The sequence below is a fragment of the Fluctibacter corallii genome (assembly GCF_025751585.1).
Lineage (GTDB): Bacteria > Pseudomonadota > Gammaproteobacteria > Enterobacterales > Alteromonadaceae > Fluctibacter_A > Fluctibacter_A corallii.
In genome coordinates, this window is the sequence record NZ_JAOWKX010000008.1 from 57,672 (window position 1) to 245,983 (window position 188,312).

Sequence of the window (188,312 nt, forward strand, 5' to 3'; positions counted from 1 at the left end):
CAAAAAACTCGCTAGAATCGCCTTCCTTTTTCTTCGATAAATAAACGAAGGTACTCTTCGGTATTCTTGCCTTACCCCATCAGAAAATGCTTTATAGACGGCTTTAGATTGCCCCAAGACCGACAAATCTATATCAACAATCAGCTTTTCGTCGACAGAATTAGGACAACTGTTATGGGCAGTCGCCATTACAAGTGAGAAAACGCGTTTTCGAACTGCTTCACAAGCGCCATTTTTCTCTAAAAATTCCGATGCCCAATTGGCGCTATCACTTTCATTAGTTCTTGAAAAAACCTTGTAAACAGCGTCATGAAACCACAACGCTAATTCTACCTCATCGCTATATTCAGCGAGAGAAACTGATTTATCCAGACACTCTAGTACCGATTGTAAATGTGTGACCGCATGATATCTTCTGCTCTTTTCAGAATAAGCCCCCATGATTTGGTGAAACGTTTCCATATTGTCGGAAAACGCCAGATTTGCCACTAAATTCAACCATCTACCTTTTAACATTACTTACTCCTAGGAGAGTCATCTTTTCTCAGACCAAACGCCTGCAATACGTTCTTCCCGGCCAAAACTAGATACAACCAAGCCTTTTTCCATCTGTTTCCCAATAAGATAATATGGATGTGCCAACCCTTCTCTCTTCTAGAGCTATAACCACTATAAAGAATGGAAAAAGCCTGAGCGTCTCCAATGTGCTTTGCAGCTAAGCTCTGGGCATGCTGGATACCCAATTCGAACATTTCAGTAACCTCGGATGAAGAAGGCTGGCCCTGTTTAATTGGAAAAGCCAGCACAAAATAATTGGGGATTAATTCCATCTTGATCGGCAGTAATCTGCACTCATTACCTGACCCTAAAGAAAAGCTTTCACTCATTACCAGAACCTCAAAATATGGACAAAAAACTCCCAGGAATAATTTGGTCAAACAACCAATAAATAATAATGGACGAGAGTAAATATGGGCAGGCCATCCAACACACAAAAGAGAAAACAAGAGATTGTTACCGCATTACTGCGAGTCATGGCTGACTTGGGATATGAGAAAGCATCAATTCAAGCCATTGCCAGAGAGGCTGGCCTTACGCCAGGCTTGATCCATTATCACTTTAAAACAAAGCAAGAAATTCTGCTATCTGCGGTCAACTGGATAGTAACTTCCGCTGAAAAGAGATTAGCCAAGTTTCAAGAAGTGAAGCAAACGCCCTGGGAAAAGCTGGAAGCCTTTATAAATGCAAGACTAGCAACTGGTGAAGCTCAAATGCCTGAAATAGTTTCGGCTTGGGTGGTCATTGCCGCAGAGTCGATACGACAACCCGAGGTTAGAGAAATATATCAAGGATTAATTCAAACTCAGCTGGATATGTTTGCGGCATTGCTCATTGATGTTTGGGAAGCCAAAACTAAGAGAGATGAAGACGTTATTCATTTGAGTGCAATAGTAATAGCAGCGATAGAGGGTGCATTTCAATTGTCTGTTACTGCACCTCAAGCAATGCCTAAGAACTATGCTGCGACCTCTGTAATCAATCTAATCAAAGGTCAAGTAAATAGCTAATTAACGCAAACCCGTGTTCTAAAAGTTCTTATTGCATCAAAGCCTTTGCCCTATCAGGTGCTTTCCGTAGGGGTTAAGTAAACAGTTTACTCATCCATTTAAATAAAAACCTATAAAATGGCTAGACAATCGCCAAAACATGTATATATTTACAGTTACTGTATATTTAAACATGATTAATTATGCTTACTCATCTAACCGTTAAGAATTTTGCGATTGTTAAACATTTAGAGATTGACCTTACATCCGGCCTCACCACAATTACGGGCGAAACCGGTGCGGGTAAATCCATTGCAATAGACGCGTTGGGTTTATGTTTGGGTGAACGAGCCGACGCATCAGCAGTTCGAAACGGAACAGACAAAGCTGAGATTTCGGCTTCGTTTGATGTGTCGCAATTAGCTACAGCGCGCAATTGGCTTGATAGCCATGATCTTAACGACGAAGATGAATGCATAATTCGCCGCATTATATCAGCGGAAGGACGCTCAAAAGCCTATATAAATGGAATAAAAGTTGGGCTGCAACAATTGAAAGAGCTCGGCCAGTTTTTAGTCAGCATTCACGGACAAAATGCCCATCAGCGCATACTTAAATCAGATATACAGCGGCACATGCTTGATAACTTTGCTCAGCATTCATCGCTGTTGGATGCAGTTTCATCAAAATACGCTGAGCTCAAACAGTTAGAAAGAGAACTGCAAACCCTAAAAGCATCTTGCCAGCAGCGGGAAGATCGAAAACACTTGCTGCAATACCAAGTACAGGAGCTAGACGAGTTTGCCTTAGCAGAAAACGAATTTAGCGAGCTAGAAACCGAACACAAACGTTTAAGTCACAGCCAAACGTTGCTAGAGCAAGCGCAAGTAAGCTTTCACCAGTTGTATGAAGCCGATGACTTCAACGCGCTTACAGTGGTGCAAAATAGCCTTGATCGCATTGAAGAATTGCAAGAACACGACCAAACACTCTGCCCGATTGTCGTGTTGCTTAACGAAGCACTTATCAACATTGATGAAGCGTCTAAAGCCTTGAGAGAATATGTTGAGCAACTTGAAATCGATCCACTTAAAATGCAACAAGTGGAAGCCAGGTATTCTCAAGCCATTGAACTTGCTCGCAAACATCATGTGCAGCCTGAACATCTATATGCGCACCATATGCAGTTAGTAGAAGAACTTAACAGCTTATCTTCAGACAATGAACGACTGGAAGCATTAGCAACTACCTTAGACATAACCCTTGGTGAATATACCGTTCAGGCACAAGCCCTGAGTCACGCAAGGCATCAGGCGGCTACGAAACTCGCAGCACAGGTTCAAACGCATATTCAAAACATGAATATGACCGAGGCCGTTTTCAATATCGAGATAAACTTTGATAGCGAACATCCACCTCAGCGACACGGGTTAGATACTGTCGTGTTTACCATTTCAACCAACGCTGGGCAAGCTGCTGACAGCTTGGATAAAGTCGTGTCTGGTGGCGAATTATCGCGCATTGGCTTAGCGCTTCAAGTCATCAGCTCTTCGCATTCAGGTGTTCCTACTATGATTTTCGATGAAGTTGATACAGGCATTAGCGGGCCAACGGCGTCTGTTGTCGGGAGTTTATTAAGAAAGCTGGGGTCACACACACAAGTATTTTGTGTGACTCACTTACCCCAAGTTGCGGCATGTGGTCATAACCAGATGTTTGTAACTAAATTTTCAGACGGCAATACGACCGAAACACATATGGTAGCGCTTGATGAAAACCAACGGGTTGAAGAGTTGGCTCGACTACTCGCTGGGGATAAATTAACAGATAGCGCACTGGCCAATGCGCGCGAACTACTCACGCCGAAATAAGCAAAGATAAAGCAGGCATGCCAGCGTTACTCCATCATGCAACTCCCTAATTCGTATTGAGTAAGCAAAAGAGTTGAGCAATTTGCAGGAAAAAGACAAGCGAAATATTTGCTTGTCTCCTTCTCACGCGATAGGATGCGTTCAACTATTGTGAGCTCACTATTAGCTTACGACTTTTTCAAAGAAAAAGTGACGAATTACTCTAGGTTATGGAACTTTTACCGCTCATTAACGACTTAAAGTAACGCACTCTAAACATCACGCTAATTAATAATTAAATATGAAGTATACAAAGTTTCTTATCATTGCCATCACCAGCCTGTTTTTAACTGCATGTGCTGATTGGATTTACCGTATCGACATTCCTCAAGGTAACTTTTTAGAACAAAAAGACGTCGACAAACTTCGTATTAATATGACCAAAGAACAAGTCATATTTGTTCTAGGACGCCCTGTTGTTGAAGACGCGTTCGACAAAGACACCTGGTATTACGTGTACAAAATGAAGCGTGGTATGAAAAAACGTGGCGAAGATTTCACTAAGGAGCTCATTGTAAACTTTAATGAAGACAACAGAGTCGCCAGTGTGACAGGTGATTTCGAGTTAGCAGACACATTCAATACGCCGCTTGATGAATAACAGCCAGTATTATCATACATATTCCAAAGGTCAGTTTATCTGACCTTTTTTAATTCTGACACCACACTCCATATCATCCCTCAATATTGACAACCTTACGCTAATTACAAAAAACCATTGACAAACAGACCAGTCGGTATGTAAGTTAACAATATGAAAACGATAAGTGCGACAAAAGGCCAGCAAACACGCGATCATATTATCAAGGTTGCTGCTGAGCTATTTCACAAACAGGGTTATCACAACACGGGTTTGCAACAAATTCTGCAAAGTGCGGGGGTGACGAAAGGTGCATTTTATTTTCACTTTAAAGACAAGAAGTCTCTAGGGATCAATGTATCAGAAAGGTACATTCATGCATTCAAAGTCTACTTTGGCGACGTTTTTAATAGCAGAAACAAAAGTGCAGCAGAGAGAATATACCAGTTTCACTTATCTGCCAGAGCCATGTTCGAGAAAGAGTATGGCCTGATTGGATGTCCAATGGGTAACTTGAGTCTCGAGTTGGCCACGGAAGATAAAGAGATACAAATGGCTTTAACACGCGGTTTTGAATTATTTACACGCGCATTCGAGTCACTTCTCGAAGACGGTGAAAAAGACGGAAGCATAACACTTACTCAGCCCAAAACTGCGTTTGCCTCCTTCATGGTGAATAGCTGGGAAGGGGCAGTGCTACGAATGAAGGCAACACAGTCTTTATCACCCCTAGACAATTGGTACGCGACCCTCACCTCTCTTTTGGGAATTGAGACAATAACGTAAATCATCTATAAAAATACGCATAAGCGTTTTTTATTTAAGTCAAAACATACCGACCAGTCTGTTTTGTAATTATAAACGTGATTCAAGGAGAATCTTATGAAAATGTTTGGAGCCCCTATTTCCCCTTACTGCCGTAAAGTCCAACTCGTTATGGCCCATAAAGCCATTCCATTTGAGTGGGAGTTCGTTACGCCAGGCCCCGATAATCATAGCTACACCGAAATTAGTCCTATGGGCAAAATTCCAGCTATTCAAACTGAAGATGGCTTCACTCTTGCCGACTCTAGCGTCATCATCGCATATTTAGAAAAACGCTTTCCAAATCATTCACTTTACCCCACAAACCCTGAGGATTATGCCAAGGCGTTATTTTTTGAAGAGTTTGCAGATACAGCGTTGAGCGAAGCTTGCACGGGGCTATATTTTCAAAAGCGCATTGGTCCTTTAGCTTTTGGCCTCCCTACTAATGAAGATAAAGTATCAGAGATAATGGCGCGTTCATTGCCAAACGCGTTAGCTATTCTCGAAAGATTGCTGCCAGAAAATGGCTGGATAGTAAACAACCAATATTCTGTTGCGGATGTCGCAGTGGGCGCGATGCTCATCAGTTTGCCCCATATGGATATCGAAATAGATAATGGCACGTACCCTAAAACCAGCCAATTTCTCAACACTTTTATGCAAAGAGAAGAGGTAAAAACGCAAATCGAGACCGAAAATTATGCATTTGCCACCTTTCAAAAACAAAGAATGCAAACCGCCTAACATACCCATGCCTGATCTGGGAGTATAAGCGGATTAGGCAAAGCTACATTCGATCCAGACCACGCACAGCCAATATGTAGCGCGTGGTCATTCAAATTTCATGCTATTTTTTCCTCAAAAGACAACAGCGAGCGGCCATTATTTAGCCCAAAGAGGGTTGATTTATCCTATCAATACGATTACTGTATACATATACAGCATCGATACTGACACACATCACATGACAGGAGCGAACACATGGCGATCATCATTAAATATGTCGTAGAGCACAAAGGGGTTGAAAAGTTGGTAACAACAGACAAAAAAGAGGCAGATAAATACGACAAAATGCTTGATGTAGCGGATAACCTTGCCGAATATATTTCTGCCAAAGGCATTAAGCTTGAAACTGACATATTAGAAGAATTGAGCATTGTATTGTCTAAGAATAAAGATGCGCTAGGCAAAATATTAAAAGGCAGTGCCGCAGAGAAAGTATTGGAAGAAGACAAAGCCGAAGTCGTTTCACTAGACAAAGTGGCTGAGTAAGTAAGGCATCTAGCTTTTGTAAGTTTATTGGTTGGCTTTTATGCATATTTGATGAAAGCCAGAACCTGTAAGCTTTTTGAGGGCTGAATGGGAGTACAAGCGCGTCTATGATCAAAATCAGACAATCTGATTGACGCAATTTCATGACTCCATCAGAAGCTTTATCTTGCTTGATAAACAACGTTACCTTTGTATCACGGACTGATGCATATTGCCTCTAATTTATCATCATTGGTCTTTACATGATTGATAAGACGATACGATTAAAGCACACTGGGTAAAAACAAACATGGACTTGTATTATGAAATCAATACTGGCTGGCGTTAGTCTGGCTGCAACGGTATTTACGTTGTCGGCAACTGAAACCCGTACGCTTAACAACGGTAATTTAGTACTAGAAGGTATCCCACCTATCCCTAAATCAACGGTTGAAGCGTTAAATCAATATCAGAACGTGCGTTCAGCACCGTTTCGTGCATTTACGCAAGATGGCGATAGTATCTATATTTCAACGCGTTTTGGCGATGTGAGTCAGCTTCACAAAGTCAATATGCCTGGCGGCGCAAGGCAACAGTTAACTTTCTTTAAAGAGCCAATCGGATCCATTCAAAGACAGCCTGATTCAGATCGAATTGCTTTCACAATGGATGCAGGAGGTAGTGAGAACGCACAGATATTTATCTTAGATCCCTCCTCTGGGACCACAAAAATGATCTCTGATGGTGAATCACGCAATGGCGTAATCGAGTGGAGTAAAACTGGAGGTTTGCTGGCGTTTCAAAGTACAAAACGAAATGGTAGATCTAATGATATTTGGATTAAAAATACAACATCTGACACCGACGCATCTCTCGCTCTCGCTTCAGAGGATGGAAGTTGGTGGGGCCCTATTGCATTTAGTCAAGACAACCAAACTTTACTTGTGCAGCAATATGTTAGCGCCAGCGATTCGCGTACCTACCTGGTGGATATCAAAAATCAGAACAAAACCCTACTGGATGGCAATGCCACCAATGTAAGCACGAATTTCGCATTGGCTTTAGATAAAAAAGATACTGGCTACTTTTTTTCGACAAACCAGAATGGAGAGTTCTCACAACTGGCATATCGCGAGTTCGCATCAAATAAACTCACGATAATCACAAAGGACATTCCTTGGGATGTCGACGGCTTTGCATTGAGCCATGACGGTACAAAGGCGGCTTTTGCTCTTAACGAAGACGGTATGAATACCGTTTATTTGCTAGACACTGCAACCTTTAAATATGAAAAAGTGAAAGGTTTGCCCGTGGGTTTAGTGGGCGGACTCACGTTTTCACCCGACGACACTAAACTAGGCATGACCTTGAATACCGCCAAAACACCGAGTGATAGCTTTTTACTGGCACTAGGTAAAAAACCACTAGAGTATGGAAAGTTAGTTAGGTGGACGTTTAGTGAAGTGGGCGGGCTTGATACAGACAAATTCTTTGAACCAACACTCGTTCGCTATCCTTCTTTTGATAATAGAGATATTCCAGCCTTTGTTTACAAACCCGACACAAAACAAGATAAACCTTTTCCAGTCATAATTAGTATTCACGGTGGGCCAGAAGCTCAATTCCAGCCAGCGTTTAGAAGTACTTTTCAGTTATGGATGGACAAACTAGGTGCTGCGGTCATAGCGCCCAATGTAAGAGGCTCTTCGGGCTACGGAAAGGAATATATTAATCTTGATAATGGATTCCAGCGTGAAGACTCTGTAAAAGATATCGGAGCATTACTAGACTGGATTGCGACACAACCCGATCTTGATGAAAACCGTGTCGCTGTATTTGGTGGCAGCTACGGTGGGTATATGGTACTTGCCAGCGCAGTACATTATAGCGATCGCTTGAACGCTGCTGTTGATATTGTGGGCATTTCAAACTTCGTTACCTTTCTAAAGAATACGAAGGACTATCGCCGAGACTTAAGACGCGTCGAATACGGAGATGAACGAGATCCCAAAATGCACGACTTTTTGCAACGCATCAGTCCAAATAATAACGTCGATAAGATCAATATACCGATGTTCGTTGTGCAAGGAGAAAACGATCCTCGTGTTCCTGTAACAGAAGCAGAACAGATCGTAAAAGCACTTAGAGATAACGGAAAGTCTGTTTGGTATATGAATGCCCTCAATGAAGGCCACGGATACCGCAAAAAAGAAAATAAAGACGTTTACCAGCAAGCCGTCGTTTTATTTTTCGAGGAGTTCTTATAACCCCATGATTAATGACTAAACGCCAACAAACTAAGCAAGCTTGTTAAGAAATCCAGAGGGTGGGCGCACCCTCTCCTTCTGGTTGTCGACCGACAACCCAACAATTGCAGCCTCGACTCCCCAACATACTGTCGAAGAAAGAATCCAAGAGCGAAATTGACCAAACCTATAGTTATCCAAGCGCATCACTTGAAGAAACCTAAACATCAACCAGTTCAAACGAAATAAGCCAAAAAAAGGCCAAACATTCGTCTGGCCTTTGTGCTTCTACACTCGATTGAGAGGGCGTGTCTAGAAGATTACCCTAGTAGTGATAGTGCCGCTTGCGGACGTTGGTTCGCCTGCGACAATACCGTCTGACTCGCCTGCTGAATAATCTGGTTACGTGTCAATTCAGCCGTCTCTGACGCAAAATCTGTGTCTTTAATTCGTGAACGTGCCCCTGAGACGTTCTCTGAGATATTACTCAGGTTTCTGATTGTTGACTGGAAGCGGTTTTGAAGCGCACCCAAATCTGCTCGTGCTGAGCCTATCATCGATATCGCTGCATCAACTGCCGCTAATGTCGCTGATGCTTGCGCAGCGGTTGCCACTGAGTTCGTACCCAGACCCAAACCAGACGTACCATATCCACCTGTACGAGATAAGTTCACACTGATAGTTTGACCACCATTGGCCCCCACTAAGAACGCGGCTGAATACCCACCTGTTAATAGGTCTACCCCTGCAAACTGTGTGGTTTGAGCTACACGTGAAATCTCAGTTTTTAGTGCATCTACTTCTTTTTGAAGCGCTGCACGGTCGGCTGATGTATTGATACCATTTTGTGATTGTACCGCGAGTTGACGAATGCGCTGTAAGCTTGATGTTACTTCTTGCATCGCGCCTTCTGCTGTTTGCGTCAGTGAAATGGCATCATTCGCATTACGTACCGCTTGATCTAAGCCTTGAACCTGAGACGTCATGCGGTCTGTAATTTGCAAACCCGCCGCATCATCTGCCGCACGGTTAATACGAAAACCTGAAGATAAACGCTCAAACGATGTATTTAATCGTTGTGATACATCAAACAGCTGACGCTGCGCATTCAATGACGATACGTTAGTATTTACGAACATAGACATAATATAACTACCTCACACTCTCAGTCCGGCGGTGTATGCCGGCAACCTGTATATCAGGTTGAAAAAACACTGCTAGCGCAATACTTCCGATTATATCCGGGTTATTGACACTGCCCTCTCGTGTATAGTTATCGTCTGTTCAAAAAATAACCTTAGGAATTTTTTCGCCGCAAACTCAATTTTTACGGCAATATGCCACCCCAACACTTATAAATAATTGTTTTAAAACATATTTAAGAGGGGCGAATAATTGCCGTCTTTAATTTAAATTTGCCGAAAATGTCAACAACTCAGAGAGAGGAGTTAGAAAATGTGGCTTATAACAAGTAGATAGCCATTCCTATTGGGACTCCCACTTTTACGTTTTTTTGCCAATTGGGCTTATAAGGACCGAGCGATTTGGAAACAACAAACAGCCAATGAACAATATAAAAGAAAAAACCACTCTAAAAGAGTGGTTTTCGCTATATAAACAATGCAATGTTAACGGATTATTCAGCCGATTTTCGAAGGTAATCTGATACAAGGAACGCCATTTCCAATACCTGATCGGCATTTAAACGAGGATCGCACTGGGTCTTGTACGCTTGTGCCAAATCATCATCACTTATTTGATAAGCCCCACCCGTACACTCCGTTACATGTTGGCCAGTCATTTCTAAGTGAATGCCTCCAGCATGCGTGCCTTCAGCCTTGTGTGCAGCAAAGAATTGCTGAATTTCACGCAAAATGTCATCAAAATTTCGGGTTTTATAACCGCTTGATGCCTTTTTCGTGTTTCCGTGCATGGGATCTGAACTCCATACCACTTTACGCCCTTCTTCTTTTACGCGTCGCAAAAGTCGAGGAAGGTTATCTTCAAGGGTATCGGCTCCCATCCGCGTGATTAAGGTCAATCGACCCGCTTCATTGTTGGGGTTTAACGCGTCAATCAGTCGAATAAGTTCATCGCCTTGCATAGATGGACCCACTTTTACGCCAATTGGGTTATGAATCCCGCGGAAGAACTCCACGTGAGCATGATCCAGCTGGCGTGTGCGTTCACCAATCCAGAGCATATGTGCTGAACAGTTGTACGGTTTACCCGAAAGAGTATCGATACGTGTTAGTGCTTGCTCGTAATTTAGTAGCAATGCTTCGTGAGAAGTAAATAAACTGGTTTCATGTAAAGTGGCGGTATTCTTGCTGTTTAAACCAATAACATCCATGAATGACAATGTATCTTGAATCCGATCAGCAATATCTTGATAACGATCTTTAAGTGGATTGCTCTCTAGGAAGCCCATATTCCAACGATTAACTTGATGCAAATCTGCCAATCCGCCCTGAGCAAATGCTCGCAGCAGATTAAGAGTAGATGCTGAACGGTGGTAGGCTTCTAGTAATCGGTCGGGATCAGGTTTACGCGCAGCTTCTGTAAACTCAAAGCTGTTGATAATGTCGCCACGATAACTGGGTAACGAAACGCCGTTAATAGTTTCTAAGTTTGAAGAACGCGGCTTGGCATATTGCCCAGCCATTCTCGCAACCTTGGTAACAGGGCAACGGCCAGCAAACGTTAACACAATGGCCATTTGCAAAATGACTTTAAACGTGTCTCGAATTTTAGGTGCGTTAAATTCTGCAAATGACTCTGCACAATCCCCGCCTTGTAACAAAAAGCCATTGCCTTCGGCAACATGACCAAGTTGCTGATATAGCTCTCGGGTTTCTTCAGCAAAAACGAGTGGTGGATAACTCTTTAATTTATCTTCCACCATTTTCAAATGGTGTTTATCTTCGTACTCTGGTTGCTGCAAAATTGGCTTAGTGCGCCAACTATCTATTTTCCACTCACTCACGGATTATCCTTGTTTAAATCTTTGTATAAGGAATGACTCAAGTGTAGTTCCTAGACTACTCCTACGCTTTGGTTTTCTAATGATACCGAGGGAAAATTACGGGATCTGAAAGAAAATTTCAATCTTCTTCCGCGTTATTCTAGACAAGTTTGAAATAATGCGTGATCTTGGGTTATATCGAATCGTTGAACGTGGCAAGAAAATACCTCGGAAAGGCGCAAAGGATCTAGCACATCTTTGGTATTGCCAGATGCGTGTAGGCCCCCGTCTTTCATTAACCACACGGTATCTGCGTAGTGAAGCGCATGGTTTAGATCGTGATGACTAATGATCAGAGTATTACCCTGCTTCGTTAATTGTGCAAAAAGTTCGAACAACAACAATTGATGCCGATAGTCTAGCCCCTGACAAGGTTCATCTAAAAGAACCAACGCCTCACCCCGCTCAAGCGCGCCGACAACTTGAAGTAAACAACGTAATATTTGTACACGCCGCATTTCACCACCTGAGAGCTGGTTAATCGGGCGATGCATAAACGTGTGGATCTCCAGTGCATGCTCTAGGTAATCTGGGATGCTTAAGCGTTGACCAAAAAAGGAAACACTCTCTTTAACGGTTAAATTGAATGCGGTGTTTTGTTGCTGTTGTTGAAAGCACCTGAACTGGGCTAATGCGTCCACACTATACGTGTTTATCGCTGCATCACGAATTAACACCTGTCCGGTATCGGGGATCAGTAACCCCGCGATAAGTGACAATAAGGTTGACTTCCCTGCACCATTTGGGCCCAAAATATGACAACTGTGTCCCGATGGAATGCTGCCCGTGACGGATACCACACGTTGCTTGATACTTACATCATGTAAAGAAATCACCTACGTCTGTCCTTTGCTCAAGCGAATGACCGACCACAGAAATAATGGCCCGCCGATACTTGCCGTTAACATGGATACTGGAACTAACATTGTCACAAATTGCGTATTGATGAGTGCGATTGCCAGCATCAGCATAGCGCCAACCATCGCCGATGCAGGCAAAACAAAACGATTATCAAAACCAGCAATATTACGTATTAAGTGAGGCACTAAAAGACCAACAAAGGCAATCGACCCCGCTATAGACACGGCAATGCCGACAAGTAGTGCACACACTAACAACATAATTCCATTGAACCATGATACATCAAGCCCTTTTAACCGCGCTTCTGTCGCACCGAAATAGAACCAGTTTAATCGCGTGCCTTGTCGCAACAGCCAAGTTAAAAGGCCAACTGCCACAGGCGCAGCAAAAAGCAGTACGGTCCAATCTGCTTGATGCAAACTTCCCATCAGCCAAAAGGTCAGATTTCGCATTGACTCAGCGTCTGAAATCAAATGTAGCCAAGCAACGATAGCTCCAGCAATGGTTGATATGCCTATGCCTGCCAAAATCACCGCACTGTGCACACCAGGCAATGCTCTGGAAATACGATAAATAACCAGCGTGCTGCCAACCGCCCCAATAAAGCACGCCAATGGCAATATATACGCACCATATTCAGCTAACCAAGCCTCACCTATCAATAGTACAACAGCCGCACACACGCTCGCGCCGCTGGTAATGCCAATAATACCGGGATCAGCAAGGGGATTTTTTAATACCACCTGCAATGCCGCCGAGCTCGTCGCCAAGGCTGCACCCACGATAATTGACGTTATGACCAATGGAAGCCGTAAATCTAATACAATACGTTGTTCAATAGCAGAAAAAGGAAATGACATTCCCCATAAAAGCGTGGTTCCGCCTAGCGCTAACATAGCAATCAGTAAGGCACTGAGGAGAGGCGCTTTTGCCATCGTTAGCGGATCCCCGCTTGTTCGCGAATGTGAACCACCAAACCATCAGAGGCTGCTTCAATTAAATCGAGTACATATTCAAACCCTTTACTTCCACCAAAGTAAGGATCGGGGACAATCGAGTCTGCTGTGTTGGCATAATCCATCATTAACACCAATTTATGTGAAAACGCATCTGGACTGCGGCCTTGTAAATTGCGCAAGTTGTCTTCATCCATACAAATAATCAGATCAAACTCCTCAAAATCTGTATCGACTACTTTACGACTGTACATGTTATCGAAGTTATAGCCACGTGCCTCGCCTGCTTGGCGGCTTCGCTCGTCGGGGGGACTACCCTCGTGGTGACCAATTGTCCCCGCAGAATCAATGCGTACTTGCAACCCTAGCATGTCGGCTTTGTGTCTAAATACCGCTTCTGCTGTGGGAGAACGGCAAATGTTTCCCATACATACGAATAAGACTGAATCGATTGTGTTTGCCATGTAATAAACCTTTATAAACAGCGAGCTTTAGGATGGTAAAGTACGTTGCTTTCACCACGCGCTAGGAAATCTATTTTAACGCTCTATAATGAGGCGTCTATCAAAAATAGAGGAAATTTTCTGTGAAATTACTGATGCTTAGTAGCTCACGCGCGGGCGATGAAGGCTATCTTGAAACGGCTTGCCCAATGATTATCAACCATCTGAACGCTATTACCAATGTACTTTTTGTTCCTTATGCAGGCGTTACTATAGGCTGGGATGACTATACTCAAATGGTTCAAGAAGCGCTGCCAACACTATCAGTCACGAGCATTCACACCGCAGCCAATCCCCAGCTCGCCGTTGAGCAAGCTGACGCTATTTTAGTGGGCGGCGGTAACACATTCCACTTACTTCACACACTTTACGCACTTAACTTAATCACAGCATTAAAAGCGCGTATCACCGCCGGAACGCCTTACATTGGCTGGAGTGCAGGCTCCAATATTTGCGGTCATTCTATTCGCACAACTAACGATATGCCTATTATAGAGCCTGCTTCGTTTAACGCCTTAAACGTCGTACCATTCCAATTAAATCCTCATTACACTGATTATGTCGCACCAGGTCATAATGGCGAGACCCGTGATCAACGTATAGCTGAATTTTGCGCGTTGCATGCCGACATGCCCGTGCTAGGTATTCAGGAAGGCACAGCTCTTGAAGTTATCGATGACCGCATGAGACTAGTGGGTGAGCTTGCAGGCGTGGTGTTTAAAGGCACAGACAAAATCTCTATTCAGCCAAACGCTGATCTCTCTCATTATTTGAAGGCATAGCATTACAAACGTTTTACACAATGCCTCTTGAATATATGGATAATCACATATATGATTTTTCGCATATTTAAGAGGCATGAAGAATACGTGATGAATAATAATCATCTTCAACATCAAGAATCGGCAGACGCTTTGCTGCCTACCCCATTTTTCAAGGCACTATCAGATAGCACTCGATTACAGATTCTTTTATTGATTACCCAGCACAAGGCGCTTTGCGTCTGTGACCTAACCGATTCACTTTTACTGTCTCAACCTAAAATATCTAGGCATCTGGCATTATTGCGCGAGCACAATATCCTTCAGGATGAGCGTCGCAAAAAGTGGATGTTTTATCAATTGCATCCATCACTAAACGAATGGCAGCGGTCGGTTTTATACACGTGTTTGCGTGAATACGAAAACCAGGTTGCTCCCATCAACGCACGCTTAGCACGCTGCTTGCAAAACGCAGATCGGTGTTAACTAAGTAGAACAGCAAACATCATTCACCTATTTGTAAAACTCAACATGCTTACAGGAGAAAACGACAATGACAATTAAGGTCGGAATCAACGGTTTTGGACGCATGGGACGCCTAGTTTTGCGCTCTGCGTTTGCATGGCAAGACATCGAATTTGTGCATATTAATGATCCTGCAGGAAACTCGGAAGTGTTAGCGCACCTGTTAAAATACGACTCTGTACACGGAACAAGCGATATGCACATTTGTCACGATGAGACACATATAATCGTAAACGATCACGCTATCCAAGTCAGTCATAATAAAGAGATCGAAGACACCGATTGGTCAGGCTGCGATATCGTAGTAGAAGCGTCTGGAAAAATGAAAACGACAGCCCTACTGAATAAATACTTGCAGCAGGGCGTAAAGAAGGTCGTGGTCACAGCCCCCGTAAAAGAAGACGGCGTGCTAAACATTGTTATGGGTGTAAATGATCATTTATACGACGACACCCAGCATACTATAGTTACTGCCGCATCTTGCACCACCAATTGCTTAGCGCCTATCGTTAAGGTATTGCAAGATAACATTGGCATAAAACACGGTTCTATGACCACCATTCACGACATAACCAACACACAAACCATACTCGATGCGCCACACAAAGACTTACGCCGAGCTAGAGCCTGTGGCATGAGTTTAATACCAACAACAACAGGCTCAGCCACTGCCATTGCACATATTTTTCCGGAACTAAAAGGCAAGTTGAATGGCCATGCCGTGCGTGTACCGTTGGCCAATGCATCTATCACAGACTGCGTGTTTGAAGTAGCTAAACCGACATCTGTAGATGAAATCAATCAATGGATGAGAGAGGCCGCCCAAAACGAATTAAACGGTATTCTCGGTTATGAAGAAAAGCCATTAGTGTCAATCGACTATAAAACGGATCCTCGCTCAGCCATTGTCGATGCCCTTTCAACAATGGTGGTCAATGACACCCAAGTTAAGCTATATGTTTGGTATGACAATGAATGGGGATATGCCAATAGAACTGCCGAGCTTGTGCGCAAAGTCGCAGCATCCCTTTCGTAATAAAATAAGGTCAATATTGCAACATGGTGAAACTGTCAGCGTTATCCAACGATATCAAGCAATACCTCATCATCACGGGTAATTATTGGGCATTTACCCTAACAGATGGTGCGTTGAGAATGCTCATTGTCTTGCATTTTCATACGCTGGGTTACTCTCCTCTAAATATCGCCATGTTGTTTTTGTTTTACGAAATGTTTGGCGTTGTCACCAACCTCGTAGGTGGGTATTTAGGCGCGCGATTAGGCTTAAATAAAACCATGAATATCGGCTTGGGCTTACAAGTTATTGCATTATTGATGCTTGTTGTGCCAGCCGATTGGTTAAGTGTATTTTATGTCATGGTGGCGCAGGCATTGTCAGGAATCGCCAAAGACCTAAATAAAATGAGTGCGAAAAGTGCCATTAAAATGATTGTGGCGGCGGGTCAGGAAGGCACGTTGTTTAAATGGGTTGCGATTCTTACAGGTTCCAAAAACGCGCTAAAGGGGGTTGGATTTTTTGTTGGTGGATTGCTGTTAACACTCGTTGCCTTCCAAGGTGCAATTTTGCTCATGGCCGGGACGCTAATATTAGTATGGAGTTTTAGCGTTTACGCCCTTCAAAATGATTTAGGAAAAGCAAAGTCTATCCCTAAATTTACCGATATATTGTCAAAAAGCCGCGCTATCAATATTCTCTCTGGAGCAAGAATGTTCTTGTTTGGCGCGCGGGACGTGTGGTTTGTTGTCGCATTGCCCGTTTTTTTATCCCAGACATTTAATTGGGATCACTGGACCGTTGGCGGATTTTTAGCATTATGGGTTATCGGCTATGGCGGGGTTCAATCTATTGCACCGAAAATTATTCGTTTGAGCAGTAATATTTCAGCAGCAGTTGAAACTTCCAAGTGGGCGGCCCTGTTATCGTTAGTTACACTCGCAATCATTGTGTCAATGCACTACCAATGGTCAGTTCAAGTCTCGATTGTAGCGGGACTTATGCTATTTGGCGCGGTGTTCGCCGTCAACTCTTCATTGCATAGTTATTTAATTGTGAGTTACGCCAAAGCTGACGGCGTATCCCTTGACGTTGGCTTTTACTACATGGCTAACGCAATGGGGCGCTTAATCGGCACGGTATTGTCAGGATGGATATTTCAGGCCTACGGCTTTACTGCGTGCCTGCTTATCTCATTTTTATTTGTCGTGCTTGCTGGCATCATTTCCTCGCAACTCCCTATGCAGGAGCATGCCACGGCTTAAATTTAATTGCGCTATGTGTTCACCAGTGGCCGAATATCAAGATACGTATCACACGCTTCAGGCGAAGATAACCTCGGAACAACGCCAAGGCAAGGGGCATGCAGCATCGCCTGTAAGCTATCGACATTTTGCTGAAAATACAGCATGTCAGGTTCTATCTGGTTAGCAACCCACCCTTTCACCGTTAGCCCATCATGTTTTATCGCTTCGAGTGTCAGCATAGCATGATTGAGACAACCTAATTTCACGCCTACTACTAGAATGACCTCCATCTGATTCGCTTGCGCAAATGCCGACAAGTACGTGCCATTGTTATCAATTGGCAAACGCCATCCGCCAGCACCCTCAGTCAGTACAACGTCTGGCGAATAAGATTCCAACTGTGTTAGCCCCTCTTGAAGTTGGGTTAGTGATATCAGTTGGCCTATCTCTTGTGCTGCTAAATGCGGCGCGACAGGTGGCGCAAACGCGATAGGATTTACCTCGTTATATTCCAAGGGAATTCCGCTGTGTTGCTGTAAAATTAGCGCATCCTCGTTGCGCAGCCCTTCCGGTGTTTGCTCACAGCCCGCAGAGATGGGTTTATAACCGACTGCAATGTGCCCTGCCCCGTTCAAACAACGAAGTAGCGACTGCGCAATAAACGTTTTACCAGCATCGGTATCTGTGCCGGTGATAAAAAAATGCTTAACAGACATCCATTTACCCTGGTTTATGTAATGACAAAAATGTCACATGATAGGTTAACGGTAATCCCTTCTTGTTTCGAAATACCGTTTGATAGGCTTCTTCAAGTTGTAATAACTTGGTTTTGCTCAACGTGGCAGCACCTGCCCCTGTTTTGACGTTGGCCCCAATCTTTTTAATCGACTGCAATAAGCTACGCACATTCTTGTGGTAAGTAATAAAGCTTCGAGAGTCAGCTGTAGCCAGCAGTCCAGCCTGCCCAGCCGCACAAAGCCAATGTTCAGCCGTCGCGAAATCGTTTACATGCTTGTGGGTGTCTACTTTTCGCCAAACCAACTCTAACTCATGAAAAGAACGGTGGGTCATTACTGCCACAACGCCCTTACCGCCGGGTGCGAGTACGCGATAAATTTCTTCCATGGCTGTCGAGGATGATTCACACCATTGCAACGCCATAGACGAAAATACACTATCAACACTGCTTGCAGACAAGGGCAAAGCCTCGGCGTCTCCCACCAGCCAACGAATTTTGTCAGTTGGATATTGACTCTGAGCAAAGTCAATCATGCCTTGAGCTATATCAATCGCAATAACGTGATGGCTATGATTGAGTAGCGCTTGCGTTTCACGCCCACTACCACAACCAATATCAAGTAGCGAACCAGATAGCGGCTGCATATAATGTCTGGCGACACGGGCAATATCCGCTTGCACATCGGCATGTTGATCATACTGAGATGCCGCTCGGCTAAACTGCTTAGCGACCTTGTCTTTATTCGAGTTATTTACGTTATCCATTTACTACGTTCGATAATACAGAATTCAGGCTAATTGAAAGTGCATCGACCAATGCAGAAATATCAGCATCCGTGTGCGCTGCGCTTAGTGTGATTCTCACTCTTTCTTGCCCTTTTGGAACGGTGGGTGCGCGCATAGCTGTAGCCCAAATACCAAGAGATTTAAGCTTTTCACCGACAGCCAAAACACGCTCAACGCCTGCCACCATAACGGGCTGAATGGCCGTATCAGAGGGCAAAAGTGGAATGTCATGTTTGACTGCGAGCTGCTTAAACAAAGTGATATTATGATTCAGTTGTTCTCTTACATCTGAACACGCTATGTGTTGAATGCTCGCTAACGTTGCACAGGCTTGCGCTGGTGGCATGGCGGTGCTGTATACATATTCCTTTGCAAAATTAACTAAATACTCAATAAAGCTTTCTGGACCTGCAACAAATGCGCCCCCTGTACCAATGGCTTTGCCAAAGGTGCCCATCACAACAGGAAGTTGAGATTGATTCAGGCCACTTGCTTGTGCGCTGCCCAGCCCTGTTTCTCCTAAAACACCAAACCCGTGCGCATCATCCACCATTAACCACGCGTCTTGCGCTTCACACAACGCCGACAACCCCACTAAGTCCGCTTTGTCGCCATCCATGCTAAACACGCCTTCTGTTGCCAAAAGCGTCTCGCCTTGTCGTTGCGCTAACAAGGTTTCGGCATGTGCATAATCGTTGTGCTTAAAGCGTTTATAATCCGTTACCGCCGATGCCATTCCCTCTATAAAAGACGCATGCATGAGTTTGTCACAAATGACAGACCCGCCCACTTGCCCAAAAGCGCGGCATATCGCCTGATTTGCGCTAAAACCAGAGTTGAATAGTACAACGTTATCTCGCTGCAAGTGCTCGGCTAAATAAGTTTCAAGCGCTAAATGTGCTTGGGTATGTCCCGTTACGAGGGGGGATGCGCCGCTTCCGCCACCGTATAGGCTAAGGCCATCTACCCATGCTTGAAGCACAGGCATGCTCTGTCGCAATCCCAAGTAATCATTGCTACTGAAATTAATATAGTGCTGGCCTGCTACATCGATTAATGTGCCAGTCGAAACGGCTAGGCTCTGTCGCTTTCGCAACAAGCCCTCTCGTTCTCTGGCAAGCAACGCTTGCTCAAAACATGAAAACGCCATTATACGATGGAGGTCTCGATTTTTTCAGGCTTAGCAGGTTGACCTGTAGCAGAAGCATCGTAAAAGAGCGCATCTTGCTCCGTGCTGTTAATCTCTTCAATCAACGCCGCTTCATGAGCCTCGTCAGAGAATTCTCGCGTGCGCGCCGAATTAATGCCTAACTTTCTGAATAGCACCACATCTTCATGGGTATCAGGGTTAGAAGTGGTTAGCAGCTTACATCCATAAAAAATCGAGTTTGCGCCCGCCATAAAACACAACGCTTGCATTTGTTCATTCATGGCTTCACGGCCCGCTGATAAGCGCACGTATGACTTTGGCATCATAATACGGGCAACCGCGATGGTACGAATAAACTCAAATGCATCGAGGTCCTCAATGTCGTCCAGTGGCGTCCCTTTCACTTTAACCAGCATATTGATTGGTACACTTTCAGGCTGACGCTCTAAATTCGCCAATTGCATAAGAAGACCAGCGCGATCAGAGGCCTTTTCTCCCATTCCCACAATGCCACCAGAACACACATTCATGCCTGCGTCCCTTACATTTTGCAAGGTGTCTAAGCGATCCTGATAGGTACGAGTGGTAATTATATCGCCATAATATTCAGGCGATGTATCAAGGTTATGGTTGTAATAATCTAGACCAGCCTGTTTGAGCGCAATAGCCTGCTCACGGGTTAACATACCTAAGGTCATACAGGTTTCCAGCCCAAGCTTTTTCACCTCTTCCACCATTTGGATCACGTAAGGCATATCGCGATCTTTGGGGTTACGCCATGCCGCGCCCATACAAAAGCGTGTGGAACCCGCCGCTTTTGCCTCGCGAGCACGCTGAATAACTTTTTCAACCTCTAATAAACGCTCTTTTTCTAGGCCAGTATCATAACGCGCACTTTGTGGGCAATACTTACAATCTTCTGGGCATGCGCCTGTTTTAATTGATAACAAAGTGCTGACCTGCACCTGGTTAGGATCAAAGTGTTGGCGATGAATAGTTTGCGCTTTAAAAAGCAAATCATTAAAGGGCAAAGCAAATAAAGCGTTTACTTCTTCCAGTGTCCAGTCGTGTCTCACATCTGAAGATGTGGATGACAATGTCGATGCATTTGACATGTCACTTCCTTATATTCGGTTACGTTGCGTATTCTAATAATTGTGGTTAGTCTATGCGCGAAAGATACATTGTCAACCCAGACCAGTTACCAAAGTTTACAATAGAGCAAATATAGAACATGGATAACCTTACTTTTGATCGTCAGCACATTTGGCATCCCTATACCTCTGCCACCCATCCTCTTCCCTGCTATGAAGTTAAAAAAGCAGAAGGGGTAACCATTACACTCGCAGACGGACGAGACGTGATTGACGGCATGGCGTCATGGTGGGCAGCCATTCATGGCTATAATCACCCCGATCTCAATCACGCAGCAAAAACACAGCTAGACGCGTTTTCACATGTGATGTTTGGCGGCTTTACCCATGCCCCCGCGGTCAATCTATGTAAACAGCTGCTGGCAATGGCACCACAGGGAATGAATCGGGTGTTTTTAGCGGATTCGGGATCGGTGTCTGTTGAGGTGGCGATGAAAATGGCGGTGCAATACTGGGCATGCCAGGGCAACACACAAAAAACCCGATTTATTGCGCCAAGAAATGGCTATCACGGAGACACCTTCGCAGCTATGTCGGTGTGTGATCCTGTAAATGGGATGCATAGTCTCTTTCAAACAGCCTTATCGCAACAGATATTTGCGCCTGCGCCGCAAACTCGGTTTGACCAAACTTGGAATGAGGACGACATCGCAACGATGACGGAGTTAGTCGAAGCGCATCATCACGAGGTCGCCGCGATTATTCTTGAGCCCGTTGTCCAAGGTGCTGGAGGCATGCGTATATATCACCCTGAGTACGTAAGACGATGCCGCCAGCTGTGTGACGAATACAATATTTTGCTAATTTGTGACGAAATTGCCACAGGATTTGGTCGTACAGGAAAGCTCTTTGCTTGCGATCACGCGCAAATCAGCCCCGATATACTATGTGTGGGGAAAGCCCTAACTGGTGGCTACATGACCCTTGCAGCCACACTCTGCACCGAAGATGTGGCGTTGGGTGTTTGTCAAGGTGAACCCGGCGTATTCATGCATGGTCCAACCTACATGGGAAATCCGCTCGCTTGTGCGGTCGCCAGTGCTAGTTTACGCATTATCGAAACCGGAGCATGGCAAACACAGGTCAGCAATATCGAAATGCAACTTAAAGATGAGTTAATCAAGTGTCAGTCACTATCGTCTGTTGCTGATGTGCGCGTGCTAGGTGCCATTGGAGTCGTAGAATGTAAGCATCCGGTTAACGTGGCAGCACTTCAAAAACAATTTGTAGACATGGGCGTGTGGATACGCCCGTTTGGGAAACTGGTATATATCATGCCACCTTACGTGATTAAGCCAGAGCAACTCACCCAGATTACCGATGCCATTTATACCGTGCTAAAGTAGGTTGATCAGTTTATTTAGGATGAGCCGCTCACTTGAGCGGTTATCCACAATAGCGCGATAATCACCAGCGCCAGCAAAAAATATAAATTAATCCCAAAAAAGTCTCGTTTACGCCGATTACGTTTGCGTCGTAAAACAAAAACTACCGATGTCAGCATTAAGCAAAACACAAGTAACATCAGCAACGGCAAGGTCAGAGACTGCGCCCAACTATCTCGCCCATTAATGCCCCAATACTCTTGTACACCACTGATTAATTCAGGGCGTGCATAATGAAACACAATTAATGCGGCCAAAAACACGAGCCAACAGCAAATGTTTAATATTTCAACAATTCGGTAGAGACGATCACCCTTTCTGGGGGTTTGACGACGCTCTTCTCCATGCCAATTGGAATTATCTGTCATATTCTGCCACTAGAATGCAATTTTAACTTGAGTCTGAAACACAGCTAAGTAAGATTACACTCCTTATTAAAAATTTCATTTGTGCATATAACTAGCTTACAACGAACTGTGCAAAATCGCAGCATAGTCGTGAATCAAATAAGCACGTTAAGATTATAGATTTTGGAGAATGTACATGGCGCATGCCCCTGTGGTTGATGTCCTGTCTGGCAAATATGCCGTTGGAGAACAGGTTGTTGTTAAAGGTTGGGTGAGAACCCGCCGTGATTCTAAAGCTGGCCTTTCGTTTGTCGCGCTGCACGACGGAAGCTGTTTCGATCCTGTTCAAGTCATCGCTCTGAATTCACTATCTAATTATGAAGACGTACAAAAACTCACAGCCGGTTGCTCTGTAGCGGTAACAGGCTCAGTGAAGTCGTCTGAAGGTCAGGGTCAGGCGCTGGAAATTGAAGCAACGAGCATTGAAGTCATTGGCTGGGTGGAAAACCCAGATACTTATCCAATGGCCGCAAAGCGCCACAGTATCGAATACTTGCGCGAGCATGCGCATTTGCGTCCACGCACTAATGTTATCGGCGCAGTCACGCGTGTACGTAACTGTTTGTCGCAAGCAATTCATCGCTTCTTTCATGAACGCGGATTTCAATGGATCAGCACGCCCATTCTGACCGCCAGTGATACAGAAGGTGCTGGCGAGATGTTCCGTGTGTCTACCCTCGACATGATGAACATCCCAACCACAGACAAAGGCGATGTAGATTATTCACAAGATTTCTTCGGCAAAGAAACCTTCTTGACGGTATCTGGTCAGCTAAACGTGGAAACATACTGTACGGCAATGTCGAATGTATACACTTTTGGTCCGACTTTCCGCGCTGAGAATTCTAATACCAGCCGCCACCTTGCAGAATTTTGGATGATCGAACCAGAAGTTGCATTTGCAGACCTTAGCGACATCGCATCTTTGGCAGAAGACATGCTGAAGTATGTGTTCAAAGTTGTTTTAGAAGAGCGCGCTGACGATATGGCGTTTTTCGCTCAACGCATCAATAAAGACGCTATCTCTCGCCTTGAGAAAGTGATTGATCAGGACTTTGTCCGCATGGACTACACTGACGCCATCGACATTTTGAAAAACAGCGGCAAAGAATTCGAATTCCCTGTTGAATGGGGTGTAGATTTGTCTTCAGAGCATGAGCGCTACTTAGCAGAAGAGCATGTAGGCGCGCCTATCATTATGCAAAACTATCCGAAAGACATTAAAGCGTTCTACATGCGTATCAACGATGACAACAAAACCGTTGCTGCGATGGACGTACTTGCACCAGGAATTGGTGAAATTATCGGTGGATCGCAGCGTGAGGAGCGCCTTGACGTATTCGATCGCCGCTTAGAAGAAATGGGACTCGATAAAGAAGATTACAGCTGGTATCGAGATCTTCGCCGCTACGGCACCGTTCCCCATTCTGGGTTTGGCCTGGGTTTTGAGCGCCTAGTGGCATACGTTACGGGCATGCAAAATGTGCGTGACGTGATTCCGTTCCCACGTACGCCAGGCAATGCGAAATACTAAACCGCAATCCATTACATCATTGAAAATGTCAGCATTACGCTGGCATTTTTTTTGCGACAACCGATAAATATTTATCAGTGTTAAGCATTCTCTTGATACCCCCTTTACACAAATTGGTGTATGCTTGAACAATCTTAATATCAATCACTTAGGGTCATGAGTCTAGACGTTCATCGCACCTCATCACAACCGCCTAAGATTGCTCAACATAGCAGCCTATGTGAACACTGCCATTTAGAGGTAACCATCCCTGCGCTTTCACATAAACAAAAAGCCCACTGCCCTCGATGTAATCATAAGCTCGCTCAATTCCACCAATATGGGCATGAATGGATGATTGCACTTGGACTGGGTGCGTTAATTTTATTACTGTTTTCACTCCCTTTCCCTTTTATCGGTTTCGAAGCACAAAGTGGTCAAAGCACCATCAGTATTTTAGGTGCAATAAAGACACTCACCACGTCGGGTTATGCCTTACTGGCTGCAATTACTGTGTTATTTGTACTCGCCATCCCTATCGCATTGTTGATCGTGGTTTTAAGTTTACTCGTGCCACTCATATCAAAGAGGCAACCGCAGTTATCAAACGTTTTCCTCAAAGCACTTTATCAACTCCTTCCATGGAGTATGGCTGAGGTGTTTTTATTAAGTGTATTGGTGGCAATGATCAAACTCAGTGACATGGCAGATATTACCTTTGGTCCCGGCTTTTATCTCTTTAGCGGCTATGTACTTTGCCAAACACTGCTATTGCTTTATCTTGATAAAGCCTATTTACATTGGATTCTTGGGGAAACGGTACAACCACCTCGACCGCTTAATGCATCAGCAAGTATTCAAAAAACATGGGCGCTGCTACTCACAGCCAGCATCTTGTATGTTCCAGCGAACCTTTTGCCGATTATGAAAACAACACAATTGGGCCAAACAGAAGAAAACAGTATTTTGTCGGGCGTGGTGTCGTTATGGCAAGCTGGCTCGCGCCACATAGCCATTATTATTTTTGTTGCCAGTGTGATGATCCCGGTCATTAAAATAGTGGTGATGGCTTGGCTAAATTTTAGTGTTCAGTATGCACATTTTCTCTCAGAGCAAGAGCGTATTCGATGGTATCGAGTTATGGAGTTTATTGGGCGATGGTCAATGGTGGACGTATTTGTGGTTGCAATATTAGCGGGATTAATTCAACAAGGTAATGCAATGGCCGTCATTCCTGGCCCGGCTATATTGTCTTTTGCTGGCGTGGTGATAATGACTATGATTGCCGCCATGACATTTGATACTAGGCTATTTTGGCAGAACCCATCCCCTCGCAAAGGAGTAAATCATGTCTGAGCGCGATAGGAATCAAGCGCAAATAAAAAAAATGACCTCGATATCACGTATTTGGATTGTTCCAATTCTTGCGCTCATCGTGGGTGGTGGCTTCGTTTATCAACAATGGGTCGATCGAGGGCAGTTTGTTACCATTGAGCTAGAGCAGGCGACAGGCCTGGAAGCAGATAAAACGAAGATTAAAACCCGAGATGTTGACGTTGGTGTGGTTAAATCTATTCAGCTAAAAGAAGATCTGTCAGGCGTTATCGTGACCGCTGCAATTCAAAAAAATGCCACGCACTTACTTCGTTCAGACAGCAAAGTATGGGTAGTTCGGCCACGAGTATCCTTAAGCGGCGTAACAGGGTTAAGTACCTTGGTCTCTGGGCCCTATATTGCGTTTTCTCCCGGAGAGAGTAATCAGCTCTCAGACAAATTTGTTGCATTGGAAAACCCACCTGTCACCCCTGCTGGCACACCAGGCATGCATATTACACTGACGAGCAATGATGATTTTTCTTTTAAAGCGGGTGATTCTGTTGTGTATAAAGGGTTAAAAGTTGGCGAGTTTGAAAGCATAGAATACGACTTAGACGCTCGAAGTGTCGCCTACAATGTCTTCATAGAGGCGCCTTTTCATGAAATTCTCTCTCCCAACACGCGATTTTGGAATACGAGCGGGCTGAGCTTTGATATATCGGCCAGTGGCTTTACCGCGCGAACAGGAAGCCTGGAAACTATGCTCACCAACGGCGTCACCTTTGGCGTACCAGATGGCCAGTTTCGAGGCGGTGAGATTAACGAAGATCATCAATTTGAGATTTTTTCGGATTATCAGACCGCATCTGATCAACGTTATAAACGCACGGTAGAATTTGTATTGTTAGTAGAGGAAACCATCCGAGGCCTTGAAGTGGGTGCGCCTGTCGAATACCGTGGCTTAAAAATTGGCGAAGTGAAAACAATCAACCTGCAAGGCACCCTCGATAATGGCTTACTCCGTCGCGGTTACCGAATCCCAGTGCTCATTTCTTTGCAGCCTGGACGACTCACACTAGGCGATACCATAGAAGCGGAAGAAAAACTCAAACGCGACTTTGCTGAATGGATCCCACAAGGATTACGTGCATCACTAAAGATGGGGAATTTACTCTCTGGAAGCCTCTATGTCGACATTAATCACTATGATGAACTCAACGCCAACACAACAGAAATGTTTAACGGGCTACCCGTTATTCCGACTGTATCGAACGAATTCACTCAAATTACCCAAAAAGTCAATGCGATTTTAGATAAGGTGAACGGTATCCCCTATTCTGAGCTGACCGAAAATATGAATAATGCCTTGCTGGAATTTGAAAAAACGGCCAGCGCATTTCGGCAGTCTGCCGCTGCGGCATCACAATTAATTGATGATGCTAATCAGACCCAAATTATTCGCGACATTGAACGCGCTTTGCATGCGTTTGAATCGCTAGCATCAGATTATGCAGCGGGATCTTCAACGCAATCCACCTTGAGTGACACCCTTAAAGATATTCAGCGCACACTGACAGAAATCACGCCTGTTATTCAACAAATCAACGATGTTCCGAACCGGCTTATTTTTGTAGACGGTACAGAGCCGACGCTTGAGCCAAAAGGAAGGAAGCCATAACATGCTTAAGATAATGATAGTTCTCGCGTGTCTATTCATGACAATCAGCTGTGGCACCAATAACGTTGCTAAGCTGAAGTATTATTTGTTGTCTTCACCCGATACCAGCACGTTTAAGACTCACAAAGTGCTTACCAATACAAACGGATTACGTATTGGTAACGTCACGACGGCAGAATATTTACAGCGCTCTCAGTTACCGATGCTAATCGGCACACATCAGGTGTATTACGCTAGCCAACACTTATGGGCACAACCTCTAACTGACGATATTCGCATGGCGTTAGAGCATGCTTTGGCAGGGTTATTCTCTGAATCAAATTCAGCTGATAACGCAACCTTACACTTTCATTTTGACCATTTCACTGCCACTGACAACGCGGCGGTCATTTGTGAAGGACATTACCGTGTCGAGGTTGAAAACACGGGGCCTGATAGTGCACAACCTCGTTATCCATTTACCTTCACGTTACCCTTAGACGAAGATGGTTTTGAACACGCTATCAGTAAGCTAAATCAATGTATTTCTGAGATAAGCCAGCAAGCACACCAAGACTTTCAGGGCACAATGAACCACCATGCTAAACAAAACTAAAGCCGCCTTTAATACCTTTCTAACTCTCGGAGTTCATCGAGGTCGTACCCCTGAAGTAAATCGACAAATATTTGTTATCAATTTATTTTCGATCGTAGGGTTATGTATCGTCAGTGCACTCGCATTGTCTGCCTACATTCGACAAGAATTTGTGCTTGCCGTTGTATTAACCGCGTCTTCCATCGCCATGTACATTTCTCACCGACTCGTTGAAGTCACAAAGCCTTTTACAGGCTATCGTGTCGCTGGCAATTTTTTACTGTATTGTTTAATGCTGTTAATGGCATTTTTAGTCGTTACTGGTGGACGAGAAAACACTGGGCCCTTGTGGATTTTTCTGGTTCCACCCGTCGCCCTTTTCTTTGGAGGGCTAAAAAAAGGGCTGCGGGATATCGGCCTATTCACGTCGGTAATATTTATTTTGCTTTTTCTATTACCCGACACCATTGCGCTAACTCAGTATTCTTATGGGTTTAAGAGTCGCTTATTGCTGTCCTTTTTGACCCTTACCTTTTTAGCAGGTTTTTACGAGTACTCGCGCTCTGAAAGTTACAAGCGGATGAAGCAATTAAGTGACGAGTTTGAGCGACAGGCTAGAAGCGACAGTTTGACCAAATTGCCCAATCGTAGAAGCATGCGAGAACATTTAGATTACGAATTTAGTCGTAGCCAACGGGCAAAACAAACCATGTCTGTAATGTTATGTGATATTGATCATTTTAAGTCGATCAATGATGAACATGGCCATGACGGCGGCGATTACACCTTAATTGAGCTGAGCCAACTGTTCAGAGATACCTTACGCAAGCAAGATATCGTCGCCCGTTGGGGAGGTGAGGAGTTTATTTTTTTATTACCCGAAACAAACCAACATGATGCTTACATTCTTGCCGAAAAACTACGTAAACGCGTTGAAAATTATGGGTTTAAATACAAAGGCACGCCCTTTACCTTAACTGTGAGTATTGGTATCGCTGAAGTCGAACATCATCTATCGGTAGACAAGGCCATTAGTTTGGCAGATCACTTCATGTACCAAGCAAAACGAGAAGGACGAAATAAGACACTGCCAATATTTTAATGCGTAGACAAAATATGACGCCCGCCTTTTATCGACGTTGGTAGACTTCTGCGTCTTAGCTTGCGACGTATTTTGACTCCGTGCCCTATGTGTATCATGCTAAGCGTCTCCTTCAAGTAATGAAGTTTAAAATGAGGGTGTTAATATGAAATCTCCACCAAACTTTAACGTTTCTATTCGTAACGGCGTTATTTTTGTAAGGTTACGTGGAGACTGGGATGTCACAACCGATTTTCAATATTTATCAGCGTTAAGCAGTGCAATGCAATCAATGCGTGGCAATCCGTGGGCAATCATTGTAGATATGCGCGGCTGGCATCTTAGCCGACAGTTTATTCAAAATACCCAAAAAGCAGATATCGATTTAGATCGACGCAATCAAAAAGCGGAATGTTGGTTGGTTGACCATCCAAATCAAGCAGAACACTTGATTCATCACATGGCAAACGCAAACCTTCCCTTTCTTCGAACAACAAGTGTAGAAAAAGCAGTCGGTTTTTTGTCTGGTCATGGATTCGTGGTTGACAATATTGTACACCTATCCCATGTGTGATTTTCACGCAGATAAATTTCTTCAATTACACGCTTTGAACGCTCTCGACAGGGGTTAATTATTTTACCTAAACATATATGGTTGATATGATGCTTTTTTAACCCACTAAAAAGGAAAAAAAGTGAAAGCATCTCAACTCTTACCCACCCTACTCATAATGGGAAGCACAAGTTTTGCTATGGCAGACGACTTTCCTGCCCTAGATGAAGCACTACCTACCCTTGTTGACGCTTACACCATTGCACCTGTATTTGATTTTGACGGCGACGGTTGCTTTCCTAGCGCAGGTATTAGCCGTGCTGGTGAAATGAATGGCGGTCTAAAAACAAGCGGGCCATTAGGCGGACATTGCCGAAGCCATGACTTTCTCAATACATCAAATACGTTACATCGACATGCATGTTTGGAAAATCAAGGCGATGAGTATTGTGGCCATATTTACATGCTTTATTTTGAGAAAGACCAAGTAATACCGTACCTTGGTTTCGGTCATCGACACGATTGGGAGTATGCCGCAGTTTTCACTAAAAACGGCGTAGTGACTCACGGTACATATAGCTCTCACGGTGACGCCATTACCAAACCGGCAAGTGAACTCCCTTTTGAAGGCACACACCTTAAAATTGTTTACCACAAAGACGGGGCACTTACCCATGCGATGCGTTTTGCCAAACAACCGACAGAAATCGCGGAGAACCCCTATGGACGTTTCGTAACTCCGACAATTACAAGTTGGTACAAGATTGTGGGTGATGGCCTGTCAAACGCTGACATGCGCTACAGATTGAACAACTATGATTATGGCAGCGCGCATATTTCAGTCAAAGATAGCAGCTTTCTCGGCAGTCTCAATAAAGCCAAACCTTCGAGCTACCCACAATTTACCCAAGCTAGCATAGATAACGCAGCAGAATAAACCTGCTATCGGGTAGCAAATTAATCGGTAACTATCGATATAAAAAGAAAAGGCTCCGAGTGGAGCCTTTATCGATCTTGTTGAATCTCTTACGATTCCGCTTTCTCTTGCGGCTTCATATGCGGGAATAAAATCACATCTTTAATGGTTGGGCTGTCTGTAAACAACATGACCAATCGATCAATACCAATTCCCTCACCCGCCGTTGGAGGAAGGCCATACTCTAACGCTCGGATATAGTCTTCATCATAGTGCATCGCCTCATCGTCACCCGCTTCTTTTTCTTCCACTTGTTTACGGAAACGTGCCGCTTGGTCTTCTGCATCGTTTAGCTCAGAGAAGCCATTTGCCAGCTCTCTTCCACCAACGAAGAATTCGAACCGGTCAGTAATAAACGGATTCTCGTCATTACGACGCGCTAATGGTGAGACTTCCCAAGGGTAAGCAGTAATGAAGGTAGGCTGCATAAGCTGTTCTTCGGCCGTCGCCTCAAAAATCTCACACAGATATTTACCCGCACCCCAAATACCATCCACTTCCGGCTCTTTGATGTGCAACTGTTTTGCCATCGCTTTTAGTTCATCCAAATGATTCTCTGGATCGTTAATCGCTGTTGCGTTGGCTTCTGGCCAGTATTTCAGAATCGCTTCATTCATCGTCAAGCGCTGGAAAGGCTGTCCAAAATCATATTCTATGGTGTCTACTACTTCGCCTTCGCTGTTTTTCATCGTATTTTTGATGATTGCAGAGCCCATTACGTCTTCTGCCAACGTGCGAAGCATGTCTTCTGTTAAGTCCATCAAGTCGTTAAAATCAGCATACGCCTGATAGAATTCAAGCATGGTGAACTCAGGATTATGACGTGTTGATAGACCTTCATTTCGGAAGTTACGATTAATTTCGTACACACGCTCAAAGCCACCGACAACAAGACGCTTTAAATAAAGCTCAGGTGCGATACGTAAGAACATTTCTATATCGAGTGCATTATGGTGCGTCACAAATGGACGCGCCGTCGCGCCGCCTGGAATCACTTGGAGCATGGGTGTTTCAACTTCCATGAAATCGCGATCACTGAGGTACTTGCGGATACCATTTACAATTTGACTACGGACACGGAATGTCTCTCGTGTATCAGGATTGGTAATCAAATCAACATAACGTTGACGGTATTTGGTTTCCTGATCAGCTAAACCATGAAACTTTTCTGGAAGCGGACGCAATGACTTAGTCAGCAACACATACTCTGACATATTAACGTATAAGTCACCTTTGCCAGATTTATTTAAGTCGCCTTTCACACCAATGATGTCACCAATATCCAATGAACCATAGCGTGCTTTAATGTCTTTTTGTGTGTCTTTATCGGCATACGCTTGAATACGTCCGGTCATGTCCTGAAGTAACAAGAACGGCCCACGTTTAGCCATAATGCGACCCGCAATACTGACTACTTTACTTAGTTCAGCTAAAGATTCTTTATCTTGCTCACCAAATTCAGTTTGCAATTCATTGCTGTAGAATTCACGACGGAAGTCATTCGGAAAGCCATTGGCTTTACACTGCTCACGAATGCTATCTAATTTGCCCCGGCGCTCTGCGATCAATTTGTTTTCGTCTTGTTGTATATCAGTCATCGACTTTCCTGATTTGCTATTTTTAAAGACCAGATTTAAGGCTAGCCTGAATGAATTTATCTAAATCGCCATCCAATACCGCTTGGGTATTGCGCGTTTCTACACCCGTACGTAAGTCTTTGATGCGTGAGTCGTCAAGCACGTAAGAACGAATCTGACTTCCCCACCCAATATCTGACTTGCCGTCTTCCATGGCTTGCTTTTCTTCGTTTTGTTTCTGCATTTCAAACTCATAGAGCTTTGCTTTTAGCTGCTTCATGGCTTGATCTTTATTTTTATGCTGTGAACGATCATTTTGACATTGAACAACAATGCCTGAAGGTTCATGAGTAATACGCACTGCGGAATCCGTTCGGTTTACATGCTGACCACCCGCACCTGACGCACGATAAGTATCGATGCGCAAGTCAGCTGGGTTGATTTCAATCTCTATATCGTCATCAATTTCAGGATAAGCAAACGCAGAGGCAAATGATGTGTGACGACGATTACCTGAATCAAAAGGTGACTTTCGCACTAATCGGTGCACGCCGGTTTCCGTTCTTAACCAACCAAACGCGTATTCGCCCGCAAAACGTATAGTCGCACTTTTAATACCAGCAACATCACCGTCAGACACTTCAATTAGTTCGGTTTTAAAGCCATGCTCTTCTCCCCAACGCAAGTACATGCGAAGGAGCATATTCGCCCAATCCTGTGCTTCGGTGCCACCCGAGCCAGCTTGAATATCGAGGTAACAATCGTTCGCGTCTTGTTCACCAGAGAACATACGGCGAAACTCTAACTCTTCTAATTTATTTATTAGCCCATCAAGCTCGGCTTGTGCTTCGTTGAATGTGTCTTCGTCTTCTGCTTCAACCGCAAGTTCCAACAGCCCTTCGACGTCATCAGCACCTTGAGTCAATTGCTCAATGGTATTCACCACAGTTTCTAACGCAACCTTTTCTTTGCCAAGAGCTTGCGCTCTTTCTGGTTCGTTCCAAACGTCAGGACTCTCTAGTTCGCGGTTTACCTCTTCTAATCGTTCGCACTTTTCAGCGAAGTCAAAGGTACCCCCTAAGCAGTTCAGTGCGTCCGCGCACGTCTGCAATACCATTTTGTACAGGATTGATTTCAAACATAAAACGATTCAACGAGAAAAGTAAAAAAGAGGCGAATTTTACCTAAAAACGACTGGGTTTTACAGTGTAAAAATGACTAGTCATGTGAAGAATTAGAATAAGAGGCATAGCTGTGAAGGTATTATATTTTTATTGTGCAAAGCAAAACCACATTAATCTCGCCATGATATGACAAAAATGGGACTATTCACCAATGAGAAGAAAGATGGGAAAATGCCTTCTACCATGAACGCATCTTCCCATTTTAATGAATTAGCTTTTTAACTTGTTAAGTGTATCCACGAGTTCACGGCCTAAGTTTTTCAACGCTGCATCTAGTTTCTCGTCGGTGATGTTGCCGTTTTCATCAAATTTCTCAAAGGCTTTAGGCACAGATTTTTGCGTAGGCAACACCATTGTACCTAAATTTTCCATTAACATTCTCAGAGGTACAAGTACACGCATTCCACCGAGCGCACCCGGTGAAGCTGCCATGATTGCAGCCACTTTGCCTTTATAAGCAGCAAGAGGCTTTTCATCACCAACTTTTCTAGATGCCCAATCAATCGCATTTTTAAATAATGCGCTGTAAGCGCTGTTATATTCGGGAGACGCAATCAAGAAGCCATCGCTTTCCATCAATAGTTCTTTGAAACGCTGGCCCCCTTCGTGCATGCCTTTTTCAGCCTCCAGATCTTCAGTAAATATGGGCATGTCATAATCTTCCAGATTAACAATCGTAACTTCGGCACCTGCTTCGCGCGCGCCCTCAGCCGCCACTTTCACTACCTTCTTATTTACAGAGTCTCTTCTTCCACTTCCAGCAAACGCTACAATTTTTATCATAGTAATATCTTCCTAAAGTACAGCCCAACACGTGCTTCAAACGTTATACAAGCCTAAAAAACAGAAAACGACGCATATCGCGTCGTTTCACTTCATTAAGTATGATTAGCAGTTATAGTATGTCTTATACCAATTTACAAAATTGCCAATCCCTTCTTTTATGGTCGTCTGAGGACGATAATTCACATCTTCCACCAATGCTTCTACATCTGCATAGGTATCTGGAACGTCGCCAGGTTGCAGCGGAAGAAGCTCTTTCTCGGCTTTTTTGCCCAGCGCGTCTTCTAACGTTTCAATGTAGTTAAGCAACTGAACTGGAGACTGATTCCCAATGTTGTAAACGCGCCAAGGTGCTTTACTTGTACCAGGATCAGGCTTCTCACCGCTCCATTGCTCATTCGGCTGCGCTGTATGATCTAGCGTACGAATAATTCCTTCTACGATGTCATCGATGTACGTAAAGTCTCTGCGGTGATTACCGTAGTTAAATACCTTAATCGGATCGCCTTCCATAATCGCCTTAGTGAACAAGAATAAGGCCATATCGGGACGTCCCCACGGGCCATATACCGTAAAGAATCTTAGTCCAGTTGTCGGCAAATTATATAAATGGCTATAAGTATGGGCCATCAACTCGTTGGCTTTTTTACTTGCTGCATAAAGAGACAAAGGATGATCAACATTATCGTGAACAGAAAATGGCATAGACTCATTCGCGCCATAAACCGAGCTCGATGATGCGTAAACCAAGTGCGCAACTTTGTTATGTCGGCAGCCTTCTAGAATATTAGTAAAACCAACAATATTAGCGTCAATATACGCATGAGGATTCTCAATGGAGTATCTCACACCAGCTTGCGCCGCTAGGTGTACCACTTTATCAAACTTGTGTTCTTCGAAAAGCGAGGCCATCCCCTCACGATCTTCAACCCCCATCTTTACAAATGTAAAGTTGTACGCTTTTTCATGCTGTTCAATACGCTTAAGACGATCATATTTCAAATTGACATCGTAATAGTCGTTGATGTTATCCAGCCCGACAACCTCGTCACCACGCTCAAGTAAATACAGGCTTACATGAGAACCAATAAAACCTGCTGCACCAGTAACCAACACTTTCATAACTTAATTCCTACAGCCTAATATCGACATCTTTTTTATCAAAGATGTATTTTAAATCATAAATCACGCTGTCTGCTTTCCCAAGCGCGCGTAATTCTTCACCCGATAGCGCCTTAAACTCATTGTGAGCAACGGCGGCAATGATGGCGTCATACTTACCTAATTCAGGTTTATCAATCAAAGACAAACCGTATTCTTCCGCTACTTCGTCTGATTCAGCCCAAGGGTCGTAAATGTCTAAGTTAACATGATAATTCGTCAGTTCATGAGCAATATCAACGACTTTGGTGTTACGAATATCAGGGCAATTTTCCTTGAAGGTTATTCCCATCAACAACACGTTAGCACCCGTCACCATTATCTTCCGTTGCAACATGGTTTTTACTAATCGACTGACAACGTATTCACCCATATTGTCATTAATGCGACGCCCAGCCAAAATCACTTGTGGGTGGTGTCCCATTTCTTCCGCTTTATGGGTCAAGTAATATGGGTCTACACCAATACAGTGACCACCAACTAAACCGGGGCGGAAAGGCAAGAAGTTCCATTTACTGCCCGCAGCAAGTAATACTTCTTCAGTATCAATGCCCATGCGTGAAAATATCATGGCAAGTTCATTAATAAGGGCAATATTCAAGTCTCGTTGCGTGTTCTCGATCACTTTTGCAGCCTCTGCAACCTTGATCGATGATGCTTTATGCGTGCCAGCCTCAATAATGGTGCGATAAAGCGCATCTACCTTTTCTGCAATCTGCTCATTCGAACCAGACGTCACCTTGACAATATTTTCAAGCCGGTGTTTTTTGTCACCTGGATTGATACGTTCTGGGCTATACCCTGCATAGAAATCCTGATTGAAAACCAACCCCGATACTTTCTCAATTATTGGAATACAATCTTCTTCTGTTGCACCAGGATAAACGGTTGATTCATAGATAACTGTGGTGCCTTTAGTGATGACTCCACCAATCATCTCACTGGCTTTCACAAGCGGAGTCAGATCTGGCTGCTTATTTTTATCAATCGGCGTAGGAACGGTAACAATAATGTAATCGACATCAGCGATGTCTTGAGGATTGCAGCTGTAACTGAGAGATTTCACCGACGCAAGCTCTTCATCAGACACTTCAAGTGTATGATCATGCCCCGACTTAAGTTCTTCAATTCGAGCTTGGTTAATATCAAAACCAATTGTTGTGAATTTTTTACCAAATGCCACTGCCAATGGCAACCCTACGTAGCCCAGACCAATGACAGCAATTTTGGTATTTTGATCAATCGTTACCAACTGCTAACTCCTTCTTAGCATCTGTTTATTCTTTTTCTGCGCCAAGCCGAATAGAGGCTCCGTCAACGCAGTTCACTTATTTTTTATGGTATCACAGCAATAACACAATGTTACGAAATTACTGCTAAGTTCTCGCACTATCTTTGCCAAATACTAACCCCATTATCCCCAGACAGGATTTCACTACCACATGTTTTAAAAATGTGATTATCGGCATCTTTAGAATATGTCCACGCCAATATACGACATATTTAGCGAATTTAGTTACGCCGTGCGTAAGCGCAGAATGGTCGGGTACAACTGCGTTAGGATAAATGTGTTTACACAAGTATGTTTGCCAGCTTCCACGCAATAAATTCAAAGCAAACGGATCAGGAACTGCTGTATTGAAAAATAGGCGTAGCATGTAAAAGCAACAGCCTAATTCAAATAGTTTGTTGTCTTGTTCTGCCAGAGCAACGGTACGTTCGATGAGTTCAGAAGAGTCTGGCGCAGACAGTAATAAGTGTAAGTCAAATAAGTCACGAAAACCTCGGCTAACATCTTCATTCAACATCAAATGGATAACCGAATGTAACACCATCGCTTCACGTCGAAAAACACGCCCCTTAGCGCACAAAACTGAAGCGTGGGTATAAAGATTGATATCAGGTGCTTTCCCACTGATGGGCAAATATAAGTTATGGTGCAAATCGAGTACCGTGCCACGTATAGGGTGAAAAAATGGTGGTAGCTCATGAGCCAGATCACGATAATAATGATCGTCGTATTCAGTCATCTCTTCGTGTTTCCAGCCAGCGCTTAATAATGCGGCTTCAGCCTTAAGCAAGTACTCACGCTTTACCCACACGTCAATGTCATTTAAGAATCGCCCCTGACTGTTTGCTGTACCCGCTAAGGCATAAGCGGCCCCCTTCAAGAAAACGGGTGTGACCCCTTCAGCTTCCAATATTGCAGACATTTGGGTACATTCAAACAGAACTTGCTTTTTTTGCCTTTCCGCTAACTTTGCTGCTGACTGCATGTGTCGCCATACCCAATGTGGAATGCAGCTAGTTTTGTCTGACTCATAATATGCAAAGTACGCAGCAGCAAGCAGTTTAGATTCTCGCAACACTGATAAGAGCAGACTCCACGTCTCATCAGTAAATTCTGAGAGATGGCTTCTTCCCGTTATAAAATCGGCCAAAAAAGCGATTTTCATCTTGCCCCTCATTGAGAGCACACCTCGTTGTCTAAAAACGAAGCGATATCAGCCAAGTCAGAATATACCGCGCTGTAGGTACTGGCTTTTTCAAGAACGCCAGATAAAGCACAAAATCCCGTTTCGCCTAAAACATGGTAATTAAACGCGTTATCAACTAAATATTGAAACGTATCTGTTTGATTGACTAATGTGATTGAGGTTTGCGCATTTTTTTCGTATTGAGGAAATACCACCGCTGCAATTGGCACGCTTTCTAGCCTAGCATAATCAGACCATTTCAAGGTTTTAACGTGAGCAACAGTGCCTTTAATGGTATCAAAGCAGCGGGGTGTAACCGTTGCCGTGGGAAACCTCTTTTCAATAATGTCTATCGAGTTATTTTTCAAGCAAACAGGCCGATACAGAGGGCGTACTGTATATGTCTGAAAGTCAATCACAGCCATTTCATCAGAGTAAACCGTCCACCCTGACAACCCAAGAAAAGCACTCAATGTACTTTTTCCCGAACCTGGTAATGCCGGAAAAATAATCGCTTTATTATTTTTTACCAATACAGCTGCATGTAATAACAAATGGTCAAACACATGCGCACTGATACACCAATTCATGCCCCACTCTAACAACGGATACGCCTGTGACCTCGGCATAGGTTTAAAGGGCGAAGAAGCATCAGCAAAAAATTTAATCTGCGGGCGAATCCATCGGCGAATGTATGACTCTGTTTTCAACGATATAGAGAAGTCTGCACGATCTACATTGGGCGCATCACCATAGATCGTATTCGCATTAATCAATGCTTGTTGAGTAGCTGTGTGCAATTTGAAGGAATACAAGCCAGCATTGATGATCACGAGCAGGTGTCCTTATCTAGGAACCAATTATCAGACAACCAGTTGAGCACCTCATTGGCTTCTGACTCACTCACGTTAAGCCAATCACAAAATTGTACCAATGAAAATGTGGACTTAGACTCGATCGCTCGACGCAAAAAAGACGTGTTTTCAGGTGATGCTATATTCAAGGTCACCGTATTTCCACTATACTGCGAGAACAAAGCAACACCGCTTTCATCTGAAAACGGTGTACTTAAAATATCATCACTAAATCGGTATGTCGGCAGAGACACCGGCTGTTCTATGCGCAGGGCAATTGCGTAACAACAAAGCCAGAGACAGGTTCGCCGCTCATGTTCCACGAAATAGCAGAGACACTCTCTGGACGGCCTTGATTGATCTCAGAATAGGCGAACAATAAAATGTCCGTTACTAATTGCTGCGCGGCTTGCATGTTACCTTGATAGCCCGAGCCATAAAAACCGTAATAGGCGTTCAAATAGACCGCAGCCAAATGATACAGCATATTACCATCGCCTGAACCATTGCTCGCCAAAGCAGCAGCCAAATTGTCACTCGAAGTAATAAGATCCTGCGGCAGCCCCATGCTTACATTGGTAATGAAGTTTTCAATCGAAGTTTTGTAGCACTCGCGATAGGACTTCTTCATTGCTTTTTTATCACTGTTACGCATGTTGGAGTGGTTTACTTCTTGAATTTTCTGATTCAAATTCAAGAATGCACCTTGCACACCGTTACGGGTTTTCCAAAAACCTGGTGAACGACCATTAGGTAATACTGGCATACTACATTGATGCTTATCTGCGTGCGCAGCTGACATGTTTCCTGACATTGCGCCTGATACAGAACACGCTCCCCATACTGATTGTGCAGGGAGAGAGGTGATCACGATACCGCTACCCGCTTTTTTTAGGAATCTTCTACGATCCTTAACAACAGACAACGTTGACTTTTCCATGCCTTCCTGATTACTCATTGCTCAACCTCAATTGGGGGTACATCTAATGCGCTAACTAGACATTCTCTGCAAAATCCAAGCCAAATCACAAACCTTTGAAAAATATAGGTTTTACAGGCTAACAGAGCGCTTTTTGTAAAAAATACTGACACTTACTTAAGCTCATCTTGAATTGATGAAAGCAAAGTGCGTAAATATTTTACAGGTATCGCGTAAGTAATGCCACTCGGATTTGATAATACCGTTTCTTTGGATTCTTTAACGAATACCTTATTAATAATACCCACAACATTTCCCGTTTCAACATCGTATAAAGCACTACCACTGTTACCTGGGTAGGCTGTTGCATCTAACTGATAAATTAAATAAGGGTGCTTTAAGCGTCTTATAATTTGGGGGGTTAAGGCGGAAGAAGAATGCATGGGTCGAACAATAGGCGTAACTGCTGAAATAATACCGCGATGTGTAGCGGGGAAAAGCCCTAACACCGCGCCAATTGGAAACCCGGTAAAACCGACTTCTGTTCCCTCTACCACCGAGTCTTTATTATCTAATGTTAAGGCTGGCAACGCCCTATTGATTTTTAAAATAGCCAAATCATGAATGACATCAAAGGTCAGCACCTCTGCGTCTAGAATGTCTGGATTATTTCCTGTACCAACAAATACGACGCGCTTTTCAAGAACCTCCGTATCTAACGGCTTCTCTACTACATGATAGTTTGTCACTATCAAGGTGCCGTCTCCAATCGCAAATCCACTCCCTTCCAGTCGCGCACGCGGAGATGCGAGAGGGTTAAAGACGCCAATTCCTACAACCGATGGTTTTATCTTCGGAATGATATTCTGCAACGCTGTCGCCGACACCTGTGGTAATAAACACAAGCCAACTACTAACAAAAATATTTTGCACATGCGAAGCGTCATGATGTCTCCTTAATCTATTCGCTTATTGGGTAATCTGCGTTGTAATATTAACAACGTTAGCGTAAGTGAAGTTTGCCGAATCATGTATTAATTGACTATGGTAAAGCTAATACATCTTAACTGTAACATACCCTATGAGGATAGTTCCGCCTACATCATTTGAACAAAATTCGACGATAAAACATGAAGATATCACGCGAATTGTTCCCATTTTCTCTGGGGGAGGTACACGCTTAACGGCGCACATTGGCATATTGCATGCGCTCGAATCTTTACCCCTCGCTATTTCACATATGGTGGGAGTGTCAGGTGGCTCTATCGTATCGGCGCTTTACTGCAGCGGCATGAAGCTTGACGATATCATGGCGTTAGCTATCGAGACTGATTTTAAGCAATTTAGAGGATATTCACTTTTTCGCCTATTGAAAGATGGGGGCTTAAGTGACGGCGAACACTTTGAACAGTGGATGGACAAAAAACTCAGAGGTCTCACGTTTGCAGATATTGAGTACGACCTCAGTATTGTCGCTACAGATGTTAATGGCGGCGGACCTGTTATATTTAATCGAGAATATACGCCTGAACTAAAAGTGTCAGCGGCAGTGAGGTTTTCAATGTCTATTCCGTTGATATTCAGTTTTAAACCTTTTCGCGATTATGTGTTAACCGATGGCGCTATTTTATCTGAAGATGCCTTATTCAACGATTGGACTGGCGACGCGACACCAAATCTCTGCTTCAGGCTCCGTGGGGCACAAACCAAAACGGATAAAAAGCGTGCAAAATTTTTTCAGTTACCTGAATTTATATTTATGCTTATTCGCACATTTATGACCGCCCTCTCTAGAGAATACGTACATGCAAACCACTGGCACAATACTATCGTTGTCGATACGGGAGAGATCTCCTCCGTCGAATTCAACCTGACGAAAGAGCAAAAGTTTACGCTATACAAACAGGGTTTTGACACTGCAATGATGTATGTGCCCAAAAAACTCAATTTACAACTTGAGACGAACGTACCTGACATAACAAATAGAATGAAAACATGAATTTATTGATAGATTTATGTTTTGATATGGTTATGATAGAAAGGGTTAAATAACGTGATAATTTAGATTAGTAGTACGGTCGTCACATTAAAAATTTGGGAACGAACATGCTGACGAATACGCTGGCACAAAATTTTTTCAGCTACTTTGAAGTAGTCATCGCGGACACCAAGGATCTTCGCGAAGAGTCTTATCGCATTCGACACAATGTGTACTCTCAAGAGCTAGGGTGGGAACCGACTACAGAGTCGGGTTTTGAAACAGATGAGTGCGATGGATACGCCATACCACTTTTACTGAAGCACAAAACTTCAGGGCAGTTTGCTGGCACTGTCAGACTGGTCGTACCACCAAAAGACCAATTAGAAAAACAACTCCCATTTGAACTTCATTGCATAGAATCTGTTAGAAAAGATCTGGTTGACCCTAAACAATTAGAACGTGGCATGTTTGGAGAAATTTCACGCCTTGCTGTACCTGCTACCTTCAGAAAACGGAAAGGCGAGCAAGAGCAAGCGTTTATCATTAACGATATGCAGCACCCTCCCCCATTCACTGAAGATGAACGTCGCAACTTCCCCAATATTGCGATAGGCCTTTACTTATCGGTAATAGCAATGTGCGATTTGCTGGGACACTCCCATATGTTTGTGGTTGTGGAACCTCGGCTTGCTCGAAGATTGAGTCGATTAGGGATCAATTTTACCCAGGTAGGAAATGAACTTGATTACCATGGCATACGTGCGCTATTTGTTCTTGAGAGAGAAAACTTTTCATCAAAACTCAGCGTAGAAATGTTGGAAATGTACGTATTGGTTAAATCATCAATGCAGTCTCAAATGACCGCATTGAACATGCTGTAGCCTACTGATGTAACAACAAATCACTGTCAACGTAACAATAGGTGCCTATTATTGAAATAGTAAGTGAGTGAATGTTCACACTTAATGCTTTTCAGTAGCGCATCTGTCGTCTAATATGAGCTATTGGATTTTAAACACAACGAAAAGATGTCTATTTTCGAAATAATTAACAAGGGACTTTCCCAAGACTCTGAAGCAATCATTTTCGATGCGCCCGAGGCCACATTGAAATTTGGTCGTACCACATTTTCCGAGAATGTACATCTTGCTGCTGCGGTCACTGTTAAAAAACGCACGACAATCTCAACATTACTGAAATTAGCTAATGAACACCATTTTGCATTGTACCCGATTAGTACAGGGAACAATTGGGGATACGGTTCAATCGCAGAGTCCAAAGATAAGCCACGTGTTATAATAGACTTGTCTCAGTTGAAGGGCATTTACCCTGCCAGCAAAGAGCTTGGTTTAATCACTGTTGAACCAGGTGTAACCCAACAAGATTTGTTCGATTACTTAGCTCAAAATGATTGGCCATACATGACGCCCGTTACTGGGGCTGGCCCTAACTGCAGTATACTAAGCAACGCCCTAGAAAGGGGATACGGCATTACTCCCCACGCCATGCACTTTGATGCAGTAACGGCGATGAAAGTCTACCTACCTCATCCTGATTTATGCCATGAGGAAATGTCTTCTGCAATTTCAGAGCTTGATAAAAGCGGCAGTGATTTTATCGACAAAACCTTTAAACATGGTCTTGGGCCTGCGGTAGATGGCCTATTTACACAAAGTAATTTAGGCATTGTCACTGAATGTACTATACGTTTAGCCAAAAGAAGAAGTTTTAGCTCTTTCTACTTGCGTTGCTTTGATAAACAAGGCCTGCCCAAGTTGGTTAACTTTATTCATCAGGTACTGCAAGAATTTGAAGGCGTGGTCGGTTCCATTAACTTAATGGATAAAAATCGAGTTATCTCTATGACAGCTGACAATCCCAATCCAGCTGACATTCACAGAGTGATGACCTCTGAACAGGTTTCGAAGATTGAAAAAGAACACGGCACCCCAGAATGGATGATAATCGGTACTATATACGGGAATAAACGTGTCGTTGATGCCTCTGAAAAAGAAATTAAAAAAATGGCTCGAGGTACGGGCAGTATTATTTTCTCATCATCCCCTTTACTCAGTTTAGCTAATCAACTCACAAAAGCGCCTTTTTTAAAATCATTATCCGTAGTTAAAAAGGTGAAAGGCCAGCTCGATGCGCTTGAAGAAGGCCAAGAGCTGATGTTGGGCAAACCAAACCAGTTAGCGCTTAAACTCGCTTACTGGCGTAATGCGTATTGCACACCAGACAAGACAAAATCACTGTTACCCGACAAAGATAAATGCGGGCTATTGTGGTATGCGCCCTTGATTCCAATGTGCGCCGATAAAATTGACGAATATGTCGCAATGATCCGCGACATTACGCCTAAGTACGGCGTTGAGCCACTGATTACCTTTACCAATTTACGCCATGATTGCATTGACTCAACTGTTCCCATTTTATTCAATCTTGAGGATCCAGAAGCGGTAGACCAATCCAAAGCCTGTTTAGAGGAATTAGTGAGCGTAGGCAGACAGAAAGGCTTTGTTCCCTATCGCCTCAATATTGAACAACAAGCTTCGCTGCTCGATAAAAACGCTATTTACTGGCAGGCAGTGGATAACATCAAATCCTCGCTTGATCCAAACAGAATAATTAGTCCGGGAAGATACAATCCTCGATAGCGGCTGTCTGCGGTATACCTCTCAGAAGAGATAGATATTCACCAATAAATAAAAAGCCGGCAAAAGAAGCCGGCTTTTTTAAGATTGGTGTAACATCACAAATAATGATTTACATTTCAAACTTATCTTTAAAGAAGTAGACCACCTTGTTGCGTGATTTCCATGCCGCCCAACGGTTTGGCGCGAGTGTCACTTCTCCGCCCGCCCCTTGATTAGCGAAAGGATCAACAACAACCCATTTAGGTTCTAGGCGATCCCAAGCATGCTGTGCGCCCCAGTAATATTTCACATCAACATATTGCTTGTCTGAAGGCTGTAGCCCATCTACCAAATTTTGGCAGCTATCTGGAGCGTCATATCCATCTAGTTGACCAGCTTGAATAAGCACAGGCGCACCAGTTAGATTCTCAAATGCAAACTCTGGGATCACACTATATGCCCAACAAACCGGGTAATGCGCAATATGCGCAGCAAAACGGTACTCACCACCGAACATCGAAGCATACTGTTCAGTAGCAGACAACATGGTTAATGCTCCTCCCCAAGAAAAGCCCATTACACCAATTTTGTCAGGGTCAATCTCAGAACGGTTAGATAAAAATTTCAACGCAGCAAACGTATCTGCAAGGGTTTCATGCACAGTTTCAGGTCTGTCTCCGCTTCCGCCTGACAAGCCTCTTGCCCCCCACATATCGATTTCCAAGGTTGCGATTCCCACCTTATTTAATGCTTCAATGTAGAGGCGGCCCGTGCTATCGATGCCCGCGGAATTGTGAAGTACCAAAACAGCAGGGATTTTTTGCTCTTCGTATCCGCGCGGAACGCGAAGCTCTCCAGCAAGCGTCAACGTTTGTTCACCAGACTGAACTGGCATCGTAACGAGATTAGTATAGGGAAGCTGTTTTCTCTCAATCTTTAGACCAAAAGCAGCAGCGTTAAATGACATTAATAAGAATAAAACTAACGTAAGTCTCATTTACAAATCCTTCTAAAACGGTTCCAAATAGAGTGTATTTATTTGATTTATTGACTATGAATGTATCGTGTAACCCTCTTCTAACGCGGGGCTTTTTCGCTAACCAATGTATCAGTTTGCGTAAAAAAATCTAGAAAAAATAAACCCTCCAAAAGGAGGGTTTATTCAAATTGCTTGCTATTAAAGGTGTAGTCCCTTAACTATCAAACCTTATTTTTGTTTGCGACGGCGTAAACCTGCTAGTCCCATCAGACCAAGGCCCATCACAGCTAGTGTGCCTGGTTCAGGAATACTGTCACCCGCTAGGTCACCAGAACCTGCAGCGAAGAAAGAACCGTTTTTAAAGATAGCATCTGCGTTATAGAAGATATCTGAGAAACCACCAGCTGAATTCTGAATAGTATTAGTATCCATGTTGCTCGCAGCAGGGCCGCCAACCGCAGACAATGCAAGTTGAAGGTTACCACCTACATAGCTAGATGTGCCACTTGATGCTGCAAACGTTACTTCGTCTACTGCTAGCTTAAGCCAAGACGTACCAGTACCAGAAAACTGTTGGTTAATGTCTGCGCCCGTTTCAACAAAGAACTCTACGAATGCGCCGCCAACTGCGATATCGAAACCGCCGAAGCCGTCAGCCAAAAGGCCAGAGAACTTGAACGTTAGCTCACAGCCAACACAAAAACCGGTAGAACCTGCTTCTGGGTCAGTTAGACCGTTGAAGTAGTTCATAAAGCCAACTGCTTGAAGCTCATCACCAGCATCAACAGCAGCAGGATCAATTGCGTTGCCAGCATTGATTGTGCCAGCGTCAGCTGAGTCTACAAACCATTGGTTGAAGCTAATTTTCTGTACTAGATCAGCTTCGCCTGGAGTGAACATATTTGGTGTACGAACGTACTCAGGATCCCAAGTAACACCGCCAACATTGATAGTTGAAGCTTCAGCAACAGAAGCACCCAAAGACAATAACGTGGCAGCAAAAAGCGTTTTATTCATTTTCATAACAACTACCTCTAAACTTCTACATCTATATTTGTACATCCGAATACATCAACTTATATAGCAAGCATCTTCGGGTGTAATTTGTAAATTCCACAGAACAAAAGCAATCAATGTGCCAACACAAAAATATATTCACTTTAACCTTATAAAACATACACTTAACTATAATCAACACTCAATAACACATGGTAATATTTTTACCTAAGTAAAAAATTCTGACAGGTAATTGGCTACACTATCGACACAATGCGACACATCAGACATAACTCACTGCATCTAAATGCATCCCTACCCTTGCTAAGACAAAATACGACTAACTGAACATGACTCATCACTTCATACTTTATCTATTGCAGCTAAAGCTTGAATCAATTGATTTCGTCAGCTTTCTTTACATTCTTAAAAGGCGATTTATTGCGGTCAATATTTTAACCAATACTTTCAAGCACTTATGAAAGGTTAGTTTTTGGCCCATAACATGCTTAATACGATAGTGAAGTAGCTGTTGCTGTAGAAGTGAAAATTCTCAATATTTTTTAAGGAAAATGGAATGAAACTTATTCGCAATATCTTTGCAATGGCAGTATTAGGTACCGCTGGTGTTGCCAACGCATCTTTAATAGATGTTGGTGGCGTAACCTGGGATCCTTCTTATGTTCGTCCGGCCTCTCCTCCTTTTGTCAGCGAAGAGACCGATCTCATTCAAAAAATTAGCTTTAACCAATGGTTTGTCGATTCGGCAGACGCAGGAACTATCGATACATCTAAAGCAATTTCTCCAGCTGCTGTGACTGCGGGAGATGAACTGCAAGCGATAGGGACGATGACCTACTTCAATGGGCTTGTTGACCCAGAAGCATTTCCAGGCCCTGTAGGGTTTTGTATTGGATGTGAAGTTACGTTCCGCTTCACAGGCCTTCTGGCCGATGGTCTTGGTGGGTTTACAACTGCCGTAGGTGGTGCTTTCGTAGAATTCTTTGTAGAAACCGCTGGTGACGTTGATCAGTTGTATTCCGGCACAGGCGTACCTTGGTTAACACTGGAAGTCGATGAAATTACCTTCAACGCTGATAACCCAACATCTGGAAGCGAATACAATGGCGGTAACATTCAATTGGCACTGTCTGCTGTAGGCGGACCAGCTGCAAGTAACTTTGATACCAATACCATCACTAATGCGTCGGGTGGTTTGTCAGATGTATTTTATAACGCAGATGCGATTTTTGATGTTGCCAATGGTAACTTCTTTGCTGCGGGAACGGGTGATCTGGTAGGCGATACCATTCCCGAACCTGGAAGCATTGCAGTATTGGGTCTTGGACTGTTAGCACTCGCCGGAATAAGACGCAAAAAGCGTGGCTAACAAATAGACCTATATGCTTTATATTTTCAACATGTGAAGTCTCCCTAAATAGTCCGAAAGGCTCAACCGCTAACTTGAGCCTTTTTTATTTAAGTAAAACCCCTTCCCTCAACAACCATAATTTAACCTTACGCTCACCTTTGATTACATTAAATACTCGCGCATACAGCTTTTTAAATTTTTGTAATAGGCAACTTAGATAAAACCCAAAGGTTTAATATATTACCTATGTCAAAATACTTTACATCGCAAAAATAAGATGTAGCAATTAGGATACAGAGTCACTAAATATCAATGGGTTACAAATGTCTTATACATGGCACGTCTAATGCAGTCAGTAACTATGTAGTATCTCTAGCTGTAGCAGTTTATTTTTTATTAATAAGGATATAGAAAATGAAACTTACAAGAAGTGTATGTGCTTTAGCTTTATTAGGTACCGCAAGTTTTGCCAACGCGTCTATGATCAATGTTGGCGGTGTCACGTGGGATCCCTCTTATCAACGCCCGGCTTCACCTCCTTTTATTAGCGATGAAACCGATTTAATTCAAAAAGTCCAATTTAGTCAGTGGTTCGTCGATGCGGCCGATGCGGGCACAACAGATACCTCAAAGGTTATTTCACCCGATGCAGTCACTGCTGGAGACGAGTTGCAGGCAGTAGGGTCAATGACCTATTTTAATGGCTTAACCGATCCTGAAGTATTTCCCGGTCCAATCGGTTTTTGTTTAGGTTGTGAAGTCACCTTTCGCTCTACAGGCTTACTTGCTGACGGACTGGGTGGGTTCACAACCGCCGTGGGAGGTGCATTTTTAGAGTTTTTCGTAGAAACAGGCGCAGACGTCGACCAAATGTACAGTGGTACTGGAACACCTTGGTTGACACTTGCCGTTGATGAAGTAACGTTTTCTGCAAGAGACTCAACAGCAGGAAACGAGTATAGAGGAGGTAATATCCAACTCGCTCTTTCAGCCGTTGGCGGACCAGCAGCCCAGTACATGGATACCAACACCATATCAAACAGCAATGGTGGGTTTTCAGATATTTTTTACAATGCAGATGCCATATTCAATATGCAAAACGGTAATTATTTTGCTTCAGGAACAGCTGATTTAGTCGGCGACACGATACCTGAACCCAGCGCGTTAGCATTGTTCATGTTGGGGATGCTCGCATTACTTGCTCAATACTCACCCTCTCGATTGAAGAGGCGGTAATAAGACACTAAATATTCAAGGCTTAATGATGGTAGTTAAGCCTTTTATCTTCTTGATTTACTGAATCCACTGAGCCCAGCTCAAGTGTAAAGAAGATCGCTCCAATGTCGATATTTTTTACACATCTTATCCGGTTAATTTTATCACCATTCATCATTACTTTATATTTCATGCACTTAGCATATTTTCTTGCACTGGCATGTATAATGCTTAATCAATTATGGAAAGTATCTTGTGCTGTAATACTTAATTTCTCATTTATGTTTTTAAAGGAAGATTTAAATGAAACTAGTAAATAAAGCTCTTGCACTAGCAGTATTAGGTACCTCTGGTTTCGCTAATGCATCAATGATTGATGTGGGTGGTGTAACTTGGGATCCTTCTTATGTACGTCCTGCATCTCCTCCGTTCGTGAGTGAAGAAACAGATCTTGTTCAGAAAATTAGCTTCAACCAATGGTTCGTAGATTCTGCCAACGCTGGCACAATTGATACCGCTAATGCTATTTCTCCGGCAGCAGTAGCCGCTGGCGATGAGTTGCAGGCCGTTGGTACAATGACCTATTTCAACGGATTAACAGATCCTGAAGCCTTCCCTGGCCCCGTGGGCTTTTGTATCGGCTGTGAGGTCACATTCCGATTCACAGGGTTGCTGGCAGATGGCTTAGGTGGATTCACCACAGCAGTAGGTGGCGCATTCGTTGAGTTCTTCGTAGAAACAGCAGGCGATGTCGATCAACTTTATACGGGTACAGGCACTCCGTGGCTAACTCTTGAGGTAGACGAAATTACCTTTAATGCAGATGACTCTACGGCAGGCAACGAATATAACGGTGGTAACCTTCAGTTGGCGCTATCTGCTGTAGGTGGACCTGCTGCAAGCAACTTCGACACAAACACCATAGCCAACGGTGCTGGTGGTTTTTCTGACATTTTCTACAATGCTGATGCGATCTTCGATGTATTAAACGGTAACAATTTTGCCGCAGGTACAGGTGACTTGGTCGGCGACACCATCCCTGAACCAGGCAGTGTCGCTGTCTTAGGGTTAGGACTTTTAACGCTTGCAGGAATTAGACGCCGTAAGCAGAAGTAAATTGAGAAATTACAGCCAAGACTTCCATTCTGGTCTCATTTAAGCTGTTGGATTAGAGAAATAAAGAAAGGCTCAACACACGTTGAGCCTTTTTTGATTCAGTTTGAATCCATTACGAAACCAATCCTTCCGTAATTAGCTTTCCTCAATATTACATACGCTTTTTCAACTCTTCCCACTTAGCACGTAAATCCGTTCGCGTAGGAGAAATGCTATTTAGAACTTGCTCAGCTTTTCTGGCATTTCCAGCTTCTAACAATACCTCAGCATAATGCATTGCAATATCTTCCGACTCAGGAAACGCACTATACGCATCACCAATATTTTTAAGTGCATTTGGAAGATCACCGCTTTTGTATTGAATCCAGCCTAATGTATCTTTTAGCGGAGGGATATTTGGTCTGATATTTACGGCTTTTTGAGCCAACGCTTTTGCATCGCTCAAATTGCCACTTTCTAATTCAATCATTGCAAGGTTGTTCATAGCAATGAAGTTATCAGCCGTTTCCTCCATCGCTTTTTGATAGTACTTTCTAGCGTTGGCGTAATCTTTTGCATTAGCATAAAACTCTGCCATCGTATGGTCTACGCCAGAGGTATCTGACAGCTTTTTATACTCTGTCTCAAGAACAATGGCTGCGTCTTCAAATTTATTCTGTGCTGCCAGTGTTTTTGTATAAGATAAAGCTGTTGCAAATGTAGGGAATTCTTCGTAGTAACGCTTAAGGAGTGGCGCAGCCTCATCAAACTGCCCTAACTTGTAAAGCAACTCCCCTTCATAACGCTGCTGAGCTAGCGTCGGCTCAGTCGTTTCTTTCAGTGTTTTTAATACGTTTTCAGCTTCATCTAAACGATTCAGTTCAGTGAGTAACGCAAGTCGAATAATGTCAAATTGACTCCCGCCTACAAACTTCTCAGATGCTTGCGTAGCCAACTCGTACGCCGTATCGTAATTTTCTGTTACCTGATTAATACCAATAAGGCGAAGCCACGTCATTGGATTGTCGGGATTCTTATTTTTCCACTTAGTAAAAACATCAGCGGCTTGTTTGTGCTGCTCTTGCTCGAGATAGGCATCTCCTAGCGTCATATAGCCAAAGTCAGTTAATGTTGGCAATGCAGACAGTGTTTCAATAGTCATACCTATCTGGCCGGCCGCTTTGTAAGCGATAGCCAAAGCCACAGGCGCATTCGTTGCTTCTGGTACTTCTTTTGCGTACGAATCTAAAAACTGAATAGTTGAATTCAACGCCTGATCACCGACTCGGTTGGCCATTCTTACCATACCAAGGAAAATACGCATGTCATTACTATGGTGAGACAGCGCGCTATCTATCTGCTTTTTACCTGCTTCGAAATCTTGTTTCTGCGTGTAGTAACTAATGGATAATAAGTTCGCGCCCAAATGAGCCGGATCAAGTTCAAGCACCTTCAACCACGTGCTATGCGCTTTTTCAATATCTTCTGTTCGCCAATAGATAACGCCCTCTAGCACAAGCCCTTCAATCGGCGCAGACTCTTGCCATTCTTTAGCGATGGTTAGCGCTTCTTCAATTTTACCCTGCTCAACGTAAGAATATGCGATAGGCACACGTGCATTAGCAAAATCTTCACTTTGCTCCATTGCTTTGGTCAAATCGGCGATACCCGTCTCATCGTCATTCGCAATCTTTAATAGCCCTAAACGTAGATATGCCTCAGCATCGTTCTCACCTGCACTTTTCGCTTGATTTAGTAGCTTTTCGGCGGTGGCTGTTTCGCCCTTCATGGCGAAATACATGCCCGCGTCGCTCAATAATTCAGGCGCAATTTCAGCCATATTATCAAACTGTGCGAAAGTGGCTTTTGCTTCAGTTAAATAGCCAAGGGCCATTTGTACTCGAGCCAGTAAGCTTTTAGCCACAAGATTAAGTGGAGGGAGACGATCTGCCCTCATCAAATATTTATGTGCAACCTCGAGCTGCTCCAGCTTAAATGCACTTGCCCCAGCAATCACATTGGCTTTTTTCGTTGAGAGGCCGTTGAATATGGCTTTTTCGGCTTTTTGGAGAGCTTCACTGTATTCTTCTTTACGGAAGTGAATCTCTGACATCAATAAATTGCCATATGGGCTATCTTTATTCACTTTTAATATCGATGCAGCCGTTTTTGTTGCGCCAGCTAAATCTTCCGTATCAAGTTGCTCTTCAAGTAGCTTGTACTTCACAAAATGAATAAATGGACGCTCTTCAACTAAGGTTTTAAAGTGCGAGATAGCATTTTCATGTTCATCTAATTTCGCATAGGTCAGACCTTTCAAAAGGTGAGTGAGAACAAAGTAGTCATTTTGCTCTGGAATTTGAGCAAGAACACTGAGCACTTGGTCATAGTCGTCTTTGGCATAAGCCGAAAATGCGTCTGCGATGCTTTTGTCCTGCGCATTTAATTCGTCTGGTACAGCTATTTCTTGCCCCGCGTTCAAAAAGCTGTCGGCCAAAAATGCAAATAACATCAATCGGCTTTCACTGTCTGAACCTTTTGGCAAGGCATGCTCTTTTTTCAGTTGTAATACAGACTCGAAATCTTGAACGTAGAAGTGCATTGTCGCTAGTGTCGGCACAATAGCGCTAGGTTCACCTCCCAACGTCAATGCTCGGCTAAGTTCTTTTTGCGCGCCGTTATAATTACCTAACTCAAAATACACGTTGCCTAACATTTCTCTCGCGGCAAGATCATCTGGCGAGCTTTTTATTGCATTCTTAAGTTCAATGACAGCGGCTTGCCGATTACCTTCAGCGTAAAACTTTTCCGCCTCTGCGATGTGCTCTTCCGTAGAAACCGGCGAACATGCAGCCAAAAATACACTGACACTGGCAGCCACGAGCGATTTTTTGCTAAACATTTTTTTCATATTCTTTCCCTAGTGTAGCGAGGCGGAAACCTCTTTATATTTTAGTTCTGCGTAAAGATACCGCAGCTATCCACTACGATTTTACTATTTACATCTCGCTGAGAAATATCTTTAAACTGTTTATGCCCCACCAAAATAGCTAAAACATTTGCACTTTCCAGTGCCTCCTCCAACGAAACCAACTTAAAACCACTATTGGCCAGATTGTCTGGTAGAAATGAAATATTTGGCTCAACCACCAATACTTCACCAATATTTCTATCTACAAGCTGTTTGGCTATGCTCAATGCTGGGCTTTCGCGGAGATCATCAATATCAGGTTTGAATGCCAACCCTAGACAAGCAATGACTGGCCGTTTAAATTCATCGGCGGCTTTTTCCACCTGACCAATAACGTAATTGGGCTTGCCATCGTTAATTTCTCTGGCTGTTTTGATAATTTTGGCATTTTCTGGCGCACTATCAACAATAAACCAAGGATCCACAGCGATACAATGACCGCCAACCCCCGGGCCAGGGTTTAAAATATTCACCCGAGGATGTCGGTTTGCAAGCTGAATGAGCTCCCATACATTGATGTTGAGTTGATCACAGATAATCGACAGCTCATTTGCAAATGCAATATTCACATCTCTAAATGAATTTTCTGTTAACTTTGCCATTTCTGCCGTTCGCGCATTCGTGACAATGCATTCACCTCTAACGAAAGTCTTATACAACGCGATAGCGGCATCGCTACACGACTTAGACATGCCGCCGATAATACGGTCGTTAGAGACAAGCTCTTCAAGCACACGGCCAGGTAAAACGCGTTCAGGACAGTGCGCAACGTACATATTTGGCTCACCACTTCCCACACCGGGAAAGCGTAAGTCAGGGCGAAGCGCTTGGAGCCATGAAGCAAGTTGCTCGGTTGCCCCTACTGGAGAGGTCGACTCTAATATGATCAGGTTGCCTTTTTCCAACACAGGGGCGATAGACTTCGCGGCTTCATGAATGTAAGTCAAATCTGGCTGTTTCCCTTCTTTAAATGGCGTAGGAACAGCGATCATAAATGCATCTGCTGGTTCTGGCGTCATAGAGGCTTTCAATTTCCCCATTGTTACCGCCGCCTGAACCACCATATCTAAATCAGGCTCAACAATGTGAACTTTTCCCTGATTAATGGTATCCACCGCTTTTTCAGACACATCAATACCAATAACATCAATACCACGAGAGGCAATGACAGCCGCTGTGGGTAAACCGATATAGCCTAACCCTATAACAGAAATCTTATCGAACATCTTACTCATCACCCGCCCCCGTAATTATGCGCGCAATACGCTGACAGGCTTTTCCATCACCATAGGGGTTATGTGCCACCGACATACGTTGATATTCAGCCTCGTCTTCAAGCAGTCGTGTAGCTTCCTGAACTATTTTATGCTCGTCGGTGCCAACCAATTTCACCGTACCAGCTTCAACAGCTTCGGGACGTTCTGTCGTATCGCGCATAACAAGAACAGGCTTGCCCAATGAAGGCGCTTCTTCTTGCACACCACCAGAGTCCGTAAGAATAATATGAGCTTTGCTCATTAAGTAGACAAAAGGCAAATAGTCTTGAGGATCAATCAGAAACACGTTATCGACATCGTTTAATATACGGTTAACGGGCTCTTGTACGTTTGGATTTAAATGTACTGGGTATAAAACCTGAACATTCTCACGCTCGGATAACGTCTTGATTGCGCGGCAAATATTTTCGAAGCCGCCACCAAAGCTTTCTCGACGATGGCCTGTAACCAAGATGAGTTTTTTATTGTCATCCAGAAAATCAAACTTGCTCGACAATGCGTTGTTCAGCGCTTTATCTTGTTTGATTTTATCAACAACGTTAACGAGCGCATCAATCACTGTATTTCCTGTTACTGAGATAGATTCAGGTGCGGTGTTTTCCGCTAGCAAGTTATTCTTTGCCTTGTCAGTGGGAGCAAAATGAAACTTGGTCAGGGCTCCTGTTAAACGGCGATTAATTTCTTCAGGCCATGGGCTGTAAATATCACCTGTACGCAATCCAGCTTCAACATGCCCTACTGGTACTTGCTGATAAAACGCAGCTAATGAGGCTGCAAACGTCGTGGTGGTATCGCCATGCACAAGAATGAGATCTGGCTTCGCTTCTTTAATAACATCACGCAAGCCAAGCAGTGCTTTGGTAGTAATATCATACAAATCTTGTCCTGGCTTCATGAGATCTAAGTCATACTCGGGTGTCAGATCAAACAAAGACAATACTTGGTCTAACATTTCACGATGTTGAGCGGTCACGCACACTTTGACATTTAATGCAGTGTGCTTTTTTAACTCTATCGCCAAGGGCGCCATTTTTATTGCTTCTGGCCGCGTTCCGAACACCAATAATATATTTTGCATTCCCGTTATCCTTTACTTAAACCAGCCGCTATACTTTTTCTTCAACAAATTCGCTTAGAGCACCAAAGTTTTCAAAGATATCTGCACTGATTTCGTCATCGTCTATTTCAATGCCAAAGGTTTCTTCAATCGCTGTAAGTACGGTTACTACGGCCATAGAGTCAAATTCAGGTATCGCTCCCAAAAGCGCAGTTTCCTCGTCAAACTCCATGTCACTTGGAAGCTGTAGTACATCAATTAAAATTTCTTTTACCTGAGCAGCTGTATTCATTCTCTCACTACCTGTATGATATTTGTTTTATTTTGAATGGACTCACCTGTCTTCGGCCACACGCACCGAGTGGCTGCGCCAGACAGAATGTCGCTTAATCGTCAATGTGAGTATTGTTCCATTATTTATTGAATTAAGAAACAGTTACTGAGCACTTTAAAGAGATAAGTAGAAAAAATGTTAACATTCTTAGATCATCTGGCTAGCGAAGCTGCAATAAAATGGCCTGAACGCACTGCATTCGTACATAAAAAGACAGAATTGTCTTTTGAAGAATTCAACCAAAATGTCGATACGATGGCGCGCAAGTTTGCTGATTTGGGATTACAAAAAGGCGATCGTGTTGCCATTTTTCTACCAAAGCAACATGAAACAGTCACTGCCGTTTTTGCTGCTAGCCGTGCAAATGGCGTTTTTGTACCTGTCAATTCGGTGTTAAAAGCGCCGCAAGTAAAACATATTTTAAATGACTGTGATGTAAACGTTCTGGTAACCAGTAGCGACCGTTTAAAAGCCATTGGTGAAGAGCTCAAAGCCTGCCCCGCTTTGAAGCATATCGTGCTTGTGGATAAACTGCCCAAAACGCCTTATGAAGAAAAAGATACGCACTTGGCAAGCGATATTCAGAAAAGCCCCATCGAACCAGTTTATCGTGTTGATAACGACGTTGCGGCAATCCTTTACACCTCTGGCAGCACCGGCAAACCGAAGGGCGTAGTGTTGTCTCACCGTAACCTACTTGCTGGGGCAGAAAGCGTAGCAGACTATCTGAACAACACATCAGATGATGTCATTCTTGCCCTCTTACCACTAAGTTTTGACTATGGTTTATCTCAAATCACGACGTCTTTACTTGTTGGCGCTAAGTGTATTTTGATGGATTACTTCCTCGCAGGTGATGTCGTCAAAACAATGGCAACACATAAAGTAACAGGGTTAGCTGCTGTACCGCCGCTATATCAGCAACTGATGAAAGCCAATTGGAATGAGGAAGCGACACAAGCAGTGCGTTACTTCACCAATTCAGGTGGCGCGATGCCACTTGTATTGCTGAAAAATCTGCGTGACACTTTCTCTCATGCTTCGCCCTTCCTTATGTATGGTTTAACCGAAGCGTTTAGAAGCACTTACCTCGATCCGAAAGACATTGATCGTAAACCCGGTTCAATGGGTAAAGCGATTCCTAACGCGCAAATCATGGTCATTAACGAGCAGGGGCAAGAGTGTGAAGCCGGTGAAATTGGCGAACTTGTGCACCGCGGCCCTCATGTTAGCTTGGGCTATTGGAACGATGAGGCCAAAACTGCAGAAAGATTTAAGCCTGTCCCAGTTAAACAGGAAGGATTAGTGCTCACTGAGATGGCCGTTTGGTCTGGAGATCAAGTTAAACGAGACGAAGAAGGCTTTCTGTTCTTTGTAGGCCGCAATGATGAAATGATTAAAACATCAGGCTATCGCGTGAGCCCGATGGAAGTTGAAGAAGCCTGCTACCAAGGAGCTGAAGAAGTCGCAGAAGCGGTAGCCTGCGGTGTAAACGACAATGAATTAGGTCAGGCTATTGTTGTCCTTTTAGTACTGAAAGAGGGCATAGACTTCGACGAAAAAGTCATGTTAGCAAAAATCAAAAAAGCACTGCCTAACTTTATGCACCCTAAGTACCTTGAAATACGTAGTGATCTGCCAAGAAACCCCAATGGCAAAGTAGACAGAAGTAATCTAGCTAAAGAAGTAAGGAATAAGTACGCTCATGGTTAAGCAAGCTCCCATTCATGCGCCGATGACGCAATTTGATGTAGTGAATGATCAGCTTTTGGTTGGTGGAAAGACCCTTGATCAAATTGCCTCCATCATGGGTAAAGAGGTATTTTATGCCTACGACCAACAGGTGATTCGTTCACAAGTCGCACAATTTAAATCGGCAATACCTGAGCAAATAAAACTGCACTACGCCATTAAAGCCAACCCTTATCCACCGTTGGTTCAAGCGATGAAAGACTGGGTTGACGGATTCGATGTGGCATCGCAAAAAGAGATGCTTATCGCATTACAAACTGGAATGCCTATTAAAGACATCAGCTTTGCAGGCCCTAGCAAACAGCTGTCTGAAATTGAAGCTGCCGTAGTTGCAGGCGTGACGTTGCATGTAGAATCAGAGTTAGAGCTATCTCGTGCTATTGATATTGGTACAAGGCTGGGTGAAAAACCCAAAATTGCATTTCGGGTTAACCCTGCCTTTGAATTAAAAGCCTCAGGCATGAAAATGGGGGGCGGCCCAAAACAGTTTGGTATTGATGAAGAAATTCTATTAGAACGATTGCCAGAGCTTAACTACAATGCGTTTGACTTACGAGGGTTTCATATTTTCTGGGGCTCACAAAACCTTAAAGCAGACGCTATTATTGATGCCCATAATAATACTTTCGCGTTAGCGCAAAAGCTGGTCGATGCAACTCCTGTTTCAGTAGAAACCATCAATTTAGGTGGCGGGTTTGGCATTCCATATTTTGCAGGTGAACAACGCCTTTCTCTAAATGATATTGGTGAAAACTTGCAAGGGCTATTATCACAATATCGCGACATAGCGAAGTCAGAATTGGTGATCGAACTAGGTCGCTACCTCGTGGGAGAATGCGGAATTTACGCAAGTAAAATCACTGACATAAAAACCTCCAGAGGCCACACATATTTAATGACCAACGGCGGGTTGCATCACCATTTATCGAACTCAGGCAATTTTGGGCAAGTTATTCGTAAAAACTACCCAGTCGCGATTGGCAACAAAATGTCAGATTCTCATGAAAAGCAAAAAGTGACGGCGGTGGGGCCATTATGTACGCCACTCGATACGCTAGCAGATAAGATGGAATTGAATAACCCTGTAATTGGCGATTGGTTAGTTGTGTTTCAGTCAGGCGCATATGGACCAACAGCAAGCCCGCAAGATTTTCTTGGGCACCCGCATGTTACAGAGATTTTACTTTAACTTTTAATTCAACCCGGTTACTAGCAATGGACACAAGAAGTACGTTTAAAGCAAGACTGGAAAATACGTTCGAGATTGCGCACGCAAATCATCAACCTATCTATTCAATGGAAGGAATTCGAGGGTTCGCCGTATTTCTTGTGTTTATTGTTCATTACTCTACGTTAATGGAACCGTGGCTTCATATTGATTCTTCTATGAATCAAATAAGCCATTATTTACGCCGAATAAGTAACTTAGGGGTAGACATATTTTTTGTACTTTGCGGCTACTTGATTTATGGCACATTATTGGGTCGAGACATTATTTTCAGGCCCTATCTAAAACGGCGAATAAAAAGAATATATCCCACGTTTATTGTCGTTCTTGCGCTTTATTTAGTGATTTCTTGGCTTATACCCTCTGCCTCAAAGTTACCTGACGCAGGCATTGACGCATTCTGGCTCATTCTACAAAATGTTTTGCTCTTGCCAGGCATGTTTGATATCCCAGCTATTATCACGGTTGCATGGTCACTAAGTTATGAAATGTTTTTCTATCTTGCTGTACCTTTGGTCATTCTATTACTGCGTATGAACCGAGTGAGCTCACCTCAAAGGATTGTGTGTCTGGCAGGTATCGCATGCGTTTCTCTAGTGTATTTCTCTGTGAACACGGAGTATGTACGCATGTTAATGTTTCTTTCCGGCATGATGTTATTCGAGGTACAAAAAACGAAACTCGCCAGATACAGCCAAGGACTCGGTTTACCCATGTTATTGCTGAGCTTTGGTGCGGTAATCGTATTACAGGAGTCAGCGCTAATGGGCTGGTGGTTGTATGCGTTTCTTTATTTTACTTTTATTGTTTTTTGCTTGGATTGTTTTAGCCAAAAAGGTATCGCTAATCGCCTGTTCAGCCGTAAATATCTCAGATGGTTTGGCAATATGAGCTATTCATACTATTTGTTGCATGGCCTCTGCTTGAATGCGTTCTTTATGGTGTTAGCGTATGCTTTACCGCCAAGTGCGACTCACAATAGCCTCTACTGGTTAGCTCTGCTTCCCGCCTTTATACTAACGCTTGTTCCTTCTGCGGCACTGTTTGTTTTTATCGAAAGACCCTTTTCTCTTGAAAGAAAACGATCTTTTACCGAGACATTACGCAACACGATTGGCAATACATCAACGCGTCGAGTCACGACCTAGTCGTGCTCATTGGCATACAACACCAACAAACAGAGCTAAAATATGACTAAAAGTGAGTATTAATCCACGAGAGCGTAGTGTGTTCTACTTCACTTCGCCATTGCAATGTTGAAAACGTGTGATTGGCTGTTGGCATTGTATGTTTGGTTAATTGTTTATCTGCCAACGCCTGCTGCCAACGTTTATCATCTTGCACTTTTTGCTCAAACTCAGCAGCGGTTAAATCATCACCACTTATCACCAGCAAAATAGGCGTATCTATTTTTTGCAAGCCAGCAAGCATATGCTCTATGTAGTTTTCTTGTGTTGAGACTTCAATTTCAGACACATCAGAAGACGTGCTACCAGAAGAGGAAAATGCAGCCAAGATATTTTTAGTAAAGCCCAGAAATGCACCTTTGATGTCCACATCCAGCTTAATGAGTTTCAACCAAAATTGCTTATCTTGAATTCGCTGCCAATAGTACTGTTTCACTAGAGTTTTGGCCTGACCTTGCTCAGAGCGAACCCAAGGGTTTAGCAACACCACACCAGCCACACAGTCTAATGGCTTGTTTTTAGCATAAATCAACGTCGAAGACGCAGCGTCACATAATCCCCACAATATCACTTTGCTGACACCTAATCGCTGCTGGCATTGCTTTATTGCTTCATCAATATCTTCAGTGACCGACAAGAAATCTGCATATTCACCATCGCTATCCCCCATTCCTGAATAATCAAAACGCATCGCAGGAATACCATTTGCAGCCAAATATCGAGCAAGGAGGACAAATTGCCGATGACTGCCCACTTTCGTTTGCGGTCCTCCGACAACAATCAATACGCCGACATTTTTGTTATTCTTACATGGATGAGTTATACCTGATAAGCACACATTATGTCGGTTGAATACAAAAGCAGACTCTTGCATTAGTGCGCCCCCTCTATTGTGTCATCTTCGGTCAGACGTCCGTCGGGAAAGTGGATATTCTGTTTTGTAAAATCAATCAAATCTGGCACTATCGCAATTTCCTGAGTAGACCAAAATGCAGCCCCCGCAACGGGCATAAGTTGCTTCATACTGTGATGCTCAAATGCTTTTGCACAACCGTTTGCGGTCGCGGGCGAAACCTGCTCACCTTTTCCGTTTACCTCATAAATAAATAACGGGCAATCATACAGCTCTTCAGGGAGTACCATTGACGAGGACTCTAAGCCAGAAATTAACTCATCACGCACAGTGTAACCCGCAACTTCAAGTGAGTCTTGTTGCGTCAATTGTGCACGCAACTGCTTGGCGGTAACTTTTTCGCCCTCACCTCGCATCATTTCACCCGCTAACTTTAAGCGCAAAAACTGTGTCACAAATAAGCTACCTTTAAATGTTGGATTCCAGTAATGGAGGCTTTTAATATTCTGCACCGTGCCTGCTTTAGGTTGTTCATTTAAGTAGGCGTTAAGCACTAAAGCGCCGGTACGAAGGCCGATAAAGTGTAACGCAGTAGATGGATAATCAGCACAAATATGCTCCACTACATCAGACAAGTTTTTCTGCCATATCTGCCAACTCGCATCACTAAAATCACCTTCGCTGTCTCCTGTGCCTAGGTAATCAAATAGAACACATAGGTCGCCTGAGGAAGCGAGAGCATTGCCCATCAACGCCATCATCTTTCTTGATTTATTCATTTCTTCGGCAAAAGGCGGTACAAAAATGACAATATTGTTTGGCGTTTTCCCCTCAGGGACAAAGCTTACCGTGTATAAATTTCCAGACGGCAGCGTAATAAAGGCAGGTTGGATTGGCATGTTTATTACATCACTCAGGCTAACAAAAAAGGTTTACAGGATAGATTAATTTAACAGAGGGAGATTAGGCGCAGCCTCAAGACCTGCACTTTCGCGAGATTTAAAGACCATATTGCCTGCTTCAAACGCGTCCTGCATATTACCAACAAATATATTTCCCTCTACCACAGGCTTAACACGTTGATGCTTTATATTTAACACTTGATTGGCATGACGATCCAGCACAAATATATTATCTTTTATCGTCACACTATTCATATCGTACTTGTAATCCTCAAGCCCATAACCCACAAGGTTCCAGTTAGATGTTTCAGTTCCTTGTTGCAATACAGACGCGATAATTTCTAGTTTGCCGCCATTTGGCACATCTACAAGACGGCTATCCTTGCCACTCAAGCTGGCTATAACGCTACGAATAATACGGGTTTCTTTGGCCCGTGATTTCACTTCATGCCCTTCCCCTTTTGACGACAAAAACTGACTGTCTTCAATGATCAATGTTCCGCCGCCCACGTAAATGCCATGCGCTCTTCCACCAGCACCGAGGCGCTCAAACCGACTATTTATAATATGCACAATACCAGGCTGCGCTCCTGTCAAAACGCCTTGCTGGCTATCATGAAAGTAGACATTGTCGAGGATAAGATGCTTTCCCTCCAATCTTACGCAGGCGCCATTTCGGTCACGCACCTGAATATTGAAGCACTCAATTTGCTTAATTAGCGTGTTTGTACCTTGTATAAGCAACGCGCCTTTGCCTTTGGTAGCTTTACCAAAAATTCTGGTGCCGGGTTCTCCAATAATCATCACATTGTCTGCTTTTAGAATCGCAGCGTCTTGATAGTCACCCGCACTTATTTTAATGATACTGCCGTCTTTGGCATGAGAAAACGCCTCTGAAAGTGATGGGTATAGTGTGCCATCTACATTTATTTCTTTCGCCAACACTGGCAATGCAAAGGTGAAAGAAACAAGTAGCACGACAAGCTTTACTGCAAGCCTGCCCAGTAGTTTGTAAATTCTCACACCATCCCCTTTATTGGCATTCAAAATACAGGTTCATTCTACGACCTTTACGCTGCAATTCAAATATTTGATGCGCTTAAGTCAATGTATTGATACCATTTACCTAACTACAAGATACTGAGTCTTGTGTCTTAGGAGCTCCATTCATAGGGGCTTAATTATATGGTCTTTTCAGGAGTTTCTCATCGATGCCTCCCGCTATCGTCATCGGTCTTTGCACACACGGATTAGCAATCTGTCGCTCTTTGTCAACGTTAAATATCGATGTTCATGCTGTCGATGCAAACCTATCGCTTCCAGGCGCTAAAACGAAAAAGGCTAAGGTGCATCAGATCGCATCTATCAATGATGAAAACTTAATTTCCAACTTAATAACATTTCATCAATCCCAAGGTTTTACAGACAAACCAGTTCTCTTCACAACGAATGATCGCATGGTTGAGGTACTTGCCTCAGGATGGCAAAAGCTCGCTCCACTCTATACGTTGAGTTGGTCTAAGCATGTTAATTTGGTTGCTAAATTGCAAAGAAAAGATGAGCTTGAGCGAGTGTGTGAACAAACAGGTTTAAACCATCCTAAGTCTGTGATTATTCCCACAGGCGTATCTCCTCAAAATGCGACGTCTTCTCTAAAAGAGCTGGGCTTTCCACTGATTATCAAGCCAGTTAAACCAATGTCGTCTTTTAAAGTAAAATTTATAAATAATGAAGACGAAACCATACAGCTAATTAAAGAACACAGCGATGCGCTGCCTTTCATAGCGCAGCAATGGATTGAAGGCAATGATCAAAGTTTAGTCTTTTGCTCTGGCTATTTCGAACATGGAAAAGCGATTAATCATTTTACTGGCCATAAACTTCTCTCACACCCCCCTACATTGGGACAAGGACTTGTCATGGCTCCTTATAATAACCCAGAGGTCAAACGCCAGACAGAAAAGTTCTTTGAAGGGACAGAATATACAGGGCCAGCCTCTGTTGAGTTTAAGGTCGCACCAGATGGAAAATTTTGGCTAATTGAGCCCAATATTGGTCGAACAGAATACAGCGTTGCATGTGCTATCTCCAATGGCGTCGAACTTATACATAGCGAGTATTTCTCTGCTATTGGGCAGCCTGTTGTCTCTCAGCACCAAAAAAACAGCCATGTATGGTTTGACAGTGAAAAGTCACCTGGGTGTTATTTCAGGATGGCTAAAAAAAGTAAATCGTTAAAAATTGGGAATAAAAAGCCAGTTTTTACTTTCTTTGACTTATCAGACTTACCCCCATTTTGGGAAAGTACAAAACAAAAAATAGTAAATAAATTAAAGAGGTAATGGTTAACATGTATAGGACAGAAAGGATTTCTGACATTGCAACATTTCAAACGAAACTAACTAAATTGCATATTACTTGCCCAAAAAGAAACGTTTTTCTAGGAGTGGCATGGCAATCGAATTTTATTGAAAATATCGTGTCAAAAGATAACTATAAATTCGTTGCAATTGCGCTATACAATGGTGACAGGCTTGTCGCTTTAGCTCCTTTTAAGCATGAAGCTGTGAAAGTTAAACCAACTACTCTTTATTCCCTATCCAACTACTATTCCCCCATTTACGACATCTTGTTTGATCAAGCCGCCATAACTCGCACCGATGCGTTTAAACAAATATTGAAATCTGAGTCCTCATTCTTTAGCCAATTCGATACTATAAACCTGCAACCACTATGCGAAAAAATTGCCGACGACCTATTGGTAGCCTGTCATCACTCTCATTTTCGTGCGAAACAGTATGATAAAACTGAAAACTGGACAATCACACTTGATTCGCAAGCTCCTGTCCAAAGCCATTTTTCATCCAAGATTAACAATACGGTTCGCCGCAAATCTAAAAAGCTAAGTAACACTGCATCATGTGAATACAAAATTTTCACTAAAACTGATCATACTCTTGATAAGGCTATTTCTGATTACGACACCGTGTATAAAGCAAGTTGGAAGAAAAACGAACCCTACCCTGAATTCATTGATAACTTCTTGAAAATAGCCGCAGGCGAAGGCTGGCTTAGAATGGGGATATTATATGTAAACGGACTCCCAGCAGCTGCTCAGGTGTGGTTTGTTGAAGGGAATGAAGCGTACATATTCAAGCTCGCATACGACCCCAAATATAAAACATTTTCAGTTGGCACCCTGCTAACAGCACATTTGTTTGAGCATGTATTTAATGAGGGAGTGACCGTAGTAGACTTTTTGACAGGTGATGATTCATATAAAAAAGATTGGATGAAAGATGTGTCCCACATGTCAGGATTACATTTAGCTAACAGACGTACTGTTTACGGACAAATTGAAATACTAAAATCTCGATTAGCTTCATTAATTAAGCAATGGCGAGCCGGTTAACCTGTTTTAGTTAACCATGTTTCTACAAGGCTAAGTTAAATAGGTTTAAACTCTGACGCCTTAAACAATTATGTTAATAGGCGTCATTATGAATAATGATTGGCGACGATAAATTTAAATTACCACGCCCCAGCCTCTATAAGACGTTGCTTTAGCCCAGGAAGGTTGTAACCCATCTCATATGCCTGAATTGCATACTCTTTTGCTTTATCTAATTTATTAAGTTCTAGATAGGCAAGCCCTAAATGGTAACTCATTTCAGAAGATTTTGGGCTAACGTTTTTCATTCCTTCTTCGAGAATATCGATCACCTTTTGATATTCTCCCTGGCGACTAAATAAAATACCTTTAATCACGTAACCACCAGAGTACCTAGGATGTGTGCTAATGGTAGAAGACGCCATCTTATGGGCTTCTTCTACATTGCCCATCTTATAGAACACGTTTGCTAATCTCACACCTATCAAGCCGTATAAATAGTGCTCTCTTGGCATTCTCGCATAGGTAAAGAAATACTCATATTTGGCTTGTTGCAATTTTCCACGGCTTTCCTCATGAATACCAGCACAGTAGTGGTGCAAAGCATACCACGCTTCATTTCCCACTTTATCACGCCACATTTTTACGGACTCCATAGACACTCGGTCCCGAAAAGGGCTTGATGATCCAGCTCCAGATACTACGTACCTCGCTTTACATAAAGGATTCCATACCAGCCACTCTGCCTCGGTGGGCGTGAAATCCAAAGCATGTGTGGGTGCGGCAATCAATGCGATAACAGCAGCACCAATCCAATGAGATAAACTATGTATTTTCGGTAGGTGAAACTTTCTCACATTATACTCCTGCAATATTCCTTAACAGCCTAAGGTGGAACTTTAATGGGCTAAGATCCCAAGGCGTAAATCGATTTAACTGTAACTTATCGGTATCAGATGTCGAGACGCCCCAATCTGTCGACACCGCAATATCGAACCCTAAACGATTTACAACTTTAACTGCAACATCATCATAGTCAACACCACGCTTCCCGTTTGGATAAGCGAAGCTGACCACGGGTTGCCCAAGTAATTGCTCAAGCTTGTTTTTACTGTCAGATATTTGCTGTTCTTGCTCATCTTCAGAATGAGATTTTAAAATGGGATGCATAACCGTATGCGCACCAATTTCAACCCCTTTATCAGACAAGGCCTTTATTTGCTCGAACGTCATCATCTTACATGGGTACTCTTGCGCATGATTGTCATCATATATGGCTTGAACCAGCGCGTAGCGTTCTTCGATATGCTTGTATTTCAGCAGGTTAATTACGCGCTGGATAACCGTTTTACGCTCTTCTACCCCCCCAAGTGCAACACTGGGTAACCCCAATGCCCGTAAATCTATTCTATCTCGCTGTTTATCTGCGATGAGATCGATAATACGATCATTCCACATGTTTTCCTGATGTTCGCAAAAATGCGTTGCGACAAATACGGTCGCAGGAATATCGTACTCATCAAGAATTGGCTGAGCGACAACCAAATTATCCAGATACCCATCATCAAACGTCACGCAGACTGCATTGGCTGGTAACGTACCCGCTTGCAAGTGTTTAACGGCAGCTTGAAGTGATAGCGGCGTGAAATACCGACGAAGTAACGCCATTTGCCAGCGAAAAGTTTCTGCATCGGGTTCACCATCTCGAATCGGATCAGGAGACTCAAGCACTTGATGATAAATCAATATACTGAGTTTTTGCGATGAAATAGCACTTCCTACCAAAGAAGCGGATGAATGCAAAAAGCGATTAAGCATGTTCAGACAACCAAAGTTCCAAAATAACCATAATCCAAATCAATTCACCATAATATCCTGCATGCACGTTATTATGCGCTTCAAGCGCTTGCTCAATCAATGAATCCTTAACAATACCACGGGCTTTAAACTTTTCGAGTGCTGTGGTGGCAATGTCTTTCAACGCTGCGTTTTCTTTCAACCAAACACCAAACGGCAACCCAAATCCATGCTTACTCTTATTTAATGTTTCGTCAGCCAAAAAGCCTTCGCAAGCTTTTTTATAAAAATCTCTCAGCTCAGTACCGGGAAGTTTGGTATCGGCTGGCACAGAACAACTAAATTCAACCAACTCTTTTTCAAGCATTGGATAAGCGACATCAATGCCAGCCAACTCACACATTTTTGATACTTTGACCAGATCGTTATCCGCCAGTGTAAACTTCCAATCGAGGAACAGCATTTTATCAACAATGTGCTCCCCATTACATTGCTCGTACCTTTCAACTTGCATCGCTTCGGGAAGACTATCATCAACGTTGTTGAGAAACTCATGCGTAAACATGTTTTCTGCACCGAATTGATTGATGAAGTTATAGGTTTCTAATCGCTGCGGTAGCGGAATCTCAGCTTGTCTGACGTAACTTTGTCCTTTCTTAACAACGGATAACGATGACACACCTGGAAGTGAAAGTGCTGATTTCAGCGGTGTCCGCAATGCACTCGGAATTTTATAATAATGTTCGAAAACCTTTTGCTTGGCGTAGCGTTCATTTCCTGCGAATAGTTCATCTCCACCATCACCAGCCAATAACTTGGTCACCCCATTTTCTTTGGCAAAAATTGCGCAAAAATAGGCTGCCATTGCAGACGAATTTCCGAAAGGTTCATCAAAGTATTGTGCAACTTCTACGAATTTTTTAGCTGCATCTTCTGGCTCCAAATAAAACGTGCGATGCTCTGTTGAGAAGTGTTTCGCCGTGATTTGGGCATACTCTGTTTCATCATAGGCCTCGGCTTTAAACCCTATCGAGAACGTTTTCGCGGGTTTTGCATGCTTAGCCAACATTCCTGCTACGGTTGAGCTGTCTAGACCTCCACTCAAAAACGCTCCTACATTCTCAGTTAACTCACGTTTAACGCCATCATCAATATGCGTTAAGCAGTCTTTATGGGCAGCAGAATCTGTCACTTGACTGGCAAAGTGAGGATTGAAAAGTAAGACATCTTCTATCCCCCCCTGTTTTGACACCGTAATACAGTGCCCCGGTGAAATTTTGAAGCACTCGGCGTATATGGTGCCAGGTGCTGGGATGCAATGAAAATAGAAGTAGTTATAAATGGCTTGCTTCGATACAGTCAACGTAAGAGACGGGGTTACTTTAAATGGCTTTAGAGAATCTGAAAGCCAAGTCTGCCCATTTTGTTGAGTATAAAATAATGGCATTGACCCCATGTGGTCAGAAAATACATACGTAGAACCTGACTCTACATCAGCGACAATCAAGGCAAAAAAGCCACTTAATTTAGCGTAAAACGAAGATAGACTATCACGAGTTAAAAACGAATGACTCAGGGATTCAAATGATGCTTCAGTTTTGTCTACGAACACATTGCCTTTCCAAGCAATTGCCAATTTGTCGTCCTTATCTATCTGAAACGATGACGAAAGGATAATCGCATTATCCAGTAACTTATTCTCCATTTTTCATCCCAATATCTTATTAATCTCTAAGTATTATTTGTTCGTGTTCATTTAACGAATAGCAAAAATCGCTATGGCTTTTTCCTAGCGGCTTCTACTACCTGAACAAATTCTTCAGCATGATACTGTCTTGAGTAAGCACGTATTTTCTCAGTGCTTAATGCTTGGGGCAAACCTTTTTGGCAATTTTCGATATGCGCTTGCAAGGCGGCTTCAATTTTTTTAGTGTCATCTAACGGTGCAATCGTCGCATGCCCCGTATCTCTTAACAAGCGCCCCGTATCTCCGGTTTCTGTTGTTAAGGCTAACACTGGTTTTTTGCAACGAATGTATTCGTAAGCCTTTGCAGGAATCTGATAATCGCAATTTGCCGCTTGCATGATTAGCAACCCATCTACCTCGGTCATCTCATTCAATGCATCGGTATAGGGAATGGTTGCAGCAAATTCGACTAAATCCTGAATATCTCGCTTTTCAACCCACTGCTGGAACAGTGCCTCATTCCCACTCGCTCGCAAACGCAACAAAAAGTTATCGGCATGAAGCTGGCCTTTCTCTTTAAGTTGCTGAATAGCATCAAATAGCGCCGAAGGATCGCGTTCGTTGGGATATATCAATCCGCTATGCAGTAGCACAATTTTTTGTGAAGATGCTTTATGACGCTGCTGTTCTATTTTATCTGACAATTCATTAAAGATGACTTCATCGTATCCATTCGGAACAACGTGCCAAAAGTCTTTTGGCGTATGAGGATATTTGCCCTCATAAAAGGTCTTCGCGCCTGGCGTTGTCACGATTGCAGCATGGCTATGCTTTATGAACTTTTGCTCAATCCATAAAAACCACTTTTTCCGCGAAGGCTCGGTAGGATAATTCGCTTGAGCCATCGGATCGCGTAAATCCACAATCCAAGGAATGTTAAACATTCGGCTCAAGCAATAGGCGATGATGTGGGCAGAGGCAATGGGATAAGTAGACACGATAAGTTGCGGCTTACCATGGGTGATTATGTGTTTGATTCCACTCAGTACACCACCCAAAATCCAACTCTGCCAATTATCGGGAAGCGCCATCGCACCTAGGTATTTTCCCCTAAACGAAAAATGTTTAGCAACATTACGGGCAAAAGCGCGAATAACACGAATGTTTTCAGGAATAAATCTAAGCTGAGATTCTGACCAATTCTCGTACGCTTTTAGGGTGGTGGTTAGCACAGTGACGTCCCACCCATTATTCGCCAATTCTCGCGTAAATGCTAAGGTACGATGCACACCACTACTCCCAAGAATGGGAGGATAATGATAAGCCACGTATAAAACTCGCTTAGACTGCTTTTCCATATCTGATCTATTCTTCATGCAATGTCTTATTAATGAGATATCGATCTTAGAGATATATCTATGTTTGTCTAGATATACGTTTAAAAAGCCATTGAAAATAAAAGTAAAACTTTTAATTATCTGCAAATTGGGAGGATAAATGTGTTATTTTTAACCCACCACACATACCTTTAGGTTATTTTTCAACCAAGGGTATGCGAAAAAATACCCAAATCTCTTCTTTATTCCGTATAATTGACGACGTTTTAACCCGTTCAATTCAATTTTTTAACCGGAGTATCAAATGAAGTTCTTAGTTGCCGCAGCAGTAGCTCTTTCAGAAATCTCACAGGGAGGGTGGCACGCAGTAGAAGGAACTAACAACTTTAGTGACGTTGCAATCTCAAAAGAAATGCATGATCAAATTGTAGCTGAAACCAACAGTAAAAGTTTCTGGGGTGGTTCAGGCTCACCGGGCGTTCTAACATCTTGGAATAGCGCAGCTTTTGACCGTGAAAGCAATACAATGTATTTCTATGGTGGAGGTCACTTTGACTACGGTGGTAACGAGGTTTACGCATTAAACTTGGATACTTTGACCTGGGCGCGTATCAGCGAACCTTCACCACTATTGGTGCCTGAAGCCCATTCAGCTACGCCGAGCAAAAACGTATATGTTCCTCTTGAAGGTCCATTGCCTACTCATACCTATGATGGTTTCGTATGGAACCCAATAACAAAGAGCTTTTGGACCGCTTCTCGTCATGGTTTTACCTCAGATCCAGCTCTCACTTCTCATTCTCAGCGTTCGAAAGGCGTGTGGGAGTTCACGCCATCTACGCAAAAATGGACTCACCACGATAGTGAGCAATATTTTTGGTATCCAATGTCTGAGTATATCCCTAGTCGTGAGCAGATGTTGTTCGTTGACTTTTACGACAACAAATATCACCGTGCATTTTTTTACAATGCAGACGGCTCTTCAATTAATCTAGGCAAAATCGAAGGCTTAGAGGCAACAGGGGTTTCTACGATGTTCAGTAACCCGGTTACAGGTGAGCTTTATTCTTCTCACACAGAGGGGATTTATAAACTTCATGTTACAGATGATGCTGTTACAGCAGAGTTTTTAACCGCATACCCTTCAATTGAAGAAGCCCACTATGCGAGTGACTATCGTCAAGCATCAATCAACTACAGAAACATTGATGGCAAATTTTATATCTGGAACGGTGGTGCACAAATCATTACTTGGGATCCTGTTTCAAATGAATTTGAAGTAATCTGGGATGAGTCAGACAACACACCTCTGTCAGGAAAAACAGGTAACGGTCGAATTTTTGAAAAATTCACTTATTTACCAGAACTAGACCTCTTTTTCGGTTTGGCGCACTCTGGTTCGTCTTTGAACGAGGGAGGCCTGTGGGCTTGGAAACCTCGTACTAATACACCAAACATCAACTCAGTTCGCGTTTCTGATTTGAAAGTTGATATTACTACTCAAACATCAGCGAGCTTGTTCCTTCCAATTTTAGGAGGTGACAAAAACTTCAATGCAGCAGCACAGATGCATTATAGAAAATCAGGTTCGACTGAATGGAAAAAAGGTGTTGATTTAATGCGTGTTCGTCCAGACATTACACGCAACACTAAAAACTCGACGGGCGTATCAGAATCAGGTTTCGCTGGCATGCTTACAGGCCTAGATATCTCATCAGACTATGAAGTGAAGGTCACGTTAACAGATCCTGATGGAGTATCAGGTGAAGCGACGCATATTGTTCAGGCAAGAACGCAAGCTTTACCAACACATCTAACATCGAATGTTGTACGTGTAAGTGATGCGACTCAACTGAAGCTAGCGCTTTCAGCAGCGACGCCGGGAACCACTATCGAATTGGCTCCAGGGTTGTACTCTGGTCAATTTGAATTAAACAATAGCGGTGCTGAAGGCCTGCCGATTTCTATTACAGGTTTGGTACCTCACGCCGCCATTATTGACGGTCAGAACAAAGCACACACCTTGAAAATTTCGGGCTCTCACATTCGCGTGACTAATTTGACGTTCACGAATGTAGCATCTGCAATCAAAGTCACTAACAACTCAGAAGATGTGGCAATCTATAAAAACGTAGCAAAGGACGTTGTTAGCGCTGTACACGCGAAAGGTGGTCACAAACATCTATACATCGCAGATAATGATTTCGAAGGCCGCGTTGAATTTGGCAACTTAAGCTCAGAAACATGGAACTACGAGGGTATTGTGGTCACAGGCCAAGGTATCGAAATTGCCAACAATGCAGTATCAGGATTTGGTGATGCAATTGGTCTTCACTGGGATACTAACCTATCAAACAAGGGCATTAACATTCATCATAACCTAATTAAGTGGACGGGCGATGATGGTATCGAGTTTGACTTTTCTCTGCGAAATGTCGCGGCACACCACAACATCGTTGCAAACTCAGCAAACGCGCTAAGTTTTCAACCAGTTTGGGGTGGTCCCGTATATGCTTTCCGTAACATAATGATCAACCAGGCTCGTGGTCCCATCAAAATTAAGCCTGAAAAAGATCATCCGAATGGTATGTACATTGTTCACAATACAATCATTAAAGATGACGCTGGTCGTTATGAAGATGATGGTCAGGCGTGGGGAAATACGAGTGGTCACATCAAACAGCTCTACGTATTAAACAATCTATTTGTGAGTGCACCTAGTAGTACAGCGTATACCCTTAAAAACGGCTCTAATCATATGATGACTGAAATGGATTATAACGGTTGGACCGCTAACGGTAGGTTTGCATTTAACTTAACTGCCGAGAAGTACGGTGTATCTGCTGATAACTTTGATGAATGGAAACGCTCATCACTTGGAAATAACGACATTTTAATGTCTAGCGACAATTTGTTTGCCAACTACGAAGTTAATCTAGCCTCGACCACATTCGCTGATTACAGAGAAACAGAGGGATTAGATTTATCACTATCGATGACTTCAGATGCAGTAGATGCAGGCAAAACCATTAATGGTTTAAACGACAACTTCAATGGTAACAAGCCTGATTTAGGCGCGCTAGAAGTGGGTGAAAGCATGTTCAAAGTGGGTCCTCGTGTAGAAACTCTTAACGCGACAACACCTATAGCGATTGATGATTTTGTATCAACAGAAGTGAATAGTACTGTTGAAATCAACCCTTTGGAAAATGACTTCCGTCCAAATAACAACGTAATTTCACTGGCGCAGGTTATTCCTTCAGAAAACGTAGCAGTATCAATCAACGCTGATAATGTAGTGACAATAATGCCATCTCAAAATTTCATTGGCATCACTAATGTTGAGTACGAAATTGTTGATATTGAAGGACACAATTCAATTGGTAAAATCACTTTAGAGGTAACACCTCCGAATGTTGCACCAATTGCGAACAAAGACACAATTTCTGCAACAGAAGGTCAATCACAGGTTATTCCTTTCGTAGATTTATTGGAAAACGATACGGATGCAGAGAACCATTTCATTACAGTTATTGCTGTAACTCAAGCAGCTCAGGGGCAAGTAGAGCTTTTAGACGGTGCAATTGTCTATACTCCTAGAGATGGTTTTGTCGGTCGAGACTCATTTGATTACACCATTAGTGACGTAAAAGGGGCTACTGCTAGTGCAAAGGTGGAAATTAGCGTAATTGCCGACGGCGCGCTAGTAGGAACATCAAATCGAGACACTTTTGACATCACAGATAGCCAAACGGGGCTGAGTATTTATGGTCGCTCAGGGCACGATATTATTTATGGTTCACAATTTGATGACATCATTTCTGGTGGTAGTCACGAAGACAACATGAAAGGTTACGGTGGAAACGACATTTTCTTGTACGAAGGTGACAACAATGACAATGATTGGATCGATGGTGGCGAAGGATATGACAAAATACTTGGTAATGATCAAGACAACTATATTGGCTTATACAGCGTAACAAATGTCGAAGAGATCGATGGTGGTCTAGGTTATGACATCATCATCGGTGCACGATATGCTCAACTATTCGATTTTACAAATGTACTTGTAAAGAACATTGAAATGATTGATGGCGGCGCACACGATGATACTATTTTTGGTAGCCAAGGAAACGATAATTTAAAAGGCTCTTCGGGTAATGATTACTTAGATGGCAATGGCGGCGTTGATACGGCTTGGTACGAGGGAAATGCAGCGGACTACAACATTTCTACTAATAATGGTATGACTACTGTAACGGCAAAAGTAACCAATGAAGGGGAAGATGTTTTATTTAACATTGAATTCCTTCAGTTTGCAGACACCAAAGTCACTGTGGGTGAACCTGAGCCAGAAGTTGTAGAAGGCACTAAATATCGCGACACGTTTGATGTAAGCACCTCTGAAAACGCTTATGTTATCTATGGTTTAGCAGGGCCAGATATCATTACTGGCTCAGCAAAAGATGACGTGATTGTCGGTGGAGCACATGAAGATCACATGAATGGTGGTGCGGGTAACGATACATTCAAATATGTAGGCGATAACGATAAGAACGACTGGATTGATGGTGGAGAAGGATTCGACACTATCGAAGGAAACGAGCAAAACAACCTCATTGCACTTTACAGTGTAAAGAATGTTGAGAAAATTGATGGCGGTTTAGGTTACGACGTTATCATGGGCGCTCGCTACCAACAGGTCTTTGACTTCCGTAACGTAGACGTCATCAATGTTGAACTTATCGACGGCGGCTCTCACGATGACATCATCTTCGGCAGTAAAGGCAATGATGTACTTAAAGGCTCTAACGGTAACGACCAGCTAGATGGCCATGATGGCACTGACATCGCGGTATTCGATATGAATGCAGCAGATTATGAAATCACAGTATCTGGTTCACAAGTGACAGTGAAAGCACTTAATTCATACGAAGGTACTGACACATTAACGAATGTTGAGGTATTACGCTTCGCTGATGGTGACGTGCAATTGTAATCCTCTACTCACCAAAAGTGCCATTTAAATAGATATGAGAAGCCCCTCACGAGAGGGGCTTCTTTGCTTGATAACGTATACTCGCTAGACGCTTTCGTACCTCAATGATGACAGCGGCCGATTGTGGCTAAAATCGTCTCGACTCTTTGCTCCCAAGTATTCTCTTTTGCAACCTGCTGCCTCAATTCATAAAGTGTATCTGTTTGCTTGAGATTGCGTTCTATTGCCTGTTTCCACGCATCTGGAGTAAGCGGAATATCGACAACGTGCTCGAAAGGCAACACAGCATCAATGCCCGCACTGATTGTGGGCTTACCCACTGCCAAATACTCGTGCAATTTTAACGGATAGCCAGACGCGCTCCAGTTTGAATCATCCGCCTTATAAACCATGGTGTTAATGTCCATATGCTGCATATACGCAGCGATATCGGTAACAGATTTAGCGCCTAAAAAATGTACGTTCGTAACCGACTGCAAGCGCTGATATGCATCAGACTGCCCACCTAATTGGCCTACTCCACCAATCATGACAAAGTGAATATGGGGTAATGCGTCAGCCAAATACGCTATCAACGCTAAATCAACTTTTCGATTTATTGATCCTGTATAGCCCACACGTGGGTGTGGAATGTCAGCAAGATCTTCAGGTTCCGCACAAGGGGTTGAAAATTGCGTGTAATCCACGCCATTGGGAACGAATATCACATCTCTATTTTTCATCTCTTGTAAACGCGTCTGAATAGCAGTAGATGACGCAAACACAACGTCTGCGCGAGCTAACAACGCACTCTCTTTTTGACGCATGCGCTCGTCGTACGCCCCTTGTTTAGAGAAATCGTCGTACGCATGGTAAACCAAAATGTCATGTTCAACTGTATCGACATAGTCAAGAAACATAGGATGAAAAAGGTACAATATGTGACGCTTCTTAACATTGGCTTGAGCACGCAATTTTCGAGAAAAAGAGGCGGTTGCCATTTTGTCCAACCAACCGACTTTAGGGATTCTGGTGTCACATTTTCCAGCAGTCACCACATCAACACCGTGTTGATGGGTCCAGCTGGCCGTAAATGGCCTCTTTGCAAACCCATCAGTTCTGATATCCCAACTAAACAACGGCCCCGTTGAATAGGTAACAGTATGATTTTTTGCTATGCGGCTAAAAAGCTGTTGCCTGTTCATCCAAGGCCCGTCCCATTGATTCGGAGCCAAAACGGTAAAATGCCACGACGGTGAATTCAAACGCGCATCCCCTACTTTATCTTTTGCCATACGCCTTTCAACGCTTTATGCAATGACGGGTAATCTCTTTCCAATTGTTCTGCTATCAGTGTTTTTTTCGATTTTGGATGTTTAGCAAAAAGTGACTTATCATACTTAACCGCTAACGCCTTGGCATCACAAATATCCGTTTCAGTTCGCTTGCTCACCCCTTCTATCTTCGCAGACAACGCTGAGGTATTCTTACTCCAATCAAAGTGCTGTTCGGCATACTGCCTGGCTTGCTGCTTTATCACCGAAATATCAGCCTGTTTGTCTGCATAAATTTGCATTGCTTCGGCCAAGCTATCAATGCTGACTTCACATTGAGGCCAGTAGTAACCGTCCCAACGTGACCAGAGCTTCTCAATTTTTGCGGTGTATCCGTTTACGCCTTCTGTTACAAACTCATTCATTGGGCCATTGTCGGGCACGATGATGGGAAGACCTGCCGCTCCCGCCTCTAAAATGGTAAGCCCTATGCCATCTAATCGAGACGGATACACATAAATATCACCAAGGTGATAAAGGCCTGGGGCAGATACGGTATATTCATGCACGTCAAGTTTATCTTGCGCCTTCAAGGAAGCGATCGTCTCTTTCAGCTCAGGAAAATGCTGCTCTAGCTTTACTTGTGAATGGATTATCAGCTTCACGTTGCCCGACACTTGCTTAAATGCCTTAAGCAATAAATCGGTCCCTTTGCGATAAGGGCTCATTCCAGCGGAATGAAAGTACCGAACAGGCGCTTGTTCATCTCGGTCTTCCGGTTGATATTGATAGAGATTAGTGTCTGTTCCCCATGGAATAAAAAGGCTATTTGGGTGCCATGAAAACGCACTATGATGTCGGTGAGTATTGCACACCAGAAAATCATAAACACCGAACATCGGTACGGTTTGTTCAGTGTAGTAGTCTATATAGGAACCTACCTTGATGCCCAGTTCTCTGCACAATAATACGGGCGCCCATATTTTTTGTTCGTTGAACAAAACAGTATCTATGTTGTTGGTTTCCAGCCATGCTCTGAAGTCTTCCAGATGCATGTCGGTAAAAGCGTGACTTAGAGGTTGCGCTCCCCATGTCACATAATCGTGATCCCATTTTTCATCACCAATGGCATACTCTTCGCCACCACGGGCATATATGAATACCTCATGATCTGCGGCAAGAATGTCTCTAAACTGCTTAGATACATAGGCAGCGCCTCTTTCAAACCATGTTGTCACAATTCCTATTTTCAATCTTTAAGCCCTTTTACCAATCAAACCCTAGTATCTGACGTACTTTCTTCTTAATTCCGTTAGGTATTAGCTTTCCAGCCACGGGGCCTACCGCCATGGCCGCTTTTCTCAAGCGCGGTTTAAGCGACAGTTCGAGCGCCCAAAACCATCGTGCGCCATAACGCTTGGATATGCTCACCTTGCTCGCTTGCTCATTGAGGCAGCCCAAGAGTTCCGCAAAATGCTGGCGTTGTGTATTTTGCATTAGTGCCAACTTATCATTGTTTTGAGCAAAATCTGTCGCCAGAGCCACGTTAACACCAGCAACATCGGCATTCAGATCCAGAACACGTTCCTCGAAACCTAAAGACCCAATGACCGATTTAAGCTTATTATCGTATGCAAGAGCAACAAAACGCGTTCCTGCAAGAATAGCGAATAAATTCGCATGTAAACGCATAGAAATTAGCACGTCCAAGTTCGCAACTGTTGAAAGGGAGCTATCAAAATGCTGCTCATCCGACAGTGCTATGTCATCTGCAAACTCCGCCTTCAAACCCGCGTAAAGCGCTAAATCTTTCTTCTCGTAAGCCATAAAGAGAACCTGATAACCGCTGTTAACTAACGCCTTTGTCAGTTCTTTAGCCTGCGTTAAGCCAAAGCCTTTCCATTCTCTCAAACACAGACCGGCCCACTTTTTATTAGTCTCGGCAGCTGCCACTTGCCCAGACTTGGAAATACGATCAACAAGAAGAATAGAATCGAAGCCAACATGCAAATGAGGGACATTTACTTTGAGTGTATCTTCAATGTATTGCTTGGAGAAGGTATCTCTTACAAACACGCGATCGTTATGGTCCATAAACATCTGCAATAGTGCTTTGCCTTGCGCAGACTTGATTGGGCCAGCTCCCAATCCAAATGCAAGAACATGTTTGCCCATACGCTTTGCTTGAGTAGCAAAATACGTACAATGGCGCATCAGATTGGTACTGTGCACATCTTGTAACAACCCGCCACCCGCGAACACAACACAATCAGTATCTTTTATTGCGTTTAGCAATGCCTGATGGCCACGACTATCAAGGCCTTTTCCAGGATAGAATGCCTGAATGTAGGAAAACGCCGAACCAATATACTCTTGGCTTAACGGCACTTGCCCACTGGCAATGGTAACGTCAAACTCGTATTGCTCTTTTAGGACGTTGGCCACAACAGCGACAATGGCCTCATCGCCGACATTAATGCCACCCACATACCCAACAACGATGGCTTTTTTTCCCTTGGGAATTGACAAGTTGGTGGTTAATTTTGAAGCCATGGCCTCTCTTCCTATTCCAATACAGTAACAGCGGTCAGAGTGTTAAGGTAATCTGACAATGTAAAATTTCATGATATTCGGCGCTATGTTGGGCGCACTCTAAGCATACCTTTATGGATGAGTCTATTAACGGGATGCTCATTCGCTGCTCCCAAATAAAACAGTATTGTCGCCAAACCATAAACACAGACCCCGATTGCCACTTTGGCTAGCAAGATCAACAAGATAGTTTGATTAAACCACGTATACAAATGTGCCGACAGACCCTCAATCGCAAAATACATTCCCAATGCTGCAAACACAGGAAAAGCAAATATTCTCAAGATTGTACTTACACCAAACCCCACCACATAAGCACAAATAACATAACTCACTGGTGTTGTAACTAACGCAACAAGACAAACCGCTTTTGCTGCACCCACGGCGCCTTCTTTATCGACATAATAAAGTAGCACCGGCACGATTAGGCACAATCTAAAAATTGAAATAAACACAGGTAATTGAGGTCGACCCATGGCGACAAAAACACTGCCTATATTCTGCACGGCACAACGGCTAAACCCGTAAAGAGCTAGCAACGCGATAATAGGAATTGCTGGCAGCCATTTATCACCTAACAAAACAGGAACTGCTTCAGGTGCAATAGCATAAATACCCAAACTGATGGGAGCGGTTAAAAACACTACGACACTCGTAAAATCGGTGAACATAGTAGTAAGCGCTTGTCTGTCGTTTTTCACTTTTGAATAACCAGGAAAAATGGCTCTACTGAGTGGAAACACCAACTCCGTTGTAGGAAGATTCGATATTTCATAACCGACGCTATAAAACCCGAGCTCTCTGGGGTTAGTCCGATTACCGATAATCAAATCTGTAATCTTATGATTGAAGAATATCAGTAAGTTATTCAGTAACAGCCACTTAGAAAAACTAAATAAACTACGCCATTCATCCAAACAGAAAGCAGGACGATAATGGTGCATCAAGTAACTGAATCCAACCCGGCACAAGGTATTGGTGATCATGCCGGCCACCAACGCCCAATAAGAACGCGTGAAGTAAGCAACAGCAATAGTAACAGTAAAAGAAAATAGTTTTGAGAAGACTTCCAACCTAAATTCTTTTTGCAGATCTAATTCTTTGCGAAACAGAACAAAGCCAATATTCTCAGCACTTCTAATTAAGGGAATAATCGCCACCACACACACCAGTAGCACTAATCGATCATCATTGAAAAAAGAGGCAATAAATCCAGAGCTCAACAACAAGCAAACAGCGACACCTAACCCTGCGATAAGCTTGCATGTCCACGCTGAGTTGAGTGTTTTGTTGGTAACGTCATCTCGTTGAATAATATTTACATCGAAACTGAAATTAACAAATATTTCAAAAAAAGCGACCATCATCATAGTGACAGCCATTAAGCCGAAATCTTCTGGAAATAGCAGTCGTGCTAGAATGAGGGTGCTAATAAACCCTAATCCTTTAATCGCTACACGAGTCAACACTGACCACATAGCGCCAATAGCAATCTTTTTATTTAGGCTCACACGCTAGCCTTTTTACTAGGTGATGGCGTTGTGGTGGTATCATGTTCCGCTTCCTGCTCGGCTTTTTGTTTTAGAACATTTAGTACATGCATGTTCACCAGAATCATAATCACCATTAAATGGTAAGGCATGTTCCAATACGCCAAGCCAAGAAACGCACCACCACTCATGTAGGCCATCTGGCTAACCTGAATCATTCTGGATAAAGTTGCACACCACTCTAAATCAGCATGCTCTTTCGACAATTTAATATTGCGCTTTGCCAATGACCAATTGCCATACAACATCATCAAAAACATGATGAGTCCGGGATACCCCATTTCACCCAGCACCTCAAAGTAAATACTGTGCGCGTCATGAATAGCTAGTGGATTGGGCGCATACAACGCAAAGGATGTTGGCCCCCAATGGCCAAATCCTCCCCCAGTGATACGATCATTCGCGACATTGAACGCCAACCACCATGAATTGATTCGGCCCATGGCTGATGCATCTTCCTCGTAAGTTTTAATCGTATCCATGCGCTCATACCAATGGCTTGGAATAAACGGAATCGCACTTAAACACAGCACCATCCCCAGCGCAGCTAACGGAAGTTTATACTTACTCTTCGTCCATAAGAAAAAGCTTGTCACTATCAGTGCTAAAAAAGCGCCGCGAGAATAACTGGCAACAACACTAATAAAACACAGTAAAATGGAAAGGATAAGGGCGCGCTTAATCCATTTGTTACTCGCCTGCATAAACATAAAAAACAACAAAGGAATGGTCATTAATAACGCCACAGCTAGCTCGTTGTTACCTTCAATAAATGAATCAGGTGGCCCCCAAACGCGGAAGTTTCCCCCGGTTAATGCTGTGAAAATTCCACCTTTAATGCCATAAAAAGCCGTGGAAAGTGTTATCACTAGCACCATCAGCTTAATTTTTCGCTCTCCTTGCATCAAAAATAACAGCAGTGTGATGCCCAACTGAATTTTGGTAAATCTTACCAGCTCATTAGTCGCCCATTGGGGCTCAAGTGCTGCCAAGGTACATACAGCGCCCCATGCAAGGAAGATCAGCATCATGATATTTAAGAAATAGGTCGGATACTTGTTTTTGTCCCGCATAAACAAAAACGATAAAAACGTAATGCCAAACGCAGCTGCATAAAGTGGAAGAGAATACGAAATACTCCATGGTGCCAAGCGGTGAGGATTCATATAAGTCAACCACAGCATCAACAGCGCACCAATATACGGCTTTTTTAAGGCCTTGGTGAGAAAGAAGCCCATCACCGAGACAATAAACAGGTCTCTAAACATTACGCTTGTAATCCCCTATTCTGTTCAGTATTGTCGATTCAATCACCAACATGGCTTAGCGTTGAATGCAACCGTTCGCTAGTTCAACAATTTTTGCTGCGTTTTCATCCCACGTGAGCTTTTTGTCAAAAATTGACTGCTTCGCCTGTTTAGCTAATCGAGTCCGAAGTGCATCATCAGTAGCAAGGGTTTGGCAGGCTTGAACAAAACTCGACATATCTTTGGGATCAAACAACAATGCGTTCTCCTGATGGGTCAGAAGCTCTCTAATATTAGGGCTGTCGGGCGCAACGATGGCTTTTGCTGTTGCCATGTACTCCAGCATTTTTAGCGGCGACGCATACGCTACAACGGCGGGTTGCAAGGCAATATCAATCGGCGTTAACCACGCTGGCATGTCATCTCTATTTACCAACCCCGTTATGTAGATGCGGTCTTCTATGCCTGCTTGCTTTGCCGTATCTTTAATTGACGCCACCGCAGGTCCATCACCAATCAACAAGAAAAACAACGACTCATTGCCCGGTAACGCCAACAATTCAACAATTTTATCCAGACCATGCCATTCGCGGCAGAACCCCACAAAGCCTACAACGATTTTGTCTGACGTATCAACGGGTAGCGGATTGTCATATTGTTTGTCGATGAATGCTTCCGTATTAATACCATTGGGGATAACACAAATTCGAGACTCTGGCACGCCTTCAGCTCGAATATGATCAGCTAGCACGTCGGTCACGGGCAGCACTTTATCAGCATTTCGCCACACGTAACGCTCGCTCCACTTCGCCAATTTTTTTAGCGAAATACCATCGTATTTTCCCCGCTCCTCGAATAATGGCGCATTCACTTCAGATAACAGCGGGATCTTAAACCACTTTTTGGCCCAAATTCCGGCCGGGCAAAACAGATTGTAGCGTTCATAGATGAAGTCTGGTTTATGGCTTTTAATTGCTTTTGCCAGCTTTAAAAATGCCCAAATGCTGTATGCTAATTCAATCACTTCATAAAGTGCTTTCGGTAACAACTGTTTGAGCTTAGACACAACACCGCCATCTCCACCAAACTCTTGTTGCTCTCCCATACTAGGAGCCACGAGCACTATGTCATGCCCTGCTTTTTTTAGCGATTTGTTTATCTCTTCAATATGTACGTATTGACCATCTTTAGAGGCGATACGGTGATGATACAAAATTTTCATCAATAAGCTCTCAGTGTCTTTCCCTGCCACGGTCGCGATGATTTATCGACCGAGGTAAATAAACTATGTATTTTTGCCAACCAAGCGAGTAAAAATATCGTACTGCCCTTTTGACGTATCATACCAATCAAATCCTTCAGCATAAGCACGCGTGTCTGCGCGAGAAGGAGGGCTGGCAGTTAGCTGGTTAATGCCTTGAACAAGGGCGCCGACGTTACGTTCTACTAAAACGCCAGCTTCAGGCTTTGCAACAACTTCAGGGGTTCCCCATAAATTAGTCGCCACTACGGCGGTTCCACACGCCATCGCTTCTAACAACACGTTCGCCCAACCTTCGCGGCTAGATGCCAAGACCAGCGTATCTGCGGCCTGATACAGCACTTTTAACTCGTCTTGCGATAATGCGCCTGCAAAGGTCACTCTAGATGCTAAACCTGCTTCTTCAACTTGCTTCTGCAACGCGCCCCTATCTGGCCCGTCACCAGCGATCACCAAGTGACAATCAGGTAAAGACTTCATCGCATCTATAACAAGATAATGCCCTTTTCGCTCTACCAAATGCCCAACACTTACAATGAGCTTTTTATTGTTTGGTACCCGCCATTGCTGCTGTTTCAATATTTGCTGTTCGCGTTCGTTTGTCGGTGTAAAAAAGCCTAAATCTACGCCATTTCTTAGAGCAAATGCTTTATCACCGACACGAGCAAAACTGAGCAATGACGTCTTTAACGCTTCACATACCGTAATACACGCTCCTGCCAGCTCAGCCACTCGCGTAATCTTTTCACGCGCCTTTGGCTGCTGAGGAATCAAATTGATATCAGTGCCTCGCGCTGTGCAGGTGAATGGCTTGCTTAATGACTGGGCAACACCGGCAATCGCTACGCCGTCAGGAAAAAAATAGTGCCCATCAATTAGCTCGAAATCATAGCCTTGCTTGATTAGCTTTCGCGCTTGCTTTTCAATGCTGCGGCGCATGAAATAAGGCGTAAGGTGCATCCCAATTTTTGGAATCACCAGATAACGAGGATGATACACATCCAAACCATCACGCTTTTCATGGGCGGGTACACCTGCAAACTTGGCATATTGGGCAAAAGGCCCCCAATTCAGCTTAATGGGAAACCACGGCACTGGCGCTATTACTTTCGCTTCTACATCGGGAAAATGTTTGAGCAAGTGCGTCAATCGATTACGAACAAAAATACCGTGCTTGGGCTCGTTAGCATTTGGATACAGCGAGCTAACCGTTAAAATCTTCACATCAACCCTTACTGTGTGCGTTGCAAGAAAGATTCAAACATCATCAATGCCCAAAGCATCTGATCGTTATTCTGCGTGCCGTTAATGTGGCCTTCGACCATACTTTTCAGTTCATTCCCGTCAAAGATGCCAGAGTCAATCATCTTACCGTGCAGTACACGCTGACGTAGCTTATCTTTCAACGGCCCTCGGAACCAATTGCCCAGGGGCACACCAAAGCCCATTTTGTCGCGATACAACACGTCATGCGGTAAACGCGATTCCAACGAACGCTTAAATATCGCTTTCCCGTTCGCCCCTTCCAGTTTGTATTTACTTGGTATTTTGTTAGACCACTGTAAAAATTCATGGTCAATCAGAGGAACACGCACTTCTAAGCTATGAGCCATACTGGCGCGGTCAACCTTCGTTAAAATATCACCAGGCAAATAGGTTTTCATGTCTAAGAACTGAATCAACGATAAGGCATCATCTCCATCGAAATCATTCGCATGGCGTTTGAACACTTCTAACGCGTGATATCCACCCAGTTCTTGCTTAAACGCATCAGAAAACAATTTCTGTCTTCTTGCATCAGGCACAAAAGACATCGTGTGTAAATACGCCGCCAACGCGTCACGCTGAAGGGCTTGGAAGGTAGATTTTGCACGTAAGAATTTAGGTGCCCAATCTAACTTCGGATAGTAATCACCTAAGAAGTTAAACACGGGTTGTCTGATACCTTTTGGCACCATAGAGCGCACGCGATCTTCCAACATGTGCCACTTATGGCGACGATATCCCGCAAAGACTTCATCTCCACCATCGCCCGATAAACATACGGTTACACGCTTTCTCGCAAGCTCACAAACGCGATATGTTGGAATCGCTGAACTATCCGCATAAGGTTCATCATAAAGTGCTGAGAGCTTGTCAATTAAGTCAAAGTCATTCGCGCTAACCACCTCTACTTGGTGATCAGTTTTATAGCGATCGACCACGAGCTCTGCAAACTCAGTTTCGTTAAAGTTTTTAACGTCAAATCCGATTGAGCAGGTATTCACTGCACGATCTTTCTGAATTTCAGCCATCATAGCTACGATCGCGCTAGAGTCGACACCGCCAGACAAGAACGCACCCAGTGGCACTTCTGCGATAAGACGCAGATCGACAGCTTCTTTTAGCCGGTGAATCAACTCTTCTTGAATCGACTCTTCAGATTGATTAAGTGTGTCGGCAAAACTGGCTTGCCAATATTGGCGAAGTTGTGGCGCTTTGTCGCCAACACGAATTGTCAGGGTATAGCCAGGCTCTAGCTTTTTCACCTGCGAATAGATGGTGCGTGGCTCTGGAATATATCCGAATGCAAAATAATCCTCTACCGCGAGCTTATCCATGTCACGACGTAGCTCAGGATGCTTTTCGAGTACTTTTAACTCAGAACCCCATATTAACTGGCCATTTTCAAGCATGGCGTAATAAAGCGGCTTAATGCCTAGACGATCACGTGCGATGAATAGGGTTTGCTTTTCAAAATCCCAAATAGCAAAGGCAAACATTCCACGCAGTCGCTCGACACTTTTTTCACCCCACGCACAATAGGCTTGTAAGATAACTTCGGTATCAGAGTGAGTATGAAAAGTGAAGCCAAGTTCAATCAGTTCTTCGCGCAAGCTGCGGTAATTATACACCTCGCCATTAAAAATAATCGCGGCGGTGCGTTGATCATTAATTAGAGGTTGCTGCCCAGTTGAAATATCTATGATAGAAAGGCGACGATGAGCGAGGCCTATTTTTTCGTCAATGAAGATGCTGCCCTCATCCGGACCACGATGAAATTGAATTTGATTCATTTCATGTAACACCGCCTCAATCGGCGGTGCACTTCCATTTACATCCAGAATGCCTGCGATACCACACATATATTACTATTCCTACTATGCTTATGCTTGCTTTGAGCGGTAAAGGTCGTCATATGCGCCAACCATTGCCGTTAAGCTAAATTTTTCTTCAACACGTGCTCGCGCCGCTTGTCCCATCTTATTTACTAGAGAGGGAGAAACGACTAATTCCCGCATTCTATCACTTAAATCTTCAGGTGTATCAACGCCAACTAAATACCCTGTTACGTTTTCATCCACCAACTCTGGATTGCCACCAACGTTCGTGGCAATCACCGGTAAACCGCTTGCCATTGCTTCAAGAATCGTATTAGAAATTCCTTCAGCAAGTGACGGCAATACAAACACGTCAAACGCTTTCATAAGGTCGGGAACGTCTGCCCGGTCGCCCGCCAGCCATACATACTGCTCTAATTTATTTTCTTGAATATAGGCTTCGAGTTTATTTCGTTGGCTGCCATCACCGACAATATGAAGTTTCACCCTATCGCTCTCAGCGGCGCTGTCTTGAGGTTGCGCTGATAATGACTGGATCAAGTGCGCAAACCCTTGAAGTAGGTAAATATGATTTTTCACCTCTTCTAATCTGCCCACACAGCCAAATACAATCTGTTCAGATGCAGTTTGTTTTGGCATGAATTTTCGGTCATCTACGCCGTTACAGATATGGTTAATTCTTGATGACGCGATTCCAATGACATCACGTAAATAGTCTTTTGCCTCTTTAGACAGCGCAACGTACTGGTGCGTAAAACGAGACATCAAGCGACGTAATCGTTGATAGCGCACATTAGAACCATGCATATCATTGACGTCCCAACCATGTTCACCATGAATACGAAGCGGAATCCTACGCCACCACCCAACAAGCTGCATCTCAAGTGATGCGGTGTTACGGGTATGCAGCACGTCAGGTTTTTCCTGCTTTAGAATGCGATTGAGCTTCCCGAACACTGAAAAATCATGACCGTCTTGCTTGTCTAAATCATAAAACGTCACATTTTGAGTGTGAATACGCTGAATAAATTCACTACAGTGGCCTTTCATGGTCACAATCACGTGCTGATAATGATCTTCAGGCAGACCATTGATCAGGTTTACCATCCCATTTTCTAAGCCACCAATTGAGAACCGGTGAACAACGTGCAGCACTTTGATCATCACTACTCTTCCAAATATTGTGCTAAATCGCTGTTAAAGAACGTGTTCAATGCCTGTGTCATGTTTTCATCTCGCTCACCTTCACGAGAGACAATTAATGCATATCCCGCCTGTGGAATACCAAACAGGGCCTGCACCGCCTGGTATAATTTCACCTTCATCGAAGAGGGTGAGGTTATCCCCTCAGTCACAAAGGTATAGGCCAAGATTCGCGAGTCTCCGGCAAAATTAGTGAGCTCAAGCACACGATAGTTAGCTTCATTGTGACTATTAACAATTGACCACTTGGTAAAGTTGTACAACTTATTCTCTGCGTTGATCAGTTCTTGTCCCTGCACGTTGCGATCGTAATATGCAATGTACACATCGAAATTCTGTGCTCTCCCTAAAAACGTTTTTGACGGGTTTTGAAATAGAGGAAGCCAGCTTTCATTCGAGACTTCAATTGAGGTATCAACAAGTTGTCCAGGTGAATACGTAATATCACTGACCACATCTGACATTACGCGAGCGTAAGAAAACGTCGCCATCGCCATCAATGAAAGACTGCCTAACGTAACTAAAGATAATTTAGGGGCACGTAATTCGCGCGAAGCAGTAACCTCAGCTTTATAAACGCGAGCGGGTTCAGCCCAAATATTACCCACAGAAAACATGATGAAAATTACAACACCAAAGAACAGCCAACCATAAATTAAATGATCGACCCCAGTGGCGTATTTCATATCAGATAAATGGGCAATCATTACGATGCCGTATGCACGAATCCCATTCGCCAATAAAGGCAGTAAAATAGAAAAAATAACAAAAACAACACGTTTCGTTTTTGACTGGTAAGTAATATATGCGTATAGCGTGCCCAGTGTAAACGAGGCAATTAAATAGCGAATGCCCGAACACGCTACAGCAACTTCAAATAAGCCGCCAGGGATCGCAATGTAAAGCCCTTCTCGATAGACAGGAATCCCTGTTAATTGCAGTGACCACACGGTAATGTCTGCAGTCAATTCCTGAAGATGAGGAATTAAAAACTCACCAACTGGCACGCTGAACATCCAAAATGCCAGTGCAAATGCCATTAAGCGTGCCACTTGATTTCCTAATACGCACCAAATCATAAAGGGCAACATGACAAACGTAGCCAGTTGTTCAAGTACCAAAATGCCCGCTAAATGACCAAACGTCCAGACGATAAGCGTCCCTAAGACAGGCAGCAAAAGCCAGTAATTTGGCTTGATATACGCGCTTTTTAACAAGGGCCATTTCTGTCTTATGAGATACAAACAGATTGGCAGAATAATAAAGCAGTGTGCAAAGGTTTCTGATCGATTCCAGATTGCAACGGTTGAGGCAATTGACGAATAAAACAGTGCCCCCCAAACGAGGAAAGTTCCTAATAACATTCTGAAAACGTGATTATTCAACATCCTTTATGCCCTATTAAAATAGTGGTCTAGTTGTTCTAGTGTGTTATGCCATTGAAAGGTATCTAAAATCCAATCACGACTACTTTGTGCTGTCTGCTGAGTATCAATGTATGCAGTAACTTGCTGCGCAAACCGTGTTGGTTCGTCCTCAACAATCGCATGCGGAGTATCTGCGCCTATACCTTCCATAGCCATCGAGGTAGCAACTACGGGCTTGGCCATGGCCATTGCCTCAAGGACTTTGTTTTGAATACCTCTCGCAATTTGCAGCGGCGCAACAATAACATTTGCCTCAGCGATGTAAGGTCTGACATCTTTCACTCTGCCAGTAACAACAATGCCATTTTTTCCATCTAACGCTAATATCTGCGCAGTAGGATTGCCTCCCACAACGTAAAATGTTGCTTGAGGCTGTTTTTCTCTCACCTTTGGCCAAACATGTTCCACAAACCATAATACTGCATCGACATTAGCCCAATAGTCCATTGCGCCAGTGAATGCGACATTAATGGCTTCATTGACCTCTTCATCAAAGCTGGCTGTAGGATCAAAAAATGCAGAATCGACGCCATTCAGCATGCCAGATACTCGATTACGCAGCGTTTCTGGAAGCTGTTGCTTAAATAAATCCGCTTCTTGTGGTGACACAAACAACGCATGCTCTACAAATGCAGTGACTGTATTTTCAAATTTTTGCAACGTTTTATGCTCACGCGCATAAACCCATTTAGCCAGTCCTTGCTTTCCCTCAGCATACTGACGCCATTTGTCAGAATCAACATCAACAAAGTCCACCACCACATGCGCGTTTTTTGCATGCGAAGTGACAAATTGTGCCATCACGGAGGAATAAATAAATATGTTATCGATATTCTGTGCAGCTATGGTTTTATTTACCCATTGCTGCATTTTTCTGCTGCCATAGTAAGGCACAGAAATCGCCTCACCCGTTAAAAAAGCAGCGGTGCCCTTTACTTTGCACAGCAGTTTATTTTGATTTAACAAAAACACATCTTTGCAATAGGCATTCAGTTTAGAGGCATACTGCCAATCATAGGGATCGTCAACGAACGCGCCCAAATATATGTCAAACTGCTCACTTAACTTTTTTAGAATATTAAACGAACGGATTTTATCGCCTTTATTCGGCGGAAAAGGAATACGATGACACAAATATAACAACGGCGTTTTTTTCATCTCATCACCCTAAATATTTCGACACGAATGGGCCAATTGCTCGACTCATCCAAACAGGAAGCTTTTTCCATGTATTAATAAGCAACTGATATTTAGGATTGTTAGGGCTCAAATTAGGCAGAGCATCACCTTTAATTAAGCAAAACTGATAATGCAATGGCACGGGCTCCATTCCCCAAGAACGTTTATAAGCATACGCACCAGAGTCATCCTTACTTCGGCCAAAATCAAAATGATCAGCATCACGATTCGCTTTTGCGTGGCACATCAACTGATAGTACATGTAGTCATTGCTTTTCAGGGCTCTTGCGCCGAATGTGCCGCCGCCATAGTAAGGAAGCACTTCACCTTTGTAGTAAAAACTTAGCACCGACGAATAAGGGGCTCCCTCTTTCTCTACGGTCAGTACTTCACAACGGTCTTTGAAGGTTTCTTTTAGTGCGCGAAAATACGCCTTAGGAAATACCGGTGTCCCTAGATTGCGCACACTCTCTGAATATATGTCGTAAGCAGTATCTACATCTTGGTCAACGCGATAGGTCAAATCGTTTTTCAACGAATGTCGAATCACAGCACGTTGTTTTTTCTTCACCGTGGCAAGGATTTTTTCATCATCTTCACCTAGAGGAATACCAAAACTTGAATGCGCACATTTCTCGGTCAACTTTGGATTATTTCTGGCTTGACGATAGCGCAGCTCAAGATAATCCACACCTAATGTATGCCCTAGTGCAATCGCAGCATCTTCTAAGCAGGTCATGACGGCTTCATCGGCGCTGGCCACACCACCATAAACACAAAACGGTGTTGAAATAAGTGAATGACCAAACAATTTACTTTGCTGCTCTACCAGTGGCAAAACGCCCGTAATTTCGCCGTTTTGCTCTACGTACAAATAGTGTGCTTTGTGACGATATACTGACTCAACGATAAGCTTCCAGCCAGATAGATGAAAAAAAGAACCCTGCTCACACCCATCAACAAACGCGTCCCATCGCTGTAGTTCGCTTTCGCTATCACCTAAGGTGCGTACTTCCATTTGTCCCTGCATGCTACTCACTCTACCCCGTATACATCTTTCATCGTTGACCAATTAAAGTCTTGTAATAATCTTTCTAGTTTGCCTTCCGTATATTTCAGATTCACGTAATGTCTGAAACGTGATTTTAGTGGCGCATCAGTTAGGCGGGGTTGAGCATCATCAATTTCCCAAGGATGGAAATAAAATGAATAAGGTTGCTTTTCTTGTTTTAAATATTTAGACACCAAGGCTTTTGTCATTGCATAAGGATACAAGCGAAAATAACCGCCTCCGCCAATTGGCATTTGCTTACCCATTAGCTTCAAGGTCGGAATAGGAATTTCGATAATATTCTCTTTACGCTTATAAGCAAACCGAGGCCAATCTGGCGTGCCGTACAAATCATGCTTTACAGGGTAAGTACTTGAGCTATATGCAAAACCTAACTCAGCAAGAATCTCAAACGCCCACTCGCTGCGATATCCAATTGAAAAACTAGGCGCACGATAGCCAGAAATATTCACGCCCAAAAGATCCTCAAGATGATTTTTTGAGCGCTCAACATCCGCTTTAAATTCGTCTGGTGTTTGCTCAGCTGCACGCCTGTGCGCGTAGCCATGACTTGCGACTTCATGCCCTTGCCGATGAATTTCCTTGATGAGTTCAGGGTATTTTTCAGCCACCCAGCCTAAAACAAAAAAGGTACTTTTAATGTCATATTTTGCAAACAGATCCATCAATCGGCGTGTGTTAGCGTCTACTCGCGGCTGATAGTCAGACCATTGCTCGGGTTTAATGATGGATTCAAAAGCAGAAACGTGAAAAAAGTCTTCCACATCTACCGTCATCGCATTAAGTGATGGGTTTTTTGTCACGTTACCTTCCTTTACCAAATAGAACCACTTCTACTGTTCGAATTAAAATCAACATATCCAGCATAAAACTTTGATGCTTTACGTAATACAAATCGAACTTTAACTTCTCCATTGAATCTTCAACGCTCGCGCCATATGGGTAGTTAAGCTGCGCCCATCCTGCTAAGCCAGGCTTAACATTGTGACGCTGATTATAATAAGGAATTTCACGTATCAGTTTTTCTACAAATTCTGGGCGCTCTGGTCTCGGTCCAATAAACGCCATTTCGCCTCTGAATACATTCCACAATTGCGGGAGTTCATCTATGCGATATTTACGAATGAAATGACCAATGCGTGTCACTCGGTCATCGTTTTTACTGGCCCATTTTGCACCGTCTTTTTCTGCATCTGGGCGCATGCTGCGGAATTTGACGATTTTAAACATCTTACCATTTAGGCCTACACGCTCTTGCTTGTAGAATACCGACGTGCCAGTGCGTCGACCGTCATCGAAATAAATAATCATTGCCGTAAGCAACATAAATGGCCACGTAAACATGAGAATGAACAACCCGAGAACGGCGTTCAAACCATATTCCAGCGCATCTCTAAGGTAGTTTTGAGAATTGAAGCCATTAGAGTACACGACCCAGCTTGGATACATTAGATTGACAACAATCTGCCCGGTTTCACGTTCCATAAAATCTAATAGATCGGTAATTTCTACGCCCCGTAAGCGGCAATCGAACAAGACCTCGATTGGAAGCGTGCCTCGTCGTTGATCGCAGGCAATCACAATTTCTTCGATATCGTTATCAATTACAAAATTACGAAAATTATCATCTATTTTTACGTGGATAAGTTTTTCGTTACGAATACCATCTTCGCGGTTGTCTCCTGGAATTGGAATAAATCCAAGTAGCTCAAAACCCAAACGGTCAACATCTCTACGCATACGCTTCTCAATAATTGAAGCCCGTTCACCTGCGCCAATAACCACTAGACGTGTGCGGCCCAACCCAAGTAATCCCAATCGATTAGTAAAGTAACGAAAGATAACCAAAGAGATAATAATCAGACCAGCGGCAACAGGTAGGAAATACACGTGCATACGCATACTAATAAAGAGCGAATTAGTCAGAATCTCTACAACAAAATAGGTTAGCGCTAAGCTAACGAATATACGTCGTATAATGCCTCGAAACGTTTCTCTCAGTTTTGCCTCGTATAACCCCACAGACAAAGAACACACCAAAACGAAAAATGTGACAAGACCGATGTTAAAGATAAGATGCGTTGTCGCAGGTCTGGATGCGTCTTCGAAAACATTGACAACGAGAAAATTTGCAAGATAAGTAACGTAAGAAACAATCAGTGCTTCCGCCACTACTAATGCATTGGACCTTTTATTTTGCTTGTTATTGGTCGCAGCCATTAACCCTCACCCCTGGATTTAAGTTCTAATTTTATCATATGCTAATTCAACTATTTGGGATAGACTATCCTTTCCGAGGTAGCATTATAGAGAATATGAGACTTTGGTAAATGACAAGATTACGAATTTCTTTATGTCAGATTTGGGAATTAGGCATATGAACAAAATAAAGACAGCTAAACTATTGGCGTTAACGGTGTTCATCGGATGGATATCGGCTTGCAGCAACGTGGCGACACTGCCTCAAGCAACAACGCATGCGTCACTGACGTCCAACATCGACAACTACAACTATCTGATCGGACCAGGTGACACCCTCACTATATTTGTATGGCGACACGAAGATGTGTCTGGTAGCTTCACCGTCAGACCAGATGGAAAAATCACCACATCGTTGGTTGAAGACATTCAAGTATCAGGCAAAACACCTACACAACTTGCCAGAGACATAGAAAATGAGCTGGCAAAATATATCCGCGAACCTATTGTGACTGTCAGTGTGTCTGGATTTCGTGGGCCATTTAGCGAGCAAGTACGCGTAATTGGTGAAGCAACAAGCCCACAGGCTATCAGCTATAGTGAGAACATGACACTGCTGGATTTGATGATCGCGGTGGGTGGTTTAACAGAATTTGCAGATGGCGATGACGCAAAAATCATTCGAGTCGTTAACGGCCAACAGCAAGAATATGGCGTGCGTTTAACGTCTTTGATTAAAGAAGGTGATATATCAGCTAACGTCGACATTTTGCCTGGCGACATTCTTATCATCCCAGAAGCTTGGTTCTAGAACCAAGCAAAAGCTTAGTCGAAAGTAGAAGTAGTTATGTTAGGAATACAAGAAGCGATTGATCAGGTATCCACGTATTTGAAAGGGGTATGGGTCAAAAAGCGATATATCATTATATCAACGTGGTTAATTTGTCCTATCGGTTGGGGCATCGTAGCCTCTATGGAAGATGAATACGAATCCACAGCCAGACTGTTCGTAGATACCAACAGTTTATTGCGCCCTCTATTGCAGGGTCTCGCGGTTTATAACAATCCAAATCAACAAGTAGATCTTGTTGCAAGAACCCTTTTCAGCCGCGCTAATCTTGAAAAAATCGCTCGTGAATCAGATTTAGATATCACCGTAAACACGCAAGCAGAAATGGACGAATTGCTTGATGATCTGAAAAGCGATATCAAACTTAGCTCGACCAGAGAAAATAACATCTACACAATTAAATACGCATCTAATTCACCTGAATTAGCCCAGCGCATTGTGCAGATTACCCTCAATGAATTTGTTGAAAGTTCATTAGGTAATAACCGAAAAAATAGTGATTCTGCTGAAGAGTTCCTGACACGCCAAATTGAAGAATACGAGCAACGCTTAGAAGAAGCGGAGCAACGATTAGCTAACTTTAAAATTAGTCGTATCGACCGCGCTCCTGGCGAAACCAGAGATTATTACTCTCAACTCCAACGAGAGCAGTCATCACTTCAAGAAACGGAATTACGTCTACTTGAATTAAAATCCCAATTAAAAACAGCGCAAGCTCGCTTACTTGGCGAAGAGCCTGTGTTTGGGCTTATTGAGACAAACGAAGACATAGCACCCACGATTTCAACGAAGTACGACACTCGTATCGGTAACTTAGAAGGCAAGCTCGACGAACTCCTTATTCGCTTCACAGAAAATCACCCAGATGTGGTGAAAACAAAAGCGTTACTAGAGAATTTAAAGTCTCAACGTAACAAGCATATTGAAAGCTTAAGCAATGTGGCGAAAGACACGGGTTCATACAGTCAATTTGGCAATATTAACCAAAACCCGGTTTACCAAGAAATGAAGCTAGCGGTTGCTAACTTTGAAAGCCAAATAGCGTCTTTAGAAGTTCGTGCCGAAGAGTTCAGAAAGAAGATTGCTGAGCTATCAGAAATTATCGATCTTGTGCCGCAAATCGAAGCGGAAGAGCAAGGTTTAAATCGCGACTACGAAATCACAAGAAGCAAATATCTTGAGCTATTGTCTCGTCGCGAACAAGCAGAATTATCTCGAAAAGCAGAGGCAACCTCTGACGATGTGCAATTCCGTGTTATCGATCCACCTAAGCTTCCCACGAAACCGTCTGGCCCTCCGAGACTTGTCTTCTATAGCGTCATTCTTTTCTTAGGGTTTGGTGCGGGTTTAGGGTTGGCTTTCCTTGTCAGCCAGTTAAAGCCTGTTGTGCTGTCAGCTAGCCAGTTAAAGAGCAATTTTGGCATTCCTGTACTCGGTATGGTTTCCCACATTGATGTAGATACGATTAGACGTTCTAATCGACGCCGAGTGTATGTTTTTGCAGCGTCTAGTGCATGTATATTCGCCATCTATATCACCCTGATGTGGGCTGATATCACCTATGGGAAAATACCACTGAATGTGTTTGAGAGGTTATTGTGAGCACAATAGAAAAAGCATTACAAAAGCAGCGCGAGCAAGCGGAAAAGCAGGCCCGAGACAAAGCTCAGGCAGCTGAAGAGCAACCACAATCATCGGTTGAAGCCCAAGCTGAAACATGCCTACAAAGCAATGACGTGGAAACAACGCAAGCTGACGCAGTTACATCGGTAAGTAACTCGACGTCTACACCTAAAACAAACTTCATTGATTTAGAGCACACCAAATCAGAAGGTTTTGTTTCTGGTCAAGACAGAAACGCCATCAATGAAGAATTTAGAGCGGTAAAGCGTAAAGTACTGAACAATGCTTTTGGTCCGTTGGCGAAAACCTTAGATAACAGCAATATCATCATGGTGACCAGTCCTAACCCTGGAGAAGGCAAAACCTTTACAGCGATTAATCTGGCTCTAAGTATTGCGTTAGAGCAAGACAAAACGGTTCTCCTTGTTGATGCTGACGTTCTCAGACCAAACGTTATGCGCACGATTAAGCAGCCCTTTGGTAACGGCTTGATGGAGTACCTTCTTGGCGAAGTGGATGATCTTAGTGAGGTGATTTACCACACTTCTCTCGATAAACTTAAGATTATCCCTGCTGGTAAAGGACATCACCTTTCTACCGAGCTACTCGCAAGTACGAAAATGCTCGATACCGTGAATGAATTTTCAACGCGATATTCCGATCGTGTTGTCATTTTTGATACGCCGCCTTTGCTAGGCATAAATGAGACAGCCGTACTTGCCAATTTAGCAGGTCAAGCGCTTATCGTAGTGCAAGAGGGAAAAACGAGTTTAACCAAATTGTCTAAAGCAGTGGAGCAACTTAACCCTGAAATGGCCAAGGGCTTCATTATGAATAAAGTGACAAAAAACTCCAGCGACGATATCAGTTACGGATATTACTATTCCCAACAATAATAAAGAACAAGGACAGGGCTTGAATATGAGATTGAAACTGGCTGCATTGTCGCTCTCTATCATATCCAGTTATACCTTTGGGGGAGATTTGACTATCTCTCCCTCAGTCTCCGCAGGGTACATCGTCAGTGACATCACGTTGAATGACAGTGAAAGCCAGGATGTACAGAGCTTTGAAGTATCGCCTTCAGCCGTATTTAGTTACGATGCTAATCGATTTGATGCCAGCTTAGCCGCAGAACACAAATATATTCGCAGAAATGATGACTTTACAACACTGTTTGAAGGGATAGACAAAGAGCAAAGTTTCACCAACTTCGGTGGAAACATGAGCTTTGAAGCTATTGATAGAGTGTTGTCATTTGATGTTGGAGCAAAGCAGCAATATCGCGATATCGATCCTTCGACTGCACTGATTAATGGATTTTATTCAAACAGTCAATCTCTCACTAAAAGTAATGCCTACAATGCAGGGGTGGATTTCTCGCTTCAAAACGGTAAGTACGTTCGGGCATCAATTTCAGCCGACGTCGATAAGGTGGAAACAGATGCAACCATCAATCGCAACATCGGTTTAGATAGAACGAATTCAAGGGCTACGGCCGTTCTCACATCAGGCAGGTGGTTTAATCGAATTAGATGGGATATTAGTTCGTCTTATTCTAAAAGCGATGGATCACAAGGCCGAGGCCAGGCTAACGATTCAATATTCAGAAGCGTAATGGGTAACCTAAGATTCGGTATTATTGATAATCTTGACTTTGTCGTAACAGCGTCAGAGTTTAGTAATACGCTAGTGGGTAATGATGCATTGTCTACAGAGCTAGACTTTAAATCTTATGGTGCAGGCTTATCTTGGCGAGAGTTAGACGGAACTTTATTCACCGTAACCTATAACCAAGGTGAGAAAAGCACAGACAGTGAAAAAGAAAACTATATCGCTGCCGACTTAAACCTCCCCCTAAGTCGCCGAACCGCGTTAAAAGCAAATTATTCCCGACGATTTTTCGGAGAATCAGGTTCATTAGACTTCACATACAAAGCAAGAAGATTTAACGGAGTTATTTCGTATAACGAAAACCTCACAACCTACTCTCGACTTCAATCTATCTCGCAGACCATTGGTTTATTCGCGTGTCCGATTGGCTCACTAGACTTTACAACCTGTGTCCAAACTTCGCCAGACTACGAGCCACAAGCGGGAGAAGAGATAATTCCTATCGCATTTATCAATCCAGAAATTTCTGAAGAGGTTATTCTTAGAAAAACATTGACGGGTGGTATCGGATACAACTATAGAAAACTAAGCTTTGGTGTAAATCTGAGCTATTCAGATGTAGATTACCTCGAAACAAATCGTACCCAAAGAAATAAAACGGTAACTGTGTCTGCGGGATTGGACGCGAGCGCAAAATCATCCTTCTCGTTAAACGTTAATTTCGCCGAGCTCACGCGTGCAGAAACAACGACGACTGAAGATCTATCGAACGCAACCTTCACATACAGCTATCGATTTTCAAAACAGTTAAAATCAAATTTGGAATTAGGGTATTCAGATCGTGAAGGTGCAACAGCGCAGCGAGATTACAACGAGACTCGCGTAAGGTGGAATGTCAGCTATCAATTTAACTGATAGCTGCCTCTAAACTTACTGTGAGAAGGTTGGCGACTACAAAGTCAGCACAAATACCATTGCCATAAATACGGCGACATAAAAGATAACAGCTTCTCTCAAATACTTGCCTTGGTAATATCCCTTTCGCCTGTCATGCTTGATCATAACGGGCGGTACTTCTCCTGAAACGATCGCTCTTTCCCGTTTCATGAGTTCACCTGTGACTAGTTAAGTTAGCGTTGTATTTTTATTCGGACGTAAACTTAGAAAAGATCAAATCCAAATGGTTCATTTTTTTCTCAAACTTTTTACTTAATGAACCATTTTAGATATGTTTTTATTTTGCATAGCGTTTCCGTTTGCAAAAATCGCGATGAACCTAATGTGGTTCAAGAGGTTTAGCCACTGTTAATCGTCTGACTTAAGCCGGACGTAAGTCTTGTACTTTTTTCTCAATAGGCTATCAATGTACTTTGTTAACTTGATTTTGTGGCTAATGGCGTTGTCTAGCGCGTCTGTGAGTTCATTTAACATTGCTTTGTAGTATGCGACGTCCTTTTCTGGCTCTCCCTGAATAGATCCCTTACCGCTCGTGGCAGCAGCCTCGTTGCCTTGAGCTTGCGGCCCCTCTGTCTTAGGCACTTTGTCTGGGACGAACATTTCGTCAGCCACTTCTTTTACAACATTCTCTACAGCGGCCTCATCTAACTTTTCCAATTCTTCCAAAAAACCATATAAAAGGATTCTATCCATTAGCGTATTAATTTTACGAGGTACGCCATGGGTAAATTGGTAGATACGATCAAAAGCACTGGCTGAAAACAAATTATCCCCTTGCCAGCCTGCGTGCTTTAAGCGGTACTCAATATAAGCAACGGTCTCATCATCTGTCAGCGGTGCTAAATGGCATGAGGCTACAATACGCTGGCGAAATTGCTCCATGTTTGGGGCACGCAAAATAGGCTGTAACTCCTCTTGACCCAGCAAAAAGCTTTGTAGCAAAGGCTTTCCTTGAGCTTGGAAGTTCGACAGCATCCGTAGCTCCTCAATCGTTTCAAGAGGCAGGTTTTGTGCTTCGTCAACAAGCAACAACGCACGCTTACCTTGGTTGTGAAGCTGGTGCAAATATACTTCAAGGTCTTTCAAGATATCTGCTTTGGTACGATTCGTCGTGTCTAATTCGAACTTGCTCGCCACCATTTTTACCAGTTCGTCAGGACTCAACTTAGGCGTAACGATTTGCGCAGCTACAATGTCTTCCTGAATATCAGTAAGCAAACTGTTAGCAATAGTGGTTTTACCCGTGCCGATATCACCCGTAATCACAATAAACCCTTCTGCCTGAGATAAGCCATATTGTAAATAAGACATGGCTCTTTTGTGCCATTTGCTGGCAAAAAAGAAGCTCGGATCAGGCGTCAGCTGAAATGGTTTTGAGTTTAGTCCGTAGTAACTTTCGTACATAAAAAAAGCCGTAATTATTTGCGTCTAATTGAGAGACATGTTGTCAGAAAAGCAGCTTAACACCCGAGGTTATACAACACTACTGTTATTCTCGGGTGTTATTAAACATGGCTTACCCAGCACTTAGCGAGTTTTAATTTGATTAATGATATGCGTGGTAGACACACCATCTTCAAAGTTCAGCACTCGCACTTCGCCACCGTTGGCCATAACCTCTTTGCCGCCTGCAATCTCTTCTACGCGATAGTCACCACCTTTAACAAGAATATCGGGAAGCACTTCGCTGATGAGACGTCTAGGCGTTTCTTCGCTAAAAGGCACCACCCAATCCACCGATGCTAATCCAGCTAATACCGCCATGCGACGCGACAAGTTGTTAACGGGTCTTCCCTCGCCTTTCAACTCGCGTACAGATGCATCATCATTAACTGCCACTATTAGTTTGGTCCCAAGCGCGGCAGCATTTTCCAAATAAGAAACATGCCCAGCATGCAGAATATCAAAGCAGCCATTTGTCATAACAATGCGCTGTCCGGCTTGCTTAGCAGCTGCGACAGCAATGATAAGCTGTTCTTCACTCATCACGCCTCGGCCTGGTGCAGGCTCTAAACTCAATACGTCTTCTAGCTCATTTACACTGACTGTTGATGTACCTAATTTGCCCACAACAATACCTGCAGCGGCATTCGCGATCGCGCAAGCGTCTGGCCATGAACTGCCTGACGCGACTGCAACCGCCAGTGACGCAATAACGGTATCGCCTGCACCTGTGACATCAAATACTTCTTTCGCCTTCGCGGGTAAATGCAATTCATCCTGCCCTTTTTGCAGCAAAGTCATGCCTTTTTCAGAACGTGTAACGAGTAACGCTTCTAAAGACAATGTCTCAGCCAACGCATTGGCTTTCTCAACGATGTCTTTTTCGTCATGGCAATCACCACAAACGGTTTCAAATTCATGCATATTGGGGGTAATTAGCGTGGCCCCCATGTATTTACCAAAGTCAGTCCCTTTGGGGTCGACCACCACCGGAATTCCCGCTCGTCTTGCAGCCGCAATTAATGCAGGCGCATCACTTAATCCCCCTTTGGCGTAGTCAGACAACACCACCAAATCACAAGACGAGAGTTGTTGTTCAAAACGCGACGTTAATTCAGATTTATCAACGCTTTCGAAACTCTTTTCAAAATCTAGCCGAATAAGCTGTTGATGACGACTCATAACCCGTAACTTGGTTATTGTGTCGAACCCTGCCACTTTTGAGAAATCACATGTTACGCCCAACCCTTCTAGCTTTTTCTGAAGCAGTACTGCGGCTTCGTCGTGGCCAGTCAAGCCCATCAACGTGACGTTTGCGCCTAATGCTGCAGCATTCAATGCCACGTTGGCTGCGCCACCGGGGCGGTCTTCAATGTCGCTAATTTTCACTACAGGAACTGGCGCTTCTGGGGAAATTCGGCTAGTGGGGCCAGTCCAGTATCTGTCTAGCATCAGATCGCCCACAACAAGAATTCGGGCAGTAGAAAAATCGGGTAACTGCATGTGTTATAACCTGAAAAAAATTTGCGAAGAGTATACCATAGTAAGCCTCAGTGGTTCATTGTCCTTTACGCACTTATCTTACAATGTGGTATCTATACATTATCGAAAACAAACTCGGGCATTTTTATACGGGCATTACAAAAAACGTGGCTAAGCGCATTTGTGAACATCAAGCTCAAGGTCCCAAAACTGCAAAAGCATTAAAAGGCAAAGCGCCATTAACCCTGAAGTACAGTCAACTGGTAGGTGACCACAGTACAGCGCTTAAAATGGAAATTGCAGTAAAAAAGCTAAGTAAAATTCAAAAACTCGCCATCATCAGCGGAGAACGAAAACTCAACGAGCTACTTTCAAGCGATAAGGCCTGAAACCATAAATGCGATGCCCACTGACAATGCCATTTCAATACACGCAACCCCAACATTGTGTTGCTGATCGACTTCCTGTACCAAATTCAAACCAGAGAGTACCAGTTTTTTTAACACCATCACCAAGATAGCCAATAACACAGCAAGCCAAGCTCCCGTCACTAGCCAACCCGTAAAATTGCTGACGTATGCTTCAGGGTTGTAAATAAGCAGTTTGGCAGAAGTTGACACCACAATGGATGTCCCAACGATCATGCCAGCTTGCTGCAACGCCAGGGCCAATTGCCCCTCGGTAAGGGCTTTTTGCATCGTCCCCTGATTATTCGCTCTGTACTGACGCTCATAAAATCGGGTTGTTACTAGCAAAATCGCCTGTGTAACAATAAATGAGGTACATACTGCGATAAGCGCGTTGGTGTCCGTCCCCTCTACCCATAACATCACGCTATGGATAATAATTGCGGTTGAAATAGCGCTAGCAGCGTCAATGATCGCCACACTGCTGTTGCGGTCCATAATTTGTGCTTCTTTGTCTAATCGATCTAGAATCAGTTTGTCGTGCAATACCCTGCCCACCTTAATTAAGACGAGCCCCACAAGGCCATAGGCCAGCATCGACACGGCCGCAATGTAGTAATCCGTTTTTGTCGAGCCAGCAACGGCCGCCGCAAGCACAACGCATAGTGCGAACATTCTTCCCGCAATACTAATACCAAAAGCAAAATTATCTTGGGTACACAGCTCTTCGTTTGTATCCACCGACGATAATCGACCAGAAATCCAACGCAACGCCGCCAGTAACAAAATGGCGATGCCAACATCTATAGCGAAATACACCCATATATCGGCGGGAACAGAAATTAAATTCACAAGGACATTCATGGCGGTTAATCCAAACTAACGACTGTGTTATAACGACAGTATAAATTTATCGATGCAACTTACCAATGGAAAAGGATCACAAAATGCACCAAACCGATGCATCTTTGCCAGAAAATTTAATCGAAAAATCAAACCACTACTGGCATCGACTCGTCGAAACAGGCGTGCATGAAAACTGGATAAACTCACATCAAAATGAAATACGACACGTGATGGCATTAAGTGATTTCATTGCAGAAAGTATCATCAGTGATCCAAGTATCCTTAATTTTCTGCTCATAGAAGGCCAGTTGCACGAATCACAGCTCGATTACACCCACATCATTTCTGAAGCATTGACGCGTTGTGAAGACGAACCCGCTTTGATAAAAACAATACGAATAGCACGCCGAAAATTGATGGTACACATTGCTTGGCGTGATTTAACAGGGTTGCAGCCTATCGCGTTATCTCTTGAGCACGTATCTTCGCTAGCAAATACATTGATCAATCAAACTTACCAGTGGTTATATCAACACTTGTGTAAGCGTTATGGTACGCCAATGGGCCCGCTTGGCCCTCAACCAATGCTTATCCTTGGTATGGGAAAATTGGGAGGACAAGAGCTCAACTTTTCCTCCGATATTGATTTGATTTTCGTGTATCCAGAGAATGGAGAAATCTCTGATGGGCGAAAACCGATTGAACATCAGCAGTTTTTCACTAAGCTTGCCCAAAAGCTCATCAATGCACTGCACCAAACCACGGCGGAAGGCCAAGTTTTCCGGGTAGACATGCGCCTGCGTCCCTTCGGTGAAAGCGGCCCACTGGTAACCCATTTCGCCGCTCTAGAAGATTATTTGCAGGATCAAGGACGCGAATGGGAACGCTTTGCCATGGTAAAAGCGCGGATCATTAACGATGGTAGCCCTTACTCTCAAGGGCTTAAAGACATACTGAAACCCTTTGTTTATCGACGGTATCTGGATTTTGGCGCGATTGATGCGCTTAGACAAATGAAATATCTAATCTCACAAGAAGTGAGGCGCAGACAGTTATCTCACAATATAAAACTCGGTGCCGGAGGCATCAGGGAAGTTGAATTTATTGTGCAAAGCTTTCAATTGATACGCGGCGGCCGCTTACAAGCGCTCCAAACGCCCTCATTGCTCAAAAATCTTACAATGCTAGTTGAGTTAGACATTCTCCCAAAAGACGACATGCAGTCACTCAAACAAAGCTATTTATTCTTGCGAAAACTTGAACATTTTTTGCAAGAATTTGCCGACAAGCAAACACAAACACTACCTGACGATCCATTAAACCAAAGTCGCCTTGCCTATTTATATGGACAATCAACCTTCGATGACGTGCTTGCCTTAATTACCCCCCATATGCATGCTATACATGCGCAGTTTCAGATGCTAATCGGCGATCACGAAGAGTCTGAAGACGCTAACAAGACGCCGGAACTTCAAGATGCAAGTTTACTGTGGCAGCTTGATTTAAATGAAGTTGAGCAATTATCGACTCTAATACGCTATTTGTCTGAGGCTGAATCTCTAACATTTGCGCAGCAGCTATGCGAATTTAAGCAAGCGATGGCGAAAAAGCCAATAGGTAAAAAAGGCCGAGATACCCTATCGCAGCTCATGCCGCAACTGATAGGTCTGGTCCTCACTCAATACACAGACAGAGTCTCAGAGGCAGTCCCCAGAACCTTACACGTACTTGAGGCTATTTACGGTAGAACCACTTACTTACAACTATTGAACGAAAACCAGGGGGCGCTCAATCAACTTGTGCGTTTGTGTAGCGCAAGTACGTGGATAGCTCAACAAATAACGCGTTTTCCCATTCTATTGGACGAATTGCTAAACCCGTATGCCCTCTATCATCCTACTCCTCTAGATGAATATCACAGTGACTTGCGCCAAGCCATGTTAAGAATTGAGCAAGATGATTTAGAGGTGGAAATGGAGAGTCTGCGGCAATACAAGCTCAGTCAACAACTGCGCATCGCTGCCGCAGATATCACGCAAGTTATGCCAATCATGAAAGTGAGCGATCATCTCACCTATCTCGCTGAAGCCATTATTCATGAAGTTGTGAATAAAGCGTGGTATCAAATTACTGAAAAACACGGATGTCCGCCGGGCACCCACATGGGTAATAAAGCGTTTGCTGTAATAGGCTACGGCAAATTGGGCGGATTAGAACTCGGCTATGGCTCAGATTTAGATTTGGTATTTGTGCACCAAGCTGAGCGAAGCGGCAAAACTGACGGTGAAAAACCCGTAGATGTTAACCACTTTTATACTAAACTTGCGCAGCGCATTATGCATTTGTTTTCTACTAAAACAGGCTCTGGCGAACTCTATGAAATTGACATGCGGCTTCGCCCATCGGGTAACGCAGGTTTGTTGGTCTGCCACATTGACGGGTTTGAAACCTACCAAAAAAATGAGGCCTGGACATGGGAACATCAGGCATTAACACGAACCCGCGTAATTTATGGAAATTCTGACCTAGAAGCGCAATTTACCGACGTGCGGCGACGCATATTATGCCAACAACGAGAGCAGTCCGAGCTTGCTGCTGACGTCGCTAAAATGCGTAAAAAAATGCGTCGCCATTTAAATAAGGGGGACGAAGTCTTATTTGATATTAAGCAAGATAGAGGCGGTATTACCGATATTGAATTTTTAGTTCAATATTGGGTGTTAAATCATGCTCATTACCACCCTGATATTGCACTGTGGTCAGATAATGTCAGGGTGCTGTCGTCGTTAGCAAACGCAGATATTATCAGTGAGTCCACCTGTGAAACGCTCACCCATGCGTATTTAACACTACGAGATTTAAGCCACAGGGCGTCATTGAAAGACAGTAAACTTCTACCTTTAGACGACGTACTTCAAACAATCGCAAAGCAAGTTGATACCATTTGGCGAGAAGAACTGGGGCGCTATGAAAGCTCAGATGAATAATGGCTACCCATTGTGCTGGCGCTCTCATTCTATTTATTCGTCTTTCATACTCATAGGCATTGAAATGTGATGATGTGCAACGCACCACGCCTCATTTACTTTCGTGAAACAGAAAGTCGCTCGAACCGTGCTTCGCACGGTTTTACCATCAGGTAGGTCGCCTCCACAATGAATTAAACAGTGAGCAAACCCAACACGGCTGTCTGCGTGAATAACCAGTTCATCTAGCTCAAATAACGACGGGATTGCAAAAGGAGGTTGCCACGCATCAAAACTTTGTCTGTATTCTTGCGTACTTGTGTACTGTAAAGGTGGTAGAACATCGAAAATAATAGCATCGGCTAGATGTTGACTAAGAATATTGTCTTTCTCATCATAACGCGTAGACTTGCACCACTGTTCAAGTAATTGTTTTATCTTCTCTACTTCGCTTCCTGTCATGCTGATTCCTTTTCAAACGTTGGCTCTGATGCTTTTATTAAACATGCACGTTATCAAGTATAGAGTAGACTCAGCGAAGCACTACACATTCCATGTCTAATCTTAAAGCGGACGTCGCTGCCACTGCCGCTAATAGGGCAAAAAAAACACTATCACTGTGCAAATTCACAATCACATCTCAAGTACAGCTCTCAAAAAAGTGGGTGTCAAAGAATATCGACATGTGTCCTCTAAGTGACATCGTCAATCCAACAGCAACACCCACATTTTCGCAGCTCGAACTAAATAAAAAACATTACTGTTTCTCAATAAACATCGCATCGCCATAGCTGAAGAAGCGGTACTCATTGTCGATAGCATCCTGATAGGATGCCATCACATTTTCCTTTCCAGCAAAAGCGCTAACCAACATTATCAGCGTCGACTCTGGTAAGTGAAAGTTGGTGATCATTGCATCAACAATCTCAAACTGATAACCCGGGTAGATAAAGATATCCGTGTCAGAGAAAAACGGTGCCAACGGCATAGCATTATCTTTCGCAGACTTAGCCGCAGACTCAAGAGAACGGACAGACGTTGTGCCAACGGCAACAACACGTTTACCATTTTGCTTAGTTTCATTGATGGCATCAACCACGTCTTGTGGCACTTCGGCATATTCAGAATGCATTTTATGCTCAAGAATATTATCTACCCTAACAGGCTGAAAAGTACCTGCGCCTACGTGCAATGTCACAAACGCAAAGTTGACGCCTTTTTGCTTGAGGGTTTCAAGAATTTGATCATCAAAATGTAGTCCCGCCGTAGGAGCTGCAACTGCACCGGGCTTTTCGTTGTATACGGTCTGGTAACGCTCTTTGTCACTGTCTTCATCAGGGCGATCAATATAAGGTGGTAAAGGCATGTGGCCATAAGCCTCAAGTACCTCCAGCACGGGTTTGTCAGTCAGAAAGCGTAATTCAAATAGCGCATCATCTCGGCCAACCATCTCAACCTCAACCGCATCTTCCAAGCGCATTACCGTACCAGGCTTAGGGGCTTTGTTAGCTCGTACATGAGCCATGACCGTGTGCTCATCTATAATACGCTCGACTAATACTTCCACTTTACCGCCAGACAGTTTCGTCCCCAACATTCTTGCGGGTATCACACGGGTGTTGTTGAACACCAACAAATCGCCTGCGTCCAATAACGAAGTAATATCTGTGAACTGGAGGTGCTCACGAGTACCTTGCTTTCCATCAAGGCGTAATAAACGACTGGCACTTCTTGACGCCATCGGGTATCTGGCAATTAACTGCTCAGGTAAATCAAAGTGAAAATCAGAAAGTTTCATTGTTGCTCCGCATAATTCGCACAAATGGAGGGCGCGGTATTCTATGTATAAACGGGGATACGTGCAATTCTCCAGCGATACCCTTCACTATTTGTAAAAACATTGTAAACATTTACATTATACTCAACGTTTTTTGCTAATTGACGTTTCTCCCAAATCCTAGCTTCGCCCAGCACCTCGCTGGGCGTTTTTTTATTGAAATAGAAATGTGGCACTTTCAGCTTACATATCTTGCAAAATATCCTCTATTTCGTCACGGTCGATTTTACGCATGTTCAGTACGTACATAATTTGTAACAACAAATCAGCACCTAAAATCCCCTTATTGATTTTGTTCCGAAGATTGTCTGCCGACTGACTGACGCCAATGTCAGCTAGCCGATGACTAAGCTCTTGATATTTCACGCCACGCTTTGACATTTCGGCTTTCAGAAGACGCTGAATAAGCTGCCGCCAATCTCCATTCGAACGCTCATTTTGCATATATACTCCAGCCACTCATTTGTGACGTATAATTTACACAACGACATTATAATTATCAAACAGAAAAATATAATTTGACTTAATTATTTAATTCTGGCTAGACTAAATGACGTTGTTAAACAACTTGTAAAACGTGAAAATAACGCAATATTGTTTTTACTGATGTTGTTAATGACACAACAAGTCTACAAACAGGAGAGTAGCCATGACTTGGGATCTTAGCCAACTTGAGACCCTTTTATCCAAACAAGACAATCTCGTCATCACGAGAGAGGAAAATTGCTTACTGATTGCGAATCAAGATGGCCTTGACGCCTGGTTAGCGGTAAGTGGAGAACAAATTTTAGTTGAGTCGCTGCTATTCGGTGTAGACGAAGTGACTGACACTCAATCTCTAAACGAAGAGATCCTCAAAACTCACATGATTTTCCCCTTAACAACAGTAGGAATATCCTCCGTGGGTGGTAAAGATTATTACACGGCTTTTGGTTCGTTGAGTTCACAATCAAAAGAAGAAAGCGTTTTAATAGAAGTGAATACTCTGTTTCAAAACGTAGCGGCATTTTTAGATGCTTATCAAACTCATCTTAAGTAAACGAGGTTAGCGATATGTCTGTATGGAAAAAACTAGTGACTGCCATTAAAGGCGGAGCAAATGAAGCAGCTCAATCTGTTGTTGATAGTCAGGCAATCCGCATCCTTGAACAGGAGATTCGGGAAGCCAAAGAGGAACTGCGCAAGTCAGACCATGCTCGCACGCAGATTCTAGCCAAATGCAAATTGTCTCAACAGAAGATCGACAGCTTGCAAACATCGATTGCTGAATATGAGAATCATGCGCGCAAAGCCGCAGAAACCGATAGAGACTTAGCATTAGATTGCGCCCAGAAAGTGTCTGAACTTCGTGCAGAAATGGACACCGAAACGCAATACTTAAGCCAGTTCCAACAGTCTGAAAAGCAACTAGCTCAAAATATCAATCAAGCAAAAGACAACTTACGCCGTTTGGAGCAACAGGTTGATATGGTGAAAGCGACAGAGTCAGTTCAAAAAGCACAAGTCGCCGTATCGTCTCGTCACATGGGCGCAAACAGCAAGATGAAAACAGCCACAGAGTCTTTGCAACGTATTCAAGAACGTCAGCAAATGCGTGGTGCGGAGCTTCAAGCTGCTGAAGAACTTGCCAATAGCGACTCCAACACAGATCTAGAGAAGAGATTAGCTGAGGCGGGGATTAAAGGCGGCAAAAAATCGGCAGACGATGAACTTAGTCGCATTTTAGGCAACTAGGCACCTTTAATAAGGATGTTAATGGTTCGAAAAATACGCAAAGTACTAACAAGGTACTTTGCAGAAATGCGCTGGTACAACATTATGCTTGTACTGGCGTTTTATGCGTTAAGTAGTTGGCTACTGCTTTATTCAGCGAATGAAACCGCCCTACTCCAGTTTGACGACTTTATGTATTGGTTAGTTGTCACAGGCTCAACCGTTGGTTACGGCGATATGTCGCCAGCTACAGCCGCTGGAAAATGGATAGTTTCCCTTTATATTATTCCCGTAGGATTAAGTATTTTTGCACTGGTGCTAGGACGCGTCGCGGCTTGGGTGTCAGAGCAATGGCAAAAAGGAGTAAAAGGTTTGAAACCCTTAGACCTTCACGATCACATTGTCGTTATTGGCTGGAACGAGCAACGCACTATTCAGCTTATCAATATGCTGCAACAAGAACGCGCTGCTATGCCACAAAAACCAGATATTCTGCTTTGTGTACGAGCCGAAATTCTTAACCCTTTACCGGGAGAAATTGAGTTCGTGAAAGTGGCTTCATTCAACAAGGATGAAGACATGAATAAAGCCTGTATCAAAGATGCTAGCGTCATCATCATGGATAACCCTGAAGATGACATGACCATGACTACCGCCTTGTATTGTAGTCAGGCGAATCCCGATGCACACTTAATCGCCTATTTCAAAGATGAAAGCCTCGTCCAGTTGCTTAAGCATCATTGCCCCAATGTAGAGTGCACACCCAGTGTAGCCGTGGAAATGATAGCAAAATCAGCATTTGATCCTGGTTCAAGTCTCGTTCAACACGATTTACTGAGTTTACAATACGGCGAACAATCGCAATTTTCAGCGACCATTCCTGATTCTGTTTCATCCCTCGTCGCGGGTGACGTCTTCGCCAATTTGAAATCTCAATACGATGCAACCTTTATTGGTTTTTTGCCTGCATCAGGGGCACACAACCCGACACTAAATCCTGCGCCTTCTGACCGAATTAAAGGCGGTGACAAGATTTTCTATATCGCTAAGCAACGCTTACCTGACATTAAGTGGTCAAGTTTAGGAGCGCAATGATGTTTGATAAATGGTTTAAAAAGAAAGACACCAAGCCCAAAGCGCCTGAAATTATGGGGTTATATCTAGGTGGCTCTTTTGAAATTGATAAACTGAAGTTAAAGCTACTCGAGCCACAACTTATGATTGACGGCGCAGCCACACAGCATTTAATTCAAGCCGTCGGCGAAGCACATTTAGATACAGGTGGGAAGATCTTACGCTTTTATACCGATGATGATGCGTTTTTGCAGGTTGTGTTAGATGGTGGCGACACAGAAAATCATATTACTGACGTAAAACTTTGGTACTTTTACGATACCACCACCGTTGGCTCCGAGTCGAATTGGAATACGCTAATTTCTTCAGACATTTCACAACCAACTTATCAACTAGACTCGACAAATTACACTCGAGTATGGAATGCTATTGATGATGTATCGCCCCCTGTCGCGGTAACAGAAAAAACCTATGAGCTAGATGGCGATATGAGTGAAACAGATCAGTTTATGATGCTCTACGAGCGCCCGCTCGACGATGGCAACTTCGAGTCACTGTTGGTCTGTGGTGAAGAGAAAATAGTCAACCACAATACAGACAGGTGCTTGGTAAGAAGTACAGGGTTTGATATCTCACCGGCAGATATCACGATAAACGGATAATGCAAAAAAGCAATAAACCACAATCAGCGGAAATTAAAACGAGGTGACCATGGAAACCCTTCAAGCATCATTAGCAGGCTTAAGTAGCTTTGCAATATATTTTGCTTTTTCAATTCTACTTTTATTTGTCTTCAAAGTAATTTATGCCTTTGTCACTCCCCATGACGAATGGGCGCTAGTCAAGCAAGATAAAAATGCGGCAGCCGCGATTGGTTTTGGCGGTGCCATTATTGGCTTTAGTATCGCGCTTGCTGGTGCGGCAAGTAATTCACAATCATTACCTGATTTTATTACTTGGGGCGTGATTGCGCTAATTGCGCAGATTTTTGCGTTTGCGATTTTACGTTTCACTTTTATGCCAAAAATTGCAGAGCGCATTATCAAAAACGAAACATCGGCAGGCATCATGTTGGCATCCATGTCGGTTGCAGTTGGCCTACTCAATGCAGCATGTATGAGCTATTAGTGGAGGCAACCTCATGACCCAAAAACGCTCTGCATCGATCAATTTGCACAGAATGCGTAAGCAATTTACACCTAGGCCGCTCGCACTAGGTGTTGCCTCATTATTTCTTGCTGCCTGTAGTGACAATCGCGAAGACGTAATTATTTACAAAACACTGGAAGATTGCACTGATGACAATCCAAACCGTGTGCAAGCTTGCACACTGGCGTACGAAGAAGCATTAGAAGAGGCGCGCAAAACAGGGCCTAAATACGCCAATATGCAAACCTGTGAATATGACTTTGGCCCACGACAATGCGAGTACGTCGATAATAACGGTGGTTCGTTTTTCATGCCACTCATGGCAGGCTATATGCTGGGGAACTTGCTTTCGCCCAACCGATATTATTCACAACCACTGTTCACATCCTACTCACCTTATTCGCCTTATCGTTATCGCTACATTATGGCTGACGGTTACGATATAGGTGATTTGTCTAAAAAGCGCACCAAGGTCAAACCGGGTGCATTCAAGCCTAAGCCAGAAATAAAGAAAACAATGTCGCGAGGCGGGTTTGGTAGTACAGTTCGCGCGAAGTCATCTTGGGGGTCATCAAGCCGCAAAAGTGGCTGGGGCGGCTAAACACATTTATGTTTCGCCTCCAACACTCACCTCGAACAGATTGGCAGAAGCGCGCCGATGACTATGGTTTTAAATTTCACACAATGTATGGCCAGCCATACTGGGATGAATCGGCATATTATCAATTTACGCTCAAGCAAATTGAAGAGGATATCGAAGCCCCAACAGAAGAATTGCATCAAATGTGTTTACATGCCGTCGACACAGTGTGTAAAAGCGAATACTGGCTAGAAAAATTTAAAATTCCACATACATTCTGGGATGCTGTCAATCAGGATTGGCAAGCCAATTCCCCTAGCCTGTATTCTCGACTCGATCTCGTATACGATGGTCAATCATCGGCAAAGTTACTTGAAAATAACGCAGATACACCCACGTCTCTCTATGAAACCGGTTTTTGGCAGTGGCTATGGTTAGAGGATAATGTCAAAAACGGCAGCCTCCCGAAACACGCCGACCAATTTAACTCTTTGCAAGAAAAATTAGTTAATCGCTTCGCAGAAATCAGTGGCTTCTATCAAGTTGCCTATATGCACTTTGCGTGCTGCAAAAACACAGATGAAGACAGAGGTACAGTTCAGTATTTACAAGACTGTGCTGCTGAGGCTGGGCTAGATACCTACTTTACCTTTATTGAAGATATTGGTCTCAGTGATGACAACTATTTCACTGATCATCTCAATCAAGAAATATCAACTGTATTCAAGCTTTATCCATGGGAATTTATGCAAAGAGAGGACTTTGCTGAACCTTTGCTACAGGCAAGCACGCACTGGATTGAGCCCCTATGGAAAAGCGTCGTTTCCAATAAAGCACTGTTACCATTGTTGTGGAAACTCTTCCCAAACCACCCCAATTTATTACCTGCTTTTTTTGAAGATGAAGTGAATAAAGCAGACGGACAAAAGCTGGTAAAAAAGCCTTTTTTTTCAAGGGAAGGCGCAAATATTTCAATCATCGAAGGTCATCAAACGATCACCGCAATAGACGGACCGTATGGCGAAGAAGGATATGTTTACCAAGCCTTTTCTGCCTTACCAAGATTTGCCGACAACCATACTATTGTTGGTTCTTGGTTAGTTAACGACAAAGCTGCGGGAATATCTATTCGCGAAGACACGCATATGATCACGCAAGACCTATCGCGCTACTTACCACACATAATTCTAGGCTGAAACAATGCAAGGTACAGACTCACATTCTTCATTCTCAAAAACCAAACTCACAGGCGTAATGTGCTTGGTATTACTTGCAATAGAAATAATCAACCTTATCACAGGGCGAGCGCTCAACCAGCTTGGTTTGATTCCTAGAGAAGCTACGAGTCTCTTTCATATTTTTACTGCGCCTTTTTTGCATGGTTCCATGTCTCATTTCGTATCAAATATTGTCCCTTTTGCAATATTTAGTTTTCTTATTTTACAAGATGGCATTAAGCGTTTTGTACTCGTTACGCTCTGCATTCTACTTCTCGAGGGCATGTTAGTATGGGCATTAGGCAGAACCGCCATCCACGTAGGGCTAAGTGGCGTGCTTTACGGTTATTTTGGCTATTTGGTACTAGCAGGTTTTTTAAGTAAACACATTAAGCAAATCATCATATCTTTCATCATTATTGTATTTTATGGCGGCATGATTTTTGGCGTTCTTCCGCAAGATGCCTTTGTTTCTTGGGAGTCTCACTTATTTGGATTGATTGCAGGACTGCTTGCAGCCAAATTATTGGTCAAACCGTCTTCTTAACAGGTAAAAACATTTAAAATTCGTTTGAAAGCTCATAGTAACCCGCGCGGCGATTGAGTATACTTTCCCATCAATCAAGCAGTAGATAAAAAGTGTCCAAACCATGAATCAGCAGCAACCACAGCAAAAGCAAGGCGGCTTTTTAGGCAATCTAGCATTCAATATCATCATTCCTGTTGTGGTGATGACCAACTTAAATTCAGAAGAATATCTTGGCCCTGCATGGTCTATCGTTGTCGCGCTTATTTTCCCCATTGTTTATGGTCTATGGGACTTAAAGCAATCTGGAAAGGTGAATGTTTTTTCAGTGTTAGGTATTGTTAGTGTCATTTTAACAGGCGGTATCAGCCTTTTAGAGCTGCCGGCTGAATACATAGCAATTAAAGAAGCTGCGATTCCTGGGTTTATTGGGCTTGCCGTGTTAATCACCCAGCGCACCTCTAAACCACTAGTCAAACTGTTGATTCTTAACGACCAAATTGTCAACTGGCCCGAGTTGAATCAAGCACTGGAAGACAACCATACCGCAGACCAGTTCAAGAAAAAACTCGCGGTAAGCTCGTATATTGTTGCGGCGTCATTTTTTCTGTCCTCATTCCTAAATTATGCATTAGCGAAAATCATGCTTGTAAGCCCACCGGGTACGCCAGAGTACACGGAAGAGCTTGGCAAAATGACCGCCATGAGTTATCCCGTTATTGTGATTCCTAGTATGATTATGCTGATGGCTGCACTTTGGTATTTATTTGTACAAATCAAAAAACTAACGGGTAAAGATCTTGAAGCATTCTTGCTCGAAGGGAATTCTCACGGGTAAGTGCATGGGTTAGACCCTAGATATATTGAGTTTAGTTTCGAAAATAATACAAAATCTCATTTAAATTCATTGAGTTTCACGTATTATTTGCATTTTTATAACGAGATCGAAAAGTACCGTGTAACAAGCTCTGAAATAAAGATTTTAGCTTGCTCTAAGCCAACACCTTAGTCGTAATAATGACAACACTAAATGGCTAGGTTAATACGCAACGCACGACATTAAATCAATCTCACAGCAAATCCTCTACGGAGAAAGAATGAAGTATTTAGCTACCGCCCTACTTGCTGCAACATTTGGCTTACAGGCCGCCGAACAACCTAAGAATATCATCATGGTGGTGGGTGACGGCATGGGCCCTGCAGTAACAACAGGTTATCGTTATTTTGCAGACAACCCAGATACACCTGAAATCGAAGACACCGTTTTTGATCGTCATTTAGTTGGCATGGCAAGCACCTATCCAGCACATGTCAGTGGACTCGTTACAGATTCTGCAGCTGGCGCAACAGCGCTTTCGGCAGGTGTGAAATCCTATAATGGCGCAATCGCCGTAGACGTAGATAAAAAGCCGTTACCAACTGTGCTCCAATGGGCGAAAGAAAAAGGCATGAAAACGGGTGTCGCAGTAACCTCACAGATTAATCATGCCACGCCTGCATCTTATGCTGTACACAATGACTCACGCAAGAATTATGATGCGATTGCAGACAGTATGTTCGATCACAAAATCAATGGGCAATTTGTCCTTGATGTGATGCTTGGCGGCGGCTGGGATTACTTCATTCGTGATGATCGCAATATCGTCGATGAATTCAAACAAGCGGGATATCATTATATTTCCGATGTTAATCAGCTAAGTAATACACCAGCAGACAAACCGTTACTTGGCCTATTCGCAGATACAGGCATGGACTGGGCGCTCGACATGCCAAACCAGCCAAGACTGAAAGCAATGACAGAAACTGCGGTAAAACACCTTGAAAATGACAAAGGCTTCTTTTTGTTGGTTGAAGGCAGTCAAGTAGACTGGGCTGAACACGGCAACGACATTGCATCAGCAATGGCTGAAATGCATGACCTTGCCCTAACGTTAGAATGGTTAGAGCAATACGTAGAGCAACACCCTGATACCTTGGTGGTTGTAACAGCTGACCACAGCACAGGTGGACTAACTATTGGCGCAAATGGTAAGTATGAATGGAAACCCGCACCTTTAAAGTCGCTGAAAGCATCGCCGATTAACATTGCAAGATTAGCAGTGAAGAGCAAAACGCCCTCTTCCGTCGTTGCTGAACAAACAGGGTTGCGCTTAACCTCAAAAGAGAAAAAGGCGATCAACAAAACTGAAAAAGATGAAAAAGCGATGTTTAAAGCCATCACCAAACTACTTGATAAGCGCAGTAACACAGGATGGACCTCAAGCGGCCACACAGCGGTAGATGTTCAAGTGTTTGCGATGGGCAAATGGAAGCAGCAATTCGCGGGACATATCGACAATACAGATATTCCTAAAACGTTGTTCCAGATGTTAGGTAAGCCTCAATAATCTGCTCAAACGAAAAAGCGCTCGTGATAATGACGAGCGCTTTATCTTGATACCCTACCGTGTTGCATTATCTTAAGCCAAACATGCTACACAGCAATCCGAACTTACTTAGTGCGCCCTAATACTTCTCGCATTCGCTCTTGAACAACTTCAACCAGTAAGTCTGGCTGGAATTTTGAAATAAAGCGATTACACCCTACTTTTTCCACCATCGCTTCATTGAAACTACCACTTAAAGAGGTATTTAAAGCAATAAACAAATCACTCATGCGTGGGTCGCCCCTTACTTCTGCTGTTAAGCGGTATCCGTCCATTTCGGGCATTTCAGCATCAGTAAACATCATAAGAATTTCATCAGTAACACGCTTGCCCTCGTTCGCCCAACTTTGTAATCGACGAAGCGCATTCAAACCGTCACGATCTTCGATAATTTCCATACCAAACTGCTCTAAGGTACTTCGCACCTGCCACCTTGCCGTCGCGGAGTCATCCACCACTAACACTTTTTTCCCAGCAAGATGAGGTGTCACATCTTCGTCAAGCACCTCTTCACTTACAGAGACATCATAATCAATAATTTCTGACAACACCTTTTCAACGTCAATGATCTCAACAATCTGCCTTTTTCCTTCTGCCTCAATATGCGTAATAGCTGTAAGGTAGTTGTTCTTGCCAATCGTCGTCGGCGGTGGCTGAATATCACTCCAAGACGTATTAATAATATTCATCACATCGCCGATCAGAAATCCCTGCACAGTACGATTATATTCAGTGATAATTACATTCTGACCAGTCTCAGGATCAATCGGTGAACGCATTTTGATTGCTTGCCGCAAATCAATAATCGGGATCGACTTTCCTCGATAATTAGTCACGCCCTTCATATTGGAATGAGAACCAGGCATCTGATTCATTTTCGGAACATTAATGACTTCTTTAACTTTGAACACATTGATCGCGAACACATGACGAGTACCAAGCTTAAACAGTAAAAGCTCAAGCCTATTTTCCCCCACCAACTGGGTACGTTGATCAATAGAAGCGAGTAAATCTGACATGTCTGAATCTAAAACCTGTGTTAACTACATGATAGACGCAAATTTAATTTCACGTCGACCGATCACTATACCTTATCCCTAGAAATTGTTCCAAACCCCACCACCACATTCACAGAATTTATATCGAAAATTTAATTCATAGATTTAAATTATTTAAAAATTAGGAGTAGGATGATTTCAACGGTCAGCAATTAAGCGACCTATTCGATACCCTACAGTCAAAGGAAATACATTATGTCTCAATATCAATCAGACCTTGACGCGATTAAACAGCTTAAGTCTAAATTTGGAACTAGCTGGAGCAACATTAACCCAGAATATGCGGCGCGCATGAAAGCGCAAAACCGTTTTAAAACGGGTCTGGATATTGCGAAGTACACAGCTGCCATTATGCGTAAAGATATGGAAGCGTATGACAAAGACAGCAGCCAATATACCCAGTCACTAGGTTGCTGGCATGGCTTTATTGGCCAGCAAAAAATGCTCGCAGTAAAAAAACACCATGGCACAACAGACAAGCGCTATCTGTACCTTTCAGGTTGGATGGTTGCAGCACTTCGCTCTGAATTTGGCCCGCTACCTGACCAGTCAATGCATGAGAAAACGTCAGTTCCCGCACTGATTGAAGAGCTTTACACATTCTTACGTCAAGCAGACGCTAAAGAGCTCGGCGAGCTATTTAAAGCATTAGACAACGCACGTGAAGCAGGTAAAGACACAAGCGAAATCCAAGCTCAAATCGACAATTACCAAACACACGTAGTGCCTATCATTGCTGATATTGACGCTGGTTTCGGTAATGAAGAAGCAACTTACCTGCTGGCTAAAAAAATGATCGAAGCGGGAGCGTGCTGTATTCAAATCGAAAACCAAGTATCTGATGCAAAACAGTGTGGTCACCAAGACGGCAAAGTCACCGTGCCTCACGAAGATTTTCTCGCAAAAATCAATGCGGTTCGCTACGCATTCTTAGAGCTAGGCGTAGATGACGGTGTTATCGTAGCACGTACAGATTCACTGGGTGCGGGTCTAACCCAAAAAATCCCAGTGTCAAACAGCGAAGGCGACTTGGCCGCGCAGTACAATGCGTTTTTGGAAACCACAGAGATCGCGTCAGCAGATGATCTTACCGAAGGCGACATGGTACTTAAGCAAGACGGCAAACTGGTTAAGCCGGTTCGTTTACCAAATGGCCTTTACAAATTTAAAGACAACACAGGCTTTGATCGCGTGGTACTTGATTGTGTTACCTCACTTCAATACGGTGCAGATCTACTCTGGATTGAGACAGAAAAGCCACATGTTCAACAGATTGGCGACATGGTATCAGCGATTCGTGAGCAAATGCCTAATGCTAAGCTCGTGTATAACAACTCGCCGTCATTTAACTGGACATTGAACTTCCGTCAGCAAGTTTTTGATGCATGGAAAGAAGAAGGAAAAGACCTATCTGACTACAACCGTGATGAACTGATGGCTGAAAAATATGATAGCTCAGAACTAGCACAGCTAGCAGACGAAAAAGTACGTACATTCCAAGCTGATGCTGCACGTGAAGCGGGTATTTTCCATCACCTAATTACGTTGCCAACCTATCACACAGCGGCATTGTCAACGGACAACCTCGCCAAAGGTTATTTCGGTGACGAGGCAATGCTTGCCTACGTGAAAGGCGTTCAGCGTAAAGAAATTCGCGAAGGCTTAGCTTGCGTGAAGCACCAAGCAATGGCGGGTTCTAATCTAGGTGATGATCACAAAGAATACTTCTCGGGTGAACAAGCCCTGAAAGCCGCAGGTAAAGACAATACCATGAATCAGTTTGACGTTGCAGTGTAAGCAATTCCATTAACGACAAACACGTAAAAGGGGCGCACGCCCCTTTTTGATTATTGAATAATCCGCCTCTCGTTTACGCCAATAGCCTGCTGTAATTCCACGTTTTATATTTTATCGGCGTAAAACTTACGGAACCCCATGCAAATTGCACAAAAAGCATACAGCAGTGACCATCACACCTTAATAACAGTAGCAATCTACTTTAACTTCAATACAATACCTAACGTAATAGCGGCATTAGGAGTACATTCGTATCATGAATATTGCAAAAGTTGACTTAAACCTTCTGGTCTATCTTGATGTACTTCTTAGAGAAGGCAGCGTCACAAAAGCCGCGAACCAACTCAGTATTACTCAGCCAGCTATGAGCAATGGCCTTAAGCGCCTGAGAGACTTATTTAAAGATCCGTTGCTGGTTAGAACCAGCGATGGCATGACGCCGACACAACGTGCCCTTGAAATACAACCCATTATTCGTGACGTACTGGCGAAGCTTGAGGCATCTATTCAGCCAGAAACTGAATTTGACCCTGCTACCAGTGCCAGAACCTTTAGGATCATGGCAAGTGATTACGCTGAGTCAACATTGCTTATGGAGGTGATTGGCAAACTGTCGTCACTTGCGCCTAATATTACCCTTGATGTCATAACGCCAAGTGATGTGACCTTTCATGATGTCGAACACGGTAAAGTCGACATGGCCATCAACCGTTTTGAAGAATTACCGCTGTCATTCCACCAAAAGGTCGTCTGGTACGACACCTTTTCATGCGTGCTGAAAAGCGATCACCCTATCATCGGCAAATTTAACCTCGAACAATATCTTCATAGCCAACATATTTGGGTTAGCAAAACTGGATTTGGCGTGGGTGTCGGCGTTGACCCAAATGAAGTGCAAAAACTTGGATGGGTAGATGCAGAGCTCACGAAGCTTGGTAAAAAGCGTGATATCCGTATTTTCACTCGCCACTACCATGCCGCGCTCCAGCTTGCTAAAGCGCAAAACTTAATTGCGACACTTCCTAGCAAAGCGGCCAACATATTTAAGAATGACAGTGACGTTGTCATCTTAGAGCCGCCTTTCGACATTCCGCCTATCGCATTAAAAATGGCGTGGAGTGCGTTGCTCCATCACGATGCTGGCCACATCTGGTTGCGCCGTTTGATTACCGATGTGGCAAAAGAACTCGAAGGCCAATAGCGCAACATTCACAAAATTTATAACTAAAATACAAACCATAAATTAAACAAACATAGCTGATTTTCCTACACTGAAACCCAGATTTATTTTAGGAAGTCAGTTATGTCTCACTACATACCGCACGGAAATCTTCGCGTTAATGAAACGCTTCACGCCTTTATCGAAAAACAGGTACTTCCAGGAACGCACATTGAGTCCGGTACGTTTTGGTCGGGGTTTGACGCCCTACTAGAAAAACTGATCCCAGAAAATCAACGGCTGTTAGAGCAACGTGACGCACTGCAAGCAAAGCTTGATGAGTACCACCAAACTCACCAACCTTTTAATTTTTCTGACTATAAACAGTTCTTGCTGGATATTGATTATTTGAAACCACAGCCATCGCCTTTTACGATTTCAACCGCAAATGTAGATAAAGAGATTGCTTCTATCGCTGGCCCTCAGTTAGTGGTGCCTATTAATAATGCTCGCTATGCGATCAACGCAGCTAATGCACGTTGGGGTAGCCTGTACGATGCCGCTTATGGCACAGATGTGATCAGCGATGAAAACGGTGCAGAAAAAACGGGCACATATAATCCGGTACGTGGACAAAAAGTTGTCGCCTTTGCCAAAACTTGGCTTGATACCATTGCCCCGCTTAAGCAAGGCTCTCACAATGACGTCATTGAGTATCGGCTAGAAGATGAGTCTCTTGTTATATTACTAGCGAGTGGCGCTTCCACCACGTTACAAGACAGCCAGCAATTTGTGGGCTATCAGGGTGACCTTACCAATCCATCGGCAATTTTACTTCGTCACCATGGTCTGCACGCAGAAATCCAACTAGACAAAACACATCCCATTGGCAACGCTGATGCAGCCGGGGTAAAAGATGTTTTGCTTGAGTCCGCCATTACTACCATCATGGACTGTGAAGACTCTGTCGCGGCCGTTGATGCAGAAGATAAAACCCTTGTTTACCAAAACTGGCTTGGGTTAATGAAAGGCACACTTAGCACAGAAGTGAAAAAAGGTGATAAGACATTTCGCCGAACACTGAACCCAGATCGTGATTATATTAGCCCTTCCAAGCAGACCTTTTCGCTTTCTGGCAGAAGTTTGATGTTTGTACGCAATGTAGGACATCTCATGACGTCCGACGCCATATTGTTTGATAATAAGCCCATACCCGAAGGCATCATGGACGGCGTAATTACCAGCCTGATTGCGCTTCATGATCTTAAAGGTAATAGCCAATATAACAACTCTCGTACTGGCAGCATTTATATCGTGAAGCCCAAAATGCATGGTCCAGAAGAAGTCGCCTTCAGCAATAGGTTATTTACAGATATTGAAGCGCTGCTGTCTCTGCCTAAAGATACTATAAAAATGGGGATCATGGATGAAGAACGCCGCACTAGCGTTAACCTTGCGGCTTGCATTGCAGAAGCGAAGTCTCGGGTAGTATTTATAAACACCGGCTTCTTAGACCGCACTGGCGATGAAATTCATACCTCGATGTACGCAGGCGCATTTGCACCAAAAGCAGAACTAAAACAAATGCCTTGGATCACCGCCTATGAAAAAGCCAATGTTGTCACGGGCTTAGCATCAGGTTTAGGCGGGCGCGCACAAATCGGAAAAGGCATGTGGCCTGTACCTGATAATATGGCAGATATGATGAAGACCAAGATCGGACACCCACAATCTGGCGCAAGCACGGCATGGGTACCATCTCCCACTGCCGCAACCTTACACGCACTTCACTATCATGATGTTAATGTTGCGTCGTTACAGTCTTCACTGAAAGACACCCACTTTGACGGTATCGATGACATTCTCACAATACCATTGCTGAACGAAAGCACACCACTGTCAAAGGCATTCATTGAGCGCGAAATTGACAACAACGTTCAAGGTATTCTCGGTTATGTCGTGCGCTGGGTGCACCAAGGCATCGGCTGCTCAAAGGTGCCTGATATTAACCATGTTGGCCTGATGGAAGATCGCGCCACACTGCGTATTTCTAGCCAGCACTTAGCCAATTGGTTAATGCATGGCATTATTACCAAAGAGCAAGTCGAAGCAGCATTACATAAAATGGCAGCTTTGGTTGACGAACAGAATACGGCAGACAGCGAATATAAGCCGATGATGCCCAACCCAGAGGAAACGACAGCTTTTCAAGCCGCCTACGCCCTCATTTTCGAAGGTCATACACAACCCAATGGTTATACCGAGCCATTGTTGCACGCAAAACGCCGAGAGGAAAAAGCAAGCAACTAACGTTCTGTTTTGATTTGATGCCGCCGCAAATAAGCAATCGCGACCTATTGTGGTCATCCCAACCTGCTGCGGTGGCATTAAATCTACTAACTTTTACTACGGGCTCCCCACGCATTTTCCTCTCAAAGGAACCCATCCTCCTATTTGGTATTACCGAAAGTTTGTCAGTATTAAATTCAGATGCGACGCCCTTACTCAATTGGAATGCCATAGCTAAAAACAAAAAACGCTCCCGAAGGAGCGTTTTTACGCATATACGTTTAAAATGGCAGCTTACATTTTTTCCATCGTATCAATGCCAAGCAAGTCTAACCCTTTTTTCAGCGTATTGGCTGTCATCAACGCTAACTTCAAACGGCTATTACGCACGTTCTCATCAATACTGTCTTTTAGAATCGGACAGGCTTCGTAGAAGCTCATAAACGCACTGGCTACGTCGTATAGATAGCTACACAACACATGCGGTGTGCCTTCCGCCGTAACCTGATTTATCGCTTCAACAAATTGTAATAACTTCACCGCTAACGCATGCTCTTGTGACTCAGAAACAACAATCGATGCGCTAAGTTCGGTAGGGTTCACGCCCGCTTTTCTAACGATACTTTGAATTCGCGTGTAGGCGTACTGTAAATAAGGCGCGGTATTGCCTTCAAAGCTGAGCATGGTGTCCCAATTAAACATGTAATCGGTGGTACGGTTTTTACTTAAATCTGCATACTTAACTGCACCAATACCCACTTTTCGTGCAACGTCTTTGCGCTCAGCGTCAGACAAATCGGACTCGCGCTTGGCCAGTAAGGTTTCTGCACGCTCAATGGCTTCATCGAGTAAATCTGCCAGCTTCACGGTGCCGCCGCTGCGGGTTTTGAAAGGCTTACCATCGCTACCAAGCATCATTCCAAATGGGCAATGCTCATAGGTTTGTTCGTCATTGATGAAGTCAGCTTTACGCGCCACAATCTCCGTTTGCTTAAAGTGCAGTGCTTGTCGAGCGTCTGTGAAGATCAACGTTCTGTTCGCATTAAGCTTCTGGCAACGGTAACGAATCGCCGCTAAATCGGTCGTCGCATATAAATATCCGCCACCCGACTTTTGAATAATGTAAACAGCAGGGTTACCCTCTTTGTCAGCCAGCTCAGGTAAAAACACCACTTGTGCTCCCTGATCTTCCACTGCGAGGCCTTTTTCTTTCAAAATAGCGACGACATTGGCTAAATCATCGTTGTAGGCACTTTCCCCCATCACGTGTTCACGCGTGAGGCTTACATTCAGTTTGTCGTAAACTTCTTCACTGTGGGCAATCGAAACATCAATGAACTTTTCCCACAGCTTCGCACAGTCCGGATCGCCACTTTGAAGTTTCACCACATATTCACGGGCGCGGTCAGCGAATCCGTCTTCATCGTCAAAGCGTACTTTGGCTTCGCGATAAAAATCTTCCAAGTCAGAAAGCGCGGTTTCCGCCACTTCGTTGGCATTCAGTTTATCGCTCAAATGCGCCAGCAACATACCAAACTGCGTGCCCCAATCGCCCATATGATTTTGGCGAATCACCTTGTTCCCCATGAACTCTAGTGTTTTTGCTACCGCATCACCGATAATGGTTGAACGAAGGTGGCCTACGTGCATTTCTTTGGCAAGATTTGGCGATGAATAGTCAATTACCACGATATCATTTGCAGTTTGCTCAATATTCAGTCTTGCGTCGTTAAGTGCACGGTCAAGCTGCGTTCCCATCCATTCGGATTTAAGGTGAATATTGATAAACCCAGGGCCAGCAATTTCAAGCTTAGATGCAACGTCGTCAAGCGATACTGCTTCCACAATTTTTTCAGCGATATCGCGAGGCTTTGCTTTTAATACTTTTGCCAATGCCATGGCGCCATTAAATTGATACTCACCAAATTCAGGGCGTGTGCTTTTGCTCAAAGGAGCCGGTGAATCTTCTGGTGCACCAATGGCAGCCAATGCCGTTTTAAATCTTTCTAACAGTAACGTATGTAAGTTCATATTATGTTTAACTTATTGTATTCGTTTCAATATATTGAGGTTACGTAATCCACTTTACGATGCAGACTGAGTAACACTAGCCGTACACTAATGCTCGCGCGTCTTCAAAAATTCAATTTCAGGGTAGCGCTCTTGTGCTAGCTGTAAATTCACCATGGTTGGGGCGATGTAAGTAAGATTGTCACCACCGTCTAATGCCAAGTTACTTTCAGCTTTACGGCGGAATTCATCAAGCTTTTTCTCGTCTTTCGAGTAAACCCAACGCGCGGTACTCACGCTAACATGCTCATAGATTGCATCTACGTTATATTCTGCTTTTAAGCGCGCAACCACCACGTCAAACTGAAGCACCCCAACCGCCCCAACAATAAGATCGTTGTTCATTAATGGACGAAATACCTGAACGGCACCTTCTTCCGATAGCTGAATAAGCCCTTTTTGCAATTGCTTTTGTTTAAGCGGATCTTTAAGGCGAATACGCTTAAATAATTCAGGGGCAAAATTAGGAATTCCCGTGAAGCGGAATTTCTCACCGCCAGTAAAGGTGTCGCCAATTTGAATTGAGCCATGGTTATGCAAGCCAATAATATCGCCAGCATACGCCTCTTCTAGCAACTCACGGTCGCCAGCCAAAAAGGTTAACGCATCTGAAATGCGTACGTCTTTGCCGATACGGGTTTGGTGCATTTTCATGCCCTTTTCGTATTTGCCCGACACAATTCGGCAAAAAGCAATACGGTCGCGATGCTTTGGATCCATGTTGGCCTGAATTTTAAATACAAAGCCACTGAAGGTGGATTCTTCTGGCTCTACAAATCGCTCTGACGAATCACGCCCTAGCGGTTTAGGTGCCCAATCAACCAACCCGTCAAGCATATGATCAACACCGAAGTTACCCAGTGCTGTGCCAAAGAATACAGGCGTAAGTTCACCTTTTAAAAACTCTTCTTGGTCGAATTCGTGAGATGCCCCTTGCACCAATTCGAGCATATCGCGCAATTCGTCAGCATAACTACCGATGGCTTCATCAAGCTCTGGATTGTCTAACCCTTTGATGATTTTGCTGTCTTGAATGGTGTGACCCTGACCCGTTTTGTACAAAATGGTCTCGTCACGCAGCAAATGGTACACCCCTTTAAATTCTTTACCCATGCCAATTGGCCAAGTAATCGGGGCGCATTTAATTTTTAGTACCTCTTCAACTTCATCAAGCAACTCAATCGGGTCACGAATATCGCGGTCAAGCTTGTTCATAAACGTGATAATCGGGGTGTCTCGTAAACGCGTCACGTCCATCAACTTGATGGTACGATCCTCTACCCCTTTGGCAGAATCAATCACCATCAAGCACGAATCTACCGCCGTCAAGGTGCGGTAGGTATCTTCTGAGAAGTCTTCGTGCCCAGGCGTATCCAGAAGATTAACCAACTCATCGCGATAAGGAAACTGCATCACAGACGTGGTAACAGAAATACCACGCTCTTTTTCCATTTCCATCCAGTCAGACTTTGCGTGCTGACCTGACTTTTTCCCCTTTACTGTACCCGCCACCTGAAGTGCCTTTCCGAAAAGCAATACTTTTTCAGTAATGGTGGTTTTACCTGCATCCGGGTGCGAGATAATCGCAAAGGTACGACGTTTGTTAATTTCTTTAGTTATATGAGACATGAACCTGACAGAGGCCTTTTCTATTACGCGGTGTGACGAGCAAACACCTAGATTAAAAATTTGCCGGATTATACCTGTTTTCACCTTTACGAAAAAGGGCGTAAAAACGGCTTTTTAATAAAACTGTACGGCAATAAAAATAGGTTAGCGGGCAGGTGATTTTATCTTTCCCCCACATTTTCTGTGCACTTGTGCAGTATCGCTCTTACTTTCTTCATTCGGCAGGCACCTCGCCTGACTCATTTGTACCACTCAATTAAAGCAACAACATACCGTATATAACGCGTATTTTTATTGTTACCAAGATACGAACAACCCAACAAATATATGAGGCGAAATTTACATTTTCTCCCTACGGCCCGTGCTGATGAGGATAAACCTCCTACGTAAATGACATTTTTCTTACAAGAATAACGATTTTTTATTTACTCAAAGGACAAAATCACCTATAGTCGAAGTGTAAATTTTTTTACCGAAGTACAGCAGTACAAATTTACTAATAAGTGGAACCAACACATGTCACGTAGAAAAAAGTTTAGCGGCGCACAATTACGTGCCCTACGGAAGGAATCCGGCTATACACAGGAAGAACTTGCATTGCGTGTAGGAATTAGCCGAGAAACCGTTTCCGCCATCGAAAACGAAAAACCAGAAACCATGAGCGCGATTGGCGTGGAAGTGATCAGCAAGTGGTGGTCGGTGTGCAGACAAAAAGCCTCAGAACAAACACGAGAATCATTTTTTAGCACTGTGATGGAGTATTTCGGATTTAATCACAGCTAAATGTTATTCTCGCTGTACGGCCAAAAAATCCTAACAGCCCTCTTTGGAGGGCTTTTTATCGCGCTCGGCGTTTATACGTTTGACGACGCCGTTCTCTTTGATCGTATCTCAATATTTATTCTGCTTTTCGTAGCCATATTATGCCGAAAGGACGTAAATGTTCTGGGGGTTGTATTAATCTTTATTGCCGGTAGGTTATTAGACGAAACGGCATGGAACATTATGCTAGCGTCTGGAGCATACGGCTCAAAATTTATATTTTACGCTTTAGCTGCATTCATTTTCTTTTTCACTAAATACGATAGATTTAGTTACTGCTTGATTACAGCTCTTCTGCTTAGCATCAGTATTGATATTTTCACTCTAGTCAAGCAAGGTACCGAATTAAACATCCAATGGTATATATTTCAAATAACACTAGTATTGACACAGCGTCACTGTCTGCTATATCGCCTTCCTTACACTGAAAGCTTGTATCCCAAAGAAACAAGATCTCTTCATGTTGATTGGCAGTTATATAAGGCCGAAGGTATCGCAATCTTACTATTGACCGCCATGGTAATAGAATACTTTATTAGGCATATTTTCCAACTTTCAGATTTTGTTTACATATATAACGCATTCGCCCATTTAAACTCAATAATATTAATTTATATAATTTGGTGCATCTTCAACCAGAGCTATAAGATACTTTTATCTAATGTAAAAGCCTTCTAGCTGTGCCTCTTTAATTTCACTTTCAATCTCAAAACAATTATGATGATTCCGTGGGATAACCACAAAGGAGAGAGAGAGAAAATGAAGAAATATAAACAAGCAATAGTACCTTTAATTGGATTAACCTTGCTATTGAGTACTGAAAGTTTAGCTAACGGTGGCAATAAACAAGTCCCACCAGATGACCAACAGGGCAGCCAAAGCAAAGCGCCGCCGACGGACTTCTTGAAAAAACTAGAAGAACTATTAAATCCTACGGGAAGTAATTAGTCCTTACGCTAGGCGCAGTTTCTGCGCCTTTTTTGTTATTTTTTCCCACCAAAATCAAACTTTAACCCCTTCAAATTCAACAACTTACGCACTTTAGAATGTTTTTTTTACCATGTGGAGCACAATCCACAAACCTTATCATACACTTTCATCATCGAATAAAGCGACCAAGGGTTTAACTTCGGGTTGACCACCCTTAGCACCTCAGGTTGCACTAAGTTTCATGTGACCATGACTAAGGAACTCAATATGTACATTACAGGCTCAGATTTAAGAAAAATGCGCTTAGAAGCTGGTTTAACAACAGTTCAGATGGCAAAGCTAGCTGATGTGAAAACTCGTAAAACTTATGAAAACTGGGAAAAAAATGTAGGTACACCTAACATGAACCAGTTCATCGCTATGTGCACAGGATGTAACGTAAATTCTTCTGCGATGGTTAAGATGGCCATCGACAGAGCGGCAGTGGCGTAATCTGCCTGACCTTTTCAATCGGAAGCTCACACTGCCGTTGAAACTGCTCGGTCAGACTCCCTTGCTGACCGGGTAGACTTAACACCCAATCCATCTTGTAGGTGGCTTGTAACCTATTTTTCATCTCATATCACAATGCTAACAAGCGCGGTCAGTCGGTTAACGATAATTTCATGATCACGGCGTCTTCTTTGCCAGTCACACCGTCTTCTCCGTTTCTAGTGCTTGATATCGTGTAGTAGCCTTTACGCACCTCTATTTCCTCAAAACCTTTTTTCATGTAAAGCGAAATAGCAGCCTGATTGGATGCCCTGACTTCTAACCAGATCGCTTGACATTGCAGTTGACGACAGCGCGCCAAAAAAGCGTCGAGCAATTGCTCACCATACCCTTTCCCACGGTAATCCTGCGCAATACCAATATCCATCAATGTAACTTCACCGACAACATTCAACCCTATGTAATAGCCTGCTATGAATGATTCGGCGGTGGTGTCACTTGCTTTTTGCTCACTTACACTCAATGCAGCAGCAAAATAGGGCGGCGTGGTGCAATCTGTGAAAGTAGACAACGACCACGGATTGCTGTGGCATTGCACATGCAAATTATACATTTGCACAATGTGCTTTTCAGATAACGTAGTGATCAACATTTGAATACTATTTTATATAGACTGGAGCTGCTGCCAAAGGCGCTTTTTATCTGTTGCGGTTAATCCCGTATCGCTTAAAACAAACTGCGCCGGAACGTGAGCAACCGTATTCGTCGTGGTGAGTTTATCTTTTAAGAGCACCCATCCCACATCAGTATATTTTTCATATACCGACGCTAAAGAAACAGACGCATCAAATACCAGATCAGAGTGAGTCAACGATGTACATAGCATTAAATCTTGTAATAACCATGGAGGTAACTCAGAGGCATCAAATAAACACAGTGGCTTGCCACCTAATGATAGTTTTGATGTATCTGTTGCCACTGACGAATCGCCATCCACTTGCGAGACACTACTCTGCGTTGCATGACTATCGCCAATGTCAGCGTTTAAGCTCGCTGGAGACGAGTTAGCAGGTGATTCACTCTCATTCAGCGTCACTTGCAACGGTATATCATCGCGATAAACCCATGACTGAATACCCAGCTGAGATAACACAGCGCGTTGATACGAATTTAAATGACTTGATGTTTTCATGCGAGTAAGCATAACAGATAAAGTGGCAGGGGTGGAGGGACTCGAACCCCCAACCATCGGTTTTGGAGACCGCTGTTCTACCAATTGGAACTACACCCCTGCGGAAGAAGGCTGCATTATACCCATGCTAATGCAAAGGTAAAGTGCTTTTATGCATAAAATGTTTTATATGAACACTTTATGTGCAAACTGTATGAATATCGGCTTATCCGAAGGTTAAATCAGCCCTCAACGCTAATATTGCCCGGTTTCATGGTTCAGTCTTCGTGCCCATATCATGCTGTCGTGCCTGCGTGGCCGCGTACCAAAGTTGATTGGTAAATTGCACAAGTTCGCTAAACACGTGGCTCTCTTGTTCTAATATCGCGGGTTCCATCCCCCTTTCTTTGGCATAACCTTTTAAAAACCAGTTTTTTTCATTATCACTGAAACCGTTTATGTCAAAGCAAGATGCGATGTCATACATGGGGGCTCCAATGCCAGCGTATTCCCAGTCAAAAATGAGCCCCGTTGTGCTGACATGGAAATCAGCCAAATCATTATGGCACACCACTAACGGGAGGCGCGCCCAGTGGCTGTCTACCAAGGCAGCATGATAGTCAAAAGACGTTTGCAACGCACGCTGCGATTCTGGTGTTAAAAACCTAAGGTAGTGTCGCCAGTTATCCACTAACAGCAAAGGGGGAATTGTCATCTCAAGGGCGTGTGTGCGTAACATAGACGACAATAAGCACTGCATCCATGCAGTACGGTTTATGCTCGCATGTTTAAGGGTTATGACATCGCACCACTCGTCTACTTGAAACGTCTGATTGTCACTCAAATAGACAGGGGTTGGGGTCATACCCAAGCTGGCTATACTAGTTTGCATATCATAGAGTTGTGACCGATTCTTATTCACCACTTCGTTTAGCGCAAACGTCTTCACAAAATACCGCATATTGCCATCAACAAGCTGATAGCTACGGTTAATCGCACCACTAGCAATAGACGTTATAGCGGCATTATCTGACACAAAGCGTGCCTGATGTAGCTCTTTTAAAATGGTGCCCGACGACACCATTAGTTTGCGCCTGTCTGATGGGTAGATTCCAGATTATCAGCAACCGTGGCAGACGATTCATGGCTGCCCTGCTTACGGGTTTTTGACCATTGAATGTAGCCGTAAACCGCCATTGCGGTGTAGATCACAAATAAACATCCCGTCAGCGCTAGTCCTTTGCTGAAATAAAGATACGCCGCGGCGATATCAATCACAATCCAATACAACCAGTTTTCTAACACTTTATGTGCCACCAATACGGTTGTAAACACGCTAAAAACGGTAATTAACGCATCGAGCTGCAAATGTGCATTATCCAGCTGATCGCCCACCAGCCAAATAAGGCTTTGTGCCACCGCTACCAAAGCCACAATACAGAAAATGTGCCGTATCACAGGCCACGTGGTGACCGCTTGATCTTCAACGGGCGCTCGCTTCCATTTTATCCAGCCATATATCGCCATCACCAAGTAATATGCGTTTAGTACCGTGTGAAATGGCAACGAGACAGACCAAAAGATAACGGTATAAATGCCATTACTGACAAGCGCACTTGGCCAACACAGTATGTTTTGCTGCGCGGCAAACCACACATAGGCCATTGCCAATACCACAGCTATCCACTCAGCCGGCGATGTTGCGGCCAGCTGCCCAACAAAATCAGTAAAAAATTCAGCCGTTACCACACCCATTACTGCTCACTTTTCATGGCATCGCCATTTAAAAATTTACAAACGAAAATGGCTTGCCCCACTTCTTCATGACTTCGGCGCATCTCTTTCGTTAAAATCGCCATCGTTGCGTCATACTCCCCACGAACTATCGTGCTGGTAGCAGACGTACTCACATCTAGCTCAGAATAACTATTCAATCGCTCAATAAAGGTTTTTATTGGCGCAATATATTGCTCATTCAGTGGATACATTGATAATTCTGCTACCAGTTTCATGCTTGTTTTCTCCTAGAAATGATAACGCACGCTTGCGCCTACGCGACGAGGTTCGCCTAATTGTTCATAGGTTTTCGATTGATACTCGTTTCGGGGATCGTTGCCGAAATAAAATCCGCGTGTTGCGTAGTCTTCATCAAATAGATTTCTTACGTAAACAGAGAACTCCCAGTTATCGTATGTGTATGCCACACTCGAGTGCACAAGCACCATGTTGTCAGACTGCTGATCATGAGAGTATGAGTAGTAGAAACGATCTTTAGCATCTGCCTCAAATACCCATTTCAAACCATCCATAAGCGTGATATTTAGACCAACATTCGCTGTGTAAGACGGCGCATGAGCCTGCTCAAGACCATTATAAATGGTGGTTTCATCTTCACGCGTGACGCCATCTAGCTCAGCGTCAAGCCACCCCAAATGCGCAAACAATGTCACGTTATTGTGTAATTGATATGAAAGGTCTAGTTCAATTCCATAGTTGGTGCCGTCACCAGCGTTATTGTAAAAACCAACAAACGTCTGATCTCGAACAATCCAACTTTTATACTGCACGTCGTCACGCCATTGATAAAACGCCGCAAAATGCATCGTGAAGGTTCCATCAGGATTTCCGCCTTTGATACCTAATTCTGTGCCTAATAACGATTCTGAATCAAATGCTGCATTTGCCAGTAGTGTATCTCTAAACTCAACCAAGCCCTCGTCATTCAGCTTGCCAAGCGCTTCACCATTTACGCCCCCCATTTTGTAACTGCGGGTTCCTTTAACATATGCCATGGTTTGATCTGATACTTGAACGTGGTAGCTCAATTCTGCTCCCCAATCGCTCTCATCAGTTTGTTGAACAACGCCATTAGTGTCTATGTAGTCAAGAGACTGTTCAGCAAAACGGCCACTCACGCTCACCCAAGCATTATCAGATACTGAGAATCGATATTGTCCGAATAGTGCTGTATCTTCACGCTCAACCTGACTTTGAAAAGACGCATCGGCCCACGCGTCAAAGTCAAAGAACTGTCTGAGAAGATCTTCTTCTTCGTCGGCATAATACGCCCCTAACACCCAGCCATTCATGGTATCATTGTTGTTAAACACTTTTAGCTCTAAGGTTTTATCTTGGCGGTCGCGAAAGTAGTGATCGGTAGACGAGTATTCCCAGCCTGGCGCAATTCCGACGTAGCTCCAGTCTTCATCGTAGCCATATGCTAAGTCTGCATCCAGAAAAGTTCCAGTCAGTTTCACTTTTGCGCCACCCAAGCCATCGTACAAAGCAGACAGTGCGACTGCGTCACTTTCTTGTTTATCGAAACCGGGTTCGTCAGACAGGGTTGTACGATTTAAATCTAAAGAAAAAGCATCATAGCCATTATCGACATCAATATGGTGTGCCACCGCACTCAGGCGCAGTGTATCGGTTATATCAGCCTGAAGCTTAATACGCCCCGTAAATTCATCATGGTTATTGGTGTCATCGCGGTTAAGCGCATCGTTATCAATAAAACCATCGCTTTTAACCTGATGAGCAGAAAAGCCGATTAATACGTCATCGGTAATACCTGTGCCAGCCGCAACTCCAGCATTCCAACTGTTATAATTAGCCACGCCTGCTTCAACATTTACATGTGTGTCGGCAGTGGGCGCTTTGCTCACAACATTAATCATGCCGGCCAAGCCATCTGATCCAAAACGCGCGCTGTTGGGACCTTTGTAAATCTCTACTTGCTCAATATCAAATGTACTTGCACCTGCGGCCATCCCCGAATAGTTAATTCCATCAACGATGAAACCCACAGAAGGGTTAATCGGATCAACAAACTGGCTTCGCTCACCAATACCACGGATTTGGAAAAAACGACCGCGGCTAGCGCCCGCTGAAAAGTTTACATTCGATGCGCGATTTAAAATATGCTCGATATGGTCAGCTTGACGTGCTGCAATCGCGTCATCATTGATAACAGAAACTGATGATGCAAATTTTGATAACGGCGTTTGCAACATAGCTCCCGTTACCGTAATCGTTTCTATAGAGGATGTTTTGATAGACTTCTGATCAGTATCAGCCGCAGACTGAGCATGCGCCATATTCGCGCACACAAAGGAAGACAGTACACAGAGTGCGATTCGATTTACACGTCTTTGCATTTACAAGGATCTCTTATCGTTTTTAATTTTGAGATCCGGTAGTTGCGTGAAGATAAGGTAATAAGCTATACGCGAGCACCTATCCCTACGCCGGTTCTAACCGGATCAGGTTCTTAGGGTTTCTGACTGCACAATCGTGCACAGATCTCAGCCTGTCGGCACCCCTTGGTGAATAGTGTATTCAAGCGCGATGGTATTGATTGAAGTTTACCCACTTGAAACTGGCATTGGCTATACGCAAATGCCAAGCGAAGTTTACCAGCGTTGAGCATGGGTTACCAGACTCGCACAACGTGTAAATGTAGCCACCTCTTGAGCGAATTACAGCTAAATAGTAGCGATTTGAAAATACGCGCTGGCAAACTCGGAATTTGTAAACCAAATATAACGTTTTATCGTTTAAATTCTTGTCAATGGGTTATCACTTCGCCTTCTTGCGCTTGCAGTCATGATTCGGGTGTATCAAGATAGTCATATCATTAGCGGTGGGCGCAGTTGCTGCGCGCCCAGTCAAAGAAAAGGCAGAGGTATCATGCAAAATTTTATCTATCATAACCCTACCAAAGTCGTGTTTGGTAAAGGCAGTATCGGCAAACTCGCATCGCAGCTCCCCAAAGGTAAAGTCATGTTGCTGTACGGTGGTGGTAGCATTAAAAATAACGGCATATACGATCAAGTTACAGAGCAATTGAAAGGGCTTGATTGGTGTGAGTTTTCAGGTATTGAACCAAACCCCGAGTTTTCTACGCTTATGCAAGCAGTAGAAAAAATCAAAACCGAAAACGTAGACTATTTACTGCCTGTAGGCGGTGGTTCAGTTATAGATGGCACCAAGTTTATTGCCGCGGCTGCTCACTTTAACGGTGATCCCTGGGATATTCTAGCGGGAGGCGCTGCCGTCGAGTCAGCGTTGCCAATCGGATGTATCTTAACGCTTCCAGCAACAGGCACGGAAACCAATGCCGCCGCCGTGGTGAACCGAAAAGAGCTCGGTAAAAAGTTATCGTTTATATCTGATCATGTTCGCCCACAGTTTGCGGTACTCGATCCTGAAGTAACATATTCACTGCCTGAACGACAACTTGCCAACGGTATTGTTGATGCGTATGTGCATGTAATGGAGCAGTACCTTACTTACCCTGTCAATGCCACGGTGCAAGACCGATTTGCCGAAGGGCTATTGCAAAACCTGATAGATTTAGGCCCAAAAGTACTTCAAAGCAGCGACTACGATGTGCGCGCAAATTTGATGTGGAACGCCACACAAGCATTGAGTGGCTTAATTGGTGTGGGCGTACCTCAAGACTGGTCAACCCATATGATTGGCCATGAGCTAACGGCTCTGCATAACCTTGATCATGCGGTAACGTTGGCGATCGTGTTGCCTCGCTTGATGCATCATCAAAAAGAGCAAAAGCGCCAAAAACTGCTCCAGTATGCAGAACGTGTGTGGAACTTAAGTACCTATGATGAAGATTCTGCGATTGAATTGGCCATTGAAAAAACTGAACTTTTCTTCCAACAAATGGGCGTTAAAACGCGATTGAAAGAACATGGTATTGACGACGATGTCGCAGACAATGTCGCCAAAAACTTAACGAATAATGGTTACCTTGCCTTGGGTGAACGTCAGGATATTACGCCTGAGCATGCCCGTGAAATCGTCATGGCCAGTATGTAGCACGGTTTTCTTCACAATTTAGATTTCGACGCGCCCGTAGTGGCGCTTCTTTCTGGCCAGCCCTTTAGGTATATCGTTGCATCGGTTGACTATAGGGCACGCCCCTCACTTTATCTTTAACAAAGCCTGTATCATTCGATGGCTTAAGACTCTCCTCTTCCACTCAATTAACGATTACTTACACTTTTCAACTGTACTAGGCACAATAAGACATTGTTTTTATTTATAAAAAAGAAGATAGTAACAACATAAAAAGAAGGTACTTATACCTCTTCTTCAAAACTAAAAAGGGAAGTTGTTCCCTTTCAGGGAAATAGAAAGGCAGTCATCATGAATCAATATAAAATATTACTCCTAATAAGCACGTTGCTTTTTACCTCTACAATGCAAGCAAAAGACATAAAAATACCGATTGAAGGCTATCAACTGCATGCTACTAAGCAAGGGCAAGGCTCAAATATTGTGGTGTTTGAGTCTGGTTTTGGAAGTGATGCATCGGTGTGGGATACTATAGTTGCTCAGCTTCCTAGCACGTATACAAGTATTACCTACTCTAGAGCAGGCATTGGTAAGTCAGAAAGTGACGGTAACCCTAAATCAATAAAAGAGCATGTAAAAGGGCTAAAAACGGTGCTTGATCACTTAAATATTTCTAACAAAGTGACATTAGTTGGCCACTCCTATGGTGGTATCATTGTCACCGAATTTTTAAAGTCAGCCCCTGAACGGGTATCGGGTTTGGTATTGGTAGACCCAGCGACATTAGGCCAGCGTGTAGCATACAAAAAAGAGAACGAAACGCGAGTGCTTCAAGACGACAGTAAGTTATTAGGGTACATGCCACCACACATGGCGAGCCAGTACCAGAAGCTGATAGAACAGCTAGACATAACAAAAGATCACGAAAGCTATCCCGATGTACCTGTTTCTATAATCACGTCAACACATGTCGCCAAGCAGCCATTTACATTGGAAGAAACCAAAGAGGGTAAAGAAATATGGAAGCAATTACATACAAACCTGTTTAATCATTTCAACAATGGCCTACATATAAAGACGAGCGAAGTTGGGCACAATATTCATAAGCAAAATCCTGAGCTTGTTATTGATGCTATTCGCTTTGTGTCGAAATAGCGACACAACCAGAGTCGTTAACACGCGTTCCCCTCACAATGATAGTTCGCTTTGAGACAGGCGGTTGTTACTCGAACTACCAAGTGGGTACAATCATTGAAAAAGCGCCTAGAAAGGCGCTTTTTGGGTGTCTATATCCAGCAATCTATTGAGCTAGAATTTGCTTAAGCTCCTCTGCCGATTTTCTACGGTGGGTTTCAACATACGTTTGCAAGAAATCGAAAGTGGCTTTGGGGTGTTCGCCTTTTGCAATTTTCACTGCCGCATCTTTTACCAAGGTTTGATATAACAGTATTTCATTGCTTCGACTATTCAATTTTTTTGCTAAAGGCGTAGTGATACAATTGGCAATAAAAGCGCCATAAAGGGTTGTGAGTAACGCCACCGCCATACTCGCACCAATCGAGCTTGGATCTTCCATTTGTTGAAGCATTGCCACCAACCCGATCAAAGTCCCAATCATCCCCATTGCCGGCGCAAATTCTGAAAATGTCATTAACACTTTCACCGTTTGTTGGTTGCGCTCTCGCGTTAAATAAATTTCTTTATTTAGGTGTCCATGTACGCTTTCCTCGTCATAGCCATCCACAAGCATTTCCATGGCTTTCCCCACAAACGCATCGTGATAATCTTCTTCTTCTAATGCAAGTAATCCGTTTTTTCTTGATTTATCAGCAAGCCTAACACAGGTATCAATAGTGTCTTCAATATTGGTATTCGCGCCTTTAAATGCCTCTATCGTGTTGGTAATCGCATCAAAAAATACCTTTGGTCGCACGCTCATCATCACCGCGCCCAACGTACCAATAAATACAATTGCGATAGAAGAGATATTAACGTAAGAAAAAAACGACTCACCACCACTAAAAATTCCGCCAATAATGGCTACAAGTACCAGTAGTAGCCCCGTAATCGTCCCCTTGTCCATATTATAATCCTTCTTCTAACAGTGAAATGTGTGTTTGCTCTGGCTTACCTTGCGTTATGGCAATTTCAACCCGACGATTCAATGCTCGCCCTGCCGATGATCGGTTGCTCGCTAACGGCTCTGACGAAGCCAAACCGTTTGCTTGAATAAAGGGCAAATCCGCATTGGCAGAGAGCGTGCGGGCAACTGCCACTGCCCGAGCAGAAGATAACGCCAAATTATCTTCAAATAATTCGTTATTCACAGGTATCGAGTCAGTGTGCCCAGACACGATGATTTTTCCGGGAATGGTCATTAGCACTTCAGCAATATCGCGTAATATTGGCTTAAACGCCGGTTGCAAAAAGCCACTTCCAGATGCAAAGGTGCCTTGCTCTGAGATTCGAATAATCAATTGTTGTCCACGCTGATCAATAGAAAAGCGGCCTGCCTGTAAATGATCTGCTAATGCATACTTCAAACGCGATGTGTGCTTGTCTATTTCAGTTTCTGTATTCTTGTTCGCAGCACTGCTGTCTGTTGTTGGTGTTTTTGTAGGAGTCGGAAAGTTGGGCGCGCTTTGCGCCAAATCGGGCCGCTGCTCTTGCGTTACTTGCATCACCTGTTCAAGCAACGTTGGCTCATTCACTGATGGGCTAAATTGATCGAAAACGACACTTGTCCCTTTTGGAATATCTTCTTGTATAACATCGCGCTGTACACCAAACGCCATTTTCATTGAACCGGCAATTTGTTTAAATTTGATTACATCCAACTCTGAAAAAGACAAAAGTAGAACGAAAAAACACATCAGCAATGACATGAGATCGGCAAAGGTTGCCAACCAGCTTTGTTCACCTTCAGATTTTTCCGTTTCTGACAGTAGTTCTTCGCTTGAATATCCATCACGGGCACCCGCAGCCATACGCCAACTCCCTGCTCTCTCGTATAATTCAGTAAACGTAATTTTTCACGCAAGTAGGGCTAATGTATTGGAAATCAGAGGGTTAATACACGGGTAGTAGGTATTGAAGAATGAGTAAGCGCATACATATTCATACGAATTGCCCGCCGCTCTAACTCAGTAATTCCATAAAGATGTCGAGTAGTGCGCTTAATATTTAAGGTGCTGAAGTGTATCTGTAAGCGAGAAATAATGCTGAAGCTTTGAGGTCGCTCATTACTGCCGCTACACGCAACAAAACGAGAAAGTTAACTCAATAACCAGATGTCGCTTCGCATTAGTCGCAATGGCTTATATCTAATATCACACAGTTATTCGAAAGTTTCGACTTGACCCGATAGACTGCAAAAGACAAGGAGCGGACTGTCAGTGTTATTTTAGATTAATATTCAATAGAGTAAGAGAACTAACTGTATAGCGATGTTTTTCCCAAAAGTAACAACTTTCATGTCATTATGATTCAGAACATTTTTTAAGGATGAAGATAAATATGAAACATCTAAAACCAATTTGGATCTTGGTTACGTTTTTACTGAGCACATCGGTTATAGCAAAGGGTACACAAGAGCAACTATCGCTTAATCATCCTAAATTTGATGAACCGCTTTCTTTCGATATCAATCTACCTGCGGGTTATCATGGCGAAACTGATAAGTCTTACATTGTATTGTTTGATTTACATCACTATGCGCACACCTATCTAAGTGGTATGCATGATTGGATGAGTCACAATGGTGAGTGGCCTTGGCTTAAAACCATAATAGTCACACCCAGCGGTGGAAATCCTGTAGGTAAATTGTTTGATGTAACTGGTAAAAGTACACCTATGCTGGATTTTTTTGAGTCCAGCCTTTTTCCAGCCATTGACGCTAAATATAGAACTAAATCTTTCCGTATCATCAGTGGTTTTCGTCGTAATGGCAGTATCGCATTATCATCGCTTCTTAATAAACCAAAGCTTTTTAATGCCTACTTTGTGGTAAGTCCAGAGCTTGATAATGATTACGCAGGGATAATGTCAAACGCGAAGAAAAAGTTAGAAAACCTAGATGAAAAACCTCGCTTTTTACTGATTACAACAGGGGAATCGGTCAAAGAAGATCACCAACTTGACTCATATACGGAATTCTTAGAAATAATCAAAAAACATACTCCCAAATCTTTAGATCTTAATGAGCGAACACTAGAGCAGCATTACCACATGTCAATGCCGCTTATTGCCACTGCGATGGGAATTGAGCTGTTATTTGATGATATCCACAATGGTTTGGCCCCAGATTCAGAAATAGCCAAAAGTGGTTTCGATGCCATAGTCAAACACTATCAGTGGTTGAGCAGCGAAAAGTATGGTTTTGAGGTGTCACCTTTTTTCTCACTCAGAAATCGAGGAAATCTTTTATTGGAAAGTTCACCACAACAGGCAATTACTCTATTTGAAAAAATGAGGGATTTATATGCAGATGATGCTTATGCTATCTACTATCTTGCAAATGCCCATGCCACAGTAGGTGACTTTGAAAAAGCGATTATTTTGCAAAAGCAAGCAGTTCAAATGTCGGAAAGCATGCTTACATGGCATCAAAAACGCCACAAGAAATATTTACAATCATTTCAAGAGCAAGCAAAGCTCCGATAGGCATGCAAAACTCAACAACAAGACTGCGAAGGTCCGAAACACGTACACAGAAAACTGTCAGATTAAGTCGAGACTAATTCAGATTACTTCAAAATTGCTTGGTAATCACACTATTCCACTTTAGTTGTATCTGTAAGCGAGAAATAATGCTGAAGCTTTGAGGTCGCTCAATACTGCCGCTACACGCAACAAAACGAGAAAGTTAACTCAATAACCAGATGTCACTTCGCATTAGCTGTACTAGCTCATACTCGATCTGACAGTTTCAAAAACAGAACACGACCAAAACTGACAGTCTCTTGTGTACGTTGAGCCGACACTGACGAACTAGTTGCGAGCGACACAAAAGAGATGATTTCTGTTCAAAAGCGGACGCTCAACGCCCTGAGAAGGGGCATTTACCGCAGGCTAAAATACGGAAGTAAGTGACGGGAGGCTGCGCGTAGTTGTTCCGCTTACTTGGCTTGTTAGCTGCCATCTACTAGTAATGATAGCGACACGAGATAATCGTAACCGCTGTATCATCCACTACATATACCAAACGATTGGTATTATCTATTCTGCGAGACCAAAAACCTGAAAGGTTTTCTTTAAGAGGTTCTGGTTTTCCAATCCCCGCGAATGGAGAGCGCTTAACATCAGAAATTAGCTTGTTGATATGTTTCAAAGTTTTTTTGTCCTGAGTCTGCCAATATACGTAACTAGTTCAAGCTTCATCAGTCCATGATGATAACCTGTCACTCATCAATAAGTTCTCGCTGGGTCGTTTTACTCGCTTTAAACTGTGCAATTGAACGATTTACGTGTTCAGCGTTCGCTGGAGAACGAAGCAAATGAACAGTTTCCATAAGGCTGTTGTAGTAATCCAATGACATTACAACAGCATCTTCAGAGTCACGACGAGTGATTATAGTAGTGTCGGCATCGTTAATCACATTATCCAAAACGGCTTTTAGCCCATTTCGAGCTTCGGTAAAAGAGACTATTTTCACTTTGCATCGCACTTGTACAGTATATGTGACAAGTTTGGCTTGAAATTAAGTACATGTACAGGATGTTGTGCATTACTTTGCCGTGGCAGCTAATACTAAGCTAAGAGGCAAAAACGCAATGCGAAAATAGCGAAGCCGCATTGTGTTTTTGTCCCAGTGACCCGCGCAGTGGGTTGCGAATTAAGCGTTTTGTTATGTGAACTACCTTCCATGAAAAACGGACCAAAAAATCGACCTAGCTTGACGATATTTATGCCAGCTCTTAGGTTTGATTTTACAAAGAGTAAAGCCAACGCCAATCAAAATGATGGGCATAAACAAAAACGTGCCTTTAGCTTCCCTGTCATTTCGTTCAATACCATTTACGATGACTGTGGCCTCTGGGTCAAAAAGTAACTCCGCCGCTGCATAGCCAAATATCAGTCCAGCACCGATAAAGCATAAACCTACTAGACGAGTTAAAATTAAAAAGGTTGAAAATGGGAGTTGCACTCAATTTTTCCTGTTCATATAACGTCCCAATAACCGGCGCGCGTCCGGCACCGTAGGCGCATAGTTGATTGGTTTGTTAAGGATATTTTGCACGTATCTTATTGTGAAAATCTACAACACTTGTTACCTCAAGATTATTAATTTCTTCAACAGTCCAGGGCTTCAGTTTGTCATCGTTAACCGCTGTTGCTGTTGAACCCCCAAGAAATATAGACCAATGAGTCTCTTCTGGACCAAAACCATCAGAAGACAAGTGAATATATTTAAGCTGAGGCCATATGGATGCAGCTTTTTTTATCGCTGGAACTGCAATAGATGGTGGAATATTTGCGCCTAACCAAATAGCAGCCGAAACTTCATAATCATTTGTTAATTCTTCATCATAGATACTCGCAGATAATCCCAATGCTTCCATTGCGGAAACCACTTTGTTTGAATCTGGGAGGTTTGCAATATCTGCCTCGTAGAGCACAGAGTTCTCTATTTCATCTATTATTTGGTTTCTTTCAGGCTCATTTGATTGGGCCTTGATGCGCTCCAGCTTGGCTTTAAGGGATGACTCAATACTAGGCCCCTCGCTTTTTAACAACACACTTTCACTATATCTATTTTGATCTTTTAGCCATTGAGCATATTCTTTTCCATCTTGAAGGTTTGGCCTGAATTTAGTAAGCATTAGCAACATGTAAAGAACAACGCCAATGATAAGTATCGACGTAAATATAATAAGGTAGCCTGAAGCCCAATCAGGTTTTTGTATTTGCGAAGCAGCTGTCAATAACACACCTGACAACAGGATCAGCATAACGAACCAGGCAGCCATGAGCTGTATTGGTGAGTTAATCTTTTCTGCCTTAATTTCAGGCTGCGACATTCTTATATCCTTAACAATTTAATAGTGACCGATTGGGTCGTTTTCCTACCAGCAATCGTATCATTTTTATCATATCCATATTTTTACCAAATTACCTAACTCATTGCTAACTATCTTCTTTTTTCGCGTTGTTCAACTGGTACAAAGTGATAAATGACCGATTGGGTCATTTGCTTGAATATAGGAGAACTTTTAATGTGCTGTATATATGAACAGTGGCCATTCAAGGATGAATTATGAAAACTCGCTCACCATTTTTAAACGGCAAGGTGCAAACGGGGTTGTAAGCCCTCTTAGCAAAACTTTTTGATATTTTATATTGTAGAACGAGCGCTACTTATTACGATTCTAGTTGGAACTTATTGCATTCAGATTGGGAAAACCTCAGAGTCCGCTTTCTGCCCTTTGTGTCTCTTGTATCCTAAACCTTGAATGTCCGCTCATTGTCTGATGCGGCCTGTCAGCTAAGGTCAAAACCTTAGAGTAAATATGTCAGATCAAGTATAAGTTAGTACACATTAGCAGTATCTGTAAGCGAGAAATAATGCTGAAGCTTTGAGGTCGCTCATTACAGCCGTTGCACGCAACAAAACGAGAAAGTTAACTCAATAACCAGATGTCGCTTCGCATTAGCAGTATCTGTAAGCGAGAAATAATGCTGAAGCTTTGAGGTCGCTCATTACTGCCGTTGCATGCAACAAAACGAGAAAGTTAACTCAATAACCAGATGTCGCTTCGCTCAGCATTTCGTTTCATTAATTTCTCGTACAAAAAAGCCGCTTTCGCGGCTAAGGTTGGGAAAGGTTAGTGACCTTCACTGACTTGGTTGACGGTATATTTGGGGATTTCAACCACCAAGTTTTCGTCTTTGACAATTGCCTGACAACCTAAACGCGATTCTGGCTCTAGGCCCCACGCTTTGTCTAACATATCGTCTTCAAGTTCATCACTCTCGTCCAGTGAATCAAAGCCCTCTTTAATTACAACATGGCACGTTGTACACGCGCACGATTTTTCGCACGCATGCTCGATACCAATACCATTCTGTAGTGCAACATCTAGTACTGTTGCTCCCTCTTCGGCTTCCAATACTGCACCATCTGGGCATAGCTCGGGATGAGGTAAAAATATGATTTGTGGCATGCCAATTGTCCTCTTTTTGACTAAATATCGTCGACGGTTTGCCCCGTCAACGCAGCCTGAATTGATTTGTCCATTCGACGTTGAGCAAATACCTGACTTGCTGCATCGACACGTTCTATCGCGCCCTTGATGGCATCAACATCGTTACCTTGCGCCAGCTCTAGCATTTCAGCCAACGCTCGCTCTATCGTTGTCGTCTCTTCTTGAGACAATAAATTTTTGCCGTCTTTAGCAAGTGCAGCTTGTAATGTTTCAGCTACGCGAGAAGCCTCTACTTGCTGCTCTTTTAGCATTCTGGCCTGCATATCTTCTTTTGCATGCTCCATTGATGACTTCAACATGTCAGCAATCTGTGATTCTTCAAGACCAAAAGACGGTTTAACTTCAATGTTTGCTTGTACGCCTGAAGACTTTTCCATCGCGGTCACACTAAGTAGGCCATCGGCATCAACCTGGAACGTGACACGAATGTGCGCAGCGCCAGCAGTCATTGGCGGAATACCCTGCAACGTAAACTTTGCAAGCGAACGGCAATCAGAAATCAGTTCTCTCTCCCCCTGGACCACATGAATCATCATGGCTGTTTGACCATCTTTAAATGTGGTGAACTCTTGGGCTTTAGCAACAGGAATCGTAGTATTGCGTGGAATGATTTTTTCAGTCAAGCCGCCCATGGTTTCGATACCCAAGGAAAGAGGCAATACATCAAGCAAAAGCATGTCTGAGTCAGGCTTATTACCTGCCAAAATATCTGCCTGAATGGCTGCCCCCATTGCCACCACTTTATCAGGATCGATTGACGTTAAAGGCGTTTTGCCAAACATGCTGCCGACTTTGTCTCGAACATAGGGGATGCGTGTTGAACCTCCCACCATAACAACTTCAAGCACGTCGTCGATTTCAATTTCTGCATCTTTGACCGCACGTTTACACGCTCGCAATGTCTGTTTAACGAGTGGTTCGATTAGCTTTTCAAAGTCTACGCAGCTTACTAAAACATCATGCTGTGCTTGGCTGTCATCTTCGAAAGATGCCGTTGCAACTGAGTCAAAACTCAGTCCTTCTTTAACCATCTTAGCCTGATCGATAAGTCGGCGATGCAAGCGCGATGAAAGTTGCTCGGGTAATCCTGCTTTCTCACGAATAAAGTCAACAAGAAGATGATCAAAATCATCACCACCGAGCGCCGAATCTCCGCCAGTCGCTAAGACTTCGAACACGCCTTTAGAAAGACGCAAAATCGAAATATCAAACGTACCGCCGCCAAGGTCATAAACCGCAATTACACCCTCTTGCCCCGAGTCTAAACCATAGGCAATGGCTGCTGCGGTAGGCTCATTGAGTAGACGAAGTACGTTCAATCCCGCTAACGTTGCCGCATCTTTTGTCCCCTGACGCTGCGCGTCGTCGAAGTATGCAGGTACGGTGATCACCGCCCCGACTAACTCGTCACCCAACGATTCATTCGCACGCGCTTTCAACGTTTTAAGAATTTCAGCCGAGACTTCGATTGGATTAACGGTTTTATCACGCACAGCAATAGATGGATGAGCGCTATCACTGCCAACAAAATGATACGGAAGGTTTGGGTACGCTTTTTTAATGTCTTCAATTCCTCGACCTAAAAAGCGTTTCACCGAGACGATTGTATTCTCAGGATCTTGGCTTGCGCTGGTCAATGCCCTGCGCCCAACGATAATTGCATTTTCTGCATATTGCACCACCGAAGGCAGGCCACTTTCACCTTCTGCATCTGGAAGCGTTTCAGTAACACCGCTTCTCACGGTCGCAACCAGTGAGTTAGTTGTCCCTAAATCAATACCGACGGCTAATTTACGCTCATGCGGCGCAGCCATTTGTCCGGGTTCTGCAATTTGTAATAGTGCCATTTAACTAAGCCTGTAATTTTTAGTTAAACAAGGCGCTCATCAAAACGATAATGCGTCTTCTTTATTTTCTATTTCACTTAAAAGCTTGAATAAAAACTTTAACTTGCGAATTTCATCAGCAGCATCTGTATTATGAGATTCGTCATCTTTTTCTAGTAATGATGCTAGCCTTTTGAGGTGCGATGACTTTTGCTGAAGAATTTCTTCTTGCAGCTCTTCTAACGCATCTAGAGGATCTTCTGCCGTGTTAACTTCATCAAGCTGCTCTCGCCATTCCATCTGCTGCATCAAAAACGCTGGGTCTTGCATAGTTTGTTGTTCATGTTGCAACTCAACGCCACGCAAGCTCAACATATGCTCTGCTCGAGGCAAAGGCTTCTTTAACACTGAATATGCGTCATTGATCATGGCGTTTTTTTGCACTGCAAGCGCTTTTTCTGATTCGCTGGCTGCCGCAAATTTGTCTGGGTGCGTTAGCTGAGACAGTGTTTGGTACGCTTTACTTAACGCCGCCATATCAAGATGAAAAGAGACGGGAAGATTAAAAAGTGAAAAGTAATTCATGGTGTTAATACTACCGGGCTACTAAAAAATAAGCAGGTGGTTAACCTGCTTAAACATTAAAACTTTCGCCGCAGCCACACTCACCTTTGGCATTTGGGTTAGTGAATTCAAAGCCTTCATTGAGACCTTCTTTTTTAAAGTCTAACTCCACACCATCTAGATAAACCAAACTCTTGCCGTCAATGATAATTTTCACGCCATTAGCATCAAACACTTCATCATCGGCATTGAGTTCGTCAACAAACTCGAGCACGTAAGCCAGCCCTGAACAGCCAGTGGTCTTTACTCCCAGACGCAAGCCAATACCCTTTCCTCTATTTTCAAGAAAGGTTCTCGCTCTTGCTGCTGCTGCATCAGTTACTGTAATGGCCACGTACTGCTCCTTTGTTGACGACTAATCGCTAAATTAATTCTGGTGTTTGGTTTTGTAATCTTCAACTGCTGCTTTAATTGCATCTTCGGCTAGAATTGAACAGTGAATTTTTACTGGCGGTAGCGCGAGTTCTTCCGCTATGTCGGTGTTTTTGATTTGGGTCGCTTCGTCTAGCGTTTTACCTTTCACCCACTCTGTCACCAAAGAGCTCGACGCAATTGCAGAACCGCAACCATACGTTTTAAACTTCGCGTCTTCGATTACACCGTTGTCACCTACTTTAATTTGTAGCTTCATTACGTCACCACATGCTGGTGCGCCTACCATTCCAGTTGCGACTGCTGGGTCATTCTTGTCAAATCCACCTACATTGCGTGGATTTTCGTAGTGGTCAATTACCTTGTCACTGTAAGCCATGATCGGTTACCTCAATTGTGACGAGAGGCTGGCCTCTCGCATACAGAATAAATGAATTAGTGGTGAACCCACTCAACTTTGTCTAAATCAACACCGTCTTTGTACATTTCCCAAAGCGGAGACATTTCACGTAGTTTCTCGATCGCGTTTTGAATAACACTCACGACATAATCAATTTCTTCTTCCGTCGTAAAACGCCCTACGCTGAATCGAATAGAGCTATGTGCCAATTCGTCACTTAAGCCAAGTGCACGTAATACGTAAGACGGTTCAAGGCTTGCCGATGTACACGCTGAGCCTGACGAAACAGCCATGTCTTTCAATGCCATAATCAAAGACTCACCTTCCACGTATGCAAAGCTAACGTTAAGGTTTTGCGCAACGCGCTGCTCCATATCACCGTTGACGTACACCGCTTCAATTTCTTTAATGCCGTTCCACAAACGATCACGAAGCTTAACCGCATGTTCGCGGTCTTTCTCTAATTCTAATTTTGCCAGACGGAAAGCTTCCCCCATACCCACAATTTGATGAGTAGGAAGCGTACCTGAACGCATACCACGCTCATGACCACCACCGTGCATCTGCGCTTCAAGGCGAATACGAGGCTTTCTGCGCACATAAAGTGCACCAATACCTTTTGGACCGTAAATCTTATGGGCTGAAAACGCCATCAAGTCAACTTTCAATTCTTGCAGATCGATGTCAACTTTGCCGACACTTTGCGCAGCGTCTACATGAAAAATAATTTTGTTTTCACGGCAGATTTCGCCAAGGGTTTTGATATCTTGAACGACACCAATCTCGTTATTAACGTGCATCACACTTGCCACAACGGTATCTGGACGAATAGCCGCTTTGAACTTCTCGATATCGATCAAGCCATTCGCTTCTGGCTCCATGTAAGTCACTTCGAAACCTTCACGCTCTAATTGGCGACATGTATCAAGTACGGCTTTGTGCTCCGTTTTTACCGTGATAATGTGCTTACCCTTTTTACCATAGAAATGCGCAGCACCTTTGATAGCTAGGTTGTCGGCTTCTGTTGCGCCAGACGTAAAAACAATCTCACGAGGATCGGCGTTTACACACTCTGCAATCTGGTTACGAGCGATATCTACCGCTTCTTCTGCCTGCCAACCAAAACGGTGAGAGCGGGATGCAGGGTTACCAAAGTTGCCATCCTGAGTCAGGCACTGCATCATTTTTTCAGCAACACGAGGGTCAACAGGTGTTGTTGAAGAATAGTCAAGATAGATAGGTAGCTTTAACTCGCTCATTTCTTGCTCCGGTTACAACTGCAAACTAACTTCAATTTCATTTGCAACTATATGATTTAATTGTTTATTTCGGTCTTGCCTGTCGGCGACTTCTTGCACTTCATTTTTTGCCATAAGTTCGCCAAGGGTGATGCTGTCTAAAAATAGACTGATACGTTCGCTTAGATCTTGCCAAAGCGTGTGCGTTAAGCAACGCATGCCCCCCTGACAGTCTGCTTGCCCCTGACAACGAGTTGCATCAACAGACTCATCAACAGCGCGAATGACTTCGCCTATTGAGATGTGGTCAGCACCGCGACCTAAGCGGTAACCACCACCGGGACCGCGAACGCTTTCAACCAATTTTTCTCTACGTAAACGAGAAAATAACTGTTCTAAATAAGAAAGCGATATTTCTTGTCGCTCAGATATGTCTGCCAACGGCACTGGCCCTCTTTGCGCATGCAGTGCGACATCTAAGAGCGCCGTAACGGCGTAACGACCTTTTGACGTTAGCTTCATAACATTTACCCGACATTGAATTGAGGTAAATAGTCACATACCCGACTAATTTAGTCAAGTATTTAACCTAGTATTTTAGTCAAGTATTCGTGCTTTGATGTTCTAAGATAGAGCAATTTGTAATGAACTAGATCTTGGGATCAAATTCATCAGGCACCTCTTCAGGTGGGAAGGCTAGCCCCGACTCTCTCAGCGCGTCTACGTCGATAGACGGCAATGCATCACCACAAACACTCCCACCCATCTTGTTGATTTCTTTACACATTTCCTCAACTTTTGTGTCGATGAGATGAACATGTTCAAGCATCGCACCAATGGCATTGGCGACGGGATCTGGATTGTCGGGCGATACGGCATAGGCATCGAACCCATATTTGCGCGCGATTCTATCACGCTGATTATTTTTTTCCTGATCTTTTTCAGATTTTTGCATCACTACGCGCCCCGGAATCCCTACAACGGTGGCATATTCAGGCACATCTTTAACAACGACAGAATTAGAGCCTACTTTGGCAAACTTACTGATTGTTATCGGGCCGAGAATCTTCGCTCCCGCGCCCACTACAACATTGTTCTGCAATGTTGGGTGTCGCTTGCCTGCCCGCCACGAGGTTCCGCCCAACGTCACCCCATGATACAAGGTCACATCGTCACCTATTTCTGCGGTCTCGCCGATGACGACCCCCATACCATGATCGATAAAAAATCGTCGACCAATGGTTGCTCCAGGGTGAATTTCGATGCCAGTTAACCATCGTGAAAAAGTGGAGATGGTGCGCGCCAACCAAAACCACTCTTTTCGCCATAGTCGATGGCACAATCGATGCAACCAAATAGCATGCAAGCCAGGGTAGTTGGTCAATACTTCCCAAGTAGAGCGCGCAGCCGGATCACGATGAAATACGCTCTGAATATCGTCGCGTATGCTGTTAAACATGGCTAGCCTTTGCGCCCCGTCGCTTTATCTATTGACGCCAATATGCCGCGAAGAATATTGAGCTCCTGACTCTCTGGCCTCGCACGATTGAATAATCGACGCAACTTTGTCATTACCATGCCAGGATGTTTTGGCACAATAAACTGCGTCGCTTTTAATGTCTTTTCTAAGTGCACATAAAAACGCTCAAGATCATCTGATAAAGGGTATTCCTCTTCTACGGGTGCAATACGGGTTTTGTTCAAAAACGCCATACGAATTTCATAGCACAAGGTTTGCACTGCGGCAGCTAGGTTCAGTGAACTGTATTCAGGGTTAGCGGGAATACACACATGAAAATGACAAAGTTGAAGCTCTTCATTCGTTAGCCCGCTATTTTCGCGACCAAATACCAGCGCCACTGGGTATTGAGGTACTTCAGCGATGAACTTTTCTCCGCACTCTCGCGGCTCTAACATCGGCCACGGTAGCGTTCTAGAGCGAGCACTGGTACCCACCACAAGACCACAATCTTTTACCGCTTCCTCTAGCGTGTCGACAGTTTGAACATTGCCAAGAATATCGCCTGCTCCAGCCGCCATTGCACTGGCATGTCCATCAGGTGCTTTTACAGGGTCAACCAAAACAAGTTGTGACAATCCCATGGTCTTCATCGCGCGAGCGGCAGAGCCGATGTTTCCGGTGTGCGACGTATTAACCAAGACAATTTTAATGTTATCGAGCAAGTTTGTTTCTGACATTGATATCGACTTCTACTGTGTGACAGATTGATTGGACTAAACCGAAAATAGTAACACATTTTGATGAGGCTACGCGACTCTCGGCCACCAATAAGTTAAGTATAAGATAAAATCTTCTTGCATTTATTCAGGAAATTGATAGACTGCGCGCCGCATTTTTGCTCACTAAGTGAACAGCGCGTGAGCGGCAGTGGTTTCACTGCGACAATTTTTTTTAAACGTTCTTTTAAAATTGGTGGTTTTTCTATGCATCCTATGCTGAATATTGCGGTGCGCGCTGCGCGCGTGGCGGGCTCAATCATTGTCCGTGGTTTTGAAAATCGTGACGACCTAATGACGCAAGTGAAAGGTGAAAACGATTACGTTACAAGAATCGACCGTGAAGCAGAAGAAGCGATCATTAAGAAAATCCAGCAATCTTACCCTGAGCACAGCTTCGTCGGTGAAGAAGGCGGTGTTGTAGAAGGCAACGAAGAGTTCAAATGGGTAATCGACCCTCTCGACGGCACAACTAACTTCATTAAAGGCATTCCTCATTTCGCTGTATCTATTGCCCTTATGCATAAAGGCAAGTTAGATCAAGCCGTGATCTTTGATCCAATTCGAGGTGAGTTGTTCACAGCCAGTCGCGGTCAAGGCGCACAATTAAATGGCTTCCGCATTCGTGCAAACAGCCCTCGCGAACTTCGCGGCACAGTGCTAGCGACAGCATTGCCGTTTAAAAACAAAGGCCGTCTTGAAAGCTACATGAAAAGCTTTACTAGCATTTTCAACCAGTGTGGTGACATTCGCCGCGGTGGTTCAGCAGCCCTTGATTTAGCCTATGTTGCAGCAGGCCGTTTTGATGGTTATTGGGAACGTGGCATTAAACCGTGGGATACAGCAGCAGGTGAACTACTTGTACGTGAAGCTGGCGGCTTGGTAACGGATTTTGCAGGCGGTAACGACAACATGCAAAAAGGTGAAATCGTTGCTGGCGGTCCAAAAGTTGTTCGAGAGCTGGTACTTCAGCTTAAAGACTAACGATGATACGTTGCTTAGACACTGAATAAATAGACAAGGGAGGCAAATGCCTCCCTTTTACTTTTCCATGTGCATGATGTCTAAAACATGCGCTTATTCATGCTTATCTTTCTTTGAATTAATCGGCATAAACTCAACATCAAACTCAACCAATTGTTGTTTTAATCCCATCTCCATCACATCAAGAGGCTCTATGCCCATGTCATGTACAGGAGAGTTAGCACTCAGCACAAACCCGTTCGGTTGTTTACCTAATGCTAGAAACAAAGGATCTGCATACTGGTCGTTATTGTTAGGGTTAAAGACACCACGATCAAAACGAGACCAGTAATCACGAATATTTCGGAATTCCCACCAATATCGGTAATTTTCAGCACGTTCATCGTTAGCAATAAGCCCCACATTTTGTGCGAACGTGTCTTCGTTCTTTAAGTGGGCTTCCTTTGCTAATTCAAACTCTTCCGTTGTCGTAAAGTCGTCTTCATTTACTGCAATAAAGCCAATCTCATTACCAGCAACAGGCGCACCATTTAACCAATTTACAAAACAATTGTTCAATGCACTCGAAGAATCTGTACAGGTTGTTTGTTGATTAAACTCATTCTGCAATTCTTGGCGAAAATAAAGATTGCTGCCAATATCCATGCCCTCTCTAATAGACCAAATATTATTTCCGTTTCGTAAATCAGGTCCTTTCACACCCGCAATAGTATGTGTATCTTTATCTGATAGATTCAACACAACATTATTGCGTACAGTGGCGTGATGGAGCCCGCCATCCTGATGCAGCTTTAAATAATATTTGTGATAGCCATTATTTTTAGACCCTCTCACATCAACAATATAATTGTTCACCACCTCAGTAAATTTCGCGAAATCAATTCCTCCCTCATTCTCTAAATCGTACAGAATGTTATGGGTTATTTTCGCGTAAAGCTGGGCGAAATCCGCCCTAATGGCAGTACTTTTCTCTCCATCGGGCATTGAGTGAATATAATTATGATGAACGTAAATTAAGCTATCATCGTCAACCAGTTCCTTCGGGTTTGGCACTGGGGTTCCAGGTTGGGGCCATGCATTGTCTTGTTCAACATAGCCACGCGTCGTATTGATATAAATGGCGTTAGTATCGCCAAGATCAGTAGCCACATTACTCAGTTCGTTATACGCTACTTCAATACCTTGCGTAAGCGTCATTGAAAGAGCTGGCAATGACCTAATAGGCTCACCTTGCGCCACACGCCCCCGCAAAAACCATGGAATATCCCCCACTCTCAGCGCTTGATATTCAGGGTTAGCAATAAACCCTTCATATGTCGGCGCTTGTGGTGTCATTTCCTCTCCTAATGCAGGTATATTGTATAGTCTGCTCCCTACGCCGTAGCGAAAACCAGTAATTGAAATACCATTAAATGGTGTATTATAAATCTTGTTATGGAGCACCTTGGTGTTTTGCGTCTGAGTGAGCAAAATAGCTTGTCCCATTCTGTGCAATAGCCCCATATCATGAATGTTATTATTCTCAATCAGGTTATTTTTATTCGCGTTTTTGATACCAGGCCCATAACCAATCACTGCGATACCTGTTTTCCCCACATGATGAATATGGCTGTTTACAATTGAAATATTCTGGCTATGCAAATCTAAGCGAATACCGTTCCCTGACGTATTGTAAATTTCAACGCCATCAACCGTGATATTTTCAGCGCCTCGAAATCTTAGAGCAGCATTGTCTTTATCATAGATCGCTTGTTCAGAATGCGTTGTCGCTTCTCCCCACTCGTGATAGCCTCTTTCAGCGCGCGTAAAGACTAAATTCTTAAAATGGATATTCTTGACTGGCACATCTAAGTTTGAACACGTAAACCCGTTCATCTGATCAATAAAGCAGTCTTGCGTATTAACTATTCCCTCTATGCGAAAGAGTTCTCTCAGCGCAGGAGCTGAAATATGATTTTGAATATTTCCGCCTTCCGGCCAGTAATATATTTTGCCTTCGCGGGTATCAACCGCCCATTCACCTTCCTGAAGATAAGTCAGTGAATTGAACAAACGAATGCCGTCTTCTCGATGAATGATGCTTGATGTCATACCCGTTGGAAGCGGACGGTCAATAAGAATTGGGTTTCGACCACTGATAGAAGTATGGTTGTAATGAGGAGCATGCACATTAAAGGATTGCATGCGAAGGTAAACATCAGTGGTATATGCATCGCCGTTTAGGTCATGCTCAGACGACTTAAAGTCTTTGATTTTTGCTCGTGAATACATCCATTTCTGACGGGGATAAATGCCTAATTCAATATCACCGACCTCTCTCGATGTCAGTTCTGGATAAAGCTCCTCCATGACCTTATCGGGAGTAAACAAATGTTGTTTTAATGGGTTTGCGTTGAAATCATAATTTTCATCTTGAAATGATATCTCTGAAGAAAAACTATGCATTGAATTTGGCAACATCACACCATCAGCATGCAACGTATAGATGCGGCCTAACTCTTCGGGAATCGGCGCAGAATAAACATGCCCTAGCGCATTAGAATTCAAAAACGGATGTGCATCAACGCGCTCCCATCCCTGCACGCTCACATCAGAATGAAAAACAGGTTTGTTATTAGGATCTGCCGCTTCATACACTGTATGGTTATTCCCATCCCCCCCGTCTGCTAAACCAAATACGACAGTATCAGTTAGCTTATAATCACCCGCAGCAATTTTGACTCGAATGGTTCCAGCAACACCTGCACTGCGCAAATTTCTAACAATACATTGTGCTTGAGACACCGTCGCTACAGGTGAATTAGCCAACCCTGAGTTTTCATCGTTCCCGCTAACAGATACAAAAACAGACTGACTCTGTATTAAATCATCCGCTAACGCCTTATTAGAATTACACAGTGTTTGGTTGGGGCTTCTATTTTGCCACAGTGTTGCAAATTGCTGATTTTGATTTACGTGAAACGCAAACAAATCATCGGGTGCGTTTTCATTATTTAATGGTAATAATCCTAAATAATGTGGGAAAAGCGTTTGATCTGGAGAGGCATTGTATCCAACGAGTTGCTGAGAGAAAAACGCGAACGTTTCATCCTTCCACTCCCATATCGACATGCGATTATCAGCCATAGATACGATATCTACTTTACCGTTTCCATTCGCATCAAGTAAATAGAAACCTGATGCATCCTTGGCACTGACCCAGTTCCCTACACTCCCCATGGCAAAGTTTTGAAACTCACCATTTTTATTTTTATAAAGCGTTGCTTTAGCACCGCCAGTTGCAGCTTCTTTTTCAATCGAAATAAGATCGTCTACACCATCATTATCAATATCGTCTACAAAGTATTGTGTTGTATCAGGTTGATTAGTATTTACCCATTTATGATTTATGGTTTGCCGTCTATCAAAAGCAAAAAGTCTGTCAGGTTTGCTGGCCCATATGGTAATTTCGGTCGCATTTTCAGCACGATCTGACTTCCAAATTTCAATAAGATCTTCACGGCCATCTCCATTAAAGTCACCACCGAGATAACGCCTCGACTCGTCCCCGCTGCGATCACTCCATGCGCCTACTCCAGCAGGGCCCAAGTTCTGGTTCATCCAGACAAATTTTTCACCGTTCCATTTCCAAGCCGATGCGTTCGCCCCTCCTCCAGCTTGCCAAATTTCAACAATTTCGTCTGTTTGATCACCATTTACATCAAGCATCAAAAAATGCCGGTCATCACTTGCACCTACATCAGACCAAGCTCCCACCCAAGAAATACTTGTTGTTTCCTGTATTCCAGTTGCTCCATTTCTCAGCCATACTGTTGCGCTACTTGCAGCGTCATCGCCCACACGAATATTTACGTCATCGTGAAAAATTTTTATAAGGTCATTAACGCCATTACCATCAACATCCCCTGACAAATAACGACTGCGATGCGCGTCTGTTAATTCATCAACTAACATGTCGACGGTAATTTTGTTCGTAGGCTCAAAACTGTATGCATTGGAAGTCATGCCCAACGACATAAAAGATGTCGCTAGCCAACTCCAACGATAGACCTGTCGTATCTTATTTTGCTTGCGTTTTATTTGAATCACATTCATTCCTCCGTTCATTTGAATACACGGCGTTAGGGCCAAAAGAAAACATGCCCCTCTGAATATGCTTGTAACGCAATTAACCTAAAACAGTCCCAAAATATTTGACTATTAACGTTATAGTCAGATGAAATAGTAACTAACCAATTGATATTATTAAATAATGTATAAAGTGTGTGTAACGATCAGGCATGAAAATAGGCACAAAGCTATCGCATTAAATACGTAAACTAAATAATTCCATTCAGAATAAAAAAACCAGCGACATGCGCTGGTTTTTTCAGTTAAAAATGCAATCTCATTTGATCATGAAATCAAGGCATTGGGTCAAGGTCTGCACCTTCTTTTTCCACTTCTGTTGGGATTAAGTCTTCACGGCTAATTCCCAATTGAAGCGCGACTAAGCTTGCCACGTAAATTGAAGAATACGTACCGATGATTACACCAAACAACAGTGCTGTCGCAAACCCGTGTATCAACGCACCGCCTAAGAAGAACAGTGCCAGCAATACTAGGATTGTGGTAAGTGACGTTACAATTGTACGATTCAACGTTTGTGTAAGAGAAATATTAATAATTTCTTCTACTTCAGATTTACGTATTTTACGGAAGTTTTCACGAATACGGTCTGACACAACGATTGTATCATTTAGTGAATAACCAATTACCGCTAGCACCGCTGCAAGTACTGTTAGGTCAAACTCAATGTTGAATATAGAAAACATACCCAACGTAATGATAACGTCGTGGGCAAGTGCCGAAACAGAACCTAGTGCAAATCGCCATTCGAAACGCATCGCGACGTAAATCAGAATACAGATAAGGGCCACTAGCATCGCCAAGCCGCCTTGCTCTGTCAGCTCCTGTCCTACACTTGGGCCAACAAACTCAACACGGCGCACGTTATCTAAACCAATACCTAACGCATCGATCACCTCGTTACTCAGCTCGCTAGACTTCTTACCCTCGCGAGGCGCAAGGCGAATGAGTACGGCTTCACTGCTTCCAAAGTTCTGAACTACCGCATCATCAAAACCTGACCCAGACAATTTTTGGCGAATGTCATTTAAATCAGCGGCTTCATCAAAGCCGATTTCAATCACCGTACCGCCGGTAAAGTCCAAGCCCCAGTTCAGCTGATTGATGCTTAAAGATGCTATAGATGCGATCAACAAAATCCCTGAAAAAATCATCGCTGGAATACGCAGCGACATAAATGAAATGGTTTCATTTAATTTTAAAATCTGCATATTAACTCCTAAATCGACAACTTCTCGAGACGCTTACCGCCCCATACACCATTCACAACAGCACGCGTAACAATGATGGCCGTGAACATAGACGTCGCGATACCAATCATTAGCGTAATCGAGAACCCTTTAATCGGCCCGGTACCCACTGCAAACAAAATAAGTGCAGCGATAAATGTGGTGATGTTGGCATCTAAAATGGTTGAGAATGCGCTGTCGTAACCATGATGTATAGATTGTTGCGGGCTTCGTCCATCACGTAATTCTTCTCGAATACGCTCGAAGATCAAAACATTGGCATCGACGGCCATACCCACGGTTAATACAATGCCAGCCATGCCGGGTAGCGTTAATGTAGCGCCTGGAATCATCGACATCACACCCACAATCATCACTAGGTTAATGCCCAGTGCAAGGTTTGCTACAATGCCAAACTTCTTGTAGTACATTAGCATAAATGCAAGTACAAAAATGAAGCCCCACACAATAGCCTGCATACCTAAGTCAATGTTTTCCTGACCCAAACTTGGACCAATTGTGCGTTCTTCTACGATTTGGATAGGCGCAATTAGTGCACCAGCACGCAGTAACAGAGACAAGTCACGGGCTTCTTTAGGTGAATCTAACCCCGTAGTTTGGAATGACGCACCAAACACGCCACGAATGGTAGCCACGTTAATAACACGACGCTCTGGTTCAAAAATCAACTTACCTTCGGCATCACGCTCGCCCGTGCTTTTATATTCGATAAACAGAACAGCCATTGGGTTACCAACGTTGTCTTTAGTAAAGCGCGCCATTTTTGCGCCGCCTTTAGAGTCGAGTTTAATGGATACTTGAGGGCTACCGTATTCATCGACTCCACTGTTGGCGTCAATGATATGGCTACCCGCTACAATTTCCTTTTTCTCAAGCAGAATTGGACGTCCTTCATGCATAAACAACTCTGTACCTGGCGGTACGCGGCCATTCATAGCGTCATACGGGTCGTGCTCTGTATCTACTTTACGGTACTCAAGGGTCGCTGTTGCATTCAGAATTTGCTTTGCTTTCGCTGTATCTTGAATCCCAGGAAGTTGCACGACGATGCGCTCTGCACCTTGCTTTTGCACGACGGGCTCAGCGACACCTAACTGGTTCACACGATTACGAATAATCGTGATATTTTGCTTAACTGCATAGTCTCTCACTTGCGCGAGACGCTGCTGCGTAAAACCAGCACGAATCGTCAGATCGCTCGGTTCAGTAAACTCTAAGTCTCCGTAGCGATTACGTAAGAAAAACTTCGCTTTATCAAGGGTTTCAGCGTCACGAAAGCGAACATCTACGCCATCTTCTACAATTTTTACCGAGCGATATCGCAACTTTTCTTCACGTAGTGCGGTTTTAAAATCGCCTTCAATATCTTCAAGCGATTTACTGATCGCTTGTTTCATGTCCACTTCCATTAAGAAATGTACACCACCACGTAAATCCAACCCGAGCTTCATCGGTGAGCCACCTATGTTTTCTAACCAAGATGGCGTGTCTGGTGCAAGGTTCATTGCGACGAAGTAGTCGCTACCAAGCGACTTTTCTAAACGCTCGCGCGCTAAACGCTGAGTTGCATCATCATTTAAGCGAACAAGAATATGCTCGTCTTCCAGCGTAATGCGTTTGGGTTGAATGTTAAGAGAGCCAAGCTCGTCGTTAACACGATCAATAAGTTGTGTATTTACCTCAGCGTCTCTGCCAGCAGAAATCTGTACGGCATAATCTTCACCGTATAAATTTGGCAAGGCATAAAGCGCTGTAAAGGCTACGACAAAGGTAACCATTAGGTATTTCCACAGCGGAGTATGATTTAACACAAAAATTCCTTCCTCTAAATGCAACAAGCGGACAGACGTCCGCTTGTATTAGGAGATATTAAATAGACTTCATTGTCCCTTTGGGTAGCACTGCACTAATCGATGCTTTTTGAACCACAATATTTGTGCTGTCATTCAATGCAATTTCGATAAAGTCCTTCTCTTCTGATACTTTCGTGATTTTACCTACCATACCACCTTGAGTAAGCACTTCGTCGCCTTTGCTCAACGATGAAACAAGGTTTTTATGCTCTTTTACACGCTTTGCTTGCGGACGATATAGCATGAAATAAAAAATTAAGCCGAAAACGCCTAGCATAATTAGCATTTCAAATCCGCCACCTTGCTGTCCAGCAGGTGCAGACTGTGCGTAAGCGTTTGAAATAAATAAACTCATAGTTTCCCCTGATTATTGTAATTATAAAGCCGGTACCGGCATGTTCTTTTGCGCATAAAACTCTTCAACAAACTCTTCGAGTTTGTTTTCAGCAATTGCATCACGCAGCCCTTGCATAACTCGCTGGTAATAACGCAAGTTATGTATCGTGTTTAGTCGTGCACCAAGAATCTCATTGCATTTGTCTAGATGATGTAGATATGAACGAGAATAGTTTTTACAAGTGTAACAATCGCATTTTTCGTCGAGTGGGCTTGTGTCGGTTTTATGTTTCGCGTTGCGAATTTTAATCACGCCTTCGGTGACGAACAAGTGGCCATTTCGCGCATTACGTGTCGGCATTACACAATCGAACATATCAACACCGCGGCGCACCGCTTCAACGATATCTTCAGGCTTACCAACTCCCATAAGGTAGCGTGGTTTATCAGCCGGGATTTTGTCAGCAGTGTGATCAAGTATGCGAATCATATCTTCTTTTGGCTCACCGACTGACAAGCCGCCAATGGCGTAACCGTCAAAACCAATATCAACCAATCCATCTAAAGACACATCTCGAAGTCCTTCGTACATGCCACCTTGGATAATACCAAACAAGGCTGAAGGATTATCGCCGTGAGCGTCTTTACTTCTTTTAGCCCATCGCAATGACATCTCCATTGATTGGCGCGCTTCGGCCTCCGTAGCAGGATATGGCGTACACTCGTCAAAAATCATAACGATGTCAGAGCCCAAATCACGTTGCACTTCCATGGATTTTTCCGGTGTCAGTAGAATTTTCTCGCCGTTAATAGGCGAACGGAAAGTGACCCCTTCCTCAGTGATTTTACGAAGATCACCTAAACTGAAAACCTGAAAGCCACCAGAATCCGTTAAAATAGGCTTATTCCAATTCATGAAATCGTGCAAATCACCATGCTGGCGCATGATTTCTGTCCCTGGCCTCAGCATCAAGTGAAAGGTATTACCCAAACAAATATGCGCGCCAGTATCTTCCAACTCTTCAGGCGTCATGCCTTTTACTGTGCCGTAGGTACCCACAGGCATAAAGGCTGGCGTTTCTACAACACCACGATCAAAAACAAGGCGTCCGCGACGAGCCTTGCCATCTGTATTATCTAATTCAAATTTCATAATGCGTCCCGCTTACCGGAAAACAGTCCGGTGCCGAATAAAAAACGCAGAGAGTATAAAGCAAATAGCGCGCAGCTTAAAATGTGATTTCGTGATTTTTTCACCCCAACAGGCAGAAATCATGTTACCCGTTGAAGATGCATGCAATTTTAGTTGATGCGGCGGGCGGCTAACCTGAGGTATACGTATCGGAAGTATTAAAATGGCTGTACTGTTGCGAAGTACATGCATCAGAAAAACGAAACGTAGAGGGATAGCGACTGTCATCTCGTAGTTGGCTTTTTAACACGACTTCATTCTTGTTCGACGCTTCTGCGTCTCGGCTCGCTAACACAAATAATCTCAATCGTCTGGCGGATTCTGGGTTATTGATGGCGATGACCGAAAGAGGAAAACGTTGCGCTTCATTTCTACAGTCCATAGGTTTGCCTGCATAGCCATAGACATTCGTAACAACAGATAACAAAAAGCAGGCTACACCATACTTTATTAAGACACCCACAATATTGAACACGTCAATCTACCCTCCATTTTACCGTTTTCATTTGTGCCAGAACGTTAACTGGCGCAACTACCGCTACGATTACTATGTGTAGATACAACGCTGCGTGCTTTAAAAGGTTGACATGTCCCGCCAGCATTTATTGTGTTGAACAGTGATAAAGTGTGAATGCTCTGAAATAATTTGCGCAATTTACACCCTGTTATGATGTTGAATGCCTTAACAACAATGACTTTTTGCCAATAAATAGCTAAGCTACGTCGATTCTGAAATACGAGCATATTTATCATGACAAAAAAGGTAGTAATCAGTGGCTCAGGCCTGTGGAAACCTGAACACGCTATCAGCAACGAAGAATTAGTCGCGGCATACAATGCCTATGCTGAATCGTTCAATCGTCAGCATGAACAAGACATCTTATCCGGCGAAGTTGCAGAAAAACCATTTTCCAGTGCGGAGTTCATCGAGAAAGCCTCTGGGATAAAGAGCCGTTATGTGTATGTAAAAGAGGGCGTTTTAGATATTGAAAGGATGCGACCAGTCATCCCAGAGCGCGAAGAAACTGCGTTATCTCATCAGGCCGAAATTGCCCTGCACGCAGCGAAAAAAGCTATGCAAGCCGCCAATAAAACAGCAGACGATATTGATGCGGTCATTGTTTCTTGTGCATACACACAACGAGCCTACCCAGCGATTGCCATTGAAGTACAAGCAGAATTGGGGATAAAAGGATTTGGCTTTGATATGTTAGTAGCCTGCTCGGCTGCTACATTTGGCGTTCACCGCGCTTATGAAATGATCAAAGCCGATACGGCAAAATGCGTTCTGGTGATCAATCCTGAACTCACATCGCCACAAATCAACTTTAAAGATCGAGACAGCCATTTTATTTTCGGTGATGTTGCAACCGCGATGATTCTGGAAACAGAGGATACCGCAACAAGTGAGCATCAATACAATATTCTAAGTACCAAAGCTGTCACATCATACTCAAACAATATCCGTTCAAATTTCGGCTATCTTAGTCGTGTGCATGACACGGATCCATACGCAGCTGACAAATTGTTTCATCAACAAGGGCGTAAAGTATTTAAAGAAGTCTGCCCAATGGCGATTCGTCATATTCGTGAGCATATTGAACGACACAGTTTGGGTGCGTCAGACATTAGACGTTGGTGGTTACATCAGGCAAACATCAATATGAACAAGCTAATTTGCAGTAAGTTGATTGGCGATGATGTCACCCAAGATAATGCCCCTATTGTATTAGACGAGTTTGCTAATACGGCTTCTGCGGGGTCAATTATCGCGTTTAACCTTTACCATGAAGATATGCAACCTGGCGAGTATGGCGTACTCTGTTCTTTTGGTGCAGGTTACTCAATTGGTAGCCTCGTCATTAAAAAGCGCTAGCAAAGACACGCATTACGTGTTGTGATTTTTACCTCAAGTGACATGATCAACACGTAATTAAGATAACAATAATAAGGACACGCAATTGCTATGATTGCAGACATTGGATTTGCGTTAAGCGGCATTGGCTTTTTTCTTCTGACCTTGCTTTTGCTCACCGTCAGAAAAGCAGGTCTGGCGAAACATCTCCTATTGCTGGCATCCTTGGTCACCATGGTTTGGTCATTTAGCCATGTCTCTTTCTTTTTTGGAACCATTACCCATACACACTATTTGCGGATGGACATCATCAAACAAATTGTGTGGATTGTCTTTTTGTTGGGGTGCGTAAAAGACAACTTTACGAGTTTGACGCAAGTGCTGCTGCGGCCTTTTTCCTTAATAATGCTGGCGCCCAGCCTGCTGTCATTCGCCTTGCCTTTCATCTATCCAAACCAAATTAGCTGGCTCTACCTTCTGCAAACGATTATTGCGTTGCAAATTTTGGTACTACTGGAATTAATATTTCGCCAAGCGGGTGAAAACCGTTGGGAGTATAAACCGCTGATTCTTTTTGTAGGCGCAACCAATTTACTCGAATTTGTGTCTTACGCGAATGCCACCATGGTGGGGCATATTGACCCACCCTACATTGCGGCTAAAGGTTTTGTGTACGCCGCACTGGTGCCTCTGCTAGTCCTTGCAATTCGACGCATAAAACATTGGGGCGTAGATATCTTTGTTTCGCGTGAAGTTGTTCTACATAGCTCACTTATCATGGTAGCGGGCGCTTACTTATTCATTATGGCGCTGGCTGGTTATGCGGTAAAATATTTCGGTGGAGAATGGGGGTCTACCGTACAAATCGTACTGGTTGTGCTTTCACTTGTTTTACTCGCTTCACTTTTCTTATCGAATAGCTTTCGCATTAAAATCAAAGTATTTATTACTAAGCACTTTTTTGCTAATCAATTTGACTATCGCATAGAGTGGGTGAAACTGACCCAAGCACTCCAGTCTTCAGAAGAAGGCATTTCAGGTGTTTACGACTCTGCACTAAAAGGGCTAATCAACGCTATCAAATACGAGAGCGGCATATTAGTTAAGACGTCAAACCAGCGCTTTACACCTGTCGCTTATACTCACGACAACAGACTTTCGTCTTCTGATATCAAACTGCTACAAACCCTTAGCGACTATTTTGCCGAGAAAAATTGGATCATAGATATTGAAGAATTGCGGTATAAACCTTTCATTTACGAGGGGTTAAAAGTCAACCACGCTCTCTTGAATCAATGCGAGTTCAAACTGGTCCTGCCCATTTTTCAAAACGGTGCGTTGTGGGGAATGGCCATTTTAAAAGACGCCGACAACTCACCTAATCTCAACTGGGAAGTCAGAGATTACCTTACCGCCGTGGTTGCACAGGTATCTAGCTTTGTTTTTCATTATGAGGCGTCAAAAGAGGTCGCTGAAAATGCGCAATTTGCCGCATTCAATCGTATGTCCGCTTTTGTATTACATGATCTGAAAAATGTTATGGCACAAATCGATCTGATCTTATGCAATGCAGAACAGCACAAACACAACCCAGAATTTATCGACGATACCTTTGAAACGCTTGAGCATACCAAAGCGCGAATGACCAAAATGCTGCGGCAACTCACAGAGAAAAAAGAGATAAAAGAGCAAAGGGACAGCCTATGCCTAGCATCATCAATTATTAATCACGTTGTTGATTCAAAATGTTCTACTATGTCACCCATCCCTGAAGTAAATTTAATTGAAGAACTTCAGATCGTGATTGATGAAGAGAAATTTTCAAATGTCATGTATCATCTAATCGACAATGCACAACAAGCCACCCGCGATGACGGATTTGTTGTCATTGAAATAGACAAGTCACTAAATAATAAGCATCTAATAATAAAAGTAATCGATAACGGCGAAGGGATGAGTGAAAGCTTCATTCACAATCGCCTCTTTAAACCATTCGACACAACTAAAGGTAACGCTGGAATGGGAATTGGTGCTTACGATGCCAAAAACTTTATCGAAAAGGCTGGAGGCCAATTGGAGGTTTTCAGTGAAGTGGGTGTAGGCACGACTTTTACACTTACGTTGCCAGTAGAATAGCGAATATAAGGCCGGATTGAGGTAAACATGGATAAAATCTTAGTTGTTGACGACGATTTAGGTATTCAAAAACAGCTAAAGTGGAGCTTGACGGGGTACGATGTTATCTTTGCGGAAGACAGACAGTCAGCAATTGCACAATTGCGCCGCTTTGAGCCCAAGGTAGTCACACTTGATTTGGGTCTTCCCCCTGACCCAGCGAACGCATCTGAAGGCTTGCTCACGTTAGAAGAAATACTTTCACTAGCGCCTCAGACCAAAGTGATCGTAGTAACCGGGAATAATGACAAAGAAAACGCGTTAAAAGCCATTAGTTTAGGTGCATACGATTTCTATCAGAAGCCTATTGATTCCGACACTATTCAAATCTTAGTTCATCGTGCTAACAACTTATTTAAGTTAGAGCAGGAAAATCGCCAACTGGCAAAAGCATCACCCGCAATGGGCAAGATTATTGGAAATAGTGAACAAATCCAGCTTGCTAGCAGACGCGCTGAGAAAATCGCGCAAACGGACATTAGCACATTATTATTGGGTGAAAGTGGCACGGGTAAAGAAGTATTTGCACGCAGTATTCACGATCATAGCTTGCGCCGTGATAAGCCATTCGTGGCTATCAACTGCGCGTCTATTCCTGAAAACCTACTAGAAAGTGAACTATTCGGATACGAAAAAGGCGCGTTCACCGGCGCAAATAAAACCACACTCGGAAAAATTGAAACGGCACAAGGCGGTACATTATTCCTAGATGAAATTGGCGATATGCCACTTGGTTTACAAGCTAAAATGCTACGTTTTTTGCAAGAAAGGGTCATTGAACGCGTGGGTGGTCGCTCCGAAATCCCTGTCGATATTCGTGTAATTTGCGCAACGCACCGAAACTTACAATCTATGGTGGCAGAACAAACGTTTCGAGAAGATTTATATTACCGAGTCGGTGAGATTGTTATCACTATTCCGCCACTTAGAGATCGTGATAACGACATTGTATTGCTTGCCCGTACGTTTTTATCGCAATACAACGAAGAGTTTAATACAAAAGTAAAAGGCTTCAGTGATACCGCAATCAAAGCGATGCTCCAGCACAATTGGCCAGGGAATATCCGTGAGCTTCAAAACAAACTAAAGTCCGCTGTTATTTTGTGTGAGGGCACAATGATTCAAGCAGACGATTTGGGGCTAATGGTAAAAGAAGAAGACGACTCAATGGAGACCCTTAACTTACGCGAAGTGAGGGAGCTAGCTGAGAGTAAAGCGATTCGTCGCGCTTATCATTTATCAGAGAAAAACATGTCACGTACCGCAGAGTTACTCGGTGTGACGCGTCCGACTCTATATTCTCTTATCGACAAGTATCATATGGAAGATATCAAAACAGGCGTATAAGCTAGCCTGTGCGCAGAATTGATAGCGTTGTTACCCTTCGCTATCAATTCTTGTCCATCGATTCAAAATTGGGTTACCAAACCAGTTCCGTGAAGTGTTTTCTGCACATAGATTCGTAGCTATCATTTCCGCCTACTTGAACCTGCGCGCCTTCTGTCACGACATTACCCTCGCCGTCGCGACGTACAACAAAATTTGCCTTACGACCACAATGGCACACAGTTTTCAGCTCAACCATTTTGTCAGCCCAGGCTAATAAATAGTGACTTCCTTCAAAGGTTTCGCCGAGAAAGTCTGTTCTTAAGCCGTAAGCTAATACAGGGATGTTCATATCATCCACCACCTTGGTTAACTGCTTAACTTGATGTTTGGTCAAGAATTGGGCTTCATCTATAAAAATACAGTCAATTTTTCCTTGCGCGGCCAGCGCCTCTATTTCACTCAACATATCAGACGTTTCTGTGTAAAGGTGCGCCTCAGCCTTAAGCCCAATACGCGACGCAACCACGCCACGTCCAAAACGATCATCAAGTGCGGCGGTGAAGATTTCCGCCCGCATTCCGCGCTCTTGGTAGTTATAAGCCGATTGTAATAATGCTGTTGATTTACCCGCATTCATTGCCGAGTAATAGAAGTATAGTTGTGCCATCGTAACCCCATTATACGTGCACATTGAATTCAATGCGCAAAATTAGCGCGTCGTCACTATGCCGTGTCAACGTTGAAAAGTGCGCTATTTTGCCTGTAATGTCAGGTAATTTGAACTAATATTCTAGGGAAAAAGGCAAGGAACATCGGTCTCTACACATGTATCTATTTTCTGTCAAAAAATACATACTGGATATTTGCCATTGTTATCGCTTCCCGTCACCCAAGTTTTCGTTGAAGATCTATACCATCGCCAAACCAAGGGGGCAAAAACTCTTTCTCAACGGGCTTGGAGTATAGATAGCCTTGAAGGTATTCTACGCCCAATTCTCGCAACAAGGCGGCATCCTCTTCCGTTTCCACCCCTTCTGCAACAATGCGGCATCCAAATTCACTGGCTATAAAAATCGTGGCACGGATGATCGCCTCCCCCCCCTGCTTAATATTAGCAACAAAGGTGCGATCGATTTTGATTGTATCAAAACTAAGGTTTTGTAATTGACTTAGGGAGGAATAGCCCGTGCCGAAGTCATCGATAGACACCTCAACACCTCGTTGTTTAATTGCATCTAGCTGCTCTACCACTTTCTTTTTATTATCCGCAAACATAGATTCGGTTATTTCTAGATGCAATTTGTCTGGTGCAAGGCCACTGGTCAGAAGCGCTTTATCCAAATCATTAATAAAAGTGTCATCCAACAGCTGCATAACCGATACATTCACAGACACGGATGCGTCGCAATGATCCTGCCACTGACTTGCATCAATGCAAGCGCGATGAAGCACCCAAGAGCCAATTTCTTTAATCAAACCAGATTGTTCAGCTAATGGGATAAATACCGTAGGCGGCACAAGTTTGTCAGAAAAACGCCAACGCAACAGCGCTTCAAACGCCACGGCGTTACCATTTTTTGCACTAATTATCGGTTGATAACATAGAAAGAGTGATTTGTTTGAAATAGCAGATTGGAGGCCATCGCGCATATCTTGCGCTTCTTTCAATTCTTGAATCAATGTTTGGTCAAATACCCGAGGCTGAGGGTTCATTGCCTTCTTCTGTTCGAACATAGCAAAATCTGCAAACTGAATCAGTTCTAGTTCACTAACAGAGTGCTCCGGATACATTGCAATACCAATTGAGGCGCTAATGTCCAGCCTGTTCGAGAGGACATCTAAAGGTTGAGCAATACGTGTTTGAAGCGCAGTGGCAACCGATATTGCCGTATCCTTGTCTGCGTAGGGTAATGCGACTAAAAATTCGTCTCCCCCCCAACGGCCAGCATGGTAATCATTCGCAAATGCGCCAATACGCTTAGCGACCTCACTTAACACCAAATCACCAATTTTATGGCCTAATGTATCGTTTATCTTCTTAAAACCATTTAGGTCAATAAAGAGTAAAGCAAGAGAAAATCCCTGCTCAGAACCTTTACCAAATAACATCTTTAGTTGTTCAGTAAATGCAGAGCGATTGTAGATATGCGTTAAGGGATCTAAACTTGATAATTCTGCGATTCGTTCAGTTCGCCGTCTTACTTCAGATTCAAGCGAGTTCTGTGTATCGTTCAGTTTTTGGTTAGTTTGACTTAATTCACGATTTAATTGATTTAACTTACATTGCTCCTTGTGCATCAGGTCAACAAGTTGCGCATTGTCATTTTTTAGCTGAATGGTTGAACTGGTTAAGGTGGAAGCTTTTCTGGCTGAATACAACATAACACACCCATAAAGTATGCCCAGCCCACCAATTAATTGGCGATATTCGTACTCAGACAAGAGCGCAAAAATAGATAGCGGGAATACCATCACACTGACATACAATGATGCAGCAACTCTGTGGCCAGAAAGTATAGATGCGGCCCCGCCTGCGAGGCTGGTAATAATCACACAGAGTGTAGCGAATTCAAATGTTTCGAATCGGTCAAACATGGCAATACCATATAGGCTCCACATAGCGCCTGAAGCAACGCAGCCTGCGATAAAGCGATTAGTGGCACCTATACCATCATAATTTGCCCGCTTAAGGCGAAATCGCCAATAAAGAAAATCTGACGCCCTCAATGTTAACAAGCATACAAAAATTAGCAGCCAAAAAAACTTGAAGTCTTGATTTTGTTGATCAGGAAAGCCGAAAACCATAGCGAGAGCACCACAAAAGTTTCCAAGCAAACTTCCTGCATTGTTCGCGTACAAAACCCCTGCGCTATCTCGTTCGTTAGCTTGGGAGACATCTGAAGAAATATTTGTGCTCATCCTCTGCCTGCTTGCTACCTAAGTGAAAGGTTCGCTTACTTTTTGTTATATTGATGGCCGTTTGCTGCCTCTGGCACACATGTAATTAAGCAAAAAAACACACCGAATTTTATTACCTAAAATATTATCAGCATTTTTACTCACATTACACGCGACATTGCCTTTAACACTCAGTGTCCGTACCTATAAGCCCGTCAATGCTACGCTTGAAATCGTCTTTGTAACGTCTAGATAATGGTACGTAAGTACCATTTTTCATACGTATTGTGGCATCCCCGCCATTTTCGCTTTTTATTAAATCTATGAAGTGCTTATTTACTGCGAAAGAGCGATGAGAGCGAGAAAAACCGTGATGTTGCAATTGTTTCACCAATTTCGCCATAGTGGTACGAAGGGGATAAATTCGCCCTTGAGAATGTAAGTTGACATAATTTCCCGCTGACTCAAGCCATTCAATTTCTTTTACCAGAACAAGGAATTCTTTATCAATTTTTTTTACAAGTAAATGCTCAATGTCCCCCTTGGGGTCGGACGCAGCCTTAGTTTGCGACTGTGTTGAGATAATCTGAGCCTCGCCTTTCAAGCGGCTATAAATAAACTGATACAAATGGAACACGGCTAACCAAAAGCAATAAGACCACGCATCTTTGCGGTACTCATAGAAAAACTCTCGGCCAATATGACCGAACTGATAGTCTCCACCAGCCAGTAAATATGCGCCTTCTCTCATTATTACCATTAAAAAGACATGGCTTATTGAAAAAATAATGGTGGCGACAAGATGGTATACCAGCTGTTGACCCAACTTCTCAGCACGAATAGGACAGTAAGAAAACCAAAAAAATAAGAAAGGCGTAAGTATAAAAAAGGCGAAGGCACTACTGTATTCCCATACAAATGGTTCCCACATACGCACATCAGGAAAGTCTGTTTCTCTTGTCAATTCTAACCATGCAGACGTTGCTTGAATCGAATTATTAACAAACACGAATAAGAAAATCCAAAGCGCAATATATTGATAACGATGCGCCTCAAACCTCTCAAAGCGCCTTAAATCAGTTTGCTGCTTTAAATCATTCATCCCCACTACTCACCACTTGTCCCTCTCCCTTGCCGCATAGCCATTTAGCGATGTTAATAGCCCCATGTGAGGTGCATTGTATAGAGAAACTATACATGGAGACTAAATATGCTATCAACTGAAAATACACGACGATATGACGTAGATTGGCTGCGTATTATCGCATTAGGCGTGCTTATTTTTTATCACTTAGGGATGTATTACGTTGCAGATTGGGAATGGCACTTAAAAAGCAGTAATCAAAGTGAATTTTTACAAGATCTGATGTTACTGGTTAATCCGTGGCGAATGTCGTTACTTTTTTTCATATCAGGCATGACATTGGCGCTAATTCAGCCTAAATATGACAATGTTTCGTTAATTCGCATTCGATGGAAGCGCTTAGGGATACCACTCATTTTTGGTATGTTAGTTATCGTGCCACCGCAACTCTATTATGAACTGAAATCCTCTATACATTACTCACAAGACTATGTGGATTTCTATCTTCACTACATAGATATTAATACAGCACTCGCCCCTCACAAGCAGTCGGTTCTGGGGCTAATCACATGGAATCATCTTTGGTATTTGGCGTACTTGCTCGTCTATACGTTTATTTATATTTTGTTTAGTCCGCTACTGACACGAGTCTGTTCCTCGAATTGGTTTCGCCATCTTTCTCCTGTCTATTTGTTATTAGCCGCCTTTTTGCTGCTTTTTCTGGTGAAAGCCTCATTGAGAAGCCAGTTTGAAGTGACAAACGCGTTACTGGATGATTGGTACAATCACGCTCGCTATTTTTTGATGCTGCTATGCGGTTTCATGCTTGTGTCGCATAAAACGACTTGGTTTTTATTAGAGGTTTATTGGAAACGCTGTTTTATGATAGCCTGCTGCACCTTCAGCTTTGGCATCATGGATAAGCACGGCTACTTTTCCACGCTGGCCTCATTATACGACAGTCATTTGACAGTCAGAGCGCTGTATTACTTTAATTCAACACTCAATACATGGGCATGGATATGCACCGCTATCGGTGCCGCGGCCTACTATTTAAACAAGCCGCACCGCTATCTAGCCATTTGCAATGAGTCCGTTTTGCCTATTTATATCTTGCATCAAACGCTCATTATCTTATTTGCCGTATGGCTTGCTCCATTCACTCTACCGCCGCTAGCAGAAGCCTTTGTTATTGTCTTACTTGTATTATGTGTGAGTGCCGCAGCTTTTCAGCTAATCAGACGAATAAACCTATTGCGCTTTTTGTTTGGACTATCACCCAATAAAACATTGTCTGGACACCCACTGCGCCTCAGGCCTGAAAACGTTGAATAATGATATGTCGCCATTCAAATGTATAAAGGTCGCGCCAAATCATAAAAACCGACCATAGGACAGTTAACGAAAATCAAAAATCATGTAAACATCAGAACCTGTTTTACAAAAGGAAAAGAGAATGAAAGGAATCATTAAATCTGAACTCTCAATTGACGAGCTTCACGCTGTATCTGGTGGCGTCGCAGCGAATATTGCAGGCGCCGTCGCTGGAGGTATAGGAGGTTTTTACGGATCAATTATTGGTGGTGGCAACAGTGCAAGTGGTTGGGATATTGCGGCAGGAACAGTAACAGGTATGGCTGCTGGATTTTTCAACCCCGTACGAGGATTTAGTTCCGCTGCAGTTTCCATTGGTGGAGGATTAGCAGGAGGAGGCATAACAAGCGTTACCAATAATATTAAACGACGTCTATCAGACTAACTATTTTATAAGAATCAAACGAGAGTCAATTAATTATGATCTGGGAACTTATATTGGCACCACTCATTGTCGTCATTGTATTTGCGTTAATCAAAAGAAAATTAGGAAAGAAATTGTTGGATGACTGGCCTAACACAATTAAAGGTAGTCGCCTTCTATCATCAGGACTCTTTTTCTTCACCATAACTGTTGCAGCAAGCTTAGTGGTGCTTATGCGATTATTACTAGGTTATTTTTATTGACTCTCTCGAAGGTACCTTAGCTAGTTTCAAAACAATGCTTGCCAACATCATATTCAGCTGGCTTATCCTCACTATTTCTTACGCCCTTTTAATCTGAAAATATAATCAAATAAATCTAAATTAATCTATTTTAACAACTTTAAAACCTGCTATCTTTGTTACAACAGTTACAAAACATGGAGATATATCAGTGTCTAATACGAACCGATTTAAAAATATTGAAGGACAGCACGTGCCTTCTGTTAGTTTTCCAGTCAGAGAGGGTGACGATTGGAAAGTCAGATCTAGTGATGATATTTTTAGCGGAAAAACCGTAATTGTATTTTCTCTTCCCGGTGCTTTTACGCCTACCTGTTCATCGACGCATCTTCCACGTTTTAACCAACTGGCCAGTACCTTTAAAGCGCAAGGTGTCGACGATATTGTTTGTATGTCAGTTAACGATACATTTGTTATGAATGCTTGGGCCTCTGACCAAGAAGCGGAAAATATCACACTTATTCCAGACGGTAATGGCGAATTTACTGAAGGTATGGGCATGTTGGTCAACAAGGCAGATCTGGGTTTTGGCCATCGCAGTTGGCGCTATTCTATGCTTGTTAAAGATGGTGTGATTGAAAAGATGTTTATTGAACCCGATGTGGAAGGGGATCCGTTTGAGGTGTCAGATGCTGATACCATGTTAAAGTATTTAGCACCTGAAGCAAAAGCGCCTGAGCCAGTCTCTGTCTTCACGAAACCAGGATGCCCATTCTGCGCTAAAGCAAAGAGTCTGTTGAAAGAAAATGGCCTCTCTTATGAAGAGATTGTGATGGGTAAAGATGCATCATTAGTTTCACTTAAAGCAATCACAGGAAGCGATTTAGTGCCCCAAGTTTTTATTGGCGGGAAACATATTGGCGGTAGTGACAAACTAGAAAGCTATTTTTCTTAGTCACTCCCCCTTTAAAAACAAAATATAATTGCAGCTAAGTCAGCCTGATTATTAATACTCAAATTAAAACTCATGCTGGCTTTTACACACTCTCCTGACTATAGTGAGCCCTTCTTCACTAAACAGGTTTATAAAAGATGAGATGGCTCATTTTTTTTATTATTTTCATCGGCTTATTCTGCAAGAACACATTTGCTTCCGAGCGTGCATGGCTAGACAAATTTAACGAAATCTATGAATCGAGCTTAGGACCCATGACGGTATGCCCAACAGACGAAAACTGGGTATACGCTCTTTGCTCAGATAAACTCAGAAACTCAGGCAATGCACCGTTCATACTGCATCATCAAAAGCCAACTAATAAAGTAATGGTGCTATTCCACGGATTAAGCGATTCACCGTTTTATTTAAAATCTATCGCGCCTTTTGCGCATAGCAGAGGTTTTACCGTGATTACCGCGCTATCACCAGGCCACGGCCTTCAGTCAGCAGATGATGCAATTAAAGCGAGTAAACTTAAAGAACAGTGGGTGGCTCATGCAGCAGATATTATTGAGTTTGCAAACGCTATCGGCTCTGAAGTGTGGGTAGGGGGATTCTCGACTGGCGGTGCAATAGCCACGTTTCACGCCCTTTCTCATCCAGATGAAGTAGATGGTTTAGTTCTATTTTCAGGCGCATTGCAGCTTTCTCCGTCTATTGAGCGCTTAGGTTCAATTTGGGGGATGCATTGGATTTTGAATCTTTTAGCTGACGACAATTATGCAGACAGCCCCAATCCATACAAATACAAACAAATTCCTAAGCCTGCTGCCTTCGAGCTTGTTCGTCTAATTAAAGATATCAGAAACCTAATTAACAACGACAAGCCTCTTTCATTACCTCTTTTCGCTGCTCACTCGCTCGCGGACAAAGCGACACTATGGCCTGGCGTTGAAAAGTTACTGGGTTACAACCAAGGCGTTTCAGAATCATTTTTAATTGAAGAATCCCTTGATGTTTGTCATGCTGATGTGGTTATCAACGCACCTCAATTATCTTTGATGGATTATGACAGCGAAAAGATCATTTCAATTGACAAGTGTGATAAGCCGCATGCAAATCCAAAGCATGCAATGATGATGAACGCGTTTACCGATTTTTTAGATACTCACGCAACTAACTGAGTTACACAGGATGTCAGAAGAATACACGTTATACGGCACACCGTTTTCAATGTATACGGGTAAAGCTCGTGCTTATTTTCAGGTTAAAGATATTCCCTATAACGAGGAATTCGCGTCGTTAAAAGTCTTTAAGAATATTATTATTCCTAAAACTGGCACGCGCTTCATTCCAGTGGTTAAAACACCTGACAACCTATTTCTTCAAGACACTGCCACAATCATTGACGAAATAGAAACAAAAAGTGCGAAGAATGCAATAGTTCCGACGCTACCTAAACGAAAGATCATCAGTTTAATATTCGAGCTTTGGGCTGACGAATGGCTAATCATTCCTGCTATGCATTATCGTTGGAACAAAGATAATTTTCCTTTTTTATATCAAGAGTTTGGGCGTATAGTTGCGCCTCATATGCCAAGTTTTGTCAGAGGGTATTTGGGTAAAAAAGTCGCACAGCGCTTTAAGGGATATGTACCTGCGCTTGGGATTACTGACCGCATGATTCCATCAATAGAGTCATGGTTTGAGAACACAGTATTACACTATCTAAATGCTCACTTTGAAAGGTCTCACTTTGTACTCGGAGACACACCCACTCTAGCTGATGTTAGTTTGATGGGGCCATTATTTGCCCATATGTATTTTGATCCAGCGCCAAAAGCGATGATGGAAAAAATAGCGCCAAACGTGTGTGATTGGATCAAGCGCATGCAAAATACAACGCTTGCTAATTTGACTGATGAAGTTGATGATTACATACCAGAAACCCTCACCCCCATTTTGACCAACATATTTGAAGAACATTGGCCGGTTCTGCTCAATACAGTTATCGAAATAGAGGAATGGGCGAACACATACCCTGATGAACATGATGTTCCCCGCTCAATTGGAAGGCATGGGTTTAGAATAGGGCATCAAAAAGGTTCGCGAGCGATATTGCCGTTTTCTCAGTGGAAACTTCAGCGGGTATTAGACACTTACCAGCAGTTACCAGAAAGCGATAAGCGCAATGTTGATGAGTTGTTGGTAAAAGTGAGGGGGGCGGATGCAATGCAATTTAAGATTAACAAACGGGTGGCACTGGAAAGAGGCAGATTGAAACTCATTTAATCAATGCAAGATAAATACAATGCGCTAGCAAACGGTAACACTTTCAGTAGTTGGTGCACTGACAATTAATTGCTTTTAAAGTAATAAAATACATCTCCTTAGCGCAACATTTCATTTTTAGACCTCATTAACGTTATTCAACCCGAAGTTGGAAGAATCCCAATGGTCAGACAGTGAGCCTCGTGGACACCCACTCCATATCGGTGAGGCTATGTGGACTTCCCCATGTTCTATACATTCGTCTAAATTAGGTGGGTGTCCGACTAGGATTTATAAAATACATCTCCTTAGCGCAACATTTCATTTTTAGACCTCATTAACGTTATTCAACCCGAAGTTGGAAGAATCCCAATGGTCAGACAGTGAGCCTCGTGGACACCCACTCCATATCGGAGCCCTCGTGTGAGCCTCGTGGACACCCACTCCATATCGGTGAGGCTATGTGGACTTCCCCATGTTCTATACATTCGTCTAAATTAGGTGGGTGTCCGACTAGGTTTTCCTCTATTTCGCCTTGCAATCTAGTGGGTGTCTGGATTGGAACTAAACTAAAAGAATAAAAAGGGGCACTCCCAAACAGGACAAGGAGCACCCGACAGGAATTAGGTTGGCTAATCACATCCCTCAAATAAGTCGGTACTAAAATAACGCTCAGCAGTGTCAGCCAAAATAGTGACAATCCTTTTTCCTCGCATATTTAACCGTTTGCCGACTGTGATTGAGGCAGAAACGGCCGCCCCCGAAGATATGCCAACAGGAAGCCCTTCTTTTTGCGCTAACGTTCTAGCAAAACACACCGCATCCTCATCAGATACAGTAATGATTTCATCTATTAATCGCTTTTCAAGAACATCAGGAACGTGTCCAGAACTCAACCCCTGAATTTTATGTACACCAGCCTTACCCTGACTTAATACAGGACAAGAAGCAGGCTCTACAGCAACCACATGCAGATTTGGGTTCTTTTGCTTCAAGCAGCGCGCTATGCCCGTTAGAGTACCACCAGTACCTACACCCGCCACCATCACATCAATATGGCCCGCGGAGTCGCGCCAAATTTCTTCCGCTGTTGTTAATGCGTGAGTATCTGGGTTGGCTTTGTTTGCAAATTGATCGAGCATAACGGCATGTGGGCGACTCTCTAACAAAGACTTTGCTTTATCTATCGCTCCTTTGGTACCCAACTCTCTCGGCGTCGTGATGACCGTTGCACCATACAACTTCATCAGCTTTCTCCGCTCGATAGACATATGCTCTGGAATACAAATAGTGATTGGAATACCCCGAGTCGCGCACAACCATGCACAGGCAACTCCATTATTACCAGATGTAGCCTCAACAATTTCAGTCTTGCTATTGAAGCTTTTCGACATCATCAATGCATCAATCATTGCTTTTGCGGGTCTGTCTTTGATTGAGCCAGCTGGATTGAAATATTCTACTTTTGCAATAAGCTGAGCATGCAATTTATAAAGTTGCTCAATTCGTTGCAGTTGAACCATAGGTGTATTGCCAATGGTCTCTGTAATATCTGCGTAAATGTGCCCAGCTTCAGTATGATGAATACGTTGATGTTGCATGTTGCTGCCTTCATTTCACTAATGTATTAATCATGGCAGAAAAAATAAAAATTAAATTCTTTAATTTTTGTTTAACATGTTCTTTAATAGAATCTAATTCCCATAAAGCATTAAGCATGTGAAAAATATTCCAATTGATAGATTCGACAAAGAAATTATTCGTATTCTTCAACAAGATTGTACTTTACCGGTGGCAGAAATTGCTGGGCTAGTGGGATTGTCTACAACACCATGTTGGCGCCGTATACAGCAACTGGAGAAGAACGGAGTTTTGCGCAAACGGGTGGCCATAGTTTCTCCCGATGCGATGAATCTCGGCATGACTGTTTTTGTACAAGTGAAAGCTGCAAAACATGATGCTCAGTGGTTGACAAGATTTGCACAACACGCATCTGACTTGGAAGAGGTACTAGAATTTTATCGTATGAGCGGTGAATACGATTATATGCTTAAAGTTCTGGTGCCAGATATGAAAGCATTTGATTTGTTTTATAAGAAGTTAGTGGGAGGCATTGACTTGTCCGATGTAACATCTAGCTTTGCAATGGAGCAGATTAAGTACACCACCGCACTTCCTGTGGAGTATTGCTAACTAAAAGTGCAAAACCATAATGCCTTTTTGAAGGCCGTGTTTGTAAGTACTTCTCTTTATACAAAAAACGCTACTCATTGCTTACGCAGATACACTGCGAAAACCAAGAAGTAGCGCTATTTACAATTTATGTCAGTGACTATAATACCAAGCGTTTACTGAATTATCCTACTTGTTTAATACGCAGTTCTTTGGGAACAGCAAATTGAACATTCTCTTCACGCCCTTCTCTTTCTGTGGCCTTCACAGCTCCCCAAGAAATCAGTTTATCCACCACCGCTTTAACCAACACTTCTGGCGCTGAGGCCCCAGCGGTTATGCCAATATGCTCACACCCTTCAAACCACTCTGGCTTTACGCAATCTTGCCCAGCAATAAGGTAGGATTTGGCGCCGATTTTTTCCGCTAGTTCTCTTAGACGGTTTGAGTTACTACTATTTTGCGCACCGACAACTAACACCACATCACAATCTTGAGCAAGCTCTCTCACTGCGTCTTGTCGATTTTGTGTAGCGTAGCAAATATCATCTTTTCGAGGCCCCTGAATATGTGGAAACTTTTCTCTCAAAGCATCAATCACATCGGCGGTATCATCAACGGAAAGTGTTGTCTGGCTACAATAGTAAAGTTTTGTCGGATCCTTCACTTCTAATGTAGAAACATCATCCACCGACTCTACCAAGTAGATACCGCCTGCGGGGTTATCGTATTGTCCCATGGTGCCTTCAACTTCAGGATGACCTTGATGCCCTATGAGCACGCACTCAGTGCCTGACTTGCTCGCACGCATAACCTCCATGTGCACTTTTGTTACGAGAGGACAGGTAGCGTCAAACACTTTCAATCCTCGTTCATCAGCTTCTTGTCTTACCGCCTGAGATACGCCGTGCGCTGAAAAAATGACGATGCTGTCGTCTGGAACTTCATTTAGCTCATCAACGAAACAAGCGCCACGTTTACGCAGTCCATCCACTACAAACTTATTGTGTACTACTTCATGACGAACATAAATTGGTGGAGAAAACATTTCTAATGCTCGCTCAACGATTGTTATTGCACGATCTACGCCTGCACAAAAACCACGAGGGTTAGCTAAATGAATTTGCATCATCAGTTCTCTAGTTACTTACCGATAAAATTTCGACATCAAAAATGACTGTTTGTCCGGCCAATGGGTGATTAAAGTCAACCGTTACTGAGTCGCCTTCACAAGCACGGATGATACCAGGAACTTGCGAACCATCAGGCTGTGAAAACGCGATAATCGTTCCCGCCTCTAGTGGTGTGTCTGAATCAAACCTAGTGCGATCCATGTGATGAATATTGTCTGGATTGGGTTGACCGAAAGCATCATCCGCAGACAGAGTAAACGCTTTCTTATCTCCCTCTTTTAGACCAAGCAAGCATGCTTCGAAATTTGAAGTTAAGCTCCCATCACCCATAACCAACTTTGCAGGTTTGTTATGCACTCTTGTGCTATCTGCTGCCGAGCCATCTTCTAATTTCAAGTCAAAATGCATTAGCACTTCGCTCTTTTCGTTAATCACATTGCTCATTTTACTGCTCTTGCACCGAGGCGTTTTTCTCATCGCCGTTTTTAAACATATCGATAATTAATAAAACCGCGCCCACACATATCGCGCTATCTGCGATATTGAACGCTGGCCAATGCCATTGCTGATAATAAACGTCTAAAAAGTCAATAACGTATCCGTATACCAACCGATCGTAAACATTACCTAGTGCGCCTCCCAATATGAGCGCAAACGCAACCGATAGCATCACTTGATCGCGTTTAAGACCTTTCATCCACCACAATAATAATCCACTCACGACAACGGCGATTGTGGTAAAAAACCAGCGCTGCCAACCGCCAGCATCAGCTAGAAAACTAAACGCTGCGCCATAATTATGCACATGAGTTAAATTGAAAAAAGGCGTAACCTGAATCGCTTGATACAACTCAATGTGCGCAACTACAGCTTGCTTTGTCCACTGGTCGGCGATAAATGCAATAATCGCCAACCACAGAAAACGCAACCCAGACCCTTTAATTGCATTAAGCATATTCGCGTTGCTCACCTTTACCATCGACATTGTCAATACATCTACCACAAAGCTCTGGGTGAGCAGCATGACTGCCTACATCTTCGCGATGGTGCCAGCAACGAACGCACTTTTCCCCTTCTGAAGACTTCACTGATAACCATACACCCTCAATGTCTGTGGCTGACGCATCTGCTGGAGCATTATCTGCCACAACAACATTAGCCGCAGAAGTAATGAATACGAATCTCAATTCGTCTTTTAATTTGGTCAACTGTTGGGCAATGTCTTCTTTAGCGTAAACCGTAATTTCCGCTTCTAGGGAGCCTCCGATATTTCCTTCTTTACGTTGCAACTCGATCAAACGGTTTACTTCCGTTTTAACTTCAAGGACTTGCTGCCAAAATGCATTGTCGAAATCACCGTCTTCCTTGGCCTTGTTTAGTCCTTCATACCACGTTCCCGTGAAGACGAACTCATCACGGTTGCCAGGCATAGCTTCCCATATTTCTTGAGCCGTAAAACTCATGACCGGCGCCATCCAACGAACTAACGCTTCAACAATGTGATAAAGCGCAGTTTGGCATGAGCGTCGAGCGTGACTATCGGTTTTCGCCGTATATTGACGGTCCTTAATAATATCCAAATAGAAGCTACCCATTTCAATTGAGCAGAATTGCATCATTTTTTGGCAAGCCACGAGCAAGTCGTATTTCTCATAAGCTGCGATAATATCTTGCTGGAACGATGCCGCGCGCGCTACTGCCCATTTGTCTAGTTCGACCATATCATCGAATGCAACTTGGTCTTTTGCTGGGTCAAAACCACTCAAATTAGCTAACAAGAAACGCGCTGTATTACGAATACGACGATAGGCATCGGCTGAACGCTTCAAAATCTCGTCTGAAACAGCAATTTCACTACGATAATCCGTCGATGCCACCCACAAGCGCAGAATATCGGCGCCTAGTTTGTTGATCACTTGCTGAGGTGCAACCACATTCCCCAAAGACTTAGACATTTTCTTGCCTTGGGCGTCTACCGTGAAGCCGTGAGTCAATACTTGCTTATAAGGGGCATGACCTTTCTCTGCAACCGATGTCATAAGTGATGACATAAACCAGCCACGATGCTGATCCGAACCCTCTAAGTACAAGTCTGCTGATGCAGGAATATCTTTACGACAATCTACAACAAAGTGATGAGTCACACCAGAATCAAACCAAACGTCAAGTGTATCCATCACTTTTACGTAGGTAGCAGCATCATCACCGAGCATGTCTTTAGTGTCGATGTCCCACCACGCTTGAATACCTTCCTTTTCTACGCGTTCAGCCACTTTTTCAATTAGCGTGTCTGTTTCAGGATGCAAGTCACCAGTATCTTTGTGAACAAACAGTGCGATAGGTACACCCCAAGTACGCTGACGGGAAATACACCAGTCAGGGCGTCCTTCGACCATACTCGCAATGCGGCTCTCACCCCACTCAGGTATCCACTGCGTTTTTTTGATTTCATTCAATGAAGCATCACGCAAACCATTTTTGTCCATGCTTACAAACCATTGAGGTGTCGCACGGAAGATAATAGGCGTTTTATGTCGCCAACAATGCGGATAGCTATGCTCATACGCATGATGATGCACCAATGTTCCTGTAGACTTTAATGCCTCGATGATAGCGTCATTGGCTTTAAACACATGAGTGCCAGCAAATTGCTCAACTGAATCAAGGTAAACGCCGTTACCACCCACAGGGTTGTACACCTCTAACTTGTACTTTTGGCCCACGTTAAAGTCATCTACACCATGGCCTGGCGCAGTATGTACACAGCCCGTACCCGAATCAGTAGTAACGTGATCGCCAAGGATCATAGGTACCGTACGAGAATAGAATGGGTGAGACAACTGCGTTAAATCCAGGTCTGCACCGATACAGTGACCCAAAGCGTGATAGTGCTCAAAGCCAAAGCGATCCATGCATGCTTTCATTAGCTCAGCCGCAACAATCAGTCGCTCTTTGCCGCTTTCACCTTCCACTTGTACAAGTACATATTCTAATTTTGGGCTGACACACACAGCTTGGTTAGCTGGAAGGGTCCAAGGCGTGGTCGTCCAGATAACAACTGAGACCGGGCCTTCGCCAGGATGCCCCTCAGGGTGATTAAACTTTTCTACCAGCGCGTCACCATCGACAGCGCTGAAACGTACATCAATGGATGGGGAGGTTTTATCTTGATACTCCACTTCAGCTTCAGCCAAAGCAGATCCACAATCTGTACACCAATGAACGGGTTTAAAACCTTTTTCTAAATGCCCAGATTTAACAATACTCCCCAATGCACGAATAATGTTCGCCTCAGATGAGAAATCCATCGTTTTGTATGGGTTTTCCCAGTCACCTAGTACCCCCAAACGAATAAAGTCGGCTTTTTGACCATCGATTTGCTTTTGAGCGTACTCGCGGCATTTATGTCTGAACTCTGCTGCCGTTACTTTTTTACCTGGCTTGCCTACCTTCTTTTCTACTTGCAGTTCGATTGGTAATCCATGGCAATCCCATCCCGGTACATAAGGTGAGTCGAAATCAGACAAGGTTTTTGCTTTAACAATAACGTCTTTAAGAATCTTATTTACTGCGTGACCAATGTGAATGTCACCATTTGCATAGGGAGGGCCGTCATGCAAAATAAAAGGTGTTTTTCCCTGCTTTGCGGCACGAATCTTTTGATACAGCTCTTTTTCGGTCCATTGCTGTAGCATTTTTGGTTCGCGTTGAGCAAGGTTTCCGCGCATCGGAAACTCTGTCTCTGGCAAATTCAGTGTATGTTTATAGTCACTCATTGATAATAAAATCCAATTACCAGCTTTAGCTGTTTCGTTATTTAATCGTTGCTAGAACATGCTTTGCATGCTCAACATCATTTAAAATCTGTTCTTTTAACTGCTCAAATGACGCAAATCGCGCTTCTTCTCTGAGTTTGGCCACCAATTGAACAGAAATAAAGGTGCCATATATCACATTCGAATAATCAAAAATGTGTACTTCCAGTTGTGAGCGCTGACCGTTGACCGTTGGTCGTGTACCTATGTTGGCCACCCCTTTAAAGCGCTTACCTTCAACCAGAACGTAAACTGCAAATACACCGCTGACAGGTGCTTTACACCGTTTCAACAATACATTAGCAGTAGGAAAACCTATTGTACGCCCTTTCTTGTCGCCATGAACTACTTTGCCATTAATGGCAAAGGGGCGCCCAAGCATGTGCTCTGCCTCCTCAAAATCCGTATGAGATTTTGCACCATGAAGTGCTTCACGAATGGCTGTAGAGCTTATTCTGCATGCCTTCAGGCGAAAACTTTGGGTGCTGACCACATCGAAGTTGCACTTTTTACCTTCTTCGACCAGCATGGCAAAATCGCCACTACGCCCTTTTCCAAATTTAAAGTCATCACCGACGACAAGAAATTTAATTCCAAGCTTTTTAACCAGCAGCTCTTCGACAAAAAATTCCGCACTTAAGTTGGAAAATCGTGTGTCAAATTTCACACACAATAACCTATCAACGCCCAACTCTTTGAGTTGAGAATACTTATCTCTCAAGCGAGACAATCGCGCAGGTGCTCGCGCAGGCGCGAAAACTTCTTCGGGTTGTGGCTCGAACACCATCACAGTTGCTGGTAATTTCAGCTCTCTGGCTTTACTTACCAAATTAGCAATAACAGCTTGATGACCCAAGTGCACGCCATCGAACTTTCCAATCGTTAAGACGGTGCCAAAATGGCGATCGCGAATGTTGTGTAAGCCGCGGATTAATTCCACTAGAACCCTCAATGTGTCGACTATATTGCGAACACGAACACAATGATATGAGTGGTAAACACTTCCTCACGTTACGGGTTAACATGCAAAATGTAACAACCGCGCATATTCTGCTCGTAAAACCGCTGATTATAACTAACTATGCAGTGAATAAAAGAGGGATAAGAGCTTCTGGTACAAATTCTTCGTCAATCAACCGAACGTCGCTAGGGTTAATGTGTATTCTATTGCAATACGCTATATACCACTTTTCAGTTTCGATGAACTCGCTCTAGCGCTTAGCTTGATATCCTTTTAGGTGACTTGGCCTCATCCCCACTGCAAACAACGCAATAAAGAATGTTGTTGCACCAATACCAATCAAACCGGACAACCATAATATTTTTTCAGGTAAAGAAAAAAGATACCAATCCGACATGGGTGGCTTAAAAAGTAGGATTATGGCGACCATCGACAACGTTCCAAAAGCAATTCGGCTAATAGCAAATACACTCTCTCTCGTTACAGAGTAAATCCCCAATTGATGAAGTTTTGTATATAGCAGGATCGCATTCATTGTGGCCGACAACGCCGTGGCAATGGCCAGTCCTACGTAACCAAAAGGAATCGCAAGTAGCAGATTGAACGCCATATTTGCAGCCATACACCAAATCCCAAACTTTACGGGAGTCTTCATGTCTTGGCGCGAGAAAAAGCCGGGGGCCAGCACTTTTATCAACATAAAACTTAAAAGCCCGGATGCATAGGCGATCAAACTATATGAAGAGAGCGTTGCATCTTGGACTGTAAAGGCGCCATGACTAAAAATAGTAAGTAGCATAGGTTCAGCAAGTACCATCAAACCAGCAGCTGCAGGAATACCTAACAAACACACCATTTTAACTGCCCAGTCAATATTTCCGGCAAATGCATGGCTGTCTTTGCTCACGTGGTTTGCTGATAATGTTGGAAGAATCACCGTTGCAATAGCGATACCGAAGAGCCCTAATGGGAATTCTAATAGGCGATCAGAATAATAGAGCCAACTGATAGACCCCGTTACAAGAAAGCTTGCAATAAATGTGTCGAACAACAAATTTAATTGACCAACGGATACGCCAAATAACGCAGGCACCATAAGTTTTCTAACTTTCGTCACTTTTTCATCTCGCCATGCCCAAGTTGGTTTCACCAACACACCTGCCCGGTATAAAAATGGTACCTGGAACAACAGCTGCACAAGCCCCCCAATAAAAACGCCCCATGCCAAAGCAAAAGCGGGTTGCTGAAAATGCGGAGAGAGATAAATGGCACATGAAATAATTGAGATATTCAACAAAACCGGAGTAAACGCAGCAACGGCAAAACGGTTTAATGTATTTAGGATGGCACCCGATAACCCTGTTAATGAAATGAAAAATAGATAGGGAAACGTAATTTTTAACATGAGAGAGGCAAGCTCAAATTTCGCTCCCTCGGGATCACTATCTAAATATGACAAAAACCAACCAGTGCCAAATATTGCGGCAATAACTGGCGAAAAAATTACGCCGAAGAGCGTCACTAGGGTAACAATTACGCCAAGCGTGCCAGCAGTGCGAGCGATAAACATTCGCAAGTCGCTCAATTCCCCTTCAGCCTTAACCTCAGCTAATACAGGAATAAAAGCTTGAGCAAAAGCCCCTTCGGCGAATAGCCTGCGTAAAAAGTTGGGAATTTTATTAGCGAAGAAAAATACATCAGCAGCGGCTCCGGCTCCCATGATATTAGCTACAACCACATCTCGTACTAACCCTAAAATGCGCGAGATGAATGTCATCGCACTAACGATAACCCCAGACTTAAGCAATTTACTGGACAAACCCTATCCTATCTCAAAGAAAAAACGTCAGTATTATGCGTGAAACTATCGGGAAGCGTCCAGAAATGGCTACGCCTTTCATAGTAAAAACTTCATTGGTTCTCCATTATTCATCGAAAAAATTTAAACACTATTCTTTTTCGTTCAATAATTGTGCCGCCAGCTTAACAAAATCGCTGGATGTAACCATTCCTAACAATCTATTTTCTTCATCAACCACAGGTAGACACCCATGTTTGTTATCAACAAAAAAGGTTACGACGTCCTTAAGCAAATCATTTTCTTTAACCGTTGTGTAGTCGTGCGTTGCGACTTCCATGATACTCGTCTGCGCTTCATGCTGTGACAATGTCTTACCGCCATATAGCGCTAATGCACTCATTACCTTGGCAATCATTGCCTTTTGCGTAACCACTGCCACCAACTTACCAGTAAGCTGATCAACCACTGGTAAGTGGCGAATACCTTTATCTCTCGTAATTTGGTGCGCATCTTCTAATGTTGCGCCCTGATTTAACTTAACTAGCTTTGTCGTCATAATATCTTTTACGAGCAATGACATAGATTCCTATCTCCCTAGCGATTAATAATGCACCTCTCAAATTAGCAAAGGCAAAATCGAAAGCAAAGACTTTATTTTAAAGGGCAAATATGCACAATAATCAGACAAAATTGTTTGACAAATTGCCCCAGTGAAGGCACAATCCGCACCCTTAATTTTGACTAGATCTTTTTCAGGAGTTTCCCTTGGCTAACATTAAGTCTGCTAAGAAACGTGCAATCCAGGCCGAGAAGCGTCGTCAGCACAACGCTAGCCGCCGTTCAATGATGCGTACATACCTTAAGAAAACTGTAGCTGCTATTGCTGCAGGTGACAAAGAAGCTGCAACTACTGCTTTTGCTGCTGCTACGCCAATCCTTGACCGTATGGCAAGCCGTGGTCTTATCCACAAAAACAAAGCTGCACGCCACAAGAGCCGTCTAGCTGCGCAAATCAAAGCGCTATAATTTGCACGAAATGCAATAAAGAAAGAGCGCCTTATGGCGCTTTTTTTGTAAGAGCTGACTACAGCCCCGCTTCCCCTAAATATTGAATTCGATACTTCTTTTACGAATCCTATTATTTACGTCAGTGTTTAATCAAAAAATTCGACCGACTACCTTAGATACCTATCCTTTGTTTGGCTTTTTCCAACGTGGACACCCACCTAAATTAGCTTTAGTTAAAAAGTATCTTAGACACCCACTATCCCAATTAGCCCCTGTCCGCTTCCCCCGCTCAGATACTGGGCGATCTTATAGTGTGGCACAGGCTACTAGCCTGCAATATCAAAATTTTGGAGTAATTTTTCATAAACTTTTGAAGAGATAATGATGGGTGTCCAAAAAGAGAAGAGTACCTAGCAAAATGCATCCATAATGCTTGTGACATTGTCATTAATTGTCCATAAATCATTCACTGAGTCTTAAAACAACGTTAATCAATATGTCACTCTGCCTTCTCAAACTAAAGCTACCGGATTAGGAGAGTATCATGCACAAATACTATAAAACGGTATGGATTTCCGACATTCACTTAGGTAGTAAAGACTGTAAAGCAGACTATTTACTTACCTTTCTCAACCAAACGACAATCGGAACACTCTATCTTGTTGGTGATATTGTTGATATGTGGGCAATGAGCAAACAATTTAGATGGCCCGAATCACATAACCAAGTGTTACATAAGATACTAAGTCTGTCTGAGAGTGGCTGCAAGGTGATCTATCTACCAGGAAACCATGACGCTCCATTTCAACAATATGATGGAATGGCATTCGGTCATATTGACGTAAAAAGAGAAGACATCCACACGACAATTGACGGACGCAAATTATTGGTTCTTCATGGAGATCAATTTGATGAGGAAGTCTGCTTTGGAAAATTTCATGCTTGGATCGGAGATAAAGGGTATGATCTACTCCTATTTGTAAATAGGTGGTACAACCGCTTTCGAACATGGAAGGGACTACCTTATCGGTCTTTGGCGGGATACCTTAAGAAACATATCAAAGGCGCAAACAAAGCTATCTCTCGTTACAGAGCAGCCTGTTGTAACCGCGCAAAAAAACTTCAACTTGACGGCGTTGTATGTGGACACATCCATTTCCCTGAAATTTCTAATGAAAATGGAATTGCGTACCACAATGATGGTGACTGGATAGAGAGTTGCTCTGCATTGGTTGAAAATGAAAAAGGAAACATAGACTTAGTCTACTTCGCTCATTCATCTGGGGACTGTATTAAATCTAAACAAATACAACTCGAAAAAATACCAAATAAAAAAGCAGCTTGATGTTTCTTAATCAGAGATTACGCAAATAAAAATCGCGATGTCATAAAAACGACATCAAATATGCACCAATTCGTCACAACAGAAAATTATACTTAGGGTGGGTTTAAACATAATAGAACTACACCTATGTTTACTGTAGATGAAGTACTCACAAAGCATTATCCGCACATTCAAAAAAAGCCTTGGTTATTCAAGTCCATCAGTTTTGTTCTACGCCATTTACTTCATGAGCAAGAAATCCAAGAATTTGGCGACACCTACCCCAATGTGCAAGGTCTCGATTTTGTTGAGCAGGTACTAGAATATTTTAAAATTAGCTATTCAGCTCGTGATATTGAAAAAGAGAGAATTCCAAGTCAAGGCTCCGTTGTAATCATTGCAAATCACCCAATTGGTTCACTTGATGCGCTAGCGCTAATCAAGCTCATTAGCGAAGTGAGGAGAGACATAAAAGTCGTAGCCAATCATATGCTAATGACTATATCGCCTCTACATGAAATGTTATTGCCAGTAAATAATATGCAAGGTGGTACGCCCAAGGATCATTTAACAGCCATACAGAACCATTTGAAGGACAACGGTGCACTCCTTATATTTCCCTCTGGGGAGGTGTCACGACTACGCCCACAAGGAGTAAGGGATACTAAATGGCGAAGCGGATTTCTTCGTATCGCAAAGCAAGCCAAAGCGCCTATTCTGCCAGTTTACATAGATGCAAAAAACTCGCCTATTTTTTATGGCATTTCGATGCTTCATAAACCCTTAGCTACGATGCTTCTGGTAACAGAAATGTTTAAACAGAAACAGAAACACCTTCCAATGCGAATAGGCGAACTCATTCCCTATGAGTCTTTTCACCGCCCCAAAGTAACACATGGGCAAATTATAAATTTATTTAAGCGACACTTATACAGAATAGGTGCAGGTAAAAAAGGCGTGTTTCAAACACAATCAGCTGTAGCTTTGCCAGAGGATCGTGCAGTTTTGTGTCAAGCTATCAAGAGAGAATGTGAAAAACTTGGTGAAACCGCTGACGGAAAAATCATATATCTATATCGCCATACCCGCAGCTCTCCCATAATGCGTGAGCTAGGCAGGCTCCGAGAAATCGCATTTAGAGCAGTCGGAGAGGGAAGCAATAGCCGTAGAGATATTGATAAATATGACAGCGATTATTTTCATTTACTTCTGTGGGATCGGGATGATCTAGAAATTGCTGGTGCTTATCGACTAGGTGATGCAAAGGCCTTAATTGAATCTAAAGGCTTAGAGGGGCTCTATTCGAACAGTTTGTTTCAATACGGCGACAAAATGGATGTCTACTTTGAGAATGGCCTGGAACTCGGCCGCAGCTTTGTACAACCAAAGTACTGGGGAAAACGTAGTTTGGATTATTTGTGGTTCGGTATTGGTGCATTTCTATCCCATAACCCACAATATCGATTTTTGTTCGGGCCAGTTAGCTTGAGTGATGCATATCCCAAAGCAGCTAAAGATCTACTTATACAGTTTTATCAAATATATTTTGGCGGAGAATCTGACATCGCTAGTCCTAGGACACCCTACCATCTTCCCCCAGAATTACACCTCATGTTTGAAGGCAAAAACTACAAAGAAGACTTCGCCAATTTAAAACATCTACTAGCTAACATGGGAGTAGCTGTCCCAACACTCTATAAGCAGTACTCAGAAATCTGTGAACCAGAGGGCGTAAAATTTCTAAGTTTTAACATTGATCCTGATTTTAACAACTGCATTGATGGTCTCGTGGTAGTAGACACCCACCTTTTGAAACCAAAGAAAAAAGAACGTTACTTACCTAACTCAACCATCAATAAAGCACGGTCAACGTAATTGGCTATGGCTCGCATGCCGCTGTTTTCTGAGTCGTTTTAAGAATCATTTTCAAAGTATCTCGACGCGCCCCCTAAACATCGCTTCGAAATTTGAAGATAACTGACTCCACAAAGTCCGCGACAAATTCATTTTTGTTAATAGTGGAGTTTGAGTCTTCAAAAAGTCAACCTCATGATTGAGGAAATCGCCTCTTTTAAAACCAGTTAACGCCAGCACATGAAGATAGTCCTGTAAGCAAACCACAGAATTTTGATGCTTGGTGAAAAATATATCTCTTAAATCCACTATAATCTGAGAGCTTTGTGATCGATTTGCTGAGTGTAATCGCCTTTTAATGCTCGTGTAGTCGGAGTTTTCAAGGGTACTTGCTATTCCAGCTCGAATGGGATTTAAATCTACATAGGCCATGCAAGCCAGTACAGCCCGCTCATTCAATAACGCTTGAGACTTAAATCTGCCCTCCCAAA

The 188,312-nt window shown here is 43.4% G+C and carries 165 protein-coding genes, 1 tRNA gene, 2 pseudogenes and 1 riboswitch (1 of these 169 only partly in view); of the genes and pseudogenes, 69 read left to right on the forward strand and 99 right to left on the reverse strand.

The genetic code is table 11. The features are described from left to right. Nucleotides 1-516, reverse strand: partial view of an HD domain-containing protein gene (locus tag OE749_RS14850; protein ID WP_263713261.1) — the 5' portion only. The gene continues 93 nt to the left of window position 1, outside the view; only the first 516 of its 609 coding nucleotides appear in the window; it begins with the start codon at nucleotides 514-516; the stop codon falls past the left edge of the window. After that, entirely contained in the window at nucleotides 516-887 is a 372-nt protein-coding gene (locus tag OE749_RS14855) for a hypothetical protein (protein ID WP_263713262.1), read from the reverse strand. The genes OE749_RS14850 and OE749_RS14855 overlap by 1 nt, the downstream gene beginning before the upstream one ends. A gap of 84 nt (nucleotides 888-971) precedes the next feature. On the opposite strand from OE749_RS14855, the gene OE749_RS14860 reads away from it, so the two are divergent. The 7 genes from OE749_RS14860 to OE749_RS14890 all read left to right on the forward strand — a co-directional run bounded on the left by OE749_RS14860 (nucleotide 972) and on the right by OE749_RS14890 (nucleotide 8,362). After that, nucleotides 972-1,568, forward strand: coding sequence for a TetR/AcrR family transcriptional regulator (locus OE749_RS14860; RefSeq protein ID WP_263713263.1), 597 nt, complete (start codon nucleotides 972-974; stop codon nucleotides 1,566-1,568). A 182-nt stretch (nucleotides 1,569-1,750) separates the two neighbouring features. Continuing rightward, complete coding sequence (recN, locus tag OE749_RS14865; RefSeq protein ID WP_263713264.1) at nucleotides 1,751-3,418, forward strand: DNA repair protein RecN; 1,668 nt, start codon at nucleotides 1,751-1,753, stop codon at nucleotides 3,416-3,418. A gap of 280 nt (nucleotides 3,419-3,698) precedes the next feature. After that, nucleotides 3,699-4,058, forward strand: coding sequence for an outer membrane protein assembly factor BamE (locus tag OE749_RS14870; protein ID WP_263713265.1), 360 nt, complete (start codon nucleotides 3,699-3,701; stop codon nucleotides 4,056-4,058). Between the two features lie 153 nt (nucleotides 4,059-4,211). Beyond that, nucleotides 4,212-4,823 carry a TetR/AcrR family transcriptional regulator gene (locus OE749_RS14875; RefSeq protein ID WP_263713266.1) on the forward strand — a complete coding sequence of 204 codons (612 nt, stop codon included), beginning with the start codon at nucleotides 4,212-4,214 and terminating at the stop codon, nucleotides 4,821-4,823. Nucleotides 4,824-4,919: 96 nt separating this feature from the next. Continuing rightward, complete coding sequence (locus OE749_RS14880; protein WP_263713267.1) at nucleotides 4,920-5,588, forward strand: glutathione S-transferase family protein; 669 nt, start codon at nucleotides 4,920-4,922, stop codon at nucleotides 5,586-5,588. A gap of 237 nt (nucleotides 5,589-5,825) precedes the next feature. After that, nucleotides 5,826-6,116, forward strand: a complete 291-nt coding sequence (locus tag OE749_RS14885; protein WP_263713268.1) for a YebG family protein — start codon at nucleotides 5,826-5,828, stop codon at nucleotides 6,114-6,116. A gap of 302 nt (nucleotides 6,117-6,418) precedes the next feature. After that, nucleotides 6,419-8,362 carry a S9 family peptidase gene (locus OE749_RS14890; RefSeq protein WP_263713269.1) on the forward strand — a complete coding sequence of 648 codons (1,944 nt, stop codon included), beginning with the start codon at nucleotides 6,419-6,421 and terminating at the stop codon, nucleotides 8,360-8,362. A 299-nt stretch (nucleotides 8,363-8,661) separates the two neighbouring features. Here OE749_RS14890 and OE749_RS14895 read toward each other — a convergent pair whose 3' ends face one another. From OE749_RS14895 to OE749_RS14915, 5 genes are all read right to left on the reverse strand, one after another. After that, entirely contained in the window at nucleotides 8,662-9,486 is an 825-nt protein-coding gene (locus OE749_RS14895; RefSeq protein ID WP_263713270.1) for a flagellin N-terminal helical domain-containing protein, read from the reverse strand. Between the two features lie 491 nt (nucleotides 9,487-9,977). Further along, the gene (locus tag OE749_RS14900; protein ID WP_263713271.1) at nucleotides 9,978-11,327 is read right to left on the reverse strand and encodes a class II 3-deoxy-7-phosphoheptulonate synthase; all 1,350 of its coding nucleotides are present in this window, start codon (nucleotides 11,325-11,327) and stop codon (nucleotides 9,978-9,980) included. Between the two features lie 134 nt (nucleotides 11,328-11,461). Next, nucleotides 11,462-12,202: an ABC transporter ATP-binding protein gene (locus tag OE749_RS14905; RefSeq protein WP_263713272.1), complete on the reverse strand. Its 741-nt coding sequence runs from the start codon at nucleotides 12,200-12,202 to the stop codon at nucleotides 11,462-11,464. Beyond that, nucleotides 12,203-13,162 carry a FecCD family ABC transporter permease gene (locus tag OE749_RS14910; protein WP_263713273.1) on the reverse strand — a complete coding sequence of 320 codons (960 nt, stop codon included), beginning with the start codon at nucleotides 13,160-13,162 and terminating at the stop codon, nucleotides 12,203-12,205. A gap of 2 nt (nucleotides 13,163-13,164) precedes the next feature. After that, complete coding sequence (locus tag OE749_RS14915) at nucleotides 13,165-13,647, reverse strand: low molecular weight protein-tyrosine-phosphatase (RefSeq protein ID WP_263713274.1); 483 nt, start codon at nucleotides 13,645-13,647, stop codon at nucleotides 13,165-13,167. Between the two features lie 122 nt (nucleotides 13,648-13,769). On the opposite strand from OE749_RS14915, the gene pepE reads away from it, so the two are divergent. The 4 genes from pepE (at nucleotide 13,770) to arsJ (ending at nucleotide 17,252) form a co-directional block, all read left to right on the forward strand. Then, nucleotides 13,770-14,468 carry a dipeptidase PepE gene (gene pepE / locus OE749_RS14920; protein ID WP_263713275.1) on the forward strand — a complete coding sequence of 233 codons (699 nt, stop codon included), beginning with the start codon at nucleotides 13,770-13,772 and terminating at the stop codon, nucleotides 14,466-14,468. Nucleotides 14,469-14,558: 90 nt separating this feature from the next. Next, complete coding sequence (locus OE749_RS14925; RefSeq protein WP_263713276.1) at nucleotides 14,559-14,933, forward strand: metalloregulator ArsR/SmtB family transcription factor; 375 nt, start codon at nucleotides 14,559-14,561, stop codon at nucleotides 14,931-14,933. Between the two features lie 67 nt (nucleotides 14,934-15,000). Beyond that, a complete protein-coding gene (locus tag OE749_RS14930; protein ID WP_263713277.1) occupies nucleotides 15,001-16,008 on the forward strand; it encodes an ArsJ-associated glyceraldehyde-3-phosphate dehydrogenase in 1,008 nt (335 codons plus the stop codon). A gap of 23 nt (nucleotides 16,009-16,031) precedes the next feature. Beyond that, on the forward strand, nucleotides 16,032-17,252 hold the full coding sequence (gene arsJ / locus OE749_RS14935) for an organoarsenical effux MFS transporter ArsJ (protein WP_263713278.1): 1,221 nt from the start codon (nucleotides 16,032-16,034) through the stop codon (nucleotides 17,250-17,252). 11 nt (nucleotides 17,253-17,263) lie between these two features. On the opposite strand, the gene bioD is transcribed toward arsJ, so the two are convergent. Genes bioD through bioB form a run of 4 tightly spaced genes read right to left on the reverse strand, consistent with a single transcriptional unit; the run spans nucleotide 17,264 to nucleotide 21,023 of the window. Beyond that, nucleotides 17,264-17,950, reverse strand: coding sequence for a dethiobiotin synthase (bioD, locus tag OE749_RS14940; protein WP_263713279.1), 687 nt, complete (start codon nucleotides 17,948-17,950; stop codon nucleotides 17,264-17,266). A 4-nt stretch (nucleotides 17,951-17,954) separates the two neighbouring features. Next, nucleotides 17,955-18,737: a methyltransferase domain-containing protein gene (locus OE749_RS14945; RefSeq protein WP_263713280.1), complete on the reverse strand. Its 783-nt coding sequence runs from the start codon at nucleotides 18,735-18,737 to the stop codon at nucleotides 17,955-17,957. Then, entirely contained in the window at nucleotides 18,730-19,908 is a 1,179-nt protein-coding gene (locus OE749_RS14950) for an aminotransferase class I/II-fold pyridoxal phosphate-dependent enzyme (protein ID WP_263713281.1), read from the reverse strand. The genes OE749_RS14945 and OE749_RS14950 overlap by 8 nt, the downstream gene beginning before the upstream one ends. Next, nucleotides 19,908-21,023: a biotin synthase BioB gene (bioB, locus tag OE749_RS14955; RefSeq protein ID WP_263713282.1), complete on the reverse strand. Its 1,116-nt coding sequence runs from the start codon at nucleotides 21,021-21,023 to the stop codon at nucleotides 19,908-19,910. The genes OE749_RS14950 and bioB overlap by 1 nt, the downstream gene beginning before the upstream one ends. A gap of 119 nt (nucleotides 21,024-21,142) precedes the next feature. Between bioB and bioA the strand changes: the two genes are divergently transcribed. Next, nucleotides 21,143-22,408 (forward strand): adenosylmethionine--8-amino-7-oxononanoate transaminase, encoded by a 1,266-nt coding sequence (bioA, locus tag OE749_RS14960; protein ID WP_263713283.1) that lies wholly within the window; start codon nucleotides 21,143-21,145, stop codon nucleotides 22,406-22,408. Between the two features lie 14 nt (nucleotides 22,409-22,422). On the opposite strand, the gene OE749_RS14965 is transcribed toward bioA, so the two are convergent. Continuing rightward, nucleotides 22,423-22,815: a hypothetical protein gene (locus OE749_RS14965; protein WP_263713284.1), complete on the reverse strand. Its 393-nt coding sequence runs from the start codon at nucleotides 22,813-22,815 to the stop codon at nucleotides 22,423-22,425. A 175-nt stretch (nucleotides 22,816-22,990) separates the two neighbouring features. Between OE749_RS14965 and asnS the strand changes: the two genes are divergently transcribed. From asnS to OE749_RS15000, 7 genes are all read left to right on the forward strand, one after another. Further along, complete coding sequence (gene asnS, locus OE749_RS14970) at nucleotides 22,991-24,388, forward strand: asparagine--tRNA ligase (protein WP_263713285.1); 1,398 nt, start codon at nucleotides 22,991-22,993, stop codon at nucleotides 24,386-24,388. A 156-nt stretch (nucleotides 24,389-24,544) separates the two neighbouring features. Beyond that, nucleotides 24,545-25,723: a paraquat-inducible protein A gene (locus OE749_RS14975; protein ID WP_263713286.1), complete on the forward strand. Its 1,179-nt coding sequence runs from the start codon at nucleotides 24,545-24,547 to the stop codon at nucleotides 25,721-25,723. Then, nucleotides 25,716-27,362: an intermembrane transport protein PqiB gene (pqiB, locus tag OE749_RS14980; RefSeq protein ID WP_263713287.1), complete on the forward strand. Its 1,647-nt coding sequence runs from the start codon at nucleotides 25,716-25,718 to the stop codon at nucleotides 27,360-27,362. Before OE749_RS14975 ends, pqiB begins: the two co-directional genes overlap by 8 nt. Nucleotide 27,363: 1 nt before the next feature. Next, the gene (locus OE749_RS14985) at nucleotides 27,364-27,957 is read left to right on the forward strand and encodes a PqiC family protein (RefSeq protein WP_263713288.1); all 594 of its coding nucleotides are present in this window, start codon (nucleotides 27,364-27,366) and stop codon (nucleotides 27,955-27,957) included. Next, nucleotides 27,941-29,038: a GGDEF domain-containing protein gene (locus OE749_RS14990; protein WP_263713289.1), complete on the forward strand. Its 1,098-nt coding sequence runs from the start codon at nucleotides 27,941-27,943 to the stop codon at nucleotides 29,036-29,038. The genes OE749_RS14985 and OE749_RS14990 overlap by 17 nt, the downstream gene beginning before the upstream one ends. Before the next feature lie 145 nt (nucleotides 29,039-29,183). Next, a complete protein-coding gene (locus tag OE749_RS14995) occupies nucleotides 29,184-29,591 on the forward strand; it encodes a hypothetical protein (RefSeq protein ID WP_263713290.1) in 408 nt (135 codons plus the stop codon). A 121-nt stretch (nucleotides 29,592-29,712) separates the two neighbouring features. Then, entirely contained in the window at nucleotides 29,713-30,507 is a 795-nt protein-coding gene (locus OE749_RS15000) for an NPP1 family protein (protein ID WP_263713291.1), read from the forward strand. An 89-nt stretch (nucleotides 30,508-30,596) separates the two neighbouring features. On the opposite strand, the gene lysS is transcribed toward OE749_RS15000, so the two are convergent. The 10 genes from lysS to OE749_RS15050 all read right to left on the reverse strand — a co-directional run bounded on the left by lysS (nucleotide 30,597) and on the right by OE749_RS15050 (nucleotide 40,448). After that, nucleotides 30,597-32,144, reverse strand: coding sequence for a lysine--tRNA ligase (gene lysS / locus OE749_RS15005; protein ID WP_263713292.1), 1,548 nt, complete (start codon nucleotides 32,142-32,144; stop codon nucleotides 30,597-30,599). Between the two features lie 22 nt (nucleotides 32,145-32,166). After that, nucleotides 32,167-33,265 (reverse strand): peptide chain release factor 2 gene (gene prfB / locus OE749_RS15010; RefSeq protein ID WP_263713293.1). Its coding sequence is split into 2 segments (ribosomal slippage): nucleotides 32,167-33,189 and nucleotides 33,191-33,265, totalling 1,098 coding nucleotides; the frame shifts between segments, so codons are not numbered across the junction. Between the two features lie 252 nt (nucleotides 33,266-33,517). After that, on the reverse strand, nucleotides 33,518-34,090 hold the full coding sequence (locus OE749_RS15015; RefSeq protein ID WP_263713294.1) for an NADPH-dependent FMN reductase: 573 nt from the start codon (nucleotides 34,088-34,090) through the stop codon (nucleotides 33,518-33,520). Nucleotides 34,091-34,195: 105 nt separating this feature from the next. Then, nucleotides 34,196-35,212 (reverse strand): NAD-dependent epimerase, encoded by a 1,017-nt coding sequence (locus tag OE749_RS15020; RefSeq protein WP_263713295.1) that lies wholly within the window; start codon nucleotides 35,210-35,212, stop codon nucleotides 34,196-34,198. A gap of 10 nt (nucleotides 35,213-35,222) precedes the next feature. After that, the gene (gene tviB, locus OE749_RS15025; protein WP_404828190.1) at nucleotides 35,223-36,494 is read right to left on the reverse strand and encodes a Vi polysaccharide biosynthesis UDP-N-acetylglucosamine C-6 dehydrogenase TviB; all 1,272 of its coding nucleotides are present in this window, start codon (nucleotides 36,492-36,494) and stop codon (nucleotides 35,223-35,225) included. Between the two features lie 133 nt (nucleotides 36,495-36,627). Beyond that, nucleotides 36,628-37,707, reverse strand: a complete 1,080-nt coding sequence (locus OE749_RS15030) for a nucleotidyltransferase family protein (RefSeq protein ID WP_263713297.1) — start codon at nucleotides 37,705-37,707, stop codon at nucleotides 36,628-36,630. 8 nt (nucleotides 37,708-37,715) lie between these two features. Next, nucleotides 37,716-38,561, reverse strand: coding sequence for an HprK-related kinase A (locus tag OE749_RS15035; RefSeq protein ID WP_263713298.1), 846 nt, complete (start codon nucleotides 38,559-38,561; stop codon nucleotides 37,716-37,718). Next, nucleotides 38,558-38,836, reverse strand: a complete 279-nt coding sequence (locus tag OE749_RS15040) for a hypothetical protein (protein WP_263713299.1) — start codon at nucleotides 38,834-38,836, stop codon at nucleotides 38,558-38,560. Before OE749_RS15040 ends, OE749_RS15035 begins: the two co-directional genes overlap by 4 nt. Nucleotides 38,837-38,844: 8 nt before the next feature. Beyond that, the gene (locus OE749_RS15045) at nucleotides 38,845-39,540 is read right to left on the reverse strand and encodes a hypothetical protein (protein ID WP_263713300.1); all 696 of its coding nucleotides are present in this window, start codon (nucleotides 39,538-39,540) and stop codon (nucleotides 38,845-38,847) included. Nucleotides 39,541-39,674: 134 nt separating this feature from the next. Then, entirely contained in the window at nucleotides 39,675-40,448 is a 774-nt protein-coding gene (locus OE749_RS15050; RefSeq protein WP_263713301.1) for a S1 family peptidase, read from the reverse strand. 134 nt (nucleotides 40,449-40,582) lie between these two features. Here OE749_RS15050 and OE749_RS15055 point away from each other — a divergent pair, with 134 nt between their 5' ends. The 3 genes from OE749_RS15055 (at nucleotide 40,583) to OE749_RS15065 (ending at nucleotide 44,142) form a co-directional block, all read left to right on the forward strand. Beyond that, nucleotides 40,583-41,500: a patatin-like phospholipase family protein gene (locus OE749_RS15055; protein WP_263713302.1), complete on the forward strand. Its 918-nt coding sequence runs from the start codon at nucleotides 40,583-40,585 to the stop codon at nucleotides 41,498-41,500. Between the two features lie 107 nt (nucleotides 41,501-41,607). Beyond that, nucleotides 41,608-42,363: a PEP-CTERM/exosortase system-associated acyltransferase gene (locus OE749_RS15060; protein WP_263713303.1), complete on the forward strand. Its 756-nt coding sequence runs from the start codon at nucleotides 41,608-41,610 to the stop codon at nucleotides 42,361-42,363. 147 nt (nucleotides 42,364-42,510) lie between these two features. Continuing rightward, entirely contained in the window at nucleotides 42,511-44,142 is a 1,632-nt protein-coding gene (locus OE749_RS15065) for an FAD-binding oxidoreductase (RefSeq protein ID WP_263713304.1), read from the forward strand. Between the two features lie 109 nt (nucleotides 44,143-44,251). On the opposite strand, the gene OE749_RS15070 is transcribed toward OE749_RS15065, so the two are convergent. Beyond that, the gene (locus OE749_RS15070; protein ID WP_263713305.1) at nucleotides 44,252-45,118 is read right to left on the reverse strand and encodes a dienelactone hydrolase family protein; all 867 of its coding nucleotides are present in this window, start codon (nucleotides 45,116-45,118) and stop codon (nucleotides 44,252-44,254) included. A gap of 210 nt (nucleotides 45,119-45,328) precedes the next feature. Continuing rightward, nucleotides 45,329-46,123: a PEP-CTERM sorting domain-containing protein gene (locus tag OE749_RS15075; RefSeq protein ID WP_263713306.1), complete on the reverse strand. Its 795-nt coding sequence runs from the start codon at nucleotides 46,121-46,123 to the stop codon at nucleotides 45,329-45,331. Between the two features lie 550 nt (nucleotides 46,124-46,673). On the opposite strand from OE749_RS15075, the gene OE749_RS15080 reads away from it, so the two are divergent. The 3 genes from OE749_RS15080 (at nucleotide 46,674) to OE749_RS15090 (ending at nucleotide 49,799) form a co-directional block, all read left to right on the forward strand. Then, nucleotides 46,674-47,486, forward strand: coding sequence for a PEP-CTERM sorting domain-containing protein (locus tag OE749_RS15080; protein WP_263713307.1), 813 nt, complete (start codon nucleotides 46,674-46,676; stop codon nucleotides 47,484-47,486). 396 nt (nucleotides 47,487-47,882) lie between these two features. After that, a complete protein-coding gene (locus tag OE749_RS15085; RefSeq protein ID WP_263713308.1) occupies nucleotides 47,883-48,704 on the forward strand; it encodes a PEP-CTERM sorting domain-containing protein in 822 nt (273 codons plus the stop codon). Nucleotides 48,705-48,986: 282 nt separating this feature from the next. Then, nucleotides 48,987-49,799, forward strand: coding sequence for a PEP-CTERM sorting domain-containing protein (locus OE749_RS15090; RefSeq protein WP_263713309.1), 813 nt, complete (start codon nucleotides 48,987-48,989; stop codon nucleotides 49,797-49,799). Nucleotides 49,800-49,950: 151 nt separating this feature from the next. Here OE749_RS15090 and prsT read toward each other — a convergent pair whose 3' ends face one another. Genes prsT through OE749_RS15110 form a run of 4 tightly spaced genes read right to left on the reverse strand, consistent with a single transcriptional unit; the run spans nucleotide 49,951 to nucleotide 55,375 of the window. Then, nucleotides 49,951-52,689 (reverse strand): XrtA/PEP-CTERM system TPR-repeat protein PrsT, encoded by a 2,739-nt coding sequence (prsT, locus tag OE749_RS15095; RefSeq protein WP_263713310.1) that lies wholly within the window; start codon nucleotides 52,687-52,689, stop codon nucleotides 49,951-49,953. A gap of 41 nt (nucleotides 52,690-52,730) precedes the next feature. Further along, a complete protein-coding gene (gene wecC, locus OE749_RS15100) occupies nucleotides 52,731-53,984 on the reverse strand; it encodes a UDP-N-acetyl-D-mannosamine dehydrogenase (protein ID WP_318527889.1) in 1,254 nt (417 codons plus the stop codon). Further along, complete coding sequence (gene wecB, locus OE749_RS15105; protein WP_263713311.1) at nucleotides 53,977-55,104, reverse strand: non-hydrolyzing UDP-N-acetylglucosamine 2-epimerase; 1,128 nt, start codon at nucleotides 55,102-55,104, stop codon at nucleotides 53,977-53,979. Before wecB ends, wecC begins: the two co-directional genes overlap by 8 nt. A 28-nt stretch (nucleotides 55,105-55,132) precedes the next feature. Continuing rightward, complete coding sequence (locus OE749_RS15110; protein ID WP_263713312.1) at nucleotides 55,133-55,375, reverse strand: acyl carrier protein; 243 nt, start codon at nucleotides 55,373-55,375, stop codon at nucleotides 55,133-55,135. A 177-nt stretch (nucleotides 55,376-55,552) separates the two neighbouring features. On the opposite strand from OE749_RS15110, the gene OE749_RS15115 reads away from it, so the two are divergent. Genes OE749_RS15115 through OE749_RS15125 form a run of 3 tightly spaced genes read left to right on the forward strand, consistent with a single transcriptional unit; the run spans nucleotide 55,553 to nucleotide 59,545 of the window. After that, a complete protein-coding gene (locus tag OE749_RS15115; RefSeq protein ID WP_263713313.1) occupies nucleotides 55,553-57,130 on the forward strand; it encodes an acyl-CoA ligase (AMP-forming), exosortase A system-associated in 1,578 nt (525 codons plus the stop codon). Then, entirely contained in the window at nucleotides 57,123-58,358 is a 1,236-nt protein-coding gene (locus OE749_RS15120) for a pyridoxal-dependent decarboxylase, exosortase A system-associated (protein WP_263713314.1), read from the forward strand. Before OE749_RS15115 ends, OE749_RS15120 begins: the two co-directional genes overlap by 8 nt. Before the next feature lie 26 nt (nucleotides 58,359-58,384). Further along, nucleotides 58,385-59,545: an acyltransferase family protein gene (locus OE749_RS15125; protein ID WP_263713315.1), complete on the forward strand. Its 1,161-nt coding sequence runs from the start codon at nucleotides 58,385-58,387 to the stop codon at nucleotides 59,543-59,545. Between the two features lie 46 nt (nucleotides 59,546-59,591). Here the strand turns inward: OE749_RS15125 and OE749_RS15130 are convergent, their stop codons facing one another. From OE749_RS15130 to OE749_RS15140, 3 genes are read right to left on the reverse strand one after another with little or no spacing between them, the layout of a single operon-like run. Then, on the reverse strand, nucleotides 59,592-60,458 hold the full coding sequence (locus tag OE749_RS15130; protein ID WP_263713316.1) for a hydrolase 1, exosortase A system-associated: 867 nt from the start codon (nucleotides 60,456-60,458) through the stop codon (nucleotides 59,592-59,594). Beyond that, nucleotides 60,458-61,336, reverse strand: a complete 879-nt coding sequence (locus OE749_RS15135) for a serine aminopeptidase domain-containing protein (RefSeq protein ID WP_263713317.1) — start codon at nucleotides 61,334-61,336, stop codon at nucleotides 60,458-60,460. Before OE749_RS15135 ends, OE749_RS15130 begins: the two co-directional genes overlap by 1 nt. 45 nt (nucleotides 61,337-61,381) lie before the next feature. Beyond that, nucleotides 61,382-62,362 carry a hypothetical protein gene (locus tag OE749_RS15140; protein ID WP_263713318.1) on the reverse strand — a complete coding sequence of 327 codons (981 nt, stop codon included), beginning with the start codon at nucleotides 62,360-62,362 and terminating at the stop codon, nucleotides 61,382-61,384. 188 nt (nucleotides 62,363-62,550) lie between these two features. Between OE749_RS15140 and OE749_RS15145 the strand changes: the two genes are divergently transcribed. Next, nucleotides 62,551-63,681 (forward strand): carboxylate--amine ligase, encoded by a 1,131-nt coding sequence (locus OE749_RS15145; RefSeq protein ID WP_263713319.1) that lies wholly within the window; start codon nucleotides 62,551-62,553, stop codon nucleotides 63,679-63,681. A gap of 137 nt (nucleotides 63,682-63,818) precedes the next feature. Beyond that, complete coding sequence (locus OE749_RS15150) at nucleotides 63,819-64,751, forward strand: GNAT family N-acetyltransferase (protein ID WP_263713320.1); 933 nt, start codon at nucleotides 63,819-63,821, stop codon at nucleotides 64,749-64,751. Between the two features lie 119 nt (nucleotides 64,752-64,870). Here the strand turns inward: OE749_RS15150 and OE749_RS15155 are convergent, their stop codons facing one another. The 4 genes from OE749_RS15155 to OE749_RS15170 all read right to left on the reverse strand — a co-directional run bounded on the left by OE749_RS15155 (nucleotide 64,871) and on the right by OE749_RS15170 (nucleotide 69,590). After that, nucleotides 64,871-65,587 carry a tetratricopeptide repeat protein gene (locus OE749_RS15155; RefSeq protein ID WP_263713321.1) on the reverse strand — a complete coding sequence of 239 codons (717 nt, stop codon included), beginning with the start codon at nucleotides 65,585-65,587 and terminating at the stop codon, nucleotides 64,871-64,873. Between the two features lies 1 nt (nucleotide 65,588). Next, a complete protein-coding gene (locus OE749_RS15160; protein ID WP_263713322.1) occupies nucleotides 65,589-66,548 on the reverse strand; it encodes a polysaccharide deacetylase family protein in 960 nt (319 codons plus the stop codon). Further along, a complete protein-coding gene (locus tag OE749_RS15165) occupies nucleotides 66,541-68,232 on the reverse strand; it encodes an asparagine synthase (protein WP_263713323.1) in 1,692 nt (563 codons plus the stop codon). Before OE749_RS15165 ends, OE749_RS15160 begins: the two co-directional genes overlap by 8 nt. 71 nt (nucleotides 68,233-68,303) lie before the next feature. Then, on the reverse strand, nucleotides 68,304-69,590 hold the full coding sequence (locus OE749_RS15170) for a glycosyltransferase (protein ID WP_263713324.1): 1,287 nt from the start codon (nucleotides 69,588-69,590) through the stop codon (nucleotides 68,304-68,306). A gap of 265 nt (nucleotides 69,591-69,855) precedes the next feature. Between OE749_RS15170 and OE749_RS15175 the strand changes: the two genes are divergently transcribed. Next, nucleotides 69,856-74,550 (forward strand): Ig-like domain-containing protein, encoded by a 4,695-nt coding sequence (locus tag OE749_RS15175; protein ID WP_263713325.1) that lies wholly within the window; start codon nucleotides 69,856-69,858, stop codon nucleotides 74,548-74,550. 101 nt (nucleotides 74,551-74,651) lie between these two features. On the opposite strand, the gene OE749_RS15180 is transcribed toward OE749_RS15175, so the two are convergent. The 14 genes from OE749_RS15180 to OE749_RS15245 all read right to left on the reverse strand — a co-directional run bounded on the left by OE749_RS15180 (nucleotide 74,652) and on the right by OE749_RS15245 (nucleotide 92,655). Then, nucleotides 74,652-75,824: a glycosyltransferase gene (locus OE749_RS15180; protein ID WP_263713326.1), complete on the reverse strand. Its 1,173-nt coding sequence runs from the start codon at nucleotides 75,822-75,824 to the stop codon at nucleotides 74,652-74,654. After that, nucleotides 75,806-77,056 (reverse strand): glycosyltransferase family 4 protein, encoded by a 1,251-nt coding sequence (locus tag OE749_RS15185; RefSeq protein WP_263713327.1) that lies wholly within the window; start codon nucleotides 77,054-77,056, stop codon nucleotides 75,806-75,808. Before OE749_RS15185 ends, OE749_RS15180 begins: the two co-directional genes overlap by 19 nt. 13 nt (nucleotides 77,057-77,069) lie before the next feature. Beyond that, entirely contained in the window at nucleotides 77,070-78,356 is a 1,287-nt protein-coding gene (locus OE749_RS15190) for a polysaccharide pyruvyl transferase family protein (RefSeq protein ID WP_263713328.1), read from the reverse strand. Between the two features lie 83 nt (nucleotides 78,357-78,439). Next, nucleotides 78,440-79,906, reverse strand: a complete 1,467-nt coding sequence (locus OE749_RS15195) for a lipopolysaccharide biosynthesis protein (protein WP_263713329.1) — start codon at nucleotides 79,904-79,906, stop codon at nucleotides 78,440-78,442. Beyond that, nucleotides 79,903-81,213 carry a putative O-glycosylation ligase, exosortase A system-associated gene (locus OE749_RS15200; protein WP_263713330.1) on the reverse strand — a complete coding sequence of 437 codons (1,311 nt, stop codon included), beginning with the start codon at nucleotides 81,211-81,213 and terminating at the stop codon, nucleotides 79,903-79,905. The genes OE749_RS15195 and OE749_RS15200 overlap by 4 nt, the downstream gene beginning before the upstream one ends. Nucleotides 81,214-81,268: 55 nt before the next feature. Then, the gene (locus OE749_RS15205; RefSeq protein WP_263713331.1) at nucleotides 81,269-82,414 is read right to left on the reverse strand and encodes a glycosyltransferase family 4 protein; all 1,146 of its coding nucleotides are present in this window, start codon (nucleotides 82,412-82,414) and stop codon (nucleotides 81,269-81,271) included. 63 nt (nucleotides 82,415-82,477) lie between these two features. Further along, the gene (locus tag OE749_RS15210; RefSeq protein ID WP_263713332.1) at nucleotides 82,478-83,677 is read right to left on the reverse strand and encodes a glycosyltransferase family 4 protein; all 1,200 of its coding nucleotides are present in this window, start codon (nucleotides 83,675-83,677) and stop codon (nucleotides 82,478-82,480) included. 8 nt (nucleotides 83,678-83,685) lie between these two features. Beyond that, nucleotides 83,686-85,578, reverse strand: coding sequence for an XrtA/PEP-CTERM system amidotransferase (locus OE749_RS15215; RefSeq protein WP_263713333.1), 1,893 nt, complete (start codon nucleotides 85,576-85,578; stop codon nucleotides 83,686-83,688). A 21-nt stretch (nucleotides 85,579-85,599) separates the two neighbouring features. Then, nucleotides 85,600-86,718, reverse strand: coding sequence for a TIGR03088 family PEP-CTERM/XrtA system glycosyltransferase (locus OE749_RS15220; protein ID WP_263713334.1), 1,119 nt, complete (start codon nucleotides 86,716-86,718; stop codon nucleotides 85,600-85,602). Between the two features lie 2 nt (nucleotides 86,719-86,720). Continuing rightward, entirely contained in the window at nucleotides 86,721-88,145 is a 1,425-nt protein-coding gene (gene xrtA / locus OE749_RS15225) for an exosortase A (RefSeq protein WP_263713335.1), read from the reverse strand. Between the two features lie 3 nt (nucleotides 88,146-88,148). Beyond that, nucleotides 88,149-89,342 (reverse strand): TIGR03087 family PEP-CTERM/XrtA system glycosyltransferase, encoded by a 1,194-nt coding sequence (locus OE749_RS15230; protein ID WP_263713336.1) that lies wholly within the window; start codon nucleotides 89,340-89,342, stop codon nucleotides 88,149-88,151. A gap of 4 nt (nucleotides 89,343-89,346) precedes the next feature. After that, the gene (locus tag OE749_RS15235; RefSeq protein WP_263713337.1) at nucleotides 89,347-90,393 is read right to left on the reverse strand and encodes a FemAB family XrtA/PEP-CTERM system-associated protein; all 1,047 of its coding nucleotides are present in this window, start codon (nucleotides 90,391-90,393) and stop codon (nucleotides 89,347-89,349) included. A gap of 5 nt (nucleotides 90,394-90,398) precedes the next feature. Then, nucleotides 90,399-91,211, reverse strand: coding sequence for an XrtA system polysaccharide deacetylase (locus OE749_RS15240; protein WP_263713421.1), 813 nt, complete (start codon nucleotides 91,209-91,211; stop codon nucleotides 90,399-90,401). A 28-nt stretch (nucleotides 91,212-91,239) separates the two neighbouring features. Beyond that, nucleotides 91,240-92,655: a TIGR03013 family XrtA/PEP-CTERM system glycosyltransferase gene (locus OE749_RS15245; RefSeq protein WP_263713338.1), complete on the reverse strand. Its 1,416-nt coding sequence runs from the start codon at nucleotides 92,653-92,655 to the stop codon at nucleotides 91,240-91,242. A 157-nt stretch (nucleotides 92,656-92,812) separates the two neighbouring features. Between OE749_RS15245 and OE749_RS15250 the strand changes: the two genes are divergently transcribed. Genes OE749_RS15250 through OE749_RS15265 form a run of 4 tightly spaced genes read left to right on the forward strand, consistent with a single transcriptional unit; the run spans nucleotide 92,813 to nucleotide 97,636 of the window. Next, the gene (locus OE749_RS15250; protein WP_263713339.1) at nucleotides 92,813-93,445 is read left to right on the forward strand and encodes an XrtA/PEP-CTERM system exopolysaccharide export protein; all 633 of its coding nucleotides are present in this window, start codon (nucleotides 92,813-92,815) and stop codon (nucleotides 93,443-93,445) included. Nucleotides 93,446-93,481: 36 nt separating this feature from the next. Beyond that, nucleotides 93,482-95,086, forward strand: a complete 1,605-nt coding sequence (locus OE749_RS15255; RefSeq protein WP_263713340.1) for an XrtA system polysaccharide chain length determinant — start codon at nucleotides 93,482-93,484, stop codon at nucleotides 95,084-95,086. Further along, on the forward strand, nucleotides 95,083-96,003 hold the full coding sequence (locus tag OE749_RS15260; protein ID WP_404828186.1) for an XrtA-associated tyrosine autokinase: 921 nt from the start codon (nucleotides 95,083-95,085) through the stop codon (nucleotides 96,001-96,003). The genes OE749_RS15255 and OE749_RS15260 overlap by 4 nt, the downstream gene beginning before the upstream one ends. A 25-nt stretch (nucleotides 96,004-96,028) precedes the next feature. Further along, nucleotides 96,029-97,636 (forward strand): TIGR03016 family PEP-CTERM system-associated outer membrane protein, encoded by a 1,608-nt coding sequence (locus OE749_RS15265; protein ID WP_263713341.1) that lies wholly within the window; start codon nucleotides 96,029-96,031, stop codon nucleotides 97,634-97,636. Between the two features lie 36 nt (nucleotides 97,637-97,672). Here the strand turns inward: OE749_RS15265 and OE749_RS15270 are convergent, their stop codons facing one another. From OE749_RS15270 to hldE, 3 genes are all read right to left on the reverse strand, one after another. Continuing rightward, on the reverse strand, nucleotides 97,673-97,828 hold the full coding sequence (locus tag OE749_RS15270) for a hypothetical protein (RefSeq protein ID WP_263713342.1): 156 nt from the start codon (nucleotides 97,826-97,828) through the stop codon (nucleotides 97,673-97,675). 198 nt (nucleotides 97,829-98,026) lie between these two features. Beyond that, nucleotides 98,027-99,082 carry an XrtA/PEP-CTERM system-associated ATPase gene (locus OE749_RS15275; protein ID WP_263713343.1) on the reverse strand — a complete coding sequence of 352 codons (1,056 nt, stop codon included), beginning with the start codon at nucleotides 99,080-99,082 and terminating at the stop codon, nucleotides 98,027-98,029. 123 nt (nucleotides 99,083-99,205) lie between these two features. Continuing rightward, complete coding sequence (hldE, locus tag OE749_RS15280; protein ID WP_263713344.1) at nucleotides 99,206-100,624, reverse strand: bifunctional D-glycero-beta-D-manno-heptose-7-phosphate kinase/D-glycero-beta-D-manno-heptose 1-phosphate adenylyltransferase HldE; 1,419 nt, start codon at nucleotides 100,622-100,624, stop codon at nucleotides 99,206-99,208. An 83-nt stretch (nucleotides 100,625-100,707) separates the two neighbouring features. Between hldE and OE749_RS15285 the strand changes: the two genes are divergently transcribed. Continuing rightward, nucleotides 100,708-100,992 carry a GIY-YIG nuclease family protein gene (locus OE749_RS15285; protein WP_263713345.1) on the forward strand — a complete coding sequence of 95 codons (285 nt, stop codon included), beginning with the start codon at nucleotides 100,708-100,710 and terminating at the stop codon, nucleotides 100,990-100,992. On the opposite strand, the gene OE749_RS15290 is transcribed toward OE749_RS15285, so the two are convergent. After that, nucleotides 100,975-101,874, reverse strand: a complete 900-nt coding sequence (locus OE749_RS15290; protein ID WP_263713346.1) for a DUF350 domain-containing protein — start codon at nucleotides 101,872-101,874, stop codon at nucleotides 100,975-100,977. The genes OE749_RS15285 and OE749_RS15290 overlap by 18 nt on opposite strands. A gap of 83 nt (nucleotides 101,875-101,957) precedes the next feature. Between OE749_RS15290 and glnE the strand changes: the two genes are divergently transcribed. Further along, on the forward strand, nucleotides 101,958-104,843 hold the full coding sequence (gene glnE, locus OE749_RS15295) for a bifunctional [glutamate--ammonia ligase]-adenylyl-L-tyrosine phosphorylase/[glutamate--ammonia-ligase] adenylyltransferase (protein ID WP_263713347.1): 2,886 nt from the start codon (nucleotides 101,958-101,960) through the stop codon (nucleotides 104,841-104,843). A gap of 33 nt (nucleotides 104,844-104,876) precedes the next feature. On the opposite strand, the gene OE749_RS15300 is transcribed toward glnE, so the two are convergent. The 3 genes from OE749_RS15300 to OE749_RS15310 form a co-directional block, all read right to left on the reverse strand. After that, the gene (locus OE749_RS15300) at nucleotides 104,877-105,284 is read right to left on the reverse strand and encodes a YybH family protein (RefSeq protein WP_263713348.1); all 408 of its coding nucleotides are present in this window, start codon (nucleotides 105,282-105,284) and stop codon (nucleotides 104,877-104,879) included. Nucleotides 105,285-105,579: 295 nt separating this feature from the next. After that, the gene (queA, locus tag OE749_RS15305) at nucleotides 105,580-106,620 is read right to left on the reverse strand and encodes a tRNA preQ1(34) S-adenosylmethionine ribosyltransferase-isomerase QueA (RefSeq protein ID WP_263713349.1); all 1,041 of its coding nucleotides are present in this window, start codon (nucleotides 106,618-106,620) and stop codon (nucleotides 105,580-105,582) included. A gap of 222 nt (nucleotides 106,621-106,842) precedes the next feature. After that, nucleotides 106,843-107,103, reverse strand: coding sequence for a DUF6471 domain-containing protein (locus OE749_RS15310; protein WP_263713350.1), 261 nt, complete (start codon nucleotides 107,101-107,103; stop codon nucleotides 106,843-106,845). A 205-nt stretch (nucleotides 107,104-107,308) separates the two neighbouring features. Between OE749_RS15310 and OE749_RS15315 the strand changes: the two genes are divergently transcribed. The 10 genes from OE749_RS15315 to OE749_RS15360 all read left to right on the forward strand — a co-directional run bounded on the left by OE749_RS15315 (nucleotide 107,309) and on the right by OE749_RS15360 (nucleotide 115,305). Further along, nucleotides 107,309-107,698, forward strand: coding sequence for a YjfI family protein (locus OE749_RS15315; RefSeq protein ID WP_263713351.1), 390 nt, complete (start codon nucleotides 107,309-107,311; stop codon nucleotides 107,696-107,698). 14 nt (nucleotides 107,699-107,712) lie between these two features. Next, nucleotides 107,713-108,393, forward strand: coding sequence for a PspA/IM30 family protein (locus tag OE749_RS15320; protein ID WP_263713352.1), 681 nt, complete (start codon nucleotides 107,713-107,715; stop codon nucleotides 108,391-108,393). Nucleotides 108,394-108,414: 21 nt separating this feature from the next. Then, on the forward strand, nucleotides 108,415-109,467 hold the full coding sequence (locus tag OE749_RS15325; protein WP_263713353.1) for a potassium channel family protein: 1,053 nt from the start codon (nucleotides 108,415-108,417) through the stop codon (nucleotides 109,465-109,467). Then, nucleotides 109,467-110,108 carry a YjfK family protein gene (locus OE749_RS15330; RefSeq protein ID WP_263713423.1) on the forward strand — a complete coding sequence of 214 codons (642 nt, stop codon included), beginning with the start codon at nucleotides 109,467-109,469 and terminating at the stop codon, nucleotides 110,106-110,108. The genes OE749_RS15325 and OE749_RS15330 overlap by 1 nt, the downstream gene beginning before the upstream one ends. 49 nt (nucleotides 110,109-110,157) lie before the next feature. After that, nucleotides 110,158-110,574, forward strand: coding sequence for a DUF350 domain-containing protein (locus OE749_RS15335; RefSeq protein ID WP_263713354.1), 417 nt, complete (start codon nucleotides 110,158-110,160; stop codon nucleotides 110,572-110,574). A 13-nt stretch (nucleotides 110,575-110,587) separates the two neighbouring features. Then, a complete protein-coding gene (locus OE749_RS15340; RefSeq protein ID WP_263713355.1) occupies nucleotides 110,588-111,196 on the forward strand; it encodes a DUF1190 domain-containing protein in 609 nt (202 codons plus the stop codon). Nucleotides 111,197-111,204: 8 nt separating this feature from the next. Beyond that, on the forward strand, nucleotides 111,205-112,371 hold the full coding sequence (locus OE749_RS15345) for a glutathionylspermidine synthase family protein (protein ID WP_263713356.1): 1,167 nt from the start codon (nucleotides 111,205-111,207) through the stop codon (nucleotides 112,369-112,371). Nucleotides 112,372-112,375: 4 nt separating this feature from the next. Continuing rightward, nucleotides 112,376-112,939 (forward strand): rhomboid family intramembrane serine protease, encoded by a 564-nt coding sequence (locus OE749_RS15350; RefSeq protein WP_263713357.1) that lies wholly within the window; start codon nucleotides 112,376-112,378, stop codon nucleotides 112,937-112,939. A 103-nt stretch (nucleotides 112,940-113,042) separates the two neighbouring features. Continuing rightward, nucleotides 113,043-113,756 carry a VC0807 family protein gene (locus OE749_RS15355; RefSeq protein WP_263713358.1) on the forward strand — a complete coding sequence of 238 codons (714 nt, stop codon included), beginning with the start codon at nucleotides 113,043-113,045 and terminating at the stop codon, nucleotides 113,754-113,756. 259 nt (nucleotides 113,757-114,015) lie between these two features. Further along, nucleotides 114,016-115,305, forward strand: coding sequence for an alkaline phosphatase (locus tag OE749_RS15360; protein ID WP_263713359.1), 1,290 nt, complete (start codon nucleotides 114,016-114,018; stop codon nucleotides 115,303-115,305). A gap of 104 nt (nucleotides 115,306-115,409) precedes the next feature. On the opposite strand, the gene OE749_RS15365 is transcribed toward OE749_RS15360, so the two are convergent. Continuing rightward, entirely contained in the window at nucleotides 115,410-116,363 is a 954-nt protein-coding gene (locus OE749_RS15365) for a chemotaxis protein CheV (protein ID WP_263713360.1), read from the reverse strand. 234 nt (nucleotides 116,364-116,597) lie between these two features. Here OE749_RS15365 and OE749_RS15370 point away from each other — a divergent pair, with 234 nt between their 5' ends. The 3 genes from OE749_RS15370 (at nucleotide 116,598) to OE749_RS15380 (ending at nucleotide 121,668) form a co-directional block, all read left to right on the forward strand. Next, complete coding sequence (locus tag OE749_RS15370) at nucleotides 116,598-118,199, forward strand: isocitrate lyase (RefSeq protein WP_263713361.1); 1,602 nt, start codon at nucleotides 116,598-116,600, stop codon at nucleotides 118,197-118,199. A gap of 256 nt (nucleotides 118,200-118,455) precedes the next feature. Continuing rightward, nucleotides 118,456-119,400, forward strand: a complete 945-nt coding sequence (locus OE749_RS15375) for a LysR family transcriptional regulator (RefSeq protein ID WP_263713362.1) — start codon at nucleotides 118,456-118,458, stop codon at nucleotides 119,398-119,400. Nucleotides 119,401-119,502: 102 nt separating this feature from the next. Beyond that, complete coding sequence (locus OE749_RS15380) at nucleotides 119,503-121,668, forward strand: malate synthase G (protein WP_263713363.1); 2,166 nt, start codon at nucleotides 119,503-119,505, stop codon at nucleotides 121,666-121,668. Nucleotides 121,669-121,941: 273 nt separating this feature from the next. Here the strand turns inward: OE749_RS15380 and argS are convergent, their stop codons facing one another. Together argS and prfC are read right to left on the reverse strand one after the other, a co-directional pair. Next, a complete protein-coding gene (argS, locus tag OE749_RS15385; RefSeq protein WP_263713364.1) occupies nucleotides 121,942-123,678 on the reverse strand; it encodes an arginine--tRNA ligase in 1,737 nt (578 codons plus the stop codon). An 87-nt stretch (nucleotides 123,679-123,765) separates the two neighbouring features. After that, entirely contained in the window at nucleotides 123,766-125,346 is a 1,581-nt protein-coding gene (gene prfC / locus OE749_RS15390; protein WP_263713365.1) for a peptide chain release factor 3, read from the reverse strand. 516 nt (nucleotides 125,347-125,862) lie between these two features. Between prfC and OE749_RS15395 the strand changes: the two genes are divergently transcribed. The 3 genes from OE749_RS15395 (at nucleotide 125,863) to OE749_RS15405 (ending at nucleotide 127,590) form a co-directional block, all read left to right on the forward strand. After that, nucleotides 125,863-126,129, forward strand: a complete 267-nt coding sequence (locus OE749_RS15395) for a helix-turn-helix domain-containing protein (protein ID WP_263713366.1) — start codon at nucleotides 125,863-125,865, stop codon at nucleotides 126,127-126,129. Between the two features lie 798 nt (nucleotides 126,130-126,927). Beyond that, nucleotides 126,928-127,116 carry a hypothetical protein gene (locus OE749_RS15400; RefSeq protein WP_263713367.1) on the forward strand — a complete coding sequence of 63 codons (189 nt, stop codon included), beginning with the start codon at nucleotides 126,928-126,930 and terminating at the stop codon, nucleotides 127,114-127,116. Nucleotides 127,117-127,365: 249 nt separating this feature from the next. After that, a complete protein-coding gene (locus OE749_RS15405) occupies nucleotides 127,366-127,590 on the forward strand; it encodes a helix-turn-helix transcriptional regulator (RefSeq protein ID WP_263713368.1) in 225 nt (74 codons plus the stop codon). Nucleotides 127,591-127,741: 151 nt separating this feature from the next. Here OE749_RS15405 and rimI read toward each other — a convergent pair whose 3' ends face one another. The 7 genes from rimI to OE749_RS15440 form a co-directional block, all read right to left on the reverse strand. Beyond that, the gene (gene rimI / locus OE749_RS15410) at nucleotides 127,742-128,242 is read right to left on the reverse strand and encodes a ribosomal protein S18-alanine N-acetyltransferase (RefSeq protein WP_263713369.1); all 501 of its coding nucleotides are present in this window, start codon (nucleotides 128,240-128,242) and stop codon (nucleotides 127,742-127,744) included. A 12-nt stretch (nucleotides 128,243-128,254) separates the two neighbouring features. Beyond that, entirely contained in the window at nucleotides 128,255-128,782 is a 528-nt protein-coding gene (locus OE749_RS15415) for a hypothetical protein (protein ID WP_263713370.1), read from the reverse strand. Between the two features lie 23 nt (nucleotides 128,783-128,805). Then, a tRNA-Trp gene (locus OE749_RS15420) sits at nucleotides 128,806-128,882 on the reverse strand. A 150-nt stretch (nucleotides 128,883-129,032) separates the two neighbouring features. Then, entirely contained in the window at nucleotides 129,033-129,845 is an 813-nt protein-coding gene (locus OE749_RS15425; protein WP_263713371.1) for a phosphotransferase, read from the reverse strand. Next, nucleotides 129,845-130,516 (reverse strand): nicotinamide riboside transporter PnuC, encoded by a 672-nt coding sequence (gene pnuC / locus OE749_RS15430; protein WP_263713372.1) that lies wholly within the window; start codon nucleotides 130,514-130,516, stop codon nucleotides 129,845-129,847. Before pnuC ends, OE749_RS15425 begins: the two co-directional genes overlap by 1 nt. Next, complete coding sequence (locus OE749_RS15435) at nucleotides 130,516-130,773, reverse strand: hypothetical protein (protein WP_263713373.1); 258 nt, start codon at nucleotides 130,771-130,773, stop codon at nucleotides 130,516-130,518. Before OE749_RS15435 ends, pnuC begins: the two co-directional genes overlap by 1 nt. A 12-nt stretch (nucleotides 130,774-130,785) precedes the next feature. Beyond that, entirely contained in the window at nucleotides 130,786-132,918 is a 2,133-nt protein-coding gene (locus OE749_RS15440; RefSeq protein WP_263713374.1) for a TonB-dependent receptor, read from the reverse strand. Between the two features lie 64 nt (nucleotides 132,919-132,982). Then, a riboswitch (TPP riboswitch) is annotated at nucleotides 132,983-133,094 on the reverse strand. A 356-nt stretch (nucleotides 133,095-133,450) separates the two neighbouring features. On the opposite strand from OE749_RS15440, the gene OE749_RS15445 reads away from it, so the two are divergent. Further along, complete coding sequence (locus tag OE749_RS15445) at nucleotides 133,451-134,599, forward strand: iron-containing alcohol dehydrogenase (RefSeq protein ID WP_263713375.1); 1,149 nt, start codon at nucleotides 133,451-133,453, stop codon at nucleotides 134,597-134,599. A gap of 330 nt (nucleotides 134,600-134,929) precedes the next feature. Next, nucleotides 134,930-135,733 (forward strand): alpha/beta fold hydrolase, encoded by an 804-nt coding sequence (locus OE749_RS15450; RefSeq protein ID WP_263713376.1) that lies wholly within the window; start codon nucleotides 134,930-134,932, stop codon nucleotides 135,731-135,733. A gap of 145 nt (nucleotides 135,734-135,878) precedes the next feature. Here OE749_RS15450 and OE749_RS15455 read toward each other — a convergent pair whose 3' ends face one another. Both OE749_RS15455 and OE749_RS15460 read right to left on the reverse strand, forming a co-directional pair. Beyond that, nucleotides 135,879-136,661, reverse strand: coding sequence for a motility protein A (locus OE749_RS15455; protein ID WP_263713377.1), 783 nt, complete (start codon nucleotides 136,659-136,661; stop codon nucleotides 135,879-135,881). A 1-nt stretch (nucleotide 136,662) separates the two neighbouring features. Then, nucleotides 136,663-137,565: a MotB family protein gene (locus OE749_RS15460; RefSeq protein ID WP_263713378.1), complete on the reverse strand. Its 903-nt coding sequence runs from the start codon at nucleotides 137,563-137,565 to the stop codon at nucleotides 136,663-136,665. A gap of 517 nt (nucleotides 137,566-138,082) precedes the next feature. On the opposite strand from OE749_RS15460, the gene OE749_RS15465 reads away from it, so the two are divergent. After that, nucleotides 138,083-139,240 carry an alpha/beta hydrolase-fold protein gene (locus tag OE749_RS15465; protein WP_263713379.1) on the forward strand — a complete coding sequence of 386 codons (1,158 nt, stop codon included), beginning with the start codon at nucleotides 138,083-138,085 and terminating at the stop codon, nucleotides 139,238-139,240. A gap of 481 nt (nucleotides 139,241-139,721) precedes the next feature. Here the strand turns inward: OE749_RS15465 and OE749_RS15470 are convergent. The 13 genes and pseudogenes from OE749_RS15470 to trmJ form a co-directional block, all read right to left on the reverse strand. Beyond that, nucleotides 139,722-139,985, reverse strand: a pseudogene (locus tag OE749_RS15470) (Txe/YoeB family addiction module toxin). Further along, nucleotides 139,978-140,232 (reverse strand): type II toxin-antitoxin system Phd/YefM family antitoxin, encoded by a 255-nt coding sequence (locus OE749_RS15475; RefSeq protein ID WP_263713380.1) that lies wholly within the window; start codon nucleotides 140,230-140,232, stop codon nucleotides 139,978-139,980. The pseudogene OE749_RS15470 and the gene OE749_RS15475 overlap by 8 nt, the downstream one beginning before the upstream one ends. Nucleotides 140,233-140,433: 201 nt before the next feature. Next, nucleotides 140,434-140,724: a hypothetical protein gene (locus OE749_RS15480; protein WP_263713381.1), complete on the reverse strand. Its 291-nt coding sequence runs from the start codon at nucleotides 140,722-140,724 to the stop codon at nucleotides 140,434-140,436. A 76-nt stretch (nucleotides 140,725-140,800) separates the two neighbouring features. Then, on the reverse strand, nucleotides 140,801-141,598 hold the full coding sequence (locus tag OE749_RS15485) for a hypothetical protein (RefSeq protein ID WP_263713382.1): 798 nt from the start codon (nucleotides 141,596-141,598) through the stop codon (nucleotides 140,801-140,803). An 804-nt stretch (nucleotides 141,599-142,402) separates the two neighbouring features. Continuing rightward, nucleotides 142,403-142,741: an ISC system 2Fe-2S type ferredoxin gene (gene fdx, locus OE749_RS15490; protein ID WP_263713383.1), complete on the reverse strand. Its 339-nt coding sequence runs from the start codon at nucleotides 142,739-142,741 to the stop codon at nucleotides 142,403-142,405. 20 nt (nucleotides 142,742-142,761) lie between these two features. Then, nucleotides 142,762-144,630: a Fe-S protein assembly chaperone HscA gene (hscA, locus tag OE749_RS15495; RefSeq protein WP_263713384.1), complete on the reverse strand. Its 1,869-nt coding sequence runs from the start codon at nucleotides 144,628-144,630 to the stop codon at nucleotides 142,762-142,764. Nucleotides 144,631-144,669: 39 nt separating this feature from the next. Further along, the gene (gene hscB / locus OE749_RS15500; protein WP_263713385.1) at nucleotides 144,670-145,194 is read right to left on the reverse strand and encodes a co-chaperone HscB; all 525 of its coding nucleotides are present in this window, start codon (nucleotides 145,192-145,194) and stop codon (nucleotides 144,670-144,672) included. A gap of 49 nt (nucleotides 145,195-145,243) precedes the next feature. Then, on the reverse strand, nucleotides 145,244-145,567 hold the full coding sequence (iscA, locus tag OE749_RS15505) for an iron-sulfur cluster assembly protein IscA (RefSeq protein ID WP_263713386.1): 324 nt from the start codon (nucleotides 145,565-145,567) through the stop codon (nucleotides 145,244-145,246). A gap of 33 nt (nucleotides 145,568-145,600) precedes the next feature. Further along, nucleotides 145,601-145,984, reverse strand: coding sequence for a Fe-S cluster assembly scaffold IscU (iscU, locus tag OE749_RS15510; RefSeq protein WP_263713387.1), 384 nt, complete (start codon nucleotides 145,982-145,984; stop codon nucleotides 145,601-145,603). A 56-nt stretch (nucleotides 145,985-146,040) separates the two neighbouring features. Next, the gene (locus tag OE749_RS15515) at nucleotides 146,041-147,264 is read right to left on the reverse strand and encodes an IscS subfamily cysteine desulfurase (RefSeq protein ID WP_263713388.1); all 1,224 of its coding nucleotides are present in this window, start codon (nucleotides 147,262-147,264) and stop codon (nucleotides 146,041-146,043) included. Between the two features lie 12 nt (nucleotides 147,265-147,276). Beyond that, nucleotides 147,277-147,765 carry a Fe-S cluster assembly transcriptional regulator IscR gene (gene iscR / locus OE749_RS15520; RefSeq protein WP_263713389.1) on the reverse strand — a complete coding sequence of 163 codons (489 nt, stop codon included), beginning with the start codon at nucleotides 147,763-147,765 and terminating at the stop codon, nucleotides 147,277-147,279. A gap of 127 nt (nucleotides 147,766-147,892) precedes the next feature. Continuing rightward, nucleotides 147,893-148,702 carry a serine O-acetyltransferase gene (cysE, locus tag OE749_RS15525; RefSeq protein ID WP_263713390.1) on the reverse strand — a complete coding sequence of 270 codons (810 nt, stop codon included), beginning with the start codon at nucleotides 148,700-148,702 and terminating at the stop codon, nucleotides 147,893-147,895. Nucleotides 148,703-148,704: 2 nt separating this feature from the next. Then, nucleotides 148,705-149,427: a tRNA (cytosine(32)/uridine(32)-2'-O)-methyltransferase TrmJ gene (gene trmJ / locus OE749_RS15530; protein ID WP_263713424.1), complete on the reverse strand. Its 723-nt coding sequence runs from the start codon at nucleotides 149,425-149,427 to the stop codon at nucleotides 148,705-148,707. Nucleotides 149,428-149,688: 261 nt separating this feature from the next. Here trmJ and suhB point away from each other — a divergent pair, with 261 nt between their 5' ends. Further along, nucleotides 149,689-150,465, forward strand: coding sequence for an inositol-1-monophosphatase (gene suhB, locus OE749_RS15535; protein ID WP_263713391.1), 777 nt, complete (start codon nucleotides 149,689-149,691; stop codon nucleotides 150,463-150,465). Nucleotides 150,466-150,558: 93 nt separating this feature from the next. Here the strand turns inward: suhB and OE749_RS15540 are convergent, their stop codons facing one another. From OE749_RS15540 to OE749_RS15565, 6 genes are all read right to left on the reverse strand, one after another. Then, a complete protein-coding gene (locus tag OE749_RS15540; protein WP_263713392.1) occupies nucleotides 150,559-154,554 on the reverse strand; it encodes a right-handed parallel beta-helix repeat-containing protein in 3,996 nt (1,331 codons plus the stop codon). A gap of 314 nt (nucleotides 154,555-154,868) precedes the next feature. Next, complete coding sequence (secF, locus tag OE749_RS15545) at nucleotides 154,869-155,804, reverse strand: protein translocase subunit SecF (RefSeq protein ID WP_263713393.1); 936 nt, start codon at nucleotides 155,802-155,804, stop codon at nucleotides 154,869-154,871. A gap of 8 nt (nucleotides 155,805-155,812) precedes the next feature. Then, nucleotides 155,813-157,654: a protein translocase subunit SecD gene (gene secD / locus OE749_RS15550; RefSeq protein ID WP_263713394.1), complete on the reverse strand. Its 1,842-nt coding sequence runs from the start codon at nucleotides 157,652-157,654 to the stop codon at nucleotides 155,813-155,815. A 58-nt stretch (nucleotides 157,655-157,712) separates the two neighbouring features. Then, nucleotides 157,713-158,051, reverse strand: a complete 339-nt coding sequence (yajC, locus tag OE749_RS15555; protein ID WP_263713395.1) for a preprotein translocase subunit YajC — start codon at nucleotides 158,049-158,051, stop codon at nucleotides 157,713-157,715. A 21-nt stretch (nucleotides 158,052-158,072) separates the two neighbouring features. Further along, nucleotides 158,073-159,185: a tRNA guanosine(34) transglycosylase Tgt gene (tgt, locus tag OE749_RS15560; protein WP_263713396.1), complete on the reverse strand. Its 1,113-nt coding sequence runs from the start codon at nucleotides 159,183-159,185 to the stop codon at nucleotides 158,073-158,075. A 169-nt stretch (nucleotides 159,186-159,354) separates the two neighbouring features. Then, entirely contained in the window at nucleotides 159,355-159,606 is a 252-nt protein-coding gene (locus tag OE749_RS15565) for a hypothetical protein (RefSeq protein WP_263713397.1), read from the reverse strand. Between the two features lie 369 nt (nucleotides 159,607-159,975). Between OE749_RS15565 and OE749_RS15570 the strand changes: the two genes are divergently transcribed. The 3 genes from OE749_RS15570 (at nucleotide 159,976) to prsR (ending at nucleotide 164,601) form a co-directional block, all read left to right on the forward strand. Then, a complete protein-coding gene (locus OE749_RS15570; protein WP_263713398.1) occupies nucleotides 159,976-161,100 on the forward strand; it encodes a beta-ketoacyl-ACP synthase III in 1,125 nt (374 codons plus the stop codon). A gap of 90 nt (nucleotides 161,101-161,190) precedes the next feature. Continuing rightward, nucleotides 161,191-163,215, forward strand: a complete 2,025-nt coding sequence (gene prsK, locus OE749_RS15575; RefSeq protein WP_263713399.1) for an XrtA/PEP-CTERM system histidine kinase PrsK — start codon at nucleotides 161,191-161,193, stop codon at nucleotides 163,213-163,215. A 27-nt stretch (nucleotides 163,216-163,242) separates the two neighbouring features. Further along, nucleotides 163,243-164,601: a PEP-CTERM-box response regulator transcription factor gene (gene prsR, locus OE749_RS15580; RefSeq protein WP_263713400.1), complete on the forward strand. Its 1,359-nt coding sequence runs from the start codon at nucleotides 163,243-163,245 to the stop codon at nucleotides 164,599-164,601. Nucleotides 164,602-164,674: 73 nt separating this feature from the next. Here the strand turns inward: prsR and OE749_RS15585 are convergent, their stop codons facing one another. The 3 genes from OE749_RS15585 to OE749_RS15595 form a co-directional block, all read right to left on the reverse strand. Then, nucleotides 164,675-165,250 carry a thymidine kinase gene (locus tag OE749_RS15585; RefSeq protein WP_263713401.1) on the reverse strand — a complete coding sequence of 192 codons (576 nt, stop codon included), beginning with the start codon at nucleotides 165,248-165,250 and terminating at the stop codon, nucleotides 164,675-164,677. Between the two features lie 218 nt (nucleotides 165,251-165,468). Next, the gene (locus OE749_RS15590; protein WP_263713402.1) at nucleotides 165,469-167,502 is read right to left on the reverse strand and encodes a putative bifunctional diguanylate cyclase/phosphodiesterase; all 2,034 of its coding nucleotides are present in this window, start codon (nucleotides 167,500-167,502) and stop codon (nucleotides 165,469-165,471) included. A 163-nt stretch (nucleotides 167,503-167,665) separates the two neighbouring features. Beyond that, nucleotides 167,666-168,583, reverse strand: coding sequence for a LytR/AlgR family response regulator transcription factor (locus OE749_RS15595; protein ID WP_263713403.1), 918 nt, complete (start codon nucleotides 168,581-168,583; stop codon nucleotides 167,666-167,668). A 108-nt stretch (nucleotides 168,584-168,691) separates the two neighbouring features. On the opposite strand from OE749_RS15595, the gene OE749_RS15600 reads away from it, so the two are divergent. The 5 genes from OE749_RS15600 to OE749_RS15620 all read left to right on the forward strand — a co-directional run bounded on the left by OE749_RS15600 (nucleotide 168,692) and on the right by OE749_RS15620 (nucleotide 173,774). Then, nucleotides 168,692-169,900: an acyltransferase family protein gene (locus OE749_RS15600; protein ID WP_263713404.1), complete on the forward strand. Its 1,209-nt coding sequence runs from the start codon at nucleotides 168,692-168,694 to the stop codon at nucleotides 169,898-169,900. Between the two features lie 121 nt (nucleotides 169,901-170,021). Beyond that, a complete protein-coding gene (locus OE749_RS15605) occupies nucleotides 170,022-170,324 on the forward strand; it encodes a hypothetical protein (RefSeq protein WP_263713405.1) in 303 nt (100 codons plus the stop codon). A 432-nt stretch (nucleotides 170,325-170,756) separates the two neighbouring features. Continuing rightward, the gene (locus OE749_RS15610; RefSeq protein WP_263713406.1) at nucleotides 170,757-171,500 is read left to right on the forward strand and encodes a glutathione peroxidase; all 744 of its coding nucleotides are present in this window, start codon (nucleotides 170,757-170,759) and stop codon (nucleotides 171,498-171,500) included. Between the two features lie 137 nt (nucleotides 171,501-171,637). Then, on the forward strand, nucleotides 171,638-172,666 hold the full coding sequence (locus OE749_RS15615; protein ID WP_263713407.1) for an alpha/beta hydrolase: 1,029 nt from the start codon (nucleotides 171,638-171,640) through the stop codon (nucleotides 172,664-172,666). A 10-nt stretch (nucleotides 172,667-172,676) separates the two neighbouring features. Continuing rightward, complete coding sequence (locus OE749_RS15620; RefSeq protein WP_263713408.1) at nucleotides 172,677-173,774, forward strand: glutathione S-transferase family protein; 1,098 nt, start codon at nucleotides 172,677-172,679, stop codon at nucleotides 173,772-173,774. A gap of 611 nt (nucleotides 173,775-174,385) precedes the next feature. Here OE749_RS15620 and cysK read toward each other — a convergent pair. Next, nucleotides 174,386-175,354 carry a cysteine synthase A gene (cysK, locus tag OE749_RS15625; RefSeq protein ID WP_263713409.1) on the reverse strand — a complete coding sequence of 323 codons (969 nt, stop codon included), beginning with the start codon at nucleotides 175,352-175,354 and terminating at the stop codon, nucleotides 174,386-174,388. 133 nt (nucleotides 175,355-175,487) lie between these two features. Here cysK and OE749_RS15630 point away from each other — a divergent pair, with 133 nt between their 5' ends. Next, nucleotides 175,488-175,946: an Lrp/AsnC family transcriptional regulator gene (locus OE749_RS15630; protein WP_263713425.1), complete on the forward strand. Its 459-nt coding sequence runs from the start codon at nucleotides 175,488-175,490 to the stop codon at nucleotides 175,944-175,946. A gap of 163 nt (nucleotides 175,947-176,109) precedes the next feature. Here OE749_RS15630 and ispH read toward each other — a convergent pair whose 3' ends face one another. From ispH to OE749_RS15665, 7 genes are all read right to left on the reverse strand, one after another. Further along, nucleotides 176,110-177,054, reverse strand: coding sequence for a 4-hydroxy-3-methylbut-2-enyl diphosphate reductase (gene ispH / locus OE749_RS15635; RefSeq protein ID WP_263713426.1), 945 nt, complete (start codon nucleotides 177,052-177,054; stop codon nucleotides 176,110-176,112). 10 nt (nucleotides 177,055-177,064) lie between these two features. Next, on the reverse strand, nucleotides 177,065-177,502 hold the full coding sequence (gene fkpB / locus OE749_RS15640) for an FKBP-type peptidyl-prolyl cis-trans isomerase (RefSeq protein WP_263713410.1): 438 nt from the start codon (nucleotides 177,500-177,502) through the stop codon (nucleotides 177,065-177,067). Between the two features lies 1 nt (nucleotide 177,503). Continuing rightward, nucleotides 177,504-178,013 (reverse strand): signal peptidase II, encoded by a 510-nt coding sequence (gene lspA / locus OE749_RS15645; protein ID WP_263713411.1) that lies wholly within the window; start codon nucleotides 178,011-178,013, stop codon nucleotides 177,504-177,506. Further along, nucleotides 178,006-180,834 carry an isoleucine--tRNA ligase gene (gene ileS, locus OE749_RS15650; protein WP_263713412.1) on the reverse strand — a complete coding sequence of 943 codons (2,829 nt, stop codon included), beginning with the start codon at nucleotides 180,832-180,834 and terminating at the stop codon, nucleotides 178,006-178,008. The genes lspA and ileS overlap by 8 nt, the downstream gene beginning before the upstream one ends. 37 nt (nucleotides 180,835-180,871) lie before the next feature. After that, the gene (gene ribF / locus OE749_RS15655; protein ID WP_263713413.1) at nucleotides 180,872-181,813 is read right to left on the reverse strand and encodes a bifunctional riboflavin kinase/FAD synthetase; all 942 of its coding nucleotides are present in this window, start codon (nucleotides 181,811-181,813) and stop codon (nucleotides 180,872-180,874) included. A gap of 271 nt (nucleotides 181,814-182,084) precedes the next feature. Next, complete coding sequence (gene murJ, locus OE749_RS15660; RefSeq protein WP_263713414.1) at nucleotides 182,085-183,653, reverse strand: murein biosynthesis integral membrane protein MurJ; 1,569 nt, start codon at nucleotides 183,651-183,653, stop codon at nucleotides 182,085-182,087. A 130-nt stretch (nucleotides 183,654-183,783) separates the two neighbouring features. Continuing rightward, nucleotides 183,784-184,215, reverse strand: a complete 432-nt coding sequence (locus OE749_RS15665; protein WP_263713415.1) for a CBS domain-containing protein — start codon at nucleotides 184,213-184,215, stop codon at nucleotides 183,784-183,786. A 185-nt stretch (nucleotides 184,216-184,400) separates the two neighbouring features. On the opposite strand from OE749_RS15665, the gene rpsT reads away from it, so the two are divergent. The 3 genes from rpsT to OE749_RS15680 all read left to right on the forward strand — a co-directional run bounded on the left by rpsT (nucleotide 184,401) and on the right by OE749_RS15680 (nucleotide 187,842). Beyond that, entirely contained in the window at nucleotides 184,401-184,661 is a 261-nt protein-coding gene (rpsT, locus tag OE749_RS15670) for a 30S ribosomal protein S20 (RefSeq protein WP_263713416.1), read from the forward strand. A 523-nt stretch (nucleotides 184,662-185,184) separates the two neighbouring features. Then, entirely contained in the window at nucleotides 185,185-185,988 is an 804-nt protein-coding gene (locus OE749_RS15675) for a UDP-2,3-diacylglucosamine diphosphatase (RefSeq protein ID WP_404828191.1), read from the forward strand. 126 nt (nucleotides 185,989-186,114) lie between these two features. Then, the gene (locus OE749_RS15680; RefSeq protein WP_263713418.1) at nucleotides 186,115-187,842 is read left to right on the forward strand and encodes a lysophospholipid acyltransferase family protein; all 1,728 of its coding nucleotides are present in this window, start codon (nucleotides 186,115-186,117) and stop codon (nucleotides 187,840-187,842) included. A 51-nt stretch (nucleotides 187,843-187,893) separates the two neighbouring features. On the opposite strand, the pseudogene OE749_RS15685 reads toward OE749_RS15680, so the two are convergent. Further along, a pseudogene (locus OE749_RS15685) lies at nucleotides 187,894-188,312 on the reverse strand (transposase); the annotation flags it as partial.

What these genes read in the sequence shown, in the direction of transcription:
- wecC (WP_318527889.1), bottom strand. Translation starts at nt 53,984, where the DNA reads ATGAGTAAGATGTTCGATAAGATTTCTGTTATAGGGTTAGGCTATATC.
- ispH (WP_263713426.1), bottom strand. Translation starts at nt 177,054, where the DNA reads ATGCAAATTCATTTAGCTAACCCTCGTGGTTTTTGTGCAGGCGTAGAT.
- OE749_RS15190 (WP_263713328.1), bottom strand. Translation starts at nt 78,356, where the DNA reads ATGGCTTCAAAATTAACCACCAACTTGTCAATTCCCAAGGGAAAAAAA.
- OE749_RS15375 (WP_263713362.1), top strand. Translation starts at nt 118,456, where the DNA reads ATGAATATTGCAAAAGTTGACTTAAACCTTCTGGTCTATCTTGATGTA.
- queA (WP_263713349.1), bottom strand. Translation starts at nt 106,620, where the DNA reads ATGAAACTTTCTGATTTTCACTTTGATTTACCTGAGCAGTTAATTGCC.
- suhB (WP_263713391.1), top strand. Translation starts at nt 149,689, where the DNA reads ATGCATCCTATGCTGAATATTGCGGTGCGCGCTGCGCGCGTGGCGGGC.
- OE749_RS15110 (WP_263713312.1), bottom strand. Translation starts at nt 55,375, where the DNA reads ATGAATACAGCTGCTCAGGTAAAAGAAATTTTAATTGATGTACTACAG.
- OE749_RS15285 (WP_263713345.1), top strand. Translation starts at nt 100,708, where the DNA reads ATGTGGTATCTATACATTATCGAAAACAAACTCGGGCATTTTTATACG.
- OE749_RS15270 (WP_263713342.1), bottom strand. Translation starts at nt 97,828, where the DNA reads ATGAAACGGGAAAGAGCGATCGTTTCAGGAGAAGTACCGCCCGTTATG.
- OE749_RS15115 (WP_263713313.1), top strand. Translation starts at nt 55,553, where the DNA reads ATGTTAACATTCTTAGATCATCTGGCTAGCGAAGCTGCAATAAAATGG.
- OE749_RS15360 (WP_263713359.1), top strand. Translation starts at nt 114,016, where the DNA reads ATGAAGTATTTAGCTACCGCCCTACTTGCTGCAACATTTGGCTTACAG.
- bioD (WP_263713279.1), bottom strand. Translation starts at nt 17,950, where the DNA reads ATGTCTGTTAAGCATTTTTTTATCACCGGCACAGATACCGATGCTGGT.
- asnS (WP_263713285.1), top strand. Translation starts at nt 22,991, where the DNA reads ATGGCGCATGCCCCTGTGGTTGATGTCCTGTCTGGCAAATATGCCGTT.
- OE749_RS15450 (WP_263713376.1), top strand. Translation starts at nt 134,930, where the DNA reads ATGAATCAATATAAAATATTACTCCTAATAAGCACGTTGCTTTTTACC.
- OE749_RS15595 (WP_263713403.1), bottom strand. Translation starts at nt 168,583, where the DNA reads ATGAATGATTTAAAGCAGCAAACTGATTTAAGGCGCTTTGAGAGGTTT.
- yajC (WP_263713395.1), bottom strand. Translation starts at nt 158,051, where the DNA reads ATGAGTTTATTTATTTCAAACGCTTACGCACAGTCTGCACCTGCTGGA.
- OE749_RS15605 (WP_263713405.1), top strand. Translation starts at nt 170,022, where the DNA reads ATGAAAGGAATCATTAAATCTGAACTCTCAATTGACGAGCTTCACGCT.
- OE749_RS14950 (WP_263713281.1), bottom strand. Translation starts at nt 19,908, where the DNA reads ATGGCGTTTTCATGTTTTGAGCAAGCGTTGCTTGCCAGAGAACGAGAG.
- OE749_RS15215 (WP_263713333.1), bottom strand. Translation starts at nt 85,578, where the DNA reads ATGTGTGGTATCGCAGGCATTCTGGATGTAAATGGAAGTGCACCGCCG.
- OE749_RS15310 (WP_263713350.1), bottom strand. Translation starts at nt 107,103, where the DNA reads ATGCAAAATGAGCGTTCGAATGGAGATTGGCGGCAGCTTATTCAGCGT.
- OE749_RS15075 (WP_263713306.1), bottom strand. Translation starts at nt 46,123, where the DNA reads ATGAAAATGAATAAAACGCTTTTTGCTGCCACGTTATTGTCTTTGGGT.
- OE749_RS15615 (WP_263713407.1), top strand. Translation starts at nt 171,638, where the DNA reads ATGAGATGGCTCATTTTTTTTATTATTTTCATCGGCTTATTCTGCAAG.
- rimI (WP_263713369.1), bottom strand. Translation starts at nt 128,242, where the DNA reads ATGTTGATCACTACGTTATCTGAAAAGCACATTGTGCAAATGTATAAT.
- OE749_RS14975 (WP_263713286.1), top strand. Translation starts at nt 24,545, where the DNA reads ATGAGTCTAGACGTTCATCGCACCTCATCACAACCGCCTAAGATTGCT.
- OE749_RS14915 (WP_263713274.1), bottom strand. Translation starts at nt 13,647, where the DNA reads ATGGCAAACACAATCGATTCAGTCTTATTCGTATGTATGGGAAACATT.
- OE749_RS15245 (WP_263713338.1), bottom strand. Translation starts at nt 92,655, where the DNA reads ATGGCTGCGACCAATAACAAGCAAAATAAAAGGTCCAATGCATTAGTA.
- OE749_RS15230 (WP_263713336.1), bottom strand. Translation starts at nt 89,342, where the DNA reads ATGAAAAAAACGCCGTTGTTATATTTGTGTCATCGTATTCCTTTTCCG.
- prsR (WP_263713400.1), top strand. Translation starts at nt 163,243, where the DNA reads ATGGATAAAATCTTAGTTGTTGACGACGATTTAGGTATTCAAAAACAG.
- OE749_RS15365 (WP_263713360.1), bottom strand. Translation starts at nt 116,363, where the DNA reads ATGTCAGATTTACTCGCTTCTATTGATCAACGTACCCAGTTGGTGGGG.
- OE749_RS15565 (WP_263713397.1), bottom strand. Translation starts at nt 159,606, where the DNA reads ATGGACTGTAGAAATGAAGCGCAACGTTTTCCTCTTTCGGTCATCGCC.
- OE749_RS15325 (WP_263713353.1), top strand. Translation starts at nt 108,415, where the DNA reads ATGGTTCGAAAAATACGCAAAGTACTAACAAGGTACTTTGCAGAAATG.
- OE749_RS15570 (WP_263713398.1), top strand. Translation starts at nt 159,976, where the DNA reads ATGACAAAAAAGGTAGTAATCAGTGGCTCAGGCCTGTGGAAACCTGAA.
- OE749_RS14880 (WP_263713267.1), top strand. Translation starts at nt 4,920, where the DNA reads ATGAAAATGTTTGGAGCCCCTATTTCCCCTTACTGCCGTAAAGTCCAA.
- OE749_RS15165 (WP_263713323.1), bottom strand. Translation starts at nt 68,232, where the DNA reads ATGGAGAATAAGTTACTGGATAATGCGATTATCCTTTCGTCATCGTTT.
- OE749_RS14860 (WP_263713263.1), top strand. Translation starts at nt 972, where the DNA reads ATGGGCAGGCCATCCAACACACAAAAGAGAAAACAAGAGATTGTTACC.
- OE749_RS15485 (WP_263713382.1), bottom strand. Translation starts at nt 141,598, where the DNA reads ATGTCGCAGCCTGAAATTAAGGCAGAAAAGATTAACTCACCAATACAG.
- OE749_RS14995 (WP_263713290.1), top strand. Translation starts at nt 29,184, where the DNA reads ATGAAATCTCCACCAAACTTTAACGTTTCTATTCGTAACGGCGTTATT.
- OE749_RS15255 (WP_263713340.1), top strand. Translation starts at nt 93,482, where the DNA reads ATGTTAGGAATACAAGAAGCGATTGATCAGGTATCCACGTATTTGAAA.
- OE749_RS15170 (WP_263713324.1), bottom strand. Translation starts at nt 69,590, where the DNA reads ATGAAGAATAGATCAGATATGGAAAAGCAGTCTAAGCGAGTTTTATAC.
- OE749_RS15380 (WP_263713363.1), top strand. Translation starts at nt 119,503, where the DNA reads ATGTCTCACTACATACCGCACGGAAATCTTCGCGTTAATGAAACGCTT.
- OE749_RS15300 (WP_263713348.1), bottom strand. Translation starts at nt 105,284, where the DNA reads ATGACAGGAAGCGAAGTAGAGAAGATAAAACAATTACTTGAACAGTGG.
- lspA (WP_263713411.1), bottom strand. Translation starts at nt 178,013, where the DNA reads ATGCTTAATGCAATTAAAGGGTCTGGGTTGCGTTTTCTGTGGTTGGCG.
- pnuC (WP_263713372.1), bottom strand. Translation starts at nt 130,516, where the DNA reads ATGGGTGTGGTAACGGCTGAATTTTTTACTGATTTTGTTGGGCAGCTG.
- OE749_RS15395 (WP_263713366.1), top strand. Translation starts at nt 125,863, where the DNA reads ATGTCACGTAGAAAAAAGTTTAGCGGCGCACAATTACGTGCCCTACGG.
- OE749_RS15445 (WP_263713375.1), top strand. Translation starts at nt 133,451, where the DNA reads ATGCAAAATTTTATCTATCATAACCCTACCAAAGTCGTGTTTGGTAAA.
- wecB (WP_263713311.1), bottom strand. Translation starts at nt 55,104, where the DNA reads ATGCAAAATATATTATTGGTGTTCGGAACGCGGCCAGAAGCAATAAAA.
- hscA (WP_263713384.1), bottom strand. Translation starts at nt 144,630, where the DNA reads ATGGCACTATTACAAATTGCAGAACCCGGACAAATGGCTGCGCCGCAT.
- OE749_RS15415 (WP_263713370.1), bottom strand. Translation starts at nt 128,782, where the DNA reads ATGAAAACATCAAGTCATTTAAATTCGTATCAACGCGCTGTGTTATCT.
- OE749_RS15145 (WP_263713319.1), top strand. Translation starts at nt 62,551, where the DNA reads ATGCCTCCCGCTATCGTCATCGGTCTTTGCACACACGGATTAGCAATC.
- OE749_RS14945 (WP_263713280.1), bottom strand. Translation starts at nt 18,737, where the DNA reads ATGGATAACGTAAATAACTCGAATAAAGACAAGGTCGCTAAGCAGTTT.
- OE749_RS15405 (WP_263713368.1), top strand. Translation starts at nt 127,366, where the DNA reads ATGTACATTACAGGCTCAGATTTAAGAAAAATGCGCTTAGAAGCTGGT.
- prfC (WP_263713365.1), bottom strand. Translation starts at nt 125,346, where the DNA reads ATGTCTCATATAACTAAAGAAATTAACAAACGTCGTACCTTTGCGATT.
- OE749_RS14965 (WP_263713284.1), bottom strand. Translation starts at nt 22,815, where the DNA reads ATGACAGATAATTCCAATTGGCATGGAGAAGAGCGTCGTCAAACCCCC.
- pqiB (WP_263713287.1), top strand. Translation starts at nt 25,716, where the DNA reads ATGTCTGAGCGCGATAGGAATCAAGCGCAAATAAAAAAAATGACCTCG.
- OE749_RS15515 (WP_263713388.1), bottom strand. Translation starts at nt 147,264, where the DNA reads ATGAGCGAGTTAAAGCTACCTATCTATCTTGACTATTCTTCAACAACA.
- bioA (WP_263713283.1), top strand. Translation starts at nt 21,143, where the DNA reads ATGGATAACCTTACTTTTGATCGTCAGCACATTTGGCATCCCTATACC.
- OE749_RS14890 (WP_263713269.1), top strand. Translation starts at nt 6,419, where the DNA reads ATGAAATCAATACTGGCTGGCGTTAGTCTGGCTGCAACGGTATTTACG.
- secF (WP_263713393.1), bottom strand. Translation starts at nt 155,804, where the DNA reads ATGCAGATTTTAAAATTAAATGAAACCATTTCATTTATGTCGCTGCGT.
- OE749_RS15120 (WP_263713314.1), top strand. Translation starts at nt 57,123, where the DNA reads ATGGTTAAGCAAGCTCCCATTCATGCGCCGATGACGCAATTTGATGTA.
- OE749_RS15350 (WP_263713357.1), top strand. Translation starts at nt 112,376, where the DNA reads ATGCAAGGTACAGACTCACATTCTTCATTCTCAAAAACCAAACTCACA.
- OE749_RS15060 (WP_263713303.1), top strand. Translation starts at nt 41,608, where the DNA reads ATGCTGACGAATACGCTGGCACAAAATTTTTTCAGCTACTTTGAAGTA.
- OE749_RS15030 (WP_263713297.1), bottom strand. Translation starts at nt 37,707, where the DNA reads ATGAAAATCGCTTTTTTGGCCGATTTTATAACGGGAAGAAGCCATCTC.
- OE749_RS15220 (WP_263713334.1), bottom strand. Translation starts at nt 86,718, where the DNA reads ATGATCAAAGTGCTGCACGTTGTTCACCGGTTCTCAATTGGTGGCTTA.
- OE749_RS14855 (WP_263713262.1), bottom strand. Translation starts at nt 887, where the DNA reads ATGAGTGAAAGCTTTTCTTTAGGGTCAGGTAATGAGTGCAGATTACTG.
- glnE (WP_263713347.1), top strand. Translation starts at nt 101,958, where the DNA reads ATGCACCAAACCGATGCATCTTTGCCAGAAAATTTAATCGAAAAATCA.
- OE749_RS15345 (WP_263713356.1), top strand. Translation starts at nt 111,205, where the DNA reads ATGTTTCGCCTCCAACACTCACCTCGAACAGATTGGCAGAAGCGCGCC.
- OE749_RS15250 (WP_263713339.1), top strand. Translation starts at nt 92,813, where the DNA reads ATGAACAAAATAAAGACAGCTAAACTATTGGCGTTAACGGTGTTCATC.
- recN (WP_263713264.1), top strand. Translation starts at nt 1,751, where the DNA reads ATGCTTACTCATCTAACCGTTAAGAATTTTGCGATTGTTAAACATTTA.
- OE749_RS15265 (WP_263713341.1), top strand. Translation starts at nt 96,029, where the DNA reads ATGAGATTGAAACTGGCTGCATTGTCGCTCTCTATCATATCCAGTTAT.
- OE749_RS15585 (WP_263713401.1), bottom strand. Translation starts at nt 165,250, where the DNA reads ATGGCACAACTATACTTCTATTACTCGGCAATGAATGCGGGTAAATCA.
- OE749_RS15070 (WP_263713305.1), bottom strand. Translation starts at nt 45,118, where the DNA reads ATGAGACTTACGTTAGTTTTATTCTTATTAATGTCATTTAACGCTGCT.
- OE749_RS15290 (WP_263713346.1), bottom strand. Translation starts at nt 101,874, where the DNA reads ATGAATGTCCTTGTGAATTTAATTTCTGTTCCCGCCGATATATGGGTG.
- OE749_RS14985 (WP_263713288.1), top strand. Translation starts at nt 27,364, where the DNA reads ATGCTTAAGATAATGATAGTTCTCGCGTGTCTATTCATGACAATCAGC.
- OE749_RS15425 (WP_263713371.1), bottom strand. Translation starts at nt 129,845, where the DNA reads ATGGTGTCGTCGGGCACCATTTTAAAAGAGCTACATCAGGCACGCTTT.
- iscR (WP_263713389.1), bottom strand. Translation starts at nt 147,765, where the DNA reads ATGAAGCTAACGTCAAAAGGTCGTTACGCCGTTACGGCGCTCTTAGAT.
- OE749_RS15275 (WP_263713343.1), bottom strand. Translation starts at nt 99,082, where the DNA reads ATGTACGAAAGTTACTACGGACTAAACTCAAAACCATTTCAGCTGACG.
- OE749_RS15090 (WP_263713309.1), top strand. Translation starts at nt 48,987, where the DNA reads ATGAAACTAGTAAATAAAGCTCTTGCACTAGCAGTATTAGGTACCTCT.
- OE749_RS15320 (WP_263713352.1), top strand. Translation starts at nt 107,713, where the DNA reads ATGTCTGTATGGAAAAAACTAGTGACTGCCATTAAAGGCGGAGCAAAT.
- prsT (WP_263713310.1), bottom strand. Translation starts at nt 52,689, where the DNA reads ATGAAAAAAATGTTTAGCAAAAAATCGCTCGTGGCTGCCAGTGTCAGT.
- OE749_RS15135 (WP_263713317.1), bottom strand. Translation starts at nt 61,336, where the DNA reads ATGCCAATCCAACCTGCCTTTATTACGCTGCCGTCTGGAAATTTATAC.
- OE749_RS15160 (WP_263713322.1), bottom strand. Translation starts at nt 66,548, where the DNA reads ATGCTTAATCGCTTTTTGCATTCATCCGCTTCTTTGGTAGGAAGTGCT.
- OE749_RS15130 (WP_263713316.1), bottom strand. Translation starts at nt 60,458, where the DNA reads ATGCAAGAGTCTGCTTTTGTATTCAACCGACATAATGTGTGCTTATCA.
- hscB (WP_263713385.1), bottom strand. Translation starts at nt 145,194, where the DNA reads ATGAATTACTTTTCACTTTTTAATCTTCCCGTCTCTTTTCATCTTGAT.
- OE749_RS15315 (WP_263713351.1), top strand. Translation starts at nt 107,309, where the DNA reads ATGACTTGGGATCTTAGCCAACTTGAGACCCTTTTATCCAAACAAGAC.
- OE749_RS14910 (WP_263713273.1), bottom strand. Translation starts at nt 13,162, where the DNA reads ATGGCAAAAGCGCCTCTCCTCAGTGCCTTACTGATTGCTATGTTAGCG.
- OE749_RS15020 (WP_263713295.1), bottom strand. Translation starts at nt 35,212, where the DNA reads ATGAAAGTGTTGGTTACTGGTGCAGCAGGTTTTATTGGTTCTCATGTA.
- OE749_RS15205 (WP_263713331.1), bottom strand. Translation starts at nt 82,414, where the DNA reads ATGAAAATTTTGTATCATCACCGTATCGCCTCTAAAGATGGTCAATAC.
- OE749_RS15355 (WP_263713358.1), top strand. Translation starts at nt 113,043, where the DNA reads ATGAATCAGCAGCAACCACAGCAAAAGCAAGGCGGCTTTTTAGGCAAT.
- OE749_RS15440 (WP_263713374.1), bottom strand. Translation starts at nt 132,918, where the DNA reads ATGCAAAGACGTGTAAATCGAATCGCACTCTGTGTACTGTCTTCCTTT.
- argS (WP_263713364.1), bottom strand. Translation starts at nt 123,678, where the DNA reads ATGAACTTACATACGTTACTGTTAGAAAGATTTAAAACGGCATTGGCT.
- OE749_RS15180 (WP_263713326.1), bottom strand. Translation starts at nt 75,824, where the DNA reads ATGGCAAAAGATAAAGTAGGGGATGCGCGTTTGAATTCACCGTCGTGG.
- OE749_RS15370 (WP_263713361.1), top strand. Translation starts at nt 116,598, where the DNA reads ATGTCTCAATATCAATCAGACCTTGACGCGATTAAACAGCTTAAGTCT.
- OE749_RS15045 (WP_263713300.1), bottom strand. Translation starts at nt 39,540, where the DNA reads ATGAGTAATCAGGAAGGCATGGAAAAGTCAACGTTGTCTGTTGTTAAG.
- OE749_RS15435 (WP_263713373.1), bottom strand. Translation starts at nt 130,773, where the DNA reads ATGAAACTGGTAGCAGAATTATCAATGTATCCACTGAATGAGCAATAT.
- lysS (WP_263713292.1), bottom strand. Translation starts at nt 32,144, where the DNA reads ATGACTGATATACAACAAGACGAAAACAAATTGATCGCAGAGCGCCGG.
- fdx (WP_263713383.1), bottom strand. Translation starts at nt 142,741, where the DNA reads ATGCCACAAATCATATTTTTACCTCATCCCGAGCTATGCCCAGATGGT.
- OE749_RS15665 (WP_263713415.1), bottom strand. Translation starts at nt 184,215, where the DNA reads ATGTCATTGCTCGTAAAAGATATTATGACGACAAAGCTAGTTAAGTTA.
- arsJ (WP_263713278.1), top strand. Translation starts at nt 16,032, where the DNA reads ATGGTGAAACTGTCAGCGTTATCCAACGATATCAAGCAATACCTCATC.
- OE749_RS15085 (WP_263713308.1), top strand. Translation starts at nt 47,883, where the DNA reads ATGAAACTTACAAGAAGTGTATGTGCTTTAGCTTTATTAGGTACCGCA.
- fkpB (WP_263713410.1), bottom strand. Translation starts at nt 177,502, where the DNA reads ATGAGCAATGTGATTAACGAAAAGAGCGAAGTGCTAATGCATTTTGAC.
- OE749_RS15200 (WP_263713330.1), bottom strand. Translation starts at nt 81,213, where the DNA reads ATGTTTAGAGACCTGTTTATTGTCTCGGTGATGGGCTTCTTTCTCACC.
- iscU (WP_263713387.1), bottom strand. Translation starts at nt 145,984, where the DNA reads ATGGCTTACAGTGACAAGGTAATTGACCACTACGAAAATCCACGCAAT.
- tgt (WP_263713396.1), bottom strand. Translation starts at nt 159,185, where the DNA reads ATGAAATTTGAATTAGATAATACAGATGGCAAGGCTCGTCGCGGACGC.
- OE749_RS15465 (WP_263713379.1), top strand. Translation starts at nt 138,083, where the DNA reads ATGAAGATAAATATGAAACATCTAAAACCAATTTGGATCTTGGTTACG.
- OE749_RS14875 (WP_263713266.1), top strand. Translation starts at nt 4,212, where the DNA reads ATGAAAACGATAAGTGCGACAAAAGGCCAGCAAACACGCGATCATATT.
- OE749_RS14925 (WP_263713276.1), top strand. Translation starts at nt 14,559, where the DNA reads ATGAATAATAATCATCTTCAACATCAAGAATCGGCAGACGCTTTGCTG.
- OE749_RS15175 (WP_263713325.1), top strand. Translation starts at nt 69,856, where the DNA reads ATGAAGTTCTTAGTTGCCGCAGCAGTAGCTCTTTCAGAAATCTCACAG.
- OE749_RS15330 (WP_263713423.1), top strand. Translation starts at nt 109,467, where the DNA reads ATGTTTGATAAATGGTTTAAAAAGAAAGACACCAAGCCCAAAGCGCCT.
- cysE (WP_263713390.1), bottom strand. Translation starts at nt 148,702, where the DNA reads ATGTTTAACAGCATACGCGACGATATTCAGAGCGTATTTCATCGTGAT.
- OE749_RS15235 (WP_263713337.1), bottom strand. Translation starts at nt 90,393, where the DNA reads ATGCAGGGACAAATGGAAGTACGCACCTTAGGTGATAGCGAAAGCGAA.
- OE749_RS15680 (WP_263713418.1), top strand. Translation starts at nt 186,115, where the DNA reads ATGTTTACTGTAGATGAAGTACTCACAAAGCATTATCCGCACATTCAA.
- prsK (WP_263713399.1), top strand. Translation starts at nt 161,191, where the DNA reads ATGATTGCAGACATTGGATTTGCGTTAAGCGGCATTGGCTTTTTTCTT.
- OE749_RS15335 (WP_263713354.1), top strand. Translation starts at nt 110,158, where the DNA reads ATGGAAACCCTTCAAGCATCATTAGCAGGCTTAAGTAGCTTTGCAATA.
- OE749_RS14895 (WP_263713270.1), bottom strand. Translation starts at nt 9,486, where the DNA reads ATGTCTATGTTCGTAAATACTAACGTATCGTCATTGAATGCGCAGCGT.
- OE749_RS15080 (WP_263713307.1), top strand. Translation starts at nt 46,674, where the DNA reads ATGAAACTTATTCGCAATATCTTTGCAATGGCAGTATTAGGTACCGCT.
- OE749_RS14870 (WP_263713265.1), top strand. Translation starts at nt 3,699, where the DNA reads ATGAAGTATACAAAGTTTCTTATCATTGCCATCACCAGCCTGTTTTTA.
- OE749_RS15340 (WP_263713355.1), top strand. Translation starts at nt 110,588, where the DNA reads ATGACCCAAAAACGCTCTGCATCGATCAATTTGCACAGAATGCGTAAG.
- OE749_RS15125 (WP_263713315.1), top strand. Translation starts at nt 58,385, where the DNA reads ATGGACACAAGAAGTACGTTTAAAGCAAGACTGGAAAATACGTTCGAG.
- OE749_RS15400 (WP_263713367.1), top strand. Translation starts at nt 126,928, where the DNA reads ATGAAGAAATATAAACAAGCAATAGTACCTTTAATTGGATTAACCTTG.
- OE749_RS15455 (WP_263713377.1), bottom strand. Translation starts at nt 136,661, where the DNA reads ATGGACAAGGGGACGATTACGGGGCTACTACTGGTACTTGTAGCCATT.
- OE749_RS14885 (WP_263713268.1), top strand. Translation starts at nt 5,826, where the DNA reads ATGGCGATCATCATTAAATATGTCGTAGAGCACAAAGGGGTTGAAAAG.
- OE749_RS15065 (WP_263713304.1), top strand. Translation starts at nt 42,511, where the DNA reads ATGTCTATTTTCGAAATAATTAACAAGGGACTTTCCCAAGACTCTGAA.
- bioB (WP_263713282.1), bottom strand. Translation starts at nt 21,023, where the DNA reads ATGTCAAATGCATCGACATTGTCATCCACATCTTCAGATGTGAGACAC.
- OE749_RS15590 (WP_263713402.1), bottom strand. Translation starts at nt 167,502, where the DNA reads ATGAGCACAAATATTTCTTCAGATGTCTCCCAAGCTAACGAACGAGAT.
- OE749_RS15055 (WP_263713302.1), top strand. Translation starts at nt 40,583, where the DNA reads ATGAGGATAGTTCCGCCTACATCATTTGAACAAAATTCGACGATAAAA.
- OE749_RS15050 (WP_263713301.1), bottom strand. Translation starts at nt 40,448, where the DNA reads ATGACGCTTCGCATGTGCAAAATATTTTTGTTAGTAGTTGGCTTGTGT.
- OE749_RS15460 (WP_263713378.1), bottom strand. Translation starts at nt 137,565, where the DNA reads ATGGCTGCGGGTGCCCGTGATGGATATTCAAGCGAAGAACTACTGTCA.
- OE749_RS15015 (WP_263713294.1), bottom strand. Translation starts at nt 34,090, where the DNA reads ATGATAAAAATTGTAGCGTTTGCTGGAAGTGGAAGAAGAGACTCTGTA.
- cysK (WP_263713409.1), bottom strand. Translation starts at nt 175,354, where the DNA reads ATGCAACATCAACGTATTCATCATACTGAAGCTGGGCACATTTACGCA.
- OE749_RS15620 (WP_263713408.1), top strand. Translation starts at nt 172,677, where the DNA reads ATGTCAGAAGAATACACGTTATACGGCACACCGTTTTCAATGTATACG.
- xrtA (WP_263713335.1), bottom strand. Translation starts at nt 88,145, where the DNA reads ATGTTGAATAATCACGTTTTCAGAATGTTATTAGGAACTTTCCTCGTT.
- OE749_RS15240 (WP_263713421.1), bottom strand. Translation starts at nt 91,211, where the DNA reads ATGACGGTAGATGTGGAAGACTTTTTTCACGTTTCTGCTTTTGAATCC.
- hldE (WP_263713344.1), bottom strand. Translation starts at nt 100,624, where the DNA reads ATGCAGTTACCCGATTTTTCTACTGCCCGAATTCTTGTTGTGGGCGAT.
- ileS (WP_263713412.1), bottom strand. Translation starts at nt 180,834, where the DNA reads ATGAGTGACTATAAACATACACTGAATTTGCCAGAGACAGAGTTTCCG.
- OE749_RS14930 (WP_263713277.1), top strand. Translation starts at nt 15,001, where the DNA reads ATGACAATTAAGGTCGGAATCAACGGTTTTGGACGCATGGGACGCCTA.
- OE749_RS14990 (WP_263713289.1), top strand. Translation starts at nt 27,941, where the DNA reads ATGCTAAACAAAACTAAAGCCGCCTTTAATACCTTTCTAACTCTCGGA.
- OE749_RS15600 (WP_263713404.1), top strand. Translation starts at nt 168,692, where the DNA reads ATGCTATCAACTGAAAATACACGACGATATGACGTAGATTGGCTGCGT.